The organism is Mycoplasmopsis equigenitalium, from assembly GCF_024498255.1.
Classification (GTDB): domain Bacteria; phylum Bacillota_I; class Bacilli_A; order Mycoplasmatales; family Metamycoplasmataceae; genus Mycoplasma_H; species Mycoplasma_H equigenitalium.
In genome coordinates this window covers 461,373-692,058 of record NZ_CP101808.1, presented here as the reverse complement: position 1 = coordinate 692,058, position 230,686 = coordinate 461,373, and the positions used below count along the sequence as shown (strand labels likewise).

Below are 230,686 nucleotides of genomic sequence, written 5' to 3'. Positions count from 1 at the left end.
ATGGTTCAAAAAAAGTGGAATTTACATTTGAAGCATTTGTTGATTTATTTACTAAAGAGCCAACATTTGCTGTCGGAATTCGTAATTCATTAATGTATGCGTTGATTATCTTACCGTTAGAAATCGGAATTTCTCTTGTGATTTCATCAGCAATCTCGACACTAGTTAGAAAACGAGCAAAAGGATTTTGACAAACAGTTTTCTTTCTTCCTTATATTACAAACATTGTTGCTATATCGCTTACATTCACGCAAATCTTTAGTACAAATGGAATGTTCAATAGCATTATTGGTAGAAAAGTAACTTGATTAGAATCTGGTGATATGTATGGCTTCAAACCATTGTTAGTTATGATTACGCAAGGGATTTGATCGAGTTTGGCTTTTAACATTTTACTGTTAACAACAGCAATGTTATCGGTTGATAAAAACCTTTATCGCTCTGCTTCAATTGATGGAATTGGTGGAACAAAACAGTTTTTTAACATTACCCTTCCTTCAATTCGTGGCACGACAAGATTCTTAATTACAATGAGCATTATTAGTGGAATTAAGGTTTTCCCACTTGCATTATTTAACAATGATGTAGCCGAAGCAACAGGAAACGGTGCTTCAACATTAATGTTATTTGTGTATGGACGTACTGGTATTGGTGATTTTAGAATGGCAGCATCATCAGCAATTAGTTTATTTATTATTGGTGTTAGCTTTTCAATTATTGTCCGGGGCGGATTTCAAGCCATTATTAGAGCAACGAACAATTTAGGAGAATATCATGTTTGAAAGAAAATTAAAAATTCAAGAGTGATTAACAAAGCGCAAATTAAATAGAAATAGAGATAAAACCGGACAACAAGTACGCGAGTCATCGGCAATCTATTTGGTGACGGTTGCGTTTCTTAAAATGTTTGTTTTATGCTTTTTTGGTTTAATTATTTTTTTCCCCTTTGCTTTTATGATTTTAGTGGCAATTATGCCCGATTTACAAGCTAATAAATTAAATGCTGAGTTTATTATTATTCCCGAATCGGTAAATTTCAATAATTTTACTCGTGCTTTTGACTCGAGTTATTGACAATCATTATTATTAACATTCTTAAATGTTTTGATTTCGATTGTTTCAAAAATCTTTGTCGTTATGCTAGCGGGTTATGCCTTTTCACTTAAAAAATGATGAGGTAAAGAATTTCTTTGGGGTGTTTTTATTGCTTTACTTGTGCTACCAGAGGTAGCATTAATGACGGGTCAGTATAAAGTAGCGCTTTTACTAGAACAAAACATTCCTGGTGTTGATTTTAGAAAAACATTTGTCGGAGTTTTAGCAATTATTGCCTTACCATTTATGGCATCAATTTTTAACGCACTAATGTATCGTAATGCCTTTTCTTCAATCCCAAAACGAATTAAAGAAGTTTCAACGGTTGATGGGGCAAGTGGTGCAACCTACCTATTTAAAATTGCAATGCCAATGGTGCGGCCAATCACACTTACAATTGTGATTTTAACCGCCTTAGCAGCTTGAAACAGTTATCTTTGACCTGCTTTAATTGCTGGTGGTGATTATAAAATTATGTCAGTATGATTGTTTGGTGTTGGTCGTCTTGAACTTGATGGTATTGATCGAATTATGCAAAACGTGAAAATGGCTGGTGCAATTATCGCCATTTTCCCAATGTTCTTGTTCTACTTTATTTTTAGAAAAAGAATTATGAATGCTGTATCAAACCAAGGGAGTGCAATTAAGGGGTAAAGATGAAAAAAGGAATCAAAGTCCAAACAGTTGTTTGAGCATTTATGTTGTTGGCAAGTATTGGAATTATTATTTTCTCTACAATTATGATTATTAATTGTCAGGAAACAATTAAGATTTCAGAACTTGTTGATATTGATGATAGTTATATTTTTAAGGCTAAAGCTGGTGTAGCGTATGGAATTGGTTTAATTTTCTTTTCGCTTGTTATTTTTATCATTGGATTATATGTAACTGCAGCTGGTATTAAATCATGAAAATATAAGACACAGGAGGAATAATGGCTAAAACAACAAAACTTAAATTATTATTACTGTCATCATTAGCACTAACACCTGTTTTAGCAAATTCGTGTATTTTGAAACTTGATGAAAATTTACTAGCCGCACGCAAATTTGCTAATGACAATTATTTTATTAATTTACCTAAATTTGAAGAAGTAAATAAAGATGCAACCCCACAACAAATTATTCTGTCACAGGACATCTTAAAAAGTAAATTTTTATTAGTCAAAGAAGAATTTGCCAAAGTACAATTTAAAAAGTGAGGAGCAAACGACAAAAACGTTGAGACTATGAGTTTTGAAGACGTTTTTGAAGTTTATAACCACTATTTAAAACAAACTCCATACTCAATTAATTTGTACGAAAACTATGACAAACTTTTTACAAAGAATAGCCAAGGAATAACTAGTGTCGGTGACTTTGATATCGCCTTGCCTTCAAATGATGTTATTTTCAACTATTATTTTTACAAAGTTCGAAAACTATTAGATAAAGTTGAAGATTTTGATATTGCGTACAAAAAATTAATGAAACAACTAGTTGCCTGAAGAATAACCATTAATAACAAACAAAAGCAAGGGATGATGTGAGCACTAAGTCCAATTCAGTTAACAAGAAACTTGAAAGACGCAACATCAAATTCACCAACTGATGGAACTAGTCTTTTTAAGGAAGTTATTACCGACGAAAATTTACTTGAAGAGTTTGCTAATGATCCTGAAAAATTCATAGTAGATCATAAAGATTTATTAGTTGATATCGAAGCAATTAAAAATTCTGATGTCCAAAAGAGTTTGAGACGTCTTATATCAGTTAATATTAAAAATTTCGGTGCTTCACAACGTGAAGTTTTAAGATTAGTAGCCAATTTATTATTTATTAATGGATTTAGTAAAATGCAAGTTTCGTATGCAATTGATACAACAAAAAAAGAACTATATTACTTTTTAGAGGCATTTAATAAAACTGCAAATTCATGAGTTATTTATGATGTTCAACAACATATTGAATTATTAAAAACAGATCCTAATGCTGAACTTAAGTTTTTGACAGCGTTACCTTCAAATTGAAAACGAATTGTTGTTAGTTTAGATAGTAGTAGCGATAATTATTTTGCCACTGTTTTGCCAACATATTATTTTGGTGACACGCCTACACAAAAGAAAGAAAATGCTAAAAAACTAGCCGAATCCTCAAAACGTGTTTACGAAAATTCGATGATAAAATAATAAACACAATTAAGCAGCAAATCAAGAAAATATCAACGTTTTTCGTTGATATTTTTTAATTTACGTATTTTCAAATTAGTCTTAATTTAAAACAAATTTTAATTCTTTTTTACCACTTACTTCTTTGTATTCATAATTTATTTTTACTATCTCGTTTTCATCTTTTAATTTAGATTCGATTTCTGGATATTTCCCAAAAATAAATGATGATAATGGATCAATAAAGTATGTTTCCAAGGTTGTGACTAGTCCTCTCCCGCCTAAACTACTATCATATTTTTTAATGATTTGTTTATATAATTCTTTTTCATCGCCAACATCTGTATGATTGATAATGTATCTTTTCTCTTTTAGCATTTTAATAACTTTATTGAGTTTATGTTTAATAATGTTTGTACAAATTTCTACATCTTTTTCTGTTATAGGATTAAAAGGAATAATATTTTTAATTCCAATTCTGTTTAATATTTCAGGTCTTTTTAATTCGTTATTAAAGTAGTTAATAACCTCTTTTTTAAAGTGTTTTCTTGCCCCTTCTTTGTCGTTGATATCTTTGATATTATTTGCGCCTATATTAGAAGTAAAAACAATAAATGTTTCAGAGAAATTAACTAATTCTCCTTTAGATGATGTTAATCTACCATCTTCTAAAATTTGTAAAAACTTATCAAGAATTTTTCCGTTTGCCTTTTCAATTTCGTCAAACAATAAAATAGAAAACGGCTTTTCTAATACAGCATTAGTTAATTGGCCACCAGCCTCGTACCCAACATATCCGGGAGCAGAACCGATAAGTTTTTGATCTGACTCTTCATGGTTGTATTCCGACATATCAAATCTTATAATTTTATTTTCATCCCCAAATACAAACTCGCTTAAAGTCTTTACTATTTCGGTTTTTCCGACACCAGTTGGACCTGCCAAAAATAGAATCCCACGTGGTTTGTTAACATAATCTGCAGATTGTGCTGCGCCCTGCAATCCTACAAAAGATCTAATAAGGGTGTTTTTAATTGCTTTAATCGCCTCATCTTGTCCTTGAATTCTCTTTTTAAATTCATTTTCTAGCTTAGCAATTTTGTCATATTCAATATTTTCTCATTCGGATTCCTTTTTGTCAAAATTTACTAATCTATATAAGTCTTTAAAGTTATTTATTCTTTTTTCTTGTGTGCTATTGTTAAACATTAATACCTTAATAAATTGTAATATTTCTCTAAATGACATATCATCTGTTATCGATACAGCCTGTTCAAAAACATCTCCTTCTTCGTAAAAATCCGGGATAAATTTTTCAATAATATTTTTCATCTTTTTAAAAAATATTTTTCTTTCTTCTTTATTTGGTTTGGGAATATTTATATATTGAACTTCTTCATTGTTTTTTAGAGCAATTGAAGAGAAAATTTCAGTGTTTTTTGTTATGAAAATTAATTTTATTTTTGAGTGTAGATAATGTAAGGTTTTTTGACTATAAAAGTTTGTAAAAAGTCCAATAACTTTAGCAATTTGATTTAATGTTGTTTCTTGATTCTTATCACTAAAAATAAATTCGGATAAATCAATAATAAAGGCGGTTCGTGTGTTCATAACTGATTCAGAATTTTCCAAAATCACATTCATTTTCTGTGCTATTGTATCTATAAACTCATTAAATGTTTTTTCTCCTTGTTGCCCTGAAGAAAAAACGTCTTCAACATCATCTTCATTATCATCCTCATTTGCTAATGTAGATATTTTTATTTCCCCTTCATCAACTATAGCGTTTGTGAACGACGGAGAGTAATAATATAAATCGTTATATTTTTCATTGTGTAGCAATATTGTTAAATATTCCGCTAAATTTATATAGTTATTAGGTTCTAGTTTTTTGTTTTCGTATTTAATTGGCAAGTCGAATAGATTGGGGTATGTAAAATCCTGAGTATTCCCTTTTAAAATTAGGATATTTTTTATGTTGAGTTTTATTTTTAATTGGTCTCTGATTGTTTTTATAAAAGACATTATTTTTTCTCCTTAGTATTTATTTTTGAAATGCTTTTGTAAAGCGGTTTGGCGTTTGAAAATTCTCTAATTATTTGTTTTTGTCTAATTTGAATGTTCCGTTTTTCAAGAAATTCTCATAATTTTTTGCTTGTTTCTTCGCAACAATGCTCCTTATAATCCCCAATTTTGTATTCTATTTTTAATTCTTCGCTAATTTTTAAATCAAACGATTCATTTTTTTGGTTTTTAAAATGATAAACGAAATACATCTGCCCAGACTCATCTATTTTTCTTTCTATTTTTCTTTCCTTAACAAGATAGTATCCACGTATTTTCGATAAACCCTCAGCGACAACTTTTTCCAATTCCTTCATTTTTTTATATGAAAATTCTTTCGAACCAATAAAAATATTAAAATCATTTAATTCTTGATAGGTTTTTAATGATAACACTTTATTTTTAAAATAGAATTTTAAATCCGGTAGTCCACTAAATTTATTTTCTATTTTTTTGTTGATTTCAAATAAAATTTTTTCACGAAATTCACTTGCACATTTTTTATTGAGTATTTCATCAATTATTGTCCCAATATTTTCATCATTTATTAATAGTTGCTTATTCTTTATTATTTCTAAAGCATCAGATACTAACAAACCGTATTTATCTATTCATTCATTTATGCTGAAACTTTTATTAGAATATTCAAAGTTTGAATATAAATCCGAATTTGTAATTGTTGATATAAAATTTGTAATTTTCTTAATTAATTCGTCTTTGTATTTTTGTAGTACAAAGGATGCATCTTCATTTGAATTTATTGTCAGTTTTTGGTCTTTTGTCTGCTCGATTTTTGATAGTTCTAAAATTTTAGTATTTAAAAATTTCTCAATCCCCTTGTTTTTATCAATGTTAAGGTTTTTAATTTTTTTTATTGCATCTTGGCATATTAATGAAATTTCATTCTTGTCATAATCTGTTAAGGTAACAGATATACGCATCGTATGAGACATTATTTCTCCTTTCTTTTTTGTTTTTCATAACTAGCAATGATATTTTTAATATTTTCTAATATTTTTTTTAACTCTTCATATTTCTTTTTTGCTTCTTCATAATCCCACATATTTACATTGTTTTTTGGGTTGTTTTGGTTGTGGGAAATATCATTCCTGATTTTTCTAAGTTTGTGTAAGTCATTTTTTTCTTTATTACTTAAATTAGCACTATCTATTTTTTCAGACATATCTTTTCCTTTGCGATCTTTCAAAGCGCCTTCAACAACTTTAAACATTTCTAGCGCTTCATCTTTATAGGATTTTTTTAGTTCTTTAAGGTCATTCATTTTGATCGCCTCTCTCTTCTCTAGTATTTGCTCCATCTCCCTTACCTTAAAGCCATATAATTCTCTTTCTATTTTTGAATTTAAACTATTAATTTTAATATCTAGCTTTTGTAAATCATTTGTTTCGAGTTGTAACGCTTTTGAAATTTCAGATTTTATTGATTCATATGATTTATATAGATTTGTATTTTTTAGCTGTTCAACCGTATCTTTCGAGTCAAAACTAAAATAATAGATATTTAATATGTCTATAAACATATTTATATTCAATTTTTCTACAAGTGCAATATTTTTAAAAATAATTGTTTTGACATTATCGTTTGTTTTGTTGTTATGTATAAGGTTTTTTGTAATGTCTAAAAACGGAACATATAATAATTTATCAAACCCATTTTCAAAATATTTAATAGGATTTAAATGGTCTACAAACTTTGCTCTGTCATATTTTTTGTTTTCGTCTAATTCGTTTATAACAATATGTAGTTCTTTAAGAGAGAATGTATTAATATCATCGTAAATTCTTTTTATTATGAATGATGTGAGATTGTGATCGTTAATATCTAAAATTTTGCTTAAAAAATTATTACTTAAATTTTTGGCTCAAATATTGTAATATTTTTCGTAAATTTCACTTTTTTCATCTTCAGTATTCGGTACAAGAATGATTGTAGATCTATGATTTTCAATTTTCGTAGCCTCGTTTTCTATTATTAAATTAAATGTTTGTTTATATATGCTGTGCCATTTACCTTCAAAGTAGATGAATTCATCATTTTGAAAAAAATTTCTTATTTGCTCTAATTTTTCATTTATTTTGTTAAATTTTTCGTTATATACAAATAAATCATCTATATCTAAACGGGAATCTAAAGGAACCTCAACAAGTTTTTTGAGCGATTCATCATCAAAGTTCGTTAAAATTTGTTTATTTAATTGTTTTACAATAAAATTGTATTTTTCAATATTTTCGCTAATTTCTTTACAAAGAATTTCACTAGCAACATCACCATAGGATAATATAATGTTATTTTTATTAGCATCAAAATTTAAAACAAAGGAAATTTCTTTTTCTAAGAATACAATTTTTGCTTCAATGAGTTTTGAATCAAACAATTCTCTGTTTTTTTCAATACATTTATTTTCAATAACTTCGTTATATGACTCTAGAATTTCCTTGTTTGAGGCAGAGTTTGGGAATTTATCATTTATTTTTTCGTCTTCGTATTTAGTATTAATAACAGGTTTTGTTCTCGGTTCGTTTTTTATTTTATCTGAAATAGGGGATTTATAGAAGTATATGTTCTCTTGAATCGTCTCTTTTTTAATGCCTCTTGTATTTGAGTTTTTAAAACGTTTTAATATTAAGGGGTGTAACTCTACATTACCGATCATTAATTCTTCAAGATTAATTTCTGGATTATTATTTTTAATAAATTCTAATTCAAACAAATCCTGAATTCTTTTAATAATAAAATTATTGAATTTTTCGTTTAATCCGAATTTTTTCATAATTAACTCAAAAAACAATGAATCTTTTTGTTCTAAATTTTCATACAAAGTGCACAAAATGAAAAAATCTAGTTCTTCAAATTCGCTATCTTTAGATTCGATATATCTTATATGGTATTGAATAAAAGGTAGCGCAATCTTAAATAACTTCTTCATATATATCTTCTCCTTCAATCAGTTCGATTCCCTCTTGTTTTTTCTGTCAATGGTCGATGTATTTAATTAGTAATTTATTTTCCTTAAAATCATTACGTATATCGTCATAGTAGTCAAAAGCCCCAATCAAAAACAGCAAATTTTTTGTTCGTGATGCGGCTACATTTATTCTCTCTTCTTCAGCAAGAAAAGAAATATTTCTTTTACCAACTTCAAACGATGTACCGTTAAATTTATTTTTAGATCTAACAAAATCAACAATTATAATTTCTTTTTCTTTACCTTGGAAGTTATCTATTGTATCGATTTTTATATTTAAGTTTTTTAATTCTTTGTTTTTATTAATTAAATGTCTTACTATTATTTTTTGTGAAAGCGTTAGGCAAATAACACCTATCTTTCCGGTAAGTTTTTCAGGTGCATTTTCATATACCAATTTTTCAAGAATTTTGATAACTATGAACGCGTTATATTGATTAAATAATGATGAAAATGCTATATTTAAATCTTTAAATTCATCAATTTTTTTTAATAAACTAGTTTGGTCAAAAGCTTCATCGGTTTTCGTTTCCATTTTAATTGTACTAATGTATCTATGAGATAATCTAGTTGTATCTATAACGAAAATCTTCTGATCTTCATCTTTAGTAAATTTAAAAGTATCAAAATCTGAACGATCTTTCCCGTTTTCAAGTTTTTCGTCATTATCATAAAAATTATTAACTAAATTTTGAATCGTTGGGTTAAAGCGATATTGTTTGTTTAGAAAGCTATAAACCATAGATTTTTTATCTTTCTGCTTTTTAATTTTTTTGATTTGATTTTTGAAAAATGGTGTCGTGAATGTTTTATCAATTACCTCACAAAATTTTCTACAATTATTTTCAGATTCACTATTTTCGAAATCTATATTAAAAAGTTCTTTAAAATTATTTTTATAGACATCAATTTCATTATTTTCAATTTGCCCATTTTTGATTAGATTTTTAATTTTGTTTTCAATTGAATTAAAAATATTTTTTAAAAAATCGTCCGTTTTAAATTCTGAGGTTGGGGGCAATTGTTTATAATCCCCGCACATTATAAATTTATGTGAAATATTTATTCTCGCCAAAACTTCAGGAGTGTTTGATTTAGACGATTCATCCATAATAACAGTGTCGATAGGGTAATCAAACCAAATATCTTTGGGTTCGTTTGTTGTTAACTCTAGTTTTGTCTCAGCAGTAGTGGTATATGCCAAAACGTTTATCAAATTATTTTCTTCAATGTATTCTTTAAATTCATAATTTTTTTCATCGTTTATTTTTTCATTTGAAGTAAAATTTTCCAACAATTTATTGTTAGTATCAGGTAAGTGTTTTAATGCTTCCTCAAGGTATTTATATATACCATCTTTATCAAAAAAAACGATACCCTTTGTTTTAAAAATTTTACACAATGTTTCAATTAAGGTGTTTCCCTTGTCTCGAAAATTACTGATAATAGCTTCGTTATCTTTATATTTATTAACGTTTCAATAACTTTTATAAAGTTCATTATTTACAAACTTATCGAAAGTAAAATTAAGAGTTTCATTGTCTTTATCATATTCCCGATGCTTGGCACAGTCGTACAGAATTTCAGATATTTTTTTATTAGTAACTTTGCAAATATCAGCGTTTTTAATATTGTATATTTTATTTCATACAACATATGGAATGTAATTTTTACTTTGATTAGGAAGGAAAATATCTTCCAAAGAATTTTTTGCGTTCAAAATATCAGATTTTTGCAATTCTTTTCTATTTGTATCTTTGTTTAAGAGTTTGTTTTTGATTTTAATTAAAAAGTTTTTATATAAATTATCAACATTAAAAATATTTGTATCTTTTTCGTCGCTATTAATTTTTCGTGATTTTTTGTAAATTATAATATTAGGATCATCTTGATTTTCGTTATTAAATCTTTCCAAACAATTGTTAATTGCTTCATGAGTGGATGAAACGATTAAAACATTAGAATTATTATTTACAAAATGTTGAATCGTAGCACAAATGGTTTGTGTTTTTCCTGTTCCGGGAGGTCCTTGTAAGTAAAAAGTGTTGTTAGTGGAAATCATTCCTCTAACTGCTTCATATTGTTTATCATTTAATTTTCATTTTTCTTTGATATCATCACTTAACTCAGCTTTAAATTCTAGTAAAGACGGGTTTAGTAAAGAGGGAAACATTAAGGGGTTGCGAACATAACCTTGCTTTGCGTTTTCAATTGCAAATTTATATCTTTTTAATTTAGCTACCAAACCGGGGTCGTATATAGCTGCATTTAAAATATCTGGTCTATTTTCATCGACAAATAATGGAGTTAAAGTGTAAGGGAAAAAATCATTTTCTTGGTTTTTATTATTTGCATTTACTTCTATCATAGATATTTGATAGAAAAAACACTTGTCTTCATTAACGATTGTTTTAAAATATTTTTCACGCCCTTCTTTTATTTTTTTTATAGAATTCAATTCCTTTTCGAGCATAGAAATATTGTCATTTTTTGATTTAATTTTGTTATCGTTATCAATAATTTTATTTTGAAGACTTTCAACAATAGAATTATTGCTGTCAATTTCATCCTGAATTGCTTTTTTATTATTTTCGTTCTCTTGTAGTTTAATCTTGATTTCATTTTCTTGAGACGACAAATCTTGTTTTTTATTAGTTAATTCATTAATTTTTGGTTTGTCATTTTTTTGGTTAGGATTTTTGATTTTGTTTTTTTTATCATTCTTCTTATTTTTCAGTTCTTCTTTTTGATAGTTTTTGATATTTTGTTCTATTCCCTTTTTTTCTTTATTTATGTTTTCTAAATCACTTGTTAAATCATCTATTTTGCTTTGTATGGAATTCACGCGGTATTTCAGAGAGCTGATATCATTATTTTTTTTCTCAATTTCTATATTCAATTCAGTATTTGTTGATTGAAAAGATGAAATCTCTTCATTTTCAGATTTTATTTTTTTCTCAACTTCTTTACTTTTATTGGTTATTTCGTATAATAATTCATCAAGTTTTATTTCTCGATTTTTTAAAGAAATAGTTCATTTTTGGAATACATCTCCATTATCTGTTTCTGCCTTATAAACTTTAACTTCTTTTTTGTTATTGTTGTTGTTTAATCTATTTGTAACCACCATCACCAGGTCTTCATATCCTTCTGACGAAATTTTTAATCTTCCTTTTTCATCCTCTATAAGCTCTTGTTTAAATTTGCGATTTAGAGAATTATTAAATATTTTTTCCTCATTATTAGAGCTATCTTTTTGATTAAAATCTATATATGAAAAAAAACTATCGAAAACCTTTAATTCACTTGCGGGGTCTGAAAATGTTTCTTTTGATATAGTGGGCAAGTAGTCATTTTTTTCTATTCATCCTTGAATATTTGTCATTTCGTTTTTTTCTACAAATTTGACTTTAAAGCTTGGACCTAGATAATTTGGCAATGAAGTTTTATAATGAGTATTCGAAAATTCAATTCTTGTAATATCTCAATTAATTGAAACATTGTTCTGGGCTGTTTTCTTAAAAATAAAATTAATTGTAAAAAATATGGTTATAGTGTTTTTATTAATGCCATTTATATATTTGTTATTTTTATTTCTACCAATAATAGCAACATTTTTTATTTTTCAACTAGATTTTTTATTTTCATTTTTTATATTTTTTTAAATAAATTTTTTATATTTTTATTTCCAATATATTGATTAAACACTAATTTGTGTTCATCTAATTTTTCGAATTCATTTAAAAGATTTTTAACTGTTACATTAAAGTTTTTAATGTTATTGTATACTCGTGATAATTGTGGTTTCAAAATATCTTTTAATGTCATCTCGGTGTCTGAAAAAAATTTATTTGACGATGTTTTTAGGTCAGCTAGCAAAACTTTTTCTTCTAAATCTACATTTCCATTTTGTAGACAATTTATTTTCAATTCTTCGTGCATCTAAGCCCTCCAATTTTATCTATTATTACAATTATTATATATATATATATATATATATATATATGGTTAAAAAAAACAAAAAAAAATTTTTTGTAAATTATAAGTAAATGTGTTTTGCAAAAATTGCTCTAAACAAATTAAATGAAAAATCAATACAAAATCAACGTTTTTTATTGATTTTCTCAATTTTATTTTTTATTAAATTAATGTAAAAAGATTAATTTTATATCAAATATTATTTTTTATGTGTAAAATATTATTACTTGTGCAAATGTAGTTCAATGGTAGAACATTAGCTTGCCATGCTAAATACGGGAGTTCGATTCTCCTCATTTGCTCCATTTCATTTATTTGACCAAAAAACCACCTCAAATAAGGTGGTTTTAATATTTCAAAATTTTACTTCACATTCAAGGAAAATCGTTAGGTGTTTTGAGTGTTTTTTGATAACAAATAATATTAAGATTCTTTTCTGTTTCCGATAATTGCTTTTGACTAATTTTTAGTTTTAAAAAGTCTATTGCTTTTTTTGCCTCGGTAATTTCCTTGTTAACATTTTGTCCCTTTACAAAACAAAAACGAGCATCATTTTTGCCTAAGTGATAAGTGCTTAAAATTAAGTTTTTAAGTGATGTAACAGCACGTGCTGTTATGATGTTAAAACTATCTTTGTGCACAAATTCTTCAGCACGCAAAGAATGAACTTTTATGTTAAGTTCTAGGGTTTTAGCCACTTCTTTTAAGAACTTGACTCGTTTTAACATTGGTTCCAAAATTGTTAATTTTAATTCAGGATGACAAATTAAGAAAGGAACGCAAGGGAATCCAGCACCGCTGCCAATATCAACTCAGTCATCATCTTTTTGAATGTCGATTTTTTCTAGGAATTTAATTGATTCGTAAATTCCATCTTTCCATAAAATATCACTAGTAAATCCAGTTAAGTTCATTGATAAATTATGTTCTTCAATTAGTTCGGTGTACTTTTTTAATTTAGGATATGCCTTAGGATAATTAATGGCGATTTGCTCTTCAAAGGTTTTCAATATCATCCTTAATATTGGCGTAAACTTTACTTACACTACTATTGGTCGAGTTAGCTTTAATAACATCAGAAATAAATTGATCAAGACTCACAATTTCTAGTTTTTTGTATTTTTTAGCAAGGTCGCTGCGATCAAGTGAATCGGTAATAATAACTTTATCTACATAATCAGCATCTTCGAACAAATCAAAGCCTCTTGAAAAAATACCGTGAGTTGCAGCAATAATAACTTTTTTAGCCCCGTTTTCTTTTACCAATTTAGCAGCTTTAAGAATGGTGCCACCAGTGTCGATAATATCATCAACAATAACAGCTGTATTTTTATTGATTGCTCCAATTAACCCCATTGTTTCTGTTTGGTTAGGGCCAGTGCGACGTTTGTCAATAATTGAAATTTCAATGTTGTGTGAAATTAAGTCAGCAAGAACTCTTGCCCGCACAGTTCCACCGTGATCTGGCGAAACAACTGAAACATCACGGTCTTCTTTTAAGATTCTTCTTGCTAGCACAAATTGTGCGCGAAGATCGTCTACTGGAATATCGAAGAACCCTTGAATTGATGGGTTGTGTAAATCGATAGTAATAATTTTGGTAGCTCCTGCTGTTTCAAGTAAGTTAGCAATTAACTTGGCGCCGATTGGTTGGCGTCCTGAGTCCTTGCGGTCTTGGCGAGCGTAACCATAATAAGTTAAGACAACGTTAATTGATTTGGCGCTTGCACGTTTTAGCGAGTCAATAAAAATTAATAACTCCATTACATTTTCGTTAACTGGCGTGCCGGTGTTAGCGACAATAAAAACATCGCGGTTGCGAACGGTGCATTCTGATAGCAACATTTTTTCGCCATCGGCGAAAACTGTTTTTTTAATATTTGACTGTGTTACACCAAGTTTTTTAGCTATTTTAGCTCCTAATTTTTCTGAATTGTCAAGGCAAAAAAGCATAATATTATTTTTCATTTCATTCTCCCTCATACTAATTAATTATATTCAAATAAACATTATATTCTTTATAATAGTAAATGTAATTAAGGAGTTATATGATTGTACCAGGCACAGAACTTATTTGGTCAAGCAAAATTGAAGGTGATGAGTTGAAAGATATTCTTACAACTCTTAAAGGTAAATATGGCGACACTTGAAATACTACTAACAAAAATGGTTCGCGTTGATTTTTATATGAAACTTATGCTAACGATTTAGCCAAAAAAGTTCGTGAAGAAAAGAAAAAAGAGAACAAGCTAGTTCGTTTTATTGATTCAAGTTTTGAGTATAAATTTATTAATGATTATATTGATTTATCGATTCAGTATAGCGAGTATGCTTTATCGGATAAATCAGTGATTGTGCGATTAAAAGATAATAGTATTGAGCTGCCAGTTGTTAATCAAAAACATATTGATGAAATAATTGAAAATATGGAATATGAGCAAGCTAAATTTACGCCAGTTAAGGCTAAAATAACCCAAAAACACGCTATTTTGGCAGATATCACTGTGTTTAATAACGGACAAGAAATTAAAGAATTATCAGTACAAAACAAACAATTAATTGTTGCAAGAATTGATGATGAATTTGGAATGTTAAGCAACATTTTAGGCATGAAAAAAGGCGAAACAAAAGACTTTGTCTTTACTCCACAAAATGAGAAATTCAAAGAAATTTCACTCAATTGTAAAGTAAGTATTTATGAAGTTTATGACATTAAAAAACCAGCATTAGATGATAAGTACGTTAAAACCTTAAAGATAAAAGATGTTAATACCATTGCTGAATTTAAAGCATTTTTACACTTGCAACAAAAATTAGAAGTAATGGAAAAATTTATGACTAATTATTTAAAGAAAATATCGCCTGAAATTATTAATATTTCTAAGATCGATATTCCTGCCAGCTTTATTAACTGTTTTTATATCGCAAATTCACTAAAAGAGCAAGTACGAATTAATAAAGAATTTGGTGGTCTTAAAAACTATTTAAGTATTTCTAAAATTACCGAAGAGCAGCTCAATGAAGGTATTTGAAGATATAGTACGCTAGAAGCGATGTACGAAATTCTAAAATTTGAAATTCATAGCAAATATGTGTACAAGCGCGACGAAAAGCTTTTCAAGGAGTTTGAAGAAACAGTTGTTAAAGCACATAACAAAGTAGATTTCGACATTCGCGATGATTTTAATTACAAACAAAAAATGGGAAATTCATATCAAATTCTTGAAACATTTTTAGCAATTGTTTCGCTTTCTAATCAAGTATTTTATAAAGAACATTTTAAAGACAAAAAATTCCCATTTATTTAATAAAACTAAGAGAAAAAATAATATTAATTTAAAAATTGATAAAATTATTTTGAACTATAAAGGAGAAACCATGGCTAATTTATACAACAAAAACCCAGAAGAAAAAGCAAACAAAATTGTTGTTGATACTGAAAGCAAACCAGCACAATCAAGCGCTGTTGGAAAAATCTTTTGATACATTCTATTCATTTTGATTATTCCATTAATTATTCACATTAAAAATCGTAACGATTTAATGCGTAAACAAACAAAAATTAACGAATTAAGTGGTCAAATTGATACGCAACTTGTTCGTAGAAGAGATGTTCTAGTTAAACTATTTGAAACAACTAAAGGATACGCAAAACACGAAAAAGAAACATTAGCAGAAGTTACAAAAATGCGTAATATGCAAGTAGTTAATAATCGTGAGGAAGCTACTGAATTAGCAAACAGTGTGTTTGGTCGTTTATTCGCTGTTAGTGAAAACTTCCCAGACCTTAAAGCTGACAGACACTTTGCCGGTTTAATGGACGAAATCACCAACAGTGAAAACCAAATTGCTGCAACAAGAAGATTTTACAACTCAGAAGTAAACAGCTACAACCAAATGTTATTTACATGACCAACAAACGTTGCTGCTAGTGCAATGAGCCTAAGTTCAATTTCAGTATTTGCTGCTTCACCAGAACAAAAAGCAGATATTAACATTAAATTTTAATTAACTAAAAAAAACTAACCACGTGGTTAGTTTTTATTTATTAAATTAGGAATTAATCAATAATTTCAGCATCTACTGCTTCAGCAGTATCGTCTTTGTCAACAATTGGTGATTCTTCGTTAGCAGCAGCTTCTTTTAAGCTTTTAATCATTTCTTCTAACGAGCTAATTTTGTCTTTTAATTTTTTAATATCTTTTTTATTAATTAATTTTTTAAGTTCATTAATTTGTTCTTCAGTTGCTTTTTTCTCTTTATCACTAACTTTATCTTTGTTTTCTTCTAGTGCTTTCTCAAATTCATTTACAAGCGATTCGGCTTTGTTAATTACTTCAACTTCTTCTTTACGTTTAGCGTCAGCTTCTTTGTTCTTTTCAGCTTCTTTAATCATTTTTTCGATTTCGTCTTCTGAAAGTTTTGAAGCGTTTTTAATAGTAATTTTCTTTTCTTTGTTGGTTTTCTTATCTTTAGCGGTTACAGTAGTAATACCGTTAGCATCAATTGCGAATGATACTTCGATTTGTGGAACACCACGTGGTGCTAATTCAATACCTTCAAGATTAAATTCGCCAAGTAATTTATTATCTTGTGCCATTTGTCTTTCACCTTGGAAAACACGAATGGTTACAGCATTTTGATTGTCGGTTGAAGTTGAGAAAATTTGTGATTTAGAAATAGGAATGGTGGTGTTTCTTGCGATTAATGGAGTTAAAATTCCACCTTGTGTTTCAATTCCAAGTGTTAATGGGGTAACATCAAGTAATAACACGTCATCAATATCACCAGCAAGTACAGCACCTTGAATTGCTGCACCAATCGATACAACTTCATCAGGGTTAATTGTTCTGTTAGGTTCTTTACCTAAAGCAGTTTTAATCATTGCTTGAACAGCAGGCATTCTTGTTGATCCACCAACAAGTAGAATGTGGTCAATATCTTTTTTGCTTAATTTTGCTTCTTTTAAAGCATCTTGAATAGGTTTTTTAGTTCTTTCAAGTAAGTCATGTGTCATTTTTTCAAATTCAGCTCTTTTAAGTTCTAATTCAACGTTGAGAGGACCATTTTTAGTGATTGCTAAGAAAGGAAGTGAAATTGAAGCAACAAGTTGGTTTGATAAGTCAATTTTGGCTTTTTCAGCTGTTTCTTTAAGACGAGCCATTGCCATTTTATCGCCTGAAACATCAAATCCATCGTGTTTGTCTTTAATTTCTTTAATCATTCAATCAACGATTTTGTTATCTCAGTCATCCCCACCAAGTTTGTTGTCTCCTGATGTTGATAATACTTCAAAGGTTCCGTCTTCAAGTTCAAGACATGAAACGTCAAATGTTCCACCTCCTAAGTCGAATACAAGCACTTTTGAACTTTTGTGTTTTGCACTTTTCTTATTATCAAGACCGAAAGCAAGAGCGGCAGCAGTAGGTTCGTTGATAATTCTTAATACTTCTAGACCAGCGATTTTACCAGCAATTTTGGTTGCTTCACGTTGTGCATTGTCAAAGTAAGCAGGAACAGTAATAACTGCTTTGGTAATTTTTTGCCCTGTTTTCTTTTCGGCGTATTCTTTCATATATGAAAGGATCATTGCCGAAATTTCTTCTGGTTTGTATGTTTTACCGTTTGCTTTAACAGTTTTACCACTACCCATTAATCTTTTAATTGAGGCAATGGTGTTAGGGTTTGTTTCAAGTTGTCTTTTAGCAACTTCACCAACAATAATTTCATCGTTTTTAAAAGCAACTACTGAAGGGGTTGTTCTTTTACCGTTTGGGTTTTCAAGAACTTTAGGGTTTTTATTTTCGACGATAGAAGCAACTGAGTTAGTTGTCCCAAGGTCAATTCCAAGTACTAATTCTTTAGCCATGTTTTTTCTCCTTTTTAATTTTTTTTGATTAATTCAAGATTATTATAACATATTTTAGCAGTCCCGTATATTAATTGCTAATTTTCTTTTAAAAGGTTCAATAATAAAAAAATAAAAGCGCATATGATGTGTGCGCTTTATTTTTTTTATCCTTTTTTAGATATAGCAACTTTAACAGGAATAATAACACGATCGTGTAATCTATAACCAGGACTAATAACTTTAGTAATAAGGTTATCTTTTTTGCCAGGTTCAGTTTCTACAACAATTGATGTTTCGGGGTCGAATTCGCTACCGATTTCAATTTTGATTTCGTTAACGCCTCCGTGTCTAAAACCATCAATCATTTGATTTTTAACCATGTCAAATCCTTTAGCAAAACTTTTTACGATATTGTTTTCGTGTTCAAGTCCCGCTTTAAGTGCAAGGTTGAAGTTAATGAATAAAGGTAGCATTTTTTCAAAGAATGATTGGTTACCAAACTTTTTAACATTTGCTAATTCAGTAGCAAGTAGCTCATCTTGGGTTTGGCGAATTTTCTTGAATTCTTCCGAATTCTTTTCTGACAATTCTTTGGCTTTTTCAACAATTTGTCGATCCTTTTCGCTTAGTTGTTTGTTAAGTGTATCAATTTGTAATTTAAGGTCATTAATAAGTGAATCGGTTTTCTCGTCGGGAGCAGCGTTTTTTGCTTTTGTTTCCGCTTCATTTAATTTTACTTGTAGGTCGGAAATTAATTTTTCATTAGCATTCAAACTAGCTTTAAATGCTTTGTTTTGGGTTTCGAATGCGTCATTTGCTGAGAAAAGTTCTTCGTTTTGTTCTTGTAAATCACTAATTAATACATTGTCTTCATTAACTTTGTTTTGTAAAGAAGAAAGTTGAACCTTAAGCTCTTTATTTTCGTTGTCGTAATTGTCAATTTTTGAGTATGAATCGTTGAGTTTTTCTTGAAATTTAGCGATTTCCGTTCTTTCAAATTCAACTTGTTTTTTGTAATTTTCACGTTCCATTTCAACTTGTTTCGAATTGGTAATTAACTTTTGATTTGACTCGAACAATTCAGTATTTTGTTGTTTGAATTGACGAATTTTATCTAACGAAATATTAAGTTCGTCTTTAATTTTGTTACTTTCTTCTTTTAAGTTTAGTTCAATTCTTAATAACTCTTCGTTGTGAGTTTTAAGTTTGTTAATTATAGAAATATGATCGAATAGTTTCGCTTTTAAGTCATCGATTTCACGTTTCATATTTGTGTTTTCAAAACTTAATTTATCATTCTTTTCATTTAATGATTCGATTTGTTTTTCTAAATCATTTTCAATGTATTTAATTAGTTTCTCACGTTCTAATTCAAGTTTTTGGATGTTGGCAATTAGTTCTTTTGCTTCTTGTTTTAATGTGTTGTGTTGAAAGGCTTCTTGTTCAAATTGGACTTGGGAAATTCGTAATGCCTCATCTAATTTTGCTTGAGTTTGTAAAAGGTCACTAATTTTTTGGTTCAAAATATTTGCTTGGTTTGTAAGTTCGTTGTGGGACGAGATTTTTAGATTTTCAAATTGTAGATTTAAATCTTTGTTAATTTTTTCTAAACTTGTTTTATCAACGACTAAGTCGTTTATTTCATCACCAAGTGCTTCAATTCGCAGTTCTGCTTCTTCGAGTAAACGACTATTTTCTGCTGCTTCAGTTTCGTAATTTCTAATACTTTGATTAAGACGCGCCACTTCTTGGCTGTGTTTTTGTTTTACTTGTTCTAATTCACGGTTTGCGCTATCGCGTATTTCTTGACTTTTATTAATAAGTACTTCGTGTTTGTTTTTTAAAATGTTAAGTTGGTTTTGTAAATTATTGTTTATTGTTTTCAAATTTGAATTTTCATTTTCTGCTTGATCAAATTTTCGTTTGATAAGTTCTTGATTTCTTTTTAAGTTTTGGGTTTCAATTAGTGATGTTTTAAGTTGATTTTTTAACATCTGTGTGTTTGAATCGCCACTAAATTGTTTTTCAATATTAAGTGTCGTTTTATGCGATTCTTTTAATGCGTTATTTTCCGAGATAGAAAGACTTAACTCGTCTTCAACTTTTCGTAAGTCTTTATTAAGGGCTATATTTTCTTCTTTGATATGTTCTAGTTCTTTTTCGGTGGCAACACTTCTTGTTTTGGTAGAGTTTAGTTCTTGGGTAAGAGATTTCAACTGATTGGTCAATTCTTCGTTACGGCTTTCTGACTCATCAAGTTTTTGTTTGCTTTCAATTTCTTTAACATTGAATGCAACGCGTTCAACACTTAATGCACCAGCGGTTTTCTTTTCTTTTAAATATTTTTCCTCGTTAACTTGTGCTAAATTTTTGAATTTTTTAGCATCTTGTTCGAGTTTTAGGACTGATTTTTCCAGGTTGTTTTTATTTTCTTTTAAAGTGGTGATTTCTTTGTCTGTTTTTTTGGTTAACTCTCTAATTGTCTTTTCGTATTCTTGTTTTTCGTTTTCGGCACGAACTTCAATAGTGTGTTTTTCTTTTTCTAACGCAGCGACTTTTGCATCGATTTTATTTATCTTAGCGGTACGCTCATTATCAAGTTCTTTAGTAACTTTTTGATTAGTTTTTTCTAAAGTTTGAATATCTTTTTTAAGAGCTGTGATTTCTTTTTTGCTATTATCGCTAAGAGTTTTAATTTCTTTATCGTAGTTTTTTGTTAGTTCTTTATTTTTATTTGTTAATTCAAAGTTGCGTTGCTCTAAGTCGGCAATTTTCTTCGTGGTTTTTTCAACTAAATCTTTCCGCTCATTCATTCATTGCGAATCAAGACTTTGATTTTTTTTGAGTAAATCAACGTTTTCTTTCCGTAATGAATCTATTTCTTTTTTATGTTGTGTTTTAATGTCTTTTGTTTGTTTTTCAAATTCTTTTTTAGTTTCTTTATCTTTTTTAATTAATTCGCTATTTTCGCCTTTAAATTTAGAAAGTAAAAGATTAACATTTTCAATGTTTTCTGTTGATCTTTGTAGATCTTTTTGTAATTTTTGTTCACTGTTTTGTGACTTACGTAGGCTAGTTTTTAATTCGTTAATTTCTTGGTTTTTAGTCTTAATTATTTCTTTTAATTCTTTTTCTAATGTATCGTCTTTTTTAACAATTTGAACTTTTGCTTTTACTGGTCCAGTAATTGAACTAGGAGATTTTTTAAGTTCTGCCTCTTGCTTAAGTGTTGTTTCTTTTGTAATGTCTTTTTCTGGTGTAGCAATCGTTTTTTTAATCATTATTTTTCTCCTTTATTTTTATTTTCTGATTCAAGAATTGAACCAATAGTATTGAGGGTAGTTTTTGCCGCGTTGTAATCAATACGTTTTGATCCCACAACACTAATTTCTTTAATTTGTGAATCGTTTTCTAGTCTTCTAGAGATTAGAGTGCTGTCCCCACGAATTTCAATTTTAATATTCTTATCGTCTTCAGTTTTATTTTCTATTGTTTTTCAAATCGAGTTATTTTCGATTGTTTCAATTAAATTATTAAGGTCTTCTCTGGAAATGTCTCTTGATAAAATGATGTTACTCTTGTTATAAACTGTGTTGATATTTCTTTGAGCAAATTGGAAAACATTTTCAACAAAATTTTTAAGTAGTGTTTCGTAGTTTTTTACAATTTTGCTAAAGATTGGCGCTAATTGTTTTGATCTTTCCGCTAACTCAATAAGTGGTGTATCAACAAGTCTTTCTTTAAATAATCTAATAGCAATTTTGACATCATCAATGTTTTGGTTGCTAGTAATATCGATTAATTTTGACCACACATTACCAAATGAGCTAACAATAATTATTGTTCCTTGTCGTTCAGAGATAGGAATCAATTGAATCGATTTTAGCAATTCCGAAGAGTTATCTTTTGAAGTAACAATTGTTAAGTGATATGCTTCACTAATTTTTTTAAGCGCTTCATCAAGTGTTTGATCAATTGATAATCTTCGCTTGGCAAAAATGTCTTCAATTTTGCTTTGGACATTAGTATCGTTATCTTCACTTAGATATCTACCATAGTATTCGAACCCTTTTACGGTTGGGATTCTTCCGCTTGAAATATGTTCCTTAACAAGAAAATCCATACTTTCGAGTTTTGCCATTGCGTTTCGAATTGTCGCACTTGAAACATCTAGATTATATTGTTCAAGCAAGTTACCACTGGAAACTGGTTCACCCGTTGATATGTACATTTCAACAATTAGTTTTAAATAAGACTGTATTTTTTCATCTAATATGTTTTTTTCAATTTTGTCTGACATAGTTGTATTATATCATATTTAGCACTCGGCTGCTAAACTGCTACATTTGTAAAACAAACAAAAAAACGCAGACATCTGCGTTTATTCGATAGTTTTAAATTTTCGCTTGTAGAATTTTCCGTTACCTACAGATTTTGTATATTTGCAAGCAGGAAAGTTATTGCAACCAATAAATTTTTTCCCAAAACGGCTTTTTCTTTCGATTAGTTCTCCACCATCTTCGGGACATTTTTCATCTAAAATTTTAGGTATTAAAAAAGTTGGTTGAATTGTTTTTGTCGCATTTTCTAAAGCATCATTAAATTCATCGTTAAAGTCATCCATTACGACTTGAACTGGTTTGTTTTCGAGAGCGATTCTATCTAACTCTTCTTCAACATAAGCGGTATATGTTTCATTAATCATTTTTGGGAAATGCTTAATTAATTGTTCTAAAACAGTAATACCAAATTCGGTTGGAACAAGTGATGAACCCTCTTTGATTGCGTACTCACGATCTTTAACAATTTTAATTGTTGAGGCGAATGTACTTGGCCGACCAACTTTGATTTCATCAAGCATACTAATTAAAGATCCTTCAGTATAACGAGCAGGAGGTTTGGTCTCGTGTTTAGAATCAACATATTTTTTAACTTCAACAAAATCGTTGAGTTTATACTGAAATTCTTTGCTTTTTGTTTCTTTTTCTTCTTCAATTACTAAGTAACCGTCGAAAACAATTTTTGATGAATTGTTTCTGAATAAGTGACCATTATTTTCATAAGTGTAGCTAGTAATTTCGCGTTTTGAAGGCTTCATTAATGATTGCATTGTTGTTTTGTATATGAAGTTGTAAACATTGTAGTCTTGTGTCGAAAGATTGTATTTTTCTTTTGCTAATTGCGGTGTTAAATTTAAATTAGTTGGACGTATTGCTTCGTGAGCGTCTTGGTCACCAGCTTTTGCCCCTTTAATTTCATCTAGAAGGTAGTCTTCACCATATTTTTTAGTGATGTAATTACGAGCACTTTGGATAAATGTCGCGCTGTATCTTGTCGAGTCTGTTCTAGGGTACGAAATTAAACCACCATCATCATTGTATCCTTCATAAAGACGTTGTGCTGATGATTGTACCACCCCTGATGAGTAAGACATTTTCTTGTAAAGGGTCGCTTGTTTAAGTGGTACGATACGATCATCTGATTTTACTTTCGTTTCGGTATTAATAACTTTTAATGGACCATGTAAATCATTAAGGATTTTTTCTAAATCATTACCCATAATTCAGTCTTTACTTTCTTGTTTTGAATTTGGGTCAAAGTATTTAGCACTGTTGCCATCTTTAAAGTTGGCAACAATATTAAAGTAAACAACTGGAATAAACGCTTTGATTTCATTTTCACGATCAACGATTAATTTAAGAGCAATTGATTGTACGCGACCCGCACTTGGGTTAACGGTGCTATTTTTAATATTACGCCGCATTAGTGTGGATAATTTAAATCCTAAAATACGATCAAGCATTCTTCTTGTTTTTTGAGCATTAACAAGTTGTTCATCAATTTTGCCCGGGTTTTTATAAGCCTCGATGATTGCTTGCTCGGTAATTTCATTGAAGACAATTCTAACGTACTTATCCTCAATTTTTAAATATTCGACAAGATTATCAGCAATTGCTTCACCTTCACGGTCGTGGTCGGTCGCGATTACAACAGTGTTTGCTTGTTTCGCTTTTGCTCTTAAATTAGCAACAACCTTGCGTTTAGCAGGGTCGATTTTATATAAAGGAACTCAATTTTCTAAATCAATTCCCAATCGATCTTTACCCGTAGTTGGCAAAATAGCGATATGACCAACAGTTGCTTCAACTTCGCAGTTAACGCCATGATTTTTAAGATATTTTTCAATTGCTTTAATTTTGTTCGGTGACTCGACAATCACAAGAGTTTTATTATTTTCCATGCATTAAATATATTACGAAATTAGCAAAATAAGCAAAAAATTTTTATGGTTTTTCAGAGGCAAAAAATTTTAATAATATATTATTAAATCCGCCCTTCTTACACACTATTAAAATTGTTTCATATTGTGTAACTAAAACTAAACTTTAAAAAATTAAGTAAATAATATATTTTATATATATAATAATGAAGAATATATTTTGATATTGTTAAGTTGAAGTATATTCCTTGGCAAGTATGCCCAGAGACCAAAAGGAGACAAATGGCTAAATATGAAATTTTATTAATGCTTGACCCAAAACAAGATCAAATGGTTGTGTCATCGTTAATTAAAGAAGTATTTGCAAAGCCTGCTGAAAAAGTTGAAAAATTACCAATTACTGAATTGGCATATGAAATCAACAAATCAACAACTGCGCAATACATTCTAGTTCATGTTAGTGCATCTGGTGATGAAGTTAAAGAATTTCGTCGTAAAGCAAATATCTTAAAAACTATTTGAAGATATCTTGTAATCAATCTTGACAATGAAAAAGGTTTGACCAAAAAACCTAAGTCAAAATATGAAAAATGAGCTGAAGCTCGCGAACAAGAAAGACGTGATGCTTTTGAAGCTAAAATGGCACAAAGACGTGCTGAAAGAAACGAAAAATTAGAACGCATACAAAAAGCTGTTCAAAAAACAGTTGATAAAAAAGTTGAAGAAACTAAACAAGCACAAGAAAAATAATTGAATTAAGAAGGAGTCATAATGAATAAAGTATTTTTAATTGGTCGTCTCACAGATGATCCTCGCTTTAATCAACTTAGCGATAAAATGTCGGTAGCAAGAGTAACAATAGCGGTGGAAAGAGAAAAATCAACTACACCTCAAACTGATTACTTACCACTTGTGTGCTGAAATAACACAGCAACCTTTATTACTAAATATGTTCCAAAAGGAACACTTGTAGCGATTGATGGTTGAATTACAACCGGCAGTTATACTAAAGGGAATAACCAAACTGTGTACACAACCGATATTACTGTTGATAATATCAAAATTCTTGAACCTCGTTCAGTTATTGAAGCTCGTCTTCAAAAAGTAGGAAGAGAATATACGCAATCATTTAAATCGACTAATGTTGATCCTAACCCAAGCTTTAAAAAAGATTATGACTATAATGAACTAACCGCAGATTCATTAAGTGATGAATTTGACAATATTCAATTAGACACAGATGATTTGAATTAAGGAATAAATGGCTTTTCAAAAAAGAACTAGTGCTAAAAATGCGCCCCGTAATCGTTTCTCACCATTAAAAGTTTCACAAACATATATTGATTATAAAGATGTTGACTTACTCAAGAAATTAGTTAACAGCCACGGTAAAATTTTACCTGCAAAATTAACTGGTGTTCCTACCAAAAAACAAAGATTAGTAGCAACAGCAATTAAGAGAGCTCGTTTTATGGCTTTATTACCATTCACTGAAGAACGTATTAAAAGATAAAATTAACTCACCGCTAAATGGTGAGTTTTTTTATTATATTTATATTAGTAGAATATATAATTAAATTAATTATGAAGAAATGATTATTATGAACACTTACGGCTTCGATTTCAGTACTTTTAGTTACCTTAATGGCAACAGCAGTGGCTGTTGGCCTTGAAGCCTATAAGGTAGAATCAATTACAAGTTCAGTACTTGTGTTTTTATGAATCTTTTTGATTACGGATGTTGTTTTTGTTTTAGTTGGTTTTATCTTTTTAATCAAAAAGTATAATCGTGACTATTACAAAAATAATGCGCTTAATCATTATATTGACCACGAGCTTTCAGATGCAGGGTTAGGAATCATTATTTTTGATTATAAAAAACGAATTATTTATGAATCAGATTTTATTCGGAATGTTTTACGAAAAACAAGTATGGGTAAAAAAATTAACGAGCTTTTTGATTTTCTAGATTTTTCAAAAACGGCTAATACATATTACAAAGAAATCAATAATTACTCGCTTGATATTATGTTGATTCCGCGTAAAAATATGATTATCATTAAAGATATTTCAAAGGAATCAAATCTTGTTAAGTTTTATTACGACCAAAGAATTGTTATTGGTGAAGTAGAAATCGACAACTTCCAATACTACCGTTCATTACTTAATGAAGAGCAAATCTTCTTTATGAAAGCGTCGGCAACAAAATTTTTAGAAACGATGTCAAAGGAATTCAACTTTCTTTATCGTCAATATGCGGATGGTAAATATATTATTATTACTTACGAAGATTCGCTCAATAAAATGATTGAGAACCAATTTAAATTTCTTGAAGAATTGCAATACAACGTTGATAAAAATCTTAAAAATATTCAACTGACATTATCAATTGGTATCGCGTCATTATTCCATAATTTATCAGAGTTATTAGAAATGGCAAACCATGCCTTACAACTTACTCAAAACCGGGGAGGTAATCAAGTAACGGTTGTAAAAAACAATCAACCAAATCTTTACTTTGGTTCTCAAACTGAAATCGTTGTTGATACTTCGCGGACAAAAGTTAAATTAATTTCAACCCGTTTAAAAGAAACGCTTGAGAAAAAAAGTGTGAGTGATGTGTTTATTTATGGTCATAAGATTTCTGACCTTGATGCGCTAGGTAGTGCGTTTGGTCTTTGATACATTGCGACTAATATTTTTAATAAAAAGGCTTACATTATTGGTAAAACATATGACAAGACTTCTGAAAATATGTTGAAGGCAATGCAAGGTGAAGCGCTACTTGATAACCTTATTTCACCAAATAAAGCACACGAAATGATGGATCGAAATTCAGTAATTTTAATGACCGATGTTAATGATCCATTACGTACTGAAAATGATGATTTCTTTAAAAAAGTTAATTTTGAAAACATTTTTGTAATTGATCACCACCGTGTAAGTACTACATTAAATTATCTTAATTCACTTAACGCTTTCATCGATCCATATGCATCAAGTGCATCAGAAATTGTGACTGATATGTATCGTTTCCTTGTTCAAGAAAAAGATATGGATGTTAAAATTGCACAGTTGTTGCTCAATGGAATTTATACCGACACTAATAAGTTTAGAAAAGCAACGTCTTCAAAAACTTTTGACGCTTCGTCGTATTTAGAAAAGAATGGAGCGCAAACAATTATTTCTAGCGAGTATATGAAACATACTGAAGAAAACGAAGTTATTATTCGCAAAATTATGGATAATCTTGAAGAAGTTAGACCAGGTTATTTCTTAGCGTATTTAGACCAAGTGATGCCATCAGATACAATTAGTATTGCTGCTGATGAAATTCTTAAAGTGTTTGGCCGTAAGGCATCATTTGTTGTTGGTAAAATCGATGACAAACAATACAAATTATCAATTCGTAGCGTTGATAAAAATATTCAAATTATTGCTGAAGCATTAGGTGGTGGAGGACACTTCAATTCGGCCGCTGTAACAACAAATGAAGATTTAGAAGTATTCTTAAATAATATTCGTCAAGCAATAGCGAGCGATAAGGAAATTAAGTAAGGAGAGCAATGAAAGTAATATTAATTAAAGATTGTAAAGACGGCAAAGCAAACCAAGTAATTGAGGTAAGCAATGGATATGCAACTAATTTTTTGATTAAAAACAAGTTCGCAGTTGCCTATAATCCAACAACTGAAAAAATCTTAAAACACAAGTTACAAGACCTTAATGAAAATGAAACAAAAAATCGTGAAAACGCAACAGAATTAAAGAAAAACATTGAAGAAAAGGCAAAATTTGTTTATGAATTAGAGACTAATATTGATGCTAACGGGAACTTAAATGTTCACGGTAGCGTTAGTTCAAAACATCTTTTACAAGACTTGCAAAATTTAGGTTTTGAAATCAAAAAAGCACAGATTGAAATACATAACATTAAAACATTGGGATTGCATGATATTAAAATTAATTTATATAAGGATATTTTTGCAAAGATAACAATCGAGGTAAAATCACATGGTAGACAATCAAAATAACAATAACGATCAAGCAGATAATAACATCGATATCGATGCTCATTTTTTAGGCGAAGAACCAAAGATGGATAAGCCTAAAAACGATGATACTAATTCATCATCAAAATATCAATCTCGCCCCTCAGAAGAAAGTTTATTGGGGATTATTTTAAATAACCCAGACTCGATTACAAACGTTGCTAGTTACCTTCGCCCTAAAGATTTCTACTACGAAGATTTAAGACTCTTATATAGCATTATTATTAATCTTTCGCAACAATCAGATATTAAATCGATTTCTGCAATCGAAATTATTGATGAAGCGCAAAAACAAAATGTTACCGATTTAATTAACTACGATTTACTTAATAAGCTTTCGTCATTTGCTGGATACTCAACCCAAACCGACAACCTTGTTCGTAGACTTAGCAACCTTTCTGAAATTAGAGAAATTGAAAATTCACTTTCATATATTGTTGACTTACTTAAAAAGGATGAAACTGCTCTTGATAAAGATACACTTCTAAGTGAAATCGAAAAAAGAGTTCTTGAAATTACAAGAAGTGGCGCGACTGGTGATTTTCGTCGTTTAGCAGAACTTAACGAAGAATTTTGAGCAGACTTTCAAGTTCGTAAAAATAATGATACAGATGAACTAACTGGGGTACCAAGTAATTTCCGTGCGCTTGATACAATGACAAATGGTTTTCAAAAAGGTGATCTTATTATTATTGGGGCCCGTCCTTCGATGGGTAAAACCGCCTTTGCATTAAATTTAACATTGAATGCATTAAGCACTAACAGCCGAAATGCTAAAGCGCGTGAAAAAGCGGCAGGTGATGACGAGCTTTTTGATGAAACACAAATCGAAGAATTGATCAAAACACCAATTTCTACAAGTGATAAAAATATCAAAACTCGAGTAGCGCTTTTCTCACTCGAGATGCCTTCGCGTCAACTTATTGAAAGATTTTATGCAATCAAATCACAAGTGCCGATCGAAGTTTTAAAATTACCAAACTTAATTGAAAAAAGCGTTAAACGGAACGGGCAACAAGATATGGCTAGTCTCGAACTTGCTAAAGAGTATCTTTCAAAACTTAATTTATTTATTGATGACTCATCAACCAACACAATTACAGACTTGGCTTGAAAACTAAGACGTCTTAATAAATTACAAAGACTTGATCTTGTTGTTATTGACTATTTACAACTTTTAACGGTAGACAAAGCACAAAGTGTAGGTAATCGTCAAAATGAAATTAATATAATTTCACGGACACTTAAACAGTTAGCAAGAGAACTTGATGTTCCAATTATTGCGCTTAGCCAGTTGTCGCGTGAACTTGAAAAAAGAGAAAACAAAACACCTATTCTTAGTGACCTTCGTGAATCTGGAGGGATTGAACAAGATGCCGACATCGTTATTTTCCTTCACTCAGATGCCTACTACTCTTCAAGAAAAAAACGTGGTGACAGAGGTGAAGAGGCGGATGAAGAACAAACCTACAATCCAAACAAAATTGACAAAATGGATGTTATCATTGCAAAACACCGGAATGGACCTACAGGTAAAATTTCATTAAGTTTTATGCGTAGTACAAACACTTTCCAAGGTTATAGTGCAGGAACTGGTGCTAATATAACCTCTGATGATAATGATGAATTTTAATTAAGTAATTTTATATAATTACAATATAACATAAAGAAAGAAAGAAATGCGACCGACCGAGATAATTATTTATTCTATTGTTTTATTTATTTTAATCGTTTTATCAGCGATTTTTAGTGGGGCTGAAATGGCCTATAGTTCAATGAACCCAGGACAACTACAAGCCAAAATTAAGGCGAATGTTGCGGGCTCAAGATTAATTAAGAAACATATTAATAAATTTAATATGCTTTTATCAACAATTTTGATTGGTAATAATATTGTAAATATTGCTGCTTCAACTTTAATTTCGTTGATTTTATCCAGAACCATTGCTAATGATGGGATGAACGCTGTAATTTCAACAGCAATCTTAACTCCTATTATTGTGATTTTTGGAGAAATTACTCCGAAAATTGTTGCCAAAGCACACCCATTTGGCTACTTAAAAATTGTTTGTTTCTTCATTGAAGTTTGATTCTGAGTCTTTTGACCTTTTACATTTTTACTATCAAAAATTTCACGTAAGGCTTTAGTTACAAATACAGAAAATGAGCTTAAACATACCCTCGATATTGCTGCTAAAGAAGGTGTGCTTGATAAAGACGAAGCAATTATTGCAAACAACGCACTTGATTTAGATAGCCAAAAAGTTTCTAAACATTATGTTAAGTTGCAAGACATTGATTACTTACCATACGATGCAACCATTAAACAAGCCAAAGAATTAATGAAAGAAACATATTTTTCAAGAGTTCCAATTTTGAAAGATGAACAATTTGTGGGTATTATTCACTTAAAAGATATTTTCGATGCAAAACAAACCGATAATGTAATGCAATACATTAAAACTGTGCCTTTAATTTCAAGTAATAGTACGCTTTCAAGTGCGTTAGATAAAATGAGACAAGATAAGTCACAAATGGGATTCGTGGTTAAAAATAATTCAAGTACAGAAACTCTTGGTCTTATTACTATTGAAGATATTCTTGAAGAACTTGTTGGAGAAATCTATGACGAGTTTGACGAAGAAGAAGATATAACCGAATTATCGATTGATCGTTTCCAAATCAAACCAAGTACGCCAATTCGCGAAGTTGCTAAATCAATTGAGTTAGAAATTGAATTAGCGGAAGATGAAAGTGAGAATATTAGTTTTATTGATTGACTAAAAGCTCGGGTAGATGAACAACGAATTACACGAGCAACAAGATATACTTACAAAGATATATTTACGGTTAAAGTTGTTGGTGTTGCAAAAAATAAAGAATACATTTTCGAATTAATTTTAATTTAAAAAAACATCACAAATCGTGATGTTTTTAATATCCTCATTTTTTGAGTTGCGCCTCATTATTAGGTCAGTTTTTATTAACTTTAACATTAAGAAATAACTTGATTTTTTGGTTTAGTAAATCTTGTAAATACATTCGCGCTGAGTAGCCAATTTTCTTGAGCATCGTTGCATTCTTACCGATGATAATACCTTTTTGCGATTCGCGTTTACAGTAAATTACTGCTTCGATTTCTCATGGCGATGATTTGTCTTCATATTCGATAAAGTTAGTAATTTCGACACATACTGAATGTGGTAATTCATTATATAAATTTTCATTTATAAATTTTCTGATTGCTTCAGCAACAATAAATCTAGTTGGTTGATTAGTAATTTGATCAGTGTCATAAAAAGGTGCCGATTCATAAGTGTATTTTTTTAAGTTTTCAATGATTTTTGTTGAATTATCTTGATTTTTTGAATTATATGGTCAAATTTCTTCAAAACCTAATTCTTGCAATTGTTTAACTTTTTTCGTGTATTCTTCAGGGGTTGTATCAATGTCGGTTTTGGAAATAATTGCTACTTTGTTTTTAACCTTTTTAATTTTGTCAATAATAAATTCATCACCACGACTTATCGATTCATTTATAGGTGTTAAAAACAATACTACATCAATATCTTCAAGACTACTAAAGGCTTGTTTATTTAACGATTCTCCTAGTTTGTTTAGTGGCTTGTGAATTCCCGGTGTATCACAAAAAACAATTTGATAGTCATCTTCGTTGTAGATACCTTGTATTTGGTTTCTTGTGGTTTGCGCGACTGGTGTGGTGATGGCGGCTTCGAAACCAATAATATTGTTTAGTAGAGTGGATTTACCGACGTTTGGACGACCGATAATTGATACAAAACATACTTTCATTAGTCAAATAATTCTGTACTTACTACGAATGGCATATTTTCTCTAATTGTTGTTACTCGCGTTTGTTTGCCATCAAACGAGTAGCTATAGATTTTCGCCTCGTTGTCTAAGAATTCGTTCATAACTTGTAAGCATCCGCCACACGAGTTAATGACTGTGTCATTCTTAGAGCTGATTAAGTGCATCTCCTTGATATTGTATGGTTTTAAACCATTAGTTACTCCACTAAAAATTGCGTTGCGTTCTGCACACAAACCGCTTGGGTATGCAGCGCACTCAACATTAACGCCGTAATGTTTTTTACCATTTTTTTCAATAATGATTGTTGCTACATTAAAGTGTGAAAATGGTGCATACGATTTTTTTAAAAGTTCTTTTACTTCCTTGTAGTTTTCGCTCATATTAAGCCCTTTCAATTCCCGCTCGAGACATAATTGTTTCTGCAATTGCATTCATTTCTTTTGCTTCATCTTCTTCGATATGGTCATATCCGTAAAGATGAAGTAGTGAATGAAGATATAAGTAGCAAAATTCGCGTCTTAAAGAGTGATTGTATTCAATTGCTTGTTTTTGCACCTGGTCGTAGTTAAGGTAAACTTCGCCAAGTGGTAAAATATCAAGATTTTTGTACAAATCTAAAGCATCTAATCCAAATGATAAAACATCAGTGGTTTTATCAACTTGGCGATATGCTTTATTTAAGCGATGAATTTCTTCAGGTGTTTCGATGATTACATCAACAACAATTTTGTTTTTTAGGTTGAAATATTCACGAAAAAGTGTTGTTATTGTCTGTAAATCAGTTTCGAAAACCTCACTCGCATCTACGTTATTAGAAACATTTATCTCGATTTCTTCATTTTTCATTATTAAATTATAAGTTAAATAATTGAAAACGCGCGATTAAGTCGCAATCAGTATATCGAGTATTTTTTGTTGTTTTAAAATAAAAAATGCTCTTTTGTCTAAAAAATTATTTTTAATAATGTTGTCAATCTTAATATCAAAAATGATTTTGAATTGTTCTTCTTCATAAATAATTTCTTTAATTTTTAGTTCACTCATATATCCATTATTTTTAATAAATAACTTGTTGGTTAAGTGAATATGCTCGCGTTGTTCCTTTGTAATGTAGGTAAATAATTCTTGGTCCTGTGCTTGTAATTTGACTTCTAAAGTTTTTTGAACCTTAAAATTAAGTACAAAGTAAAGGATGATGGCGCAGCCAATAATAATAAGCAAGAAAAGTAAAACTAGGTATTTAGTTTTTTGTGTTTGTGACAATGTTAAGCACCTCCCCCTCGGAAATAATTTTGTTATTTTGATGACTTATTTCAACAAAAAATGCTTCATTTTGGTAACTTTTAATTGCTTTATATAAATCATTTTTGCTTTTTGTGTTTATATTTTCAAACGCTTCATCTAATAAGATTAAATGATATTTTTTAGCAAATAATTTTAAAAGCTTTATTACACTTTTTTGTCCGGTGGATAAATTCTCTCCATTGGTTTTGATAAAGTTGTTGATATCAATTTTGAAATCATTAAGAATTAAATATAAATCATATTTTTGAATATTACTTAGTAATTCATTTTTTGCTTCTTCATCAAATTGTGTTACGTAGTTAATGATTTGACATGAAGGCAGAATTTCGTTATTAAGATTGATGTATGTTTGAGCTCGATATTGCTGTTTGTTAAATTGGTTGAGTTGAATTCCATTAATTTCTAAACTTCCTTTATATTCAGCATTGTTGGCAAGAACGTTTAGAAGCGTAGTTTTGCCGCTTCCGTTTTTACCAGAGATGCTAAAAGAATTATTTGTATTAAACTTTTTGATTTCAAAAATTGGTTTATCTGTTTCGTATTCAAAACTCAAATTTTTTAGCGCAACGCTTTTTATTTGAGTTAAATTCATTCCCTTTTCATTGAGTTTTTCATCCTCAAAATTAAGGATGTAATTTACTAAATCAACATTGACTTTATACTGGTTAATTCCAGTCATAAAATTAGCGAAATATGAACTAGAATCGCTTAGATAATTAAACATACTAATGAACATAATCATCGAACCAACACTCATTGTGTTATTTTGAATTTTGCCTATCGCAAAATAAACAATAAGAAGTGGCGCCAACATTCCGATAATCAAATTAATAATTTCGTGTTTTTCTTGTAAAAACAGTAAGGTATTTTGTTTATTAATTACATCTTTTTGTGAACACTTTCAATCGTTTTTCAAGAATAAATTGTTGATTTTTATTGAATTTATGTTAAAAATAAAATCTATATTTTTGTTGTTGTTTTCTAATAATGATTCAAGTAAAATATTGTATTTTTTGAGTTTGATATCTTTAAAAATATATGAAATGATAAACATGCTAAATGCTGACACAATTGCAATAATACTTAAATAAAAACTTAAATATAACATTACTGATACCGAAAATAAAAAGACAATAATTTGGTAGATTAAGGTGAATAAATAACGAGCCTGAAATGAAGATATTTCTGCTATTAATCCATACCGCCTTAAATAGTCATATTTTGTTAGTTTGTTGATATATTTTGTTCTAGCGTTAACTAATTTGTTAGTAAGGTCTTTTCAAATTGAAAAATAAATTTTCTGATCTAATTTAATCAGTAAAATGTTGTACATAAATTTATTGAACAAGTGAAAAATAATTAGACCAGCAAATAATATTAAGCATCATTTTAGTAAGTTATTGTTTTGATTAGTAATAAAAAAATCAATAATTATCTTCATCATTCCATTTAGAACAATGTTAACAATTAACACCATTAGTAATGAAAACACATAAAGCGGAAAAATTTTTGTATGTTCAAAAATACTGCTCATTTTGGCATCGATTAGTTTTGTTTTCTTAGGTCTTTTAATTTTGTCTACAAAAATTACAACTCTTAAAAATTGATTTTTGAATTCGCCTTGTTTTATTTTATATTTGCCTTTTAATGGATCCGCGATATAAAAATAATTTTTATCTTTCTTATAAACTATTACGTAATGAAAGTCGCTTTTTGCGCGGATGATTGTAATAATTGGTTTGCGTATCTCGAGTTCGGCAAATGATTCAAAATCTCCCTCCATAGATTTTAGTGAGATGCCGTATTTTTTAGCTAAATTTGTTAAAGAGTATAAATTTATTCCGTTTTTGCCATACTCAACTTGAATTTTTAGTTCGTTCAAATTGAGCCAGTGATGAAATAATTTTTTATAAAGTGCTTGTAGCACCACAAGACCACAGTCTTGTAAATCGTTTTGCTTTTTTATTTCCATACTAATAAATAGTGTTTTATAATATAAAAATCAATTAAAAAAAATTATTTTATGAAAAAAGGAGTAAAAGTACAAGATGAAAGTAGTAATTTCAAATGATCATGGCGCTAGCGAGCTTAAAACTAAGTTAGTTAAATATTTTAAAAAGAATAATTGTGAAGTCATAGATTTAGGTGCTGAGCCAGGTGTAACTGCATCATACGCAGAGCAAGGACATAAATTAGCGAACTATGTCTTAGAACACAAACCAGATTTAGCAATTGGAATGTGCGGAACAGGTTTAGGAATTAGTTATGCTTTAAATCGTCATAAAAATATTCGTGCTGCTCGCGTAACTTCCGTAGAAGATGCAAATTTAGCAAAACTTCACAATAATGCTAATGTGTTGGTTTTTGGTGGTCGTCAAACTGGTGTTCGTAAAGCGATTAAAATGATTGAAGAATTTATGAAAACTAGTTATGAAGGTGGACGTCACCAACAACGAATCGATGATATTGAAAATGTGGAATAATAATGATTAAATTAGGTTCTCATATTCCTTTTAAATCACCTGATTATTTATATGGTTCAGGGCTTGAGAGTAAAAAAAACAACGCTAATACAATGATGATTTATTTAGGTCCTCCTCAAAGCACGATTCGTGTTCCTGTTGAAAAGTATAAGTTGGATGAATATTTAACTGCGTTTGGCAAGATGATTGATGTTAAGGATATTGTGGTTCATGCCCCTTATATCGTTAATCCTTCTAATCCTGAGAAAACAGTTTTTGCTCGTGATTTTTTGATTAAGGAAATTAATCGAATGAATTATATTGGTTGCAAGTATTTGGTACTACACCCAGGTGCTTTTACTAGTTTTGAAGTTAAGGTTTGTCTAGATACGTTAGTAACAAATCTTAATTATATTTTTTCAAAAACTAAAGATGTGCATATTTTGCTTGAGACAATGTCTGGTAAAGGTACTGAAGTAGGTAGAAATTATGATGAATTATTATATGTAATCAACAAAGTAAATAATGAACGTTTAGGTATTTGTCTTGATACTTGTCATGTATGGGATGCGGGTTATAATATCAAAAATCTTGATCGTTTTATAGATGAGTTAAAGACAAAGGGAATACTAGAATATATAAAAGTTGTGCACCTTAATGATTCTAAAAATGACATAAATTCACACAAAGATCGACACGCAAACATAGGACAAGGTTTTATTGGAACAGATATTTTAAAAGAATTAGTTCATCACCCCGAGTTTGATAATATTCCAATCATTTTAGAAACACCATGAACTGAAACTGGTCCAATTTACGAGCAAGAAATCAAACTTTTATTAAGTTAAAAAAAGCAGGTTTTATACTTGCTTTTTTAGTTACGAAAATGCTGACAAAATCAACATTTTTTCTTTATTTTTTGTTGAAAAAACTAATTTATTGTTTAATAAAAAAGCCACTATATGTGACTTATTTTTTAACAATTAATGAATCTTTTGTCATTTCTTTTGGTTTAGGAATGCCAATGTAATCTAGAACAGTTGGCGCAATGTTTGCAAGCGAACCATCTTTTAATTTAAGTGATTTATCATTGCTAATTAACATAACTGGGCTTGATGTATGTTTGGTTGCTGGTTTACCATCAGCGTCTTCTGTTATTTCGGCGTTACCGTGGTCTGCGGTAATAAAGACAGCAACATTGTTTTGTTCAGCTCAATCTCAAATTCTTTTAATTTGAGTATCAAGGAAACTAACTGCTTCAATTGTTGATTTGAGGTTTCCGGTGTGACCAACCATATCTGGGTTAGCGAAGTTCATAATTGTTACATCATATTTAAGAGCATTCGTTAACAACTCATCAGTGATTTCTTTTGCTGACATATGTGGCGCATCAGCGTATGATTCAACTTTAAGTGATGGTACCATAATCCGGTGCGAATTTTTAAGTTCAATGTCATTTCCACCATCCATAAAGTAAGTTACGTGTGCATATTTTTGAGTTTCAGCAAGACGAAGTTGTGATTTACCCGCTTTTTCAAGTACACGACCAATTGGCATATTGATTATCATTTCATTAAAGGCGATTTCACAATCAATTCCTTCGTATTTCATCATTGAAATAAAATCTTTTACTTTTACTTTTGTACTTGGAACGTAGTCGTATAATTTGCTACCAATTAACATATGCGAAAGTTGGCGCGCACGGTCTGGTCTAAAGTTAAAGAAGATAATACTATCATTGTCTTTTACAAAGTTCTTGCATTTTGAATTCATTGCTGGAACAATGAACTCATCAAAGATTCCGTCTTTGTATTGTGCTTCAAGATATTTGAAGATATCGTCGAATGTTTTTTCACCTTTACCAAGAATTGCTTTGTAAGCAACCTCGTTACGGTCAAACATTTTGTCACGATCCATAGAATAGAAACGACCACCGATTGTAGCGATTTCATATCCATATTTTTTACAAATAGCATCAAGTTTTTCTAAAGATGGCTTAATTGATTTAGGTGCAACATCACGGCCATCTCCAAAAACGTGGACACTAACTTTTTTAACGCCATTTTCGTGAGCGGCGTCTAATAATTCGAATAAGTGATTTTCGAGTGAGTGAACTCCACCTGGACTAAGCAATCCCATTAGGTGAAGAGTGGTGTTTTTATCTTTGACATTTTTAAAAACTTTTAAAAAGCTTTTGTTATTTTTAAATTTACCACTACGCACTGCCTCATTAATAAGCGAAAGCCCTGTGTAAACAACTTGTCCAGCACCAATGGTTAAGTGTCCTACTTCACTATTTCCCATTTGGTCCGCTGGTAAGCCAACATATTCCCCACTTGCTTGGATAACAGAATTAGGATATTCTTTGAATAAGCGATCAAAGGTTGGGGTTTTTGCAAGCTTAAAACCATTACCTTGCGATTCTTTACGAAGTCCTAATCCATCAATTACGATTAAGATTGTTGATTTTTTCATTTTTCTCCTTGTATAAAAATAATTATAATTACACAAATTATATATATTTTTAATGCGTCCAATATTTACTGGAAACATTACAATATTAAATTAAAGGTTTGGCACAGGTTAAGTATGTTCGTAAAAGGCGACTAGTACCTAATTTGCTGCCACCAAAATATCTAACTACCACAATTAAGGTGTTAGTTAGTTTTTTCATCAGCATTAAATTTAATATTGGTTTAGCAGCAGTTCCGTTAGGTTCTTTATTTTCGTCATAGCCAGCATTTTGAGAGTTGCTTTCACCAACAACATAAGCGTAAACAATGTGTCGCGCTTTTTTGTGTTCGTTTCATAAATTATTAATAATAGGCTTGATATCTTCCTTGTTTTTGATATCGTAGCGATAAGCAATAAAACGTGATTTTAGAATTGTTAATTCGTTTGTTTTAACCATAGTTTAATTATATATTAGCATTAGAAAGAGAAATATCAAGGTTTTAAAATTGAAACAAAATAATAAGCTAATTGTTAACACATCAAAACCTATTTTTCTTAGAACCGATTCGCGAAATAACATTTTATTTTTGCAGAATACTAAAATGTCTTTCAATTGTTCGCTTGCTTTTAGCGTAAGTGTGAAATACTTAAAAATTTAAAATAAGGATTACTCTCAAAAATGCTTCCAAATTTAGGTGCATCGATTCCGAAAATACGGTTTAAATGTTTTGATGATAAGTGGATTCTTCAATTATTAAAATTTGTAGCCTCATATAGAAATGGCAAGGCTTATGAAAATAATATTGATTCAAATGGAAAATATATTGTGGTTAATTCCAAATTTGTATCAACTAACGGAAGTGTTATTAAAAAAACAGATGAACAAAACGAACCATTATTAAAGGGTGATATAGCATTCGTGCTAAGTGATGTTCCAAACGGTAAAGCTTTAGCAAGAACTTTTTTAATAGAAAGAAATAATACGTTTACCATGAATCAGCAAGTAGCCGGCATAACTCCGTATGAGAAAATAAATTCTTATTTTTTAAGTTTGATTATGAACAGGAATCCTTATTTTTTATCATTTGATGATGGAGCAAAACAGACAAATTTATCAGTAGAAAATGTTCTTAATTTTGAGACAAACTATCCATCTTTTAACGAACAAGAAAAAATTGGAAAATTCTTTTTTAATCTCGATAAATACCTAATTCTTAATCAACGTAAGTGCGAAGCGCTTAAAAACTTAAAACAAGGTTTTCTCAATAAAATGTTTTGTTAAAAAAACACACTTTAGTTGTGTGTTTTTTATTCTACCAATCCCAGTACGCTAAAAAACGATGATACTCCTATTACGGCACAAGCAATTGTTAGGAAAATGCAAATAATTAGTGTTGTCTTATTGAATATCTTACTTTCCTCAAAACCAACTCGAGTTTTGTGTCGAATTATTGCGGCAAAAGTACCAAAAAATATGGTAAGAAGTGCAAAGATCGAAAAAATTATCAATCTAACTTTTACAGCAGTCTCATTTTCGGGAGCAATCTGATGCCCCATAAATGTGTCTAAAAAATAAGTAATGTTTTGTGTATTCATGTTGCAATTATTATATCATAGGTTTTGTTTGTATAAGGTTATAATTTGATTATGGAGTTATTTAAAGATGAACTAGCAAAACTCACAGATACAGAGAAAATGTTAGTTAAACATATTAACGAAGATTTAGAGTTTTATTCAACAAATTCGATTGAAAAATGTTCAAATCGCAGTAATGTTTCAACTGCGTTATTTTCACGTTTGCATAAAAAACTTAATTTTGAGTCTTTTAAACAAATGCAGTTTTTTATTCGTCATAAATACCTTAATGAAATTAATTTAAGCAAGTGAGATAGTGATCTCGCCTATAAAGTTGCATTTTATTATATTAATGCCATCCAAAATACCGCTAATACTTTGGATAGAAAGAAAATTGATGAAGCAGTAACAAAGATAGCTAAAATGCGTAAGGTAATTTTGTTTGGAATAGGTTCAAGTTTAATAGCCTGTCGTGAGTTTGCACTTAGTTTACAAAAACTAGCAATTACTCCACTCTATGATCCTGATTTTCACACCTTTTTACTTTCAATTGGTTACTATATTTCAAAACCAGAAAAGCCGTTAGTAATTCTTGTTTCAAAGAGTGGAAAAACAAAAGAGTTTCGCTACCTTTTAGATTTACTAGAAGCTAATCAATTTGATTATTTAATTATCACTGCTAATCGTGCTCTAGCTGGTAAATATAAAAACGTGTTATTACATCACACACTTGAACAAAAGAACCGTATTAATGCCTTAAGTAGCAAAGTAGTTCAACAATATATTCTTGATTTACTACTTTTTAAAATTATTAATATCTTGAACATTTCCGAAATTAAAGAAAACCAAACTAAGGTAATTGATGACTGAAATAATAGTTAAATTTTTTCACATAGAACTATTATCATTGTAAAATTTTTTGCTAAATCTATAGATATATATGTTACTTACTTAAAATAAAAGTGAGCAGGTATTTGCTCGAATATATTTTATTTTAAGAAAGGTAAAATGGAAAAAGCTATTGAACAAAAATCAAATAGCAAAAAAGGGATTGTTAAAGGTTGATTCCAAAAACTATCTCGTGGTTTAATGTTGCCGATTGCCATCTTACCAATCGCTGGGTTATTACTAGGGATTGGTGGTGCTATTGGCGCTAATGTTCACACTGAGACTGGAACAATTTTTGCCAACATTTTCAAAGGAATGAGTGAGGTTGTCTTTGCCAACCTTCCTATCCTTTTTGCTATTGCTGTTGCTATTACATTTTCGAATGACCGAGGAGGAGCGGGTTTTGCCGCCGTTATAGCCTACTTAGTATTTAATGCATCACAATTTGCATTTATTCAATTTGATGCTGTAAGCGGTAATGCCACTTCGGTACTCTGATTCCAAAAAGTAGTTGGTGGTGTTGTTGTTAAAAACCTAGGTATCACAAGTTTAAACACCAGTATTTTTGGTGGATTAGTGATCGGGATTGTTACAGCATACACCTTTAATTATTTTTCAAAATTACAATTGCCACAAAGTATTAGTTTCTTTTCAGGAATTAGATTAGTACCAATTGTCCTTGTGCCAATTGCTTTCGCAGTTGCACTTGTTTTCTTACTAGTTTGACCACTTGTAGGTCGTGGAATTTATGAAGTAGGAACATTACTTCAAAAATCACCACGGGGACTTGATGGTTTAATTTACGGAACATTTGGTAGAGCATTAATGCCATTTGGTTTACACCACATTCCAATTATTATGGCTTTCCAAACTGAGTTTGGTGGAGTTATTTCATATGACCAAGTTGATGCAGCACTTGCAGCGGGTAAAATTACTGCTCAAAGTGCAGCTGATATCAAATTGGCAATTAGCAACTTTACCAATGGTAATACACAAGTTGTTGGTGACCAAAACATCTGAAATATGATTAACGGAATGGCAACTAACACAATGGAAGGAATGAAACTATTTCAGTTCTTTGATCATAAACTAGGTATTAATGCTGGTCGCTTTACTCAAGACTACCCAACCTATCTTGGAGCATGTATGGGTATTGGACTTGCGATTATTCTTGCTGCAGAAAAACAAAACCGTAAAACTGTAGCATATACTGTTGGTAGCGCGATGTTAGTTGCCTTTTTAACTGGTATTACTGAGCCACTTGAATTTACATTTTTGTTTGTAAGTCCTGCTCTTTACTATGTAGTTTATGTACCATTTAGTGGCCTTGCTTATGCATTGATGTCATGATCGCAAGCCCATGTCGGTGTTGGTTTTGCCCGTGGATTTATTGATCTTATTATTTATGGTGCAATTCCTGTAGCCAAAGGAACGGCATTCTACTGAGCATTTGTATGAGCAATTTTACTTGGTGTACTTTCATTTGTGATTTTCTACTTCTGAATTGTCAAAGGAAAAATTGCAACACCAGGTCGTTTAGGTAACAATTTAGGCCTTCTTACAAAAACACAATTTAATGAACTTAAACAAGGTAAAAACAAAGCAAGCGATAAAGATATTTTAGGTATTATTGAAAAACTTGGTGGCATTAATAACTTAAAATCTGTTTCAGCTTGCGCAACAAGACTTCGTCTTGAACTAGTTGACAATATTGAACTAAAACCAGAAGATTTTGTTGAATTTGGTTCATTTGGACTTATTCAAAAAGGTCTTAGTGTGCAAATTATTTTTGGCGGAAAAGCAACAATTATTGCCGACGAAATTAATATAATTAAAGATAATGAAACTACCAAATAAATTATTTATGGTTTCGTGTCAGGCTACCGAACACGAGCCAATGTATGGCAAGGGTGTTGTTCCTTGTCTTGTTAAAGCCGCCCTTGCCGGTGGTGCTAAAGGGATTAGAATTAGCCAAGAAGAAAACCTTAAGCCTGTTTTAGAATTAGTTCCCAAAGATCTCCCTCTGATTTGTTTGATTAAAAAACATTATGAAAATTCTGACGTTGTTATTACCCCCACGCTTAAGGAATTAGAATTTTTAACTTTAAATAACGCGCCAATAATTGCAATTGATGCAACCCTTCGTCAACGCCCAAAAGAATCACTTGCAGAATTGGTAGCATGATTTAAAAAAAATAAAAAAGAACATCAATTATTAATGGCCGACTGTTCAGATTATGAAGATGTTGCTAATGCTTTTGAACTTGGTTTCGATTTAATTGGCACCACACTTCGTGGTTACACAAAAGAAACAAGTGGTATTAGTAATTTAGATAACGAGATGCAATTTTTAAAAGATGTTGTTAAACTTAATAAAAAATACAACAAATATATTGTCGCTGAAGGTGGCTTTAATTCACCAAACGACGTTAAAAAAGCGTTCGCTATTGGCGCTAATTGTGTAACTGTTGGTTCAATGATTACTCGTCCCAACATTATTACAAAATGATTTCTAGACAATATTAAATAAAATAAAAAAGTAGGCAATAACCTGCTTTTTTATTTATTCAGATAATAGTGTCGTGAGCGTAAAGTTGTTATTATATGTTTTAGATTTTCGTGTGCTCAAGAATGTGTGGCTTGTGCCTAACATGTCGTTAAATTTTTTATCATTGCATCATATGATCTTTAAGTTTATTTTATTGTTTTTGGCAACTTGTTTTCTTGTATTTTTATATAAATATATTTATTTTAATGTATTTTTTGTACATTGTAATATTTTAAATTTATATTCAAGATCAAACCCATGTTACAATTTTTGTATTCAATACTAAAAAACAGGCTCTTGCCTGTTTTATTTGTTAAGTCGTTTTCAAAGCATGAAATTTTGTTCCGGGATGATGCTATCAAATTTCTTAAGGTCGCTAATTTTTGTTAGTTCTAACTTAATCTTTAAAGCATTTTCAACGTCTGCTATTTTTACAGGCATTACTGCTTTTAAGAAGTAAGAAATGGCATAGATTCCATTTAATAATAAATTAAGAATCGGCTCTAGTTTTTTAGGTTCATTTGTAAGTGTTCAAGGTTTGGTATAATCAATAAAAACGTTCATTTTTGTTGAAAAATCATTGATTTTTGTAAAAATTTGATCAAGACGAAATTCATTTAAAAACCGCTCGATTTGTTTTGGTAAATTATTAATTTCTGTTTCGATTTCTTGATACTTTTCATCTTTGATCTTTTTGTATTTAACACCGTTTGTAAAGGTATTGCTGATCATTTTTAGTGTTCGAGAAATCAAGTTTCCATAGTTATTAATAAGTTCATTATTTACAGTTTCGCGAATTAAATCTTGGTCAACATTTCCATCGGTTCGATAGTCAATTTTTGCCGCGAAGTAATATTTCACCATTTCGACATCAAACTTTTCTAAAAGTTCGTATGGGTCGATTACATTACCAATTGATTTTGACATTTTCATATTTTTTGATAAAAGTCATCCATGAACTAAGAAATTTGTTGGTAAAGGAAGATTGATTGATTTTAAGAAAATAGGAAAATAAATTAAGTGAAAACGAGAAATTTCTTTACCTAAAACATGAATTCTTTGACTAGTCTTTTCTCAGTAATCAATGTAATTTTTATTACCTTTTGTTCCATATCCTAATCCAGTTAGGTAACCAAAAAGCGCATCAAGTCAAACATAAATTGTTTGCTTTTCTTTAGTTAGTGTTTTAATTCCTCACTCGATATTTTCACGTGTTACCGACAAGTTTTCTAATCCCTTGTCAAGAAAACTTCCGTTAAGTTCATTAATGACTTTTTGTGGAAAAACTAAATTTTCAGTCTTGAGAAATTCTTTTAGTCAGGTTTCATATTTCTGCATTAAAAAGAAGTAATTTTTTTCTTCTAATTTAATTAATTTACAGTGGCTAACAGGGTGAAAATAATCATCACCTTCCTTGATGGCGTTTGTTAAAGTAACAAATTCTTCATCACTTGTCGAGTATCAAGCCGAATATTTTTTAAGTTCAATATCTTTATGATCAAGCATTTTGTTAAAGATATCTAAGACAGTTTGTTTGTGACCTTCGTTGGTTGTTCGTTCATAAAAATCAAGATCAAGTTTATATGTTTTTCATAAGTTTAAAAACTTTTCATTAATCATATCAACAAACACTTTTGGTTGCATTTTATTTTCAGCTGCTTTCATTTGGATTTTAGTTCCGTGTTCATCAATTCCGCTTAATAATTTAGCATCATGACCAAAAAGACGAAACATATTACGTAATACTCAGGCAAAATTTGTGGCATATAAGTGGCCAATATGGAGATTACCAGAAGCGTAATACAATGGGGTTGTAATTAAAATTTTCTTTTTCATTTTATTCCTTTACTTTGATTGGTTTGTATAAATCAGCAATTTCTTTATTATATATATGATTACTTTTATCTTCAGGATGAAGATATAAATTAGGTAGAAAATGTATTCCTCATCCAGACATATAACGAGCTTCAATTAAAACGAATTTGGGTTTTTCATAAATTCGCGGGCAAACAAAACGAATTCGTTTTGGTTCGAATTTATGTTTGCGTAGCAATTCCATTACATCAACAAGTCGTTCAACAGGCAGAACCATTGTTAAGTAGCCTTTTTGCTCGATGATTTTGGCGCTACCTATAATTATTTGTTCAAGATTTAAATGAATTTCATGTGTTGCAATTAATTTTTCTTGTGTTATATTTTTGGTTTTGATCACCGATTTTTCTAACGGGTAAAAAGGCGGATTGCAGACAATCGAGTCGTATTTTTTGCCTTGATTGAGGGCAAGATTTTTATAGAAATCATTAAAATCATCATTGATTATTTTAATCATATTTTGCTTGTTGTTAAGCTTAATATTTAGCTTAGCAATTTCACAAGCTTTTGCTTGTAATTCGAGCGCATCAATTTGCAAATTTTTATTTCGTTCGGAAATAAAAATTGCCAGTGCGCCATTATTAGTGCCTATTTCTAGTAAGTTATTCATCCGTTTGTTTAAAAAAACAAAATTACCTAGTAGAATCGTGTCTACTGAGTAATTGAACATATCTTTGTCTTGGTAAACGTATAAATTCGAGTCGTAGCCGAGTGAATTTTTTACTAACTTGTCTTTCATATTATTCAATTATAAACACTATTGTCTATTAACTAACGAATAACTTAATAAGTTATTTCTTTGTACTACGAATGTTAATCCCATCAGTTTCGATGTTTATTGTGTTATTATCAAGATAATCTTTAATTCTGGCATAAACTCCAAATGAGTCAGCCTTTTTCTCAAAGTTTTCGATTAAGTCTTTAAAATCATCTTGTTTATAGTTGGTGGTAATGATAATTGGTCGGTTATTAAGCTGGCGAGTAACGATAATGTTATAGATAAAATCAAGCAAGAATCATGAGGTATAAGGGTTGGCCGGTTCGCGACCAAGGTCGTCAAGGACAAGTAAATCAACTTCTGATAAGCGTTTTAATAGCTCAAATTTATCATCTTGATTTGCATTAATGTATTGGAAAAGAGTTAAAGTTTGAGCAATTAAAATGTTTTTATTTTTCAGTGCAAATTCATTAGCGATTGCGTGTGCTAAGTAAGTTTTTCCACTACCATAAAGTCCATAAAGATACAAGTCTTTAACTGGTTTGTTTTTTAATCCTTCAGTCATAAATTTATTGATATGATTTCAGTTTTCTTTTTGTCAGGGCAAGGTAGCTTTAATAATTTTACGAATATCGGCATTACGATATTCATCATTATCCGCCAAAATATTAAGGATATCTCAGCTAGTATTATCGATAATTCGTTGCTTACGACCGTTGCTATCATTTTTAAAATCAATAGTTAAATAGATTCTGTTAAATTTGGGATCACGTTGTAGCAAAGGGACACGACCACTGCCGGCGTATGTTTTATTTACAATTATGTTATAAAAATTCTCAATAATCGGTCAGTATTCAAGAACTTCAAATTTGGTTGCTTGTACATTTTTTAGTTGGCGAATGACTTCCTTGTGCTTAATAATTTTCTTTTGAAACTTATCCATTTTTACCTCTATTTTATAAATTATAAATTAATGTTGCCAGCGGCAACATTAATTTAGAGATTATATTCACCTTGATATTCTGTAACTTGTTTAGTTTCTGGTTCTTTTTTCTTGGTTTCTTTAGTCATTTTTTCAACAATGCTGAGGTAAATCTTTTTCGATTTGAACTGTTCGCTAGCATTTTCGGTTAAACGTTTATGTTTAAATGCTTCATTAAGATGTTCTTCAATGCTTTCGAAATCAGTAAAATCTTTTTTTAATAAATCTTTAGCAATGGTACGAACATATTTTTCGTTGATAATTTTGTTATTAACATGAAAAGCGTAACTAAAGAACAAATTAATTGATTTTTGGTCAAAGCCCATTTCCGATAATTCGACAATGAATTTTTGAGTACGACGAATAACTGTTTCATTGTAAACATAATTTTCTTTTGTTTTAATTAAAAATTCATAAAAATTAATTGATGAGTCGTTGAGTAAGTGGAAGTATAAATTATCGGTTAGCTGAGGGTTGTTAATTGTATCTTGCACATATTGGATGGTTGATGTGTCACGATTAAGGGCGATTTTGTTACGTGCAGGAACTACAGCATCTTTATCGATATTTGGCTGAATTTCTGAATCGAAAACTTCATCATAACCAGCACTAATATCTTGTGTGTCTCATTCATCAATTTGTTCTTCAATTTGTGCGTATTGATCTTTTAATGCTTGCAGTACAATTTTGCTTGTTTTTTTAACAAGAAGCGATTCAAGTAATTTGTTATTAAAGAATTTAAATGGATCCAATGGTTTTATAAGTTCGAAAAATACCATTTTTTCTTTAGTTTTTTTCTTTGTGGCTTCTAAAGTGGTGAGCAACGAACAAGCTTCTAGTTTTTTTCTTTGGGCATTAAATTCCTTATATGTAAGACCAGTTTCGGCAAGCAAATCTTCGGTTTTTTTGATTTTCTTGGTGTTTACTAGACTCAAAAGGTACTTATAGAGGTCGATTGCATTATTTAAAATAGGGTTATATAAACCAAAAACATAGTCAATTTCTAATTCATGATTAGTGTATTTTGACATTACTTTAAATTGTAAATTTTGCATAAGCGCCCTCCTTTGTTCGTATTTGTTAATATCATTATAGCAACATAATTTACTTTGCAATTGGCTATCATATTCAAATTTGCGCTTGCTTAAAAAATGAGATGAATTTTTAACAATGTAGTTAAGGTAAAAAATCATATTCAACCCTAAAAAATACGTAAAAAATGTTTTTTTGTTTGTTTTTTTAAGTTTTTCACAATAAAAATTCTCATAATTTATTGAAAAAAATATGGTAATTTTTCAGTTTTAAAATTGATTAAAACCAAACTTAACAAAAAACGTAAAAAACACAATAAATTTATTGATTTTTTAATAAATTCGTTTTACACAAAAACAAAAACTCTTCGACATCAACGCCGTTATCGCCATTGATTGTGAGGTCAGGCATAGTTTTTATTTTTTGTCTCGCAAGCTTTTCAATTAATGCAATTTGTTTTTGTGAGCGATATCTTTGTTTTGTGCGTTGCGCTCGAATCTTGGAATTTGTATCAATAAAAACGATTTTGTTAAAAAAACTACGAAAATCAAAATCGTTATTTTGTAAAACGGGAATTTCAACAAAATCGTATTTATTTTTACTTAAATGCTCATAGATTTTGTGGTAAAAAAAGTTTTCAATTACTCGACGTTTTGTATCATCAAGAATTAAAGATGAAATAACGCCTTTTTTATCCTTTATATTTTGATCAAGTGTAAGCAATGTAAAAAGTTTGTTAATTTCATCTTTATTTTCGTAAATGTTTTTAATAAATTCATCACAAGAAAAACAAGCATATCCTTTTGCTTTTAATTTATTTAATAAATATGATTTTCCACTGCTTGGTAAACCCGTAATTGCTATCATGTTTTATAAAATCTTTCTAGGACGTTTTCAGCACCGAATTCGGCAATTAAATCCTTATCATTTACTTTTGTAATATTTAGCTTCAAATCAAAATCGTACATATTAAGTGGAACATCATAGCGTAGTTGAGCTAAAAACTTACATTTCTCAGCAATATCCTTTGAATCTAAAAATTTTTGCTGAATTGAAGGTGATAATTCATTTAGATTATTAAAAATATTATGGAATGAGTGGTATTCATTTAATAGCTTAATAGCAGTTTTATGTCCTATTCCTTTGACGCCAGGAAGGTTGTCGCTGTTATCGCCAGCAATTGCTTTGTAATCAACAATTTGACTTGGTTCAATGCCAAAATATGCGAAAAAATTATCTTTGTTTAGATGGTCAAATTGTTTTGTTTTAGTATTTTTTGTGACGATATCAATGTTACTAAAATCAAGCATTTGAAACATATCTTTATCGCTACTATAGATAAAAATTTGTGAATCGTTTGGATTAAATAATTTATACGAGCTAGCAATAATATCATCGGCTTCGAAACCTTGAATTTCCAAACGTTTAATATTTAATAAATCAAGAAAATGTTTTACATATTTTAGTTGTTGAAAAATTGTTTCATCAACCTTTGTTCTTGTTCCTTTATATTCTTTATAAGAGTCGTGACGAAACGTATGTGAATCTGTATCGAAAGCAATTAACATATGGGTTGGTTTTAAGTAATTAATAACTGAAGACAACGTGTTTAAAAATACACGCACACCACCCACGTGTTTCCCATTATAAAATCAGTATTTATTATCAGGTTTACTTGTTGCAAAAAATGATTTGAACATTAGTAAATTACCATCTAAAAGTAAGACTCTATTTTTCATTATCGATCACCCAGTTTTTTTGTTATGCGTAAATTACCTTTATTTGACATCGCCATTTCAACTTCGAAATACTTACCTACTTCAACTTCGTCAAAGATTGGGTTATGTGAATTAAGTCAAAGTTGCGAAATCGCCATCCCGTCATTAAAATCAACTAATTTTAAAGCTTCATTTTTATTGATGCTTTTGATTCTTTCGATTCTAATAATAATTCGGTAAAAAATGTTTGGATTCATATCATTGACATAAATGTCATTTTTATATTTAAAAGATTCCTTATTAGTTTTGCTTTCGAAGACATATTTAAAATACTTTTGTTGGTATTTTGCAAACATATCCCAATCTTCTTCAACTTTTTTAAAAACAACTATTTTTTCAAGCATATCGCCAACTTCGTAATAACCATTTGATCCTTTTTCGTTGGCATGGAATCTTGAACGCGGATCTTTTTCAGCTATTTCGCTTTCAAATGCTTCCAATGCATTTTCTAGTGTTTTTACATTTCCAAAGATTCGTAATGTGTTGGATTCGATTAATTTTTGTAAATTGCTTGCGCCAATATTAGCATTAGTAAATGCGTTGATAAAGGTTCAAAAATTTGCAAAATCAGTTTTAGGATTTAAGGAAGCTTTTAGCTTTTCGCTAGCTGCGCTACCCAATCCATTTATATATTTGATTGGTAAAGTTAGCTCATTATCTTTAATTAAGACATAGTCATCTAAATGAGTAATAATTGGGGAGTTAATCTTTATTCCCGAAGCCTTTAATTCATCGATACACATATTGACTTTTTCTTGTGAACCAATGAAAGAATTAATTAAACTTGCATAAAAATAAAGCGGGTATCTTGATTTATAATAAGCTAATTTATATGCAATGTATGCGTAGCATACCGCGTGCGATTTATTAAATCCATAATCAGCAAAGTGTTCAATTTGGTTATAGATATCGATTGCGGTTTCTTTGTTGTAGTGATTTTTAATGGCGCCGTTAACAAATTTTTCTTTTAGTGTTTGTAACTCATCAATTTTCTTTTTGCTAATCGCGCGACGAAATAAATCAGCTTCTTGTAAACTCATATTGGCAATTTTTTGACAAATTTCCATAATTTGTTCTTGGTAAACAATAATGCCGTAAGTTGATTTTAAAATTTCGTCGTACTGTGGACTAATTGATGTAATCTCGCGGTTGTTGCGGTTTTCTATATATTTGGGAATATTTTGCATTGGCCCTGGTCTAAAAAGTGAAATAACATCGTAAATATCACTAAACTTTGTAACATTAACATTTTTTAATGTTTGTCGCATTCCATGACTTTCAAGTTGAAAAATACCAAGAGTTAAACCTTTATTTAGTAACGAAAAGGTGCGGGGATCATCCCTTCTAACATCGAATTTATTTTCAATATTGTTTTGTTTTAAATATTCTTCAATTTGGTTAATGATTGTTAGATTTTTAAGACCTAAAAGGTCAATTTTAATTAGTGCAAAATCTTCCAGATACTCCATACTTAATTGGGTTTGCAAATAGGTATTGATGGTGGCATTAACCCAAACTGGAGTGCTGTCTATAATTGGTTTTTTACTCAAAACAATTCCCGCAGCGTGTGTTGAAATTTGCCGTGGTCGATTTTCTAAATCTTGAACAATTTCTAAAATTTTTTCTCATTGTTCAATGTTTGAAAATTGCTTAATTGTTAATTTTAATTTATTATTTCGTTCGATATCAGCAAACGTTGAGTTTGCTTTAATTGTTGCTGTTACGAGGTTAACTTGTGATAAATCAACTTCCATAATTCGTGCTACATCACGAATCGATGACTTAACGCCTAATGTTTGAAAAGTTGTGATTAATGCAAAATGCTCATATCCATATTTTTGTTTTAAATATTCAAGGACTTCATTACGCCGGTTATCTTGAATATCGATATCGATGTCGGGCATTGTTACCCGGTCCTTGTTAAGGAAACGCTCAAAAAGTAAACCATATTCAAGTGGATTAATTTTAGTTATTCCTAATAAATAAGATACAAGTGAACCAGCAGCCGATCCCCGACCTGGTCCTATCTCGATATTTTGTGTATGCGCCCAATCAATTAAGTCGTGAATAATTAAAAAATAATCAGAAAAGTTTAAGTCACGAATAACCTGTAATTCATGAAAAAGCCGTTGTTTTGCAACTTCAAAATTAGGAAATTCTTTCTTAAGTTCAGTGAACTTTTGTAAGGTAACCATTTTTAAATAATCAAAGCTTGGTAAGTTTTGTTTATTTTTAAATTCTGGTAAATCAAATTTATGCTTTACCTTTTTATATGCACACTGATTAGCAATTTCGTTAGTTCGTTTAATAACTGCAAGATCATAGTCTGATTTAATATTAAATTCAGTTCCTTTATGCGTTTTGCTAAGACCTTTGATTTGACGCAGAACACTTAATACAAGATTATCACCTTGTCTTAGAGTGATGTTTTCTTTTAAAACAATGGCATGCGGATCTTGCTTGTCATTAGCATCGTAAAAATATAATTCTTGGTGCTTGACATTTGGAATGCTGTGGTGTTTTTTAAAAAATCCAAACACAGGATGATCTAAGTAAAAAACTTCATTTGAATTAAGCTCGCTAAATTTGATGGTTTCATCAAGTGATTTTCGATAGCTTAAAGTCTTAATAAATTCAAAGCCTCTTTTTGATTTTGGCAAAAGAATAACTCGGTAATTTTCAACATCAAGGTCGATACCAACTATTGGTTCAATATTATTTTTGATACACTTATCAACAAAATTACCGAATGAAAAGAGATTATTATGTTCTGTCACGGCAAGTTGTTTTAGCTCATGTTTTAAGGCAAAATTAATTAGGTCATCAACTCTAATTGTTGATTCTAAAAAACTATATTCGGTGTTAGTGTGCAGGTTGGTAATTTGCTTCATATTACAATTATATAGTTTTAACTTATTAATTTAGGCATCAAAAACAAATTTGTTTTACTATGAAAAAATGGCAGCTTTTCATATTTTTTTATTTTTTTAGTGTTTTTCACCCCTCCAGAATACATATATAAGTGGTTATAAAAAAAGAAAGGGGGTGATCTATGCCCAAAAATGAAAATGCACTTTATAATTTAATTAAAGATGCAACCAAACTAACCAAGAAGGAGGTAATGTCTATTTTAAAACTTTACTCGGATGTTGATATGTTTCAAATGATGTTTGAAAATGAACCTAATATCCTTTGATTAATTGCAAGAATAGATCAAAATAATATGAAACAAAAAATAGAAAATGACAAATTTAAACAAATAGATCAGAAATTTGATCAAATTGATAAGAGATTTGATAGCTTTGAAACGAGATTTGAAGAAAAGTTTGAGACACTTACTAAAACCCTCCTTGGTGCAATTGCTGGAGTTGAAACTAGATTATCAAACAGATTAGATAAACTTGAAAAAGATGTTGCCGAACTCAAAACAGATGTCGCACAACTCAAAACAGATGTCGCACAACTCAAAACAGATGTTTCCATTCTTCAATCTGATGTTTTAGTTCTTAAATCATTTCATAATGTTAACTAGTTTTATAAATTAAATAACAAAAATTGCTCTATCAAGAGTGTTTTTTGTTTTTGCGTAATTAATTTCTTTGTTTTGAGAAAAAAGCGTTAATTATATCAGTTTAAAAAAATGAAGCAGCTAGGAAAAAACGGCGATTTTTCCTAAAAAAGTTTTTTGCCAGTTTTTGCTTTCTTATTTATATATAATTAAGTAATGAAGAAAATTTATGTGTGCGGACCAACAGTTTATTCAAATGTGCATATTGGTAATCTACGACCAATCATTTCTTTTGATTTTGTATTAAAAGCGTACCAGTATCTTGATATTGAATATGAATTTGTTCATAATATTACTGATATCGACGACAAAATTATTAATCGCGCTATTGAGGAAAATACTACTGAAGAAAAAATTAGTAAAAAGTATGCCTTTAGCTATTTAAAATTACTTAAAAAACTACATATTTCTACAATTACAAAAATAGAAAAAGTTACAAGAAATATGGATGTTTTGATTGATTTTATTCGTAATCTTGTTTATAACGGCTTTGCTTATCAGGTTGCTGATGGGGTTCTTTATAATACTGCATTAAATAAAACTTATGGTTCACTTTCAAATGTTAAGGCCGAATTTATGAAAGAAAATGAAGAGGCTAGCGAATTTAAGACTAATCCACAAGACTTTTATCTTTGAAAAAATACAACAAAAGGAATTAAATATCAATCTCCTTGAGGAAAGGGTCGCCCTGGTTGACACACAGAGTGTTGTGCTTTAGTATACAAAAATTTTGGCCCAGAATCAATTGATATCCATGGTGGTGGAATTGATTTAATTTTCCCGCATCATGAGAACGAAAACGCTCAATTTTACAGTTTATTTAAGCAAAACTTAGCTAAAGAATGAAAATATTCCGGCCAAATAAATATTAATAAAGTTAAGATGTCTAAGTCGCTTGGAAACATTATTACGGCAGCAGATTTTATAAAAAAATATGGGGCAGATTTTTTTCGGATTTTCATCTTAAATCATAATTTTTCTTCTGAAATTAATGTTAGTGATGAGACTATTAAAAACGCTGAGGCAATGCTGAAAAAATACAAAAGAGTTTATCATAAATTTGCAATTAAAAAACCCGATGCTTTAAATGAAGATAAAGTTAAGAAAGTAATGGAATATTTAGCAAATTTTGACTTTCATCACGCTTTATTTGAAATCGATAATCTTATCAAAGATGTTAATAAAAATATAGAAGTCGACGAGAATATTAGTAGTTTAGCAAAAATTTTTGATGTTTTAAAATTTGATTTTATTGAAAATCATTTTAAAGAAAATATTGAAGAAATTTATTGAAATTATCAAGAAAAAATAAAAAATAAGGATTTTAAAAGAGCGGATAAAATTCGAGAAAAATTATTGGAAAAAGGGTGAATATAAATGGATAATAATTTTTATGTTGTCGGAAAAAATTCAGTACTAGATGCCATCGAAAATAATTATCCAATTATTGAAATTTACATTGATTCTGCAAGCAAAAAAATCGCAAATTATGGCAAATGTAAAGTAGTTGGCAAAGAGTTTTTTAATGCATTTTCTAATCTTAATCACCAAGGTTATGTAGCAAAAATTAAACCTCCATCTATTTATGAAATTGATGTAATTAAAAAAGAAAAACCTGAGCAAATTTTAGTGTTAGATCATATTCAAGATGTTGGTAATTTTGGAGCGATTTTACGTAGTGCAAATGCTTTTAAATTTGACTATGTTATTTTCCCAAAAGATCGTTGTGCAAAATTAACTCCCCAAGTTTTAAAAATTTCATCAGGCGGGTTTGTTAATACTAAATTCATACAAGTGGCAAATATATCTGCTGCCCTAAATTATTTAAAAGAACAAGGTTATTGGATTTATGTATCGGCACTAGAAAAAAAATCGGTTTCAATAAAAAAGACAGATTTTACAAAACCACTCGTTTTAGTAATCGGGAATGAGGCTAAGGGGTGTTCGTTGCCAGTAATTAATCAAGCCGATGTTTTAGTTCATATTGATATGTTTGGTAGCGTACAATCATTAAATGCCTCAGTGGCTGCTGGAGTTTTGATGTATGAAGTTACACGAAGATCAAATAACTAATATTTTTCACTATCACGAACTTAAAAAGATGTCTGCTAACCAACAAGTGCGCTATGTTTATAAATGATTGTACGAACCGCTTGTTACTTATGCTAATTACCTTCTTAAATATAAGTATCGTACTCATCTTGATGTTGCTGATTTAATTAACGTTTTTCTTTTATCAATTCCGGCTGCAATTGGTCGATACCGGATTGACTATAAAACAAAAACAACCCTTCGCAATTTCCTAATTGTGACAATGATGTCCAATATGCGCAACACTTGTCGTTCTTTCTTTCAAGGTAACAATGGATTTAACTATCAACTTATTTCGTATAACGATGAATTAGCTGACCAAACCACTCTAATGTTAGATGTAAACAACGAATTTAATTTCAGCAATGCGGACATTGTTTTATTTATTAGTCGTCTTAAAGGATTTACAAATTTGGAAAAACAAATTATTTTATATACGCTTCGCGGTGTTGAAAAGAAAGATTTGCCACTCACTATGGGTATCACACCACAAAAATTTCGTTCGGCTTTAGCGCGTTTATACCCTAAATTAAAAAGTTAATGTGTAATTAATAATGTTATAGTATTATATATACAGCATATGTCAAAAAAGAAAATACCACTTGCATGTGAAGTATGTAAAATCAGAAATTACACGACATTTAAAACTACAAATGATCGTTTAGAAATTAAAAAATTTTGTAAACAATGCAATATGCATACAATTCACAAGGAAGAAAAATAATGGAAGAACAAGAAAAAAAGATTGAAAAACCTAAAAAAGAAAAGAAGTATTATCTTCGTAAGTTTTTTAAAGATGTAAAAATGATACGATGACCAGACGCAAAACAAACACGAACTTCGTTTATTATCGTAATTATTTTTTCAATTATTTTTGTGCTTGTGGTTTTACTTTTAATGACATTAATTGGATTGGCGTTTAGCGGAATGGGAGTTAATTAATGGAAACACAATGATATATGGTTTCGACAATGACTGGAAAAGAAGATAAAGTTTACGAGTCGTTGCAAAACAGAATTGTTTCAGAGGGGATTGATGATGTTATTGAAGCAATTCATATTTTTAAAGAACCAAGAATAACTAAAAAAGAGTTAGAAAAACGTGATCGTGGTGAAGAATACAAGGTAAAAATGGCAAACATGTATAGCGGTTACATTTTTATTAAAATGGAAATGACTGATAAAGCTTGATTTGTTATTAGAAATACTCAGTACGTAACTGGTTTGATTGGTTCGAGCGGTAAAGGGGCAAAACCAACTCCTGTTTCACCTAAAGAAATGGAACGTATGTTCAATAAAGAAAGAGAAATTAATGATAATTTTGCTAAAGGAATTATCACTTCGCCTTTTATTGTTGGAGCATATGTTGAAATTATCTCTGGCCCATTTGAAGGTCAACAAATGAAAATTACTAAGTGTGATAACGTTTTAAAAAAGGTGACTGGAAATGTTGAAATTTTTGGAAAACTCCAGCCACAAGAATTTGATTTTTCGCAAATCAAATTAACCGAGTAGGTAACTATGTATGATAAAAAGAAGCTACTTATAATTTTCATTATTAATAGCTTAGTAGTAATTTTGCTTGCGATAGGTTTATTTGCTGGGGTGATTGCGTTACAGATAATTCAAAAGAAATATGGACCAGTTTCGATTGGACTTTTTGTTTCTATGTTAGTTATTGTTACCGTGTTTAGAATTGTCATTGTTTATTTTTATCAAAAACAACTAGCAGTTTATTTGGCAAATATGTACATCGAGACCAAGAAAAAAATATATCGTTTTCTTTTATGGTACATCACGCCATTGCAATTCTCAAGTATTATTGATGAAGAAATATTAAAAGTGCGACACGCGCACCGCACGCAAGTTTTAAGCAAAACTAAGGATAAGAGCGGCGATAACCAACAATAATGATTCAACTAATAAAATGTAAAATACAAAGTTAGATTTGTATTTTTCTTTTTGTTTTGGTTGTTCTTTTTCAAGTAACTTTAATTCTTCGGGCGAAGGAGCGCCATATTTTTTATTAAAACGCTCCTGTTTTTCTTTGTTATTAATTTTAATTTTAGCGATAATGTTTGCCATAAACCCAAGTTTGAAAATAGCGATAATTAGCATAATACCCAAATCAACAAAACTAACAATCGTTAGCGCATCACCGATACGTTTTTCGTTTTTTGGTCCAAAAAACCAAGAAAGCAAAAATAAAGCAGTACTAAAGGCTTGAAAAACTAAAAACTTGATTAGGTTGCTTCAAGTCATGTTGGCACGTAAATATTCAGTAAATGTTAATCGTGAGTTCATAGTATTTATAATTATATATAACGCGGGCGTATTACTTATTTTAATTATATAAGTCGAGCAAAATATGTAATAATTGTATTTATGAAAAAAGCAATGTATGACTCACTTCTTAAAATTAAAGATAAATATTTACAAATTGAACTTGATTTGCAAAAGCCGGAAGTAATTAATGAAATTTCTAAATTTAATGTTTTAAATAAGGAACTAAATAATATCCGGCCAGTTTTTCTTAAATTTGTTGAGTACCAACGTTATGAAGAAAATTTAAAAAACGCTAAATTAATGTTACAAGAAGACGATGTTGAGCTAGTTGAAATGGCAAAGATTGAAATTGTTGAAGCTGAAGAAAAAATGCCAAATATTATCGAAGAGTTAAAAATTTTACTTTTACCAAAAGATGAAAATGATGATAAAAACGTGATTATGGAAATTCGGGGCGCCGCTGGCGGTGACGAAGCCAATATTTTTGCTGGCGACCTTTATCGTATGTATACAAAATGGGCCGCAAGTAATGGGATGCGAACATCTTTAATCGAACAAAACGCTACAAGTAGTGGGGGTTTTAGTATTATTGCTTTTAAAGTTAATGGTGAAAATGCGTATTCAAAATTAAAGTTTGAATCTGGTGTACATCGTGTGCAACGGATTCCGGTAACGGAAACGCAGGGGCGTGTGCATACATCAACTGCAACTGTTACTGTGATGCCAGAAATTGATGAAACAATTGATATTGAAATTAATGCCAAGGATTTAAAAATTGATACATTTCGTTCCTCGGGTGCTGGAGGGCAATCAGTTAACACAACCGATAGCGCTGTGCGAATTACCCATATTCCAACCGGGATTGTTGTTACTAGTCAAGAAGGTCGTAGCCAAATTGGTAACAAAGAAATTGCTATGGGCTTTTTAAAAGCCAAGTTATATGATTTAGAATTACAAAAAAAACAAGCTGAAGAAACGGGATATCGCGCCCTTGCTGGACATGGTGATCGTAGCGAAAAAATTAGAACTTACAATTATCCACAAGACCGTGTTACCGATCACCGAATCGGGTTTTCAACTTCACTTAAGCAAGTAGTAGAAGGAAAATTAGATCCAATTATTGATTCGTTAATTGCGTTTGAACAAGCACAGCGTCTAGAAAAGTCTGGTTTATAATGGCAACAAAAGATGATTTGCTTTTAGAAAAACGTCGTTACAACCTAAAAGAAAGTGTGAGTGATGAAGAGCTTAAAAAATTAAAAACTGGCATGCCCGTGCAAAAAATTATGGGATATGTTGAGTTTTTTGAAACTATTATTAATATTAATCACGAAGTTTTAATTCCACGCTATGAAACAGAGGAGCTCGTTAATTTATTTTATTTAAATGAGCGCGCGTATATTTATAATAATGGCGCCAATATTCTTGATCTATGTGCTGGCAGTGGCTGTATTGGTTTGAGTTTGAAAAATAATTTTCAAGCAAGTGTCAATGTAACTTTAAGCGATGTTGATAAAGAAGCGATCGCCCAAATAAATGAAAATGCTGCCGCACTTAAACTTGATGTTGAAGTTCTTTCTTCAGATTTATTTACAGATATTAAGGGAAAGTTTGATTATATTATTTCTAACCCACCATATATTTCAGCTAATGAAGTGCTTGATTCTAGTGTTTTAGATTTTGAACCACATCATGCTTTATTTGCTAAAGATGATGGTTATTATTTTTACGAACAAATTTTTAAGCATTATAAATCATTTTTGAAACCTGGCGGAAAGGTTTATTTAGAAATTTCGCCCCATATATATAAATTAATAAAGAAAAAAAACCCGAATCTTAATATTGAATTCTTCAAAGATATTAATGAAAAATGACGTTTTGCGATTATAAGCAATTAAAATCGGCGTAAAAGTGCTGATTTTTATGTATTTTTGCGCTTTTTTAAAAAAGATGAAAAAAATTAAAAAATTTTAAATATTTTTTTAAAAAGTGTGTATATAATTAAAAGGCTAACATTTTCAGCACAGACTTTCTATGTGCGGTTAGCAGTAGTTCTTTGAAAACTGGATATAAAAATCATAACAGTCAATTTTTGAGAGTTTGATCCTGGCTCAGGATGAACGCTGGCTGTGTGCCTAATACATGCATGTCGAGCGAGGTGCTTGCACCTAGCGGCGAATGGGTGAGTAACACGTACTTAACATACCTTATAGTTTGGGATAACGTTTGGAAACAGGCGCTAATACCGAATATCTGTTTTTATCGCATGATGAAAACATGAAAGGAGCTTCTGGCTTCGCTATTGGATTGGGGTGCGGAATATTAGTTAGTTGGTGGGGTAATGGCTCACCAAGACGATGATATTTAGCCGGGTTGAGAGACCGACCGGCCACACTGGGACTGAGATACGGCCCAGACTCCTACGGGAGGCAGCAGTAGGGAATATTCCACAATGAGCGAAAGCTTGATGGAGCGACACAGCGTGAACGATGAAGCCCTTCGGGGTGTAAAGTTCTGTTATAAGAGAAGAAAAAACTAGGGAGGAAATGCCTTAGTCTTGACGGTATCTTATCAGAAAGTGACGGCTAACTATGTGCCAGCAGCCGCGGTAATACATAGGTCACGAGCGTTATCCGAAATTATTGGGCGTAAAGCGTCCGTAGGTTGTTTGTTAAGTCTGACGTTAAATCTTGGGGCTCAACCCCATTCCGCGTTGGATACTGGCAAGCTAGAGTTATATAGAGGTTAGTGGAATTCAATGTGAAGCGGTGGAATGCGTAGATATATTGAAGAACACCAATGGCGAAGGCAGCTAACTGGGTATAAACTGACACTGAGGGACGAAAGCGTGGGGAGCAAACAGGATTAGATACCCTGGTAGTCCACGCCGTAAACGATGATCATTAGTTGGTGGCAAAGTCACTAACACAGCTAACGCATTAAATGATCCGCCTGAGTAGTATGCTCGCAAGAGTGAAACTTAAAGGAATTGACGGGGATCCGCACAAGCGGTGGAGCATGTGGTTTAATTTGAAGATACGCGTAGAACCTTACCCACACTTGACATCTTCTGCAATGCTATAGAGATATAGTGGAGGTTAACAGAATGACAGGTGGTGCATGGTTGTCGTCAGCTCGTGTCGTGAGATGTTTGGTTAAGTCCTGCAACGAGCGCAACCCTTATCATTATTTACCATCATTTAGTTGGGGACTATAATGAGACTGCCCGAGTAATCGGGAGGAAGGTGGGGACGACGTCAAATCATCATGCCTCTTACGTGTGGGGCAACACACGTGCTACAATGGTCGATACAAAGAGAAGCAACCCGGCGACGGTGAGCAAACCTCAAAAAATCGATCTCAGTTCGGATTGGAGTCTGCAACTCGACTCCATGAAGTCGGAATCGCTAGTAATCGTAGGTCAGCTATACTACGGTGAATACGTTCTCGGATCTTGTACACACCGCCCGTCACACCATGGGAGCTGGAAATGCCCGAAGCCGGTTAGTTAACTTCGGAGGCAACTGTCTAAGGCAGGTCCGGTGACTGGGGTGAAGTCGTAACAAGGTATCCCTACGAGAACGTGGGGATGGATCACCTCCTTTCTACGGAGAGTACATATTTTTGTTATATTGGCATTAACCAAATCTTAAATTGCCCAAACTTTTGCAATTTAAGTCTGTTATGAGCAATTTGCCAAGATTGTTTTATATCTAGTTTTGAGAGTTCTACTCTCAATTAGTTCTTTGAAAACTGAATATATCAATATGAAAAGACATCAAATCTAAAATTAAGTTTTTATAAGTTTTTATAAAAAATGGTTTTATCGAGTTTTAAAAAATGAAAAGATTCATTTAAATGTCTTAAAATACTTGAACAATAGGAACATACTATTTAATATTAAATAAGTAAGAGTTTGTGGTGGATGCCTTGGGTCTGAAAGTCGATGAAGGACGTGATAACCTGCGATAAGCCTCGTGGAGCTGGAAATACGCTTTGAAACGGGGATCTCCGAATGGGGTAACCTAACTAGACTAATCCCTAGTTGGTAATTAGTGAATACATAGCTAATTATGCGAAACACCTTGTGAACTGAAACATCTTAGTAGCAAGAGGAAGAGAAAATAAATAATGATTCCATCAGTAGCGGCGAGCGAAAGTGGAAGAGCCCAAACCATTAAAATTAATGGGGTTGTAGGACAATCTACATAGAGTTACAAATCTTACAGATAGCAGAATAAATTGGAAAGTTTAGGCATAGAGGGTGATACTCCCGTATGCGAAATCTGTAGGACTCTTGGTTGTATCCTGAGTAGGGCGGGGCACGTGGAACCCTGTCTGAATCTGCCGGGACCACCCGGTAAGGCTAAATACTAATCAGACACCGATAGCGAACTAGTACCGTGAGGGAAAGGTGAAAAGAACCCTGAAAAGGGAGTGAAATAGATTCTGAAACCACTTACTTACAATTAGTCAGAGCCCGTTAATGGGTGATGGCGTACATCTTGCAGTATGGACCGGCGAGTTATGCTAACATGCAAGGCTAAGTGGAAAAAAGCGGAGCCGAAGAGAAATCGAGTCTTAATAGGGCGACTAGTATGTTGGTATAAACCCGAAACCAGGTGATCTATTCATGAGCAGGCTGAAGCTGTGGTAATACACAGTGGAGGGCCGAACCGTAGTACGCTAAAAAGTGCCCGGATGACTTGTGAATAGCGGTGAAATTCCAATCGAACCTGGAGATAGCTGGTTCTCCTCGAAATAGCTTTAGGGCTAGCGTGTAGTGTTAAGTGGTGGTGGTAAAGCACTGAATGTGGAATGGCGGCGCCTAGCTGTACTGACTACAATTAAACTCTGAATACCATCATGTATTACTATGCAGTCGGAACATCGGTGATAACGTCGATGCTCGCGAGGGCAACAACCCAGATCGCCGGCTAAGGTCCCAAAATTATGTTAAGTCAGAAAGGTTGTGAGGTTTCTCAAACAACTAGGATGTTGGCTTAGAAGCAGCCACCATTTAAAGAGTGCGTAATAGCTCACTAGTCAAGAGACCTTGCGCCGATAATGTAATGGGAGTAAACATAATACCGAAGCCGCGGGTAAGAAATTACGTTAGAGGAGCGTTCCAAGGGCACTGAAGCTAGACCGTGAGGACTGGTGGAGCGCTTGGAAGTGAGAATGCCGGTATGAGTAACGATTGGGAGTGAGAATCTCCCACGCCTATTGGGGAAGGTTTCCTGGGCAAGGTTCGTCCACCCAGGGTTAGTCAGGACCTAAGGCGAGGCAGACATGCGTAGTCGATGGACAACAGGTTAATATTCCTGTACTTGCTGTGGTTATGATGGAGTGACGAAGAAGGATAGTTTTACCAGTTATTGGATTCTGGGGTAAATAATGAGTGGTCAGTGTTGGCAAATCCGCACTGTATAACCATGGGTTATGATGCATAGGGAAAGCGCAAGCAACTACTGAATTAAACGATTTCATGCTTCCGAGAAAAGCTTCTAAGTTTAAACCACGGTGACCTGTACCGAGAACGGACACACGTCCCCAAGATGAGTATTCTAAGGCGAGCGAGAAAACTAGTGTTAAGGAACTCTGCAAAATGACCCCGTAAGTTCGCAAGAAGGGGAGCCTATCTTTGATAGGCCACAGTAAATTGTGAGGGGCGACTGTTTATCAAAAACACAACTCTCTGCCAAAGCGCAAGCTGAAGTATAGGGGGTGAAGCCTGCCCAGTGCCCGAAGGTTAAGCGGACTTGTTAGCTCACGCGAAGCAAGAAAGTGAAGCCCGGGTGAACGGCGGCCGTAACTATAACGGTCCTAAGGTAGCGAAATTCCTTGTCGGCTAAATACTGACCTGCACGAAAGGCGCAACGATCTCTCAACTGTCTCAACACTAGACTCGGTGAAATTATGGTCCCAGTGAAAACGCTGGGTACCCGCATCAAGACGAAAAGACCCCGTGGAGCTTTACTACAACTTCGTATTGGAATTTGGTTTAACATGTGTAGGATAGGTGGGAGACTTTGAAGCTGGGACGCTAGTAACAGTGGAGTCAACCTTGAAATACCACCCTTGTTAAATTGAGTTTCTAACTTGCAACCCTTATCTGGTTGGAGGACAGTGCGTGGTGGGTAGTTTGACTGGGGCGGTCGCCTCCTAAAAGGTAACGGAGGCGTTCAAAGTTACACTCAGTACGGTCAGAAACCGTATGTAGAGCGCAAAGGTAAAAGTGTGATTGACTGTGAGACCTACAAGTCGAGCAGGTGCGAAAGCAGGACTTAGTGATCCGGCGGTTCTTTGTGGAAAGGCCGTCGCTCAACGGATAAAAGCTACCCCGGGGATAACAGGCTTATCTTCCCCAAGAGATCACATCGACGGGAAGGTTTGGCACCTCGATGTCGGCTCATCGCATCCTGGAGGTGAAGTCGCTTCCAAGGGTTGGGCTGTTCGCCCATTAAAGCGGTACGCGAGCTGGGTTCAGAACGTCGTGAGACAGTTCGGTCCCTATCTGATGTGGGCGTTTGGAATATTGATGAGAGCTGCTCTTAGTACGAGAGGACCGGAGTGGACGTACCACTGGTGCTCCAGTTGTTTCGCCAGAAGCATAGCTGGGTAGCCAAGTACGGAAAGGATAACCGCTGAAAGCATCTAAGCGGGAAGCCTCCTCAGAGATTAGTATTCCCTGAGATACCTTATAGACTATGAGGTTGATAGGATGGAGGTGTAAGTGTAGTAATACATTCAGCTGACCATTACTAATTTATCGATTGATTTAATATTATCAAGTATTTTGATGACATTTAAATGAACCATTTTCTTCATTATTGATATCTTCAGTTTTCAGAGAACTAACGCACCAGTTGGTGCTTTTTTTTTGTTATTAAAAAAGAATAAAAAAAATATAAAATACCAACATTAAATACTGATATTTTATTGAAAATTCATATTTATTGTATTTTTAAATTATCATCTAGATAAGATATTATCACGACTTCTATATTCACTTTTAACTCGATCATATTCCAGATCATTAAAGAATATTTTAGCAGTAATTGTTGGTTTTAATTGTCGTACTTTATTTATATTGAAAACTAAATTATTTTCATCTTCTTTAACTTCTTTTTTGTAAACGAAAAAGAATTCGTGTAATTTATACCCTGACACTTGATTCCCGCCACGTTCCTTACGTTCACTTACATTATTTTTTAAAATGTTAACAATGCTATTTAATAACTTTGCTTGCTTTGATTCTAAAATTTCGATTAATTTTTTATTGGTTCAAACTTTATAATGATTTCTACCGGCGGGTCTTATTTCGCTTTCAACTTTTGATGCTCAATTAGTTATTTGTTTACTTGGCAGCATTGTTAGTAAACCATTTTTATCTTCTGTAACGATAAAATCAGAAACGTAATTATTATTTATAGCATACTCAATACTTTCAGTTGAAAAATCGTTGATATTTCTTCCTGCAACCTCAAAAAAATTAAGATTAGTTTTTTCTCTAGCCATTTTATTAAATTGGGGATTTTCTTTTAATCATTTTTCAGTTCAAATTATGTTTCCCTCATCATCATATTTAGGTAGATCGACCTCGCTAGTTTTTGCACCCGGTTCCTTATATTCAATAAAAAACGGATTATTGTCAATGAATAAAATTGCATCTGCAAAATTCGGTCCCCCGGCCTGAATTAAAAAGCAGTTTTGTGAATAATTGGTGTAAATATATCTTGGTGTTATATCATATTCATTGATACAATTTTGAATTTCCCAAGATAAATCGTTCTTATCAATGTCTTCGAATTTTATAAAATAATCTAGATTAAACAGTTCTGCTAAAGATTGTGAATAAACGCATTCACTAAATATTGCTGGTTGAATATTTCTTTTTAATAGTCTGCTTTTGTTTATTTGATCGTAAATAGAAGGGCATTTATTTTTTAAAAACGAAAAATTGACAAGTTCGTCTTTTTTCTTTGATAGATTTCATAAATAATTTCGTTCGTTTTTATTTCAAATTATTTTTAAAGGTTTGTTCGAGTAAAATTTATCAATTATAGTTTGTTGTAATTTTGATATACTATCTTTTTTGTTCATATTAATCCTGATTAAAATACGAGTTTTTATGGATTTTCTCTAAAAGATTAATGTCTAATTTTAAGTCTAAAATCTTTAAAAATCGTTCATTTAAAAGTTTTCTATATTTGATAGGAAACTTGATATTTTCCTGTTTGTTCCCCGCATTCATTTTACTAATCAAAAATTCATTTTCTTTCTCTATCATTTCTTTAGTAATTTTTTTGAAAAAATGAAAATCATCACTTGAAATACTATCAATCGGAATAGGAATTGATTTTAATAAATTAACAGGATATGTTATTCCACCATCATAAATACGTCATCAAAAATAAGCAAGACTAGAGTTTAGTAAGCAATATAAAAGTGAAAAGAAAACCTCGTTTTTGACATTTAATATAATTGAACCGGTTCTATTTAATTTTCTTGAAGAACCAGTTGTATAATATCTGCAAGTATTAGGCACATCAATTACATATGGTGTTTTATCTTGTGTTATTAATTTTTTTAATGTAATTTTTGATAGTTCATTTCATGTTTTAAACACGGTAACAAGCTCTTTATCAATTTTCTTAAAGTATGGGTTTGTTTTATTTACAATTTGAAATGTATCATTTAATTCATTTTCTAATATTTCGCAATTTAGCAATTTATGTCTTTCGTTATTTTTAAAGCGAATTAATGGTGAAATACGAAAACCTTTTCTTGATGATTTAGTAAAAACAGTAATTGCAGCACGAACAGAATTTGCTGTGTTCGAATTAAAAATACCGTGTTTTCGACCATTAAAAATATTACCTGGAACGTTATCGAAACAGATAATAAAACCGCTTCCGAGTTCACTCATACTTTTTCTTAAAGCATAAAATTTTAGACCTGAAACAAAAGTAAAGGGTGTAATGAAGATCGCAGATGTTGCCTCCTTAAAACATTTTTCCATAAATGCTGCATATAGTTCTTTTGATTTTTCGATGTTTTCAGTTACCTCTCAAGATGGGTTTAGTTGCTTAAAAATAGAATAAGGTGGATTTGAAATAACCTTCGCATTTTTTGGCAAGTGAATATTCTTGTCTAAAAAATCCCCTTGAATACAATGGATGTTGTTTTCGTATTGTTTGCCATATTTTAATAAAAGGCTTGTTTTACAAATTTGAATAGCAGTTTTATCAAAGTCGTAAAGATAAATTTTCCCTTCTTTTAATAATTTGTGAGTTTTTTCACCCCCAACAAAATCAAGATAATTCAAAATTAAATTGCCTGTGCCACAACCTACATCACAAATATTTTCACCTAAAGAACTATCTAGTCATTGACTCATTATGTTGCCGATATCATCAGGTGTATAGTATTTTCCTTGTTTTTTCTTATTATTTTTGTTTTCAATTGCTAATGCTATTTCGTATAATTCGCCAAAATTTGATATTTTTAGCAAATCGTTTTCCCCATTTTTGAGCACAAAATTACAAATTTCACTTCAAACATAGTCAATGCCATATTTATTAATAGCCTGTTTATAGGCTTCAAGGGAAAGGTTTTTAATGTCAAAATTATTATTAGAATTTATCATCAGCCCTCCCTGAATAAAAATATGTATATATTTTATTTTACCAAAATTATATATATAATCATTTCTATTACAAAACAAACAACATTAAATGAAAAACTAAGCGGCAATTTGTATAAATTTTGTTAAACAAAAAACAATAAAAATCAACATTAAATATTGATATTTTATTGAAATACGATTTATTTTGTTTTTATAATTTATGCGTAAATATTATTTTTTATTTTTTGGCCTATAGGTGCAAACGTACATATCATACATACCGAAATGTTCGCAATATTTATATTTAATAGGAGTTCTTCAGTTAGGACCATAATTTTTTAAGAAGATTTCTTCTCAGTTGTTAGGAACCCTTACTACTGTGTCTTCGAATTTATGAGTTTTATAATTTTTAAAGTCTATATTATCAAAGATATTACATAATGTATCTTTTTTCATCGGACTAAATATTATGCAGAAAACGTCACCGTTTTTATCATACAAATCATTGTAAGCCTTTTTAAAAGTATATTTTTTTCATCATCTTGTTCAGAAAAATAATACTTTTAAAATGTTTATTCCTCATTGGTATTTGTGTGTTTTTCTATTAATAAAAGTTGCCATTCAACGTAACACCCTCTTTGGCGAGGTATATTTTTTAATATTAGGTTTAGATGTCTTAACAATAACAAAAAGATCTAGAAAAACAGCGTTGATGTTTGTATCATCATCATTTGAAAATTTTGGTATTAATAAAAAATTATTACTATTTTCGTTTGTTTTTATTTTATCTGGGTAGTGTTCGACAAGAAAATCATAAGTTTCTTTTGTAATTACTAAGTCGATATCATCGTCTCAGGGGATAAAACCATTATGTCTAATTGTTCCTAGTAAACTTCCGTAAAAAATTAAATATTCTAGTTGATGTTTGTCAGCAATTTCTACAAATTCTTTAAGTAGATCAAGTGTTCTAATTTGTTTATCTGTCATATTTTCCTTATTTTTTAAAATATTGCTTTATTGCTTTGGTAAAAATTTTGTTATCTATATCATCTCTGACTGCGACACGAATTCATTGTTTTTTGGTATTGGGAATTTTGGGTGTTAAGTCTTTAATGAAAATATCATTTTCGAGCATATCAATACAGATTTGTTTTGATGTACCTTTTAATAATTCTATTGTTACATAGTTAGCTTGTGTTGGGACAACTCTAATTTCCTTAATTGTTTTAAGTTTTGCTAAAAATGTTTGGCGCGACTTTTTGATTTTTTCTAATGCTACTAAGTAATCTTTTTTATATTTTTCGTAAATTTGTAAGTAATATTCGGCAAATGAATTGATGTTTCAAATCGAAACATCTTTTTTAATTTGTTTAATTAATTGTTTATTACTTGAAGCCAATACACCTAATCGAAAACCAGGAATACCATAAGATTTACTAATTGATTTTATAATTACCATATTTTCATAAAGATCTAAATATTCATCAACGATTAAAGTGTTGTCTATTTCGTCTGCAAAATCTGAAAAACTTTCATCATAAATAAAGAAAATATTATTTTTCTTTGCTCATTTTATCAGCTGTAAAACTTCTGTTTTAGGTAAATAATTTCCGGTTGGATTATCAGGGTTGATTAAGACAAATGCTTTGAGTTTTTTATTATCGAAAAAGTTAATAATTGTCTTTGCATCATATGTAAAGTTGTCATTATCAGGGAAATAAGGAACGGGTGTTAATTTTTTAAAACGATTTGGATATTCTTCGAATGTAGGTCGAATAAAACCAACATTACCTTCAAGTGACTCGATTACGGATTTAATTAATTCGGCAGCACCATTACCAACCACAATGTGTTCTTTATTAACGTTAAAAATTTTGGCACATAAATTTGAGTTAACTTCTAAACCAGAAGGGTATTGTCCTACAAGTTCGTTGAAAAGATATTTAATTTCCTCGTTCATTTTTTGTGTTGGGAAATAAGGGTTAACCAAGTAACAAAAGTCTAATAGTTTTGGGTAACGTCAGTAGCCGCCATAGCGTGATTGGAATTTTTCGAGTTTTTCTTCGCCTGTTGCAAAAATTGATTCGGCAATATTTAAATCTTGTTCATCATCAATTTCATATCATTTGTGGTTTTGGTTGATTGGTTGAGCGTAAATATCTTTATTTGTTTTTATAATATCTTTTAAGACATCTTCGTAATAGTGATTTGTTCCATTCTTGTCCATGAATTTTTCTAAAGCAGGAAAATAAATGTTTTTTAAAAATTCTTTGTCAAATTTATAGATATTAACTGTTTTAAAATAATGATTAGCTTTCGCAAAATCAAATGTTTGTTTGTCGATAAATTTTTTAATTGTATTGTTTTTGTTTAATTCGAGACAAGTTCCATCCATTCAGTGAGCGAATTTATCGACTAAAATTAAATTAGAATGCTTATTTTCAATTAATACATCGATCATATTTTCATCAAAAATTAAATCCGATTCTAATAGTAAAATATCATCTGTTATTGCTTCTTTTTTAGTAAGGGCAAGTGAATAAATGTTATTGGTACGATCAAATATTGGGTTTTCTATAAACTCAATATTTGTTTTTATATTTAAGCTATTGATGTATGAGATAAACTCGTTTGCTTTGTAACCAACTACGATTATGATTTTTGAAAGTTGTTTTTTATCAAGAATAGTAAGCATTCTCTCGATTAGTGAAACGCCATTGATTTTAACCATTGATTTAGTTTTATCATTAGTTATTTTTTAAGTCTACTGCCTGTGCCCGCTGCTAAAATTATTGCTTTCATATATAATGTCCTATTTGTATTTTTTAAAAACTAAAAAAGATGGAAATTTTGGCGTAAAACAGGTAGACTTTGGTGGTAATATGTAGTTTTTATTTGCTAAATCAATAAACTGTGAGATTTTTAGTGGTTTCATTTCGATTAAAACATCATTATTTGATAGACGTTTTTTTACATCATGTAAATCATAATCTCTAATAAATTCAACATCATTTAAATTTTGAGTACGGAAGGCTGTTGTGATGATTTGGGTATTAACTTTGTAAACGTCATTATTTCAAAACAAATCATCATCCCCATCTTTTAACTTGACAATAAAAGACTTGTTTTGATATGTTATTCTTACGTGCCCTCTACTTAATGGCATATCATTTTTAATCTCTAAATATTGATTAATAAAACTTTTTGCCATTTCAAAATTGCTTGCATCAACATTTCTGATTAAACGGTGAATTGCTTGAATTTTGACTTGATCAAATGACATAAAACAGGTTAAGATCGTACGTTTATTTTTTGAAAATAAACTTGAATAAAGTCGGTGGTGACCATCGGCTACATACATTGTTTGGATATCTTTAAAATTATCTATAATCTCTTCTGCCGTTTTATCATTAAAGGCATATAGTTCTAAATCTGGAAATGTGTATTTCTCTGTGTATTTATTGCTATCAATAAAAGTTTTTAAATCAATCTTTTTATCGTAGGTAATGAATACAGGATTCGCTTCTGCGTTGTAGTGGTAAATGTTATTAACCATTCCTTGAATGATATTTGGGTAAACAAGTTCATGAGATTTAATGTTGTTATTTTGATATTCTTCCAAACTTAGGTTAGCGATTAGACCATAAGCGTTTTTGTTTTTAAAAAGGTAAACGCAATTGAGATTTTTTTTAATTTCTTCAGCGTTTAATTCCCTCTTTCTTTCTTCAGAAAGGAAAAGAGTCGTTTTATCAAACGCAATTTTATCGTCTTTGATATTTGCCAAACAAATATAATCAGAGTCATAAATGTTTTGTGAAGTGTTTACATAACTTTCTTTAATACATTTGATTTTCATATCATCTCCGAATAATTAAAATTTTTGTGTTATTAATTTATCTAAATATTATAGCATATTAATATCAGTAAAATGGCTGTATACAAGTGCTTTTTTCGCGTTTAATAAATACATTATTTATTAACTAATTTACTTGTGATACGATTTATGACCGTGTTTGTAATAAATAATAATTTTGTTATTAAAGACTTTTGCATTGACTTGATAGCATATTTCTTTAGATAATAAAAAGCCCACAATTACGCGGGCTTTTTATATAAACAAAAATTTATTAATTTGAAGAAAATACGTTGAGAATTTCTTGAAATTTTTATTTTTTTGTTTAGTAATTTTAAATTGAAGGACCTGTTTCGTATTTTTTATCAGCAAGGATTGCTTTTAGTTCTTCATATAGATTCTTGAAGGTATTTTTGTATCCATATGGATCTAGTCAACCGCCATATTCACTATTTCCAGGGATTAAGATATATGCGTTAGGACGATTTGTTACTTCTTCAAGAATGTAGCTTTCACCATCTTTTTTAGCAACTAATGCATTAGCGTTAGTTGTTGTAAATAAGGCTTGTAGTTTTTTATTTTCGGTGTAAATTTTATTTCTTTCATCGTTGGCTTTACCTTTAGATAAACGGTCGAAAAAGTCATTAAAATTATCACCAATTTTCATTAATGTGAGTGTTTTAACTTTATCTCCTGATTTACTATCTTCTTGGCTAAAGTCTCAACCATTTGTGTTTGAATCTGTGCCTTGCATTCTGTCTGTTTTATATACTAATTTACCTAATATATATGCAGCTTTTGAATTGGTTCATGTTCTTCAAGGTTTAGGGCTAAAATCGGTAGTGAACTTAGTTTTCTTTGCAAGTTCTTTAAGTTGAGCTTCACTTAAATTTTTAGTTTTTTCGTCTGAAATATCAGTTTCATTTTCTGCTACATATGGCATTGATCCACGCATTCAGAACTGGAAGTTTTCTACATATTTAACACCAACATTTTTTAGGTTTTGTTTTACTGCTTCAACAACAGCTGTTGATTGATTCATATCTGATTGGTAGATTACTAAACCACCATTTTCTTGAACGTGGTTAATAAAATCAACTGCGCCAGGAACAGCAAATCTTTTTGCTTTAAGGTCGTTAGTTTCCTTCATATCACCGCTATAACCACCATTTAGCATTCCAAACGCTTCAGTGTAGTCATTTTGTAATACAGTTTCATCTATATCCATAAAGACAACAGGGATTGAAAGTCCTGGCGCAGGGTTATCAACTTTTTGGGCTGTATTGAAGTTTTGACTAAAGTCAAACACTGTTTTTGAAGTAGGGTTTGCTTTTAATTCATCGAACGCTTTTGTAGCATAAGCAAATGCTTGTTCTTTACCAATAAGCGATTCCGCTGATTTAATATATCAAACAATTGAGCCAAATTGTGCTGCGTCTTTGTTTAATTCATCAATTAATGTATGAATTTCGTCTTGAGTTAATAATTCTTTTAACGCTTTTGAATTATTCAAGAATTTTTTCTTATCATTTTCATCTAATTTATTGAATTTTTCTTCAATAAATTTAAGCTTTTCGCTTGGGGTTAATTCATCAAAAGTTTTTTCACTTTTCTGTTCAGCAGGGTTGCAACTAATAGCCAAAGGCATTAGAGGTAGTACTGATGCGGTAATTCCGCTTAAAAATAAAATTTTACTTTTCATCATTTTTCCTTTGTGCGCTGAAGTTAGCGCATATATAATTATCCTTTCTTTTATATGCAAAAGTATCTTTTATGCGTTTTAGTATGTGGTTCAGTTTCAGTTATAAAACAAAACTGATACAAAAATTAATCGAATTTGTCATATTATTATTTATGTTAATTATGTTAATTTAAGGAGAAAAATGGCAACACCACATATTGCTTGTGAACCGGGCGAAATTGCAAAAGTAGTTTTAATGCCTGGGGATCCACTGCGTGCCGAATTGATGGCAAAAAAATATTTAAAAGATGTTAAGTTAGTTTCTGCGGTTCGAAATATTTATTTTTATACTGGTTACTATAATGGAAAGAAAATTACCATTGGTGCAAGTGGCATGGGCCCAACATCGATTGGAATTTATGCTTACGAATTATTTAATTTTTATGATGTCGATACAATTGTTCGATTAGGTTCGGCAGGAGCATACTTAGAAGATTTAAGTGTTAAAACACCAGTTCTTGTAACAAGTGCTGTAGCTGATGGTTATGGCTTTGTTGAATTGATGACAGGTAAAAGAACGCTTAAAAACAAACCAGATGCAGAAACACTTACACTTTTAAAAAATAGTGCAAAGAATATGAACGTAAATTTAAGAAACGTTTGTGTGCACACAACAGATGTTTTTTATTCGATTAGACCACTAGAACAAACACTAAAAATTACAAAGAGTGATTGTGTTGATAATGAATGTTTTGCGCTTTTTGCAACAGCGCAAAGATCGAATAAAAAAGCCGCCGCTTTATTATCTATTTCAGAAAATTTAATCACTCACGAGTCGATGACTAGTGATGAAAGATTGAAAGAATTTTCGTTGATGTTCGAGATTGCTCTTAACGCTTTTTGTAAATAAAAAAACTTGCTAATTTAGCAAGTTTTTCTATACATTTTTAAGTAAATTATCAACAAATTCGTTAATTTTTTCTTCATTTTTTAAAAAAATGTAATTAGATATTTTTAGGTGATTTTGATCTAAATTTTCATCAATAAATAAACCAAAACGTATTAATGGATTTTTGAGTTTTGCCTGTAATGCTTTAATTTGATCTTCGATATCATTTTCAAAATTATTTACCATTAATAATCAGCTGTGCATCGGAACGTTTAAATTAGCTGTTAGCAAATCACTAATAAGTTTAAAATCAGGTTTTTCAAAGCAAACTACAGGAGTAATATTTTTATCTAACAATTTTAATATTTTATCTTTAATATCATCTGTTGCAATTAATTGAACATTGTAATTGTTGATGTACTTACTTGTAAATAAGTGTGTTAAATCAGGAATGATTGAATCATATAAAATTGGCAATAGATTATTTTTTAAAACATTGTTAGCATCAAAAAGCGCATTATCAAATACCGCAAAAGTTTCATTGATTTTTTTATTATTAATAACAAATGGCAGCATTGATTTATTAACAATAAAAGTAAATGAAAGCTGATCAATCATTTCGCGTTTAGATTTGTTTTTCTTAAAAAAAGTTTTAACTTTTTTATTAACTGAGCGAATTGTTTTAACCACTTCCTTTTCATCGAATGTGTTTGTTATTGGAATGAATACATATTTTTTCATTTTCTACCTCCTGTATCGCATGTAATGAAATTAAGAAAATTTCTTTCCCGACTCTTTCATGTAAGTGTATTTATATTAGTAAATGATGCAAAAATAATTGAGCTAATTGAACCAAAAATAAATGGTAAGAAAATGAAAATTGATTGTCAAGCAAAATAATAAGATATTAAAACTGAGACGGTTACTAAAATTAAAAAGACTAAAATATCAAGAAAACAATATTTAATGATAGCTCAAAAGCGTAGCTTTTTATTTTCCTTAGGAGTGACAATAAAGCCACTTTTTTTACCAAAGAAGATTGAGATTATTGTTCTTAATGATAAAGTGAAAATTGAAAACATTAGTAGGAAGGATAAAACAAGATAAATTAAGGTTTTGCGAATTCCGATATATTTGCACTGATTTAAAATTTCTTTTAATCAAGGCGCTACCATTAAAAAGATAGAAAAGTATAAGATGATAATCATCTCTTTATAATTATTTGATTTTAGACATACAAGTACTGTGGTGCTAATCAAGAAAAGAAAGCCTAAAATTATTGTTAAATAAACAAGTCCGATTTGGGTAAGAAAGTTTCATCTTTGTCATGCTGGTGCTTTGATGTTGTATTCCTTCTTAAGAATCAGGCTATTAAATTGTAAGTTACCGTTAATGAATTTTGTTTGACGTTTTTTAAAAGCAAAATAATTAACTGGAAAATCTTCCTCACAAATAATATTTGGAGCAAAATAAACAAAGAAATTATTATTAAGTGCTTGAATTGTAAATGCGTTATCCTCAGAAATTAATTCTGGGAATCCGTTTTTCGTTGATTCATAGCATTGGCGCGACACCATTGCGCCATGTCCAAATAATGAAACAATTCCGTATTCATTTTTTGTAACTAGGTTAATTGAGAGCGAAGGAAGGATGAAGTAAGAAAACAGTTTTTGAAAATCGTTCACCCCCCCTTTACCTTTGTGGTTAGCTTGAACAACCCCGACGTTTGTGAAATAATTAAAATATTTAAGGCAAGAAGTAATAAAGTTGCTTGGAATAATTTCGTCCGAATCTAATAAAACAAAATAATCATAATCTGAACGAGTTTTTAAATAATTGTTAATATTTGCGGCTTTATAACCGATGTTAGTTTCTCTTCTAATAACTTTGACATTTGGATATTTAATTTTAAATAAATCAATTTTATCTTTAAATTTTTGTGTTTTGCTGTCATCCAAGATCACAGTTTTGTAATTAAGATAATTTTGTTGCATTGATTTTATTAGTGCTTCTTCGTTAAAATCATCGCAAGTACAGTAAAGCAACAATACTCGCGCATGATCTAAACTAACAGTAGTTTTAGCAATTTTTCTTATTAATTTAGCATTTTTACTTCGATTAATTCAAAAGAATAATCAAAAAACAAAATCTACTATTCCGATGTATCAAAAATAAAACTGGCAGATTGATGCTAAGAAGATAAAGATAACGATTGCGCAAGTTTTGATTTTTTGATTTGAAGTGTAGCTATTAAAATTTCAAAGTAAATCAATTACATTATTAATGGCGAAATAAAGATATAGTGAACTCAAGCATAAGAAAATTAAAACCGCTATTAAATATGCGGTTGGCTTTTTAGTCAACTTTTTACTTTTTGAAATAATTTTTGTTTGCATAATTAATTGTATTTGTTAAAAAAATATAAAGTTATTATATTACTTTTTAATAAAATGTTTTGAATGCATAAAGAAAAAAACGATATTATATTGAACTTAATAATAAGATAAAGATTAAAAACAGGCAAAGTATATGTGCGAGCCTAGTATAATATAACTTATAAATAGTTATATGATACGTTTACAGGAGGATGATATGAGTAAAAAGGTGTTGTTATTATCATTTGCTTCAATTGCGTTAGCGCCTACATTTACAGCTGTTTCTTGTGATAAATATGTGTTATCAGATAAAGATATTGATTTTGACAGGCTGGAAAACGCGTTAGAAATGAAATTTACTTTGGACGAAAAGTACGAAATTAGTAAAAAAACTCGAAATTTAATCGACCGTGAGGATAAAATAAATAAAAATTTTTCAGATTTGGAAATTGAGACAAAGAAAAAGCGACTTGTTACTAAAATGCTAAATTTACTAATACTTAATATAGATGAATCTTCGCAAAAAATAAAAGATTTTTTTAAGATTGTGTTTAAAGAGAAAGGTAACGAGTCACGTATTTTTGAATCATACAAAGAAATTTTAAGTCATGATAACTATTGCAGCGATTTTACTGATCTAGTTATTACTTTGATAAGATTTGACCTTGACTTAGTAAAATTAAAGGCGGACGCGGATGTATTTTCTAAGGAATGGCGTAATGTTTTGTCATATGTGCTAAAAACATACGAAGAAGAAAAAATTAATGCCCAAATACGGGAAAGTATATTCGCCTTAAAATATCGTTCTGAAGTTTTGAAAAAGATGCCGGCGATGATAAGAGAATATAGCTCTTTTTGCTTAGATTGACTAAAATAATAAAATAATTTAAAGTAATATTATGAAAAAGTTATTAAGTTTTTTATTTTTGCTAACCGCTTCCCTTTCTTGTTTGACTACTATAAGTTATAAACAAGAAGTTAAAAAGAAAAAAGAAAAAGTTCATAGGAGATGAAGATATTTTTTATTTTCCCCAATTACCTTAGCGGCGGCTTATTTTTTGTTGAGAAAAAAACAAAACTCAACAAGTATTGATCCTAGTCTTTTAAAGCAGGTTTTTGGTAGAAAACTTACACCATTAGAGAATGACAGATTTTTAAACACGGTTAAAGAATTTTCTAACGAAATTATCCATAATCCATATTATGATCAAAAAATAAAGATTGAACAGGTTGATGAAAAAATTCTTACTCTTTATTATCAATTACGTAATATACAATTAAAATTTGCTGTAAAAAATAATTTTTTGATGTGTTATTTTCGAAGTTTGTTCGAGCCTGAAGAATTAGAAAATATAACTAAAGCAGATATCGAGGCGTTTTTATCGATTTATCCAAAATTAGCGTTCGAATCTTTGAAGGCTATAGAAAGCAGTAGACTTTTAGATTCGACATACATTAAAAAAATAAAGCAAAATGTCAATCTAAAAGTTGATACACTTAAAGCTATTGATAATTTGTCGCTTGAATTAATTGAAGAGGAATTATTTCTTCCTATTTATTTTATTGTGTAGACATTGTTATTTTAGATTTATTTATGATCGATAATTTAGGTGAAGTTTGCTGATTTTAAATATATAAATCAATGAAAATAACGATTAGTTTTTGTAAGAAACAATTTTAATTTATGAAGGTAGTTTTTGTTTTAGCTATAATTAAAGTACTAAATAAAATAATATATATAAATGAGAAATTATGAGTAAAAAGATTTTATTATTTTCATTAGCACCAGTTGCCATTTTACCAGCATTTGGTGTTATCTCTTGTGATAAAGGGGTTAGCGATAAAGAAATTGATTTTTCAACATATGAAAGTATTACAGGTAAAAAATTAAGCGATACTGAAAGAGCGGCATTAGAGAAAGAAGTATTATCTGCTTCACACCATGGCGGCTCTTTATTCGAAAAACCGGCAGGTATGTCGCAAGAAGAATTTGAAAAGGAATCAAAAAGGGTTGTTATAAAAACATTTAATAACGCATTAAAGAAGCTTAATAGCTCAGAACAATTAATATTACTTACCAGTTTAATTGCAAAAGATACAGACAAAGAAACAGTTTTGGCTGAACTTGCAAAAAGTTTTAGCGACGACAAGTATAAAGAAGAAGCGAAAAAAATTACGGAAGTATTGAGTGATATCACTGTTGAAACAAACGAAATTTTTGCTGATTCAAAATTTGCAACCGAACTAGAAAAGCAAGGTGCAGAGGCTTTTAAAAAAGTAGCTGAAGATACCAAAAAAACGGTATTTGATGCAATTGATAAAACCTCTTCTAAAGAAGAAGTTGTTAAATTTATAGAAGATTTTGCTTCTGTAGGATTAAAAACAATTTTAGGTTAAGGTAAAAATTTACATTTAAAAAAACACACCGTTTGGTGTGTTTTTTATATTAAAGTTTCATCAACTTTTAGTCCTAAAATTTGGATCATTTTTTCTAAGTGAGGATAAATTAAACTAAGAAAGTCGTTACGCATTATTGTAATTTCTTGTTCTGCGGCTTCAATTATTTGTAACATTTGGTTATATTTAGCAACGATCTCGGTTTGAATTAAGTTGTTGATTTTTTCTCTTGCACCAATGTTTTTGATGAAAGTGAATTTATTATCTTCTTTATAATCGCTGTAATAATCGACCAACTTTTTTAAATGATTTTTAAATAAATCAATGTTTTCAATTACAGCTGTAATTGTAATGTTTATCATCGCATGACTATGGGTGTGTTGACTTAATTGTGAATCGTGGTCTTTACCAAGAATGTTGTAGGTAGAATTATCCTCGCTTTTATCAAATAAGTATTCTTTTAAAAAATTGTAAGCAAGACGGATATTTTCTTGTAATTCCAAGTCGCTGATTTCTTCATTTTCGCCAAGATTTGCGAAAAATTCAAGTAAATAATTTAAACGATTAATGTTGTTAGAGTGTTCATTTAAAATTGTTGGAACTTTATCTTTGATTTGGGTTTTAGCATCATCAATAATAATTTTTGAATTGCCAAACGCTTTTAAGCCCAGTGCATTTACTTCTAAACCGCTAGGGAACCAGAATTTAAACAATTTAACATCAGGATTATTAATGGCTGGATCGCTTTTATCAATGTTTAGTTGTCAACTTTGTGATTTTAATGCTTTAATTTTGTTAACTAAATCTTGTGTATATTTAGTTAATTCATTAAAAAAGGAATTAATTTTTGTTTTGTGTTCTAGAAAAAGTTCTTGCGTATAGTTACCATTGTTATATTGCGCATAAAGTGGAAAATGAGTTTGTTTATAAGAAAGAACACTGGCTGCTAGTTTTTTGTATTCTTCAATTAATTCTTTAGTTTTGTTTGATTGCGTATTATGATTGTTTTCGCTTTGGCAGGCGATTGTACTTAAAACAACAACTGGAGTTAGAGAAAGAGTAATTAGTTTGCTTATTTTTTTCATGATTCTAAGATAAAGTTAATGTAATTTTTTGTGTTTTGCTTGTTGTTTTGTCGGTTAGTGTAATAGGAATATTGATTGATTTACTTGATGATTTAATTTCACTATAGTTAATTTCATATGTAAAATTGTCGGTTGCGTTAATTTGTTCGAAGTTAAAACCAAGTTGTTCGGCGTAAAAGATTAATCCTTGGAAACTAAGTTGTAATTCGTCACCTTGATAGAATGTGTTTAGTTCTTGTTCGATTCTTGTTACTAGTTCGCTAATAATATCGATTTTGTTACTTTCGACTGCATCAGTGATTTTAGCAAGTAGATGATCAAGGTGTGTGTGGGCAATTTGGTGTTTGTTATAAAAAGCAATTCGTTCATCAATAGATTGCTTTATTTTATAGAACTTAGCTTTTTCTAAGAAGTTAAGAGCATCAAAAACAAATTTATTAGCGCCTTCAAGATATTTGTTGTATTTTTCAAGTTCGAAATCACCAAGTTGGAATCTTGTGGCAATTATGGCAGGTAGATTATCACGAATTCACAAAGCGTGATGGTAAACATCGGCAGGATAAGAATCTTTAGCATCTGTTATGTCATATAAACTACCATCAATCTCTTCATGCGTGTTGCCATTATAACCATCATCAGGGAATAAAATGTTAAATTTAGCATCAAAATCTTTTAATTCAGCCTCTTTGTCTTCAACATCTTTGCCTGCAACATTTTTAGTTTGTTTTTTTACGGGTTCGAACACGAATTTTTTAACAGTGCCAACTAAGTCGTCAACATTAACGTGCAGTGCTTTAGCAATGTTAAATTTGTCTTTTAGACTTGCGAAATCTCTTGAACCAAGTTTGTAAGGTGATTTAATAGTTACTTCGTAATTTCCTAAGGTAATAATTGTATTAAATCTGCTAATAACAATATCTTTTACATCATCAGCTCCAAAGGATGCGGCACCTTTTTTCTTGAATTGGATTTTAAGTTCAAGTGTGTTTTCATTTGGCGCGCTTGAGTTAGTTAAATCAAATTGGTATTCAAATTGTTTATCGGCTATTTTTTTGTATTCTTCAAAATTGGTTGCTACATATTTTGATAATGCAGCAAATTGTTCTTCGAAATTAGTAAGTTTTTTAAGTTCATCAAGCACGACTTGCGCTAAAACTTTCGCGCCTTCGTATTTAACTTGTTTTGCGAATTCGGTTTCGTGGGTTTTGTTAATTTTATTTCAACCAACAATACTAAAGCCGGGGTGGCCTTTTAAGTCGGCACCTTCGATAATTTTTCCAGTCGCTTTGTTAAAGGCTGTTACATAAAAGTGGTAGTTACCTGTTCCGTGACTGTGTGAATCTCCGATATTAAAGAAGTACTCATATTTATTTGATTCAACAATGTCGCCTTCAATTTGGAAGTATTTCTTTAAAAAGTCAAGTTGCATTTTTTGGTTTCCGAACATTTTTTTGTTTGCTTCTTTGGCAATATCATCAAATTCGGGTGCTGTTAATTTTTCTCCTTCTGTTGTAACATAATGGGTAAAAATTAAATCACCGATGACAACATTACTACTTAAGTCACTTCAGTTTGCGCCGTGTGCACCTTGTTCGATGTAAGGGGCAAAACCAGAAATTACAACTTCTTTTGTTTCGCTTTTATTAGCTGCTTTATCAGTTACTTTTCAAGTAAAAGTAACACTGTTTTTACCGTTGGCGGTAAAACTTACAAATTCAAAAAGATGTTGATCGTCAAAGACAACAGCAACGGTTGTGAATTGATTAAGGTAATTAATAAAATCTTGTGCAGTTTTATTTTCGCCTTTCATATTATTTAATTTTCTGAAAAGCTCTTCGGTACTAATTGATTTACCGAGGTCATTAAGTGTAGTTTGAAATTCATTACTTGTTTGTTTTTCAGGTTGATTTGGTTTAGGTGTAGGTGTGGGCGTTGGCGTTGGCTCTTCAGCGGGTTTTGTACAGCTAATTGCAACCATTGGTAAAGAAATTACCGCACCAAAAATACTAGTAAAAACTAAATGTTTTTTAGTCATTTTTTCCTTTCGTTTATTTTGTGAAAATAGTAGGTTCTATTTATATTGATTAATTATTGGCAGCATAATAAATTCATATAAATAATCAAACTTATTATAGCACCTTTTTGAATGCAAAAAACATAAAAAAACACCTAAAAGGTGTTATCTAATTTGTCCGTGAACATGGAAACAAAGAATTAAGATTGTAAAGAGAATTCCAACAAAAAGTAAGGCGATTGTTGTCAATCATAGTTTTTTGTTCATTTTGTGGTGGTAGAATTCAGGTAAAAATTCAATCAGTGCAGTAAAAAGCATAATACTTCCTACTGTTGCCATAATAAATGCTTGAATAAATGGCTCGTTCATAATATATTCAGCTGAGTATATTCCGATAAAAATAAAGGGGATAAGTAAGGCAATTGCGCCAATAGAATTAAAAACGGCAACAATCGGTTTAATTCCCATTTCTCTTTGGCGGTAGAAAAAGATAATTTCTTCAGGAACCGTGTGTAAAACAAATGAAATAAAGAATGCAACTGAAATAGCGGCGTTTTGGTATCCCATCATCAAACGGTATAAACTAAGACCAATTAAAAGACCTTCAGGAATTCTGTGGCCAAGCAAAAGAATTAGGGCAGTTCACTTATTTTTGCTATTTTGTTCTTGTGCTTTTGGTAATTCAACAATGTCATTTTTATTAAAAATAACATTATCGTGCACGTGGGTATGTTCTTCTTCGCCATCGTGGTGGCCTACACCATGCACATGAACAAAAACTGAGTTTTGTAGATGTGTCTTACGTTTAATAACTCATCAAACAATTAACTTAATGTAAAAGGCAATTACCACACCAAGTAAAGCGCCACCAAAGACAATTAGAATATTTCCTAGATAGATCTGATTTTGGGAAGAAGCTAAATTATAACCTTTACTAGTGATTTCAATTGCTTCACGCAAGTAGCCAAAACTCCCCAAAATTAAAAACATTCCTGTTACAAAAGCGTAGATATAAATCGAAAGTTGTTTTTGTGGTTTTTTAATAATTAGTGGAGCAAAAATTGCTACTAAAATTGGAATACTGATTAAGGCGAGCGAAACAATGAGACCAAAAATAAAGAATGTTAGATTTTGATTATGAATTTGTCCATTGATTGCTTTGTATAATGCATTCATTATCACATCTCCATTTCAAGTGGTCCGTTATAAAAGTAAAGTGGTTCTTTAAATGGAAGAGTGGTGTCACCATCAGCGATCAAGGAAGCAATTGTAAAGTTAAAAATTAATTTATTATCTTCAAAGCGAATAAATTTACCATTTGTTTCCGTGATAAAGAATTTGAAAGAATTGATGTAGCGTTGTTCTTGAAAAATATCATTTGTAATTTCTCTGTGGATATCGTTTGATTTACCATCCGATTCTCATCCTTGATGCAATCAAGTTGCGGTCAAACTAATTCTTAGATAACGATTAAATATTTTTAGAAAGCTTTCATTTAGTTTATCTTGATCTTTTTCTGTTGCTAGTAATTTGTTAACATCCTCAAATTCACTAATAATAAGATTTTTAATTCGTTCTTTTGAGTAAGATTCTTTTCATGCAACTTTTAGTGACTCGAGAACGATGTTTTTAACTGATAGGTTTTTAACAGGGTCTTTGTATTTAGTAATTACTGGTTCGACTTCTTTTCTTGTTCATTCATGTTTTGGAACTTCTCCTCCTAGAAAACCGCACGAAGTGACGCAAAGAGGAATTGTAGTAATTGTAAGTGGTATTAAAAATGTTATTTTTTTCATTTTATTCCTTCCATTCAAAAAAGTCTAAAATATTTTCTTCTTTGAAATTTTTATTCTTGTTTTCTAGTAAGAATGGCAGCGAAAATTTCGCAGAGGTTTGTGATAATCGGTGAGTATTATCACTACCTTTGAAGCCATTCCATTCGATCACTTTTTCTCTATTTTCAAGCGAAAGCATTGATTTTCCTTGCGAATCAAGGAAATCAACTTTTAATTCAATTGTACCTGGTTTTGTTTTTGAAACGCCTTTAAATTCTATTTTTATATCGTGTAATAAATCGTCTTTGTTTGTTGATTTGCTAATTAAATATTTAAAAATATCAAGGCCCAAATATGATTTTAAGAGTTCGATTGGTTTTTTATTTTTGGTGATTTTATACGCTTCATAGTTAGCCATGATTTCACCATCAAACACCTTCAAATTATTGGCGAATTTATAGATTTGTACCGACATTAATTTTAAAAGTAGTTTTTCGTAAAACTCATCAGGTGTTATGAATTTGGTTATTGGATAATCTTTTTGCGGATTATTTTTAGCAAAGGTAGGGTTTCATCCATACTTATTTTCAGGCGGTGCATAAAAATCAAAATCAAGTGTTGTTTTATAACTATTGAAATCATGATAATGGTTATTAATATCAATTGAATATCATTTATAAGTTTTTGGTTTTTCATTGTTTTGTTTTGTCACTTCTATTTCCAATTCAATTAAATTAAGTGAATAATTCAAATATATATTATCTTTTTTATTTTCTTTATTTTTATTATCTTTTTTATTTTCTTTATTTTTATTATCTTTTTTATTATCTTTATTATGAATTTTCTTACTTTTAATTTTGTATTCCTTATCAATATGACGTCGAAACTCGGGTACATCAATATAAAAACCATCTTTTTTATTTTCTAAAAATCATAAAAAACTTCTTGCTGTTACTAATTCATAATCATTGCCGGGACTAACATAACTTTCGTAATAATTATTTTTGATAAACATTTCATCATTTAATTTTAATAATGTTGAATCTGCGTAAAAGTTTGTGTTAACATACTCATTAAAAAGAATCTCATCATCCATAATATTAAGAGTCGTGAGATAATCATTTTTTGAATTATAGTTCTTAAATATGCTAATATAATTTGCTCGATTTTCATCATTATCTTCAAGTAAAAATTCTGCACCATTGTGAGATTTCTTTCCAATAATATATTTGTTATCTCTGATAGTGTTATCTAGTAATGAAACACCATTATTATCTAAGAAATCGAGTTGAATAATTGGTGCATTTTTATAAATATTACAACCATCACTATCTACAATATTTTTTTCGATAGCTTCAACGGGCGTAATTTTAACACGATTAATTTTTGGCAGATCGCCAAAGTCAAAATTACTTAAGTAGAATAGAATCAAATCTTCCCAATAACTAATTTGTTCTGTGTTTTTAATTCATGCTTTAGCCCGTATTCAAGTGGGTGTAATAAAGTTGGGGATTATCATATTTCAAGCATCGTGTAATGAAATTGAACAGATTTTATTGAAAATTCCTGAAATGCTTGGTCATGAATTAATATGTTTAATATCGTCATCGAAGATATACTCTAAGTCCTCGAAAATCATATTGTAATCAAAGTGTTTTGTTGTCCCCCTTTTTGAAACTTGAATATATTCAAAATCGTTTTTCTTGGCAAAGTTTAAAACATACGGTTTTCGTCCTTTATACGAATACAAATTGTCGTTAATTTTAATATTATCGTCTAACACTTCAACATTTAGAAGATTACCATTTGAAAAAAGAGGAATATATTTATTCAAAATTTGAAGCTGCTTTTGTGTAAATATTTCACGAAAATCATGCTGTCTTGAATTGAAAATTAAAATTTTTTGATTTTGTTTAAAATTAAAAGAGCTGTTACAACTGATTGTTACAACTGGTAAAACAAAAATTGGCAAAATGGTAAACAATGATCTTTTCTTCATCATTCCTATCTACAAAATTTTTATATCTTCAAAATATACAAGTTCATCATCTCTTGTAGGTTTCAATAAATATGGTTGAATCAATTCATAATTAAATAATTCAAGATTTATTTGATGATCAATTCTATAAGGTGCAGCATAAGAATTTTTTATATCATTAATCAAAAGAATTATATCATAATACGAATTTTCATTATGGAATGCGATGACAGTTGACTCCATTAAAATACTAATTTCTTTTGCTTTGTTTTTAGCGGAAATTTGCGCAAAGATTTCATCAATATTTAGTTGTTCTAGACCGGTTGGTCCAGTATCTGGAAGATTTAATTTTTTGAATAAATATTCTTTAAATGTATTAAGGTGATTAAAGTTTTTATTTATTTCGTTATCTAGATGGAGAAGATTTAAAAATAAATTATTTTGTTTTGATGTAAGAAGCGAACTTAAATAAGAAATGGTGTTTTTGTCATTTGAATTAAACAAGTTATAGCCCATTTTAACAAGATTTTCTGGATTCTTTTCAACCTTTACATTAATTTTCATACGTTGATCAATATCGTTAAGAAGCTCATTAAGAATAGAGATGTATTTTTGGTCAATACTTTGTAAAAGAGGTATGTCAAATTTAATGATTTGTGAATCGTTTCATTTGTTACTTGTAAAGACGTGGTTTAGTAGGTTGTTGATGCTTTTTTTGATTTCTTCATATTTTTGTGATTTAAATTGAGCATATATATCTTTAACAGCACCTTCAGAATAATAATGTTTACGATTTTCTTCAGAAAAATATTCTTCATCCTGGATTGTTTTTTCATTTTCAAAAATTAATAATTTATTTTTATCAATGTGAGCAATGGCGGATTTTATGTTGGTGTAATTACTATTTTTATTATTAGAAATTAATGCTTCAGGATTAATGAAATTATCATAATATTGCGTCTTATTATAAGTGTATGTTAGGGTAAATTTATTAATAATTTGTGTGATGTTATTACGGAAAATAAGGCCAGTTTTGTTGTAAAAATTATCATAGTCAATATGATTTTGATAATTTTTACCATACATCATAACGGCATAATTATTGTTAAAGGTGGCGTTTTTAAAATTAGGGTTATCACTAAACAATAATATTTTTGATTGGTCATTTTGTGTTTTAATAATGTTTAATTTATGTGTACCAGCATCATTTTTGTAAAGCAAATCTTGTTGTTGGAAGTTGTCGAAAATATTGATTTTTTGTGATGTAATTAACCCTTGTTCATAAGCATTTAGCAAATGAATTCGATGTGTTTGTAAATCGATTTCACCGGCTGAGTTATATTTAATAATTACTTTTTTAATTTTCGAATCATTATTAATTGAAACATATTCGATTCGATTTAAGTCGTTAGTCTTCATCGCATAAGAACCGGCATACAAAATTTCAGATAATTCAATGTTTTTCTTGTTTTTTTGTTGAAAAATAGCCGAAAATGCTTTGTTATTTATTAGTTCGTTTAAGAACATTTCGGGGTTTGTGACGTTTTCCAACTCAAATGAAAAAGATGTAGCATTAAAGTTTTTTTTATCAAGAATCGAGTTTTTAAATCCAACCAATTTTAAATAGTTTAACTGTTTATTTGTTAATTTACTAGCTTCTAAAGAATTGTAAAAGTGTGTACCTAAAATTTTTTTGTTAGTTTTGTTTCCTAAATAGTCGAAATAATATAAATTATCTTTTAAAACAAAATCGATTCTTTTTGCTATTTTTAGACTTTCAAGAAACTTCTTAGAATTTATTGAGTTATCATTCTTCGAATCTAATTTATAAGTCGAATTTAAATAACCTGCTGTACTATCTTTTTTAATTAAATGCTTTTCGACTGGATCTACGTCACTTCATTGTTTATCATCATCAGCATTAAATTCAAATGTATTTGTGCCATCATAAATATTAATTTTTTTAACTAGACCAAATGTTAAATATTTAGCTGAAACTGAAGAAAAATATCGGTTCAGAGAATCGTATTTTGAAGTACCAATATATTTGTAACGCATTAAATAATTTCCTGTTAGCGAGTCATGAAGTGAATCACGATAAGCAAACTCACCCGTCGAAATCATTGGTTTGTTATAGTTTGGGTTACTTTCGTTTTTTTCGATTATATAAATATCTTTAGCCACGAATTTGCTACTACACGAAGTTACAAAAGGAAGAAGTATAATGGGGCTGATTATTCAAATTAATTTACTTTTGCGCATTATTTTCTCCTTGTGGATCATAAGTCTTATTCAACCCTACAGCAATAAATTTAAAACTAAATGTAAATGTTGTTGTAATAATTAAAATTGTTATTAAATATCAAGGGTTTGTATTGATTAAATCAAGTGCCTCCTTAATAGTTGTACCAATTAATAAATTGTGATCCGTATCAATGCTAAAAATTGAAATTGCACTGTATGACATAAAAATTAATGAAAAATGTTCAATAACAAGAATTAATTGAGTATTGAAAACATATTTGAAAAACGATTTTGTCATAAGGTTTCATTTACTAAAACCTGCAGCAATATCAGCATTAGTGAATTCTTGATTTAAAAGTCAAATTGTTTTATTGTACGCATTGGTAAATAAAACAATTGTACTTAGGCTAGAAAAAATTAATAAGGCGTTGATGAAACTATTTTTAAATATTAGAAATAAGATAACTGACAGGAGTAAGTAAGGGATAATGGCAAATGTACCGAATAAATTGTAAATGAATTTGCTAAGTTGTTTACGAAGTAAAGTGGCTACGCCTATTCCTAATAATGTTGAGATAAACAGCGCAATTGTTGTCGCGAATAAGGTCAGCAATAACATTGATAATTCGGTGTGAATAATACGAGCGAAGATATCAATTCCGCTAGCATTTGTTCCAAGAATGTGGACAATTGAACCATCATTTGTAAGTTCGTAAGCATTGTAGGCTACGTTTCAAAGATTGGTTTTAGGAACTTTTTCAATAAAGACGAAATCTTTATAATTTTTTGCGAGTTCATTAAACAAATTAAGTTCGTCACCTTGAGTAAGCTGTTTGGTTTTGAAAGGTGATAATTCACTAGGCAATTCTCTAATCATTTCGTAAGCGTTGTTTATTGGTTCATTGGGATTAGCGCGATATAAGAAAAAAGAAAGAATAATAAAGGCAAAGCAGATTAAGAAAATGATGAGAGAAACAAGTAATGTTTTGTTAGTAAAAAATCTTAGTCAGTATCTTTTTGTCTGACTAATGGGAATAACTTGGTCATGTACTGTGGCTTTTTTTGTTGCCAAGTGCATTAGGCTTTTCTCAACATTTTTAATTTTTTGCATATTACCTTTCAATTAATAATATTGTAGTATTGTTTCTGTGGTTCACAAATAAAAATGATTAATTCAGCTAATGCTTTTATGAGGGAAATAATTACAATATTTAAAAGAATTGAATACATTAATAGAGCAAAGTATTCGGGATTTCCAAGGTATTGGAATAGGAATGATTGCCCTGGTATGTAAAAGAAACGTTCAATGATCATCGAGTAGCTAAGTAAATAAATGTAAATATATATTACTTTTTCAAAATATTCGATCACTCAGTTTTTAAGGATTACTTTTACAAATAACTGCATATTGTTCGCGCCATTGGCTTTTGCCATTTTATAATAGTCGCCAATAATTATTTTATTTAGAATTTGGTAGTTGATACTTATTCCTAAAGGTAGAATGGTAATTACTAAAATTAAAATTGGTAACAAGAGCGAAACCATTGTGTTGAAGATACTTCCGTAATATGACTCGATATACATAATGGGTAAGTTAACTTTTGAAGCAAAACCTATCGCAATAGGACCAAGAATAAAGATTGGGATTGAACTAAAAATAAAAACTAAAATATTGAAAGTATTGGCGGCTATATTATTTGTATTCTTTGCAAGTGCATATGCAATTAGAAAAGAAATAAAAAAACTTATTAAAAATGAAATATTTATTAAAATCATCGAAAATTTGAAATACGAAAAATACAACTTTTCAACGGAAATTACTGAATTAATATTGATAAATCCATAATTTCTGATAAATAAATTTCCGATATATTTAAGGCTGTCAAGTATATTTACATTGCTTATTAGAAAAGCGCTTAATATTAAATGAAAAAGAAAAACAGCAATTAAAATAATTGCTAGGTACATAAAAGTTGTTTTGATTATATATTTGAAATATAATTTAGCGTTGTTGGCCATTCCTTCCAATCTACGTTTTTATTATACCAAAACGACAGGAAGTTAAAGATTTGCATTTATTTATTTAATAAATGATTAAGGCCAATTAAAGCAGAATCGTCATTTAGTTCTTCAGTTTTAAAGTTTACATTTTGATAGTTAACTGGGTCTAAAAACGATTTTGCTTTATTAATTGCCGCATCAATAAATCATTTATTTTCACGAGCAATTGCACCACCAAAAACAAATAAATTAGGATTAATTAGAACAGCGCTTGAACAGATAGCTTTACTAAGGGCTTCTATAGCGTAATTGATGATTTGTTTTGCGATTGGAAGTGATTTGTAATTGTTAAATATTTCTTTACTAGTTCAGTTTTGGTCAAGATATTTTGCATAATTAGACATTCCATTACCCGAACAAATTTTACCAATTTCGGTAATTCCATCAACCGATGATCAAGGTGCCTTATAGACAATTTGTGCCTTTTTATTTGCCCCTTCATAAATTTTGTTATTCATAATTAGTCCGGCGCCAAACCCAGTACTAATTGTAAAAAACTGCGTAATATTATTTATATTTTGTTTGAAATAAAAATGGTTTGCAAGCGCCATTGCGCTGCTATCTCTTGTGCAAATTATTTCAGTAATTTTAGAATTATTATAAAGGTATGATTTTAGGCTAATGTTTTCTCATTCTGGAAGATTTGTAGCTTTTAAAATTGTGCCCGTATCATAATCGGCGATACCTGGAAAACAAATCGCTAATTTCAGTGCGTTATATTTTTCACAAAAGGCAATGATTTGATTCATTGCAATCTTATAATCTTTATGACTAATGGGATATTTTTCTTTTGCGACTATTTTATCATTTTCGAAAAGGGCTATTCGGATGTTAGTACCTCCAATATCAACACAAACATTTTTCATTATTCGACCTCTTTTATAAATCGTACTTTTCGATCCCTGGTAACAACATCTAAAAGTTTAATGTATTCAGGTTGGATTTTTGCAATTACATTAACCTTATCATCGGCGGGATAATCGCTTTTGGTGATTTGCATTTCACCGGTATAACGGCTGTATTTAATGTTGTCAATAGTAATTGTGCCCTTAGGGCGTGGTTGATTATTGTTTGCGGGAGCAATATCAACGCCCTTACGTGAGAATACTCTGCTTTCCGCTAGACGAAGTAAGGTAGCGGGCGAATCATGGCGAATGGTAAAAACCTTATCCAATAGATTCTCGTCCTTTACATCTACAAGTGGTAAAGTTATTATTTGGTTTTCATCATATTGATTGATTAATTCATTTTGTTTTTGACTAATAATGCCATCACCAACGAAGATGTTGGTAATTTTTGAATTTTCTGTAAGTAATACATAAGCAACATAAGGTGGCAAGTAGCGATATTCTTCAATTGTTGGTAATCCTTTAAAAATTGGACCACGTTTTTCTAAATCAGTACTAATGAAAGCTAGAATATCTATTCCGAATTTTTGCAATTGTTTATTGGTTTCGTTAAAGAAAGCTAAATCTAAGCCGGTTTCTGGACGTGGATAATAGTTATGCATTGCGATAACCTTCACTTTGTGTTTTTTATATTTTTCTAAATCAGAAACTTTAAACCCGGTTCCATTAATACAAAGTGGGGTTAGTTTTGATAGTTTAATTAATTCATCAATTGTAAAACCATAGTCAATCCGGAATCAATCAACAAGTTTATTCTTACTTAAGTACTCAAAAAAATCATCTCCAAAGAATTCTAAGTTTTTAACAGAGACATCAGAAATAATTTTGTAACCTTTTTGTTTTAGCTTTTGGCATAAATTAAAAATGTCTTGTTTAGTAATTTTTCCCATTTCTTCTTCAATGTGAAACGAAGTAAAAATACATACATTTTTGCCTGTGGCATTTGGTAGTTGATCATAATATTTGTCGATATTACTAATAAAAAGTGAATAGTTTACTGGCATTTTTCTCCTTAGCGAATTACATAAAAATTATATCTTAGATATGTTGTTAAATGAACAAACGGCAAAAAAATCAAATATCAATAAAATTAAAATTTCAAGAAAAAATCAATGTTTTTTGTTGAAAAATGCATAAAAAATGTATCTAAAATTAGACACATTTTTTAATCTAGTTCTCCACCTAAATCAAGAATTTGATCGCGGCAAAGCATTGCGGTTTCATAATCACGTTTTTTGGCCGCTTGTTCCATTCGTTTTTTTAGTTCTTTAATAGCATTATCAATAATCTCTTTACTATCATTTTTAAGTTTCATATTTGAAGCCAATTTGATGGCTTCAGAAATATCAGCAGTTGTTAATGATGGTGCGATAGGCTTAATAATAGTTTCGGGTACAATGTTATGCTTAAGATTGTAGGCTAATTGCATTTCACGTTTACGCTTATTGTCAGCCATACATTCTTTAATATTAGTTGTTATTTTATCAGCGAACATAATGACGCGTCCATTCTTATTTCTTGCTGCCCTACCCACGATTTGGATTAAACTAGTTGTGCTTCTGGTGAAGGAAGTTGCGTCAGCATCAAGGATAATAATTAAACTAACTTCAGGAATATCAATCCCTTCTTTTAATAAATTGATTCCGATAACAGTATCGATTTTACCTAAACGAAGTTTTCTTAAAATTTCGTGACGTTGAATAGCGTCGTGTTCACCATGCATATATTCAACTTTTAAGCCTTTGTTTCTAAGATAGCTAGCAAGTTCCTCTGATGCTTTAATTGTGGTTGTTACAATAAAAGTTCGTTCATTATTAGCCTCTTGTTTTTTTAGTTCATCATAAATGACTTGAATTTGGTCTTTGGTTTTAAGAACTTTGATTTCTGGGTCAACAAGTCCTGTTGGTCGAATAACCATTTCTGTCATAACACCAAGCGACTTATCAATTTCATATTCTTGTGGCGTTGCCGAAACATAAATTCTATTAAAGTCATATTCATTAAATTCTTCAAATCGCAAAGGACGATTGTCCAGCGCGCTTGGTAAGCGATATCCAAAATCAACCAAATTTTGTTTTCTTGTGTGGTCGCCCCCATACATACCATTGAGTTGGCCAATTGAAATATGGGATTCGTCAATAATTAATAATGCATCTTTTGGAAAATAATCAAGTAAGGTATATGGTTTTTCGCCTGGTTGTCTTCCATCAAAATAACGGGAATAATTTTCCATTCCTTTACAAAACCCAGTTTCTAACATATCCTCAAGATCTTTTCTTGTCCGCTCATCGATTCTTTGCGCCTTGATAAGTTCGTTTTCTGAAGTGAATTTTTCGTGAGTTTTGAATAATTCTTGTTCAATTTTACCAATTACTTCTTTGATTTTTGGTTTTTGTACTGTATATGAAGAAGCAGGAAAAATTCGATAGTTCTTATAAGATTTGATAGTGTTTTTTGTAGTGATATCTATTTCTTTAATCGATTCAATAGTGTCACCAAACATACTGATTTGAATTAAAAAACTATTATCATGACCTGGAACTATTTCGATAATATCACCCTTGACAATAAAACTACCAAATGATTGCTCGAGCTTATTTCTGGTAAAACCAACTGCTACCAAATTAGCAGCAAGGTTTTTGATTTTAAGTTCTTGTCCTACGCTAAGCATAAAAACATTGCTACCGTACTCTCGTGGATCGAGCGTTCCGTAAATGCAGGCAACACTAGCAACAACAATAGTATCATTGCGAGTTAAAAGCGAACTAATTGTTGACATACGCATTGCATCAAGTTGTTCGTTAACACTTGAAGATTTATCATTGTAAGTTTGAGTTTTAGGATTATATGCTTCAGGAATATAAAATTCAAAGTTGGATACGTAGTACTCAACCTTGTTTTCTGGGAAGAAATTTTTAATATCATTATAAAGCTGTGATGCTAGGGTTTTGTTGTGCGACATAATTAGTGCTGGCTTGTTTTGCGAAGCAATAATATTTGCCATTGTAAAAGTTTTTCCACTTCCAGTAACACCCTTTAAAACTTGATCTTTTGTATTAGTTTTAAGATTGTTTACAACAGATTTTATGGCAGTAATCTGATCCCCGCTTGGCTTATAATTTGATACTAATTTGAATTTGTTATTTGTTGTCATTTGCGCGTTTTAAATCCCTTTCCCTTTCTTCTTTAAGTTCGTAATCAAAGACATATCTAAAGGGATCTTCAGCAGTTAAAATATTGTCTAAAAACTCTAACTCTTTTTTGCTTAATTCAACACTTTTTGTTGAATTTTCTTGGTTATTTTGCGCAATTCGTGTTTGAGTTAATACGTGTTTTTTGTTTAAATATAAGTTATAAATATTAATTCATTTTTCCATTTTAAAGTAGTTACCCAGTTCAGTATATGGGTGAGTTGCTTTAATTTTTTCAAACTCTGGAACATCTTTATAAGGTGATTCGATTTCCCGAGCAAGGTTATTGTTAAACAAAGTAGCAACAGTGTTGTAGGCAATATCTCTAATTAATTCCTCAAACATTTGTGAACCTTGGTCGGTGTAAATTTGATATGGATTTTTTTGTGCGTATTGAACAAGGTTAATGTTGCTCCGGAGTTTATCCATTGCATTGATATGGTCTTGTCATTTAGCGTCAAGGATTTCAATAATTGTTCTTTTTTCAGTATTTAAAAGTAATCTTGCATCGAAGTTGGCGATAACTTTTTGCGCTACTTCTATATACGCTTTATCCATAAATTCGCAAATGTAATCACTCAAGTCCGAATGGTGGAAGTGTAGAGTTTTTTGCAAGTCAAGTTTTTCATTTACATGGAATAAGAAGTTAGCGTTAACAAAACTTACAAATTTTTCATAGTCAAATGATCCATTTTGGATTAAGAATTTTGTTCCCTTAATTATACTTGTAAAAGTGTTGATAATCATTCTATGTACGATTGGGTTCTTTTCAAAAACTTCAACACTCGAAATAATAATGTCACGTTGATTGTATATTAAATCACGTTGTTGACGGATAACGTCGTCATAGTTAAGAACCATTTTCCGATTATCATAGTTAAAACCTTCGATTTTCTTTTGCGCCATATTAAATAAAAGATGAGCGGTTTTATCAGTAATTTCATTATCACCATAACTTTCAAAACCTTTTTTTCAAGCTTCGGCTTGAGCAAAACGTTTGATTAAATTATCTTCTAATGATAGGAAGAAACGTGAAATACCCGGATCACCTTGACGACCACTACGTCCCCGAAGTTGGTTATCAATTCTTCTTGATTCGGCTTTATCAGTTCCTAAAACATAAAGACCACCAAGTTCAACTGCACCATCAGCAAGCTTAATATCTGTACCACGACCAGCCATATTGGTAGCAATGGTAATTGCGCCAAGTTCACCAGCACGAGCAATAATTTCAGCTTCATATTTGTTTTGTTTAGCATTTAAAACTGTATGGGGAATGTTTTCACGCACAAGCATAGCGTGCAAACGTTCTGAATCTTCGATTTGCGCTGTACCAACAAGAGTTGGTTGTTTTTTCTCATACAATCTTTTTATTTCGGTAACAATTGCTTTTCATTTTGCGTTTGCATTTGCAAAAATTACATCTTTAGCGTCTTCGCGAATTACAGGCCGGTTGGTAGGAACGCAATTTACACGCATATTATAAATATCAATAAATTCTTGTTCCTCGGTTTTTGCAGTCCCTGTCATTCCACAAAGTTTAGTAAACATACGGAAGAAGTTTTGATATGTAATGGTAGCCAATGTCTTAGTTTCGGGCTCAATTTCAAGCATTTCTTTAGCTTGAAGCGCTTGTTGGAGTCCTTCTGAATATGCACGTCCTTCCATTACCCGTCCCGTGAAAGCGTCCACAAGCTCAATTTTATTTTCTGAGCTAATAATATACTCAACATTATTTGACATGACTTTGTGAGCACGAAGAGCATTTTGTACGCGGTGAACAATTTCCGAGTTTTCAATATCGAACAAGTTTTTAATGTGGTAAAACTTGTTAGCTTTTGCCATCCCTTGATGGGTTAAAGCAACCGCCTTAGATTCATCATCGATTTCATAGTCTTCTTCAGTTAAAAGACGCACGAATTGATCCGCCGCTAAATACATATCAGAGCTTGCGCCTTGCCCCCCTGAAATGATTAAAGGTGTTTTTGCTTCATCGATTAAAATTGAATCAACCTCATCAATTAAACAAAAGTTAAGACCACGTTGAACCTTTTCTTCGATATTAAGGACCATATTATCTCTTAAATAATCAAACCCAAGTTCAGAGTGGATACTATAAGTAATATCTTTGGCATATGCTTCACGTTTTAAATGAGCAGGCATCATTGCTTTATTAATTCCGACAGTTAAACCTAATCATGTAAAAACTTCACCCATTTCGGTTGCGTCACGTTCGGCAAGATATTCGTTAACGGTTGAAACAATAACCCCCCCGCCATCAAGAGCGTTAAGATAAATTGGTGCAATCGAAGTAATAGTTTTACCTTCCCCTGTTTTCATTTCGGCTACACTACCTAGGTCAAGTAAAACACCACCAATCATTTGAACATCATATGGCGTTTTATTCATTACCCGTTTTGTTGCTTCACGGCAGACAGCAAACGCTTCTGGCCGGAGACTCTCAAGTGATTCACCTTTTTGAATTCGATCACGAAACTCATTAGTTTTATTTTTTAGTTCATCATCACTTAAGGTTTTAATTTTTTCTCATTCACGGTTAATTTTAGTTAGCGTTCGCTCTGCAATCCGCATTTCCGTCGATTTGAATTTAAATAGGTTTTTTAGGTTCATAGTAATATTATTTTATATTATTATAAAAAATGTTGGTGTCATTTAACTATTTATATATAGATAAGAAGAATTAAAGGATAAAAGCCAACATAATTGCTGCTTTAAAAAAAATAATGTTATAAAACATTAGTAGAAAATTTAGTTATTTTCAATTTTTATAACACTCCTAAAAAGGCTAATTTTTGTTGTTAAAATCGAACATAAATTGCAAAGAAAAAAATTTTTGCTATTATTAAACTGTTAAAAAAAAGAAAGGAAAAAACGAAAATGAAAAATTCAAAAACAGTATTTAATATTGGTTTTATTGCGTCAGTAGCAATCGTGCTTGTTGTGTCATTGATGTTTATGGCTTTTGGAATTAAAGCAGATGATAGTACTATTCTTGGCGTTCCTACCGAGCCATTATCTATCGGGTTTTTATCTGGATTTACTTTAATTGCAGCAAACATTAAAAACGATATTAACCCAACAAAATTTATTGATTCTTTACCAGATGGTGATTTAAAAACCGGTAATCAACTAGGTTTTGCAATGCAAATTATTTTATTAATTGCAGCAGTTATTGCTTTAGTGTTCGGAATTCTTGTAATTATCAGAATTTTCACAGAAAAAAGAGGGTTATCATTTATTCTTTCATTTGTAGGTGTAGGTTTATTTTTAGTAGCTATGTCATTATTAATTGCTTATCCATTCTTATGAGTTGAAGGTGAAATCAAATTCAAAGATGTGAAACTTTATGGTATTTTTTCATCAATTTTTGCACTTGGTTCAGTTGCTTCAATGGCGCTTGCATGTGTTAAAAAATAAAAAAATATCACAAAAAAACACGCGTTTGCGTGTTTTTTATTAATATTATTTTAGTAAAAAATGTATTATGTTACTATGCAAGAAAAGAAGAATGAGTTCGAAATTGAACAAGCGGCAATTTTAGAAAGCAAAAAATGGGATGATAAAATAAGTATTTATGAAAAAGAAGATCTTAAATTGGATAAAAAATATAAAAATTTAACAATTCGTCTCGGGATATTATTTATTATTCTTACTACTATCATTTTTGGAATTATGCTATTTGTTTATTGGCTTTCAATTAATTATTCATTAAAACATCCAACTAAAGGAATAGAAGACGGTTTTTTTGGTTTTAAATTTAAGAGTAAATGGATAAAGGGTGGTTTCTCGTTTTTAACTTATACAAAAGGAGAACATTCTGATGCTTATTATTCTTTAATGAATTCACAAGAGCGTGATGGTTATGATTTGGGTTTGATCTTAAGAATTGTTTATGTTATTAGTAGTGTTGTTGGAGTTTTAACTTGTGTGGGACTTATAATTGTGCTTCGGAACAATTATGATAAAAAATCATCAATTGCAATTTATGTTGCTTGCGGTGTTTTTGCTCTAGTGCTCTTGCTAATTTTATTTAATGGAATTTTCTTGAGCGATCTTTCAAAAGTAAAAAACGCAGTAATTAAGTTGAGACTTTTTCCTTTGTTGGTAATTATTATTACGTATAAAGTGCCTCCGTTATTGGTTTCTGCCATGATTTTAGTAAAAAAAGGAAAATAAAAAAAACACGCAAATGCGTGTTTTTTAAACTACTTTAACAAGTTTTTCTTTTAAAACGTTGTTTCCTTCCGCAGTTTTACGATTAACGTGATAGATGCTAATGGTGTCGTTTCCTCGAGTATGAATATTTTGTTTTTGCTCACGTTTGAAGTGTTTGATTTGTTTTTCAACATCTTCGATACTATGAGCTTCGGCGATTATTTCTTGGGTTGAATTTAGTATAGCTTTATATTGGTACATTGATCTCCTTAACAATAATATCTTATATATATTAATTATATATAGTAAAATAATATTACTGATGAATAACCCACAAAATAACATGAAAAAAAAGTGGATTTGACTAGTTGTAATCCCGGTTTTGTTTATTATTTTTATCCCTGCAGTACTTGTGCTTAGCAGTCATATTTTTGATCGTAAGAATCAGACAAATTCTTGAAAGATGCAAAAGTACTATCACGAATCTGAAGTCCCTAATTTAGCGAGCAAAAATGCTAATAATGCGCTTTATTGGGATCAAGAAACGCAAATTTCTTTTATTTCATATGAAAAAAATAATGGTAAAAAATGATTAGAAAAAGAAGAATTAGCACTTTTTGCTGCTGAATTTAAAAAGGTTGCAACTTATGGTCCAGAGATTGGACTTCTTAACGCTATTATTATTGATGATTATGATGTAATAGATGCAAATACTGCGTATGGACTGTATGTAACAACTGCCCGGGAAATTCATATTAATACCGATCGTTTTAATAAATATACATTAAGTACTAAAGAAAAAATTAACTTGATTATGCCAACGCTTTTTCATGAATATATGCATCATTGAGCAAATACCTATGTTAATAATGGGATGTTAAAAAAAGATGATCCTAACTCGCAAGATAACATTGTTTACGAAAATAGTGATGTAAAGATGCCACAAATTTGAGATGGCAAATATGTTGATGGTTTTGTTCGTTTATTGAATTATGATAAAGAATTTCATCCACCTCGCACCTACCTTAATGAAGCAAATCATGCTACCAAGTTTTTTAATTTAAAAAATATTTTTGATTATTCAAATTATGAAAATAAGCTTTATTATGGTTATTACACATCAAAAAACAAGTTATTTTTACCTGAAGTAAGCGACGACCAAATAGTTACTTTTGATGATAAACCCGATTTGTTTATTCAAAACAAACCACTTTATTATCTTCATAAATTAAAATACTATTATTCAATGACTGAACTTGTGCCCCGTGAATGAATGAAGGTTGCATATCAGTTACCTTACGACAACATCACAAAACGAAATGATATTATTAACGATAGAACAATTTATAACGATAATATTGATTTTAAGCCAATGCCAAATACTAATAATGTTTGGTATAAAACAGGAATTTATGGTTTGATTGTCCAACATCGCCCAGACAAGAAAAACAAAAAATTTTCAGGTTCAAGCTTTGGTGTGCGTGATGGAATGACAAAATATGCACATCCAGGTCACGATCCTCAACCTTTAAATTATGAGTTCGATGAAATAGGTTATGCGTCATATATGAATTCATTTATAGATGATTGAACAAGAACAACCAGTATTAGTACCAACTATTTAAACGGAAATATTAGTTTTGACAATGTACCTTTTTATCCCAATAACTTATTTGCTGGAATTTACTATACAGCTGATGATGTAAACGCAATAACAAGTACAAGTAAAGATTTTTTAGCATTGCAACTTGAAGCTATGTCATATGGAAAAATGGTGTCACAAATCTTTAATCGTCTTGATTATTATGAATGAACAAGTACAAAAAAAGGCGACTCGATTTCATACAGTACCGGTTTTTTCAATGAGTTTAAATTGATGGGTTATTTACCCAATAAAGGCATTAAACACATTGTTTATTACGATGACAAGAATAATGAAGTGCGTATACCGCTTCGAATAATGAAAAATAATTTCCGTGCCAAAAAAGCTTTAATTTTAACCAAAGAACAACGCGATGCTTTTTGATTGCCAAGCGATATTGATGAAACAACTTATATTCCATACTTAAGCGACCAATACATTAATGCGCAAAATGTTTATTCACCTTTATTCTTTTGGAATGATTTAAATAGCGATAATATTATCCAAGAAGGCGAAAAAATAAATAAATTTAGTATTCCTGAGTATAAATATCTTTCAACCTTTAATTCTTCAATGTTTGAGAGCTGAAGTGCAGCGACAGACGAAATTCAACAAGCGAAAATTTTAGCAAGCGCTTTTGTGTTGTATAAAGATGAGAAAGAAAGGGTATGGGTGATAAAATATGGAAAATAATTTAAGAATCGGCGATTATATTAATGTTCAAGCGTATAAACACAATGGTGTTTTATACCGTCAGTGGAACGGGATTAAAGTCTTAGATATTACCGATGATTTTGTAATTCTTTTTGTAAAAAAGACAAAAGTAGCGCAAAAAACAGGTAAAAAATGAACTTTTAATGATACAGGCCTATGATTCTTTTCGAGAAAAGAATTGTTCAATTGCATTATAACTATTAAAGCTAATGGTTGATACAATTACATAAATATCGCATCAAAGTTTATTTTTGAAGATAATACGATTAAGTACGTTGACTATGATTTGGACATTAAAGTTTATCCGCAAGATTCGTTACGAATTGTCGATCGTAATGAGTTTACCGAAAACCGAAAAAAATATAAATACCCTGATAGTTTAGTCAAAAATCTTTATAAACAATTAGAAAAACTAGTTAATTATTATTACAATAGTGAAGGTGTTTTTAACGAAGATTTTGTTAATAAAAAACTAAGTGATGCTCGCGATGATAAACTTCTTATTAATGTTGCCTTGTTTCGTCGTCGTGGTAGCAGAAAAGAATAAAAAAAATAGTCAAAAGTTTTGACTATTTTTTTTCTCTTTTAAGATAAACTGATGCGTATTTACGATTTCTTTTTACTTCGTATTTTACATATCCATCAATTAGCGCAAATAAAGTATCATCACCACCACGAGCAACATTTAGCCCGGGAAAAATCTTAGTTCCACGTTGTCTGTAAATAATTGAACCTGCGGTTGCAAATTGGCCATCACCAAGTTTTGCTCCGAGACGACGGCCGGCACTATCACGGCCGTTACTGGTACTACCACCAGCTTTTGTATGTGCCATCTATATCACCTATCCTTTAATCTCTGTAATTCTTACACGTGTATAAGGTTGACGGTGTCCAAGTTTTCGTTTGTGGGTTGATTTTGCGTTGTGACGGAAAACAACGATTTTCTTTTGTTTTCCTTGTTTTTCAATTACGCCTGATACTTTTGCAGATTTAAGATATGGAGTACCAATTTTTCCATCTGCCATTAATACTTTGTCAAATGAAACTTTGTCTCCAACTTCACCACTAATTTTTTCAATGTAAATGATCGCATCTTTTTCAACAAGCAGTTGTTTGCTGCCGCTTTCAATAATTGCTTTCATATTTTCCTTTATGTGGCTCATCCGTGAGGTGACTATGCTTTAAACCTTTTTGGAATGGTTACTAAAGAGTAACATTGCAATTATATTACAAAATATAAAAAAACAACAGATTTTTGTCCGTTGTTTTTTATATTAAGTTATTTATTTTTCAAGTTTAACAAAGTAGGTTAATGTTCTTACAAATTGAGCAACATATGACATTTCGTTGTCGTATCAACCAATAATTTTGTATAGTTTTTCACCATTAACATCGATTACATTGGTTAGAAGTGAGTCGAATGTTCCACCATATGTTGAACCGATAATGTCGCTTGATACGATAGGTTCGTCACAGTATCTTAATGAAGGTGAAGCAGCTTTTTTGAATGCAGCATTAATTTCTTCTACTGAAGGTGATTTTTCAAGTTTAAGTGTTAAGTCAACACATGAACCAGTAATGGTTGGAACACGAAGTGCGAAACCATCTAATTTACCTGCAGCTTCAGGAACTACTAATCCGATTGCTGATGCAGCACCAGTTGTTGTAGGAACGATGTTTTGTGAAGCAGCTCTTGCTCTTCTTAAGTCACCGTGTGGAGCATCTTGTAAGTTTTGGTCTGCTGTGAAAGCGTGAACTGTTGTCATGTATCCTGATTTAATACCAAAGTGTTTTTGTAATACGTTAACAATAGGTGCTAAACAGTTTGTTGTACATGATGCACCTGAAATAACTTGGTCATCTTTGTTAAGAATTTTTTCATTAACACTGTAAACAACAGTTTTAACATCTTTACTTGATGGTGCTGAAACGATAACTTTTTTTGCTCCTGCTTCTAAGTGGAAGCTAGCTTTTTCTCTTGTTCTGAAGATACCTGTTGATTCAACAACAACGTCGATACCAAGTTTTCCTCATGGTAAGTTTTTAGGATCTCTTTCAGCAAGTACTTTAATTTCTTTTGAACTTTTACCATCGGTAATTATAAAAGCATCATCCTTAACTTGAACATCGAATTTTAAAGGTCCGAATGCTGTGTCGTATTTTAATAAGTGTGCCAATGTTTTTGCATTTGTTAAGTCATTAACTGCAACAACTTCAACGTCTTTGTTTTTTGTGTCTAATAAGTGTCTTAGTACAAGTCTTCCGATTCTACCAAAACCATTAATAGCAATTCTTTTTGGTTCTTTAGCCATTGATTTCTCCTTAATTTTTTTTATATCATTTATATTTTATTACAAATAGAACCGCATCTTAGATTATTTTTCGGCCGATGTGTAATTAATACCAACAATATATATTATTATTAATAGCGATATAAAGTGTATAATTTCATAACGTATGGCGAAAGGAGTATGATGAGCATTGCATTGATGGTGATTTTAATGATTATTAGTGTTGTAATTATTTTAGTTTCACTAGTTATGTCACCTGATTCGAATGGGTTCAGTGGGGCACTGGTTGGTAGTGGTGATCTTGAACTTTTTAAATTTTCAAAAGAACGGGGATTTAAGAAATTTATTAAATACTTAATGTTTTCGCTTGGTGTTTTACTTTTGATTTTAACACTAGTTATGAGGGCAATTGTTTAGTGCAGAGTCGCTTACGCGCGAAAAAATTCGTGATTTTTTACATAAAAATGGCCGCACGAATTTTATAACAATTGCTCGTAAGTTTAAAATTCCGGTTAACAAAAACTACCTTTTAACGCAGTTTCTAAATAATTTAATTTCCAATAACTATATTTTCTTTGATCGAGCAAAGAACGAATTTTATGTTCAAAATTACATCAAAACAATTAAAGGTGAAATTCAAATCAATAAACCACATTATGGATTTATTGATGATGAAATGAATCCTGAAGATTCGTATTTTGTTGCTAAAGAAAATTTCAACAAGGCATATGATGGCGATAAAGTTGAAGCGCATGTTTATGAGTATGAAGGCAAGTATAACGCTGTTGTAATTAATATTTTAAATCATGCCAAGAAATCAATTATTGCTAAGCTTGTAAGAACTAAGGATGGAATTAAGTTATTTGGTTTTTACGACAAGCATAAATATATAAATTTTAAAATTAATAACCTAGATACTTTTGCTGTTAAGGAAAATTATCTTGTTTTGGTTGAAGTTTTACGTTACCATAAAACATATTTAACAGTCAACATTGTCAAAAATATTTGCCCATTAGACGACGAGCTTGTCGATGTCGAAGCGCGGCTTAATTCGTTTGATGTTAATTTAGAGTTTCCAAAAGAAGTTAATCTATGTGCGGAAAAACTTCCTGATGAGGTAAGTAAGAACGAACTACAAGGTCGTGTTGATTTTCGTGATGAATTAGTTGTAACAATTGATGGCGACGATACCAGAGATTTTGATGACGCTATCAATGTCAAACGACAAGGCGACGATTTTGTTTTAAGTGTTCATATTGCTGATGTTTCATATTATGTTAGAGAAGATGATACAATTGATATCGAAGCATTAAAACGCGGGACATCAATTTACTTGGCGGATCGTGTTCTTCCAATGTTGCCAACTAAATTATCAAACGGAATTTGTTCTTTAAATCCAAACGTCGATCGTCTTGCGATGTCGGCAATTATGACGATTGACAAAAATGGTAATAATAAAGAAACAAAAATTGTGCAATCAGTTATTAATTCAAAATATCGTTTAACTTACTCGCAGGTTAATGAATATTACAAAAATAAAAATAACTCAAACTTTAGTAACGAATTGAAAACAATGCTTAACGATGCTTTAGAACTTTCAAAAATTATCAAAAAATACAAAGATGATGAAGGTTATGTTGGCTTCGAAATTGAAGAACCAAAAATTATTTTGGAAGGCAATAAGGTAAAAGATATTGTTACTAAAAAAAGTGGTTTAAGTGAGAATATGATTGAGGATTTCATGGTGCGCGCTAACGAACAAGTTGCCCTTGCCTTACAAGATAAAAAAATTCCACTTATGTATAGAATTCATGAAACGCCAGAAATGGAAAAGGTTAACATTACCAATATGGCGCTTAATACACTAGGGATTAAAACTAAATTTCCTTTCCCAATTACATCTTTAGATTTTGCAAAAACAGTTCGTAAAATTGAAGCGGAAAATAATGACCAATTTTTAAAAATCTTTTTCTTAAGAACGATGCCAAAAGCTATTTATTCAACAAATAATATTGGTCACTTTGGTTTAGCCTCGAAACATTACTGTCATTTTACAAGCCCTATTCGTCGATACCCAGATTTAACAATTCATAGAATGCTTCGTGATTATTATTTAACAAATAAGAAGATCGAAGATTCGGCGGCATTAAAAGCGCAACTCGAAACATTTGCTAAACGCAATTCTGATTCAGAGCAGGAAGGTGTGACAGTTGAGCGAGCAACAAACGATATCTTTTACGCTCAATTTTATAACCAAAAAATTGGAACAAAATTTCGCGGAAAAATCTCAACTATTTTAAAATTTGGTATGTTTATTGAGCTCGAAACACATGTTTCTACACTTTGTCATATCACTAATATGTTTGATGGAAAGTATGAATTTGATGAAGAAACAAATACACTAAAATGCAAAGGTCAAAAAACATATAAAATTGGCGATGAGGTGACAATAATTATTTGTGATACTAACTTACGAGAAGGTAAAGTTGATTGTGTGTTAAGCCATAATTATGAGCAATTTTTGGTTAATAAAGAAATTGCGAAAAAGAGTGTAAATTCAACAAAATTCAATAAAAAACAAAGAAAATAACAAAAAAAACGTTTTAATTTTAGAACGTTTTTATTGCTAGAAAAGGACAATATGAAGCAAGTAAGAATTGATAAATTTCTTTCCGATAATACAACGATGAGTCGCAAAACTATTAAGTCTAAAATAAGTAAAAATTTAGTTAAAGTTAACGGAAAAATTATTACAAAAGTTGTTAATATTTCTTTACAAAATGATGTTGTTGAAGTTGAAGATCAAAAGATAGAAAACCAACAATTTCAGTATTATATGTTTCATAAACCAGAAGGTGTAATTAGTGCTAATAATGATTATCGAAGTGCGACCATTTTTGATTTAGTAAACTTGAAAAGTAGTAAGTATTTTACTTTTGGAAGACTTGATAAAGATACTGAAGGGTTAGTGATAATTAGTAATGACGGACAAATGTCACATAAGCTTCTTAGTCCCAAAAATCATATTTCTAAAAAATATTTTGTTCGTGTGAATAAAGAGCTAAGCGAAGACGTTTTTGAAAAAACAAACCCAATTGTAATTAATGACGAATTTATTGTGGAGAAATATTGTTTTGAGAAAGTAGATTCTCACAGTTGTTTCTTAACAATTTATGAAGGCAAATTTCATCAAGTTAAGAGAATGTTTGGCGCGCTAGGATATAGCGTTCAGTATTTGAAGCGTGTGCAATTTGGCAAGTTAAAACTTGATCCGTCATTAGCCAAAGGACAAATTCGTAAACTTACAAAAGAAGAAATTGAATTGATGCAGCAAAGTGAATAAAAAAAAGAGCGACGAGCTCTTTTTATAATGTTGTTAATTCTTTTGTTTTTTCATCTGTTAATTGAGCAATTTTATCATTGTATTTATCAACGTGTTTTTGCAATAGGTCTAGATATCTTTTTTCGATATCTTCTGATAACTCATCAGCTTTAAGTTGTTTGATTGCGTTGTGACGGCCATTTCTTACCCCTACTCTTGCTTGTTCGGTAAATTTAGCTAGTTGTTTAACAAGTTCGCGACGACGGTCTCCAGTTAAGGTTGGAAAAGTAATTCGAACTTGATTTCCTTCGTTAACACAGTTAAGACTTAAACCGCTATTAGTTAGTGCGTTTGTTAATTCTTTTACACAACTTATATCATAAGGTTTAATTAGTAATTGTTGTGGTTCGGGTGAAGTAATTGATGCTAGTTCTTCGATTGGTGTTGGAGTATCATAATAATTCACTTTAATGTTTTTAATTAGCTGTGGGTTAGCGCGCCCTGCAGAAATTCGTGATAAGTTATATTCGTAGTGTTCGATAGCGGCGTCCGCTTCTTCTAGAAAAAATAATAAATAATCTTCGAATTCATTCATTAGTTTGTTACCTCGGTTGTTTTAATATCCTTGTTGATTGCTTTGACAATAGCGTTTTCTTTAGTGATGTCAAAAACGATTAGTTTAAGGTTGTTATCTCTAGCCATTGATGTGGCTGTTAAATCCATTACTTGGAGTTTTTGTTTAAGTATTTCATCGTAAGTAATTTTGGTAAAATGTTTAGCATTTAGATTTGTTTTAGGGTCTGAGTCGAAAACCCCATCCACTTGATTTTTACCCATTAAAATTAAATCGGCATTTATTTCGCTTGCAAATAAAGTTGATGCGGTGTCGGTTGTAAAAAATGGTCTACCTGTACCACCGACAAATACAACGGTTTCACCAGCATTTAAGTATTCCTTAGCTTTTTCGGTCGTATAAGTTTCACATACTTTAGGATCCATTGCTAATGATGATAGTACTTTTGTTTTTAAATTGTTTCTTTCAAAACCATCTTGAATTGCTTTCCCATTCATAATAGTTGCTAACATTCCAATGTAGTCGGCTTGTGTTCGACCCATCCCACTTTTAGCAGCGCTGGCGCCACGGAATAAATTTCCTCCACCAATAACAATAGCAATTTCTAATTTGTGTTGTTTTTTAATTGCAATTAATTGCTTGGCGATATTATCAATTAAGTCGTAATCTATTAATAAATTTTTGTCCTTGTTCGCTAAACCCTCGCCAGAAAGTTTCAGCAAGATTCTTTTATTTTTCATCCCAAACTCCTTTGTATTATTATATAGTTATTTTTAATTCTTAGAATTAGTAAAAATTAGCCTTTTTACATAAAATAATTTTTTTTACAAGGTTTTCATCACAAAATTCACTAAATATATATTGAGGTGAAAAATGAAACAAACAGATAATTTTTATATTTTTGAATTTAAAATTACGAATCGAATTTGAGAATATGCAATTGAGTTACAGGAAAAACTAAGTGATAGTAAATACAGCGAACTTAACGAAAAAGAACAAAAAGCATTTTTAGAAAATGCAGTGCATCGTATCACGATTGATTTCTTTTTTAATTTTAATCAATTACCAAACAGCAATCTTTATACATATATCCCTACTTTTTATTATGAAGTTAGCAGTTTAGATTTTGAAAATGCTATTTTAAAATTGTGATATTTTCGTGATTGTAGAGCAGTCAATAATTACAATTATTCAGTAAAAAACATTGATTTTGATTGAAAAAGTAAAAAAACATGTTCTGAGTCTTTGGTGAAAATTAACAAAGATATTTCAAGATATTTGGGTAACGGTAGTTATTATATTCAAGATAGCGATTTGGTTGGCGATTTTAAGTTAGAACACTTTAGCAATGTGAATGTCGAGTATTTAAATTATGATGGGATTATTGATTTGGAAAACTACCCATTTTTTAATTTGATTGATTGAAGTAAAATAAAACGTCACCATAAGCGCTTTATTTTTGAATTTATGGTCCCAGGGGGACACAAATTTCGCCATTTGGTAGGGCGCCGTATTAAATTGGTTTTAACGATTAAATCGCAATTTAAAACTCGCCATCGTTTGCAAGATTATCAAGTTATTGAAGATTTAGCAATTCACAATTTTAAGTCGATTAATGAGATTATTTACTTCAAAAAAGATGTTTTAAATTTTACAGAATTAGCAAAATATTTTCGAGAAAAAGCTGTATCGCTGGTAGAAGAATTTAATGAAAATAACGCTGTAATTATTCCTGATGAATTAATAAAATACGTTAAAAAAGGATTTAAGAGACACGCCAAATTTTTGAAATCTAATTTTTATTCCAATAACTTAAGAGAGCTTATTTCTGGCGAGTATCTTGAAAATGATTTTTATTATTTTTCAAATATGAAAAACGCTTACTACTATGTTTTAATTAACTATTTTTACACAACAAATCAAGCGCAATTTCCTATTTCTAACAACCTATTTGATCAAGGTTTATTGCTTTTTCAATACGTTAAAAATGTTAATTTATTAGACCCAAAAACAAGTTCAATTCTTTTGGCAAAACACGAATATTATTCGAAAACACTTGAAATTTTAAATTTTTTCGCCAGTGAAAATAATGAAGAAATATATAAAAAACTGTTTTTGAGTGCAAAAATACTTAAAATATAAACTTTTTGTAATTTATTAAAAAAAGTATTCGATGTTGTTTATTTTATAGTAAAATATAAATCGATTTATTAATTATTGCGTATATATATTATATAGCAACGCAATTAGTTAAGATAAGGAGTATAAATGGCATCAACACAAAAAGCAAAAGAGTATCGTGAGGTACGATTCAGCAAACACACAGTAAGAAGAGACTATTCTGTGACCAAGAAAACTTTACCAATCACAAGTTTTCTTGATATTCAAAAAAAATCTTTTGAAAAATTTAAAACAGAAGGAATCGAAGCAACTTTTCGTGAACACTACCCAATTACTGCAAGTATTAAGAAAGTTACTATTGAATACATTCATAATTCAGCCGAATTAGAACTACCTGGCGAAGAATCGATGAAAGTTCGTGAAGCAAAGCAAAAAGGAACTACTTATGGTGCAAAACTTTATGCACGACTTAGAAAACTTTCAGATGAAACTGGTGAAACCAAAGAAGAAAGAGTTCTTTTTGGTGAAATTCCATTAATGACAAAAGGTGCATCTTTCATCATTAACGGGTCGGAAAAAATCATTGTTAGTCAATTAATTCGTTCAAGTGGTGTTTACTTCGGGGTTAATGTTCGTAATAAACAATCTGATGACCTTTTCAACAAGGTTGAGTTATTACCACAACTTGGATCGTGATTAGAATTTTCACACCGTGTTACCAGCAACACAAATGACTCGGTAAAGGTAAAGATTGACAAGAACAAAAACATCACATTACCTACTTTTTTAGGTAGTTTCGGGATGAGAGTTGACACAATGCGTCATCTTTTTGGTAAATCAGAAGTTCTTGAAGAAACGATCAAAAAAGACAAACTCAATAATGACCATACACTCAAATTAGAAACTGAAAAAGTAAGAAACGACTGTCTTGAAGCGATTTACCAAGTAATTCGTAAAGGTGATCGTTTAAGTGAAGACGGTGTAAAAAGCTTGATCGCAAGTATGTTTTTCAACAAAAAACGTTATTCATTGTCAAAAACCGGTCGTTATATGTTTAACCGTAAATTAAACTTTGTTGATCGGATTACAGATACTTACTTAGGTCAAGATATCTGGACTTTTAATGAAGATGGAACAAAGGACCAAAAAGTTTATGATAAAGGGATGTACATCAAGAAAAGTACGGCTTTAAAAATTCAAAAACTTTATGATACAGGAGCAATTCCATTAGAACAAATTCCAGATATTGATGAATCTGTTTATCACAAATTTCTTAAAGAAGACCCAAATCTTGCAACAAGAACAAAAATGGGAACAATTTTAATTTACCCAACCAAAAAATGAATGTCACTTAAGAAAGAGCCTGTGCTTGTAATTTCAAATGACCCTACAAGTGATGAAAACCACCTTTTAATTAGTGATATTATCGCCGCTATTGGTTATTACTTTAACCTTTTAGATGACGTTGGTAATGATGACGATCCAGATTCACTTATGAACAAACGGATTGTCAGTGTTGGTGAACTTTTACAAAACGAACTCAATGTTGGTTTTGCAAAAATGGAAAAAAATACTCGTGAACGTTTAAGTGCGAAAGAACTTGAAAAAATTACCCCTAAAAATGTTACAAACAACAAATTGGTATTCAACCAAATTAAACAATTTTTCAATTCATCAAAACTTTCACAATTTATGGATCAAATCAATCCACTTGCCGAACTTTCAAGTAAACGTCGTTTAACTTCGCTTGGGCCTGGTGGTCTTAACCGTGATACAGCACAATTCGAAGTTCGGGATGTTCACCCTACTCACTATGGAAGAATTTGTCCAATTGAAACACCTGAAGGACCAAACATCGGTCTTATTCTTAATTTAGCATCACATGCGCGTGTGAATGAATTAGGATTCTTGGAAACTCCATATTTCAGAGTTAATGATGGTGTTGTTGACTATAATGATGTTTGTTATCTTTCAGCAGCTGAAGAAACAGGTCATATCTTTATTCAATCTTCAACTAAAGTTAACGAAAACAATGAAATTGCTGACGATTTTGTTGTCGCTCGTTACAATGGTGATTATATTCAAGTGCCAAAAACAGAAGTTGAATTTATCGATGTCGACTCGAAGCAAATGACTTCGCTTGCTGCAAGTGCAATTCCTTTCCTTGAAAATGACGATGCTAACCGTGCTCTTATGGGTTCAAACATGCAACGTCAAGCAGTGCCACTTTTAATTTCAGAAGCACCACTTGTTGGAACTGGAATTGAGGCTGATATTGCTAAATTCTCATACTCAAATGTTGTTTGTGAACGTGCTGGTGAAGTTGTTTATGTTGATGGTAATCGGATTGAAATTAAAACCGAAGAAGACAAGAAAAACAAAAAAGGTCACGTTGACAAATACTACTTACGGGTATTTGAACGTTCAAACCAAGCATCACTTATTCACCAAAAACCGGTTGTAAAACTTGGCGATTTTGTTGAAGAAGGTGAAATTATTGCCGATGGTAGTTCATGTAGTGAGGGTGAGCTTTCGCTTGGAAAAAATGTGATTGTTGCTTTCAGTACTTTAAATGGATACAACTATGAAGATGCTGTTATTTTAAGTGAAAGACTTGTAAAAGATGATGTTTATACTTCGATTCACATTGAAGAACAAACAATTCAATTTAGAAATTCAAAAGCTGGAAATGACATTTTAACAACCGATATTCCAAATACATCAACAGCCTCAAAACGTCACCTTGATGCCAATGGTATTGTAACAATTGGATCGGAAGTTCAACCAGGTGATATTTTAGTAGGTCGTGTTTCACCAAAAGCTGATGACAACCCAACTCCAGAAGAAAAATTACTTTCAGCATTATTCAGTAAAAAACAAGCAAATACTCGTGATACATCACTTAAAGTTAAAAATGGTCACTCAGGAACAATTATTGATACCGAAGTTCTATCACGTGAAAACGGTGATGTTCTTGAAGATGGTGTTGAAAAAATTGTTAAGGTTTGAATCGCTCAAAAACGGAAAATTAAAGTTGGTGACAAGATGGCTGGTCGTCACGGTAACAAAGGGGTTATTTCAATTGTTTTACCAGTTGAAGACATGCCTTATATGGCAGATGGAACACCCGTTGATATCGTTCTTAACCCACAAGGGGTACCTTCACGGATGAACATCGGACAAGTTCTTGAACTTCACCTTGGTTTAGCAGCGAAAAAATTAGGCGTTAAATTTGCAACTCCTGTTTTTGATGGAATTAATAAAGATCAAATTTTTGCTGCATTAAAAGAAGCTGGCTTACCCGAAAATGGTAAGATGACTCTTTATGATGGGGTAACTGGTGAACCATTTGATAAACAAATTTCGGTTGGAATTATGTATATGCTTAAACTAAGCCACATGGTTGATGACAAGATGCACGCACGGAGCATTGGGCCATACTCATTGATTACACAACAACCACTTGGTGGTAAGTCGCAAAACGGTGGACAAAGATTTGGGGAAATGGAAACATGAGCTGTTGAGTCATATGGAGCAGCCAATGTTCTTCAAGAACTTCTGACTTACAAATCTGATAACATTACTGGCCGTAACGCGCTTTACTCAGCGCTTGCTACTGGTAAACCAATGCCAAAAGCTGGAACACCTGAATCGTTTAACGTGCTTGCTTACGAGTTAAGAGGTTTAGGAATTAAACTTGAAGTTCACCGCGATAATGTCGCACCAGAAGAAGATAAAATGACAGAATCAAATAAAGAAATTAATCGTGATGATACAAGATTAGGAGGTAGATAATGAAAAAGATTTGAAGAAAATATGGCTTGTTAGACGAGTCGGAAATTAAAAGAATTTCGTTATCACTTGCTACTGAAAGTGATGTTAAAGAATGATCGCATGGTGAAGTAACCAAACCAGAAACTATTAACTATAAATCATTTAAACCTGAAAAAAACGGGTTATTTGATGAGTTAATTTTTGGGCCAACCACTGATTACAAATGTGCGATATGTTCAAAAAAATACAAACAATCAAACGAAAATATGTTCTGTACGGCAACTACAATTTGTCAATCAGAAAAACCAGAAATTTTACCTAAAATTTCACGTCGTTCAAGAATGGGACATATTGCATTACATGTTCCTGTTGTTCACTTTTGATTCTTTAAAATAGATCACTCATCAATTTTTAAACTTTTAGGATTAACAATTGAAGGTAGCAAAACTCCAGTTACAAAAGCAGCAATTGAAAACATTATCTACTACAAAAGTCACATTGTACTTGAATCAGGTGGTTTAAAAAACTTACCTAAAAATACAATTATTGAAATCAATGATGCCGCAGTAATTTATAAAAACGCTTTACTTGAATTGCGTGAACGTTTTGAAGAAAATTCAGAAGAATATGAAGATATTACTACTCAACTTGAAGAGTTAGTTAATATTGCCGATTCGAAAATTGGTCATGACTATGGTATTGACTTCTATGAATTGAATGACACAATTGAAATGTATTCAGATGCAAAAATCGGTACCGGTTCAAAAGCGATTGAATATTTACTTGAAAATGTTGATTTAGAAAAAGAACGTGATTTAGTAAAAGCTAAAATTAATGATATTAACAAAAAAATCAACGACGATAATAAAGAAAACAAAACCAGAGTTCAAGAACGTGATCGTCTTTACAAACGTTTATTTATTATCAACTCATTTATTAACTCGGGACAAAAACCAACAAGTATGTTAATTTACAACTTACCTGTTATCCCTGCGGATTTAAGACCATTAGTGCAATTAGATGGTGGCCGTCACTCAACTAGTGATATCAACGAACTTTACCGTCGGATCATCATAAGAAATAACCGTCTTAAAAAATGAAATGAACTTGATTCACCTAAACTTATTGTGCAAAATGAGTTAAGAATGATTCAAGAAGCGGTTGATGCTGTAATTGACAACAGCCGGAAAACACCAAACCCTGTGATGTCAAAAGATAACCGTCCTCTTAAGTCGATTTCAGATGCTTTAGCTGGTAAAAAAGGTCGTTTCAGACAAAACCTTTTAGGAAAACGTGTTGACTATTCAGGTCGGAGCGTTATTGTTGTTGGGCCAAATCTTAAAATGCACCAATGTGGTATTCCACGGGAAATGGCAGCCAAATTATTTGAACCTTGAATTATTCGTGAACTTATTGAAAAAGAAGTTGCTGGTTCAATTAAATCGGCGCGTCGTTTAATTGAAAACCTAAACCCAGTGATTTGACCACACGTTGAAAAAGTTATTACTAATAAATTAGTATTATTAAACCGTGCTCCTACTTTACACCGTTTAAGTATTCAAGCATTTGAACCTGTTTTAATTCGTGGTAAAGCCATTAAACTTCACCCGCTTGTAACTCCTGCATTTAATGCGGATTTCGATGGTGACCAAATGGCAGTCCATGTTCCAGTCTCAGAAATTGCAATGCGCGAAGCACGTGAATTAATGTTAGCTTCAAAAAACATTCTTGGACCAAAAGATGGTGAACCAATCATTAACCCTTCACAAGATATGTTGCTTGGAATTTACTATTTAACACAAGAACGTAAGGGAGCTAAAGGTGAAGGAAGATATTTCTTATCACACGACGATATGTTGAGAGCATATGAATTTAAAAAAGTTGAATTACATGCTCGTGTAGCCTTACCAATCAGTGAAGTTAAACCAAAGAATGCAATTTTCGCGAAAAAAGAAGGCGGATACGTTGTTTCTAGTGTTGGTAAATTTATTTTCAACAAACTCTTCCCAGACAACTTTGATTTCATTTTTGATAATTCAATTGAAACCTTAAATAATAATAAGGAAGTATTTGAGCGTCATTATGTACCATATGGCACAAATATTGCTGAATTTATTGCTAACTTACCAGAAGACAACCCGCTTTCAAAGAAAGATGTTGCTCGAGTAATTCGTGCAGTATTTGATAGTTATGATGTTGTGATTACTAAAGAAGATATTGCTAATGTAATTAGTAAAATTAGTTTAGAAGATTATTTCGAAAAAGAAAAAGCCGAAGATTACTACGCAAACTTGATTGATTTTCGTGGTAACAAATTAGATAAACGTCATGTTGATGTGCTTAAAACATTTACATATAATGCTTTTAAAAGACTTGATGATCGTAAAAAACATCAAAAAGCCGCACAAGTTCTATATGTAGATGATTACGTTGAAATTTTGGAAGATGTTTGATTTAAATATACAAACATTATTGCAACCGTGCTTGATGGTATTAAGGAGTATGGATTTAAATACTCGACTAAATCAGGAACAACTATTTCAATTAGCGATATTATCACATTACCAAGTAAACAAGAACATATTCAAGATGGTGAAAGATACATTAATGAATTGCAAGAAGCTTACAAAGAAGGGCTTTGCACTGACGATGAAAGATATAAATTAACAATTGATAAATGAGCAAGAGTTAAAGATGCAATTCAAAAAGATCTTAATGAAGTAACTAAAGAACACCCAGATAACCCATTATTTATCATGATGCGCTCGGGTGCGCGTGGTAATATTTCAAACTTCGTACAATTAGCCGGAATGCGGGGATTAATGGCCAACAACGCCAAAACCCTTAAAGCCGATGCACAAAACGAACGGGTAGTTCGTTCAACTGTTGAGGTTCCCGTTAAGTCTTCATTCCTTGATGGACTTAGTGCGTATGAATTCTATTCATCAACTCACGGGGCTCGGAAAGGTTTAACCGATACCGCACTTAACACTTCGCGTTCAGGTTATTTGACACGTCGTTTAGTCGATGTTGCACAATCAATTGTTGTTCGTGAAGAAGATTGTGGCAGTGATTTTGGATTTACTATTAAAGATATTGTTGATACCAAAACAAATTCAATTATTGTTCCTTTCAAAGAAAGAATTGAAGGTCGCTTTACTAACAAACCTGTTTTTGACAAAAAAGGTAATTTAATTGTTGGTGCTAACGAATTTATTACTCCTGAATTAGCAACAATTATTGATAAAAAAGTTGACGCACGTCAAATTGAAATTCGTAGCATTTTATCATGTCATACTCCAAACGGTGTATGTAAAAAATGTTATGGAAAAGATTTAGCAACTAACAAAATTGTAAGTATTGGTGAAGCAGTTGGAATTATTGCTGCTCAATCAATTGGGGAACCTGGTACCCAACTTACGATGCGTACTTTCCATACCGGAGGGGTTGCTGGTGTTGAAGATATTACTGGTGGTTTTGGTCGTTTAATCGAGTTAATCGATGCTTATGAAAAACCATGAGGACGTCCTGCTGAAATCGCTAAATATCATGGTCGTGTTGTAGCAATTGAAGAAATTGCAAGTGGGAAAAACAAGAGTTCAGAATCGTTAATTATAATTATTTATAACATTAATGGTGAAGAAGTTGAAGAAAAAATCCACTTTAGAACCAATAGAATTTTAAGAGTTCAAGTTGGTGATAACCTAGTTCCTGGACAAAAAATTATTGAAGGTCCAATTGAGTTAAAACACTTGCTTGATATTACTGATCCTCGTACAGTACAAAATTACTTACTTAAAGAAATTCAAAGACTATACCGTATGCAAGGGATTAGTATTAGTGATAAGTATATTGAGATTATTATTCGTCAAATGCTTTCAAAAATTCAAATTCAAGAAGCCGGAGATTCTAAATTCTTTGTTGGTAACTTTGTTGATTTACATGAATATCAACTTGAGGCTGGTAAATTACTTGCCGAAGGTAAAAAACCACCTTATGGGGTTTGCGTAATTAAAGGGGCGAAACAAACACCTTTACTTTCAAATTCATTCTTAGCCGCTGCTTCATACCAAGAAACCGCTAAGATTCTTGTTAACGCAGCAATTAGTAATCAAGTTGATAATCTTGAGGGTCTTAAAGAAAATATTATTTTAGGTCACAAAATTCCTGCTGGAACAAACTCGAACTTTGAACCAAAATCAAAATATGATATTAAAGATCCACGTGAATATTTCCCAGATAAGTTTAATCCAGTTATTCCAACTTCGAAGGAACAACGTGACGAAATTTTCGAAGAAATTAGCAAGGTTATAGAAGAACAAGGTGCTACTGTTAATGCTGTTGATGATGACAGTGATGTCGACTTCTTTAATGAGTAATTTGTAAAACAAAAAAATGTTTAATTTCAGTATAAAATCAATAAATATTACTGAAAATAATTAAAAATGGATATACAAAAAAACAGGCTTAACGCCTGTTTTATTATTCTGTTTTATCGATTACTGCGCCACCAACAACTTTGTCGTTATCATAAATTACAACTTGTTGACCTGGTGTGACTGCCATGGCGCCCTGCTCATAAGAAACGATAATTTTGTTATTAGGTAAAATTTCTAATTTAACAGGAATATCTTCTTGACGGTAGCGAAATTTTGCCGTTAAATTACCTGGATTAAAGGACTTAGCGATTTGGTTAAATTCGCTAGCATATAACTTGTGTGAAGTTAAGAAATCCATTCTACTAATTGGGGCTACATAAACAATATTTTCCTTAATGTTATGGCCGCAAACATAGTGTTTTTCTTTCTGTCCACCGAGATTTAATCCTTTACGTTGTCCAAGAGTATAATACATACTTCCCTCATGTTTCCCGACAACTTTCTTGGTAATTATGCTGACAATATCACCGCTTTGAGCAGGGATATAGTTTTGAAGAAATTTTGTAAAATTACGTTCTCCAATGAAGCAAATACCAGTACTATCTTTTTTTTCTGCTGTAATTAAATTAAGTTGCTTTGCAATTTCGCGAATTTTAGTTTTTGACAAATCTGCTAATGGCATCAATACTTTTTCTAGTTGTTTATTGCTTAATTGTGCTAAGAAATACGACTGATCTTTGGTTTTATCTTTTGCCTTGTACAGTTCTGAATTTATTACTTTAGCATAGTGGCCAGTTGCAAGAAAATCTGCGCCTAATTCATCAAAAGCATATTTTGCAAATAAATCAAATTTAATGTATTTGTTACATAAGATATCAGGATTAGGGGTTCGGCCCTTTTTATATTCATTAATCAAATCGCTAAAAACTAGATCTCAGTATTCCTTAATAAAATCAATACGAAACAATTTGATACCAAGTTTATCAGCAACACTTTTTGCATCGCGATAATCTTGTTCTTGGGTACAGATATCATCATTAAAATTATTTCCTAAAATGTCGTTGTTTGCCATTGAGTCTCAGTTACGCATAAAAAGGCCTATAACTTCATAGCCCTCTTTTTTAAGTAAATAGGCAGCGATACTTGAATCAACGCCGCCACTCATTCCGACAACGACCTTTTGCATTTTTTCCTTTAATTTTTACCATTTTTCGGCAAAAAATGTAGTTTCATTTAATATCAAATATAATAATACCAAAATATTAAGATTATAAAAGAAGGAGAAAAATGAAATATTCTTGGTTTTCCAAAAAACTTTGCTTGCTAATTTCATTTATAAGTTTTTGCGTTTTTGCTGTGTTATTGTTTATTAACACATTGCACTTGCTACTAATTAATGAAGACAGTAGTTTTAAGAGTATATATGTCGCGGGTTCGGGATATAAAATGATTGGTGGAATGATTTTTGCTGCCCTTCCATTATTATTGCTTTATATATTTGTAAAGCTAGAAATTAATTCGTCATTCTTTAGCAATTGAAGCAAACAAACTTTAAATATGAAGATGTTGTCAATCGGATTATTTGTCTTAATTGGAGTTGCAGCGCTTTACTTAATAGCGTTCTTCTTAAGTTTCTTTAACGAAACAAATAGTGGCGACTTTATCACTGTAACATGCTTTATTTTGGTCACAGGCCTTGCATTTGTCGTTGTTGTGCTAGGATTATTGTTGTTCGGTAAAAAAGAAAGATATCACGACGAAATTGTTATCGAAGAAAAAAGAAGCAAAAAGAAATAAAATAAAAAATGCGAGATAGTCGCATTTTTTATTTACTGTTTTTTACTTGATCAACTAATTTAGCAAATGTTGTAGGTTCATTAATTGCTAATTCTGATAACATTTTTCTGTTAATTAAAATGTTGTTAAGTTTTAAACCATTAATAAATTTTGAGTATGATAAACCTTGTTCGCGAACCGAAGCATTAATTCTTGAGATTCATAATTTTCTGAAGTCACGTTTAACTTGTTTACGATCTCTAAATGCGTATGTTCAAGATTTAACAACTGCTTGTTTTGCTACTTTGTAACCAACTGATTTGTGGCCAAAGTATCCTTTTGCTAATTTGAGTCATTTTTTACGTCTTGCTCTAGTAACTGTTCCGCCTTTAACTCTCATGATTACTCCTTAAATTAAAGCCTTAAATCTTTTAACATCACTTGGATGCATAGTTGTTGATTTACGAGCTTGACGTTTTTGTTTGGTTGATTTGTTTTGTGCTAAATGTGATCGATATGCTTGTTCACGCATAATTTTGCCTGAACCAGTAATCTTAATTCTCTTCTTGAGAGAGCTCTTTGTCTTCATTTTTGGCATGATCTTTCTCCGTTTTCTGTTGTTCTTTTAAAAATTTAGCAATTTTATTTTTAGAAGGTTGAATTTGCAAGTCTAAGAAACGATCTTGAGTTAGGGTTGCTTCCTTAGCAATTTCAGCAATATCTTCAACAAGGGCGAAAAACTTATTAAGTGTTTCGTGCCCTAATTCTTGACGCGTAAGTTCGCGACCACGGAATTTTAAACTAACTTTAAGTCGGTCACCGTTAAGTAAAAATTCGCGAGCCTTACGTGCTTTTGTTTCTAAATCGTGTTGACCAATTAATGGTGTAAGACGAACTTGGCGATTTTGGATATTGGTTTGTTTTTCCTTCGCTTCCTTCGCTTTTTTCTTGCGATCATATTTAAACTTACCGTAGTCTAAGATTTTTGCGATTGGTTTTGGTTGGACGCTGATTAAAACCAAGTCCATTTTTTTAGCTTTGGCCATTGCAATCGCTTCATCACGCTCTAAAACGCCAACTTTTTCATTGTTTTCATCCACCACAAAAACTTTTCTGTATGGGATGGCTTGGTTGAGTGTGTGTTCAGCCTTCGGTACGTTGCTTCGTGCGTTTAGTGCTATAATTTTCTCCTTAAATAAAAAAAGTGGTTTTCCCACTTTCTCACGACAAAAAAATATTATTCAATTGATATTATCAATTAAAAAATAACTTAATTGTAGCAAAACCCATGAATGGATCATCAGGTGAGAAGTGATTCTACTTTCTGCAATTAATAATTATTGCCATATAATGATATCATTTTTTAGTTTAAAAATATAAAAAAAGTTCGATGTCGAACTTTATTTGTCAATGATGTTGTTAGCAATCATTACCTTTTTAAGACCTTCAATTGCTGCTGCTTCGTCACTACCATCAGCGGTAATGGTTACAGTAGTATTGGTTTTAACGCCAAGTGACATAATGTTCATAATTGATTTTAAATTACCAGATGCAGTTGCTGTTTTTAATTCAATTTTTGAACTGTATTTAGCTGCTTCTTGACATAATTGTGAAGCAGGTCTAGCGTGTAAGCCAATAGGATCAATAATAGTAACTTTTATTTCTTTCATGTTTAATCTCCTACTTATGTATAAACATACAATACAATTATAGACTACTATTAATCTTTACGCAAAATTTTATGGATTTATTACCAATCAATGTTTTTTGCCAGCAATTTCATTTAAAGATGTTAACTAAACTCATTGCTAATATATGGTGAGTTTAATCTTAATGTGTGTATAATTTTATACATAAAATGAAAGGATAAAATGGTATTTTTAGTTATAACATACGTTATCAAACTGGAAGATAAAGCTAATTTTATCGTTGCAGCCAATAAATATATTGATGCATCAAGAAAAGAAACAATTAATCTTTCGTTTGATTATGGGCAAGATAAGAAAGATAATGAGTTTGTTTTTGTTTCACGTTGAACCACTGACAAAGCATTTTTCGAACACAAAAAAACACCGCATTTTAAAGAATTTGCGATGACAATTACGCCAATGTTAGCTGATAATTTTGTACCACACCTCATCGTAGGTTTAAGATAGAAAGGAAATATGACACCACATATTAACGCTAAACCAGGAAAAATTGCAAAGACAGTTTTAATGCCTGGAGATCCACTTCGTGCAAAGTATATTGCCGAAACATATTTAAGCGATGTAGAACTAGTTTCAAGCATCAGAAACGTTTTAATGTACACTGGAAAATTCAATGGTAAACCTGTTACTGTTGCTGCTAGTGGGATGGGTTGCCCTTCAATTGGGATTTACAGCTACGAACTATTTAAGTTTTATGATGTTGAAAACATTATTCGAATCGGTTCAGCCGGAGCATACGTTAAAGAATTAGATCTTTACTCAACAATGCTTGTAACTGAAGCATTCTCAGACTCAAGTGCTTTTTCAGAACTTGTAACTGGAGAAAAAACTAATATCGCTAAACCAAGCGATAAACTTAATGATAAGTTACGCGCTAGTGCAAAAGCACTTAAAATTAAATTACATGAAGGACGTGTACACTCGTCAGAAGTATTTTATGCATCGCGTCCACTTGATGAAACCATTAAAGTAACCAAAGCCTTGGCAGTTGAAATGGAATCATATGCATTATTCATTAATGCTAAAAAACTTGGCAAACACGCAGCGTGTTTACTAACAATTTCAGATAATTTAATTACCCACGCTGAAACCACACCAGAAGAACGTCAAAATTCATTTAATGACATGATGAAAGTTGCGCTAGGAGTAGCTTAATGCGTGTAACTGATATTATTAATAAAAAAATCGATAAAATCGAACTTAGCAAAGAAGAAATTGATTTTTTAGTTAATGGTTATGTTGAAGGTAGTATTCCTGATTACCAAATGTCAGCCTTTTTAATGGCTGTAGTTTTTAACTCGATGAGCGCAAAAGAACTAGGTTTTCTAACTCGTGCTTACATCAATTCAGGTGAAGTTCTTAACTTAAGCAAAATTAAAGGAATTAAAGTCGATAAACACTCAACCGGTGGTGTTGGGGACAAAACCACACTTGCCATTGCACCTTTAGCAGCTGTTTTAGGCGCTCCTGTAGCAAAAATGTCAGGCCGTGGATTAGGGCACACTGGCGGAACAATTGATAAACTTGAAACTATTCCAGGTTTTCGTGTTGAATTAACACAAGAAGAGTTTATTAATAATGTTATTAAACATGGAGTTGCAGTTGTTGGACAATCAAATTTACTTGTACCAGCTGATAAAAAAACATATGCTTTGCGTGATGTAACAGGAACCGTTAACTCAATTCCTCTTATTGCGGCATCAATTATGTCGAAAAAATTAGCAACAGGTGCTGATGCTATTTTGCTTGATGTTAAATGCGGCGAAGGCGCATTTATGAAGGATTTAAAATCAGCTCGCGAACTTGCAAAAACAATGATCAATATTGGGAAAGAACTTAATGTTGATGTACGTGCTGAAATTACTAACATGTCGCGTCCAATTGGAAAAGAAATTGGTAACAAGAACGAAGTTTTAGAAGCAATTCGTACCTTAAAAGGCGAAGGACCTAAAGATTTTGAAGAGTTAGTATACTCAAGCTGTGCTACCATGCTTGACCAAGCGGGAATTGAAAAAGATCATGATAAAGCATACAAAATGATTGATGAAGCTATAAAAAGTGGAAAAGCACTTGACAAGTTTTATGAATGAATTGCCTCACAAAATGGTGATGTTAACGCTTTGAAAGATCCTGTTTTTTGAAACCCGAAACACAAACTAGAGATCAAAGCAAAAACAAGTGGTTTTATGAATATTACTGATAGTTTGGTTTTTGGAAATGTTGCAATGAAATTAGGTGCAGGTCGTCCAACCAAAGAAGATGAAATTGATAATGAAGCCGGAATTACAATTCACAAAAAAACTAATGATGAAATCAAAGTTGGCGATGTAATTTTTAGTCTTTATTCATCAAGTCCAATTGATTTAAACTTAAGCAAAGAGTTAGCTAAAGGTTATAAAATTGGCAAATCTAAAGTGGATAATAAGATTATTTTAGATAAATTAAAATAATAAAAACTAGGCAACCGCCTAGTTTTTTGATATTTTGTTAAATATATGGCGGACAATGAGGGATTCGAACCCCCGCGAGAGTTGCCTCTCCTAACGGTTTTCGAGACCGTCCCCTTCAACCGGGCTTGGGTAATTGTCCGTATTTATTATTTTATATTAAAAAAATAATTTAATTGTATCATTATATAGTTAATATTACAATCTGATAGGAGGTCACAATGATTGATAAAAAATTATTAAAAGAATTTGCTAAGAAGTATGATTCAAAAAAGGAAAATAAAGCGGTTGAGTCAGCAATTGCGCGCGTAGGTGTTTTGGAGGCTTCAATTAATAATGAAGCAATTAAAAGACACACTTTTAAGTTTTCAAATACTACTAAAAAGGGTGAAGTAACTAACCAAAATAATAGTGGTCGTTGCTGAATGTTTGCAGCACTAAATACAGCGCGTGTTGATGCAATGAAAAAATTCGATCTTAAATCAATGGAATTTTCACAAAACTACACATTTTTCTGAGATAAACTTGAAAGATCAAACTATTTTTTAAATGCAATTATTGATACTGTTAAAGAAAAACTTGATTCACGTGTAGTTGCACATTTACTTAAAAATCCACTTGAAGATGGTGGACAATGAGATATGTTTAGCGCTATTTTGGCTAAGTATGGTGTTGTTCCTAAAGACCATATGCCAGAAACTCTAAACTCAGAACGTAGCTGACAAATGAACAATAACTTAACCAGTATGTTAAGATACTTTGCTTACGAAATTCGTAACGAATACGCTAACAATAAACAAGTAAAACCATTACAAGAAATGAAGAAAAAATACCTTCAAATTATTTATAACGTGCTTGTAAAATCACTTGGTCGTGTACCTGAATTTGTTGAGTTTGAGTATGAAGATAAAGATGGTAAATATCACCGTTTAAACAAAATGACACCACAAGAATTTTTCAATGAAGTTGTTGGCTGAAAACTTGAAGACAAGGTAAGTGTTATTAATGCACCAACCGAAGATAAACCATACAACAAAGTTTATACAGTTAAATACTTAGGTACAGTTGCTGAAGCAAAACCAATTGCACACTTAAACTTACCAATTGCTGAATTGAAAAGAATGGCAATAGCCGCAATTAAAAATGGTGAGCCAGTTTGATTTGGTTGTGATGTTGGTAAAATGAGCAACAGCAAGCAAGGAATTATGGATCACGAGATGTATAACTTTGAAGAAACACTTGGATACCACCCAAACTGAACTAAAGCACAACGTTTAGATTATGGTGAAAGTTTATTAACACACGCTATGGTCTTTACAGGTGTTAACCTTGATGAAAAAGGAAATCCAATTACCTGACAAGTTGAAAACTCATGGGGTAACAAAATTGGAAAAGATGGAGTGTTTTCAATGAGTGATAAATGGTTTGATGAATTTACATACCAAATTATGATCGATAAAAAATATTTAACTAGAGAACAAAAAGAAATTTATGAAAGTTCAAAATTAGTTGAATTAGCACCTTGAGACCCAATGGGCGCATTAGCAAAATGATGATAAAAAAATAGTGCGATTAATTTTTTAAATCCACTATTTTTTTTGATTCAAATTGATATTTTGTAAAGTATAAATTTCCATCCGCAACTTGAATAAACGGCGCATTTTTTACCATTTCTTTTTGGGCACGAAATACTTTAACTCGTTTGTCGTTAATAAACGTAAATGCGCCAGGATTGTCGGCATAAGCGCGTATTAAATTGATGTTATCCTTGATGCTACGATTTTTGTCTAATTCGCCATCTTGTTTTTCTAGCTTGTGTGCGAAGGTAACAAGACTTTCATCTTGGGCGACAGACGCGATATCATTTCGCTTTATTTTTAATAATCAATAATTAATGTTTTTCAGTGCTAACTCAGTGATTTTGTTGAACAAAATTGAAGTTGTGTCCTCTGGATTTATTGGCATTTTTGCACTAAAAATGATATCGCCGGCATCCATTATTTTAGTCATATAAATCAAACTTATTCCGGTTTCTTTATCACCATTTAAAAGCGCGTGTTGGATTGGCGCCGCGCCTCGATATTTTGGTAATAAGCTACCGTGAATATTAATCGCAGCAATTTTAGGTAAATTTAAAATTCTTGTGGGAATGAATTGACCAAAAGCATATGTTAAAAGTATGTCAAATTCTAAAGCGAAAAGTTGATTAAAAATGTCATTAATTTTTTCGGGTTGAAAAAGTAAAAAATTATTATTTTTGGCAAAAGCCGCAACTTTATTTTCTTGTATTTTTTGGCCCCGATTAGCTTTTGCATCGGGTTGAGTTATTACCGCCACAATTTCATTTTTTGTCGCTATTTCAGCAAAAACTGGCAGGATAAATGCGGGTGTTCCGCATAATACTATTTTCATATGCACCTCTTTTGAGAATTATGGTTATAAGTTAATTGTTTGTAATAAAATATACATATATTATTATATTAATAAAGAAAGGATTTTATGAATAAACCTAATAATAAAAGAAGTAAAAATGTACTTTTAAAAGGAACATTCAATAAAAAAGAAAAAGAAAATTTAGTTGCTGAATTTGGTGTGATTACTGAATTCTTAGATAACAACGAAGCATTTGTGTTTTTGGGTGAAGAAGATAAGTTTGATTTATCAAAATTAAAATCAGTTGTTGAAAAAATAATTGCTGGTTCAAAGAGAGATTATCAAATTAGCCTAGACACTTTTGTAACAAATAAACTCGGATTAGACGAAGTAACAATAACATTTGCCGATGTTATTAAATATAGCGTTGAAAAAATTTGAAACAAAAAAACTAAGAAAGATGAGAAAGAACGCAAATTTGAGTTATTTACAGTTAATAAAATTGACGAAGCAAAATGAAACAAAGCCGCAATTTTAGCAAGTACTATTAAGATGACAAGAGATTTACAAATTATGGCACCAAACGAATTAAATTCGGAAGAAATGGCTAAACGTGTTGAAGCTAACGCAAAACCATTTTTAAATGACAAATTTAGTATTAAGGTTCTTAATAAAAAAGAAATTGAAAAAGAAAAAATGGGTCTATTACTTTCGGTAAATCGTGGTAGTGTTTATGAACCTCGTGTTGTTGTTTTAGAATATAAGGGAAACCCATCATCAAAAGAAAAAACAGTTTATGTAGGTAAGGGAATTACCTTCGACTCTGGAGGGTACAGCTTAAAACCTTCAAGATTTATGATTGGAATGAAATTCGATATGTCGGGAGCAGCGATTGTTGCCGCAAGTTTAATTTCGATTGCTCAATTGAATCCAAAATCTAATGTTGCCGCAGTTTTATGTATTACTGATAACAGAGTTAATGGCGATGCTTCATTACCTGATTCGGTATGAACATCAATGAACGGAAAAAGTGTTGAAGTAAATAACACTGATGCTGAAGGTAGACTTGTAATGGCAGATGGAATTACTTATGCCGTTAGAAATCTAAAAGCAACTAGAGTTGTTGATGTTGCGACATTAACAGGAGCGATTTTAAGTGCTTTAGGAACAACTTACACAGGTGTTTGAGCAACTAGTGAAAAAGCATGAAACGATATGTCAAAAGCAGCGCAAAACGCGCAAGAGTTAATTTGAAGAATGCCACTTAATGAAGAGTTTGCTAAAAATATTAAAAAGTCGGAAGTTGCCGATCTTAAAAATACCGACTTTTCAGGTAACGGTGGTTCATGTTCAGCAGCAATGTTCTTAAAAGAATTTACTGAAGATGTTGAATATATTCATTGTGATATTGCAGGTACAGCAGAACAAAACGGTGTACCAACAGGTGTCTTAATTAAAACATTAACAGAACTTGCATTATAATAAAAAAACGGAGCTTCCGTTTTTTTTATTTTTCAATATAAATTCAGCATTTTTTCTTGAAATTTACTAATTATTGTCACTAATATTTGAGACTAATTTAAGTACCGATGTTTCTGCTCTTAAAATCCTTTTTCCAAGTGAAATCACTTCATAATTATTGGCTTTTGCGAATTCGACTTCTTTGTCGCTAAATCCACCTTCGGGGCCAACTAGAAAAACTAAGTTACCAATAAACAAGGTTTTAGTATTTTCGGTTGAGGTTTTTTCGTGCGCAATAAATTTATTGTAGCCTTCGAATTTGGTTACGAATTGATCAAATGGAACAGGCAAATTTATTTCTAGACAATTATTGCGAAACGATTGTTCGCACGCTGCTTTTGAAATGGTAGTTCAACGCTCGATTTTGTTTGTTAAATCTTTTTCGTTCCATTTGACAGCGATATTTTCACTTGTTAATAATTGTAGTTTTTTTACACCTAGTTCGGTGAGTTTTTGTACTAATAAGTCAATCTTTTTGTATTTAATAAGTGGCAAACCAACAACAATATCGTGATTAAATTCGTTATTAATTGATGTTTTTTCAATGATTTTTGCTTTACCTTTTACATATTTACAAAGATAGTATTCGTTTTTATATAAACAATGGATTTCTTCATTATCGCGAATGCGGTTTACTTTTAAATGATTAAGAGTTTCCTTATCAAAGATAAAAAACTCATCATTTTTTTCATTAACTATATAACGCATTATTCAACCTTTTGTTCGTTTATGGCAAGTTTTTCCGCTTCCATTTTTTCGTATAATTCTGCTTCTTGAATTAGTTTGTGTTCAAGTCTACGAGAAAATGTTAGTTTGTTTTGATCAATATGTGGAATCTTTTTATATAAGTATCAGAATGAAATTGTACCAATTGTAATTCCACTAATTATTGAATTGACAATTCAACCAACAATAATCATTACGTTTGCAACTCATGTACCATTACCATTACGGTAAAGCATTAAACCAGTTAGGTATGCTAATGGCATAATGATAATAAAGCAAATAAAGCCTTCAAACGCTGCTACGATACTTGACATCAACACATTATTAGTGCCCTGGAAAATAATAAGAGCAACAATAATTGGTGCGAAGAAGAATAAACGAGTGGCAAGTAATCTTAAAAACAGAACACTTCCATCTCATTTATTTGCTTCAACATTTAACATTTTTGCAAATAAAGGAGCAGCAATATTAATTGCAATAATTGAAATTGCGGCAACGATTGCGGCTGAAATTAGTGCTCATCACGCTGTTTCCTTACAACGTTTAAAGTTCCGGTTAGCATAATTGTAGGACATTAGCGGTCTGGCACCATCGGTAATTCCGAAAATACCAAACATAAATAAGACAAAGACGGGATTTGCTTTTGATCAGTAATACTGGAAGTTGACAGCATCACTAAATTCAGTGTGACTAAATAAGAAGGTAATTATAAATACCGAAAAAGCAATGGTAAATGATCTTAAGAATCCGCTTAAACCAAGGAAACTAACTGGTAGTAACATTTGTTTTTTGAATTTAAAGCGAAATAGATATTTAAGGTCAAGTCAAGTGTGTTGTTTCTTGGTATTGTAGTAACAGTATCATAAGTAACCTAAAAGGTTAACAATTCACCCGATTAAAGTGGCAAGCGCACCACCTAATACCCCAAGTTTAAAGACAATAATAAATAAAGCATCAAGGCCGATATTGCATAAATTAGAAATAATAGCAATAATTAAAACATAGTTATTTTTTCCTTCGGCACGAATTAGGAATGAGAGCAAAACGTGTAAGGCCATAATAAATGTCCCTCCACCATAAACTAAAATATAAAATTTGGCTCATTTAACACTAATACTGTGTGCGGCATCAAAATATGCTTTCATCACATCAAAGTCTGCCCCCATTTTCGCGGCAGCGATTGAGTCGTAAGAATTTTTACCAGCTATAACGCCAGGTAATCCGGCAAATGAAGCTGTAATTGTAATCCCGCCCGAAATTAAACCCATTACTAATGAGGCCCAAAAGACTGTGCCTCAAACATCTTTACCCAATTGTTCGCGATTTTTTGCTATTAGTTTTGTATAGTAGACACTAGAACCAACAGGTACTAAAAAGACTGTGGCATTAATAAAAATAATAATTGGATTAAAACTAACAATAGATGTAGAAACTACGGAGTTGGGGGTAATCGGCGTTAGTTTTGCAAATTTTGTAATATCGGAGATATTGGCATTATACTTATCGATTAAGGCTTGCATTTGGTCGGCACTTAATCGTGCAAAACCATCGACATAGTCATATAGTAATCCGCTCTCCCCGAACATTGGCTTTGTACTTGGCGTAAATTGTTGGATCAAAAGCTGGTCGATAAAGGTGTAAAGACCAACCATTACTGATCCTAGTAGTGCCGGTATTCCGACAATTCATATTACTTTTGATACTTTCGTCTTTGCAAAAAGTTCAAAAGCGCGTTCTTGTTTCGAGTTATTCATAAGTACCTCAATTATATAGAAAAAGATTAAAAATAAAAAGGACAATTTGTCCTTTTTTTAGTCAAATAAATGAAATGGTGCGAACGAATGGAATCGAACCATCGACCTCACGATTATCAGTCGTGTGCTCTAACCGTCTGAGCTACGCTCGCATAAAAATTCCTTGCGGAATTATTAACGTTTTGAGAATTGTCTTGAACGACGCGCTTTTCTTAAACCTGGTTTCTTACGTTCTTTTATTCTAGCATCTCTTGTAAGCATTTTTTCAGGTTTTAGTTTTGCCCGGTAGTCTTCATTAACTTCAAGCAATGCTCTAGCAATTCCTAGGCGAATTGCGCCCGCTTGACCACTTAATCCTCCACCTTTAACATTAACATTAATATCAAATTTGTTTACATTTTCGGTAATTGCTAATGGTTGAAGTGCATCTTTAATAAAGATATCTGAATTTAAGTATGCTTTTGCTTCACGGTTATTAATTGTAAAGTTACCTGCACCAGGGCGAATAATAACACGCGCTGTTGAGCTTTTTCTTCTTCCTAAACCACGGTAAGCAACAGCATTAGAATCGTGAGCAGGTTTTTTTGTTTTAACTGTTTTTTTAACAGTTGTCTTAGTTGTCTTAGTTTCAGCCATTATTTAACCTCAATCTTTTCTGGTTTTTGTGCCGCATGTGGATGTTCATTTCCAGCGTAAACATATAAGTTACGGAATTGTTTATTTCCTAATTTTGTGTGAGGGAGCATCCCCTTAATTGCTTTTTCTAAAATAGCGATAGGTTTTTTTTGTCTTAAATCATGAGCATTAATCACTTTTAAACCACCAGGGTAGCCTGAGTGAGTGTAGTATAATTTATCGTGTTCTTTTTTTGCAGTTAGTTTGATATCTTTGGCATTGATTACTACCACGTAGTCACCCATGTCAACATTAGGGGTAAAAGTAGGTTTATTTTTACCTCTTAAAATATCAACAATCTTAGTTGCTAAACGTCCAAGAATTAAATCTTTAGCATCAATAAGTAGTCATTTTTTATCTGCTTCAAGATGTTTCACGATTGTTGTTTGACGCATATTTTTCCTTTCCTTTGTTTTAAACTTCGATAACGTTTGTAATTATATAATAATTTAGTTAAAAAATTATACAACATTATTGCTTTTTTCTTTTATGTTAATAATTCGAATTATTTTTTCAGCTGTGTTGCTTGGATATTTGGTTTTATTTTTTATATTATCAAAAACAATCGCGTCAAAATCCTTAAAGTGATTACGAATGGTATATACGGTATTTTCGTGAATATGATAAAAATTTACATCATTAGAATTGTTGTAATAAGAGCTAAGTGATAAAACAAAATTATTTTGATTTGCCGCAATTTCTTGAGTATGGTACATTATTTCGCTTGGACTAATGTTAAAGTTTCAACTTGAAATTGTGGCGTTTTTATAATTTTTAAGACCAACTAAGGCCTGGTCGAAAATTATATTTTTCTTAAAATTAAGTTTGATAATGATTGTACTAATAACATAACCTAGTAAGTTTTCAAGTAAAAAAGTATAAGAAATTTCTTGTTTGTAAAAACGTTGATTAAGGTAACTCATTACTCTTTTCAAAAGTAAGATGATGTGATATTCGAATTTTTTGGCATCGATGTGTTTTGAATCATCAAATAACTGTTCTATATTGCTATCGATAAAAATCCGCACAACATTATAATCACGAGCAGCTAGTAGTTGATATTTTAAATCGTAAACGTATGTAGATTCTAAAAATGGTCACTGATCAAATGTGATCAAAATTTTCTTTTTCTTATTTTGTTTTTTGTTTATTGATTTGTAAAAAATAAAGTTAGTATTTGCGTATAGAATTTTTTCTGGTAATGGCAAAGTTCTGTCAAAAAGTAGTGGATCTGTTTTTGATATTTTTTGAAACTCATATGACAGTGTATCAAAAAGATAAGTTTCAGATTTTGTTGTTGTGCTGGTTGTAGCAATTAAACAAGTTGATTTATTTTCAGATCAATCAATACTAATGAATGGCTCGCTCTCTAATGCGAATTCGCTTAATAATTTCGTTTTGATTTCGTGTTCTAGGTTTTCTAAATCTTTATTGTAGTAATGTGTTTTAATCAAATTTTTACTTGGATGATAGGCATCAAATTTTTCAACTTGATTATTTTTAATATATATTTTGTTGATAGCAAAGTTATCGGTTGATTCGAAAATTGTTGCTTTTAGTTTTAAATTTTGATCGTATTTACCAAAGATAAATTTACCAGAAGCAAATGTTTTTACCAATAGAAATTTATCTAATTTTCCTAAAATTTTAAATTGTACAAATGAAGAAAATGTTGCTAATTCCTTACGGTGTTTGTTGATTGAAATCTTGTTAATGTTGTAATTTTTAAAATTAATTTTATAAGTATAAAGAGGGTGTAAATTTTCGTTATAAACTCATTTAATTAATTGTTCATTGCTGTTTATTCGTAAAAACTCATCTTTCTTAAATTTGAAATTTTCAGTGGAAATCATTGAATTTATGTTGAAAATGTATTGTTTTATGTCTTTTGAAATAATCGATTCTTCATAATATGCGATGTGTTCATCACTAGTGTCTTCGAGAATGTCGAAAGCAATCACACCGCTTTGAAAATTGTTAGAAATTTCGACATTAATATTTTCAAGTAAGTTATACATAAATAAACTAAAAGTTTCATTTAATTTGTTTTTTACGGTGTAAAAAATGTACTTATCGTTTTTAATCGCAAAAGTTTCAATATTGTTAATTTGTTGTGAAGTAAGATTAATTTCGGTATGTGAATTAAGGCGTCTAACTCATAAATTTTGATATTTTAAATAAGGTTTTAAGAAAACGAAAAAACTACCATCTTTACTTAGTTTGGTAGTAGCATGTTCGTTATTTAAAAATAAACTTATTATTTCAGAACGCATGTTTTCCTCGTGGTTTAAACCATATGGTGCTACCTACAGGATTCGAACCTGTTACCTATTAATTACGAGTTAATTGCTCTGCCTAGTGAGCTAAGGTAGCATAAAATGTCATTACGACATTTTTAAGTTGTTATTGAAGTTTTGTTGTTCTTCATCTTTTTTTGATTCTCCGCTTAAATCATTATTTTGCGAATTTTCAGGATGTTTTTCTTTCTTTTTGTGTTCATAGATGATTTGATAAATCATATATCCGACAATTATAACACAGCCTAATGTTAAGCATACATCTGCAAAATTAAATGTTCCTCGATCTAATCATGGCATGTAAAAGATATCTTTTACCATTCCGTGATAAAGGAAACGGTCGACTAAATTTCCTAAATCACCCGCCGCAACCACTCCTATTGTGAGAATTGTAAACAAATTTCTCATAAATGCGACACCAATCAAAATAGAAATGAAAATAATCAATGAAATTGTTTGAATAAAAGCAATATTTTTGGTTCGCATAAAAGTTACGCCAACGTGACCAACCGAACGAATTCCTATAATTTTAAAGTCTTGAAATTTGCTTGCGTCAACATCATATTCGCCTTGAGTAAATCCATGAAAATCTTTGCTTCCATCTTCGAAAACAAATAGTGTTCGTTTTGTTGCGAAGTCAAGAATAAATAATGCTGTCAACATTGCGAAAAAGTATAAATAATTAAATAAAATTTTTTTTCAATTATTTTTGAAATAATGTTTGGTTTTGATAAAAAACGCCTTTACTTTATCGTTTCATGAGTTAGCAAGGTTGGCCATTTAGACCTCGTATTCTTTAACAACATTTTGGCAACGTTGGCACAAGTTGTTTTTGATTGTTTTTGATGGGAATAGAATTCAACATCTCTCGCATTTAATACCATTATATTTAGTAAGATTGTTAGTTTTGCCAGAATTAATTTCACCAACCATAAGTAAAGTTTTAAGGTCGAGTTTTTCTAAAAATTTTGTGTTGTATGCGCTGGCATTAAAAGTAATTTTTGCTTCATAAGAACGGTTTATTTCTTTGTTTTTAATTGCGTTTTCAATAAGTAAATTAATATCGTTACGTAATTTGAAAAAGTCGTTTCAAGATTCGATAATTTCTTTTTTAGGTTCTGGATATTTACTAAATTTTTCTAAGTGAACAGATTCCTTTTTGTCTTTTTTATCAAAGAACTCATATGCATCGTCGCATGTTGTAGGTAAGATTGGGGAAAGAACTAAAATTAAGAAATTGGTGATGTTGTAAAGATTGTATTTAATCATTAAAAGTTCAGGATCATCTTTTTTGTTAACGTACAAAATATCTTTAGCGATATTTAGATAAAAACTTGAGAGATCTGTTAAATAATTATTAACCTCCTTAACAACTTGAATAAAGCTGTAATTATTGTATGAATTAAAGATTTTTGCTTGAATATCATAGAATTGATTTTCAATAAATTCATGTACACCAGTTGTTTTGATTTTTTTGTGTTTGTAATCGTTGAGATTACCGAGCATAAATTTAATTTTATTGCGAATATTTCTATAAATTTCAACATTTTGCTTCAAAATATTATCAGAAATCGAGATGTCGTTTGAATATTCACTATTGGCAACTCATAATCTTAAGATATCAGCTCCATATTCTTTCACTACATCAAGTGGTGAAACTACGTTGCCTTTTGATTTTGACATTTTTTCACCATTACCATCAAGAGTAAATCCGTGCGAAATCAAATTTTTGTAAGATGGTTTTCCAAGATAAGCTACAGAGTTAATTAATGAACTATTAAATCAACCACGGTATTGGTCACTACCTTCTAAATAGAGGTCATATGGTGCGTTTGCATCGGTAATTTCAACACCTAAAAATGAGACACCACTATCGAATCAAACATCCATAATATCATTTTCTTTAACAAGATTTTTACCACGATATTTTGGCGGTAGAAGAGCATCAGTTTCTAGTTCGTATCAAACATCAGTTCCCTTTTCGGCGATTAGTTTAATAACATAATCAAAAATTTCGTCGTTTAAAACAATGTTGTTTTTCTTATCATAAAAAGCAATAATTGGAACACCTCAAGTTCTTTGGCGACTAATTGTCCAGTCATCACGATTTTTAATCATTAAACTAAGACGTTTTTTACTTCAGCTATTATAAAAAGTAATATCATCAAGCGACTTTAAAATTTTGTCGCGAATCTTATCGATTGAAACAAATCATTGTGGTGTTCCCCGGAAAATAATTGGTTTATGTGTTCTTCAGTCGTGTGGGAATGAGTGAGTAATTTTCGAGCTGTGAATTAATAAATTCATTTTTGTTAATTTATCAAGAATTTTATCATTAGCATCAAGATAAAAAATGTTTCCAAATTCACTTAAGTTTGGATCGATAATTCCATCATCAAGGATGTGCATAATTTGTTTTAAGTTATTCTTTTTACCAACAAGAAAGTCGTCTTCACCAAATAAAGGGGCAATATGCACAAGACCCGAACCTGATTCGAGGGTAACGTGATGTCCGTAAACAACAGGGGCAACGTTTTTGTTTAAAGGTGATTCATATTCAACTCCAATTAATTCTTTTGCTGCAAGGGGTTTGATGATTTTGACGTTTTGTCAATTGAATTTAGCAAACAATTTATCTGCTAATTCTGTTGCTACAATGTATCTTTTTTTATCGTGTTCAACAATTGTATATTGGTCTTTTTGGCTAATTGCAACTCCCGAGTTAGCAATTAAGGTTCATGGCGTGGTTGTTCAAATGATAATTTTGTCATCTTTCTCAACAAATTTGTTTCCTTTTATTACATTAAAAGCAACATAAATTGAAGGTGAGACATGATCTTCATACTCGACTTCTGCTTCCGCTAGCGCTGATTGACTAGTTGGTGATCAATAAACAGGTTTTAGTCCTTTATAAATTAAGCCGTCATTTCACATTTTTTGGAAAAGGCGAATTTGTTTAATTTCATAATTTTTATCAAGTGTTACATAGTGATTTTTTAAATTGGATTGTAATTGGAGTAATTCGAATTGTTTTTTTTGTCGCTCAACTTGTTTGAGGGCGTAGCTAGCAGCTTTTTTGCGTAAAATAAATGGTGAAAAGTCTTTGCTAGTCATTTTCATTTCTGTTAGCATCTTATGTTCGATAGGCAAGCCGTGTGTATCTCAACCTGGAACAAATGGTGAATAAAAACCAGACATTGTTTTGTAACGAACAACAATGTCTTTTAATACTTTGTTAAGCGCATGACCAACATGGATATCACCGTTAGCGTATGGCGGACCATCATGGAGAATGAACTTATTATTATGGTCATTCGAGGCTAAAATCTTTTTGTAAAGATCCATATCCTGTCATTTTTTTCGAAATAGTGGTTCTTTTTGTCCTAAATTGCCACGCATATCGAATTTAGTAAAGGGCATATTTAGTGTTTTTTTGTAATCCATTAATTACCTTTCTGCTCGATAACTTTGTTAATAAAATAATCAAAAAGTGGATGAGAAGTTAATATCGTTGTATTAAATTCAGGGTGGTATTGCACGCCAAAGTAGAATGGGTGATTTTGAAGTTCACAAATCTCACCAAGGTGTTCTTTATCGTAAATTCCGCTGAAAATGAAATTTTCGTCTTGGAGTTTGTCCATTCAGTCTTTTGTGATTTCGTAGCGATGTCTGTGGCGTTCATTAATTTGTGTTGAGTTATAAACTTGGTGCGCAATAGTATTTTTTGTGATTTGGACATCATAACCACCAACACGAAGTGTGCCACCAAGTTTTTTAGGATCAGATGATTTTACAAGATTGAAGACAAGATTTTTGGTTTTCTCATCGAACTCACGGCTATTAGCATCAGCATAACCTTTAGCACGAGCGTGTGCGACAGTCATGGCTTGCATCCCTAAACAAATTCCCAGTGTAGGAACTTGTTTGTGGGCCAAAATGCTAGCAACTTTTACTTTTTCTTCAAAGCCACGTTTACCAAAACCGGGTAAAATTACAACTCCATCATATGCTTTCAAGTCATCTTCGAATGTTTTAAAGTTAATTGATGAAGAATCAATAAATTCAAGGTTGACTTTAGCATGTTTATATGTTGCAGCAATTTTTAGCGCTTCAATAATTGAAAGGTATGCATCGTGTAGTTGTGTGTATTTTCCAACCATTAAAAGTTTTAATTCTTGCTTGTCATTTTTTTCAAATAATTCAACAAAATTCTTTCATTTATCTAGAGAATTTGTTTTTTTTGCATTTTTTAAATCAAAGTGTTCTTGAATTCGTTGGAAGACTTTTTGGCTATTAAGATATAGTGGAATTGAATAAATATTATTCATATCAGGAACATCAATAATATTATTGGTTGCAATAAAACTTGCTTTTGAAATTTTATTTTTAATTTCATCACCAACGAAGTTATCGGCTCTTAAAAATAACATATTTGGATTGATTCCGAGTGAACGTAATTTTGAAACCGAATTTTGTAAAGGTTTAGTTTTGAATTCGTTTGAAACTTTTAAGTATGGCACATAAGTTAAGTGAGCATAAAAAACATCATTTGGCATTTCGATACTTAATTGACTAATCGCATAAATAAATGATTCTGACTCAAAGTCACCAACAGTTCCGCCGATTTCGATAATAACAAAATCATTGTTTTTAGCGATTTCTTTATTTAAAATAATGTTTTTAATTTCGCTTGTAACGTGCGGAATAATTTGCACTGTTTTTCCATCGAAATAACCTTCGCGTTCCTTGCGGAAAATTTCTTGGTAAATCCGTCCAGAAGTCGAGTTACTTAATTTGGTAAGTCGATTACCAATAAAACGTTCATAATGTCCTAAATCTAGATCGCCTTCGTGTCCGTCGTTAGTTACATAAACTTCCCCATGTTCAATTGGTGACATTACACTTGTGTCGATATTAAGATAAGGGTCTAATTTCATATTGAAAATCTTATAACCATGTGATTTTAAAAGATTGCCAATTGATGCTGCTATTACACCTTTTCCGAGTCCGGAAATTACTCCTCCGGTAATAAAAATATACTTTGCCATTTTTCTTCCTTCTTATTTAATATATTAACTATTATATTAAATATAGAATATTTAGTAAAAATAAAAATCGGCAAAAACCGATTTAAATTGTTAATTTTGGATAGATTGTTAAGGCAACGGCATCAGCGCCTGTGTGTGACATAATTAGACTTGAACCAAAATTAGTATCACTAACTTCTAACCCTTCCTCGGCAAGCGTCTTTGATGCTAGTTTGGTAAGTTCTTCATCGATGCCGTAAATTATTTGAACGACATACTCTTTTAATTGTGAAGCTCGTTTTTTGAGATGATCGACAGCGGTTTTGATAATTCCTGTAACTGTTCGTTTGATATTGTCAACTCCTACCTTACCAGTTGCTTCAAATTTGATTAGTGGTAGAAAACGAAGTGCAACCATGATGAATTTTTTTACCCCTCTTAAGCGACCGCCACCAATTAAACGATTTAAGTTTCTTGGGATGATGTAGGTTACTGTTTGTGAGTTAAATTCAGTTAGTTTAGTTTTGACTAGTTCCATATCACCAGTTTGTTCATATAACTCTTGGGCAAATCTTCCCATTCGTACATATTGCTCACCAACAAAAGCGTTATCAACGCTGTGGAAGTTGGGATATTTTTTTCCAAACTGAGTAACGGTATTAAAAGTTGCTGACAATTGTGAAGATAGTCCTAAATATAATACTTGTTCGTAACTTTCACAATATTCTTTTAATTTCGCTTTGATTAAATCAAGATTAGGCATCGATGTTTTCACGACAGAGTCTGCTTTGATTAAGTTGCCTAATTCACGATTTGATTTTGTAATTCCATCAATATATAAGTTGCCATCTATTTCTACTTGTAAAGGTAAAAATCCCATTTTTAATGCTGCCATTTCGTCAGCAGTTTTACAAGCGAAAGAGTTCTAATATAATTCCTAGTTTCTTCATAGTATGATAAATTATACTCTATCTGTATTTTTTCAATTACAAAGAATAAAAACACACTATTCTTGTTTTAGTGTGTAAGCAATATTTAGGTCGTTTGTTAGCTTTTCACCAAGATTGGTAGGAATTTTTTCGTAAATTAAACTGACATCGTTGGCCTGACTTAATTTACTGATATCGAGTAATGTCGCATATTTTTTAGGCGAAAGATCATGAATATATTCTTCTTTTACAATTACAAGCTTCGATTTTGCGTGTTTGAATAAATCAACGTATTTTTCCTTATAATCGCAAAATACAAAGCCTTTATATTTGTTAGATTTATAAATTTTTTGATTGTTATGATTGAATGAAATATTCAATATTAAGTACTTGTAATTGCTTTCAACATTAAGGAGTTCATCATTAATCATATAATCATCAATCACAATATAATTGTGAGTATAATCAGATTTACTTAGCAAATCAAGTACAACACGTTGGCAGATATTTGTTCAAATTTTCGATAAATATTGTAGTTTATAATTTTTTGCTTTAGGGCTTATTTGTAACAAATTACCAATTGTTGTTTTTTTATTAAAGCCAGTTATTTTGGATTCGAAAATTTCAACTAATTCACTAAGGTTTTTGTTATTTGATAGGTCTGAATATTGAAGTTTTGTATCAACAAAAATGTCAGTAAAAAGATCTTCTTTAAATACTGCAAGTAAAGCATTGATGTCATTGTTGTAATCAGTGATATCGTAGTATTTTGCATAAATATTACTGTTTGTTGTAAAGTGAATATTTATTTTAAATAAATCCAAATTATGTTTGTTAAAACGCTCAATCTTTCTTAAAAGTTGTTTGTGTTTTTTGCAAGCAATAATTAAGTAAAATAAATTAGCATCCTCGTAAAAAAATAAAGAGTCTTTGCTTTTAATTTTTTCAATAAACTCTTCTTTAAATAGAATTGAGTTTTGCCCTAATTCATTACGAAAATTAAGAGGAATAATCGCTAAATTTCGGTATTCTTTTAAGTTGTTAAAAACGTATTTTTTCAACGGAAAGTCAACGTTTTTGTTGAAATTTCACGAAATTGTGAAAAACATTTCATTGTTTTCGTTGACGGGAAAAATGTTGATTGAGTACATTGTGTTTTCGACAACAAAATTCGTTGTTTGTATACTTGTGTGCGCTTCCTTAATTAGAAATGTTTCGCGCAAACGAACATTGTTTGCAACTGACAAATGTTTTAGCAGTGCGCTTAGATTATATCATTCGTAATTTGCAAAGCCTCTTAGGAACCCTTTAGTGGGGCGGTCGCGGCGAAAGTTTCTTCATCCAACACGTTTAAATCGGTTGTTTTCTGAATCGTATAAAAATTGCATTTCACCAAGTGATTTAAAACGTATGTTTTTTTGGTGTAAAGAGAGTCAAAGAACAATTGTAATCGCTTGAACAAGGGTAATAACAATAATGGCAATAATTAAAGCACTTTTAATATTATTCATCATTTCCTCGCTTTAAAACTTGAAATGACATGTGTGATTTCATTAGTGTTTTTTTACCAAATTTTTTGTTATTAAATTTAACATCAATAGTGTCATTATTAACATCAACTACAACACCTTCACCAAACGTTGAATGTGAAATGATATCGTTAACATAAACTTCGCGATTTTCTAAAACAACTTCAATTTCTTGGGTAATATCTTCTGCAGGTATTAAGTTATGTGGAAGTAATGAATTAACTTTAATTCCCATTTCTTTTAAGAATTTTGATGGACGTTTGGGACGATTTGAGTTGTAGTATGTGCCCCGGCTATCTGAAAGGAAAAGTCGTTTTTTTGCTCTGGTAATTGCAACATAAGCAAGTCGTCTTTCTTCCTCCATTTTTTCTTTAGCAGTACTAAATGTATCAGTTTCACTACTTTTACGTGAAGGGAAAATTTCATCAGATAATCCTACAATAAATACGTTGTCGAATTGTAAACCTTTAGCAGCATGGATAGTCATTAGTGACACATAATTATTAACTGAATTTTCATCATTTGAACTTGAAAGTAATGAAATACTTTCTAAGTAATCGGCAACGTTCTTGTCCGCGTTATTTTTTTCTCATTCTTCGATTGATTCTAACAATTCGCGAATGTTATCCATGGCCGAACCCCTTAAGTTTGAAACACCACTAATTTGTTGGTAGTAGCCAATCTCTTGTAAGAATTTATCAAGTACAACAGAAATTCGGTTGGTTTTTAGCGCCTCTCTATAAAACTGAATCGAACGAATAAGCTTGGCCAAATTACGACGTGCTGATTTTGTTCGAACAGGGAAACCTGCGTCATTGATATGTTCAATTACGCAGTCGTAAACATTTTTTTTCTTAATGTTGGCATAATCAAGAATTTTTAATTGGGTTTGTGTTCCTAGTTCACGAGGTGGTACATTAATAATTCGATTAAATGAGATGTTGTTTCCATCATATATTGCTCTTAAAAAGGCAAGTGCATCTTTAACCTCTTTTCGTTCAAAGAACCGTTCCCCACCAAAAATTTTGTGGTTAATATTTTCTTTGATCAGCGCTTCTTCAAATGGGCGTGAATAGTAATTTGAACGGTAAAAAATAGCAATTGATTTTAGTTGATTTTTGGCTTTTTTTAGTTCATTAATCTTTTTAATTACTCAAAGGGCTTCGGCCTGAGGGCTAAAAGCATGGAAAAATTCAGGTTCATCTCCCTCTGGGTTTTCGGTTACAAGCTCCTTATCTAGACGGTTTTTATTATGCTTGATCAAACTATTTGCCTTGGCAAGAATCCGTTTAGTTGATCGGTAGTTTTGGTTAAGAGTAACGGTTTTTGTATCTTTGAATTCTTTATCAAAGTTAAGCATTAAATCAACTTTGGCGCCCCGTCAACTATAAATTGTTTGGTCAGGGTCACCAACGATAGTGATTTTCGCGTTTTCAGCAATTACTTTGATAATGTCATATTGGACTTCGTTAGTATCTTGGAACTCATCAACAAGGACATAATCAAAACGATGTGCTCATTTATCACGAATCTCTGGTTTGGTTTCGAATAAGAACTTTGTGGTTAATAGTAAATCGTGAAAATCAAGTGCATTGTTTGCTAAAAGTGTTTTTTGATATTCTTCAAAAATACTTACTTTCATTACTTCAGTTACATTATGTTTGTTTTTTTCTACATAATCGTTTAAGTCGATATTCTTGATTTTGGTAATGTGAATAAAATCCGACATATCCGAGTAAGGAATCACATTATCATTAATTTCAAGTCGGTCATAAATTCTTTTTAAAATATCTCGTAAATCTTTTTTGTCAACAATATGAAAATCTTTTTTTCGACCAATTTTGTCAATGTCAATTCGTAAAATTCGCGCACAAAGAGCATGAAATGTTGTCGCAAAAACTTCAACATCATCTGAAAGGTAGCTGCTAATTCTAGTTTTCATTTCATTAGCAGCGCGGTTTGTAAAGGTAATGGCCAAAATTCGGTTGGGACTTACACCAATAACTTTAATTAAATAAGCAACTTTTCGAGTTAAAACTTTTGTTTTTCCACTACCGGCACTTGCGATAATTCGTAAAGGTCCTTTATCATAAAGGACCGAAGCAAGTTGCTGCGGATTAAGATCTTCAGTTAATTTCTTTTCAATATTTGTAATTTCGTTCATTTATTCCTTTCAGTTTAGTTGTTCGTGTGTAATTTTAAGTGGTAATAAGATGTATTGATCATCTTGTGCTGTAACTTGCTTGTTGTAGACAACGCGCTGATCGCTTAAAAAGTCGATAATACTTCTTCGTTTCGCTCTAACTAAAATAACAACATAATTTAAAAACATAAGCAAGAATCAAAAAGTCATAATAGCCGAAATGATGTAAACAATGATATTGACAAACAAAGGTAATTTTTTCAAATCCATTTTGCCATTATGATCCATTAAGTTGTGATACGGAAGCATGACACAACAAGTAATAATAAGAATCAAGCACCATAAAAACGAGGTGAAGATGTTGCGTTTTAAAATGCTTTTATTTTTTTTCTCACTTAGAAAACGAATTCTTGTTACAATCATTCCCAGATTACCAAAGTTTGTGATTAATGGTAAACACAAATAGTTAAAAATCAATAAGAAAAGTGTAAAACAAAGCAAAAGACCAAAACCAACTCAAGGGTTTGCAAATAAATTGAAAACGTAGTAAGCAGCTGTTTCAAAACCGAAAAAAAATCCAAGGTTAATAATATCGCTTAAAAACCGGATTCAAAAACTTGCATTCTGGTACTTATTCATGTAAAACTTTTAATATTTTCTTTCATTCGTTTTGTGGTATTTTATTTTTCATGAGTTCATTCTCAATAAGACCTAAACTCATATATTTGTTTTTGAATCCAAAATTGCTAAATTCGTTATCAAACAATTTGCTAATAAATTTGTCTGTTTTTTCAAGGTTTAGTTTAGAAAAACGGTTTGATTTTGTATTGATGCCAAGTAAATTTCAAAATGTAACACCTGATAAAAGCCCAGGTGTTAAAATACACGAATAGTAAAAGCGAGCATATTTTAATTCATGATTGAGGCGAATTTCTTTAAGAAGTAAGTATTTTTCAAGGTCTTCTCATACACTTTTAAATGTATTTGGTGTAATTACAAAATCTTTGTCAACGATTTCACGTAATACGCGATAATCGTTGTATTTGTAACTTTTAGCATTGAATAATAAGTAATATAAAAGTTCAATACTAAATTTTGAGTTGTTGTCAAGTTTTTCTTTAATATTCAAAACTTTTTGAACTAATTCATTTTTAAACAACTTGTTAAAAATAAATGGAAAAGCAAGTGCAACATAAATGGGGTTGCTACTATCGAAAGTAACTTTCTCATCTAGTCGAGCGCTTGGTTTTCAACGAACATCACCAATTAAACGTGGTTTGTATTCAATGATATCAGTGTTGTATTTGTTAATATCATCGATAAAAACTTGTGTTGTATATGGACGAATCACTGAATTAGGAAAAACAAATGAGATGTATTCACCTTTAGCTATTCTTAATCCACAAAGCATCAAGTATTCCATACTCAAATCTTTGTAGTTGCTAATAATTGTTGTTTTGTCCTTTAATTCTTTTGGGATATTGTCAAGTTGGTTAAGTAATTTATCACTAACTTTTTGAATTATCAAAATCAACTCAAAATCATCATTATTTTGATTAGCAATAGCTTTTAAATAATCACTGATGTTTGTAATTTTCGTATTTACGACTCCAATAATTGATAACTTCATATTCACCTACATTCTTAAATTATTTACTGTACGAGGATAAGGGATTGAGTCGCGAATATTTTCAGTGTCAGTACAATACATTACTAAACGTTCAAACCCAATTCCAAATCCACTTGATCCAGCATCGCCAAATCTTCTTAAATCTAGATATCATTGAATTTCTTTTTGCGAAATTCCCACTTCTTTGATTCGTTTAAGAAGTTTGTCATACCTAATTTCCCGCTGGCTTCCACCGACAAGTTCGCCAATTCCGGGAACCAGTAAATCAAATGCGGCCACTGTTTTTTTATCATCGTTTTGGTACATATAAAATGCTTTGATATCTTTTGGGTAATCAATGATTGCAACAGGGGCTTTAGCTCATTTTTCACATAAAAAGCGTTCGTGCTCGGTCGCTAAGTCTGTACCAAATTTGATATCTTGATTTTCGAATTCTTTTTTGTGTTTCACAAGGATTTCAATGGCATCTTTATATTCAAGAGTTTTCAAGCCAAAATCAAGAAATTTGTTGAGTTTTTCAAATAAAGTGTTATTACTTCTTTGATTTAAAAACTCAAATTCAAATGGTAATTCTTTAATTGTTTTATTGATAACGTTTTTTAATAAATCATCAGCTAAAGTAATGATGCCACGAAGGTCACAAAAGGCAACTTCGGGTTCAATCATTCAAAATTCAGCAAGGTGTTTTTTAGTGTTTGAATTTTCTGCACGGAATGTTGGTGCAAATGTATAAACTTTGTTAAAACCAATTGCATATGATTCAGCGTGCAACTGACCTGTCACTCCTAGTGTTGCTTTATTGTTACCGAAAAAGTTTTTTTCTTTGTCACTTGTAACATTAAAGGTTTCGCCCGCGCCCTCGCCATCGTTTGATGTAATGATTGGTGAATGAACATTAAAAAATCCTTTTTCTGCAAAGTAACCGTGGATATTTTGGGCTAGTTTTGAACGAATTAACATTACAGCGCGCAAGTATTTTGTTCGGTGACGAACGTGAGGTACTTCACGCAATGTATCTAAATTCATTTGTTGTTTTTGAATTGGATAGTCATTTTCCGAAACAGCTAAGAGTTCTAGTTTTTTAACACTTAACTCAAGTGCTTGTGCTGCGCTTGGTGTGTGTTTAATAGTTCCAGAAACACGAATTGCACTTCCAATAAAAAGCTTTTCTACCTTGTCAAAATCAGCATCTGAACTCTTAATTACAAGTTGTAAATTTTTAATTGTACTGCCATCATTAAGTTCAATAAATGCTATCTTTTTATTTCCTCTTACTGTTTCTACTCAGCCACAAATCTCAATTTCCTTATGATCGTAGAGTTGTGGATTTTTGAAAAATTCTATTATCATTGCACTCCTTACGTATTTAGTATTTATGTATATAATTCATTTATAATTATATAAAATATTAAGTTAGTAGGTGACTAAAATGTATAAAAAAATCAAATTAAGCGACAAAATCATTGAAAAAGCAATAAATAGTGAATTGCGTAGACAAACACAAAATATTGAATTAATTGCCTCGGAAAACTATGTTAGCGAAGATGTTTTAAAGGCAACGGGATCAATTTTAACTAATAAATATGGAGAAGGATATCCTAAAAAAAGATATTATGGTGGATGTCAAAATGTTGATGTTGTTGAACAAGCAGCAATTGATCGTTTAAAGGAGCTTTTTGGTGTTAAATTTGCAAATGTACAATCTTATTCTGGTTCAGTAGCAAACGCTGCTGCGCTTGCTGCATTAATGCCAAAAGGAGGCAAAATTCTTGGTTTAAGTTTAGCGTCTGGTGGGCACTTAACACATGGTTATAAAATTTCATTTAGTGGTATTTTTTACGATGCTTACACATATGAAGTAGACGAGAATGGTTTTTTAGATTATGAAGCAATTAAAAAAATCGCATTAGAAGTTAAACCAAATGTGATTATTTGTGGCTATAGTGCATATTCAAGAACAATTGATTTTAAGAAATTTAGAGAAATTGCTGATGCGTGTGGGGCAAAATTAATGGCCGATATTGCCCACATTGCAGGTTTAATAGCAGCAGGCTGTCACCCTAGTCCAGTTGGTTATGCTGACGTTATAACTTCAACAACCCATAAAACTTTAAGGGGAACTAGAGGAGCAGTTATTATGACTAACGACTCAGAACTAGCAAAAAAAATTGACCGCTGAGTTTTCCCCGGATATCAAGGTGGCCCATTATTTCATGCGATTGCGGGCAAAGCGGTAGCATTTAAGGAAGCATTAAATCCAGGTTTTAAAGAGTATGCCAAACAAATTATTTTAAATTCACGAGCTTTTGCTAGAAAATTCACTGAATTAGGAGTTAAAGTAATTACTGGTGGTACTGATAATCATCTATTTATTATTGATGTTGTGAAGTCATATAACTTAACTGGTAAAGAAGCGGAAAAATGACTTGATCGAATTAAAATTACTGCTAATAAAAACACAATCCCCTTTGATCCGCTTTCACCAACTGTTACAAGTGGTTTAAGATTCGGAACGGCGGCTATGACTTCGCGTGACTTTAAAGAAAAAGATTTTGAAGAATTGGCCTTGATTATCGACTCGTGTCTTCGTGATCAATCGGATCACAACTTCCGAATTTTAAAAGAAAAAGTTAAAGCGATGACAGAGGCTCATCCAATTAAAAAACAATATTTTGAATAAAAAAAAGTGCCAAAGATGCACTTTTTATTTTTTCTTAATCTTAATTTTTTTGGTTTCAAAATTGATTATCATCTTACCACCAAGTGGTAAAGTAACCATTGGGTCGGTGTGTCCAATATCAAAATTACTTACAATTGGTAATTTGAATTCTTTAAGAATTTGTAATTGTTCGTAGGCATAGATATTACCATATGGACGACCATGAACAATTGCTTTTGCTTTGGAGATATATGGTGCCAAACGCTTGATCATTTTCTCATAAATAATTGGTTTTGTGTTGGTTTCTGCAGTTTCTAAAAAGACAATTGAGTCTTTAAAAAAAGTAGGTTTTGGCAGTAATTCTTGTTCAAGTAATTGGTCAAGAGTTTCAACACAACCGCCTAAAATAGTTCCTTCAATTACTGGATTATTTTTAGAAATTCATGTGTAACCAGGGTTTTCTTGATACTTGCGTGGTTTTAAGTTGTTTTCAGGAACTATTCAGTCTAGAAATTCACTAGTTCATTCTTTTGAGGCTTCAATATCAACTTGCGCATCACTAAATAACAATGCTTCAAAATATTTTTTTGTGTATGGGTTCATTCCACCATTTTCGGCAAATGTTGCTAACACACTTGGACCATAATAAGATTGAATACCATGTTTTAAAAATAAGTAATGCACAGAAGTTGAATCAGAAAATCCAACAAAGAATTTAGGATTATTTTCTAAAACTTCTTTATCGATGTAGGCTCAAATTTTGTAAGCATCAAATCCACCAATATTACTAAAAATAGCTTTAACATTGTCATCTTTAAGAGCCTTCATCAAATCTTCTGCACGTAATTCGGGGTGACTCGCAACAAAGTCAATACCTTTTAGTGAATAACGACCTTCAAAAATATTAAGTTTTAAAACATCACGAATGTATGCTTTACCTTGCTCATAACGATGCTTAAACTTATTTTCACCAGCCATTCCGCTTGAGAGAGAAATTAGGGCAACAGTGTCGCCCGGTTTAAGTTTTTTAGGTATTTTAAATTCCATAAATCTCCTAACGAGTTGATATATCTAACAATTTTAAACCAGTTTCTAGTATGGTTTTAAAACTTTTATAAATGTACATTTTATTTAGATTAATTTGCTTTTCTTGGTTATTAAGTAGCGTATTTGCTAAATTACATATTTTAATTAAATACTGTGGTAAAAGTTGAATTTTGTAGGTTTTTGCAATTGTTTTGATTATGTTTTTAAAGTTTGATAATTCAATAATTAAATCAATTTCTGGTTTTGTGTATTGGTCTTCTATATCAATTTTTAGTGATTTATTGTTGCTAATAAATTCATTTACTTTTTTGTAAGTATTTTTCAAAATAAATACTGGATTATTTTCATCTAATTTTGTTGCTAAATCCAAATCTAAATCCATTTTTGTATTAGCATCACGAGCAGCAAGGTTGTATCTTAAAGCATCAACGGAAACATTTTCTAGCAGTTCACGTATGGTTAGACTTGTGCCACTACGTTTTGACATTTTAAATTCACTACCATCTTTAATTAAACGTACAAGTTGAATTAAAACAACGTGGAAATTATCGGTATCAAACTCGTTCATTGTTAATGAATTTTTAATTCGTGCGATATAACCCGAGTGATCGGCGCCCCAAACATTTATTAATTTTTTGGCACGTTTCGCCTTATCTAAGTGATAAGCGATGTCTGATAAAAAATATGTATAAGAACCATCGCTTTTAACTAGAACACGATCCTTATCATCACCAAAATCAGATGTTTTTAAAAAGGTTGCGCCATCTTGGGTGTAAATATATTTTTCTAAAGTCTTAAGACTTTTTAATACTAATTTTCGCTCAAATAGCGATTTTTCGCTTGAAAAAACTTCAAAGGTAATTCGCATCTTTTTCAAGTCTTTTTTAGCCTCTTGCATAAATCAATCAACTGCAAGTTTCTTAAATTCTTCTTTTTTGTTTTCGAAGTCGGTTAGGAAATAATCTTTGTATGTACGTTTAAGATATTTGGCAAAGTCAATAATATCTTGACCCCGGTAGGAATCTTCGGGTAACTCCGCTTCGATTTTAAATAAATTTTGATATCTTACAAAAGCGCTATCAGCTAAAATGTTAATTTGGTTACCAGCATCATTAATGTAGTATTCGTTTGTTACCATATAACCAGCATATCTTAAGATGTTGCTTAATACGCTACCAACAACAGCATTTCTTGCATGGCCTGCATGTAAGTATCCAGTGGGGTTAACAGATACGAATTCGTTATTGATTTTTACTGGCATTACTTGTCTTGAACCATAATTGTTTTGACTAGATAAAAATGTGATGAAGTCAAGATAAATGTTGTTTTTGAATTTAATATTAATAAACCCGGGTGTGGTAACAGAAATTTTGATAATTTCTGGCCGAGTTTGTAAGTGGTGTAGTAATTTATTTGCTAATTCACTTGGGCTTATATTATATTTTTTTGCAATTATTATTGCTAAATTTGCTGACAAATCAAATTCGATTTTTTCTGGGTTTTGTTCTTGTGGTATTCGTGGTTCAGAAATCATGAAATTGCAGCCTTTGATATTAAAGGTGCTATCAATTTTACGCATTGCATTTTCTAATAACTTGGTTAATAATTCATGGATATTCATACCGACCTCTTCATTAACATACTATTATATATAATAACCATTTTCGATTTATTAAAATATTTTTTATAAAAATTTTTATAACACGCTAGCTTGTGTTATAATGTGGTTGATGTGTTATTTATACATTTAAATAATATGCTTGGTAGCGATAGCAGCATAGTCGCTTAAGAGTTTCTTGCGAGATGTAATTCTCATTTCATATGCTAATAGATTTCATCGCCTTGCGAGGGATGAAAAAAGAGCCAGCAACGCTGGCTTTTATTTATTTAATTTTTCGTTAATTGCAGCAATCGTTTCTTTATTGCCAAAAACACGAAATGTTGTGTTAATTTTGTTGTTTTTTGCAAAACGATCAATGATGGCAATTTGTAAATCGCGATCAATTTTCTTAAAGATATTAAGATATTCTTTGACTGATTCACCTTCATTTAATTCGTAGGTGAAATCTGCGTAAGCAAGAGGATCTTTGTTATATTCTTGAAAACTGTGTTTGCTGCTAAAGTCAAGTTTGATTAGTTCGACAAAAATTGAATTTGTTGGATCGTATTTAGGATTAATTTTTGCAATTCACCCAACTAGTTCATTGTTCTTAAAAATTTTTGCTCCAACATTGGTATGAATGTAGTTAAAATCACTTCATTTTTCAAGATTAAAATCTCCGATTAGGTTTTTGATAATTTGCTTCATTTCATTAAATGATTTTTGATTTGAGCTGAAAATTAAACTTTGCTTATTTTTATTAATTGAACCGATTTCGAAAAAGTTTAAAATAGCCGCTTTACGTTTGTAGTTGTAATTTATTACTTCAAGTAATGAAACGAGTTGCGAGTTACGAATGTATTTGTGATTTTCTGAAACATATGTTTGAAGTGAAATGGTATTTTTAAAATCGAAAGGATCAAACAACGCTTCTTCTTTACTTCGTAGTGTAAAAGTTAAAATTTCGTTAAAACTATTAGCAACCATCATATCTTTAATTACATTTGGTTGTTTTACTTCGGTGTAGATTTTGTTAATTTTGATTTTTTCAAAATTATCATAATCGTAAAATCTAAAAATTTCTTCAATTATATCTTCGAAATTTTTGATATCGTAGCGATTTTGAGGAACCACAACAAAGTTTTTTTGAAATTTAAAGCCAAGAATTTTTAGGCGATTTTTAATATCTTTAAAAGCCTCAGATTTAACAAAATCAAAGTTAGCATAGCGGTTAAGTTTTTCATTATCAATTTTAATAATCGTTTCTTCAGATTCCAGTTTTGCGATATCAATGGCATTGATGTTGTTTTTAAGTTTTGAAATAAGTAAATTTATAAGACCAGGTGCAACCTTTTTAATTGTAATCTGCGAATTAAAATTTGAAATTTTTGCTGATTTTAGGTTTTTTCTTGCATCTGTAATTGAAGGAATTGCAACAAGAAGTGCTGAATTATTTTCAATGTTATTTAGATTATTTGCTCCCAAGACAATTTTGTTTTTGCTCGAAACTAGCGAAAGAACGTCATTCTTTTTTTCAAGCCTAAAGTTATGATCGTTGTTAACAAAGGTGATTGGCAGACCAAAAAGAATTGATAAGTAATTAAAGTAATTTTCGGTGTTGTTTTTAAGTTCGAAGTCGTGTTTTAATAAAAGTAATTCATCTTGAATGTTTAAGGCTGGAATATTGCTTAATCTAATAGCTACAAGGTTTTCGATATCCTTTTTATTTGCTAAATCAATAATTTTTTCTGTTGGTAGATCTGATGATATTTTTTGGGAAACGAGGTTATTTTTGTAGTTAAAATACGCACTAAGCTCCGCTGCCATTATTGTGTACGAGTTGGCGTCATTACGGTTTGCTAAAATTGAAACGTCGATAAAATAGTCGTCTAAATTTAAAGTCTTGATTGGATCGTTTTTAATGTCCGTTTCTAGTGTAAAAATTCGATTTTTGTAGTTACCGATTAAATCTTTATTAAAACCAATTTCCTCAAGTGAACAAAACATTCCTTGCGATAAAATTCCTTTGATTTCGGTTGGTTTGATAATTAAGTTTCCAGCATATCCTTCATCCACAATTGCGAGGTAATTTTTTCCCACTTGAACACTAGAATCGTTAGTTTGAATAATTCTGATTTTGTCATTGAATTTTACTTTGCAAACATTTAATTTGTCGGCGTTTGGATTTTTGGAAATTTCAAGTATTTGTCCAAATTTTAAGTTCTTAATTTTAATTGGTTCAATAATTTCTTCAACTTCAAATCCGATCTTATTTATTGCGTTTGCAATTTGTGTTGCTGTTAGTTCGTTATGGTTTAACAAAGTTTTTAATTTATTAACAGAAAACTTCATAATTCCTCCTTTTATAAATTCCAATTTATTGGTTTTTTCAACATTTTTTCAAGAGTTTTGTTGATTTTTTTGAAAATTCCGCAGTCTTTAAAATTACGATAATAACCTAATGGCGATGGGTGCGAATTGCGAAAGATAACGTGCCTACTTAGGTCAATATTGCTAGCGAATTTTTGTGCTTTATTGCCTCACAAACATATCATTAAATTATCGTGATTTTGAGTAACTAATTCAAATATTTTATGAGTCAATTTATCTCATCCAAAATTCTTATGTGATAATGGTTTTCCTTCTTCAACGGTTAAGGTAGTATTTAGTAATAACACACCTTGTTTTGCTCAATTTTCTAGACTATTAGTTTCATGATTAAAGTCGGGAAAATCTTTTTTAATTTCAGTAAAAATATTATTTAGAGATTTAGGTAGAATTGTTTTACTGCTGAAGGCAAAACCATCTGCTACTCCTTTTGTAGGGTAAGGATCTTGACCAATAATTATAAGTTTTAAATCATCAAAATTGGTTTTTGTTAAAGCGTTAAAAACGTCGCTTTTTTCAGGGAAGATGTTAGTGGTTTTTCGCAATTTATCAACTTTATTTAAGATCACTTTAACGTAATCTTTTTCTAACTCTTGTTTAATATAATTAATCATTTTTAAATTGATTAAGAAAACTTAAATCATTTGAATAAAATTCACGAATATCAGTGATGTTGTACTTAATCATTGTTAGCCTTTCAATTCCAATACCAGCAGCAAAGCCATTCATATCATTAGTATAACCTGCTTTTTTCATTACCTCGGGATGTACCATTCCGGCACCAAGAACTTCAATTCATCGATTATTGTAAAAGACATCAACTTCGACGCTAGGTTCAGTAAAAGGGAAGTAACTTGGTCTTAAGCGAATTTTAACATCTTGTTCTAAAACATACGAAAGTAAATCACTAAGTGTTTGAATTAAATCAGGAAAGCTGATTTTACCAACACCAACAAAATCAAGTTGCGTAAATTGGTGTGAGTGTGTGGCATCATCTTCATCGTTTCGATAAACTTTGCCAATTGTGAAGTTGTAAAATGACTTATTTTTATTTTTTTCTAGCTCGCGAGCACTAACACCGGTATTATGCGTACGCAGCAAATTGTTTTCGTCAATATATAGTGAATCCTGCATATCACGGGCTGGATGGTCTTTAGCGATATTTAGCTGTTCAAAATTGTAATGGTCAGTTTCGATTTCGCCGTAGTTTGCTTCGTAGTAATTATTTTGTAAGAATCAGGTTTTAAGGCGATTAATTACTAAAGTTATTGGGTGTAGGGTCCCTTGTGAATTAACTGGTTCAAACAAATCTGTTTTATCAGCATCCATAATTGCCTTGATTCTTAGATTTTCAACATGCACTGCTGCTTGTTCAAAAAAGGTGTCTAACTTGTTTTTAAGTTGCGCAAGTTCCTTTCCAATTTGTTTTTTATCTTCATTGCTTGCGGTTTTGATTTTTTGTTGCAATTTTCATAGCTCACTCCCCTCGCCATATGCTTTGTTTTTGGCATTTTTCAAATCTTCGAGGTTATTGATTTTATTTAAATCTAATTCCATCTCTACTCCTTTACCATTTTCTTGATGAGATCTCAATATTCTTTGTAATTTTTTTCATTTTTTGAACTACCAAATTCAAAAAATTTAATATTTTTTAATTCATTAGGCAGATAAGTTTGCTCCACATAATGATAAGGATAATCATGTGGGTATTTGTACTCAATACCATATCCTAGTTTAGATGCCGAATTGTAGTGAGCATCTTTTAAATGTTTTGGAATATCATAAATTTTACCTGTTTTAACATAATCAAGCGCTTTTGTAATACCTTTGTAAGCGCTATTTGATTTTGGTGCTAAGCACAATTCGCATATTATAAAACCAAGCGGTAATAATGCTTCAGGTAGGCCAAGACGTTCAATTGCCCTAACCGCGGCATCGACACGAATTTGAATATTTGGGCTAGCAAGACCAATATCTTCATATGACATTGCGACAATTCTTCTAATTAATCCATCCATATCACCAGTTTCCAAAATTAAAGATGCGTAATAAAGGGCGGCATCAACATCGCTTCCTCGCAACGATTTATGAAATGCACTTAAATTATCGTAGTGAGAAGTTGCATCTTTATCAGAAAAGAAATTAATGTTTGGAACAATTGTTTTAATTAGTTCTAGGCTAATTTCTTTTTTTGGATAAATTTTTTCAATAAATTGCAAGTTATTCAAAACATTTCGATAATCACCGCTCGAAGATTCGATTAGAGAGGTTAAATTTTGATCGGTGATTTTAAAAGTAAATACTTTGTTCGTAAAATGTTTTTTGATCCCCTCTTTAATATCGGCAACGCTTAATTTTTTGAATTCAAGTATTTTCATTCTGCTTCGCAATGCGGGGTTTACTTTAAAATAAGGATTTTCGGTGGTGGTTGCAAAAACAATGTTTTTATCTTGTTCTAAATATGAAAGTAAAATGTCTTGTTTATCCTTGTTAAGACGATGGATCTCGTCAATGATAACGATTTTATGTAGGTCGAGTTTTTTAATTAAATCTGCTTTCGAATCCACTGTTGCATTAAATAATGCATAAGATATATCAAATTCATTAGCTAGAGCTATGGCACAACTTGTTTTACCAACGCCTGGTTCACCAAAAAACAAATAACTTGTTAAGAAGTTATTCTTTTTTGTGTCTTTTAAAAGTTGAACGACATTCTTTTGACCGATGATATCATCAAGTCTGCTAGGTCGTAAAGCATTAGCCATATTTTTCATATACTACTATTTTATATTATTAGTAAAATTAATAACTTAAAACTAAGTGTTCATTTTGTAAATATTTGTTTCATTTTTGAAATCAAAAAAGAAGATATTTCAATAAATTTTCTTGATTTTTCATTGAAAACAGATGTAAATACGATTATAAAAAAATCTAGCACAAGGGCTAGATTTTTAATCTTCCATCTCTTTGATGTTACGTTTTTTAATGATTTCATCCGCAATGTTTTTTGGACATTTTTCATAGTGGTCGAATTGCATTTGGTAAGTACCACGACCAGCAGTCATACTACGTAAGTCGGTAGCATAACCAAACATTTCCGAAAGTGGAACGTTAGCACGCATTATGTGTGCGCCATCGTTTCTAGTTTCGTTATCCTTAATTTGTCCACGACGGCGTGATAAGTCACCCATAACATCACCAAAGTAATCTTCTGGCACAACTACTGCTACATCCATAATAGGTTCTAGAAGTACTGTTCCAAGCGCAGTTTTAGCTTTGGTTAAGGCTTTAGAAGCAGCGATTTTATATGCCATTTCTGATGAGTCGACTTCGTGGTATGAACCATCAAATAATGTTGCTTTAATATCAATCATTGGATAACCAGCTAAAATACCAGCAGCCATTTTTTCTTCAAGTCCTTTTTGAATTGATTTGATGTATTGACCAGGAATTTTTCCACCAACAATCTTATCAACAAATTCAAATCCTTTGTCATGGTTTGGTTCAAATTCAATTCAAACGTGTCCATATTGTCCACGTCCACCAGATTGTTTAATGTGTTTACCTTCAACTTTGGCGGTTTGGGTAATAGTTTCACGATAGCTAACTTGTGGCGCACCAACTTTAGCTTGAACACCAAATTCGCGTTTCAAACGATCAACAATAATATCTAAGTGAAGTTCACCCATACCAGCGATAATTGTTTGACCTGTTTCTTCATCTGTGTAAGTTCTAAAGGTTGGATCTTCTGCTGCTAATTTTTGTAAACCAAGTGAAAGTTTTTCAGTTGCAGCTTTTGATTCTGGTTCAAGCGCTTGTGAGATAACTGGTTCTGGGAAAACCATTTTTTCAAGAACAAGGTGTTGTCCTTTTTCTGAGATTAAAGTATCACCAGTAGTAGTTGATTTAAGACCAACTGCTGCAGCAATATCTCCAGCACGAACTTCATCAATTTCTTGACGTGAGTTAGCGTGCATTTGAAGTACACGACCAATTCTTTCTTTAGAATCTTTGGTTGAGTTATAAACGTATGTTCCTTTGTTTAGGACCCCAGAGTAAACTCTGAAGAATGTAATAGTTCCAACAAAAGGGTCGGTTGCAACCTTGAAAGCAAGGGCAGTAAATTCAGCATCATCTGAAGCAGGAATTTCTTTAATTTCGTCACCTAGGTGAGCCTTAATTGGTGGTACATCAATTGGGCTAGGCATGTAATCAACAACGGCATCAAGCACAGCTTTAATTCCTTTGTTTTTAAATGCTGTTCCACATAATGCGGGGAAGAATTCTGCTGTTAAAGTTGCTTTACGAATTGCTGCTTTAAGTTCGTTAGCACTAATTTCTTCACCTTCAAGTGCTTTCATCATTAAATCATCATCATATGAAGCAACAGCCTCTACTAATTCTTGACGTTTTGATTTAGCAATATCTAGTAAATCGCTTGGAATTGTAATTTCTTTGGCGTTTTCTTCTGGTTTTCCATCAAATTCTCATGCACGCATTTCGACTAGATCGATGTGGCCTGAATAATTACTTTCAGCTCCAATTGGTCATGCAATTGCAACAGCGTTACCGTTTAAACGATCTTTAACTGATCTAACAGCAGCAGCAAAATCTGCGCCAGCTTTATCCATTTTGTTAACAAAAACAATCCGAGGAACTTTGTAATTGGTTGCTTGTCTTCAAACTGTTTCAGTTTGTGGTTCTACCCCTGATTGTGCATCAAGCACAGCAATGGCACTATCTAATACCCGAAGTGAACGCTCAACCTCAACGGTAAAGTCCACGTGACCGGGAGTATCAATAATGTTTATTCTTTTACCTTTTCAGAATGCAGTTGTTGCTGCTGAGGTAATGGTGATGCCCCGTTCTTGTTCTTGTGCCATTCAGTCCATTTGTGAAGCACCTTCGTGAGTTTCACCAATTTTGTGAATTTTACCGGTGTGGAACAAAATCCGTTCGGTAGTAGTAGTTTTACCGGCATCGATGTGGGCCATAATCCCGATGTTACGATAATCTTTTAATTGATATTCTCTCGCCATATACACCTATCATCTAAAGTGAGCAAACGCTTTATTAGCTTCGGCCATTTTATGCGTATCCTCACGTTTTTTGATAGCTCCCCCTGTTTTGTTTGCGGCATCAATAATCTCGTTTGCGAGTTTGATTTCCATTGTTTTTTCGTTTCTTAAACGTGCATATTGCACTAATCAACGTAGTGAAAGTGATTGTTTACGACGTTTAGCTACTTCGGTTGGAACTTGGTAGTTGGTTCCTCCAACTCTTCTTGTTCTAACTTCAAGTTGTGGTGTAATGTTTTCAATTGCTTGGTTAAAGACTTCCATTGGGTCTTTATTGGTTTTGTTTTTAACAATTTCGAAAGCCGAATACAAAATGTTTTGCGCGATTGATTTTTTACCATCAAGCATAATTGTGTTAATTAATTTTGTGATTAGTACTGAGTTGAATACTGGATCAGCAAGCACCTGTCTTATCGGTGCACTTCTTTTTCTTGACATATTTCTCCTTTTTTAATTTATATATAGTCTATTTTTCTTTTTCTCTTTTAGCACCGTAAAGACTGCGCCCTTGTTTACGTTTAGCAACTCCGGCTGTATCTTGTGTTCCCCGAACAATGTGATATCTAACTCCGGGTAAGTCTTTAACACGACCACCACGAATTAAAACGACAGAGTGTTCTTGAAGGTTGTGACCTTCACCGGGAATATAAGCGGTAACTTCCATTCCATTTGATAACTTAACACGAGCATATCTACGTAATGCTGAGTTAGGTTTTTTAGGTGTCATCGTTGCCACACGAGTACATACTCCACGTTTGAATGGTGAGTTAAGCTTTTTTGGTCTTTTTTCTAGTGAGTTGTAACTTAAACTAAGCGCAGGCGCATTAGGTTTTTTAGTTTTAAAGGTACGACCACTATTGACTAATTGGTTAATTGTTGGCATTTAATTCCTTTCTTAATATAATAAGTTTTTGTATTATACACTATTACGGCTCCGTGTGTATCGAAAAAATAAAAATTTATATTCTATGTTTTAGCAAAGTCATTATATTATTTTTATATATAATATAAGGTATATTAGTTTAATATATAAAACGCCAAAAAACTCAAACAAAAGTAAATAAACGCCCTTTATTTATTACTGGAGATTTGTATATTCTTATTTGATAATTTTTATTATAAGGCAGTTTGACAAAAACTAATGTATTAAAGAAAGGTTGATATGAAAACAAATTTAATTAAATCAATTTTAGGAATAAATCTTGCAGGATGCGCTGTGTTGCCAGTAGCATTTAGTGTTAGTAATAATCAAATAATAGGTGAAAATAAGAATAATGAAACGACATGAAAAATTCACGTTAATAACAAAGATTATGTTTTTAGCGATAGTGAAGAAGTTTTAAAACAAATTTTAAAAGATTTAAATCCGAATATTAAAAGAAGTCAAATGATCGGTATGAAAAAATATGGTAAAAGCAACAACGAAGTTAAGATTGATAATGAAATTAAACCATATGATTTAAACAAAGTGTCTGCGGTGTATTTTGATAGTGATTCTAATCCAGTACATAGCAAAGAAGAAGCATATAATTCATTTTTAGAAGAAAAGAATATTATCAAGAAATATAAAGGTTTAACACCTAATAAAATTTTTGATACCGAACAGGAAGCAATGGAAGATATTAAAGCAAATTTGCTAAAAAGTTCGTTAAAAACATTCATTAAAAAAGGCGAAGAAAAAATTAATCCGTTCAATGAAAAATCTCTTCAAAGTTTAATTACCGATTTGTATGAAAATAATGACAATAATCTTAATAACAATATATACTCAGCGCTTAAACTCGATAATGGCGAATATGTGATATTGCCCAAAAATGAAGTAAAAGGCTTGTTGTCAACATTAGCGTCAGATATATATACTGATATCTGAATATCTAGCCATCAGTTTCTTGATATTAAATTAACATGAAAAACAGATAATTCAACTCCAATTTCCAAATACGCATCAGGTGATAAGTATGGCTATATTGACTGAAAAGAATGAGAATCTTTTGATAGTGAGGAACAGTGAAAAAAGGTTGGCTATTCCTTGCAAAAAACAGTAAATGATAATTGAATAAAACAATATCTTCTAAATCATAAAACTGATATTGAGGATCTTTTAGACATAAATATTGTTAAAGAAGATGCTTCTTGATATCAAAAATATAATGGGGTTCAAGGCAATCTTAAAAAAGGATTAAGATTCTTTGATTTTACTAAATTGCTTGTTAAGTCTGAAGCAAATTTTTCAACACAGTATATGCATGGGTGATCTGATTACAGATATCCAATTGATTTATGAAATATACATTCACGTGGCAATGTGAATTTTAATTTACATCTAGAAACAAGTTATAATGTGGATGCTATTTTTAATGCGATGAAAAAATGTCTTTCTGATAATTATTTAATTAATATTTTCTCTTTAAAGAAAAAAGTAGATTTAAGTGACAAAAATAAAGAGATAGTTCTTGAGAAAGATAAAATTTATCCTATTGGAAAGAAAGATCAAATCATATGAAATTATGATGATCTATTTAATAATATTATTAAAAGAGATGGTAGCGAAACTGAAAAAGCTATTTATGATGTTTTAATAAACAGTATTGAAGAGCACAAAGTTTTAAGTCTAAACGGTCAATTATGTTACATTGAAGATGGTGGAAATTTAATTAATATTAGTAATTTTAAACCACAAGACAAAATATATAAAAATGAAGACAATATTATTTTTAACTATAAAGTAGTTAATAAAAATAATAAAAAAATTGATTTTTCAAGCGTACAGGAGCAAGATATAGAATTTAATAATCGTGATGACGAAGCACAAATAGTTTCCGCGGCGGAATTGTTTGGATATGTTAAGAAAAATGATCCATCTCTTTTTGAAACAATAAAAAAACAAGAAAAAAGCGGCGAACTATTATTGTTTAATAATTATAATTTGTCAATTACAACCGGTTCTTTCGTAAATATTTTTAAAAGCAAATATGACGAAACAAGGGAATTTATTAATTTAGAGAACTTTAACAAGTTTAAAGAAAAAATGAAGAAAAAAACAAGTCAAGTGCCAATTTATTTTTTAAATGGTTTGGTCAATTTTGTTAATAACGAAGATATAGATTTGTTGCAAAAAACTTTTAATTTAACTAATATGGAAAACTTAAAATCGAATGCGAAATACATACTTTCTGAATATATAGTGCCATCGAAGAAATATGTTTGATATCAAGATTCGCTTAATAGTTATAAATTAGAAAATAATATTTTTAATCTAGTTCATGTACCTTGAGATGGCAAGGAAAAATATTTTGATGATTACAACGCACTAACAACATTTATTAAAAAATATATTGAATCTAATAAACAAGAAATTTAGAAAAGAGCAATAATGAAGAAAAAAACATTAAAATTTTTGTTTACATCGCCACTTGCCGTATTACCTGTTTTAATTTCGGCTCAATGTGGAAATTCAGGTTCTAATATTAAAGAAGAAGATTATTTATATAAAATTGGCGATCAAAAATTTCTTAGCAAAAATGATGCGATTGATTTTTTAGCTAAACAAGCGGAAAAAAGAGAAGAAATTGAGTACGATCGTATTTTTATTCAAGACGATCAAAAAATAGCGGATAATTATCGAATTATTGATGAGATTTTAAGCGAACACATCAAATCTCAAGATTACAATATGGTTATAACTTTGGATGAACTTAAAAAATATTTAAATTCAAATGGATATTTAGATTCTAATAGTGATGGTTATAATCAGATTGATATTACTAATCAAGATAAAAATGTTTTAGTTTATCGAGGAAAAGATGGGATTGCATATGAAAACGAGGAAGAAGCAATTCTTTCGTATTTTAATCTTAATCGACTTTATACACTAGGATATGATTTAATTGAAAAGAAAAAAGGAAGCGTTATTGAGTGCGAAAAAAAGAAAAAAGTTTATTTAAGCAAAGAAGAAGTCAATAATGTTCTTTTAAAAGAAATTAATGATATTGAAAGCAATAACCCCGGAACAAGCGAAAGTGAAAAAATAAGGTTATTTTTCGAAAAAACTCACATTTTAGAAAAAGTGGATAATAATAATAACGATAATTACATTCTTAAAATAGGTAATGATACTATCATATATGATAAAAATTGACGATCTAAAACAGATTTCTTTGTTAGAAATCATATTAATAGGTATTTTAAAATCGATAACAAATTTTACACAAAAGAAGAAATTTTAAATGATAAATTTAAAATCTTAGGTGACTTAACCACTTTTAACGTTTTAAAAGTTAATTCGACAGCAGGATATGCGAGTTATTTAGTCGATACTGATAAAACAGACAAATATTTACTTTATGGAGATTATGTTCACAAGTCAGTCAGTGATGCAATCAAACAGTTCTCAAATCCAGATAAGTGAGCCAAATCAAATGCATCAAATCATGATTCATATCATTTAACAGAAAATGCGTATTTAGTTAACTCGTTTGCTGATTTTATAATTAAAAATTTTAATTCTCAAAAAGGAGCGGTGAACAAAGGGATAGAGCAAACAATGCATAGGATATACGGCGTAGAGAAAAGTGAAGCATTGGAATATTTTGGGGATAACTTTATCAAAAATATTGACATTTTTCATATATGCGATGTTATTGATGAAATAGAAGCGTTTTTAAACGAAGCAAAGAAAATCAAAAACCAAACAACGCAAGAGTCCTTATATGATAGGTTGAATTCGATAATTAAGATGATGAAAAGAGGACATAAAGGGACATTAATGGCCCAAATTCCTGTGACTTATTTTGCATCTTTATCGTTTTTAATCGAAAACCGAGCAAGTGATAAAATGATTTATGTATTTAAAAAATTCTATAAAACTTTAATTACTTATTTTAATGATGTATTTAAATCATTGTTGCAAGATTTATATTTAAAAAATAATGGAACTCCTCTTGATTTATGAGAAGAATTTAAGGCAAACGGGTTTGATGCGGATATAAATATGAATATCAATGCTTTTGCTAATCTTCTTGCAAACAGCGAATATATAACAAATGGATTAAAAGTAATTAAAAATTCATATATTAACGTTGCGCAAAAATGTGCCCAACAAGAAATTGAAGATTTAAGTTATCATTCAGAGATATCTTCTTTACCATACTATGACAGACTTAGAAAAGTATTCAACACATTTAAAACGTTGAATGAAGGGAAATTTGTTAAATATGACGCCGTTTCTAATAAATATATTATTAACTCATCAAATAGTTTAAATTTTTACGATATGAATTTTTTGAATCGTCTTGTTGTTCACTCTTCACTTAGTGCAGGAAATCAATTCATTGAATTAGGTAAAGATAAATATAAGAAAGATTTATCAGAGTTTAAATTATCGCTTTCAAACTTAAATTTTTCGGAAATTGATGATATGCAATTATCAAAAGCGGAAGAAACAATAGGCTTAATGAAAAAATATTACTTAAGAGAGAATCGACCAGACGAACTTGCGTGATTAGAAAGTTTGGACGCAACTAATAATAAAGATATGATTTCTTTAATTGAAAAGGTTGAAAAATTTAACAGTGATGAATTTTCGCGTTTATATAAAACTGATGAAATTGCTAAAAAGAATATTGAAGAGGCAAATAAGGTAATTAAAAAATATAAAAAAGACGCAAAATTACAAAAAATTGCCAAAAACATTGCCTCATATACTGATATTGCGGTTGCTGTTTTTAATACCGGGTTAGATTGAGCTAACTTTTTGATGAATTCGGAAGTTAATTCTCAAACAATAATGGAGCAGTTGTTAAAGACTTCTAATCAAGTTATGGATTTTGTTTTAGCGATTCCTTCAGGACCTATAGGAACTCTAGTTAAAATTGGGTTAAAATTCTCTTTATCAATAATTCAAGAGGGTATTGGACATACTGAATATATTGATTATTCGTTTATCGATCCCGAACAACCAAACAATAAGTATGTTTGAAATGGCGGAAAAACAATTTCAAGATTTTGAGGTCTGTGAAAAGATGAAAAATTAACTATCAGAGATGCTAAGTTACTTGAACCTGTAAAATTTATTGATGCTTTTAATCAAACCACATACTATTACAAGGGGGAAAAGTACACCGAAAGTGAAGTGAATGCAATTTACAATTTAATTGTTGAAAATTTTAATGTTTCTAATTTTGCTAATGAAGTTGTTTATAGTATTTATGATAAAAATAATGTGAGTCTTATCACAGCAGGAAAAGATGCTAATGCGTTTCATACTCCAGAAGAATGTCTTGAAGATTTTTATATAAACCGAATTTTAGAATTTAAAGAGACAAATTATACATTCCAAGGCAATAACTTAGAAAACTCATTAAGTTCATTATCTTCTTTAAAAGATGCGTTAATTAATTTTGTCAAAAAACTAGAGCCAACATATATTGTTCAAATTCCTAAAAATGATCGTGGAATCCCAAAAGATCAGAACGGAGCATCAGTAAATTTATTAGATGATTTAGAAAAAGTGAAAAACGATATTATTAATAGTGAAAATGCTCAAAACTACATTTTCTTTAATAATAGATTTTACAAACAGGGTAGCGCGCCCCTACAGTATGAAGTTGTTAAAAAGAATCTTATGAATGAATTTAAAAAACGGATTTTTGTTCATAGTAAATATGTTGCTAAGTCGAAACTAATAACAGAACAAAACTATGATAAATTATACCCATTACAAAAAGTAAGAATTCATACAATTGAGGCGAATGGTTTAAGATATCATTATTTATCACTAAATAATGCCATTAAAAAATTATTATCACCAGATATGTTAAATATTAAACCAATCGACACACCAAAAAGAATACTTAATTATTTAATTTTTAATGGCGAAGAGTTTGATAGCTACGATGCCTTAAAGAAATACATTGAGAAATTTATTGATATGTATTTAATTGTAAAAAAATCAAAAGAATAACAAATTAAGTTTGTTATTTTTTTTATAAATAAAAAGCAATGGGTTTTCCATTGCTTTTACAAACACCATTCATGTATTGGACAATCTTTGTGATATGGTGCGCGAGAAGGGACTTGAACCCTTACGCCGTGAAGCACTAGAGCCTAAATCTAGCGTGTCTGCCAATTTCACCACTCACGCATGTTTGGCACAAGATTTCTTGTATCTTATATATGGTGCCGTCTATAGGAATCGAACCTACGACCTACTGATTACAAGTCAGTTGCTCTGCCTGCTGAGCTAAGACGGCATGGTGGAAGATGAGGGGCTCGAACCCACGACATCCGCCTTGTAAGGGCGACGCTCTCCCAACTGAGCTAATCTTCCAAAAATGGTAGCCTGTACGGGAATCGAACCCGTGCGTGCATGGATGAAAACCATGTGTGTTAACCGCTTCACCAACAGGCCACAAATGGCGCCAATTACAAGGATCGAACTTGTGACCAACTGGTTAACAGCCAGCTGCTCTACCGCTGAGCTAAATTGGCAGCTTAATTTGTAAGCCTATTTATTATATAAAAATTTTTTAAAAATTATTTATATTTTTTCATATTTTTAAGAAACAAATTATTGATCTATAAAAATATTTTTGTAAATTAAAAAAAGTTTTTAGTACGATGTACAAATTGAATAATAGTATAATTTATTAAAGTAATAGGAAGATATGTATGTATTAAGAAATGTTAAAAATGACAGATATTCTGTTGTTATTATTTCTAATTAATAAAGACTACATAATTATTTTGTTAAAATCTTATTAAGATGTTCCACTTATTGAAGAAAGAAGATAATATTTCCAGCTATGCGGCAACCAAGAAATTTGCAAAAGAAAATAACATAATTAAGATTGGACACTCAGGTACACTAGATCCCTTGGCAAGTGGTTATTTACTGTTAGCAGATGGTGATGATACTAAGCTTTTTAATTATGTGCATGACAAGTCTAAAAAATATCATGTAGTATGTGCATTAGGGTTTCAAACCGATACTTTTGATATTGAAGGAAAAGTAATAAATAGAAGTACAAAAAAATGTAATTCTCAACAAGAAATACTAAAAATTGTTGAAATAATTAAAAAAAATGATTACCAGAAACCTCCAATTTTTAGTGCGAAAAAAATTAATGGTCAAAAAGCATATAATTTAGCAAGAAAAGGGCATAAAGTAGTATTGGATCCGGTAAAAATTAAAATCCATAGTGTTACAAATGTTAATCTAAATGTCGAAAAACAAATAGTAAGTTTTGATGCTCATGTTTCCAATGGTACTTATATTCGTAGTATAGTAAACGACTTAGGCCTTGAATTAGGTACATATGCTACAATGACCGCGCTTGACCGTTACGAAATAAGCGGCTTAAGTGGCAATCTGACACATTTTCAAATTATTAATATTTTATTCAAAGATCGTCTTATTTTCACTACGAAAGATGATGTTATTAGACTACAAAAAAATCACTTCAATCATATTGTAAAACTATCTTGGTATCTTGATATCATTAATACCGAAAAAGATTATATTTTAGTAGATAAGGATACCAATATGTGCTATGGTGTAATTAGTGTCGCGAATAAACTAATTAAAATCAAACGACTATTTGGTAAAAGATTACAATAAATATTCAAAATGTTATAATAACCTACTAAATAAAGGGGAAAAATGAATGAAAAAATAAAGTTTGCCGCATTTGATGTTGATGGAACGATTTTGCCTTATGGTCAACTATCTTTTTCACCAAAGATTGTTGAAGCATTTAAAAAGCTAAAGGAAAACAAGATAAAAACAATAATTGCAACAGGTCGTGAATTTGTAACAATAGGTAAATTGCTTGATCAATTAAATGGGAATATTGATTATTTTATTGGTGCTAACGGCGCTTTTATTTATGATGTCGAAAAGGATAAAATTATTCATAAAAACCCTATTTATTATGCAGATTTTGAAGTGTTTTATAATGAAATGATAGATTCCGTTGATTCGATGTCGATAATGGATGACCAGTATGGTCATGTTTCGGAAAAAGTTGACACTGACTCGTGATTTTTAAAACCGCATACTCACAAACTTAAGAAGCTTGATGATACTTTTAGTCAAATTAATCGCAAAAGTTTATTTATTATTACTGTTAATTCTATGGATAAACAAAGCTATGATTTGGCAAACAAAGTTATTGAAAAAAATCATCTTAATTTATCTATTCAGTCTGCTTGAGAAAAAGGGCTTTTTCTTGCTGCTAAGGGCGTAACTAAATCATCCGCTCTTCGTTGATTAATGATTGATCATAACGCAAGTTTGAAAAACTTAATTGCTTTTGGCGATGGTGAAAACGATGTAGAAATGATTAGGGATGCAGGTATCGGTGTAGTGATGCAAGGTGGCAGTCGTGAACTTATTAAATATGCAGATTATATTGCGCCTCGTTGTGATGATGATGGTGTTTATACACAACTTAAGAAGCTTAATATTATTTAAAAAAACAAATGTAAAAAGATTTGCATTTTTTTTATAAAAATTATATATTTATATATAATTATTTGCATGAAATTACAACAACTTAGAAAGGCTGTAGAAGTTAATAATTTAATAAAAATATATGATGATTTGCATTATTCATCATTGCCTTTTTTTGTTGTTGAGTATTGTGAATGAACTTTCGATTGAGCCAATCCGAACCTTTATTAATTTAAAAATAAATAAGTAAAGGAGATCAATATGAAAGAAAATATCATTCAGTTGGTTAATGTTGTTAAAGAATATAATGATCAAGTTATTCTAGATAACGTCTCTTTGGATATTAAAAAAGGCGATTTTGTTACTCTTTTAGGACCTAGTGGAAGCGGAAAAACAACAATTTTAAGATTAATTGCTGGATTTGAGTGGGCAACTAGGGGTGAAATCAAGTTTCAAGGAATTGATATTAAGGACTTGTCGCCACACAAACGTGACGTTTCGACTATTTTTCAAGACTACGCTCTTTTCCCGCATCTTAATGTTGAAGATAATATTAAGTACGGTTTAAAACTAAAACGATATCCAAAAGAACACATTAACCCTAAACACATTAAAAAACTAGAACAATTAACCATAAAGTGAAAAAAATATGCCGCCAAAAAAATGGCTAAACTTGATAAGTTGATGGAAACTTATGAAAATGAAATGCAAACATTAAAAGAAAATACTTGAAAATACAAAAAGCGTCAAGCATGAATTGATGATAGTGATTTTAAGTATTCTTATTGAGAAAACTACGTTAATTTGCAAACAGAAAAATTTTCAAAATTACACTTAAATCGAAAAATTACTAAAGAAGAGATCAATAAAGAATTTGAAAATATTATTAATCTTGTTGGGTTAAAAGGCAATGAAAGTAAAGCGATTTCTCAACTTAGCGGTGGAATGAAGCAACGTGTGGCGCTTGCGCGCTCACTAGTGATTGAACCAAGTATTTTACTTTTAGATGAACCACTTAGTGCTCTAGACGCTAAAATTCGTATTAAAATGCAAGAATTGCTTAAGAGCATTCAAAGAAAATTGAATTTAACATTTATATTTGTTACTCACGATCAAGATGAAGCACTTGAGCTTTCTGATAAAGTGGCAGTTATTAAAGATGGCAAAATTATTCAATACGATACACCTAAAAATATTTATGATTATCCGCAAACAAAATGAATTGCTCAATTTATTGGTGATTCGAATATTTTTGGTGGAGTCTATCTTGGTGATAGAATTGTTAAATTCATGGGTCAAGAATTTAAAACTATTCCTAATGATTTTGATGAAGGTGTTGAAGTTGATGTTTTAATTCGTCCTGAAGATATTGATGTTAGCGAGAAAAAAGGACAATTACGTGGTAAAGTGTTAAAAACAATTTACCGGGGCAGTTACTACTTTATTACTGTTGAAATTGATAAAGATTTTATTTTTTATGTTGAAACAACAAAAAATTACGAACCAGGACAAGAAATTTATTTAGACTGAACACAAGACTCAATCCATTTAATGGCGAAGGAACAAGATGCAAAAAATTAAGAATTGACTTGCACTTAACCCACGTCTTGCTCTACTTGTGCCCTATTTTGTAATTGCTATTTTATTAATTATTCTGCCAGTAATTTTAATTATTATTTCCGCTTTTACTTACCATGGGGAAGACTTAGATAACTGAAAGGTTATTAAAACTTCATCTTTTGGTTTGATTGTATGACGCTCAATTAAATTGGGAGTAATTGCGGCATTTGTTTCACTTTTGATTGCGATGCCATATGCCTTTTTTGTTGCGATGCACAGATCAAAAACCTTTAAGATTTTTTCACTAACTTTAATTATTTCGCCACTTTTAATTTTCTCAATTGCTAAGGTTTATGCTGTTCGTGGTGTATTTCTTAGTGTTTTTGAAGAAGATTCTTTAAATGCGGAATGATTTATGGTTGTTGGAATGGTGTATCTTAATTTACCATTTATGATTATGCCGCTCTATGGTGTTTTCAAAGATATGCCCCGTAATATTCTTGAAGCAAGTCAAGATTTAGGGTACTCGAAATGACAAACATTTTTTAAGGTAATTATTCCTTACAGTTTAAAGGCAATTATTTCGGGTCTTGTTTTAGTTTTTATTTCAAGTTCGACATCAATTATTATTTCTGATAAGTTGTTACCTAATGGTGACCAATTCCAAACAATTGGTAATCAAATTAATGATTATGCTAATCCGGGTTCGCCAACAAGTATGTCAATCAGTTCGACAATTGTTATTGTAGTAACGATAGTTATTTTCAGCGTTTCGGCACTATTTTATTTAGTGCCGAAAATTATTGCCAAAATTAAGAGGGTGAACTATGAGTAAATTAAGAGATATTTTATATCGTAGTTACGTGTATGTAATTTTATTTGTAACATACATTCCGTTGATTTTTGCTTTAATTTTCTCGTTTAACTCAACCTCAAAACGGGGTAATTTATCTTTTAGTTGAAATCAGTTTTCAACCGATGGCTGGATCAGCTTTTTCACTCAGTCTCGTGATCAAGCGCTTGTTAATTCATTTATTATTGCTTTTGCGGTTTCAGTAATTACCATTCCACTTGCATTAGTAACAGTTTATGCGCTTTGAAAACAAAAAAATAAAACTTATGGTCATATTGTTAAAGCAACTTACAATGTTCCATTTATTAACCCAGAAGTCGTAACGGCAATTGGTTTAATTCTTGCGTACGGGATGCTTTTCGGAACATTAAAAGTTACAAGTGAAGGAATATTTCGAGCAATCTTGGGACATGTTGTAATCGCACTTCCTTATTGCATAACTGTGATGTATCCCGCTAGTGAAAAATTTAATAAAAACTTGTTTGAAGCGAGCCAAGATTTAGGTTATTCGAAGCTTCGTTCATGATTTAAAGTTTATTTATTTCATATGTTGCCAACGATTATTTTCTCGTTTATTATTACAGTCTTTTTCTCATTTGATGATTTTATCATTACACGTTTAGTTTCAAATACATCAACGCTTGGGACAAAATTGTATGAAACTTCATTCCGTAGTTGAGGACTAGTAGTTGGTGGTAGTTTAATGATTATTACTTTAGTAGGTTCACTAATTTATATTGCTGTAATGAAATGGGGTGTAAAATGAAAACAAAAAAATTAAAGTTTCTTGGCTATTTGTTGCTTTTTGTTGCGTTTTTTGCTAGTTTTATTACTGTAATTGCGCTGAAAATTAGCAAACCATACAAGCCTAGTTTTTATAATTATGCATCTTATATTTCAATTGAAAATCGTAAAAAAATTGAAAAAACTTTTGATTACAAAGAGTTCCAAGTTCTTGAAGAATTCAATGATGCGCTAACTCGCGAAAAGGCGATAGCGGGAATCGGAACTGATAATCAAGTTGTCACTTTGATTAAACAAGATCGACTTAGAAAAATCGACTATCAGACTCTTTTTGGCGTTGATTCACCAAAAGAATTTTTGACAGAAAAAATATGAAAACAAATGGAAACTTTCGATCAGTTTTTAACTACAGATGCGAATGGTAAGTTGTTTGATAAGCCACGTCATTTATGGGAATATTTCATCCCTTATTATGCTCAAGATTTTGTAATTGCATATAATCACACCAAAAATAACAACAAACATATTGTGAGATATGAAAACGATTCTTATTTTGAAATTTTAAACAAATTAAAAGAACAAGATTATAAGAAGCTATTTATTCTTGATGATTTTCGAAACATGTTAGCGATGGGAACCTCGCGTATGCTTCAAGAGGATGGAACATACCTAAATAAATTCGATGAGATTAATGGTAATGTTACTGAGAAAGATTATAAAATTCAGTTGCAGTCATTCGTTAATCTAATTGAAGATTCATTACAAACAAATATCAAAGATAATAAAAAAATTGTTTTCAGCGGTGATGGTCAAGAGGTATTACGTTCATTGATCGATCCTAATAGTAATGTTGATATGGCTATTTTATTTAATGGAGATGCCCTTGATGCTTATTACTCAGAAGATAACTTTGAAAGTGTTCCAAGTGGAAGTATCACTATTGTTAAACCGATTAATAATATCATTACAATTGATGGAATTGTTTTAAATAAAAATATTTCTGATGCGGCATATGAACGTTACATCAAAACATTTGAAGATTGTTTTATTGGTGGCTATAAAGACCACACAAAATTTGATAATTTTGGTAAATATGATCAAGCACCTTCGCTTAAATCGCTTGAAAATGCTGTAATGGTTGATGAAGAAATTGATTATGAAGCACTGCCATTTTTAAGTAATTTTGATTTAATTAACTACACGCCAGTTTATAAACTTGAGTATGATTTTCATAAAATGTATTATTTCGATGATGATGAAGAAGCAATAAAAATTTATGAATTGAACAAACCAAGTTATATTAGTATTCGTCCAATAAGTAAAAAACTTCATTCAATCATCGTAACGGAATATAATTCTATTATAAAGGGATAAAATATAGTGTGTTTATACTACTAGATATCGAAAGGAATTATGGAGACACAAAAAAGCGACTTATTAATTTTCAAATATGCAGAACTTTCAAGAAAAAATATTGAAAAACAAACAAGAACACCAATTATTGCTGTACGCAATTTTACAAAGAAATTTAAGAATTTTGTCGCTACTGATAATGTTTCTTTTGATATTTACCCTGGTACAATTCATGGTTTCATAGGTCCAAACGGAAGTGGTAAAACAACAACAATTAAATCAATTATTGGTGCTTATATTTCTGGTCCGAATCAAATTAAAATCAAAGGCTTTAAACCAGGTAGTCCTAAAGCAAACCGTTTAATTGGTTACATTCCAGAAAAAGCCAGTTTTCCTAGTCATTTAAATGCCGAAGAATATTTGGCTACAATGGCAACTTTTAATGGTATGAAAATGCGTGAAGCGATTAAAAAAGCGAACGAAATTTTAATTGAACTAAAATTAGAAAAACACAAAAGACGTAACCCCAACACATTTTCAAGTGGAATGAAAAAGAAAATTTTACTTGCGCAATCATTAATGAGTAGCCCGGAAATTTTGATTCTTGATGAACCTGCTGCTAATTTAGATCCAACAGCACGGAAAGAATTATTTGACACATTTTTTGAGTTAAAAAAACGTGGTATCACAATTTTTATTTCTTCACATGTGCTTAGTGAATTAGAACGGATTGTGGATGAAATCACCTTTATTTTTAATGGCAAGGTTTTATTTTCTGGTTCCTCATCAAAAATGGGTGATGGTCAAAATGATTTATATTTTAAAACTAATCAAAACAAATATTTTAAAGACGAGATTCGAAACACATTAAATCTCGAAGTTTCGGGTGATATTAGTTCTGAATTAGTGGTCAGAAGTGTGTCGGAAGAAAACAAAAATAAAATCATTGATATGATCAGGGACAAAAATGTTATTCTTTATTCGCTTCGACACAATGATCTGCAATCATTTTACGACAATTTAATTCGTCAGTATTATGAACAAAATAATCAAAATAATCAAAAAGAAGATAAAAATCCATCTAAATCTGAACAAGGAGGTAAATAATGTCTGCGGTTTATCGAGCACAAATGATTAAGTATTTACGTTCGGGTTCAACATGGGTTATTACTCTTGTGGCGATGGGAATTACGGTTTTAATTTCGGCACTATTACCTAATTTAGCAATCAATAAAGATAGTCCTAACGGTTGAATTGAATATTTAGGGGTTTCAGAAAATGTGTTAACAACAATTATTGGTGCTTTAACAGCGTTTATTACAATTTTCAGTGGTTTTAAAGCAGCGACAATGCACAAGGACGAAGTTGAAAATGGTAATTTCTTAGTCCTTCTTTCTAAACCGATTTCACGTAGTAAAATTATTCTTTCAAAATGATTTGCTTTATTTACATTAATTTTATTTCATGTAATTATTGTTGGCCTTTCATATGTAATTTCAGTTTATTTAAGTGATATGGATTCGCATAAACGTTTCCACGAAAAGATCGAACTTATTAACAAACAAACATTAACGCAACGCGTCTGATCAGATTTTGGCATTATTATTAGTGTACTTTTATTATTAGCATTACTATTTAGCTCAATCGCGCTCTTAATAACAACAAAATTTGCACTTTCATCATCAATTGCAGCAACAATAGGCCTTGGAATTTTAATTCCAATTTCATCAATTTTTGGGACATTTACCGAAAAAGATGAATATAAATCAATTAGCTCAAAGAAGATTAACAACGCTTTAGTTACGCTGGATAACTTAAAAAATGGTGTTGGTCTTGATAACAAAGAACTTATTAATCTTTCGCAGCAATTTTATGATGATGTTAACGAGTATAAAGCGAACATTAAATCAAGTGATAATTTACATAATATGGCGTTTTTAACTAAAAATAAAAATACATTTTATTACACCAAATACTTAGATTTAGATTACCAAGTTCGAGTTTTATCTTTATTAAATCAACTTGAAGAAGATTTGGATAGTGACTCGGTTTTAGCTAAAATGCGTGATCAATTTATTGCTAAACAGTATTATTTAAGACCTATTGACAACGATAATTTTAATAAAAGCACCACGATTAGTGAAAAAAATAAAGCATTTGAAGAAAAAATGTATTACACATTAAAAGAGATTAATAAGTCACGTGATGATGCATTTCGTTTCTTTTACAATTTAATTTATGAGTTTGTATTTAATTCTAAGAAAAAAAAATCCAACCTTTTTCTTGAAAAAATTGACAAAAACTTGAAACTAACTTTTAGTAAACCAGATTTATTGTATATTCTTAGTTTAATTCGTTATTATCTCGAAGGTTCGGAAACAGGCGATGAGAAGATGATGAATATGATGATTTTCGATGAACTTAAGAAAGAAATCGAATCACAATTAGCCAAAAATGAATACACTGTTCCATTTATGAAGTTTTCAGGAATTATTTTCTCATATCATGCTTACTATTCTATTCATCATGACCCAGAGAAAAAACCGGAAAATGCGGAACACGGAATGAACTATTATTTAGAACGGGTAAGCAAAAACCAAAGCCTTAATTATAGTGCGATTTTACGGGTAATAATGAATTCGCTTCTAAAAGAAATTCATGATATTGATATCAAACAAGGACTAGCGCAATTGCTTAAGTTATACTACCATTTTGAGTCGCCACTTGCTTATATCGTGTTTGATCAATACAACATTGAAAACATTATTTTCACAAATAATCTTAGTGTTGATACCACAACGGCACCAAGCAAAGTAAAAGAATATTACTTGACAGATTTTGATCGTGAAATCCTTGGAAAAGTTTATTCACTCAAATTTAATCAAGACGAGCCTATGCAGGTTTTCAAAGTTGAAAAACGCAAATATATGGATCGAACTACTAACGCGATTGTTTATGGGGTTTTAACTGTTATTCTTGTTTTTGTTAGTGTTTATGTAATTACTAAACAAGACTTCCAATAATAAAAATCAGCATTTTGTTGCTGATTTTTATTATCTTTCATCATTATCGTCAAGAATTTCGTCGTCATCAAGGTCGAGATTATCTTCGAGATCGTCGCTCATTTCTTCTTTAAGCTCTTTTAGTATAGCTTTTGTAGTGTCTGTTATTTTACGTTTTCCTCTTGTTTTTGATACTTCTTTTTCACCAAAGTTGATTTTAACATCCTTTAATTCTTTGGCGGTTTCATCATTTAAGAATAAAATTACAGGCACTATGATTGGACGACGTCTTTTTTCTTTATAAAAGTAGGCTTCAAGACGTTCGGTAATTAAATTTTTAAGTTCAATAACATTTCAATCTTTTTTTGTTTTGATAGTATATAACACAGCACCATGAGCAATCCGTTTGGTTTCTTCAACGATATCGGCGTTATTTTTGGCATAAAATGTTCCACGCGAAATAAGTCGAGGTTTACCAACGATATTGTTTGTTTTTTTATCAATTGTTAAAATAATGTTTAAAAACCCGTTTGTTGCTAACTGGTCACGTTCTGACAATACTTTTGAGTCGGACTCAAGTGCATTGTTACCATCGATATAGACGGGACCAACATTAATTTGTTCGTTCGATTCAGTAATAACTTCGTTTTCCATATAAAATGGAACACCTAGTTTTGGTACCATCACATTTTCGCGTTTTACGCCATTTTCAATGGCGGATTGACCGTGTACAACTGACATTCTGTACTCACCATGGTAAGGTAAAAAGTATTTTGGTCGGGTTAATTGGAAGATTTTATCGTGTTCTTCACGGTAGGCGTGACCTGATGTATGAAGATATCCATCAACCCCGTTTTCTTTAATAATTGCTCCTAATTTATAAAGTTTATTAACTAAAATTTCAATTTTCATCCGGTTACCAGGAATAGGTGAACTAGAGAAAATAATCATATCGCCATTTTTAATTTGAACATAAGGATGCTTGTTATTACTCATTCTTGCTAATGCCGCAAGTTCTTCACCTTGTGAGCCGGTTGTAATAATAATTAACTCATTATCGTTATAGTTATTGATATGTTTCTTGTTAATGAAAACGCTATCAGGCGAGTCGATATGTTTTAGTTTCCGACCAATTTCAATTCCATTGACCATGCTTCGACCAAAAACGCAAATTTTCTTTTTAAGTTTAACGGCAAGGTCAATGACTGCTTTAATTCTTGTTAAGTTACTTGCAAAAGCGGTAATAATAATTTTGCGTTTTGCTTGGCGCATATATTTTTCAATATCAAATAAAATATCAGATTCACTAGGCGAGTGATTTGGACGCATTGCATTGGTTGAGTCGGATAAAAGAACAGTTAAGCCTTCGTCCCCCATTTGTTTTAGTTTGGTAAAGTCGGTTAAATTACCAATTGGGCGATAGTCGAAACGAAAGTCACCGGTACACATAATGCTACCATTACTGGTACGAACACGAACCCCAAAAGCATCTGGGATTGAGTGTTGCGCTGTTCAAGTATCAATGGTAAAAGGACCAATAGTTAAATTGGTAGTTTTTTCTAATTGAATAAAATCGATCTTACGTTTGATTGCATGTTCTTTAATTTTTAATTTTAAATACGAAATGGCAATTTCGGGTGCAATCACTGTGTCCATTTTTGTTGTTTTCAAGGCGTAAACAACACCCCCGATATGATCTTCGTGTCCGTGGGTGATAACAATTGCTAGCTGTTTTTTGTTTTCTCGGTTGAGGTATGAGTAATCAGGAATAATTCCTTTAACACCAGTACTGAACATATCGGCAAACTTAATTCCGGCATCAATCAAAATAATTTGATTATCATGTTCGAGCAAAAGTGTTGCTTTTCCGATTTCCTGAACACCACCTAAAGCCATAATTTTAGTTGGTTGCATAGAACTCTCCTTGAGTTGATTAGTATAAAGTAATATCTACAAAATATAACTAAATATAGTATATATAATAATATTAATATTTTTTGAAATTTAACCTAATTAAAATTATTTTTAAAAAAATATATAATAATTGAGATTTCAAGCAGAACATACAAATCATGATTAATGATTATTTGGAGGTCTGATGAATAAACGTAAAAAAGTTTTAATTTGATTAAGCACTTCACTAGCAATTCCTGCCGCAGCGACAGGAATCTATTTTGCATCAACCTCAACAAAAAAGCTTGAAAAGGGTGGAACATCATACGATCCTAACCAAGTAACACCAAATAATCCAATTGATATTTTAGAAGAAAACAAGCCAACAAAACCAGAAGTTAACAAAAAGCTTATTAGTAATGTTGATATTAAATTTAATCACGCTAACCCAATTAAATATTTAGCACTGGGTGATTCGATTACTGAAGGTTATACAGGCGAACTTGAAAACATTATTCAAGGTTACTACGACCCTAAAACCAAAGAAATTGTTGGTAATGGTTATCCTTCGCATTTTGTTAATTATCTTTTAAAAGCAGATAAGGATATTCTTACTAGTTTTAGTAATTATGCGGTGTCGGGTTCAACAGCGCAAGAGTGATATAGTCTTTTAAATTTGCATAATGAGGCAAACTTCATTGCCGCAAGTACAAAAGCTAATAAATTGGAAGTAAAGGATTTAGTTCCACTTTTTGGTACAAATATTTCTGAACTTAGCACTGTACTTATAGATAAAATTAAAGATGCTAACTTAATTACATTAAGCGTTGGCACCAATGATTTTTTTAAGCTTTTTATTAGGGAAGTAAGCAAAAATCTTGATCTTACTTATATTATCGAAAATGCGAAAAATCAACAAGAATTATTCAAATATCTTGTAAATGCAATTACTGAAATTTTTAATAAAGTGGATGTTGAGGCTAAGAAAAATATTCACTCATTAAGTAAAACTATTTCTCATCTTAATCCGCGCGCACAAGTAATTTTTCTTAAATATCCAATGCCTATGTTGCGAATTAAACAAGCAATTGACTCAATACTTACATCGTTAAGTGGTTCAGAAGCAGGTGATGCTCCTATTGAACTTAGTCGTATTTTGTTTAGTGCAGTTAATAGTCGGATTTCACAACTATTTATTAATCTTGAAAACCGTGATGAGATTAAAATTATTAACTTGTATGACAATGAATTTTGAACTACCCATAAAAACATTCTTTCACCTGTTATTTTAGATATTCACCCTGGAAGTAAAGGGTATAAAAAAATGGCTCAAGATTTATTCGTAGCATTAGCAACTGAATTTACCAATCTAAATCATGTTCGGGCAAATAATAAATATTTGGCTAATACTCAATATTTTAGTGAACTAAGATCTATTCCTAAAATGATTGATTTTAAGCTTAGTGATGCTGATTTAATTAGCAAGGTTTTTGATAATAATTTTGAGGAAGATTTAAACGAAATTAATTCGTTAGAATCTAAATACAATCATTTAATTAGTAATGAAAATAACGTTAAAAAAATCGTTAAATATGTTGAAACATACTTGTTATATTCAAGCAAAGGTCAAGATTACTTTATTAAGAATATTTATCATGTTATTGAAGGTATTTTGGATTCGAAAATTATGAAGGAAATCGATCCGGATGCTAAGATTAAAGAATTTCTTTTCGTAAATGACAAAAAGAATCTAAATTCAATAACAAAGCAGTTTGTTGATTCAAATATTATTGCTACACTTTTTGCTAATTTTCAAAATAGTGCTGATACCCTTGATTTAGATATGAATAATGTTCCAGGGGTACAAGAGTTTAGTTTAAACATTTTAAAAGAAATCGCTATTAAAACATTTGGTGATGAAAAAACGTGGTTTGATTTTATTAAAGTTATGCTGAGTGGTGACTATATTTCAGAAGCTGCAAATAAAGAAAAAATCAAGGAAATTGTAGAAATTCTTATTGAAAATGGCTTAAATGCGAAACGTATAAATCAGATTGTATTACTAGTGAAAAATTTAAATTTACCTTCGGAAATTACTGGTGTAATTACCAAAGAAGATTTTAATTATTTAGTTGAAAAAATTCTAAACAATAATGCTCTTAAAACACTTGTAATCAACGCGTTAAAAAACACCATTGATAAATCAAATCAAATTGTGGCAAAAGCTAACAGTTTTAAAGAGTTATTAAAAGAGGTATTTATTGCTAATAAAGCAAATGCTGTTAGCGATGTAAAAAATGCAATTTATAGTTTAATTAATGATGAAAAAGCATTAACAATTGTTGGTAAAATCGCCGCTAAATCATTAGAAAAATACAAAGATTATGTACCTGCAGGTTTAATTGATAAATGAATTGCTAAATTAGGTTTAGTAATTAAATCTATTGATGAAAAAATTGGTACTATTGATGTTGTGCTCAATAATACTTTTGAATACATTATTAATAATGGCTTTGAGTTTGGTAATTTTGGACCTACACTTACTAAGATTAAAGATGAGTTATTTGGTTCGTTAGACAGAAATAAAATAGCAGAATTAGTCACATTTGTTTTACACGAAAACGAAGGCTTTTTTGATGAGAATTTAGGAAATATTGTTAGTGATGCAATTCTTGTTATTAAGCAAGACAAAGTTAAGACATTAATTTCTAAAGAACTAATTAAGTTTTTAAAAATGCAAAAAATTGTTTCTGAGAGCATTGATTACGCACCTTTAATCAATGACGCGCTTGATTTAATGCTGACAAAGGAACTTGATATTGTGGTACCAATTATTACAAGAATATACAATGAAATCAAGACTAACAAGCTAGATTTAAAAACATTTACTTTCAAAGATATCGCCGCAATTGCTTTAAGTATTATCAAACCTAAATTTGATAAAACTAATTTAGAAAATACACTTCAAATTATTTTAGGCTCTAAATTAATTAGCGAAGACAGCAATCTACTTAAAGCATTTTTAAAAGATGTTTTAGCTAATTTAAATGATGATGTTTATTTTGAAAAATTATTTGAACAACTAAATGCAAATAAAAAATTACAAGCTTACATCACACAACAACAATTCGTCAGTCTTATTAAATCAATTAAAAATTCAAATGAATTTAACCGAGTTATCGATTTCGTGTTTGCTAATTTAAATGAATTCAAAAATGTATCATATAAAGTAGCAATTAACAAAATTTTAGATACCAAGTCAAATGAAATTAATGAAATAATTAAATCATTTGTTACCAGTTTAGTTAATAACAAAACGTTAAAAGATATTGTGCTTAATGCCTTTGAAAAAGAACTTGTTAAGTTTGGTTCGGATGCTGAATATGTACAAGCGGTTCAAAAATTAAGATTACAACTTGATGCTGATTTTGTTTCAATTTTTGAAAATATTGATGCTGCAAACGTGGCCTCAAGAATTATTGTCGGCTTAATCGGTGAAAAAGTAAATAATACAAAGACAGATTATCTTGCCATTTTTAAAGATGTTTATGCCGCAAATGATTTAAATGATTTAGTACTTAAATTAATCAAGAAGGTAAGCAAATTTAATCTTGTCGCAAAGAATCACATTGACTTGAAAATTGTTATTAAAAATTTAGCAAAATACATTTTAAGCGATAAAGTTAAATTAAAAGATGTAATTAATGTTCTTGCGCCAAATGCGCAAACAAAAATTAATAAATTTGTTGATTTCGATAAACTTTTAGAAATTATTTCAAGTAGATATAGTGATGATTTAATATTGTTAGTTGATCTTGTTGTTGATGGAATGTTTGATTCATTAGATCAAATTGATAGCGTTTCAACACTCAACGAGCTATTAAAACTAGCTCTTCAAAATATCAACGAAACAAAAGTTAAAAAATTAATGGTTGATATTATTCAGAAAATGATTAGTGATGATGAAGTTTTACAATCAATTGCACAAAAAATTAAAAATATTCTTGTTAAACGTAATTTACTTGACGATACACCACAAATGATTGTAGGTATTAAGTCGTTAATTAGAATTATTCCTATGATTGAGCAAAATGGTAAGTATTTGGAACAATTTGCCAATATTCTATTTAACACAATCAAAGCTAATAATGATTTAAGTAAGTTTAGTGAAGAAATCGTTGCCGCTATTAAAGCTCATAAATTTATTGATATTAATAATATTAGTCATATTACAAGTATTTTGAAAACACCACAATTTGTTAATGAAAAACAAAATATCAAAGCAGTTTTTGATTCGTTATTTGAACATTTATGAGCAGATGAAAAGGTAGTGAAAGAACTAATTAGCGATCTTAACTTAGCTAATTTAGCCGCTAATACGAATGTAATTACCGGTCCTGAGCTCGAGTCATTTATTTTCAATTATGTTTATAAGCCAGTTGGTCAAAACAGTTTTAAACAATTTATTACTAATATTATTAATGATATATTTAAGCGCTCAAATGAGTATGCAAATACTAAAAAAGCTGTAGATATTCTCAAAATATTTTTAGCAAATAGCAATTACGAAACAACTAATAAAGAGTTTATAGTTAAATTAATTTCGGACTTGATTGATCATACAGATGTCTTGCCAAAAGTTATCTTTAATAAATTAAAAGCAGCGCAAATCAATTTACTTGACGAAGACTTGCCAGTTGTTGTTAGTGTTGTTAAAGATTTATTTAGTGCAGTAAAAAATAGCAATTTATTTAAAGAGATTGTAGTAAGACTTTATGAAGAAATTAAAACATTTAATTATACAAACAATATAAATAATGATTTTAAAACTATTTTCGGAAAAGTTGTTGATCATTTCATTAAAAATGAAAATGGCAAAATAAATATCAATAAGATTGTTAACGAAATTCTTCCGCAAGTATCTTCGATTCTTGAAGAAACAAAATTTAGTGGTTCACAATTAACGCAATTTATTAATTTATTATTTACAAGATCTGTTTTTGACAAAAACAAATCACAAGGCATTTATAAGATTATTAATAAGATAATATATGCTAAAAATGATCCTTCAAATGTTGAATATAATGCATTCGATTTATTGTTTAAAGCCCCAAATAATCTAAAAGCGTTAGTAAAAGCATTCATTAAACCAATTGCTCGCGCTCATATTTCAGAAGTAATTAATAATCAAAAAGCAAAGAATTACAATATTTATAATGATGCTAATTTCCATGCTATTAATCGAATCGCTACATTCTTTACGTGAACATTGAGAGTAAATGTTCCAGGCGCAGTCTTTCATGGGGTAAATGGGGGATGAGAAATTAATTCAATTATTTACTTTAGTATTAATGACGCCTTCAAAGAAGTGCTAAGCGAAGTAGATCCTATATCTGAAGCTAATAAAGATAAATATTACTTAAAGAATGAAGCATTTGTTAAACGAGTATTCGGAGATCGTTATTGACTCAAGAATTATAATTCGTATGAAAAAGATGACTGGATGTTTATTATCAAATATTATGATCAGGAAGATAGACATCATCCAGGTATGTTAAACGCTGATAACTTGTGATATTTATTTAAAAACGGACACTTAATTTTACAATAAAAAAAATAGTGGTTATGCCACTATTTTTTAATAACAAATTTTAATAATTTTCAGTAAATTGTATTGATTTTTTGTTGAAAAAGAAAAGTTTTTGGTTTTAATTAATTTACTCTTACTTCCTCTCAGAATTCAAGAATATCATCTTCTTTGATGTTATTAAAACCTTTAATATGAAGACCAAAATCTTTACCTTTTTGTACTTCTTTTGCGTCATTTAGGCCACGACGAAGTGTATCGTTGTATCCGACATGAATTACTTTTTTATTTCTGATTACTTTAACTTTTGAATTATTTTTTACAACCCCATCATCCATCATACATCCGGCAATTGTACCGATTTTAGAGTATGTGAAAATTTTAATAACGTGAGCGGTTCCAATTTTAACATCTTCATAAATAGGTGTTTCATTACTTGAAAGGATTGCATCTACTTCTTCAATAATTTTGTAAATCACACTGTATGTTGTAATTCGAACACCAAAGTTTTTGGCGCCTTGTTTTGTACTTAAATCAGGTTTGATATTAAAACAAAAGATTTGTGCATTCGCGGTTTGGGCAAGTAATAAATCTGAGTTTGTAACTTGTCCTCCGCCAAATGAAATTACACGAATAATAGCATCATCATTTTCTTTTTTATCTATTGAGTGTTTGATAGCTTCGGCGGTACCTTGAGTGTCGCTACGAATAATAACGTTAATTACTTTTTTACCAGTAATTTCGATTTCTTGTGTTTTCTCGTATAGTTCTTCTTGTTTGTCTTTTAGTCGTTTTTCATTTGCTAGTTTTTTAGCGAATTTTTCATCTTTCAGACCAACAAAACGATCGCCTGCTAAAGGTAAATAATTTAATCCAGTTACAAGTACTGGTGTTCCAGGGTGAGCATGCGGAACAGGTTGGTAGTTGGCATCCATTAGTGATCTAACTCTTCCATATTTGCTACCCGCAACAATGAAATCACTCTTGTAAAGTGTTCCGTTTTCCACAATTAAAGTTGTTACTGCGCCTAAACCTTTATCTAGTTTTGATTCGATAACAGTTCCAATTGGAAATCTTTTGCGATTTGCTTTTAAATCAAGAATTTCTGCTAAAAATAAGATTTTCTCAAACAGTTCTTTAATCCCTTTTTCTTGTAAAGCGCTTCCTAATACTACTTGAGTATCACCACCATAGTCTTCCACAATAACATCTTCGGCAGCTAACTCAGCCTTAATTTTCTCAATGTCTTTGTTTGGACGATCAATTTTATTAATAAATACAATCAACGGTACATCAGCAGCTTTTGCGTGGTGAATGGCTTCTTTGGTTTGTGGCATTACACCATCATCAGCGGCCACAACTAAAACAACGATATCGGTAATTTTAGCGCCCCGTGACCGCATTTGGGTAAATGATTCATGGCCAGGAGTATCGATAAAAGTAATTTTCTTACCTTTATAGTTGACTTGATAAGCACCAGTGTGTTGGGTAATTCCTGATGCTTCACTAGCAGCAACATTTGTTTTTCGCATTTTGTCGATTAAAGTTGTTTTTCCATGGTCGACATGACCCATTACAGTTACAACGGGAGCGCGAGTTACAAGATCTTCGGCTTCGTCTTCAAATTTAACTTCATTAAGAAAGTTTGAAGCATTAATTTCTTGTTCTTTTTTAAGGTCAATTCCGTGATCAAAACAAACCTCAGCAATTTCCTCTTCGCTTAAGACGTAATTTAGTGGGTAAGCCTTGCCTTGTAATAAGAATTTTTTGATAATTTCGTTGGCATTAATATCCAGTTTTTTCGCTAAATCCGAGATTGACATACGACCTGAGTAGATTAACACACCATCTTTAACTTCGGATACAACTTTTTTTAGTTGCGATTTGATTTGATCAATATTTTTTGATTGATTTCGTTTATCAGCCATATTCTTCTACCTCCTTTGTAACTTTTGTGTAAACTTCTTGCGGTACATTCATGCGAAAAGCTTTGTGTAAGATTTTACGCTTAAGCGCTTCTAAAATCTTATCTTTATTTTTTATTATATAGGCTCCGCGCCCTTTTAAAGAATTATTTCAGTCAATTTCAATATTATTGGCTTGATTTTTATTGAATCTTAATAATTGGCTAACAGGTAATATTTGATTTGTGTAGACACATTTGCGTGTAACATTAGTCTCAGTCTTCGTCATTGATATCACCTATATTAATATCACCAAGTGAATCAAGCAAGTCTTTGTCAGTGGTAAAGTTAGCCATTGTTTTTTGAATATCTAAAAGATTTTCTTTTGTCGAAGATGCTTCCATTGCTGCTTCGAATTCAGCGAATTCATCTTCATACTCACCAGCCTTGATATCATCTTTTTTAACGTAGGTTCGAGGCATTTTTTCAATATCTTTAGCAATTTCTTTTTTGTAATCAGCATATGAATCATTTGTTTTTACGATATTGTTAAACTCATTGATTTCGCTCATAATTGAGTCGAAATCAACTGATTCAAACATATCTTTTGGGTGATGTGAGTGTTCTTTTCTTGGTTGACGTGGAACTTTGAATGGTGAGCGATCGCGTTTAATATTTTTATTAAGCTCTTCAAGTTCGCTTTCAAGAACATTACCATTAAAGATAATTTGTGTGTTGTTAACAATTGCTTCATCATATTTTAAAATATTGATTTTTGCATTTACTAAATCAACAACAAGCGATACGTTAATTCCGTCTTTACCAATCGCAAGAGTAAGCTGTGAGTTTGGTACGATTACATCGTATTCGTCATTACTTTTTCAATGACACTAAGAATTCGTGCGGGAGTAAACGCGTTAACAATGTAGTCAATTTTGTTGTCATCGTAACGAACAATATCAATTTTTTCGCCGCCTAATTTTTCACTAATGGCATTAATTCGACTTGAATTTTGGCCAATTACAGCACCGATTACATCATAGTCTAGTGGTTTATTGTCATTTGTTGAAATAGCAACTTTACTACGGGTGCTTGCGTTACGAGCGATACCAAAAATCTTGATTTCGCCATTGGCTATTTCAGGGATTTCGGTTTTTAATTCCTTAATTAAGATTTCATTTGAAACTGTTGAGAGAATAATTTGTGAATATTTTGAATCAGGCATAACAGTTTCGATGTAAGCATCAATTTCAAGACTAGTATCATTTGCTTCTAAGTATTTTTTGTGGGTGTATTTAAGTGGCATAAAAGCAACTAAATTATCGTCTTTGATAACTAAGTTAAATCCTTTTGGTCCACGCGATGTAATTCTAGCCTTAACTAGTGTGCCAATTTTGTCTTTGTATTTACCGTAAATATTTTCTTTTGAAACAGTGTTTAGTAATTGACTGAATTGAGAACGAATTGCAAGTTCATTTTTCTTTGGTAATTGGGTAAAGATGATTTGAGTTTTGATTTGGTCGTTATCTTTAGCATTTGGGTTTAGTTTTAGCGCTTCAGATAATTTGATATAAGTTGCATTAAATGCATCTTTGTCCTCATTTTTAGAATGAGAAAAACCATCTTGAAAATCATTATCATTAAGGATAATTTTGTTTTTTAAAATTTGAAATACATTTTTTTCCTGACTAATTTCGAATTCTAATTCGGCATCAGGATCCATTTTTAAAAATACTTGTTCAACAGCATTTTTAAAGCAAAAAATAACTTCCTCAATGTTTAAATTTTTTGAGTTAGCAATCTCTTCAAAAAACTTAAAATAGTCAGCAGCACTAATAGTTCTTTCTTCGTTTTTCATATTTATCTCCTTTTAAATATATAGTTCGATTTTATCGATGTCATCTCAAGTGATTTGTTGTTTGCGAAATTGACCTTTTGCATTTCATTTAATCACAATAAATTCGTTATTGTGTTCAATAATTTGGCCAATGTACTCATTATGTTTGTTGACTGTTTTATTGCAAACAACTTTTAATTTATTTTCAACAAAATTCTGTAAATTATGTTGATTAATATCAATTTCTGTTCCCTTAGAAAATACCTCAATATTGTACTTTTGTAAAAAAGTTTCATCAATTGTAGCGATGTAGTCAGTAATTTTTTTACTGAGTGCGCTAACATCATCTAAATTATCAAAAATACTTTCAATTTCAACAAGATCATTTTTAATTGTGATACTTGAAATTAGGTCGCGAAATTTATTTAAAATTTTTTCTTTCACAGTCCCTCCTTAGTAAATAAAAAGTCACGCAAGCGCAACTTTTTTATTTCCAAAACTGCAAGCATATTATAACTTATTTTTTTTATAAGTAAATAAAAAAGCCAGAGCAACTTCTGGGCTTTAATAATGGTAATTAAATTATATGGCGCGCCCGAGAGGAGTCGAACCCCTAACCTCTTGGGCCGTAACCAAGCACTCTGTCCAATTGAGCTACGGGCGCATTTTGGAGGCACCAACCGGATTCGAACCGGTAATCAGGGTGTTGCAGACCCATGCCTTGGCCGTTTGGCTATGGTGCCTTATGATGGTGCCAACAATTCAAAATAGTTGCTTTCTTATTTTAGCATAATAAAGAAATTTATTTACTATTTCTTAGTTATTTTAATATGTTAAAATATAGGCAAGGAGGCGAAAATGAATTTATTAGTACTTGTGTACGATGATTTTCAAGATATTGAATTAGCAACTGTTTTGGGAGTTCTTCATCGTACAAAACAAATTGATGTCACATATTTTAATCCAGATTATAAGGATGTTCTAGGTGTACATAAAGTTGTTAAGCTTGAGGTACTTAAAAGTAAAGTTAACCTTAATGCATATGATGGGATTTTAATTGTTGGTGGTAAACAAGCGCAAACATTAAGAAAAGATAAAAGGGGTCAAGATACTATTAAACATTTTCTTGATCAAAATAAATACGTATTTGCAATTTGTGATGCGCCAAATGTGATTTATGAAAGTAATTTAATTCCTGATCGAAAATATGCATCATACCCAATGCCAAATTTTAAACCAGGCAAAAACCGGGTAAAAGATTTAGTATGTGTAGATGGTAAATTAGTTACAGGAAAATCACCATATGCTTCACACGATTTTGCTATTCAAATTGTTAGAACATTATTCGGTGATCAATTAGCAAACGAACTTGTTGCAGGAACTAATCCGGTAGCATAGGAATAAAGTTTTCAAATACACAGTTAATTCCGCTTTTGTAGGTTTGGATAAAAGTATTTAAATCGCGAGCGGTTCAACATAAAATAGTAAGTTGATCTTTAAGTTTTAAGATTGGCTTACTTTTTAAATAAGCGATTTCATAATTAATGAAATCAGGATTTGCCTTGGCTCTTAAAAGTAAGTTGCGTAAAATAAATTTTTTATAGAATGGTAGTTTTTCATTATGAAAACTACCCGAAAGCATTCCGCGAATAACGTCAGGAGCATTTTTCTTAAATCACTGTACAGTAAAAGGATCGAAAGACTGAATTGCGTAAGGGTGAGAATACGTCTTTAAAATTTCTCAGGTCGCTTCTTCTAGGCGATGATTTTCGGTGTCAGTTTTTAATTCAATTAATAGTGGCACTTGTCCATCTATATATTTTAAAACATCGCTGAAAAGCGGGATTGTATAATCAGTATTTTTTAGTTTTAAATTTTTGATTTCATTTCAAGTTGTATCTTTAATTGCCTTTTCAAGTCCCGTCATTCTTTTTAGGTTGTCATCGTGAAAAACTACGACATTACCATCATTTAAAATATGTAAGTCAAGTTCGATAGCATACTTATTTTTAATAGCGTTATTAAAAGCACCGAGTGAATTTTCGGGTTCTGTTTCTGTGTGAAAACCGCGATGAGCAATAAAATATTTATTTAGTCAATGGTTCTTTTCAATTCTATTCATATCTTTTTACCTCTTTAAGTTTAAACATTTTCTTTTTCATTCATAAAAATCCTTTACGTTTTTCAAACGGAATATGAGCATTTAAAACTTTAGTTATTTCTTTGCAGTTTTTTTCAAAAGGATTATGGCTTTCACCAATTAAAATATAGTTTTTATTTGTTTCTTCTAAATATCTTACAAGTTCTTCGCCATCAATGATACTGTCTTTTAGCGATGCAATAAAGGTGCTTTTATCTTTGATTTCTTCGTACATTTGGTCCAGCTTATCTAAAAACTCAAGATTTAAAACATTTTGTTTGATCATTTGATATCATATTGAGTTTTGTTTTGTAAAAATATTGATTCAGTTTCGTTTTTCGTCATTATTAATTGAGTTAAGTTTTAGTAGCGAAGTAACTGAGTTTTTAGTAAAAGATGATTCGCTATGGGCGAGTTTTAGAATTTTATAGATTAGTGAATATTGAATGTATGGGTGAATCGGATTAACTAAGAACGACCATTTAGCATTGTATTTTTTCGCTAAAGTTGGGGTCACCATTCCGCCAATTGAGTGACTTAAAAAGTAGATATCAGTGTTAGTAATTTGGCTAATGACAAGTTTGGCGTATCTAATTCATTCATCAAAATTTGCATTTTGATTATTGAGATTCATTCTTGAACCTGGCATATTGAAGGCGACAAGATTAAAATTAAGCTTTTGTTTATATAAATCTTTTACAAACTGGTAACTTGAATTAAGTCCGTGAATTAAAACAAGTGTACTTTTAGCATTGTTGTCTTGAACATAAATTTGTTCTATTTGACCATTGATTTCAAACATTTTTAACATATATAAATCATACATTAAAATAAAAACCCTAGGTATTCCTAGGGTTAAATTAGACTTGATATCCAATTATTTTTGGTTATGTTTTTGCACAAATAAATCAAGTCTTGAAGATTTACGAGCAGCTTTGTTAGGGTGGAAGACACCTTTAGCAGCTGCTTTATTAATTAAGCTGTGAGCAAATGCAACAAGTTCTTTTGCGTTTGCTGCATTTGCTTCAACTCCTTCACGAGCGGCACGAATCGCTTTTTTGATTCTTGATTTAAATGCAAAGTTACTTGTGCGACGTTTTTCAATGCGAGCAATATTTTTAACTTTTGATTTAATATTTGCCATTTCTTCTCCTTTTTATAAAATAAAAATCCTTTTTATTATACACATAATAATAAAAAAAGAATAAAAAAATGGCAGGGGTAGCAGGACTCGAACCCACAACACACGGGGTTGAAGCCCGTTGTTCTACCGATTGAACTATACCCCTATAGCCAAGTTTATATATTATATACTAATTGTTTAATTTGCTTTTGGCCAAATTAACAAAATCTTTAACGTATTTGATACTTGCAATTTCTTCGTCAGAAATACTAATACCAAATTCTGTTTCAGCATCGACTACAAGTTGTACTAAATCTAGCGAATCAATTTTTAGATCTTCAATGCTAGCTTCCATAGTTACTTTGACATTAGTTAGTTTTTGGATTTCTTTTAAAATTTTATCTTGCATCATGCTCCTTTTCTAATTATTATAACTAATTCCCAAATTTATCCAAATGCTAATTACTGGTCGCAAGTGGAAAAACGCAAAAAATAATTAATTATGAATATTTTTGTATTATAATAGAAAACACCAACTAGTTGCGAGTGTAGTTCAATGGTAGAACTTCAGCCTTCCAAGCTGACTATGAGGGTTCGATTCCCTTCACTCGCTCCATATCAGTTTTGATCAAAAAACATCACGCTATGTGATGTTTTTTCTAAATTCTAAATCATGGAATGTTTGGTTTAGCAATATTTTTTTCGATTAATTCGAATTCTGTATATCTACGAACTGGGTCGGTAAGAACGGTGATAACGTCATATCTTAATGTTTCGTCTTTGAATTTTTTCAATTTATTTACATCCATAAATGCAATTTTGTCACCATGTTTTACTTCTTGACCCACTTTAACAAATGATTCAAGTCCCACACCATTGTATTTTCCTAAACCAATTCCAATATGAACTAGAAGTTCATTGCCAAATTTAGTTTTAATTCCGTAAGCGTGTTTTGTAGGGTAAACAAAAGTGATTTTTCCATCAACTGGCGAGTAAATATTAACGGTTTTTAAATCGTCAACTTTAATGGCAAACCCATGGCCTAGCATGAATTTTGAGAAAGCATCATCCTTTAATTTTTGAAGGGGAATTGTTTCACCTTTATTGGTAGCATAAATGATGTTATCGCACTCATATTTGTGACGAGTAACTTCTTCATTTTTCAATGGAATTTCTTGATTTTTGTTGTTAATTTCGATTTTTACGTTTCCTTCAATCCGCAGATTTTGAAGGCTTAAATTGATTTGTTCCGCATCTTCGCGAAAGTCGATTTGAATGTGGTTGTCACCAACGAATTTAACTTTGTATGGATTTAATTCTTTTAGTAATTCAACATCAACACAGTTTTTGTTGGCGATGTCGTATCTTAATTTTGTGGCACAATTTGACATTAGTACAATGTTGTCAAACCCGCCAAGAGCTTGCGCTAATTTGATTAGTTCATTTGTTTTCATAGTGATTTTATTATAAAGGGATAAGATGTAAACGAAAACATTTTTACTATCGCGTGTGTAATTGATTACATACTCAAGCATATTATATAGTTCGTTAAAATTTTATCCATTTTATAATAGAATCATTAATTTTGAATGAGGTAATAAATGAAGATAGCATTTTTTGATGCTAAAGAGCATGATATTTATTCTTTTAACAAAGCGAATGTTTACGGAAAACACGAAATCACGTTTTTTAAAGAAAATTTAACAATTGAAACTGCTTCTTTAGCAAAAGGATACGACGCAATTTGTGCGTTCGTTAATACAAGTGGTGACAAATTTATTTTGGAATTACTTGCAAAAAACAATGTTAAGTTTTGATTGCAAAGATCAATGGGCTACAACAAAGTAGACTTAGCATATGCAGCAAAAGTAGGAATTAAGGTCTTTCGTGTGCCCAACTATTCAGCAAGTAGTGTTGCAGAATTTGCACTTACAACCTTGTTAACACTAAATCGAAAAATTCCTGTAGCAATTAATCGGGTAAAAAATTATAATTTCTCGCTTAATAATTTAAACGGAAAGAACATTGAAAACTCAATTATCGGGGTTATCGGTGCGGGTCAAATTGGACAAGAATTTATTCGTATGGCGAATGGCTTAAAAGCAAAAGTGATTGTTTATGACCAATTTATGCAAGTGCATAACTTCGAATTAGCAAAGAAAATGAATTTTGAGTATGTGAGTTTTCTAACTCTAATTAAAAACAGTGACTTTATTAGTTTGCACGCCCCACTTTTACCATCAACCAGATATATTATTGACAAACACGCAATTAAATATATGAAAAAAGATGTAATTATTGTTAATACAGGTCGTGGCGAATTAATTAAATTAACAGATATTTTAGCAGCGCTTAAAAACAACAAAATTGGTGGTTTAGCTGTTGACGTGCTTGAGCGTGAAGAAGGAAGATTTTACCAAGATATTTCAAACTTGGCAAAAGATATTCAAAAAATTGATAAGGAATGAAAAGAATTACTTGAACTCGATAATGTTATCGTTACAAGTCATCAAGCATTTTTAACTGATGTTTCACTTGAGCAAATTGCAAAAATCACAATTGATAATGCTGATGCAGCTGAGGCAGGAAACTTTGAAAAAGCGCTTGAATTATTAGCAAATGGAAAGGTAAAAAACGGATAATGTTTAGTTTTTTTAAATTTAAAAATCGTCAAGATGCCAAACAACCTAATAGTGTTGTTAATTGAGTAAAACACTTAGGTAGCGAATTTTTTGGCACAATTTGACTTAGTTTTGGTTTGGCAGGTTTATCAATTCTTATTGAAGGTAAAACTGTTGAAGCACATATGGTGCACAATCTTTTGGTGGCATTTTTTGCCGGATTTATTGTGGTAGGGTTCGCATTAATGGCTTTCCTAAGATGATCATGCGATTTAAACCCAGCTGTAACGATTTATCGTTGATTAAACGGAACAAATAACACAAGTTATGCGTTAGCAAAAATTGCTACACAGTTTGTTGCAGCAATTATTACTGGTTTAATTATTTATGGAATTGGTAATGCTACAAATAATGGTTTAGCTGCTAATGAAGCAATTTCAGCTCTTGGTGCAGCAAATAAAGATTTTATTGAGAATAATAACGACAATTTAGCAGCCGGAGCAAGCTGAATCTTCTTTGGCGAAATGGTTATGACCGCAGTTTTATTATTCCCAATTTTCAGTCCAAATGTTAAAGATGAATATCGTGATCTTATAATTATGTTTGTGATCTCGCTTTCAGTTTTATTTGGGATGTTGTTAGGTAGCGCTGCAATTAACCCTGCACGTGGTCTTGCGCAACAAGTTCCTGATTTATTCTTTGGGATTAAAGGTGGATCAAAAGCGGGAATTTATACAGGCGGTGATTTCGATCTTGCTAAAAAAGATTTAGTAGTTGCCACAGTAATGATGATGGCAGGTGGAGCAATGGCGCCAGTCTTCTATGCCTTTGTACAAGGTGTAACAATGACTTACATTAACCCACTAGTCGCAAAAGCAATTAAATTTAAAAATTTTAAAGCTGACGAACTTAAATAAATAAATTAGCCTTTATTATAATATATAATTGATGCGTTCAAAAGGAGGAATTATGACCGACAAAAAACGTGGATATTTAATTTCACAAATTGTTTTTGCCAGCGTTATTTTGGCACTTGCAATTTTTGGATTTATTACAGCAATTAAAAGCGAAGGTAATGGCGCACATGTTCTACTTACAATTTCAGGTGCAGTTATTTTTACCTTAATGGTACAAAGTATAGCTGGTTACTTTATCAATGTTTTTGGTAAAGCAAGCTGAAGAAAACCATTACATCAAGCTTTTATGTGAATTTTATTTATTGTCTTTATTGTATCGATTATTGCATTACTTTATACAATTATGTCAGCGTCAGGAGCAGATGTTGATTATCACGCATTTGGGATTGTTGTAAGTTCATTTTTAACATTTTCAGTGCCTGCATACATCATTGTAACTGTAATTTTGTTGACAAAAAAATAAAATTATCCCTTTTTAAAGCGATAAAATGAAAAATACTAGCATTTCTAGTATTTTTTTTACAAATTTTGATTAATTTTTATTTTTTTGTTATATTTAGGTCGTGCAAGGTCATGCACATCTTATGAGTAAAAGAAAAAAGGAGAAAAATTAAATGACTAAGAAAAAATTCTTATTATTCACTTCATTAGTATCTGTAGCAGCAATCGCCCCTGTTATTGTTGTTTCATGTGCTGCTCCAGAAGGTGAAAATGAATCAGGAGTTAAATGAGAAGACGCTGGTATTACAGGTGTAATTTCAGGTCAAGGATCAAGTTCGATAGTTCCAATTATTAATAAACTAGCTGAACTTTCAGGTGGTAATTTAAGTTACAAATCAACCGGTTCAGGTGGTGGTTTTAAATCAATGAATAAAGCAACACCAGACCAACCATTTGGAATGACAAGTTCAAGTAAGACACCTGGTGAAGGCAAAGCTTGAGCTAATACTAACTTAAGAACTGTAACATGAGCACTTGATGCAATTGGGATTGTAGTTCATTTACCAGAAGGTGTAACAACCAAAGATAATGCTGCACCAATCGTAGATATTAAAGAATTAGCAAAAGCCTACAAAGGTGAAACAGTTGCTTGAGACAAGTTAATTACAAACTTATCAGCAGCAAATTCTAACCCTGCTAAAGTATTTGGCCGTAAAGGTGGAAAAGGTCAATCAGGTACTGCAGATGGTTTTATGAGTAAACTAACAAAACATATTTCACTTGGCAAAGATGAAAAATCAAAATACGAAAACCACGATTCTTCATTCCTTCCAGTAGAACAAACTACAGATGAAGCTAACACAGCCGCATTTACCAAAATTGATCAAACAGCAGGTTCATTAACATATGTTTCGCTAGGATTTGGTCTTAAGAATGTTAACGATAAAGTTAAATTAGCAGTTGTTAAAATTTCTGAATCAGAATCATGAGTTCCAAAAATGGAAAATGTAACTGCCGGTTCATACAAATGAACAAGACCATTTAACATTATTTTTGATAAAACAAACCAAGATGCTGTTAAATTTACAAAATTCTTATTAAGTGAAAGTGTGCAAAATCTTATTTCTAGTTTAGACTTTGTTCCACTTACAAAAGAACAATATGAATTACAAAAAGATTTAACAAAATCAGATGCTGAATTATACGCCGCTGTTAAAGGTAATACTGATCAATTAGCAAAATTTAAAACTGAAAACACCGAAGCCGTATACGGACTAAAAGTATAATAATAAAAATATTTATAAAAAGTCAAATATTGAAATATTTGGCTTTTATTTTGTGAAAAATTTAAGGAAAAATATTTTTTTGGTATTATTAGGCTATGAAAAGATTATGAATGCGAAAAAATTTCATTTCTAGCAAGCAAAACGCTATTTTTTGTATTTAAATTATAAAGATAAAATAAGTACTCAAAGGGGTCGCACGCCCTTTTGAGTATTTTTTAAAAGGAGGTAAAATGAACGAGAAAATGATCAGAAATAAAAAGATATCTGATATTATCGTAAAAAATGTTGTTTTTATTATTTCGTGTTTTGCGATCGTGGCTTTAGCGGCAATGTTTAGCTTTATCCTTAAAAAAGCATTCCCGGCTATTCAAAGTAATTGAAAAACAATCTTTTTTACTGCTAATATCAATGAATTTGGAATTTGGGGTGCATTAACAGTTAGTTTTATTACTAGTATTGGTGCGGTTTTGATTGCGCTACCAATCTCAAAACGACTTGCAATTTTAATTCGTTATCGTTTATTTCGTTATGGTCGCTTTTTTAGAGTGGTAATTGACATTTTGGCAGGTGTCCCAAGTATTATTTACGGGGTTTTTGCCCTTAGTTCGTTGGGAAAATTGTCGGGGTTTATTACGGGCGTAAAAACCGATATGACAATTTTTAATGCCACGCTTATGCTCGCCATTATGATTATTCCAACAATGGTCTCACTAATTACGAATCAACTTTATTTAGTATCTAGTAAGCTGGTTGAATCATCAGTTGCGCTTGGTAACACGCAAACAAAAGCAATTTACAATGTAGCGCTAAAATCAATCAAGTCTGGTGTTTATGTTGCGGCGATTGTTGCTTTAGGACGAGCAATTGGAGAAACGATGGCGACATCTCTTATTCTCTCATCACCTGCATCAGCAAATGTTTTCAAACAAGGGTTAGGTATTTTTAATGCTGACTACAAAACACTTTCGACCGAAATTGCTCGTAATATGTTTACTGACAGCTCAAGCGAATCGATTGTGGAACACTCGTTTGCTATTGGGTTGTGCTTGTTCATAATCGTTATGATTCTTATTATGATCATTACCGCCTTATCAAGAAAAAGAAAAATTAAAATTACTAGACCATATCTTAACAAATATCCAAAAAGTATTATTGTTGATACGATCAAACTTCCTGTTACCGGCTTTTATTATTTAATGTACTATTTAGGTTTTGCTTGACGTTATGTAACTCATAATTTGGGCTATGCGATCAGTATTTTATTTGTTCTAATTGCTACTAAAGTATTTAAGATTAAACATGAAAAACATGTTCATAATACGAAAATTATTTACTTAATTTGAGCAATCTTTTTAGAAACTTTATCCGCAATCTTTATTACGGCGATTGTTGGATGAATCTTGTACGATGTTATTTTAATTGGTGCACCAAGATTAAGAGCATGAGATTTAAATTATAAATATAATGGAATTATGAACTCGTTAATTTGAACGGTGTTGTTAATTCTTGTTGCGATTGTTTTAACCTTCCCTCTTGCTTTATTTAGCGCGATATTCTTAGCCGAATATGCAAAAGATAAATGATATGGAAAACTAATTAAATTTTTCCTTGATTCGCTTGGCGGAACCCCAAGTATTCTGTTTGGAATTTTTGGAATGGTGATGTTTTTAGAAGTGATGGGTCTGAAAGAAAAAGGTGCTTCAAGTAGTTTATTAGCAGGTGGTTTAACAATGGTTTTAGTTATCTTGCCAACATATACAAGAAGTATTGAACAAGTTATAACTAACATTCCACAAGAATTACGTGATTCATCACTTGCGCTTGGCGCAAACAAATGAGAAACAATTCGGAAAATCATTTTACCTATGGCAATTTCTGGAATTATTTCGGGAACAATTCTTTCAATGTCACGGATTATTTCGGAAACAGCACCTGTCTTTCTAACGCTAGGAATGTCATTTAATCCAAAATACGGCTTACTTAAACATGGACAAACACTTACTACATTTATTCTTGAAAACCAAGTACACGGAACAAGTAGTATGGCAAACCGGATTTCGTTATCGTATAAATTCGCCTTTGTAACGATTTTAATAATTACATTACTTATTATTATTTCTTATAGTATCGAGCCGTTGGTAAATTTAATTAAAAAGAAAAAGAAACAACGTTTTAATAAAAATATTATTAAATTACAACACGAAAGCAGAAAAGAGGTACAACATGGATAATATTTTTGAGGTTAAAAATTTAGATTTTTACTACGATAAAAAAGCAACCCACGCTTTAAAAAATATTAATATTAATATTCCAAAAAATCACGTAACAGCATTTATTGGGCCTAGTGGTTGTGGTAAAAGTACATTTATTCGTTGTTTTAATCTGATGAATGATTTAATTGCTGATACTGTTACTGAAGGAACAATTATTTTTAACGGCGTTAACATTGTTAATCAAAATCCCAGTCTTTGACAACGCATAAAAAATTTATTTAAAAAGAATAAAACACCACAAAGCAAAAATAAGATTTCACCAATTGAAATTCGTAGCAAAATTGGAATGGTGTTTCAAAAACCAACACCATTTCCGATGTCGATTTATGACAATGTAGCCTACGGGCCACGTAGTAACGGAATTAAAAATCCTAAAGAATTAAATCAAATTGTTAAAGATGCTTTAATTAATGCTGCTCTTTGGGAAGAAGTTAAAGATCGTTTAGGTGATGATGCAACTAGTTTAAGTGGTGGTCAACAACAACGTCTTTGTATCGCGCGTGCCATTGCTCTTAAGCCAGATGTGTTGCTTATGGATGAGCCAACTAGTGCATTAGATCCTATTGCGACTGCTAAAATTGAGGAACTAATTGCTAAATTAAGAGAAAAGTATACAATTATTATTGTTACTCACTCTATGCAACAAGCATCACGGATTAGTGATTTAACAGCTTTCTTTTATTTAGGAGAGCTAATCGAGTTTGATGAAACAAGAAAGATTTTTACAAATCCAAATGAGAAATTAACAGCTGATTATATTAACGGAAAGATGGGGTAATTTATGACTAGTTCGATTGTAACAAATGAAATTTTACGAATTAAAAAACGCTTAATTGAGCTCAGTAATTTAGTATTAACACAACATGAAAAAGCATACCGTTCACTTGTTGAACACGAAGAAATTTTGGCACATTCGATTATCGATGATGATCAAAAGGTAGACGATGAAATGGTGGCAATTAAGAACGAAATTAGCTTTGTTTTAACAAAGGAACCTCTTGCTAAATATTTACGCCGTGCTGTATCATATTTAATAATTGCTAAAGAGTTAGAACGAATTGGTGATTACGCGAAACATATTGCACGTTTTGTGCTTAGTGTAAAAATACCTAGCCCTAGTTCGGTGCGTCGAATTAAAGAAATTTATGATGCAGTTCTACATATGCTACAATCATTAACTGATAATATTGAACAAGAACGTAATGAATTGCTTTTAAAACTTGTTGAAGATGATGATGTAGTTGACACAAAAACACTTGAAGTCAATAAAGAACTTATTGCTTCATTCCTTAAAAAACAACATACAGAAGCAGAGATTAGCGAACGTGTTTATTTAATCAATTTAGCTAATAGTTTAGAACGAGCAGGCGACCACATTGTTAATATCTGCGAATCGTTGTATTATATAATTAACGGTAAATACATAAAATTATAGTTTTGAATAAAAAATCAACAAAATATGTTGATTTTTTATATATTGTGAAATGACTTAAGTATTGACACATCAGATTGAAGAACCGCAACATCTGTTTTGAGTTGATTCACATCTGTTTTGAGTTGTGCTACATCTTGCTCTAGTTTATCAAGACGAGAATTAACCTTACCAAATTCTTCATCCATTCTCTGATTTAATCTAGTTTCAACCCCAGCAATTGCACCAAGAAGGGTCTTAGTAAGTGTTTCAAATTTTTCTTCAAATCTCGTTTCGAAGCTATCAAATCTCGTTTCGAAGCTATCAAATCTCTTATCAATTTGATCAAATTTCTGATCTATTTGTTTGAATTTATCATTTTCTGTTTTTTGTTTCATATTATTTTGATCTATTTTTGCAATTAATCAAAGGATATTAGATTCGTTTTCAAACATCATTTGAAACATATCAACATCCGAGTAACGTTTTAAAATAGACATTACCTCCTTCTTGGTTAGTTTAGTTGCATCTTTAATTAAATTATAAAGAGCATTTTTATTTTTGAACATATTTCACCTCCTTTCTTTTTTATAACCACTTATATATGTATTCTGGAGGGGTAAAAAACACTAAAAAAATAAAAAAATATGAAAAATTACTGTTTTTTATAGGCGAATAACTAGATGGAACAGATTTTTGATTTTTTTTCTTGTGTTTTTATTGCTAATTTAATGAATTATTTATTCAAAAAAACTAATATATTTTTCTGCAATTTTCTTGTAAAAAATATTTAAAAAAATAAAAATATTTATGTATAATAATAAGGCTACTAGCCTAAGTGGCGGAATGGTAGACGCAAGGGACTTAAAATCCCTCGGAGGCAACTCTGTGCTGGTTCAAGTCCAGTCTTAGGCACCATATATGCGTCTTTAGCTCAGTAGGTAGAGCAAATGGCTTTTAACCATTGGGTCAGAGGTTCGAATCCTCTAAGACGTACCATTTCAAAATTGGCCACAAACAAACACACCACGGCGGTGTGTTTTTATTTAAAAAAACTGGAATATTGTGCCAGTTATATTGTGGTTTATAAAAACATTATCACATTTTAATGTATTATATAAATGGTATGTTTAATACTAAAAATTAGAGAGGATTTATGGGGAAAATTGATTACATTCTTGAACTCGATAAAGTTACCAAAACTTACCCAGGAGTTGTTGCTCTTAATGATGTTTCATTTAAGGTTAAACGCGGCAAAATCCTTAGTTTGGTAGGGGAAAATGGGGCTGGAAAATCAACCTTGTTAAAAGTTATTTCCGGCGTTATTCCCAATAATAAGTTTTCAGGCAATGTTGTGTTTGAAGGAATAAATACGAATTTTGCTAGCTTAAAAGACTCGGAAAAGGCGGGGATTGCTATTATCCACCAAGAGTTAGCAATTTCACCCCACTTAACGGCATACGAAAATATGTTTGTTGGTCGTTATATTCGTAATAAACTTGGTTTTTTAAACTGATCAGAAATGATTAAACAGGCTAAGTATTATATGTATATGGTGGGGTTAAAAATCGATCCATCAGTTAAAGCGGGAACCTTATCAATTGCGCAACAGCAATTGTTGGAAATTGCTAAGGCGTTATCAAAACAAGCAAAATTATTAATTTTGGATGAACCTACATCAAGTCTTAATGATAGCGATAGTTATGCTTTACTAGATATTATTAAAAAACTGAAAGACGAAAATGGAATTACTAGTATTTTCGTGTCACACAAATTAAAAGAAGTTGCTTACGTTTCGGATGATATAACCATTATTCGGGATGGTAAACATATTTCTGATTATTCAAATTCAAAAGAAAATCCAATTAACGAGGATCAGTTAATTAAAGATATAGTTGGGCGCGAATTAGGAAGTAAGTTTCCACCACGACCTGAATATCGACAAATTGGTGATACGATACTTGAAGTTAAAAACTGAGCAGTTGAGCATCCAAAAATTAAGGACTATATGGCCGTTAAAAGAGCATCGTTTGATGTTCGCAAAGGCGAGATTGTTGGTATTAGTGGATTGGTTGGTTCGGGTCGGACCGAACTAGCAAAATCAATTTTTGGGCATTCGTATGGCATTAAGCGAAGTGGAACACTTAAATTAAAAGGTGAAATCACTGAACTAAGAAGTGTTGCAGAATCGTTGAAAAAAGGTTTAGCATATGCATCTGAAGACCGGAAAAACGAAGGGTTAATTCAAATGTTTTCAGTTCATACTAACATTAATCAGTCAGCTGGTCATATCTATAACCGTTTTGGATTTTTAAACAAGAATAAGGAAATTGATAATTCGAACAAACGGAAATATCAAGTTAATATTAAGGTACCAGATATCTTTTATCCTGTCAGCACACTTTCGGGCGGTAACCAACAAAAAGTATTACTAGCAAAATCATTATCAACAGAGTTTGATGTGTTAATTATCGATGAGCCAACACGGGGAATTGATGTTGGTTCGAAGTACGAAATTTACAAAATTTTATTCGATATAATCAAGCAAGGTAAAGCAGTTGTGGTAATTTCGAGTGAAATTGAAGAACTATTAGGAATCACCGATCGAATATTTGTTATGTCACACGGTGAAATCAAAGGTGAAATCACCACCAAAGATGCAACTAGTGAAAAAATTATGCAAATTGCTATTGGGACAAAACAACAAGAAGGGAGAATAAATGCCACAAAGTAACAATTTTGAAGTGCTTAAGGCGAAGAATCTTGCTAAACGTCAACAAGATGAAATCAAGAAAACAAAGAGCCAGGCACAAAAAGAAATTAAACACGAATTAATTGTTAATAAAAATACTTTTTTAAGTGAAGTAAACAGTAAACTTCGTAAAGTGAAGTTACTTAAACGCGAATATGCGATTAATCAAAAATATGATATCGCTCATGCCAAGGTTGATCTTGAAGAAGGTATTAATAGCGTTTCAAGTATTAAACCTTACATTGAATACAATCAAAAATTAGTTAGAATTTATCAAGCAGAACTTGAATTTCTTCAAGTGAACAAAGATACATTTGCTAGTGCTTTTGCTTTAGATAAAATGTATTCATTGCAAAATGCAATTTTGATGAAAAAATCTAAACTTAGTTATTTAAATAAAATTCAAGAGTACTTAAACGACGAAGAATCGAAACAAATTTCAATTCTTGAATATGATATTGCTGCACTAGAAAAAAAATATAATGAAGAATACGCAGCAAGAGTGCAAGAATATAATAAAGTTCATACACAAGAATTAGCAAAAGTACAAAATAAGGTTGACGCTGCCAATAAAGCGTTAGCAGCCGCTCAAAGTGGCAATGTAAAAATTAAAAATAATGAAGCATATTTTGCTGCGCAAAAGCAAAAAGTTGCAACAGAGTTAAACAAAATTAAAGCGCAAAGCAAAACTACAGCTGATGTCAATGACTATAATGAATTAGCAAGTCGTAAGTTTACCAATGTTCATGATTTGAGTAAATCTGTTAAAAACAATAAATTAAGAGCTTTATATCAAAGCAAAATCGCTAAAATTCAAGCTGCCGCTGAAAAGAAAATTGCGAAGGTTGAATTTAAACGTGATGTGTGTGCAATCACACCTGAACAAGCAAACAAAATCATTGATGAAATTTCAATTAACTCAGTACAAATACAACGTAAATGAAACAATTTACTTGATGAGTTGAATGAAAGAAGCGGTAAAACAGTTTACGAATTAAAACACGAAAAACTCCAAGCGCAACAAAAAGCAGAATTAGCAGATTTTGAAAAATTAAAAGCTGTAATTGCACCAATTACACCATTTAAAAAGCTAAAAACTGCGATTAGTGATTTCTATGCTACTCACGTATTTGGTAACTCAATCAGTAGTTATATGAAACGTTTTTCTTCGAATTTAAGAAAATACTCAATGTTTTACATTATGGCAGTGTTACTTTTATCATTTGCCTTTGCTACAAACTTTGAAGTTCTTAAAGCAAACCATTTAATTAGTAACTTTAAACTAAATACATTTGTCTTTATTATTTCAATGGGAATGTTGTTGGTTATCGTGGCTGGTTATATCGATCTTAGTGCCGGGATAACCTATGGATTTGTCGCGTATATGACGGTGAAGATAAATAATGAACTGCTCTTGGGAGTTCCGGGTAAAGATGTTATTGTTCTTTTCTTCTCATTACTTATTGGTTTAGCCATTGGGGTGATAAGTGGTTTCTTAATTGGTTACTTGAAAATTCCAGCCTTTGTGGCAACTCTTGCCATGTCATTGATTATTCGTGGTGCCTTATTAGTTATTTCGAATGGTCGAACATTAAATATCGACGTTAATGACTCGCTTAGATTTTTAAATCGTAATTTACCTGATAGCAATTTAGGAACTACTGCTTCCCCATTCTTTATTGGTGTGTTCTTATTCTTTGTTTCAATTAGTGTAATTGTTGCTTTCCTTGCTTTTTGAGGAAGAAGAAAGGCACAAAAATACAATTTGGTTACAGATAAATATTCAGCATTTCTTTTCAAATTAACTCTTATTGTGGTTGCAATTAATGTTCTAGGATTGGTATTTGCAAGATATTCACTTGGAACTAGATACTACTGACTATTTATTGCTGCAACTTTTATCGGAATGTATATTATCACCAGCAATACTTCGTTTGGTCGGAAAGTATATGCAATTGGTGGAAATAAAGTCGCTGCTGAGTTATCGGGAATCAACTCAAAACGTACAACCTTCTATATCTTCTGTGCAATTGGAATTACTTATGGAATTGCCGGTTATGTCTTTGTTTCGATTGAAGCTACTGTTACTGGAGCACAAGGACTAGGACAAGAGCTCGATGTTATTGCCGCTGTCTTTGTTGGTGGTGCTAGTGCTTATGGTGGAATCGGAACAGTTGTTGGAACAATTATTGGTGGATTTATTATGTCAGTAATTACTAAAGGATTAAATATTCTTAATGTTGCACAACACTACCAATTTATTGTTAAAGGATTAATTTTAGTTGGTGCGGTTGGAATTGATGTATATACCAACAGAAAAATTGGATAATTAAAAAAAATCAGGCTGTGCCTGTTTTTTTATATTGGTTTTATATATACTTTAAATTAGTGTCATTAATTAAATTTATCAATTAACATAAAATATTTTGGCTATATTTTGTCCCAAATATTGTATAATTATTGGGACAAGAGGAAATATTATGGAAAGCATAAAATCAATGATTTTGGATCGAATTCTCAGTAAGAAAGAATGTGAAACGTTTATTGCAAGCGATTTTTTTGATATCGCAAATTATGATACAGTTCGCAAAACATTAAATAGACTTGTTATTGAAAAATCAATTAAACGAGCAATAAATGGTATTTATTACCATTCTAAATATAATGATTTTTTAGAGATCGAACCAAAACCTTCGACTAGAGATATCGCATATACGTTAGCAAGAAAATATAACTGAACTATTGCTCCAAGTGGTAATGCCTCGCTTAATCTGTTAGACTTATCAACGCAGGTTCCTGCAAAATGAATATATGTATCTGATGGTCGTAATGCCGAATTTCAATATAAAAATGCCAAAATTAAATTTTTACATCGTAAACGAAGTAATGTTAATTCTAATATGTCCGAAATTAGTTTATTACTAATTCAAGCAATCGACAAACTTGGAGAAAATAATGTACGCGACTGACAAATTAATCATTTAAAACGTTTTGTGAATCGTTCTAATAGAAAGAAAATTTTAGATGAAACCAAAAATACAAGTCGCTGAATTTATGAGGTGATTAAAAGAATTTGTATGGAGGAAGAGTAAGTATGGAATTTAAAAAAGTGACAGCAGACAATCTTAAAGTTGCTCTTGAAGAAAGTGCAATTCTTTTAAAACGTGCTGAAGTTGTGCTCGAAAAGGATTATTGATTATGTTTTGTACTTGATTATATTTTTAATAAATCACTATGAAAAAATGCTTTTACTTTTAAAGGTGGAATTAGTCTTAGTAAGTGCTTTAATTTAATCGAAAGATTTTCTGAAGATATTGATTTGATTTTGGATTGAAAAGTACTTGGTTACCAAAAGGAAGATTTTTTACTAGAGCGTTCTAATGTACAACAAGATAAGTTTAATAAAAGTACTGTTCCTAGAATTGAGGAATGATTAGAAAATGTATTTATTCCGCAGCTTCAGGATGATTTAAACAAATTAACAAACCAAAAACTCGAAATTAGTCTTGATCAAAGTATGAAACAAAGCGTGTTGATTAAATATCCTAATTTTTTCAACTCCTTGTATATTAAAAACTATATTCGTTTAAAAATAGGGATTCTTTCTGAAGACGAACCCTTTGTGATTGCAAAAATTAAGCCAGATATCTACGACAAGTTTCCTATGTTATTTGAAGGAGATGGTTTTGAAGTAAGAACGATAAAACCAGAACGAACATTTTGAGAAAAGGCGACCATTTTACATCACGAAGCAAATCGTCCACAAAATTCTAAATTTCCAATTCGTTATGCGCGCCACTATTACGATCTTTATCGGATTGCTAATTCAGAGTATAAATCGAGTCTTTTCGATCATCTTTCCTTATTAAGAAGAATTGCTCTATTTAAAAATAAGCTTTATCCGCAACGTTGAGCACAATACGAAGAAATTGCACAACAAACCTTAAAGCTAATTCCAAAATCGTACCGTTGGAATGAGATTTCACGCGATTACTATGAGATGATTGAAATGCTTTATGGCGAAATTCCTGATTTTAATGAAATGCTCAAGGCCCTAATTGAGTTAGAAAAAGAAATTCGTGAGTACAAGAAACAAGATTAAATCAACGCAAAAAAATAATAATATCAAAAGGTGATTTTTTGTGTTTGGTTATTTAAATGTATAATTTACATATTAATAGAAAAGGAGTTTTATGGCGGAAAATCAAACACAAAAAAAACCAGAAATGAAAATTTGTGGGTCGGTTATTTTACTTATATTTTTTACCTTATTCATAGCGCCACTTGTTTATGGTCTATTTATGAAGGCAAAAGCAACACCAATTGACCCATTACCAGGTTACGAATATACAACTATTCAATTATTTAGTCTTGGCAACTTAAAACACTTAGTAGAAAACTTTAAAGATTTAGCTGAAGATCTTTCTAATGTTATTAAGGGTGACACTAAAACTGGTGTACTTGCTGCTCTAGGGGTAACACTAGCACTATTATCACTATTATTCTTTTTAATTGTTTTTGTTGTTTTACTAATTAAAATAATTTCAGGTTTCATTAAACAACGTTGAGTAGGCGCTCCGCTCTTATTAGTTGGCTTATTATCAATTGTTTGTTTCTTTGTATTATTGATGTTGATAGCTGATGGCAAGGTTAATCCTTCAGATGCGATATCGTGATTACTTAAATTAAGTATTCCTCTTGGTTTTGCTACATCGCTTATTGGATTAATTTTATGTAAATTTGGAATATAAAAAAAACCTGCTAAGCAGGTTTTTTAATATAATTAAAACATGATTAAAGGTTTAACAAGTGAAAAAGCCGCTGAGCTACAAGCAAAACACGGCTTAAATAAATTAAAAGATAAAAAACCCAAAAACCGCTTTGTAATTTTTTTAGAACAGTTTAAGGATTTGATGGTAATTATGTTGTTAATTGCCACAATTTTTTCGCTGTCAATGGCAATATATGACGCGGTCACAAAAGGCTTTGATGTAATTAAGTTTGTTGAAGCAGGGATTATCTTATTAGTAATCGTAATTAACGCAATTATTGGTTTAATACAGGAGATTAAATCATCGCAAGCGGTTCAAGCCCTTAGTAAATTAAATCCCTTAAAGGTAAAGGTATATCGGGATGGAGTGGTAAAAAATCTTGATAGTAAAGAATTAACAATTGGTGATGTTGTTTTACTCGAATCTGGTGACATTGTACCAGCGGATGGAATTTTACTTAGTGCTAGTGAACTAAAAGTAGTTGAGACGTCGCTAACGGGTGAGTCGGAGGCTATTAGTAAAAAAGTATCTGATCATCATGATGTAAATTTACCGTTAGCAGAACAGTTTTTTAAAGTGTTTTCTTCAACGCTAGTTGCTACTGGTAGCGCTGAGTTTATTGTTACTCAAATTGGAATGGATACAGAGATTGGTAAAATCTCAAGTATGCTTAATAAACAAGAAACAACAATTACGCCACTTCAATACAAAATCAACAAATTGGGTAGAATTTTTGGATATTTTGGTTTAGCGCTTTTTGTGCTTACAGTTCTAATGCAAATTACTTTCCAGTTAGTTAATGGAATCGCATTAAACAATGGTGCAATTTGAACAACTAATATTATTAATGGGATTTCATTGGCTGTTGCCGCTATCCCTGAAGGATTAGTAACATTTACGACCATTATTTTGGCACTAAGCGTACAAAATATGGCTAAACAAAAAGCGATTGTAAAATCATTGATGGCAGTTGAAACTCTTGGTTCAACTTCAGTGATTTGTTCTGACAAAACAGGAACACTAACTCAAAACAAAATGACAATTGTTGAACATCACTTACATAAAGATAACGATTTTAATAAATTATTAATTTATGGTTCATTAGCAAGTGATGCGCATATTAACATTACAAATAATGAAACACACTTTGTTGGTGACCCGACTGAGATAGCGATTATTCAAAAAGCACTTGACTTAAAACTTTACGAATCAAAGCATGATTTAGATTTAAAGTATAAAAGACTAAAAGTTATCCCATTTGATTCATCGCGTAAATTAATGTCAAGTGTTAATAAGATTGGTAATGATTATTACTTAATTACTAAAGGTGCTCCTGAAGTTGTTCTGCAAAGATGTCATTTAGAAAATTCGCAAGAAACTAATATTGTTAAAGAATGAGCAGCTGCCGCTCTACGTACCCTAGCGGTAGCGTACAAAAAACTTGATGCTGCTACAATTAAAAAACTAGAACAAATCGACTTATACAAATTAGAAAATGACTTGGAACTAGTGGGTCTTGTTGGAATGATTGATCCGCTACGCGAAACAAGTAAAGAAGCAATTGAAATTTGTAAGCGCGCTGGTATTCGTACAATTATGATTACTGGTGATAGCGTTACGACAGCTAAAGCAATTGCTAAACAGTTAGGAATCTTCAATAGCGACGATATCGCCCTTGAAGGCAAAGATTTAGATACATTAAGTGATGAAGAGTTGTTATCTAAACTTGAACACTGTAGTGTGTTTGCGCGGGTAGCACCAAAAGATAAAATTCGGCTAGTTAAGTTATTGCAATCACAAAACAATGTTGTGGCTATGACTGGTGATGGTGTTAATGATGCGCCCGCTTTAAAAGCTGCTGATATTGGTTGTGCAATGGGAATTACTGGTACAGAAGTAAGTAAAGAAGCTGCAGATATGATTCTTGTTGATGATAACTTTGCAACAATTGTTAGTGCTGTTAAAAATGGCCGTAGTATCTATGAGACAATTCGGCTAGTAATCAAAAACCTTTTAATTACTTCAGTAGCTGAAATCGTTCTTGTTTTCTTTGGTTTATTAATCTTTAATTTAGTATTTAAAAATGAAATTAAAAACAATAATGTCGATTTCTTTATTTTAAGTCCAACACAATTATTATGAATTAACTTGTTTACACATGGTTTTCCAGCGATTGCGCTAGGACTTCAAAAGAATGATATAGATTACATGAAGTTTAAACCACACCCAAAAACAGAAAGCATTTTTGCTCGCAGAATGGGAATTGATGTCTTATGATTGGGTATTTTTATCGGTGTAATGTCATTGATTGCTTACTATTTGGCAGCTAGCTATGCAATTAGTATTGGTAAACCAAAAGAGTTAGCTAAATTTGGTTCTAGTGTCGTCTTTTTAATTCTAGGAATCGCAGCAGTAATTTCAAGTCTTAATTTAATGGCGGAACCTCCAATATTTATGACCAATCCTCTTAAACATAAATTAGTTTATGGTTCAGTATTTTTTTCAGTATTTTGATTAATTCTTGTTGCAGCTGTGCCGCAAATTGCGCAAGTCTTTAAGATTTCAAATAGTTTATTTACTGATGGTAAAATGATTGCAATCGCTTTTGGCTCTTTAGCAGGAATTTATATTGTTTTTGAATCTTATAGTCTTTTAAATAAGTATGTTATTAAGTAGATCTCTTAGTCTTTTAAATAAGTATGTTATTAAGCAGATCTCTGTTTGCTACCTATGGGTTGCAACAGATATTTTTAACACCCAGTAATTCCAGGCTAATTAAATTAGCCTTAATGATTAAACAAGTTTAAAACAATCCTAATGTAAATTCTAAACATTACAGGAGCATACTATCAAAATTGAAGATATTATTAATGCAACTTGATAACTTTTAGTTAATAAACATTAATTAAAAACCAAGGCGGATTGCCTTGGTTCATCATTATATTTTCGAGTATAAAATTCTGTTTATTTAAAAACTTTTTAAATTTAATTATTTTGTAAATTTAATCCAATAACTATTTGTTATTCAGCAGTAAATGTAACTTTAACATCCTTTGTTATGCTTTCTTTTCCTTTAGAAATTTTTAAAGAAAAAGTAAGTGAATCTACTCCACTGCTAATATTTTTAAACTCAATTTTTACACCATATTTCTTTTGAATATCGGCTAAATCAGCTTTTAACATCTCATCCACCACTGCTATAGCATCAGTTCCACCGGTAAATGCTCCCATATTAACTTTTGCAAAATCCGCAATAGGTCTGCTTTCATCAGTTAGTTTATTAGCAGCTGCTTCAACGGCTCCTTTGTCAGTTTCTGGTATTTTTTCGCCACAGCTAACAGCAAAAGCAGCAGTTGCAGCGAGAGTAGCAACTGTTCCAAAACCAAATAGTAATAATTTATTTTTTGACATAATTTTATTTAATACCTTTCTAGTTTATTAAAATTCTATTAGCATTCATAAATGATTGTTAATAGAAATTCATTATACTTGAAAAAAAAAAAAAAAAAAAGAAGACAAAAAGTCTCTTAAAATCATATATTTTTAGCAGTATTTTTTTATCTAAAATTCCATAAAATCAATGAAATTTATTGAAAAACAAAGAAATTAATGGATTTTTTGTTATAAAAATTATCAATATAAATGTATTATTAAGTAAAATATCGCTAAAAGCGATACTTTCAATAGGGCTCGAGTATATTTTTTGTTTATAATATATAATATTTGTAATTTGAAGGAGAATTATGATTAATGTAAATGAATTTAAACCAGGAATTACTTTTTAAGATGAAAATGGAATCTATGTTGTATTAGAAGCGCAACACTCAAAACAAGGCCGGGGACAAGCTAATGTTAAAGCGAAAGCAAAGAATTTAAGAACAGGTGCAATTACTATTAAAACTTACACTGGTGGTGACCGTGTACAACCAGCAAGAATTGATAAAAAGAATATGAGTTATTTATACAATGATGGTGAAAACATTGTTTTAATGGATGATGAAACATACGAACAAATTTTTATACCTGTTGCAAAGGTCGAATGAGAACTTAATTTTCTTAAAGAATCAAGCAAAGTAATGGTTCGTATGTTCGAAGAAGAAGTGCTTGATATTGAACTTAGTGCTAATGTTGATTTAGTGGTTACTAACGCTCCCGATGCTGTTAAAGGTAACGCCACAACTAACCCACAAAAGAAAGTAATTGTTGAAACTGGGTATGAACTAGAAACACCTATGTTTATTAAAGATAATGATGTTATTACTATTTCAACCCAAACAGGTAAGTATGTTGGGAAGGCTAACAAGTAATGTATTATATTGTACGAAATCATAGTGCGAATCAAGCATATGGTGTTCATATCAATGTGTTTAAGTAAAAGATAGAACATTTACTTCAAAAATATCCACACATTAAACCATCAGGCAATCCGGAAATATTTGTAACAGAAAATAATAATAATGTCACTATTAAACTATCTTTTTGGCTTAAAAAAGGCTATAAACCAAGTCAAGCGATTAAAGAACTTAATACTGAAATTGAAAATATTACTAATTCTCTTATTTCATCTAAACCCGATAATATTCAGCTAATTATTCTTAATTAAAAACCAAGGCTTTGCGCCTTGGTTTTATTTTAGTATTTTTTTAAATTAATTTAATTATCTAAAAATGAATTTGAAAATTACAAATTTTACATATAAAATTATGTTTTTATGGTCGTTTAGTAACTTTAGTGTAATTACCTTTTGTAAATTCGCTAGTGAATTTATTTCATAAAACAGTATCAACTTGTAATTCGTTTATATTTGCATTTTGAAAGGCGTTGACTCTAACATCATTAACTGATGAAGGAATATTTAAGGTACCTATTGTTTTAAAATTACGGAACGCGCCATCTCCAATAAATGTTAAGTTTTTAGGAAGCGTCATACGAGCAATCTCAGCGCCTGCAAAAGTGCCAGTTTCAATTCTTGTAACACCTTCTGGTAAACCAAATGTAGTAAGTTTTATATGTACAAATGCGTATGGTTTTATTGTTTTTAAAGTCTTAGGAAAAATAATTTTTCCGATATTTTCATTTGGCCAAGTTCCCATACCACCCACTTTTCCATAGAAAAATGCATATTTACCGATTTCTGTTATTTTGGCATGAATATCAAGTTCATTAATTGACATTTGACTTTCGCAAAATGCTTGTTCCCCTAAAATTTTAACTTCTTTATTATTTATTCTTTCAGGAATAACTAAAATGGATAGAGTTTCGCCCGAGATCGCTTTTCCCGCTTTTCTTGTAAGGACTCCATTATTATCAACATCAAAGTATTTGTTTAAAAATGCTAAACTGCTCTCTAGGGTACCATCACCTTTTTCAATTTTGCTTAAGAGATCATCGCGAGCAGCGGTTATTGTAGCTAATGCATTAGCAGCATTTGCTTCGTTTGTAACCGCCTTTGCATCGACTAAAGCACCTTTGTATTTTTTAGCATCTTTATCAGAAACAAATTTTTCATTCTTCATTACATATCGTGGTTTAGCATCTTCATCTCTTAATACATCAAATTGATGTTTTGTCTGTAAGTTAGGCAAACTGTTATCTTTTATAAATTCTTTAAGAGCGTCTAAATTTGGTGTCGCTACTTTTGCACCTGTAACGATTTTGCCTTTCATTGTATTGAACGCAGCTTCAAGATCTGATTTAGCTTGTGTAGCCTTTGATTCGTCTGCTACATTTTTAGCGTTCGTTAGTGCAGTTTTATAAGCATCTAGATCTGCTTTAAGAATATATTTTTTGCCTTTTGAAAGTTTGTTTGCATCGAGTGGTCCTGAAACTTCTTCTGTAACATTTTCAAGTACATTGCCTGATTTTTGTAGTTCAGCAACTTCGTGCGATGCGATATATGCTTTAAGAGCATCAAGGTTTGGTGTTTGTGAAGCAGCTTTAGTACCTGTTTTAATAGCATTTTTAAGTTCTTTAACTGCTGCTTCAAGATCTGTTTTTGCTTGAGCGGCTTTAGTTTCGTCTTTTACAGCTTGTGCTGTTGCAAAAGCAGTTTTAAATTTATCAACAGCACTTTGAGCGATAAATTTTTTACCATTATCTACTTTAGTTTCAACTGCATCAGTATCATGTAGTATTTGTACACCACTTAGGAGCGCTACCTCAGTATTGGTATTGAGTGATGTTTTAAGAGCATCAAGGTTTGGTGTGGCTTGTGGTGTTTGATTGTCATTATTACCACAACTAATGGTAACAGTAGCAGCAGCAGCGAGCATTGCAGGCGCACCTAAAAGAAGTATGAGATGTTTACTTTTCATCGTTTTTCCTTTCTTCTATTTTTTTTATTAAAATTAAAAAATAGATAAGTAATGATATTCATATAATAAATATTTATTATATGAATATCTACCCTAATTCTATGACTTTGCTAAAAAAAAAAAGCATAAAAGTCACAATAAAACAATGAAAACAAATGTTTGTTTTACAGACAAAAAATAACTTAATTCAATAAAATTGTTGAAAATTTATTGAAAAACAAAGAAATTAATGGATTTTTTGTTATAAAAATTATCAATATAAATATATTATTAAGTAAAATATCGCTAAAAGCGATACTTTCAATAGGGCTCGAGTATATTTTTTGTTTATAATATATAATATCTACAATTTGAAGGAGAAATATGATTAATGTAAATGAATTTAAACCAGGAATTACTTTTCAAGATGATAATGAAATTTATGTAGTGCTAGAAGCACAACATTCGAAACAAGGGCGGGGACAAGCCAATGTTAAAGCGAAAGCAAAAAACCTAAGAACAGGTGCTATTACTATTAAAACCTATACTGGTGGTGACCGTGTTCAGCCAGCGCGAATTGATAAAAAAAACATGAGTTATTTATACAATGATGGCGAGAATATCGTTTTAATGGATGATGAAACATATGAACAAATTTACATTCCGATTACTAAAGTTGAATGAGAACTAAACTTTATGAAGGAATCAAGCCGGGTAATGGTGCGTATGTTTGAATCAGAAATTTTAGATATTGAGCTTAGTGCTAATGTTGATCTTGTTGTTGTCGATGCTCCTGATGCTGTAAAAGGTAACACTACCACTAATCCACAAAAACGAGTTAAAGTTGAAACAGGTTACGAATTAGAAACGCCAATGTTTATCAAAGATAATGATGTAATTACTATTTCAACTCAAACTGGTAAATATGTTGGAAAGGCAAAATAGTGTATTACATTGTTCGTAACCATAGTGCAAATCAAGCCTATGGGGTTCACATCAATGTTTTTAAGCAAAAAATTGATCATTTGCTTAAAAAGTATGATTACATTACACTCGAAAACGAACCCAAAATTCAAGTAACCGAAAACAATAATAATATTACAGTTCGAATTGCTTTTTGAATTGGTGAAGAACACCAACCAAGCCAAGTTATTAAAGAATTAAATACCGAAATTGAAGCGATTACTAATTCACTAATTGGTTCTAAACCCGATAACATTCAGTTAATCATTTTAAAATAAAAACCACAGATAATACTGTGGTTTTTTTATATGTTTTAAATTGTTTTAACTTTTACTGTAACCAGTAATTACTAAGTTAACGCTTTTTACCACTGCTTTGTTTTTTGAAACACTAAGTGTAATTGTTTTTTCACCTTTTTTGTCATCATTTCCATTTGCTAATACAGTAATTGCAACTTGAACTTCATTAGTTACTAATGCGGCCAAATCAGCATCTAAATCAGCATCGAGTTCTGTAAGACTAGCGTAGTTGACTACTGAAGGTAATTTAGAAGTATTGTTGAGAGTTATTAAATTAGTTAGTTTGCTCAATGCATCAGCAACAGCATCAACATTTTCTTGGTCAATTACTGCTGGATCTTTTAAGAATCCTGAAACTAATAATTCAACAGTTTTAGGTTTAGCGTGACCCTTTGATAATTTAATTGTTAGCACTTGAATTCCTTCTGGTTTCTTTTCAACATTGTTTGTTAATTCCGCTTTTACATCGTTTACAAGCAATGCTGCTAAGTCATTACTTAAGTCATCATCAAGCGCCTTGAAATCAGCGTAAGTTACATCACTAGCTAATTTGGTTTTATTATTTGTGGTTTGTAAGTCTTTTAGTTTACCAAACTCAGCAGCCACAGCATTAACATCTGCTTGGTCTTGTTCTACTTCGGCACTAGTTTTAAAACCTTTAATGATAAGTTTTTTTTCTTTACTATCAGAACCTTTTTGAATTAGTAATGTAACTATTTTTTCGCCATCTTTAGGTCTATTATCCGAGTTAGAAACTTGAATTTCTACACCGTGTTTTTTTGCAAGCGCTTCTAAACCAGCATCTGTGGCTTTATCAATGTCTTGAATAGTAGTGTAAACTGCTTCACTGGGAAGGGTTTTGGTTTTTGCATTAACATCTTTAATTGCACTTATAACTTCATCAATTGGATTCTTGCTACAGCTAATTGCTAAGGTAGGAAGTGCTAAAGCACTTACGCCACCCAAAGTAAATAAAAATATTTTTTTATTCATAAATAATACCTCGTTTCTTTTTGAAAAAAATACACTTTAATTGTATACCTTATTTTGTAAATTAATATTATTTGGTATGAATGAAAGTGAATTAAATTTAGTTGTTTTTGACAACAAAATTTATGATAAATTAATATTTAATGATCCTAAATATTGTGTTACTGGCGGTTAAAGTTAACAACTATTTTAACAACAACTTGTTATATTGAAATGAAAGTTTAATATCTTTTTGAATGCTTTCACTAACTTTAGAAATTTTTAAAGAAACTTTAATCACTGGCTTGGTAGTATTGGTGATATCTGGAGTAATATTTGTTACTTTAATTTTTATGCCATATTTCTTTTGAATTCCTGCTAAATCTGCTTTGGTTCATTAAACAACTGTAGCAGCATGGTTAGGATTAGAAGTTAAACTGCTAATATCAATTTTTGCAGCATCTTCTGCAGAAATTGTTTTATCTGTTGCTTATTTACAGCTACGGCGCTAATTGTTTTAGAACTAAATAGTAATAATTTATTTTTTGACAAAAAATTAAAAAAATCAACTATATTTGTTGAAAAACAAAGAAATTAATTGTTTTTTGTTATATAAAAAACCACATATTGTGGTTTTAGATTTTATAACCATTAATAGTTATTTCGTAATTTTGTGTTGCTTCATCACATATAATTTTTAATGTAATTTTTTTAGTACCTTTAGTATCGTCGTTTACATCTGAATTTGGAACAATTGAGATCATAACACCTTCATTTTTTTCCATAATAGACTTAAGTTCAGTAATGCCGTGATTTTCCAATCCTTGAAGGTCGGTGTATGTTACTTCGCTTGCTTTTGAGGTTGATGAATTAGTGGTAAATTGTTTTTCTTGTATCATCTTAATTGTTTCTGCGACAGTTTCTTCATTAGTCATAAACCCGGTAATTGTTATTTCAATATCAGCTCATGCATCCCGTGTTTTTGGATAAAGATGGAATTTAAAACTTAATTTTCCATTAATATCATCGACTTTAACATCTTTTGGATTAACACTGTATGTTGAGGTATAAGATATATTATTATCTAGTATGTATTTATGTAATTCGGATGAGCCACTATGTTCATGAACAAAAGTATCAAATCATATCTGAGTTTTGGCTACCGAAGATGCTCTGGAATTTCCAATTTCAGCTTGTTCATTGAGTTTAAATTCGCGTTTTGTAATTGTATCTGCAAAAGCCTTATTTTTTTCAATTTGTTTTTTATCTAAGTAACCGCCTATTGTGATTTCTTTTGATTTTGTAACATTACCTTTTGAGATCGTAACTTTAACTTTTACTGTTCCTTCATCATTATTATAGCCAAGTACCTCGGATGCAAAATTTGTTCCATATGTATTAAAAAAACGATTTAGGGGGCCGTGTGCTGCTTCTAATAATTCTTTTCTAACAAAACTTTTTTTAGTCTCAGCTAGACCTGGATATTCTTTGTGATTAAGTCAAGCGCCATCTTGATAAAACGCTAACTCGGCGTTAACATCACGTTCATCACCTTCGCCTGCAATTGGTACACCATATTTAAATGGTTCTATATAATCATTATTTCCATACACTTGAGCATAATAAATTTTGTTAAGTAAATATTCATATAGTAAATTTATGTCGGTAACCTCTTGCTCATTATTAGAAGCTATCACCTTTAGAAAAAATGCTTCGTATTCGTCGTAGTTTTTTTTAGGAATCCCTGTCATACTAGTGTTAATTTTATCTGGGTCAATAATATCAAGATCAACAACTAAAATATTATTAGAATCCAGTTCTTTTTGTAAATACCAAAATGGTGTTATATTCTCTTCCTTCATTCAAATTATAGAATCTAAATTTACACTACGTTTTCCAGGAATAAATTCTGCTTTCATGTTATTTAATGCGTTTTCTAATGTAGTTTTAGCCTCATTAGCCTTGCTATTATCAGTAATTTTTTTAGCATTTGCTAATGCTTCTTTATATTTTTCTACAAGTTCTCTTGGTGCAGCATTGACACCTTTTGGGATCCAATCGATGTTAACAACTGTAGGATTATCAAAACGTCAAATATACTTTAAATTAATTTCATTTTCAACTTCTTTTATATACGCGCTAAGAGCATTAAGTTCAGCTGTTGATTCTGGCTCTGGTGTTGGGGTAGGAGCCGGCACTGGCACGGGACTAGGGGCGGGTTCAGGAGTTGACTGGTTTGAGTTGTTGTTTACGATTTGTTTTTTGTGTTGCAAAACGCCATATGTAACTATGGTTGCGGTTGTTGCTAAAGTGAAAGTAATTCCAAGACCTAATAGTAATTTATTTTTATTCATAATTTTTCCTTAATTATTTTTTAAATCCATGAATTTTGATTGTGTGATTGATATTAGCGGCGCCTGGCGTTGAATCAAAGGTAAGATTAATGGTAATGGTTTTTGTACCATTAACAACATCATTTATTTCTGTACCAGGAACAATACTAATGATAAGACCCTTGTGATTTCTTATGTAGTCTCACTGCAACACATTTATTCCATCATTAGCCATATCTTCAATCGTTTTGTAAGTTACTTCATCTGCTTTTTTATTAGTTGAATTCTTTGTTTCTATACTTTTTAAGTGCGTTTTCATATGTTCAAATATTTCATGTAATTCTTTTTCATATGTTAAGAAACTAGTAAGAGTTATTTCGATATCACATCAATCAATTTCTGTCTCATCCGTAAAGCGAACAATTACTTTCAAAATACCGTTAACATCATCAATTTTCGTGATTTCTGTAGGGTCGTCGAGAATATTAACTTTATTTTCTTTTAGTAATTCTCTTAGATCTTGACTATGACGTACAATGTCATTGATATAAACGCCAAATCCCACTTCGTGAAAAGCTCTTCATCGCGTTTTCATTGAATTGGCATCAAGAGCGAATTCGTATCTTGTAATTCGTTTTTTAATTTCTTCATTTTTTGCCGCTTGTTCTTTAGTTAGAAAACCGCTAATTGTAATTTCTTTTGATTTTGTAATATTGCCTTTTGAAGCTACAACATTGACGCGAATTGTCCCCTTTTCATTATCAAAATCAACAATATTGTATGTGATATTTGCTCCATAATCTGTATAATTTTCATTATTGAAATATCCTTCTGGTTTATTATACATTGTGTAAAATAATTCGTCTCTAGTAAAACTTTTTTTAGTTTCAGCTAAACCCATACGATCATCTTTTTTAAAACTACCATTTCGATAGAATAATAAGACACCATTTACATCACGCTCATCGCCTTCACCTGCAATTGGTACATTATATTTAAAAGGTTCCATATACACATTGTTTCCATAATTACCATAAAAATCAGGGTCGTTTTTAATTTGTTCTATGATGGCGCGAAAAGCATCAACCAGTTTTTCGTATTCGAGTTGATTTTTCGCTGTTTTGCTTTTTTCAAGTATTGAATTAAGTCTATCATAGTAAAACTTTTTGATTGGTGTAAAAGAGGGGTGAATTTTATTCTTATCGATTATTTCCGTATCCACAATTATTATGTTATTATAGAATTCGTCTGGTAAGAATTCCTCTAAAGAATTATAACCACGAAGAAAATCGGAATAAGTCGGATCTTCTTTTGTCCCAGTAATAAATGCTGTCTTCATATTGTTTAGTGCAGTTTCTAAAGCAGCCTTAGCCTCGTTAGCTTTGCTATTATCTCTTACTTTTTTTGCATTTAATAATGCTTCTTGATATTTATCGACTAATTTAGATGGCGCTGCATTTATGTTTTTAGGAATCGAATTAACATCAGCAAGTGCAGGATTCTCAAATTTTCAAATATATTTCAAATCTATTTCGTTTTCAACTTCTTTAATATAAGCATTAAGAGCATCAAGTTCTGGAGTTGATTCGGGTGTTGGTGCTGGTTCTGGTGTAGGGGTAGGAACTGTTTTGGCGTAGGTGTTGGTGTTGAAGTATTTTCATTTTGATTATTTATGTTTGTTTTAGCGCGTTCGTAGTGTAAAACACCATAGGTAATTACACTTGCTGTTGTTGCTAAAGCAAGGGTTGCTCCTAAACCAAGTAATAATTTCTTTTTAGTCATTTTTTCTCCTTTTTTGCTTACTATTAAGCAAATATATTTACAATTATCACATTAAACTAAAAAAACGCTGAAATTTAGCGTTTTTTTACCGGGTTTTTTGCGTTTTCTTGTAAAAAAATATAAATTATTTAGTTTTTACATAATACCCGCTACTTCGACTTTTACTTTTTTACTTTTATTACCTCTAGAAATTTTATAGATATGGACGGACACTCCGAACTTATCGGGATGTGCGTATACTCCAATTAAAGTGATAGTGACTTTATACTCGATTTGTATTTCAGCGGTAATTTTGTTAAGATTTGACAATCTTAACTTTGCATTACTGAGCTTCTCAGCAGCAGCGTCGATTTTTTCATCGCTGCAACTTACAGCAAATACTGCTGTCGCGCTAAAAGTTGCAATTGTACCAATGCCTAGCAACAATTTCTTTTTGTTCATATTTTCTCTCTTCATCATAAATAATTAAATATATAAAGATTATCGCATTTTATTAATGTAGAATTACAAAAATCAATAAAAAATACTGAATTATAAAGAAAAATGTTTATTTTTTGTTAAATAAAAACCGCTGTTTTTGCGGTTTTATTATATTGTTCGTTTAAAATCTGTGATAGTGACGGTTTTTTCTTTTGATGCTTTACCACAAACAAGTTTAATGGTAAGCGTTTTAGTTCCTTTGGTATCGTCATTAATTTCTGAACCAGGAACTATGCTTACAATGACATCTTTTTCAATGTTTTTAAAACAATCCTTGTATTCGTTCATAATTGTATCAATATTATCGTATTTTATTTCACTTGCTTTTTTATCACGAGATGAAGTGCTTCAGGCATCATAAACTACAACCTCTGTATCCAAAAATTCTGCGTTTGTCATTCAATTAACTATGGTGATTTCTATTCTAGTTCAGTCCATACTCTTTTTATCAACAAAACAAGGTGTGAATTTTAATGTTCCGGTTTCATTATCAACTTTAGGATTAAGGTTTCTAATTTCTTGTTTTAATAAAAAAAGATTATTAGTAGTTAGATAACTTTCAAGTTCACGAGATAAATCCGAATATAAAAACGCTACAGTATCTAATGGTGAATTTTCATTCATTATATAATTTTCCATAATCCCCGAAACTCTACCTGTTCATGCTGGTGATTTATCAAATTCGCGCTTTGTGATTTTCTCGGCAAGTAATTTGTTTTTTGCGTCTTGTTCTTTAGTAAAAAAACCACTAATAGTAATTTCTTTTGTTTTTGAAACAGTCCCTTTTGCGCACGTGATTTGTAATCTAACAATTCCCTTTTCATTATCATAGCTAATAACTTTATATGTTTGGGTTGTTCCATATTCTGTTTCAAGACCAGCTGTTAAATAAGTGCCAAAACCAGCACCATACATCGCGCGAAAAAGTTCTTTACGATCAAAATTTTTGTGTTTTTCTGCTCAATCAGGAAACATTTCCTTTAAATATACACCATCTTTATAGAATGTAAGTGCAGCGTTCACATCACGCTCATCGCCTTCACCTGGAATTGGTACATTATATTTAAAAGGTTCCATATAAATATTTTCACTAATTAACTGAGAATAAGAAATAATTTCATTCAATCCGTTGAATTTTAGATATAATCGTTTAAATTCAGCTTCGTTTTTATTGATATATGCTTGTTTTGCTTGTATATACAATTCATTTAGCATATTATAATCTTTTAGTTTTAAAGCACTAGTAGAAGGATGCATTTTTTGAATATCGATAATTTCCAAATCAACAAGTAAAAAACGGTTATAATCATTGTAGTAATTCATTTGATCTAAAAGTGTATCGAAATCAAACATTCCTTGTGCATTACGTAAATAAGTATCGTCTGTACCGGGTATAAACGATTTTTTAAGTTTATTAAGCGCAGATTCTAACACGCTTTTAGCGGCGTTTGCCAGTTCGTTTTCGGTAACTTTTTCGGCAGCGGCTAATGCTTTGTTATATTCTTCAACTAATTCAAACGGCGCCGCATTAGTACCTAGAGGTATTAAAGCAGGTTCTACTATATCCGCCTTGTCATAGCGGTGTATGTATTCCAGGTTAATTTCACTCTTTGCTTGTTTAATATATGCTCTAAGTGCATCAAGTTCTGGTGTGGGAGTAAATGTTCCAGTTACGATTGCTTTTTCTAAATGTTCTTTAGCCACTTTAAGAGCATCGATTTGTTTCATTGCTTTAATTTCACCTTGCTCTTTAGTTAGTGCTACAGATTCATTGTAGACTTTTTTATATGCTTCAATTGCGCTTTTTAAAATAACTTTTTTACCTTTTTCAAGTGTTTCTGGAGCAGGTGTAGTATTAGAATCAAGTTGCATAATATCTTTACTTATGATTTTATCTACACTTGCATTAACCAATACTGCTTTAAGTTCATCATAAATTGGTGTTGGTATTAGATTATTAACGGAAGGTTCGCTGGTTTGCGTATTAGTATTTGTTTTAGTATCTTTACGATGCAATACACCATAAGTTGCAACAGTTGCGGTCGTTGCTAGAGTAAACGCAATACCTGTGGCTAGTAATAATTTAGTTTTATTCATAAATCTCCTTTTTTTGTTTTACAAAATTAAATCCCAAATTAATTATGTCATTTATATATAAAAAAAAAAAAAAAAAAGAGTAGAAAACGGCCAAATATTGGCGAAAAATCAACTAAAGTGACTTTAATTTGTAAAAACTAGAAAAGTTAGATATGTTTTGTATTTGAGTTAATTTATATGACCCCCTGAATTACAATGTAATAAACTAGTGGAAGGTATCTATATTATTGCTAAATTACAATTAAAATTTCAAGCTGCTATGAAAAAACAGTAGTTTTTCATATTTTTTTATTTTTTTAGTATTTTTTGTCCCTCCAGAATACATATATAAGTGGTTATAAAAAAGAAAGGGGGTGATCTATGCCCAAAAATGAAAATGCACTTTATAATTTAATTAAAGATGCAACTAAACTAACCAATAAGGAGGTAATGTCTATTTTAAAACGTTACTCGGATGTTGATATGTTTCAAATGATGTTTGAAAATGAACCTAATATCCTTTGATTAATTGCAAGAATAGATCAAAATAATATGAAACAAAAAACAGAAAATGATAAATTCAAACAAATAGATCAGAAATTTGATCAAATTGATAAAAAATTTAAACAAATAGATCAAAGATTTGATCAAATTGATAAGAGATTTGATAGCTTTGAGGCGAGATTTGAAGAAAAGTTTGAAACACTTACTAAAACCCTCCTTGGTGCAATTGCTGACGTAAAAAAAGAAATGTACATTGAATTTAGCAAGGTTAATTCTAGACTTGATATACTAGAACAAGATGTCGCTGTGTTTAAAAAACTTCACAATTTGTAAATCGTGAATTAATTAAATTAAAACCCCCACCAAAAGTGAAAGAAGAAGGGGGGGTCAATATTCACAATAAAATGAGTGCTATTAAATTTGATTCGTATGCAAGATAAAGTAAATATATAAGAATTTGAAACAATTAATCTATGCATCATCAAAATTAAAAACAAGATTGTTTCAGTTTTACGTTGTCTAATTTTATTTAACAGCAATAGGAGCACATTACTACAGCTAATCACTGTGGCTGTTGCTGCAAAAGCAGCTATGCCGCTAAGGCTTAGAAAGAAGATTTTCTTTTTCATTATTTCCCTTTTTTCGGTTATTTATTACATATAACCGCCCTTACTTTATCACATGCAAAAAAAAAAAAAAAAATACAAAAAAATTACGCTGATTTTTGACATTTTTTGTGTTTTAGCAAATTAAAAAGATACTTTTTTTAAGAAAAAATACATTTTAGGTGCAAAAATAGTGTATGTTTGCATTTTTTAATTAAATTAACTTAAATAATTTTAATATTTTGAAATTAACTAATTATTTTTTTTCAAAAATATATTTCAGTGTATTAAAAAAAACATAAAAAACACAAATTCAAGCAAAAATACTGAATTTGTGTTGAAAATATATTTATTACGCCCTTCCGTCTTGACGTTTTATTGCTTTTGCTTTTGATAATACGAAGTAATGATCTAAGTAGATATTATTTTTATCATTGGTAAAAACGCCCTTGTTTCTGTTGATGCCTATAACTGGTCTTGCAGAGTGTATTGATTTGTAGTATGTTTTACCTAAGAATGTATATTTCACATTAATTCATACTGTTGGTTCAAAAAAGAAAGCATCATATTTATAATCCTTATTACTATCTCTTCAAAACGGGCTATATAATAAGTTATATGTATCAATACCATTTGGATGTGGTATCGAATTATCAATGATATAACCGTGGAGATCAAGGTTATCAACTCTGTATAGGTTGATAAATTTCTTCGCGTGCATTTTGGTTTTTATTGTATTATCATTATTCACTGAAATATACGCACCTTGGAAAGGAAAAAGTGTAGTTATAAATTCATCAAATCCTTTGACATGAATATCTGGGTGTGTAAAATTTTGTGTTTCATATGAATAAAAGTAATATTTCACATTTTCTTGTCTTGCCAATTCGAATTCAACTTTAATATTAACAGGAATTTTTGGTTGTTTAATGTAGTTTACATTCAAATTATTTTCTTCGCCGTTTGTAAGAGAAGCAGTAAAACTTTTTGCCCAAGCGGTTCTGTAGTTGATATTATAGCCATATTTATGGTGTTTTTGCACATTTCTACCCGACAATGGATATCCTCTTGTTAATTTAACGTAACCAAAATCCGAATTATTAAAGATATTATCAATAACTTTTTGTGGGTCACCGCTGTTGATTCATATTTGTTTATTTTTTGTTAACGAATGACCATCTTTGGTAATTTTAACTTTGGCGTTGACAAGTAATTTTAATTCATCATCGTAAGGAACAATACTGTATTCGGTTATGCTGAATTTAGGATCTATGTAACTGCCATTTTTGTTACGGAAGATAACATCTGATTTATTTACTGCACTTGGGATATTAGCTCAATATCTATTATCAGTTATTTGGCCATTGTTTTGCAATAATGCGTTTAGTTGATTATTTAAGAAATCAGTTAATTCCTTATCTAAAAGATATAGCGGATGATTTTCGCTGTAAAATCCACTAAAGGTAATGGTAAACGATTTTTTACTTGACCCATATGATGCAACAAAGTGTAAGGTTTTGGTACCTGTTTTATTATCATTAATATCTTTAGTGCTTGCATCATAATTGAAAGTAAGCTTACGATTATTAAATTCATTAGCGTATTTATCATTAACTTTGACTAAATCTGTATACAACTTAGCGCCACCCATTGCCTTGATTTTTGTTTGATCATAAGGTGGCAGTAAATCACCAGGGAAAGTTGTTGGATAGCTTTGTGTTTCAAAAGGTGTAGTAAAGTTACTAATGTATTCTTGGAGTACATTTTCTTCAAATTTAGTTGTATCTAAGTAACCTTGAATTGAAATTTTAGTAGTTCTTGCTAGTTCTGGAATAAGTTGTGATTTTACTTCTAAGATGATTTCTTTTAAATTTTGCTCAGTTGGTGTTTGTGATTTAATAGTAATTAACAATCCTGTTTCTTGTTCTTTTGCTATTAGATCAAGACCTGTATCGTTAGCAAGGTCTAACTTGCTACGGTAGTTAACTTGCGAGACGTGGTCGTTCTTATGTGTAAGTGTGGTGTATTCTTTTTTAAGATTATTAATAAATTCTTCAATTTTTTTAATTTGATCTTGATTATTGGTTGAGAAACCATTAATCGTGATGGTATGTGCCTTACTGATTCCGTCTTTATTTAAAGTAATAAATACTTTTTTAACACCAAGTGTATCATCGTTATCATCAGCGTGAATGTTGTTAAGATTTAGCGTAATTCCTGGTATTAAAGTTGATAAATCAATTCCTAAATCATTTGTTAAGTCATTACTATTAGCATAATTTACTTGACTAGGTAATTGATTTTTGTGATTTAGGGTGATATAACTTTCGGCGAACTTATTAAGTGCAGCTTCTAGTTCAAGACTAGTTCTTGCTTCTGGTGTTGTAAAGCCATCAATAATAAAGAATTCATCGTAGTCTTTACCTTCTAGTGTTAGTGTCAAGTAAACAACTAGTGTACCACCTTCGTTGTTAGGTTTTTTGTTTTTAATGCTAATAGTAACACCATTATTGGCCGCGATGCTTGCTAAGTTTGCGCCTAAATCATTATCAAGGCTGGCGATATCAGTGTATAGGCTCTCTGCTTCTTGTGGTAACTTATCTGAATAATTATTTGTTGTGTAAGTATCCTTAATAGTTTGCTTAATTTCTTTAATTTTATTATTAAGTGCAGTTGCATTGTTAAGGAAACCGCCAATTTTTATAATTTTATTTTTGGTTTCTGATCCCAATGTTACATTAAATGAAACTGTTCTTATACCATCATTATCCATTAAGGTCATAAAGTTTTTAAAGACTACGCCCTTGTATTTACTTTTAAGGGCTGTAAAGTTAATTTGCACATCATTAGCAAAATCATCAAAGTTTGTGTAGGCTGATCGTGGATCGTTAGTTGCTTTATCTTTGTGATTAATTGTTAGTTGTTCTTGATCGCTAATTTCGGTATAAACACGTGGAAAAGTTAGTTTGTCAGCTTGCGCTTTGGTTAAAAAGCCTTCAACAATGACTTGTTTAGTTTTTGTTTTACCATCAATTTCTGCTTCTAAGGTTACTTGTTTGTAACCGTTTTCAGCTAAATGGCCATCACTATTTTGGGCCGTAACTCTTAAATTGAGTTGGTAACGACTAGCAAGGTTTTTAAAGTTCATTGCTGTATCTTTTTCAAGCGAATCAAGATCATAGGTGATTTCATCTGGTGTTTTATCGGTATTTGTTGTGGTGTATAAAGTACCAGGAATTTGCTTAAAGAATTCACTAAAGACATATTCTGCATATTGTGCACCTGTTTTAAAGTTGTTAACATTAATTTGCACATTAAATGTTGCAGCATTTTTGCTTAAAACTAAACTAATAATTTTTTCACCAGTTTCTAGAAGGTTGTTTTCGGACTTGATTTGAATTGTAATGTTTTTATCTTTAAGTTCACTTTCTAAGTGTCAATCTAAATCATTAAAAAGATCACTTACATTTTGATATTTATAGCCGCTAGGTAATTTATTTTTGTGATAACGGGTTGAAACGGGACTTGTAAGTAATTTGGCAAATTCTTGCAATTCATTAAGGTTAAATTTAACTAATGAACTAAAACCATCAACTTTGAAACGAAGTTGTTTAGTTGCATTATTTAGTTTGGCATCAATAATCACATTAAGAGCGTTATCGCCATTAATGCTTAATTCTTTAATTTCAAGTTCTAATTGCGGGTTGTTGATTTTAATGGTTTCGATATTAAAGTTAATATCGGTAAAAATCTTATTTATTTCTAAGTATTCGTTTCCCATTACTTCTTGCGCAGTTTTATGAGCATAGTTCTTTGTGTGATAAATGGTATTAAAATTAGCAAACAATTCATCTAGTAATGTACGATCTTTTTTGGTTTGTGATAAGAAACCATCTATAATAAAGCTAACTTCAGAAGAGTAGTCGCCACTAGTAATAGTTGCGATTACTTGTAATTGATCTACTTCTTTGGTTACAGGGTTATAGTGTGGTTTTTGAATCAAGTTAATATTTGTTTGCGTATTTTTCTCGATTTCTAATAGTGGTAATTCTGTATCACTTTCAATCGCGCCGTGGTTATTGTAAACATATTCGCTAACAAGTGTGTTATTGTTATTGCGAGTAACTAATTTACCATCGTTTTTACTTTTTATAGCATTAATGTTACCACGCAAACTTTCAACTGCACTTAGTACAGATTTAGCGTTTTGATTGTCTAAATCTAAACGTTTAAATCCACTAATTCTAATTTCTTTTTCAAGAGTTGTGCCATCTTTTGCTACTAAGTAGAGTGATGTAATTAGATCGTTACTTTTTGCATCGATTCCTGTAATACCATAACGAGTTTCGAATCCGTTAGGAACATTACCACTGATACTTAAATCTTGATCAACAACATCAAGCAGCTTTATATTGTCTTTATTTTTAACATCTAGTCTTAAGTTATCAATAATACCCTGCATTTGTTTTTTGTTAGCCCGACTTTCCTTATTGTTGATCGCTAAATAAGCAGCAACAATTGCTGTGGTAACAACTACGGGAATACCCAAGGCTAAAACAGAACTAACAATTTTCTTTGTTTTACTTGCTTTGGGTGCTTGGTGGAAAGGAGGGTATTGTGGCATTACCTGGGTAGGTATTTGTTGCGTATACCCGCTTGCTTGCGGTGTTTCTGGAACGATATATGGAACTTTTTCCTGATTATTATTTAAGTGTTCATTATTTTTCATTTTTACCTCGCTTCTGCTTTTACATTTTTTTTATAATAATAAGGAAAAATTCTTATTATTAAAACAAAATACATTATATAATTTTCTCTTTACAAAAAAAAAAAAAAAAAAGCAAAAAACCCCAAAATTGTGAGCAAAAAATATAAAAAACGTAAATTCAAGCAAAAGTGTTGAATTTTTGTTGAAAATTATTAATTATGCTTTTTTGTTTTTACGTATTGCGTTAGCGCCTTTCGATATATCAAAGTAGCATTTCATATGTACATTGTATTTATATATTGTTTGAGCAGCCGCAGATATTCCACTTATCAAAGCTACGGATTTATTGACATGTTTTATAGTATTATAATCTGATAATATATGTTTGTAAATTGTAACTAAAACCTCAAAGTTGCTGTGAAAAAACAACAAATTTTCCTATTTTTTTATTTTTTCGTGTACTTTTACCCCTTCAGAATACATATATAAGTAGGACGAAATAAATTAAGGAGGTAAAGATATCCGAAAAACAAAAAGCCCTTTATAATTTAATTAGTAATTCAACTAAATTAACCAAGAAGGAGGAAGTGGCAATTTTAAAGAAATATTCAAATATCAAGATACATTATGTTGCTTTTGATGATGTTACTGATCGTTTTTGAATACTTAAAGAAATTGCTAAAGAAAATATGATTCAAGTTACTAAAGATAAAGATAATAAGATTCAACAACTAGAAAACTCCATTAAATTCTTGGAAAACAAATTTGAAGTTTTTGAAGATACTTTTAATAAAAGATTCGAAAAATTAGAAAATACATTTGAAGATTTTAAAAATGTTGTTCTTGGCGCTATTAATACTATCACAACAAAAATGAACGAAGGTTTTAATGAGTTAAGTCAAAGATTAGACAAAGTAGAACAAAGACTAGATGTTTTAGAACAGGATGTTTCAATTCTTAAAAAACTTCATAATTTGTAGTTAGTAAACTAATTAAATTAAAAAACCGCCAGACGCGCGGTTTTTTTGTTTAATATGTTTGAATTTGCGCTGTTGTTTGTTACTGTTATGTCAAAGCTATTAGTGCTGTTATTGTTAATGATTTTGTTAAAAAAATACGTAATTAATATAACTTACAATCTTATCAATTACATCAATAACGTTAAAATAGTAGCTTGGCTTTTAAATAAACAAATTTTTTAAATGTTTGAAAAAGTAAAGGAGAGATCGAAAAATATAAAAAAACACAAATTCAAGAAAAAGTGTTGAATTTGTGTTGAAAATATATTTAATTCGCTTTTCCGTCTTGGCGTATTTTCGCTCTTTCTTTGGATAAATCAAAGTAATAATCCATATATACATAGTATTCACCAGCTAGCGAGCCAGATGGAATGGAATTGATTTTATAAGCGGGTTCATTTACAATTCTTATAACATTTGCAAATGAAAATATACTTTTGTAAACTGTTTGATTCATATATGTATATTTAATATTAATTCACGCTCTAATTTTTTCACATTCCGTGCCATCATAATCATAACTGTAGTGTAAAACAGCAGGATCTATACGATTAGTTATATGAGAAAAACAAGTTTTTAATTCATGGGGGTAGAGTTTCATAGTTTGTCGACCACTGAATGTTATTCTATTTTGACTTTCATTAAAATATAGAAATATATTATCAAATTTTACTTGATCCACTCTTACTTTTCGTATCTCGTATTTGGCAATCTCATATTTAACTTTTATATTTTCTGTTCCTTTAGGAAATGAAGGTTTAGTTATGTAGTTAACTTCAAAATTATTACCCTCTCCAATTTTAAAATTTACGCTGCTTTTGAATTTTTTATTATAAGCGTCAAGTTTGTAACTTTCGTTACCCTTAGATATTAGTTTTGCTTTTAATGCTCTTCTGGTTTTAAAGTAACCAAAATCAGATGCATCAAATAATTTATCAACAATTGGTTTAATATCACTAGTTGGAAACTGTTTAAGCTTTTCTTCTGAAGTAAGTGAATTGCCGTTTTCGGTATAGGTTACTTTATAGTAAACATCTAATAAATGGTTTGTGTCATTTGCGACTTTTCGAGCTATTGATACTTGGAATTTATTATCAATTGCACTGCCATTTTTAGTAGTAAACAATATATCACCATTAGGTACCTGTGAAGGTAATTTTGCCCGATAGGCTCCTTCAATCATTTCGCCATTATTTATTAACTTAACATCGAGTTTGTTATTAATAAATTCATTAATTTTACCTTCAAGATATTGTTTACTTTTCTTACTGTAAAATCCAGTCATAATGACATTAAATACTTTTGTAGTATTACCATAAATTGCTTTTAGACTAATTGTTTTGGTACCGTTATCATCATCGTTAATAACATTAACAGCATTATTAAGTTCAAGTCTTAAGGCGCGATTATTATTGTTGATTTTGTATTTAGTTGTAATTTCTTGTGCTTTAACTTCTAGTTTTTTGGCACCATCATTAATAATTTTATTAACATCGTTGTAGGATACATCTATTGGGAATGCTTTGCTATTGTTAATTGTTGAAAATTGGTTATTTGTAATAAAGTTATTAACATACTCAAACAATACTCTTTCTTCAAACTGTGTACTAGTAATAAAGCCGCGAACATTAATTTTTAGCGTTGCTTTGATTGTGCTATCTTGTTTTGATTTAACTTCTAAATTAACTTCTTTAACATCACCGTTAGTTGTTTGAGAAATTAGATTAATTAAAACATTATTAGTTGTTTCTTGTGCACTTAAGTCACAGTTAGTATCGTCTTTAAGCTCTTCTTTGCTAAGGTAAGCGACTTCGCTTGCGTGTTTTGTGTTATTAAGTAAGGTTGTATAGTCCTTATTAAAGTTATTAACAAAATCATTGATTCTTTTAACTTCGGTTTCACGACTAGTAGTAAAGCCAGTAATAGTAATGGCATGACTACGTTCATAACCATTAATACTTAAAGTTAAAAATACTTTTTTGGTTGCTTTGGCATCATCATCTTGAGCTTTTCTAGTTTTATCAAAATCAATATTAACTTTTGGTGTTAGGGTACTTAAATTAATTCCTAAATCAGTTGCTAATTCATTAACAGTTGCATAATCTACAGCGCTTGGAATTTCGTTTTGGTGTGTTTGGGTTGGATAAGTTGTTTGTAACTGATTAATAACAGCATCAAGTTGAGCGTTAGCGCGAGCACTAGGAGTTGTAAATCCTTTTGCAACAAAGAATTCATCATAGTGTTGTGTATCAAGAACAATATCAAGGCTGATAATCATTGTTCCAGCTTCGTCATTTGCTTTTTTGTTTTTAATTGTAATTAGTGCACCGTTAGCTGTTGCTAATTGTTCAAGGTTTGTTGATAAATCGGCATCAATTTCGGCAGTGTCGGTGTATAAATCACTTGCTTCGCTTGGTAATTTATTGGCATATTTAGTTGTTGTGTACTCTTCATTAATAGCAAGTTTGATCTTTTTAACTGTTTCATTAATAACAACTTGGTTGGTTTTAAAGCCTTCAATTGTAATAATAATGTTGGCACTTTCATTACCTAATTTAACATTAAATGAAACAGTTCTAGAACCATCATCATTCGAAACTGTATAAAAGCTTTCAAAGCTTACACCTGGATATTTATTTTTAATATTGGCAAAATTAATTTGCACATCGTTAGCAAAGGCTTCAAAATTGTCGTAAGCAGATAAAGGATCGTTAGTTCCCTTATCGGTGTGATTTTTAGTTGTTTGGTTTTTGTTACCAATTTCAGCAACAATTTTTGGTAAGGTTTGCTTGTGTGATTCGTTGGCAGTTAAAAAACCTTCAACGATTACATCTTTGGTTTTTACTTGTCCAGCAATTTTAGCTTCAAGGGTTACTTGTTTGCTACCGTTTTGGGCAAAGACACCTTCATTATTTTGTGCTTTAACACCAAGCGTGATGTTAAAACGAGCCGCAAGCGAGCGTAAATTAGATTTGGTATCTTCATCAAGGCTTACAATGTCATAGTTTACAGCGCTTGGTACTTTATCGCTATGATTATTGGTGTAAAGAATATTAGGAACTTGGTCAAAGAATTGTTTAAAGATGTAATCAGCGTATTCAGCATTAGTCTTAAAGTTGGTGATTTTAATTTGTTTAGTTAGCTGTGCTGAGTTTTTAGTTAAGATGATAGTAACCAGTTTAACACCATCTTGATTGGTCGAGTTACCAAGGGTGATCGTAATGCCTTTAGCTTTTGCTTCTTGGTCAAAATGTCAGTCAAGATCACTAAATAAATCTAAGTAATCACGATAGTTGTATTCGCTAGAAAGTTTATTTGTGTGTTCGCGAGTTGCAACAGGTGAATTAAAGTTTTTCATAAATTCAGCAAGTTCGCTTTGGTTATAGTTACTTAATGAACTAAAACCATTAACCTTAAATTTAAGGGTTTTAACTGCTTTATTAAGTTTGGCATCGATTTCGATGCTTAAACCGGTATCGCCGCTTATTTCATGACGTGGTTCACTTAAGACTATGCTTGGGTATTTTTCTTTAATACTTTTAATGTCATAAGCAATATCACGAAAGATTTCATTAACTTCTAAGTATTCGTTTTGCATTACGGCTTCAGCAGTTTTGGTGCTGTAGTTAAGGGTAGAGTATGAATTACCAAAGTTTTCAAAGATCTTATTTAGTTCTGCTAAATCTTTTTTGGTTTGCGACATAAAACCGCTAATTAAAAACTCAACATGTGATGCGTGTTTACCCCGTGAAATAGTTGCAGTAATTTTAAGTTGATCGGTATCATTAGTTGCAAAATTAAAGTATGGAGTTTGGGTAATGCTAAAGTTAATTCCGTTAGCAATTTCTTTAATTGGCAAACCAGTATCTGCTTCTAGATCATAATCACCAGTGTACATATATTCGCTAGGTACTAAATGCCCTTTGTTTTTGGTGAATATTAATTTATCATCATTAAGCGCTTTAATCGCTTGTAAATTACCACGAAGTGTTGCTACAGCGCTAGCAACACTTAAAGCATCAAGATCGTTAGCATCAAGCTTTTTAAATCCTTCAATTGTAATTGGACTAGAGTCGACTGAAGTTCCATTTTTAGCGATTAAAGTAATGGTAGCCTGTATGCTTCCATTTTTAGCATCAAGATTATGAATATGCGAGCTAACACTATATTCATTAGGGACAACACCAATTAACTGTAAGTCCTTATCCCGAACTTTAAGAGCTTCCTTTTCCGCCTTTTTATCAACATTTAGTGATAAATTCTTAACAATAAGCTTCATTTTTTGTAATTGATCATCATTGCTTTGTTTGTTAAGGTTTAAAAAAGCAATAACAACCCCGGCAGTAATTGCAACCGGCACACCAACAGCAATTACTGAGCTGATGATTCTTTTTGTCATGCTAGGTTGTTTTTGAATTGATTGTTGGTAAGGAGCGGCTTGGGTTTTGTATGGTTGTAAATATGTAGTAGGTTGTATTTGTGGCACATTACTTGTTACATCAATATTTTGGTTATCTTGGTTATGTTTATTATTCATTTTTATAGGTTATGAGACCTAACCTCCTTGT

The 230,686-nt window shown here is 30.9% G+C and carries 185 protein-coding genes, 15 tRNA genes, 2 rRNA genes and 1 pseudogene (1 of these 203 running past the window's edge); 88 read left to right on the top strand and 115 right to left on the bottom strand.

The annotated features are described in order from the left end of the window. The 4 genes in view from NPA09_RS03115 to NPA09_RS03100 are tightly spaced (at most 2 nt apart) and all read left to right on the top strand, a layout consistent with a single transcriptional unit that may run on beyond the window. Positions 1-830, top strand: the 3' portion of a protein-coding gene (locus NPA09_RS03115) for a carbohydrate ABC transporter permease (protein ID WP_129722946.1). 244 nt of this gene lie to the left of the window's left edge; only the last 830 of its 1,074 coding nucleotides appear in the window; its start codon lies off the left edge, out of view; the stop codon is at positions 828-830. Further along, complete coding sequence (locus NPA09_RS03110) at positions 775-1,749, top strand: carbohydrate ABC transporter permease (protein WP_129722948.1); 975 nt, start codon at positions 775-777, stop codon at positions 1,747-1,749. The genes NPA09_RS03115 and NPA09_RS03110 overlap by 56 nt, the downstream gene beginning before the upstream one ends. 2 nt (positions 1,750-1,751) lie before the next feature. After that, a complete protein-coding gene (locus NPA09_RS03105) occupies positions 1,752-2,030 on the top strand; it encodes a hypothetical protein (protein ID WP_129722950.1) in 279 nt (92 codons plus the stop codon). After that, the gene (locus NPA09_RS03100) at positions 2,030-3,262 is read left to right on the top strand and encodes a hypothetical protein (RefSeq protein WP_129722952.1); all 1,233 of its coding nucleotides are present in this window, start codon (positions 2,030-2,032) and stop codon (positions 3,260-3,262) included. Before NPA09_RS03105 ends, NPA09_RS03100 begins: the two co-directional genes overlap by 1 nt. An 81-nt stretch (positions 3,263-3,343) precedes the next feature. On the opposite strand, the gene NPA09_RS03095 is transcribed toward NPA09_RS03100, so the two are convergent. The 5 genes from NPA09_RS03095 to NPA09_RS03075 all read right to left on the bottom strand — a co-directional run bounded on the left by NPA09_RS03095 (position 3,344) and on the right by NPA09_RS03075 (position 12,233). Further along, on the bottom strand, positions 3,344-5,266 hold the full coding sequence (locus NPA09_RS03095) for an AAA family ATPase (RefSeq protein ID WP_129722954.1): 1,923 nt from the start codon (positions 5,264-5,266) through the stop codon (positions 3,344-3,346). Continuing rightward, complete coding sequence (locus NPA09_RS03090; protein ID WP_129722956.1) at positions 5,266-6,258, bottom strand: hypothetical protein; 993 nt, start codon at positions 6,256-6,258, stop codon at positions 5,266-5,268. Before NPA09_RS03090 ends, NPA09_RS03095 begins: the two co-directional genes overlap by 1 nt. Beyond that, positions 6,258-8,252, bottom strand: a complete 1,995-nt coding sequence (locus tag NPA09_RS03085) for a hypothetical protein (protein WP_129722958.1) — start codon at positions 8,250-8,252, stop codon at positions 6,258-6,260. Before NPA09_RS03085 ends, NPA09_RS03090 begins: the two co-directional genes overlap by 1 nt. Beyond that, on the bottom strand, positions 8,236-11,730 hold the full coding sequence (locus NPA09_RS03080) for an AAA domain-containing protein (protein WP_256541822.1): 3,495 nt from the start codon (positions 11,728-11,730) through the stop codon (positions 8,236-8,238). Before NPA09_RS03080 ends, NPA09_RS03085 begins: the two co-directional genes overlap by 17 nt. Before the next feature lie 212 nt (positions 11,731-11,942). Next, entirely contained in the window at positions 11,943-12,233 is a 291-nt protein-coding gene (locus tag NPA09_RS03075; protein ID WP_256541821.1) for a hypothetical protein, read from the bottom strand. A 267-nt stretch (positions 12,234-12,500) separates the two neighbouring features. On the opposite strand from NPA09_RS03075, the gene NPA09_RS03070 reads away from it, so the two are divergent. Beyond that, positions 12,501-12,574: transfer RNA gene (locus NPA09_RS03070), tRNA-Gly, on the top strand. A 42-nt stretch (positions 12,575-12,616) separates the two neighbouring features. Here NPA09_RS03070 and rsmG read toward each other — a convergent pair. Both rsmG and NPA09_RS03060 read right to left on the bottom strand, forming a co-directional pair. Further along, positions 12,617-13,279, bottom strand: a complete 663-nt coding sequence (rsmG, locus tag NPA09_RS03065) for a 16S rRNA (guanine(527)-N(7))-methyltransferase RsmG (RefSeq protein ID WP_165036276.1) — start codon at positions 13,277-13,279, stop codon at positions 12,617-12,619. Beyond that, entirely contained in the window at positions 13,248-14,237 is a 990-nt protein-coding gene (locus NPA09_RS03060; RefSeq protein WP_129723299.1) for a ribose-phosphate pyrophosphokinase, read from the bottom strand. Before NPA09_RS03060 ends, rsmG begins: the two co-directional genes overlap by 32 nt. 80 nt (positions 14,238-14,317) lie before the next feature. Between NPA09_RS03060 and NPA09_RS03055 the strand changes: the two genes are divergently transcribed. Beyond that, positions 14,318-15,577, top strand: coding sequence for a trigger factor (locus NPA09_RS03055; RefSeq protein ID WP_129722964.1), 1,260 nt, complete (start codon positions 14,318-14,320; stop codon positions 15,575-15,577). A 70-nt stretch (positions 15,578-15,647) separates the two neighbouring features. Beyond that, positions 15,648-16,277 (top strand): LemA family protein, encoded by a 630-nt coding sequence (locus NPA09_RS03050; RefSeq protein WP_129722966.1) that lies wholly within the window; start codon positions 15,648-15,650, stop codon positions 16,275-16,277. Between the two features lie 52 nt (positions 16,278-16,329). Here NPA09_RS03050 and dnaK read toward each other — a convergent pair whose 3' ends face one another. The 4 genes from dnaK to topA all read right to left on the bottom strand — a co-directional run bounded on the left by dnaK (position 16,330) and on the right by topA (position 24,361). Then, positions 16,330-18,138 (bottom strand): molecular chaperone DnaK, encoded by a 1,809-nt coding sequence (gene dnaK, locus NPA09_RS03045; RefSeq protein ID WP_129722968.1) that lies wholly within the window; start codon positions 18,136-18,138, stop codon positions 16,330-16,332. 146 nt (positions 18,139-18,284) lie between these two features. Next, the gene (grpE, locus tag NPA09_RS03040) at positions 18,285-21,401 is read right to left on the bottom strand and encodes a nucleotide exchange factor GrpE (protein ID WP_129722970.1); all 3,117 of its coding nucleotides are present in this window, start codon (positions 21,399-21,401) and stop codon (positions 18,285-18,287) included. Continuing rightward, positions 21,401-22,420: a heat-inducible transcriptional repressor HrcA gene (hrcA, locus tag NPA09_RS03035; RefSeq protein WP_129722972.1), complete on the bottom strand. Its 1,020-nt coding sequence runs from the start codon at positions 22,418-22,420 to the stop codon at positions 21,401-21,403. The genes grpE and hrcA overlap by 1 nt, the downstream gene beginning before the upstream one ends. 81 nt (positions 22,421-22,501) lie before the next feature. Next, positions 22,502-24,361, bottom strand: coding sequence for a type I DNA topoisomerase (gene topA / locus NPA09_RS03030; protein WP_129722974.1), 1,860 nt, complete (start codon positions 24,359-24,361; stop codon positions 22,502-22,504). A 261-nt stretch (positions 24,362-24,622) separates the two neighbouring features. On the opposite strand from topA, the gene rpsF reads away from it, so the two are divergent. From rpsF to NPA09_RS02995, 7 genes are all read left to right on the top strand, one after another. Further along, positions 24,623-25,090 carry a 30S ribosomal protein S6 gene (gene rpsF / locus NPA09_RS03025; RefSeq protein ID WP_129722976.1) on the top strand — a complete coding sequence of 156 codons (468 nt, stop codon included), beginning with the start codon at positions 24,623-24,625 and terminating at the stop codon, positions 25,088-25,090. Between the two features lie 21 nt (positions 25,091-25,111). Beyond that, positions 25,112-25,594 carry a single-stranded DNA-binding protein gene (locus NPA09_RS03020; RefSeq protein ID WP_129722978.1) on the top strand — a complete coding sequence of 161 codons (483 nt, stop codon included), beginning with the start codon at positions 25,112-25,114 and terminating at the stop codon, positions 25,592-25,594. Positions 25,595-25,601: 7 nt separating this feature from the next. After that, positions 25,602-25,853 (top strand): 30S ribosomal protein S18, encoded by a 252-nt coding sequence (gene rpsR / locus NPA09_RS03015; protein WP_129722980.1) that lies wholly within the window; start codon positions 25,602-25,604, stop codon positions 25,851-25,853. 71 nt (positions 25,854-25,924) lie between these two features. Next, positions 25,925-27,898 carry a GGDEF domain-containing protein gene (locus tag NPA09_RS03010; RefSeq protein WP_165036278.1) on the top strand — a complete coding sequence of 658 codons (1,974 nt, stop codon included), beginning with the start codon at positions 25,925-25,927 and terminating at the stop codon, positions 27,896-27,898. An 8-nt stretch (positions 27,899-27,906) separates the two neighbouring features. After that, positions 27,907-28,374, top strand: a complete 468-nt coding sequence (gene rplI / locus NPA09_RS03005; RefSeq protein WP_129722984.1) for a 50S ribosomal protein L9 — start codon at positions 27,907-27,909, stop codon at positions 28,372-28,374. Beyond that, positions 28,355-30,025, top strand: coding sequence for a replicative DNA helicase (gene dnaB, locus NPA09_RS03000; RefSeq protein WP_129722986.1), 1,671 nt, complete (start codon positions 28,355-28,357; stop codon positions 30,023-30,025). The genes rplI and dnaB overlap by 20 nt, the downstream gene beginning before the upstream one ends. A gap of 46 nt (positions 30,026-30,071) precedes the next feature. Next, positions 30,072-31,301, top strand: coding sequence for a hemolysin family protein (locus tag NPA09_RS02995; RefSeq protein ID WP_129722988.1), 1,230 nt, complete (start codon positions 30,072-30,074; stop codon positions 31,299-31,301). 25 nt (positions 31,302-31,326) lie between these two features. Here NPA09_RS02995 and era read toward each other — a convergent pair whose 3' ends face one another. Genes era through NPA09_RS02970 form a run of 5 tightly spaced genes read right to left on the bottom strand, consistent with a single transcriptional unit; the run spans position 31,327 to position 35,503 of the window. Continuing rightward, entirely contained in the window at positions 31,327-32,205 is an 879-nt protein-coding gene (gene era, locus NPA09_RS02990; RefSeq protein ID WP_129722990.1) for a GTPase Era, read from the bottom strand. Next, entirely contained in the window at positions 32,205-32,606 is a 402-nt protein-coding gene (locus NPA09_RS02985) for a cytidine deaminase (RefSeq protein WP_129722992.1), read from the bottom strand. The genes era and NPA09_RS02985 overlap by 1 nt, the downstream gene beginning before the upstream one ends. 1 nt (position 32,607) lies before the next feature. Then, on the bottom strand, positions 32,608-33,072 hold the full coding sequence (gene ybeY / locus NPA09_RS02980) for an rRNA maturation RNase YbeY (protein WP_129722994.1): 465 nt from the start codon (positions 33,070-33,072) through the stop codon (positions 32,608-32,610). A 36-nt stretch (positions 33,073-33,108) separates the two neighbouring features. Next, positions 33,109-33,489 carry an MAG1140 family protein gene (locus NPA09_RS02975; protein WP_129722996.1) on the bottom strand — a complete coding sequence of 127 codons (381 nt, stop codon included), beginning with the start codon at positions 33,487-33,489 and terminating at the stop codon, positions 33,109-33,111. Then, positions 33,467-35,503, bottom strand: coding sequence for an Mbov_0121 family peptidase domain-containing ABC transporter (locus tag NPA09_RS02970; protein ID WP_129722998.1), 2,037 nt, complete (start codon positions 35,501-35,503; stop codon positions 33,467-33,469). Before NPA09_RS02970 ends, NPA09_RS02975 begins: the two co-directional genes overlap by 23 nt. A gap of 76 nt (positions 35,504-35,579) precedes the next feature. Between NPA09_RS02970 and NPA09_RS02965 the strand changes: the two genes are divergently transcribed. Both NPA09_RS02965 and NPA09_RS02960 read left to right on the top strand, forming a co-directional pair. Then, positions 35,580-36,014: an RpiB/LacA/LacB family sugar-phosphate isomerase gene (locus NPA09_RS02965; RefSeq protein WP_129723000.1), complete on the top strand. Its 435-nt coding sequence runs from the start codon at positions 35,580-35,582 to the stop codon at positions 36,012-36,014. A gap of 2 nt (positions 36,015-36,016) precedes the next feature. Beyond that, complete coding sequence (locus NPA09_RS02960) at positions 36,017-36,841, top strand: deoxyribonuclease IV (RefSeq protein WP_129723002.1); 825 nt, start codon at positions 36,017-36,019, stop codon at positions 36,839-36,841. Positions 36,842-36,962: 121 nt separating this feature from the next. On the opposite strand, the gene gpmI is transcribed toward NPA09_RS02960, so the two are convergent. After that, complete coding sequence (gene gpmI, locus NPA09_RS02955) at positions 36,963-38,468, bottom strand: 2,3-bisphosphoglycerate-independent phosphoglycerate mutase (protein WP_129723004.1); 1,506 nt, start codon at positions 38,466-38,468, stop codon at positions 36,963-36,965. A gap of 85 nt (positions 38,469-38,553) precedes the next feature. After that, complete coding sequence (locus NPA09_RS02950) at positions 38,554-38,904, bottom strand: YigZ family protein (protein WP_129723006.1); 351 nt, start codon at positions 38,902-38,904, stop codon at positions 38,554-38,556. Between the two features lie 222 nt (positions 38,905-39,126). Here NPA09_RS02950 and NPA09_RS02945 point away from each other — a divergent pair, with 222 nt between their 5' ends. Next, positions 39,127-39,729 carry a restriction endonuclease subunit S gene (locus NPA09_RS02945; RefSeq protein ID WP_129723008.1) on the top strand — a complete coding sequence of 201 codons (603 nt, stop codon included), beginning with the start codon at positions 39,127-39,129 and terminating at the stop codon, positions 39,727-39,729. 26 nt (positions 39,730-39,755) lie between these two features. On the opposite strand, the gene NPA09_RS02940 is transcribed toward NPA09_RS02945, so the two are convergent. Further along, positions 39,756-40,043 (bottom strand): hypothetical protein, encoded by a 288-nt coding sequence (locus tag NPA09_RS02940; protein ID WP_129723010.1) that lies wholly within the window; start codon positions 40,041-40,043, stop codon positions 39,756-39,758. A gap of 51 nt (positions 40,044-40,094) precedes the next feature. Between NPA09_RS02940 and NPA09_RS02935 the strand changes: the two genes are divergently transcribed. The 3 genes from NPA09_RS02935 (at position 40,095) to NPA09_RS02925 (ending at position 43,440) form a co-directional block, all read left to right on the top strand. After that, a complete protein-coding gene (locus NPA09_RS02935) occupies positions 40,095-40,904 on the top strand; it encodes a MurR/RpiR family transcriptional regulator (protein WP_129723012.1) in 810 nt (269 codons plus the stop codon). A 126-nt stretch (positions 40,905-41,030) separates the two neighbouring features. After that, complete coding sequence (locus NPA09_RS02930; protein WP_129723014.1) at positions 41,031-42,767, top strand: PTS transporter subunit EIIC; 1,737 nt, start codon at positions 41,031-41,033, stop codon at positions 42,765-42,767. Next, entirely contained in the window at positions 42,751-43,440 is a 690-nt protein-coding gene (locus NPA09_RS02925) for an N-acetylmannosamine-6-phosphate 2-epimerase (protein WP_129723016.1), read from the top strand. The genes NPA09_RS02930 and NPA09_RS02925 overlap by 17 nt, the downstream gene beginning before the upstream one ends. Before the next feature lie 324 nt (positions 43,441-43,764). Here NPA09_RS02925 and metG read toward each other — a convergent pair whose 3' ends face one another. From metG to dnaE, 7 genes are all read right to left on the bottom strand, one after another. Beyond that, positions 43,765-45,294 carry a methionine--tRNA ligase gene (gene metG / locus NPA09_RS02920; RefSeq protein ID WP_129723018.1) on the bottom strand — a complete coding sequence of 510 codons (1,530 nt, stop codon included), beginning with the start codon at positions 45,292-45,294 and terminating at the stop codon, positions 43,765-43,767. A gap of 1 nt (position 45,295) precedes the next feature. Continuing rightward, positions 45,296-46,069 carry a tRNA1(Val) (adenine(37)-N6)-methyltransferase gene (locus tag NPA09_RS02915; RefSeq protein WP_129723020.1) on the bottom strand — a complete coding sequence of 258 codons (774 nt, stop codon included), beginning with the start codon at positions 46,067-46,069 and terminating at the stop codon, positions 45,296-45,298. A 52-nt stretch (positions 46,070-46,121) separates the two neighbouring features. Next, a complete protein-coding gene (locus tag NPA09_RS02910) occupies positions 46,122-46,991 on the bottom strand; it encodes an ATP-binding protein (protein ID WP_129723022.1) in 870 nt (289 codons plus the stop codon). 53 nt (positions 46,992-47,044) lie between these two features. Continuing rightward, a complete protein-coding gene (locus tag NPA09_RS02905) occupies positions 47,045-48,085 on the bottom strand; it encodes a replication initiation and membrane attachment family protein (protein ID WP_129723024.1) in 1,041 nt (346 codons plus the stop codon). A 298-nt stretch (positions 48,086-48,383) separates the two neighbouring features. Then, on the bottom strand, positions 48,384-48,929 hold the full coding sequence (locus NPA09_RS02900) for a nucleoside/nucleotide kinase family protein (protein WP_129723026.1): 546 nt from the start codon (positions 48,927-48,929) through the stop codon (positions 48,384-48,386). After that, the gene (locus tag NPA09_RS02895) at positions 48,923-49,801 is read right to left on the bottom strand and encodes a 5'-3' exonuclease (protein WP_129723028.1); all 879 of its coding nucleotides are present in this window, start codon (positions 49,799-49,801) and stop codon (positions 48,923-48,925) included. Before NPA09_RS02895 ends, NPA09_RS02900 begins: the two co-directional genes overlap by 7 nt. Continuing rightward, positions 49,801-52,731: a DNA polymerase III subunit alpha gene (gene dnaE / locus NPA09_RS02890; RefSeq protein WP_129723030.1), complete on the bottom strand. Its 2,931-nt coding sequence runs from the start codon at positions 52,729-52,731 to the stop codon at positions 49,801-49,803. Before dnaE ends, NPA09_RS02895 begins: the two co-directional genes overlap by 1 nt. A 161-nt stretch (positions 52,732-52,892) precedes the next feature. On the opposite strand from dnaE, the gene NPA09_RS02885 reads away from it, so the two are divergent. The 8 genes from NPA09_RS02885 to NPA09_RS02850 all read left to right on the top strand — a co-directional run bounded on the left by NPA09_RS02885 (position 52,893) and on the right by NPA09_RS02850 (position 57,409). Continuing rightward, entirely contained in the window at positions 52,893-53,372 is a 480-nt protein-coding gene (locus NPA09_RS02885; RefSeq protein WP_129723032.1) for a hypothetical protein, read from the top strand. 192 nt (positions 53,373-53,564) lie between these two features. After that, a complete protein-coding gene (gene cysS / locus NPA09_RS02880) occupies positions 53,565-54,785 on the top strand; it encodes a cysteine--tRNA ligase (RefSeq protein ID WP_129723034.1) in 1,221 nt (406 codons plus the stop codon). Continuing rightward, complete coding sequence (rlmB, locus tag NPA09_RS02875) at positions 54,786-55,481, top strand: 23S rRNA (guanosine(2251)-2'-O)-methyltransferase RlmB (protein ID WP_129723036.1); 696 nt, start codon at positions 54,786-54,788, stop codon at positions 55,479-55,481. Beyond that, a complete protein-coding gene (locus NPA09_RS02870; protein WP_129723038.1) occupies positions 55,453-56,040 on the top strand; it encodes a hypothetical protein in 588 nt (195 codons plus the stop codon). The genes rlmB and NPA09_RS02870 overlap by 29 nt, the downstream gene beginning before the upstream one ends. A 39-nt stretch (positions 56,041-56,079) precedes the next feature. Further along, positions 56,080-56,223: a 50S ribosomal protein L33 gene (gene rpmG, locus NPA09_RS02865; protein ID WP_129723040.1), complete on the top strand. Its 144-nt coding sequence runs from the start codon at positions 56,080-56,082 to the stop codon at positions 56,221-56,223. Continuing rightward, positions 56,223-56,441, top strand: a complete 219-nt coding sequence (gene secE, locus NPA09_RS02860) for a preprotein translocase subunit SecE (protein WP_129723042.1) — start codon at positions 56,223-56,225, stop codon at positions 56,439-56,441. The genes rpmG and secE overlap by 1 nt, the downstream gene beginning before the upstream one ends. Then, entirely contained in the window at positions 56,441-57,013 is a 573-nt protein-coding gene (gene nusG, locus NPA09_RS02855) for a transcription termination/antitermination protein NusG (protein ID WP_129723044.1), read from the top strand. The genes secE and nusG overlap by 1 nt, the downstream gene beginning before the upstream one ends. A gap of 6 nt (positions 57,014-57,019) precedes the next feature. Beyond that, positions 57,020-57,409, top strand: coding sequence for a hypothetical protein (locus NPA09_RS02850; protein ID WP_129723046.1), 390 nt, complete (start codon positions 57,020-57,022; stop codon positions 57,407-57,409). Here the strand turns inward: NPA09_RS02850 and NPA09_RS02845 are convergent. Then, entirely contained in the window at positions 57,368-57,802 is a 435-nt protein-coding gene (locus tag NPA09_RS02845) for a hypothetical protein (RefSeq protein WP_129723048.1), read from the bottom strand. The genes NPA09_RS02850 and NPA09_RS02845 overlap by 42 nt on opposite strands. 81 nt (positions 57,803-57,883) lie before the next feature. On the opposite strand from NPA09_RS02845, the gene prfA reads away from it, so the two are divergent. From prfA to NPA09_RS02825, 4 genes are all read left to right on the top strand, one after another. Next, complete coding sequence (gene prfA / locus NPA09_RS02840) at positions 57,884-58,960, top strand: peptide chain release factor 1 (protein WP_129723050.1); 1,077 nt, start codon at positions 57,884-57,886, stop codon at positions 58,958-58,960. Continuing rightward, positions 58,960-59,682, top strand: a complete 723-nt coding sequence (gene prmC, locus NPA09_RS02835; RefSeq protein ID WP_129723052.1) for a peptide chain release factor N(5)-glutamine methyltransferase — start codon at positions 58,960-58,962, stop codon at positions 59,680-59,682. Before prfA ends, prmC begins: the two co-directional genes overlap by 1 nt. A 190-nt stretch (positions 59,683-59,872) precedes the next feature. Beyond that, a 16S ribosomal RNA gene (locus tag NPA09_RS02830) occupies positions 59,873-61,389 on the top strand. A gap of 293 nt (positions 61,390-61,682) precedes the next feature. After that, positions 61,683-64,573 (top strand): 23S ribosomal RNA (locus tag NPA09_RS02825). Together the 16S and 23S rRNA genes form the textbook arrangement of a ribosomal RNA operon. Before the next feature lie 183 nt (positions 64,574-64,756). Here NPA09_RS02825 and NPA09_RS02820 read toward each other — a convergent pair. The 6 genes from NPA09_RS02820 to NPA09_RS02795 all read right to left on the bottom strand — a co-directional run bounded on the left by NPA09_RS02820 (position 64,757) and on the right by NPA09_RS02795 (position 72,970). Further along, positions 64,757-65,890, bottom strand: coding sequence for a hypothetical protein (locus NPA09_RS02820; protein WP_256541820.1), 1,134 nt, complete (start codon positions 65,888-65,890; stop codon positions 64,757-64,759). A gap of 1 nt (position 65,891) precedes the next feature. Beyond that, positions 65,892-67,436: an N-6 DNA methylase gene (locus NPA09_RS02815; RefSeq protein ID WP_129723053.1), complete on the bottom strand. Its 1,545-nt coding sequence runs from the start codon at positions 67,434-67,436 to the stop codon at positions 65,892-65,894. A gap of 210 nt (positions 67,437-67,646) precedes the next feature. Beyond that, positions 67,647-68,402 carry a diacylglycerol cholinephosphotransferase Mf1 gene (gene mf1 / locus NPA09_RS02810; protein WP_129723055.1) on the bottom strand — a complete coding sequence of 252 codons (756 nt, stop codon included), beginning with the start codon at positions 68,400-68,402 and terminating at the stop codon, positions 67,647-67,649. Positions 68,403-68,409: 7 nt separating this feature from the next. Beyond that, the gene (locus tag NPA09_RS02805) at positions 68,410-70,146 is read right to left on the bottom strand and encodes an aminotransferase class I/II-fold pyridoxal phosphate-dependent enzyme (RefSeq protein WP_256541819.1); all 1,737 of its coding nucleotides are present in this window, start codon (positions 70,144-70,146) and stop codon (positions 68,410-68,412) included. 81 nt (positions 70,147-70,227) lie between these two features. Next, entirely contained in the window at positions 70,228-71,271 is a 1,044-nt protein-coding gene (locus NPA09_RS02800) for a DUF1015 family protein (RefSeq protein ID WP_129723059.1), read from the bottom strand. Positions 71,272-71,602: 331 nt separating this feature from the next. After that, positions 71,603-72,970, bottom strand: a complete 1,368-nt coding sequence (locus NPA09_RS02795) for an HAD family acid phosphatase (protein WP_129723061.1) — start codon at positions 72,968-72,970, stop codon at positions 71,603-71,605. 181 nt (positions 72,971-73,151) lie between these two features. On the opposite strand from NPA09_RS02795, the gene NPA09_RS02790 reads away from it, so the two are divergent. Next, positions 73,152-73,859, top strand: coding sequence for a purine-nucleoside phosphorylase (locus NPA09_RS02790; protein WP_129723063.1), 708 nt, complete (start codon positions 73,152-73,154; stop codon positions 73,857-73,859). A gap of 27 nt (positions 73,860-73,886) precedes the next feature. Here NPA09_RS02790 and NPA09_RS02785 read toward each other — a convergent pair whose 3' ends face one another. Beyond that, complete coding sequence (locus tag NPA09_RS02785; protein WP_129723065.1) at positions 73,887-74,579, bottom strand: hypothetical protein; 693 nt, start codon at positions 74,577-74,579, stop codon at positions 73,887-73,889. After that, the gene (locus NPA09_RS02780; RefSeq protein ID WP_256541818.1) at positions 74,552-76,234 is read right to left on the bottom strand and encodes a glycosyltransferase family 2 protein; all 1,683 of its coding nucleotides are present in this window, start codon (positions 76,232-76,234) and stop codon (positions 74,552-74,554) included. The genes NPA09_RS02785 and NPA09_RS02780 overlap by 28 nt, the downstream gene beginning before the upstream one ends. Before the next feature lie 196 nt (positions 76,235-76,430). Between NPA09_RS02780 and NPA09_RS02775 the strand changes: the two genes are divergently transcribed. The 3 genes from NPA09_RS02775 to NPA09_RS02765 all read left to right on the top strand — a co-directional run bounded on the left by NPA09_RS02775 (position 76,431) and on the right by NPA09_RS02765 (position 78,610). Then, complete coding sequence (locus NPA09_RS02775; RefSeq protein WP_129723068.1) at positions 76,431-77,090, top strand: hypothetical protein; 660 nt, start codon at positions 76,431-76,433, stop codon at positions 77,088-77,090. Positions 77,091-77,112: 22 nt separating this feature from the next. Further along, positions 77,113-77,784, top strand: coding sequence for a hypothetical protein (locus NPA09_RS02770; RefSeq protein WP_129723070.1), 672 nt, complete (start codon positions 77,113-77,115; stop codon positions 77,782-77,784). A gap of 181 nt (positions 77,785-77,965) precedes the next feature. Beyond that, positions 77,966-78,610, top strand: a complete 645-nt coding sequence (locus NPA09_RS02765) for a hypothetical protein (protein WP_129723072.1) — start codon at positions 77,966-77,968, stop codon at positions 78,608-78,610. Between the two features lie 44 nt (positions 78,611-78,654). On the opposite strand, the gene NPA09_RS02760 is transcribed toward NPA09_RS02765, so the two are convergent. The 8 genes from NPA09_RS02760 to NPA09_RS02725 all read right to left on the bottom strand — a co-directional run bounded on the left by NPA09_RS02760 (position 78,655) and on the right by NPA09_RS02725 (position 89,290). Further along, the gene (locus tag NPA09_RS02760) at positions 78,655-79,695 is read right to left on the bottom strand and encodes an MAG5150 family histidine triad lipoprotein (protein ID WP_129723074.1); all 1,041 of its coding nucleotides are present in this window, start codon (positions 79,693-79,695) and stop codon (positions 78,655-78,657) included. Between the two features lie 4 nt (positions 79,696-79,699). Next, positions 79,700-81,730, bottom strand: a complete 2,031-nt coding sequence (locus tag NPA09_RS02755) for a hypothetical protein (RefSeq protein WP_129723076.1) — start codon at positions 81,728-81,730, stop codon at positions 79,700-79,702. A gap of 144 nt (positions 81,731-81,874) precedes the next feature. After that, positions 81,875-82,885 carry a ZIP family metal transporter gene (locus NPA09_RS02750; RefSeq protein WP_129723078.1) on the bottom strand — a complete coding sequence of 337 codons (1,011 nt, stop codon included), beginning with the start codon at positions 82,883-82,885 and terminating at the stop codon, positions 81,875-81,877. Beyond that, the gene (locus NPA09_RS02745) at positions 82,885-83,505 is read right to left on the bottom strand and encodes a hypothetical protein (protein ID WP_129723080.1); all 621 of its coding nucleotides are present in this window, start codon (positions 83,503-83,505) and stop codon (positions 82,885-82,887) included. Before NPA09_RS02745 ends, NPA09_RS02750 begins: the two co-directional genes overlap by 1 nt. A gap of 1 nt (position 83,506) precedes the next feature. Beyond that, positions 83,507-85,486, bottom strand: coding sequence for an MAG3240 family lipoprotein (locus NPA09_RS02740; protein ID WP_129723082.1), 1,980 nt, complete (start codon positions 85,484-85,486; stop codon positions 83,507-83,509). 6 nt (positions 85,487-85,492) lie between these two features. Then, positions 85,493-87,724 carry an OppA family ABC transporter substrate-binding lipoprotein gene (locus NPA09_RS02735; protein ID WP_129723084.1) on the bottom strand — a complete coding sequence of 744 codons (2,232 nt, stop codon included), beginning with the start codon at positions 87,722-87,724 and terminating at the stop codon, positions 85,493-85,495. After that, positions 87,711-88,817, bottom strand: a complete 1,107-nt coding sequence (locus NPA09_RS02730; RefSeq protein WP_129723086.1) for an ABC transporter permease subunit — start codon at positions 88,815-88,817, stop codon at positions 87,711-87,713. Before NPA09_RS02730 ends, NPA09_RS02735 begins: the two co-directional genes overlap by 14 nt. Continuing rightward, positions 88,784-89,290, bottom strand: a complete 507-nt coding sequence (locus tag NPA09_RS02725) for an ABC transporter permease subunit (protein ID WP_256541817.1) — start codon at positions 89,288-89,290, stop codon at positions 88,784-88,786. Before NPA09_RS02725 ends, NPA09_RS02730 begins: the two co-directional genes overlap by 34 nt. A 1-nt stretch (position 89,291) precedes the next feature. Between NPA09_RS02725 and NPA09_RS02720 the strand changes: the two genes are divergently transcribed. Then, a complete protein-coding gene (locus tag NPA09_RS02720) occupies positions 89,292-89,552 on the top strand; it encodes a hypothetical protein (RefSeq protein WP_256541816.1) in 261 nt (86 codons plus the stop codon). 229 nt (positions 89,553-89,781) lie between these two features. On the opposite strand, the gene NPA09_RS02715 is transcribed toward NPA09_RS02720, so the two are convergent. The 4 genes from NPA09_RS02715 to secA all read right to left on the bottom strand — a co-directional run bounded on the left by NPA09_RS02715 (position 89,782) and on the right by secA (position 96,497). Beyond that, positions 89,782-90,633, bottom strand: a complete 852-nt coding sequence (locus tag NPA09_RS02715) for an ROK family protein (RefSeq protein WP_129723090.1) — start codon at positions 90,631-90,633, stop codon at positions 89,782-89,784. Next, positions 90,633-91,679: a MupG family TIM beta-alpha barrel fold protein gene (locus NPA09_RS02710; RefSeq protein WP_129723092.1), complete on the bottom strand. Its 1,047-nt coding sequence runs from the start codon at positions 91,677-91,679 to the stop codon at positions 90,633-90,635. Before NPA09_RS02710 ends, NPA09_RS02715 begins: the two co-directional genes overlap by 1 nt. A 161-nt stretch (positions 91,680-91,840) precedes the next feature. Next, the gene (gene uvrB / locus NPA09_RS02705) at positions 91,841-93,829 is read right to left on the bottom strand and encodes an excinuclease ABC subunit UvrB (RefSeq protein ID WP_129723094.1); all 1,989 of its coding nucleotides are present in this window, start codon (positions 93,827-93,829) and stop codon (positions 91,841-91,843) included. Next, positions 93,816-96,497 carry a preprotein translocase subunit SecA gene (secA, locus tag NPA09_RS02700; protein WP_129723096.1) on the bottom strand — a complete coding sequence of 894 codons (2,682 nt, stop codon included), beginning with the start codon at positions 96,495-96,497 and terminating at the stop codon, positions 93,816-93,818. The genes uvrB and secA overlap by 14 nt, the downstream gene beginning before the upstream one ends. Before the next feature lie 267 nt (positions 96,498-96,764). Between secA and NPA09_RS02695 the strand changes: the two genes are divergently transcribed. Together NPA09_RS02695 and NPA09_RS02690 are read left to right on the top strand one after the other, a co-directional pair. After that, positions 96,765-97,304 carry a hypothetical protein gene (locus tag NPA09_RS02695; RefSeq protein ID WP_129723098.1) on the top strand — a complete coding sequence of 180 codons (540 nt, stop codon included), beginning with the start codon at positions 96,765-96,767 and terminating at the stop codon, positions 97,302-97,304. Positions 97,305-97,379: 75 nt separating this feature from the next. Then, on the top strand, positions 97,380-98,063 hold the full coding sequence (locus tag NPA09_RS02690) for a hypothetical protein (RefSeq protein WP_129723100.1): 684 nt from the start codon (positions 97,380-97,382) through the stop codon (positions 98,061-98,063). Between the two features lie 24 nt (positions 98,064-98,087). Here the strand turns inward: NPA09_RS02690 and NPA09_RS02685 are convergent, their stop codons facing one another. Further along, a complete protein-coding gene (locus tag NPA09_RS02685) occupies positions 98,088-98,303 on the bottom strand; it encodes an MAG6790 family protein (protein ID WP_129723102.1) in 216 nt (71 codons plus the stop codon). A 61-nt stretch (positions 98,304-98,364) separates the two neighbouring features. Here NPA09_RS02685 and NPA09_RS02680 point away from each other — a divergent pair, with 61 nt between their 5' ends. Further along, positions 98,365-100,377: an MYPU_1760 family metalloprotease gene (locus NPA09_RS02680; protein WP_256541815.1), complete on the top strand. Its 2,013-nt coding sequence runs from the start codon at positions 98,365-98,367 to the stop codon at positions 100,375-100,377. Next, the gene (locus NPA09_RS02675; RefSeq protein WP_129723106.1) at positions 100,367-100,945 is read left to right on the top strand and encodes a DUF402 domain-containing protein; all 579 of its coding nucleotides are present in this window, start codon (positions 100,367-100,369) and stop codon (positions 100,943-100,945) included. Before NPA09_RS02680 ends, NPA09_RS02675 begins: the two co-directional genes overlap by 11 nt. A 22-nt stretch (positions 100,946-100,967) precedes the next feature. Here the strand turns inward: NPA09_RS02675 and rpmA are convergent, their stop codons facing one another. From rpmA to gap, 3 genes are all read right to left on the bottom strand, one after another. Continuing rightward, positions 100,968-101,231 carry a 50S ribosomal protein L27 gene (gene rpmA / locus NPA09_RS02670; protein ID WP_129723108.1) on the bottom strand — a complete coding sequence of 88 codons (264 nt, stop codon included), beginning with the start codon at positions 101,229-101,231 and terminating at the stop codon, positions 100,968-100,970. Between the two features lie 9 nt (positions 101,232-101,240). Next, the gene (gene rplU, locus NPA09_RS02665) at positions 101,241-101,540 is read right to left on the bottom strand and encodes a 50S ribosomal protein L21 (RefSeq protein ID WP_129723110.1); all 300 of its coding nucleotides are present in this window, start codon (positions 101,538-101,540) and stop codon (positions 101,241-101,243) included. A gap of 141 nt (positions 101,541-101,681) precedes the next feature. Further along, on the bottom strand, positions 101,682-102,710 hold the full coding sequence (gene gap / locus NPA09_RS02660; protein ID WP_129723112.1) for a type I glyceraldehyde-3-phosphate dehydrogenase: 1,029 nt from the start codon (positions 102,708-102,710) through the stop codon (positions 101,682-101,684). A 159-nt stretch (positions 102,711-102,869) separates the two neighbouring features. Here gap and secG point away from each other — a divergent pair, with 159 nt between their 5' ends. From secG to NPA09_RS02645, 3 genes are read left to right on the top strand one after another with little or no spacing between them, the layout of a single operon-like run. Then, the gene (gene secG / locus NPA09_RS02655) at positions 102,870-103,106 is read left to right on the top strand and encodes a preprotein translocase subunit SecG (protein WP_129723114.1); all 237 of its coding nucleotides are present in this window, start codon (positions 102,870-102,872) and stop codon (positions 103,104-103,106) included. Continuing rightward, positions 103,099-105,279 (top strand): ribonuclease R, encoded by a 2,181-nt coding sequence (gene rnr / locus NPA09_RS02650; RefSeq protein WP_165036283.1) that lies wholly within the window; start codon positions 103,099-103,101, stop codon positions 105,277-105,279. The genes secG and rnr overlap by 8 nt, the downstream gene beginning before the upstream one ends. A 51-nt stretch (positions 105,280-105,330) precedes the next feature. Further along, the gene (locus NPA09_RS02645; protein ID WP_129723118.1) at positions 105,331-106,032 is read left to right on the top strand and encodes a pseudouridine synthase; all 702 of its coding nucleotides are present in this window, start codon (positions 105,331-105,333) and stop codon (positions 106,030-106,032) included. 22 nt (positions 106,033-106,054) lie between these two features. On the opposite strand, the gene frr is transcribed toward NPA09_RS02645, so the two are convergent. Next, a complete protein-coding gene (gene frr, locus NPA09_RS02640) occupies positions 106,055-106,606 on the bottom strand; it encodes a ribosome recycling factor (RefSeq protein ID WP_129723120.1) in 552 nt (183 codons plus the stop codon). Then, positions 106,606-107,325 (bottom strand): UMP kinase, encoded by a 720-nt coding sequence (pyrH, locus tag NPA09_RS02635; protein WP_129723122.1) that lies wholly within the window; start codon positions 107,323-107,325, stop codon positions 106,606-106,608. The genes frr and pyrH overlap by 1 nt, the downstream gene beginning before the upstream one ends. Positions 107,326-107,458: 133 nt before the next feature. Here pyrH and NPA09_RS02630 point away from each other — a divergent pair, with 133 nt between their 5' ends. The 3 genes from NPA09_RS02630 to NPA09_RS02620 all read left to right on the top strand — a co-directional run bounded on the left by NPA09_RS02630 (position 107,459) and on the right by NPA09_RS02620 (position 116,859). Further along, entirely contained in the window at positions 107,459-108,727 is a 1,269-nt protein-coding gene (locus NPA09_RS02630) for a hypothetical protein (RefSeq protein ID WP_129723123.1), read from the top strand. A gap of 126 nt (positions 108,728-108,853) precedes the next feature. Beyond that, the gene (gene rpoB, locus NPA09_RS02625) at positions 108,854-112,501 is read left to right on the top strand and encodes a DNA-directed RNA polymerase subunit beta (protein WP_129723125.1); all 3,648 of its coding nucleotides are present in this window, start codon (positions 108,854-108,856) and stop codon (positions 112,499-112,501) included. Then, positions 112,501-116,859 carry a DNA-directed RNA polymerase subunit beta' gene (locus NPA09_RS02620; protein WP_129723127.1) on the top strand — a complete coding sequence of 1,453 codons (4,359 nt, stop codon included), beginning with the start codon at positions 112,501-112,503 and terminating at the stop codon, positions 116,857-116,859. Before rpoB ends, NPA09_RS02620 begins: the two co-directional genes overlap by 1 nt. 103 nt (positions 116,860-116,962) lie before the next feature. Here the strand turns inward: NPA09_RS02620 and mnmA are convergent, their stop codons facing one another. Beyond that, a complete protein-coding gene (mnmA, locus tag NPA09_RS02615; RefSeq protein WP_129723129.1) occupies positions 116,963-118,045 on the bottom strand; it encodes a tRNA 2-thiouridine(34) synthase MnmA in 1,083 nt (360 codons plus the stop codon). A 101-nt stretch (positions 118,046-118,146) separates the two neighbouring features. On the opposite strand from mnmA, the gene NPA09_RS02610 reads away from it, so the two are divergent. Next, the gene (locus NPA09_RS02610) at positions 118,147-118,656 is read left to right on the top strand and encodes a hypothetical protein (protein WP_129723132.1); all 510 of its coding nucleotides are present in this window, start codon (positions 118,147-118,149) and stop codon (positions 118,654-118,656) included. Positions 118,657-118,684: 28 nt separating this feature from the next. On the opposite strand, the gene rplT is transcribed toward NPA09_RS02610, so the two are convergent. The 4 genes from rplT to NPA09_RS02590 all read right to left on the bottom strand — a co-directional run bounded on the left by rplT (position 118,685) and on the right by NPA09_RS02590 (position 120,305). Then, positions 118,685-119,035, bottom strand: coding sequence for a 50S ribosomal protein L20 (gene rplT, locus NPA09_RS02605; RefSeq protein ID WP_129723134.1), 351 nt, complete (start codon positions 119,033-119,035; stop codon positions 118,685-118,687). Positions 119,036-119,044: 9 nt separating this feature from the next. Next, positions 119,045-119,233 carry a 50S ribosomal protein L35 gene (gene rpmI, locus NPA09_RS02600; protein ID WP_129723136.1) on the bottom strand — a complete coding sequence of 63 codons (189 nt, stop codon included), beginning with the start codon at positions 119,231-119,233 and terminating at the stop codon, positions 119,045-119,047. Beyond that, positions 119,190-119,816 (bottom strand): translation initiation factor IF-3, encoded by a 627-nt coding sequence (gene infC / locus NPA09_RS02595; RefSeq protein ID WP_256541870.1) that lies wholly within the window; start codon positions 119,814-119,816, stop codon positions 119,190-119,192. The genes rpmI and infC overlap by 44 nt, the downstream gene beginning before the upstream one ends. Before the next feature lie 219 nt (positions 119,817-120,035). Continuing rightward, complete coding sequence (locus NPA09_RS02590) at positions 120,036-120,305, bottom strand: HPr family phosphocarrier protein (RefSeq protein WP_129723140.1); 270 nt, start codon at positions 120,303-120,305, stop codon at positions 120,036-120,038. A gap of 201 nt (positions 120,306-120,506) precedes the next feature. Between NPA09_RS02590 and NPA09_RS02585 the strand changes: the two genes are divergently transcribed. The 3 genes from NPA09_RS02585 to NPA09_RS02575 are packed head-to-tail and all read left to right on the top strand — an operon-like array spanning position 120,507 to position 122,794. Continuing rightward, positions 120,507-120,791: a putative quinol monooxygenase gene (locus NPA09_RS02585; protein WP_129723142.1), complete on the top strand. Its 285-nt coding sequence runs from the start codon at positions 120,507-120,509 to the stop codon at positions 120,789-120,791. A 9-nt stretch (positions 120,792-120,800) separates the two neighbouring features. Continuing rightward, positions 120,801-121,499, top strand: coding sequence for a purine-nucleoside phosphorylase (gene deoD / locus NPA09_RS02580; RefSeq protein ID WP_129723144.1), 699 nt, complete (start codon positions 120,801-120,803; stop codon positions 121,497-121,499). Further along, positions 121,499-122,794, top strand: coding sequence for a thymidine phosphorylase (locus NPA09_RS02575; RefSeq protein ID WP_256541814.1), 1,296 nt, complete (start codon positions 121,499-121,501; stop codon positions 122,792-122,794). Before deoD ends, NPA09_RS02575 begins: the two co-directional genes overlap by 1 nt. A 46-nt stretch (positions 122,795-122,840) precedes the next feature. Here the strand turns inward: NPA09_RS02575 and NPA09_RS02570 are convergent. Beyond that, a tRNA-Ser gene (locus NPA09_RS02570) sits at positions 122,841-122,933 on the bottom strand. Between the two features lie 79 nt (positions 122,934-123,012). Here NPA09_RS02570 and NPA09_RS02565 point away from each other — a divergent pair. Then, the gene (locus tag NPA09_RS02565) at positions 123,013-124,350 is read left to right on the top strand and encodes a C1 family peptidase (protein WP_129723146.1); all 1,338 of its coding nucleotides are present in this window, start codon (positions 123,013-123,015) and stop codon (positions 124,348-124,350) included. A gap of 13 nt (positions 124,351-124,363) precedes the next feature. Here the strand turns inward: NPA09_RS02565 and fmt are convergent, their stop codons facing one another. Next, the gene (gene fmt, locus NPA09_RS02560; RefSeq protein WP_129723148.1) at positions 124,364-125,203 is read right to left on the bottom strand and encodes a methionyl-tRNA formyltransferase; all 840 of its coding nucleotides are present in this window, start codon (positions 125,201-125,203) and stop codon (positions 124,364-124,366) included. Between the two features lie 87 nt (positions 125,204-125,290). Between fmt and NPA09_RS02555 the strand changes: the two genes are divergently transcribed. Continuing rightward, positions 125,291-126,646 carry a M17 family metallopeptidase gene (locus NPA09_RS02555; protein WP_129723150.1) on the top strand — a complete coding sequence of 452 codons (1,356 nt, stop codon included), beginning with the start codon at positions 125,291-125,293 and terminating at the stop codon, positions 126,644-126,646. Between the two features lie 66 nt (positions 126,647-126,712). On the opposite strand, the gene NPA09_RS02550 is transcribed toward NPA09_RS02555, so the two are convergent. The 16 genes and pseudogenes from NPA09_RS02550 to asnS all read right to left on the bottom strand — a co-directional run bounded on the left by NPA09_RS02550 (position 126,713) and on the right by asnS (position 144,745). Beyond that, entirely contained in the window at positions 126,713-127,393 is a 681-nt protein-coding gene (locus NPA09_RS02550; protein ID WP_129723152.1) for a 16S rRNA (uracil(1498)-N(3))-methyltransferase, read from the bottom strand. Next, entirely contained in the window at positions 127,393-129,165 is a 1,773-nt protein-coding gene (locus tag NPA09_RS02545; RefSeq protein ID WP_129723154.1) for an MATE family efflux transporter, read from the bottom strand. The genes NPA09_RS02550 and NPA09_RS02545 overlap by 1 nt, the downstream gene beginning before the upstream one ends. Before the next feature lie 75 nt (positions 129,166-129,240). After that, positions 129,241-129,317, bottom strand: a tRNA-Ile gene (locus NPA09_RS02540). Between the two features lie 22 nt (positions 129,318-129,339). Then, entirely contained in the window at positions 129,340-129,801 is a 462-nt protein-coding gene (gene rpsI / locus NPA09_RS02535; protein ID WP_129723156.1) for a 30S ribosomal protein S9, read from the bottom strand. Continuing rightward, complete coding sequence (gene rplM, locus NPA09_RS02530) at positions 129,801-130,235, bottom strand: 50S ribosomal protein L13 (protein ID WP_129723158.1); 435 nt, start codon at positions 130,233-130,235, stop codon at positions 129,801-129,803. The genes rpsI and rplM overlap by 1 nt, the downstream gene beginning before the upstream one ends. Before the next feature lie 66 nt (positions 130,236-130,301). Further along, positions 130,302-132,113: a hypothetical protein gene (locus NPA09_RS02525; RefSeq protein ID WP_129723160.1), complete on the bottom strand. Its 1,812-nt coding sequence runs from the start codon at positions 132,111-132,113 to the stop codon at positions 130,302-130,304. Positions 132,114-132,137: 24 nt separating this feature from the next. Then, a tRNA-Thr gene (locus NPA09_RS02520) sits at positions 132,138-132,213 on the bottom strand. Positions 132,214-132,224: 11 nt separating this feature from the next. Continuing rightward, positions 132,225-132,917 carry a signal peptidase II gene (locus NPA09_RS02515; RefSeq protein ID WP_129723162.1) on the bottom strand — a complete coding sequence of 231 codons (693 nt, stop codon included), beginning with the start codon at positions 132,915-132,917 and terminating at the stop codon, positions 132,225-132,227. Next, positions 132,918-135,581 (bottom strand): isoleucine--tRNA ligase, encoded by a 2,664-nt coding sequence (ileS, locus tag NPA09_RS02510; RefSeq protein ID WP_129723164.1) that lies wholly within the window; start codon positions 135,579-135,581, stop codon positions 132,918-132,920. Beyond that, complete coding sequence (locus NPA09_RS02505; RefSeq protein WP_129723166.1) at positions 135,581-137,185, bottom strand: CTP synthase; 1,605 nt, start codon at positions 137,183-137,185, stop codon at positions 135,581-135,583. Before NPA09_RS02505 ends, ileS begins: the two co-directional genes overlap by 1 nt. 82 nt (positions 137,186-137,267) lie before the next feature. Continuing rightward, positions 137,268-138,074, bottom strand: a pseudogene (locus NPA09_RS02500) (DegV family protein); the annotation flags it as partial. Positions 138,075-138,170: 96 nt separating this feature from the next. Continuing rightward, a complete protein-coding gene (locus NPA09_RS02495) occupies positions 138,171-139,604 on the bottom strand; it encodes an MHO_4530 family protein (RefSeq protein ID WP_129723170.1) in 1,434 nt (477 codons plus the stop codon). Beyond that, positions 139,597-141,786 (bottom strand): ATP-dependent helicase, encoded by a 2,190-nt coding sequence (locus NPA09_RS02490; protein WP_129723172.1) that lies wholly within the window; start codon positions 141,784-141,786, stop codon positions 139,597-139,599. Before NPA09_RS02490 ends, NPA09_RS02495 begins: the two co-directional genes overlap by 8 nt. Beyond that, entirely contained in the window at positions 141,787-142,404 is a 618-nt protein-coding gene (locus tag NPA09_RS02485) for an RDD family protein (RefSeq protein WP_129723174.1), read from the bottom strand. Continuing rightward, complete coding sequence (locus tag NPA09_RS02480) at positions 142,397-143,395, bottom strand: glycosyltransferase (RefSeq protein ID WP_129723176.1); 999 nt, start codon at positions 143,393-143,395, stop codon at positions 142,397-142,399. Before NPA09_RS02480 ends, NPA09_RS02485 begins: the two co-directional genes overlap by 8 nt. A gap of 6 nt (positions 143,396-143,401) precedes the next feature. After that, entirely contained in the window at positions 143,402-144,745 is a 1,344-nt protein-coding gene (gene asnS, locus NPA09_RS02475) for an asparagine--tRNA ligase (protein WP_129723178.1), read from the bottom strand. A 79-nt stretch (positions 144,746-144,824) separates the two neighbouring features. On the opposite strand from asnS, the gene glyA reads away from it, so the two are divergent. Continuing rightward, positions 144,825-146,075 (top strand): serine hydroxymethyltransferase, encoded by a 1,251-nt coding sequence (glyA, locus tag NPA09_RS02470; RefSeq protein WP_129723180.1) that lies wholly within the window; start codon positions 144,825-144,827, stop codon positions 146,073-146,075. 24 nt (positions 146,076-146,099) lie between these two features. Here the strand turns inward: glyA and NPA09_RS02465 are convergent, their stop codons facing one another. The 9 genes from NPA09_RS02465 to rpsL all read right to left on the bottom strand — a co-directional run bounded on the left by NPA09_RS02465 (position 146,100) and on the right by rpsL (position 157,050). Further along, positions 146,100-147,101, bottom strand: a complete 1,002-nt coding sequence (locus NPA09_RS02465; RefSeq protein ID WP_129723182.1) for a S66 family peptidase — start codon at positions 147,099-147,101, stop codon at positions 146,100-146,102. 7 nt (positions 147,102-147,108) lie between these two features. Beyond that, positions 147,109-148,722 (bottom strand): arginine--tRNA ligase, encoded by a 1,614-nt coding sequence (gene argS / locus NPA09_RS02460; protein ID WP_129723184.1) that lies wholly within the window; start codon positions 148,720-148,722, stop codon positions 147,109-147,111. A gap of 258 nt (positions 148,723-148,980) precedes the next feature. Next, the gene (locus tag NPA09_RS02455) at positions 148,981-151,053 is read right to left on the bottom strand and encodes a phenylalanine--tRNA ligase subunit beta (RefSeq protein WP_129723186.1); all 2,073 of its coding nucleotides are present in this window, start codon (positions 151,051-151,053) and stop codon (positions 148,981-148,983) included. Between the two features lie 11 nt (positions 151,054-151,064). Further along, positions 151,065-151,703 (bottom strand): uracil-DNA glycosylase, encoded by a 639-nt coding sequence (locus NPA09_RS02450; RefSeq protein ID WP_129723188.1) that lies wholly within the window; start codon positions 151,701-151,703, stop codon positions 151,065-151,067. Further along, positions 151,696-152,646 (bottom strand): phenylalanine--tRNA ligase subunit alpha, encoded by a 951-nt coding sequence (pheS, locus tag NPA09_RS02445; RefSeq protein ID WP_129723190.1) that lies wholly within the window; start codon positions 152,644-152,646, stop codon positions 151,696-151,698. Before pheS ends, NPA09_RS02450 begins: the two co-directional genes overlap by 8 nt. A 2-nt stretch (positions 152,647-152,648) precedes the next feature. Further along, entirely contained in the window at positions 152,649-153,863 is a 1,215-nt protein-coding gene (locus NPA09_RS02440; RefSeq protein ID WP_129723192.1) for a replication-associated recombination protein A, read from the bottom strand. Positions 153,864-154,040: 177 nt separating this feature from the next. Continuing rightward, positions 154,041-156,128 (bottom strand): elongation factor G, encoded by a 2,088-nt coding sequence (gene fusA, locus NPA09_RS02435; protein WP_129723194.1) that lies wholly within the window; start codon positions 156,126-156,128, stop codon positions 154,041-154,043. Between the two features lie 6 nt (positions 156,129-156,134). Then, positions 156,135-156,605: a 30S ribosomal protein S7 gene (gene rpsG, locus NPA09_RS02430; protein WP_129723196.1), complete on the bottom strand. Its 471-nt coding sequence runs from the start codon at positions 156,603-156,605 to the stop codon at positions 156,135-156,137. Positions 156,606-156,633: 28 nt separating this feature from the next. Further along, positions 156,634-157,050 (bottom strand): 30S ribosomal protein S12, encoded by a 417-nt coding sequence (gene rpsL / locus NPA09_RS02425; RefSeq protein WP_129723198.1) that lies wholly within the window; start codon positions 157,048-157,050, stop codon positions 156,634-156,636. 279 nt (positions 157,051-157,329) lie between these two features. Between rpsL and NPA09_RS02420 the strand changes: the two genes are divergently transcribed. Continuing rightward, a complete protein-coding gene (locus NPA09_RS02420; RefSeq protein WP_129723200.1) occupies positions 157,330-159,528 on the top strand; it encodes a hypothetical protein in 2,199 nt (732 codons plus the stop codon). Positions 159,529-159,540: 12 nt separating this feature from the next. After that, positions 159,541-163,128: a hypothetical protein gene (locus NPA09_RS02415; protein WP_129723202.1), complete on the top strand. Its 3,588-nt coding sequence runs from the start codon at positions 159,541-159,543 to the stop codon at positions 163,126-163,128. 95 nt (positions 163,129-163,223) lie between these two features. Here the strand turns inward: NPA09_RS02415 and NPA09_RS02410 are convergent. From NPA09_RS02410 to NPA09_RS02390, 5 genes are all read right to left on the bottom strand, one after another. Further along, a tRNA-Leu gene (locus tag NPA09_RS02410) sits at positions 163,224-163,308 on the bottom strand. 33 nt (positions 163,309-163,341) lie between these two features. Next, positions 163,342-163,417: transfer RNA gene (locus NPA09_RS02405), tRNA-Thr, on the bottom strand. Between the two features lies 1 nt (position 163,418). Next, positions 163,419-163,494: transfer RNA gene (locus NPA09_RS02400), tRNA-Val, on the bottom strand. Positions 163,495-163,499: 5 nt separating this feature from the next. Next, positions 163,500-163,575, bottom strand: a tRNA-Glu gene (locus NPA09_RS02395). 5 nt (positions 163,576-163,580) lie between these two features. After that, positions 163,581-163,655 (bottom strand) — tRNA-Asn (locus NPA09_RS02390). A gap of 274 nt (positions 163,656-163,929) precedes the next feature. Here NPA09_RS02390 and truB point away from each other — a divergent pair. The 8 genes from truB (at position 163,930) to NPA09_RS02350 (ending at position 173,151) form a co-directional block, all read left to right on the top strand. Further along, positions 163,930-164,784 (top strand): tRNA pseudouridine(55) synthase TruB, encoded by an 855-nt coding sequence (gene truB / locus NPA09_RS02385; RefSeq protein WP_129723204.1) that lies wholly within the window; start codon positions 163,930-163,932, stop codon positions 164,782-164,784. 42 nt (positions 164,785-164,826) lie between these two features. Continuing rightward, positions 164,827-165,639, top strand: coding sequence for a YcsE-related riboflavin metabolism phosphatase (locus tag NPA09_RS02380; RefSeq protein WP_129723206.1), 813 nt, complete (start codon positions 164,827-164,829; stop codon positions 165,637-165,639). A gap of 240 nt (positions 165,640-165,879) precedes the next feature. Next, positions 165,880-167,199, top strand: a complete 1,320-nt coding sequence (locus NPA09_RS02375) for an ABC transporter ATP-binding protein (protein ID WP_129723208.1) — start codon at positions 165,880-165,882, stop codon at positions 167,197-167,199. Continuing rightward, on the top strand, positions 167,186-168,013 hold the full coding sequence (locus NPA09_RS02370; RefSeq protein ID WP_129723210.1) for an ABC transporter permease: 828 nt from the start codon (positions 167,186-167,188) through the stop codon (positions 168,011-168,013). Before NPA09_RS02375 ends, NPA09_RS02370 begins: the two co-directional genes overlap by 14 nt. After that, the gene (locus NPA09_RS02365; RefSeq protein ID WP_129723212.1) at positions 168,006-168,812 is read left to right on the top strand and encodes an ABC transporter permease; all 807 of its coding nucleotides are present in this window, start codon (positions 168,006-168,008) and stop codon (positions 168,810-168,812) included. Before NPA09_RS02370 ends, NPA09_RS02365 begins: the two co-directional genes overlap by 8 nt. Next, positions 168,794-170,149, top strand: a complete 1,356-nt coding sequence (locus tag NPA09_RS02360) for a type 2 periplasmic-binding domain-containing protein (RefSeq protein WP_256541813.1) — start codon at positions 168,794-168,796, stop codon at positions 170,147-170,149. The genes NPA09_RS02365 and NPA09_RS02360 overlap by 19 nt, the downstream gene beginning before the upstream one ends. A 39-nt stretch (positions 170,150-170,188) precedes the next feature. Continuing rightward, on the top strand, positions 170,189-171,235 hold the full coding sequence (locus NPA09_RS02355) for an ABC transporter ATP-binding protein (protein ID WP_129723216.1): 1,047 nt from the start codon (positions 170,189-170,191) through the stop codon (positions 171,233-171,235). Beyond that, on the top strand, positions 171,235-173,151 hold the full coding sequence (locus NPA09_RS02350) for an ABC transporter permease (protein WP_129723218.1): 1,917 nt from the start codon (positions 171,235-171,237) through the stop codon (positions 173,149-173,151). Before NPA09_RS02355 ends, NPA09_RS02350 begins: the two co-directional genes overlap by 1 nt. 30 nt (positions 173,152-173,181) lie before the next feature. Here the strand turns inward: NPA09_RS02350 and NPA09_RS02345 are convergent, their stop codons facing one another. After that, on the bottom strand, positions 173,182-175,044 hold the full coding sequence (locus NPA09_RS02345) for a ribonuclease J (RefSeq protein WP_129723220.1): 1,863 nt from the start codon (positions 175,042-175,044) through the stop codon (positions 173,182-173,184). Between the two features lie 184 nt (positions 175,045-175,228). On the opposite strand from NPA09_RS02345, the gene NPA09_RS02340 reads away from it, so the two are divergent. Then, positions 175,229-180,634: an SGNH/GDSL hydrolase family protein gene (locus tag NPA09_RS02340; RefSeq protein WP_256541812.1), complete on the top strand. Its 5,406-nt coding sequence runs from the start codon at positions 175,229-175,231 to the stop codon at positions 180,632-180,634. Between the two features lie 101 nt (positions 180,635-180,735). Here NPA09_RS02340 and infB read toward each other — a convergent pair whose 3' ends face one another. The 7 genes from infB to NPA09_RS02305 form a co-directional block, all read right to left on the bottom strand. After that, positions 180,736-182,538, bottom strand: a complete 1,803-nt coding sequence (infB, locus tag NPA09_RS02335) for a translation initiation factor IF-2 (protein ID WP_129723224.1) — start codon at positions 182,536-182,538, stop codon at positions 180,736-180,738. Next, positions 182,528-182,803 carry a YlxR family protein gene (locus NPA09_RS02330; protein WP_129723226.1) on the bottom strand — a complete coding sequence of 92 codons (276 nt, stop codon included), beginning with the start codon at positions 182,801-182,803 and terminating at the stop codon, positions 182,528-182,530. The genes infB and NPA09_RS02330 overlap by 11 nt, the downstream gene beginning before the upstream one ends. After that, positions 182,784-183,116 (bottom strand): hypothetical protein, encoded by a 333-nt coding sequence (locus tag NPA09_RS02325; protein WP_256541811.1) that lies wholly within the window; start codon positions 183,114-183,116, stop codon positions 182,784-182,786. Before NPA09_RS02325 ends, NPA09_RS02330 begins: the two co-directional genes overlap by 20 nt. Before the next feature lie 254 nt (positions 183,117-183,370). Next, entirely contained in the window at positions 183,371-184,372 is a 1,002-nt protein-coding gene (locus NPA09_RS02320) for a NusA N-terminal domain-containing protein (RefSeq protein ID WP_256541810.1), read from the bottom strand. Positions 184,373-184,384: 12 nt separating this feature from the next. Continuing rightward, a complete protein-coding gene (locus NPA09_RS02315; RefSeq protein WP_129723230.1) occupies positions 184,385-184,795 on the bottom strand; it encodes an LSm family protein in 411 nt (136 codons plus the stop codon). Positions 184,796-184,938: 143 nt separating this feature from the next. After that, a tRNA-Arg gene (locus NPA09_RS02310) sits at positions 184,939-185,015 on the bottom strand. A gap of 4 nt (positions 185,016-185,019) precedes the next feature. Then, positions 185,020-185,094, bottom strand: a tRNA-Cys gene (locus NPA09_RS02305). Positions 185,095-185,209: 115 nt separating this feature from the next. Between NPA09_RS02305 and NPA09_RS02300 the strand changes: the two genes are divergently transcribed. Next, positions 185,210-185,749, top strand: a complete 540-nt coding sequence (locus tag NPA09_RS02300; RefSeq protein ID WP_129723232.1) for a DJ-1/PfpI family protein — start codon at positions 185,210-185,212, stop codon at positions 185,747-185,749. Here the strand turns inward: NPA09_RS02300 and NPA09_RS02295 are convergent. From NPA09_RS02295 to NPA09_RS02275, 5 genes are all read right to left on the bottom strand, one after another. Continuing rightward, positions 185,733-186,473: a glycerophosphodiester phosphodiesterase family protein gene (locus tag NPA09_RS02295; RefSeq protein ID WP_129723234.1), complete on the bottom strand. Its 741-nt coding sequence runs from the start codon at positions 186,471-186,473 to the stop codon at positions 185,733-185,735. The genes NPA09_RS02300 and NPA09_RS02295 overlap by 17 nt on opposite strands. After that, positions 186,466-187,302: an alpha/beta fold hydrolase gene (locus NPA09_RS02290; RefSeq protein ID WP_129723236.1), complete on the bottom strand. Its 837-nt coding sequence runs from the start codon at positions 187,300-187,302 to the stop codon at positions 186,466-186,468. The genes NPA09_RS02295 and NPA09_RS02290 overlap by 8 nt, the downstream gene beginning before the upstream one ends. Positions 187,303-187,368: 66 nt before the next feature. Beyond that, the gene (gene rpsT / locus NPA09_RS02285) at positions 187,369-187,635 is read right to left on the bottom strand and encodes a 30S ribosomal protein S20 (protein WP_129723237.1); all 267 of its coding nucleotides are present in this window, start codon (positions 187,633-187,635) and stop codon (positions 187,369-187,371) included. 69 nt (positions 187,636-187,704) lie between these two features. After that, positions 187,705-187,780: transfer RNA gene (locus NPA09_RS02280), tRNA-Trp, on the bottom strand. Between the two features lie 24 nt (positions 187,781-187,804). Beyond that, on the bottom strand, positions 187,805-188,026 hold the full coding sequence (locus NPA09_RS02275; RefSeq protein WP_129723239.1) for an acyl carrier protein: 222 nt from the start codon (positions 188,024-188,026) through the stop codon (positions 187,805-187,807). 130 nt (positions 188,027-188,156) lie between these two features. Between NPA09_RS02275 and NPA09_RS02270 the strand changes: the two genes are divergently transcribed. Further along, positions 188,157-188,230: transfer RNA gene (locus NPA09_RS02270), tRNA-Gly, on the top strand. Positions 188,231-188,273: 43 nt separating this feature from the next. Here the strand turns inward: NPA09_RS02270 and NPA09_RS02265 are convergent. Further along, on the bottom strand, positions 188,274-189,068 hold the full coding sequence (locus NPA09_RS02265) for a PTS glucose transporter subunit IIA (protein ID WP_165036286.1): 795 nt from the start codon (positions 189,066-189,068) through the stop codon (positions 188,274-188,276). Between the two features lie 147 nt (positions 189,069-189,215). Here NPA09_RS02265 and NPA09_RS02260 point away from each other — a divergent pair, with 147 nt between their 5' ends. The 7 genes from NPA09_RS02260 (at position 189,216) to phoU (ending at position 196,587) form a co-directional block, all read left to right on the top strand. Beyond that, a complete protein-coding gene (locus NPA09_RS02260) occupies positions 189,216-190,256 on the top strand; it encodes an NAD(P)-dependent oxidoreductase (RefSeq protein ID WP_129723243.1) in 1,041 nt (346 codons plus the stop codon). After that, on the top strand, positions 190,256-191,152 hold the full coding sequence (locus NPA09_RS02255; RefSeq protein ID WP_129723245.1) for an aquaporin: 897 nt from the start codon (positions 190,256-190,258) through the stop codon (positions 191,150-191,152). The genes NPA09_RS02260 and NPA09_RS02255 overlap by 1 nt, the downstream gene beginning before the upstream one ends. A 31-nt stretch (positions 191,153-191,183) precedes the next feature. Continuing rightward, a complete protein-coding gene (locus NPA09_RS02250) occupies positions 191,184-191,615 on the top strand; it encodes a hypothetical protein (protein ID WP_129723247.1) in 432 nt (143 codons plus the stop codon). 151 nt (positions 191,616-191,766) lie between these two features. Beyond that, a complete protein-coding gene (locus tag NPA09_RS02245) occupies positions 191,767-192,879 on the top strand; it encodes a PstS family phosphate ABC transporter substrate-binding protein (RefSeq protein ID WP_129723249.1) in 1,113 nt (370 codons plus the stop codon). 230 nt (positions 192,880-193,109) lie between these two features. Continuing rightward, entirely contained in the window at positions 193,110-195,110 is a 2,001-nt protein-coding gene (pstA, locus tag NPA09_RS02240) for a phosphate ABC transporter permease PstA (RefSeq protein ID WP_129723251.1), read from the top strand. Continuing rightward, positions 195,103-195,930 carry a phosphate ABC transporter ATP-binding protein gene (locus NPA09_RS02235; protein WP_129723253.1) on the top strand — a complete coding sequence of 276 codons (828 nt, stop codon included), beginning with the start codon at positions 195,103-195,105 and terminating at the stop codon, positions 195,928-195,930. The genes pstA and NPA09_RS02235 overlap by 8 nt, the downstream gene beginning before the upstream one ends. Before the next feature lie 3 nt (positions 195,931-195,933). Beyond that, positions 195,934-196,587, top strand: coding sequence for a phosphate signaling complex protein PhoU (gene phoU / locus NPA09_RS02230; RefSeq protein WP_129723255.1), 654 nt, complete (start codon positions 195,934-195,936; stop codon positions 196,585-196,587). Between the two features lie 35 nt (positions 196,588-196,622). Here phoU and NPA09_RS02225 read toward each other — a convergent pair whose 3' ends face one another. After that, the gene (locus NPA09_RS02225) at positions 196,623-197,132 is read right to left on the bottom strand and encodes a DNA recombination RmuC family protein (protein ID WP_129723257.1); all 510 of its coding nucleotides are present in this window, start codon (positions 197,130-197,132) and stop codon (positions 196,623-196,625) included. Positions 197,133-197,395: 263 nt separating this feature from the next. On the opposite strand from NPA09_RS02225, the gene NPA09_RS02220 reads away from it, so the two are divergent. The 8 genes from NPA09_RS02220 (at position 197,396) to NPA09_RS02185 (ending at position 206,763) form a co-directional block, all read left to right on the top strand. Further along, a tRNA-Leu gene (locus tag NPA09_RS02220) sits at positions 197,396-197,481 on the top strand. Positions 197,482-197,486: 5 nt separating this feature from the next. Next, a tRNA-Lys gene (locus tag NPA09_RS02215) sits at positions 197,487-197,562 on the top strand. A 157-nt stretch (positions 197,563-197,719) separates the two neighbouring features. Further along, positions 197,720-199,297 carry a sugar ABC transporter ATP-binding protein gene (locus NPA09_RS02210; protein ID WP_129723259.1) on the top strand — a complete coding sequence of 526 codons (1,578 nt, stop codon included), beginning with the start codon at positions 197,720-197,722 and terminating at the stop codon, positions 199,295-199,297. Beyond that, the gene (locus NPA09_RS02205; RefSeq protein ID WP_129723261.1) at positions 199,284-201,644 is read left to right on the top strand and encodes a sugar ABC transporter permease; all 2,361 of its coding nucleotides are present in this window, start codon (positions 199,284-199,286) and stop codon (positions 201,642-201,644) included. Before NPA09_RS02210 ends, NPA09_RS02205 begins: the two co-directional genes overlap by 14 nt. Before the next feature lie 151 nt (positions 201,645-201,795). Then, on the top strand, positions 201,796-202,407 hold the full coding sequence (locus NPA09_RS02200) for a DUF6088 family protein (protein WP_129723264.1): 612 nt from the start codon (positions 201,796-201,798) through the stop codon (positions 202,405-202,407). Positions 202,408-202,409: 2 nt separating this feature from the next. Continuing rightward, positions 202,410-203,417 carry a nucleotidyl transferase AbiEii/AbiGii toxin family protein gene (locus tag NPA09_RS02195; RefSeq protein WP_129723266.1) on the top strand — a complete coding sequence of 336 codons (1,008 nt, stop codon included), beginning with the start codon at positions 202,410-202,412 and terminating at the stop codon, positions 203,415-203,417. A gap of 91 nt (positions 203,418-203,508) precedes the next feature. Further along, positions 203,509-204,066 (top strand): hypothetical protein, encoded by a 558-nt coding sequence (locus NPA09_RS02190; protein WP_129723268.1) that lies wholly within the window; start codon positions 203,509-203,511, stop codon positions 204,064-204,066. Positions 204,067-204,105: 39 nt separating this feature from the next. Beyond that, the gene (locus NPA09_RS02185) at positions 204,106-206,763 is read left to right on the top strand and encodes a cation-translocating P-type ATPase (RefSeq protein ID WP_256541809.1); all 2,658 of its coding nucleotides are present in this window, start codon (positions 204,106-204,108) and stop codon (positions 206,761-206,763) included. A 345-nt stretch (positions 206,764-207,108) separates the two neighbouring features. Here the strand turns inward: NPA09_RS02185 and NPA09_RS02180 are convergent, their stop codons facing one another. Beyond that, positions 207,109-207,498 (bottom strand): Vmc-like lipoprotein signal peptide domain-containing protein, encoded by a 390-nt coding sequence (locus tag NPA09_RS02180; RefSeq protein ID WP_129721620.1) that lies wholly within the window; start codon positions 207,496-207,498, stop codon positions 207,109-207,111. Positions 207,499-207,884: 386 nt separating this feature from the next. Between NPA09_RS02180 and efp (NPA09_RS02175) the strand changes: the two genes are divergently transcribed. Next, positions 207,885-208,394, top strand: coding sequence for an elongation factor P (gene efp / locus NPA09_RS02175; protein ID WP_256541868.1), 510 nt, complete (start codon positions 207,885-207,887; stop codon positions 208,392-208,394). 71 nt (positions 208,395-208,465) lie between these two features. Then, positions 208,466-208,690 carry an MMB_0454 family protein gene (locus tag NPA09_RS03595; RefSeq protein ID WP_416906709.1) on the top strand — a complete coding sequence of 75 codons (225 nt, stop codon included), beginning with the start codon at positions 208,466-208,468 and terminating at the stop codon, positions 208,688-208,690. Positions 208,691-208,796: 106 nt separating this feature from the next. On the opposite strand, the gene NPA09_RS02170 is transcribed toward NPA09_RS03595, so the two are convergent. Beyond that, the gene (locus NPA09_RS02170; RefSeq protein WP_129721622.1) at positions 208,797-210,401 is read right to left on the bottom strand and encodes a leucine-rich repeat domain-containing protein; all 1,605 of its coding nucleotides are present in this window, start codon (positions 210,399-210,401) and stop codon (positions 208,797-208,799) included. Between the two features lie 363 nt (positions 210,402-210,764). On the opposite strand from NPA09_RS02170, the gene efp (NPA09_RS02165) reads away from it, so the two are divergent. After that, the gene (gene efp, locus NPA09_RS02165) at positions 210,765-211,325 is read left to right on the top strand and encodes an elongation factor P (RefSeq protein WP_129721624.1); all 561 of its coding nucleotides are present in this window, start codon (positions 210,765-210,767) and stop codon (positions 211,323-211,325) included. Next, positions 211,325-211,621: an MMB_0454 family protein gene (locus NPA09_RS02160; protein ID WP_129721626.1), complete on the top strand. Its 297-nt coding sequence runs from the start codon at positions 211,325-211,327 to the stop codon at positions 211,619-211,621. Before efp (NPA09_RS02165) ends, NPA09_RS02160 begins: the two co-directional genes overlap by 1 nt. Positions 211,622-211,666: 45 nt before the next feature. Here the strand turns inward: NPA09_RS02160 and NPA09_RS02155 are convergent, their stop codons facing one another. The 6 genes from NPA09_RS02155 to NPA09_RS02130 all read right to left on the bottom strand — a co-directional run bounded on the left by NPA09_RS02155 (position 211,667) and on the right by NPA09_RS02130 (position 219,303). After that, positions 211,667-212,635 carry a lipoprotein 17-related variable surface protein gene (locus NPA09_RS02155; protein WP_129721628.1) on the bottom strand — a complete coding sequence of 323 codons (969 nt, stop codon included), beginning with the start codon at positions 212,633-212,635 and terminating at the stop codon, positions 211,667-211,669. A gap of 611 nt (positions 212,636-213,246) precedes the next feature. Beyond that, complete coding sequence (locus NPA09_RS02150; RefSeq protein WP_129721630.1) at positions 213,247-214,965, bottom strand: lipoprotein 17-related variable surface protein; 1,719 nt, start codon at positions 214,963-214,965, stop codon at positions 213,247-213,249. Between the two features lie 13 nt (positions 214,966-214,978). Beyond that, positions 214,979-216,469: a lipoprotein 17-related variable surface protein gene (locus NPA09_RS02145; RefSeq protein WP_256541808.1), complete on the bottom strand. Its 1,491-nt coding sequence runs from the start codon at positions 216,467-216,469 to the stop codon at positions 214,979-214,981. A 2-nt stretch (positions 216,470-216,471) separates the two neighbouring features. Continuing rightward, positions 216,472-216,726: a hypothetical protein gene (locus tag NPA09_RS02140; RefSeq protein ID WP_256541807.1), complete on the bottom strand. Its 255-nt coding sequence runs from the start codon at positions 216,724-216,726 to the stop codon at positions 216,472-216,474. Between the two features lie 135 nt (positions 216,727-216,861). Next, the gene (locus tag NPA09_RS02135; protein WP_129721634.1) at positions 216,862-217,185 is read right to left on the bottom strand and encodes a variable surface lipoprotein; all 324 of its coding nucleotides are present in this window, start codon (positions 217,183-217,185) and stop codon (positions 216,862-216,864) included. A 129-nt stretch (positions 217,186-217,314) separates the two neighbouring features. Further along, a complete protein-coding gene (locus NPA09_RS02130; protein ID WP_129721636.1) occupies positions 217,315-219,303 on the bottom strand; it encodes a lipoprotein 17-related variable surface protein in 1,989 nt (662 codons plus the stop codon). A gap of 360 nt (positions 219,304-219,663) precedes the next feature. Between NPA09_RS02130 and NPA09_RS02125 the strand changes: the two genes are divergently transcribed. Further along, a complete protein-coding gene (locus NPA09_RS02125) occupies positions 219,664-220,119 on the top strand; it encodes a hypothetical protein (protein WP_129721638.1) in 456 nt (151 codons plus the stop codon). A 624-nt stretch (positions 220,120-220,743) separates the two neighbouring features. On the opposite strand, the gene NPA09_RS02120 is transcribed toward NPA09_RS02125, so the two are convergent. Next, positions 220,744-225,120 (bottom strand): lipoprotein 17-related variable surface protein, encoded by a 4,377-nt coding sequence (locus NPA09_RS02120; protein WP_129721640.1) that lies wholly within the window; start codon positions 225,118-225,120, stop codon positions 220,744-220,746. A 566-nt stretch (positions 225,121-225,686) separates the two neighbouring features. Here NPA09_RS02120 and NPA09_RS02115 point away from each other — a divergent pair. Next, entirely contained in the window at positions 225,687-226,079 is a 393-nt protein-coding gene (locus tag NPA09_RS02115; RefSeq protein ID WP_129721642.1) for a hypothetical protein, read from the top strand. A gap of 307 nt (positions 226,080-226,386) precedes the next feature. Here NPA09_RS02115 and NPA09_RS02110 read toward each other — a convergent pair whose 3' ends face one another. Further along, on the bottom strand, positions 226,387-230,655 hold the full coding sequence (locus tag NPA09_RS02110) for a lipoprotein 17-related variable surface protein (RefSeq protein WP_256541806.1): 4,269 nt from the start codon (positions 230,653-230,655) through the stop codon (positions 226,387-226,389). Between the last annotated feature and the right edge of the window lie 31 nt (positions 230,656-230,686).